Genomic DNA, 180341 nt, shown 5'->3' on the forward strand with positions numbered 1-180341 from the left:
GTGCGCCATGCCTATGACTGGAAATCTGCGATGAACCAGTTTGCCATCCTGTTTGGCGAGCGGTTTACGCGGGCGCGCGGGTAGCGTTTTTTTTAACCGCCTCGCCCACAAAAATGCGGACAGGTTCTCCGCGTCTGTCCGATCTGGCCGCAGACTGCCAAGTTGTTGCAGCGACTCGTCGAAGAACGCCCGTATCCGCTTAATGCAACCACAGCACTGTTGTCAATAATCGCGGCGACAAGCACACCCGCTTCGGGGTGTACTACCTGCTTCGCAAGCATCTGGTCGCCGCCGGAGCGACCGTACCTACCCTCCGGGAGAAACGCATCCACCCTCATTCTCTGAGGCATACGACAGCGCTCTCCTTGTTAAAGTCAGGTGTAGACTTCCCAGCGATTAGCCAATGGCTTGGTCACGCGAGTCTCGATACAACGATGCGCTATGCGCAATCAGACATCGACATGAAGCGCCAGGCACTCCCTCAAGTGTTTCCAGACATATTGACGAAGGTATCGGCCGACCGAGGAACATTCGGACGCTTGCCGATTATCGACTGGTTGAAGCGGCTCTGATACTTATGTGGAGTTCGAATCACGGCTGCCGACTATCACTATGCCTTGACCCACCGGACTCCACATAACGGTGCACTACACATAGATCGAGTAACGTTATGCAAAACGTTACTGGACGACCTGTCGTATGCTCGCAAGGATCAGGCCGAGGCCAGCGTTCTGTTCGAGCGGATTGCAGAGAGGTATGAGCGAAAAAGTCTTCCGATAACTGCAAACGAAACATTCTCGGACTGGAATGACGTGCTCCCCGACCCCGGCATGACATCGCCGCCATCGACCGGCTTGTGCATCACTCGACGACCTTCGAACTCAACGTCGAAAGCTACCGCCGCCGCAAGGCCGGCGACAAACAAAATGCACTGCGGCGTCAATTGCACGACGACAACCCTGCCAATCCGTTCAGCGCCCAGTTGCCTGACCACGACAACGTTGTCGCAGTAACGATGTGTGTCAACTACACGATCACGCAACGACAACTACGAAGGAGAAACGTCAAATATGAGCTGATATCGAACGACAACTACCCCGTTGACCGGCCAAAATAGTTGTCGCTGACCGGCCGTGCTGGTTGATGCTCTCTAACGCAAGGAATCCAGTACACCTGTCGCGGGACGTTGAGGGCTTCGAGCTGGAGTGTGAAGAATTGAACAAATAGGCGCACGCCTTGGAAACGAACTGCTCGCGACGGGTGCCCAGCCGGTCCAGCAGCGCGAGATTGAGCAGCCGTAGGGCGCTGAGCATGCGCTGGCGGCACTCGGCCGGTTCAAAAGGGTCTTTCGGGCGTGCCTGTCGATGGCGGCTTAATTCCAGGCTCGGGTGCCGTGAAATACGCATTGATGGCGCCGCGTTTCGCGAATCCATGCCATGCTGCGCGGCAACGCCGTGCGGAAAATTTAAGATGTGCTAACCTCCATGAGGTCGATGTTTTTGGCCACCTTGACCGGCGGGTCTTTTCCCAGATACAGGCATCAATGAAAAATGCAGCGACCATGAAAGACAAACCGTATTTAAAGCATCCTTCGCAGCACGTCGTTACGCGAGATCAGTTGGTGCTTGATTACCGCTACCACGTGCAACATGACCAGTCCAACCAGCAGTGCGCAACTTGCGCGATGCACCGCGAACAATTCGTCGGTTAGCGGGCCTTTCTGGAACGGAGTATGGATTTCAACCAGTCCGAAAAACGGATAGCCATTCGGCACCATCAGGAAGCCACTCGCCAGCACTGCAAAGATCATGACGTAAATCAAGAGATGTACTACGCGTGCCAGTAGTTGCTGTTCGACGGACACATCGGGCAGCGCAGGTGGCGCGATTCTGACCAGCTTCCAACCCACCCTCAGCGGAAAAAGCACAATCAGAACCGTTGCTATCGACATGTTCAGTCGCGACAGGAAATCATGCACAGGTCCATTGGCGACCCGGGTGAGCGAGTAACCCGCTACACTGGCGTAAATAATCCAGACAGCAAATGTCCAATGGAAAAATCGTGCGATACCGTCGTAGCGGCCCCGCTCGATCCCGGCCGCCAGCTCTGACCAGTCGCGCAGGCCAGATTGGCCGTCTTGCGGGATCGCGGTTAGCGGCTCACCGGCACGCGAACTGGATCGCTTAGCCGCTCGTGACATCCGGTTCATAACCTCTTCCAGTCCGAAGTCGTTAGGCTGTATCGGGACGCCGCCACGCGTTCCGCCCTTTGCTGATTCAATGCCGGGGTCGGGCGGGTTCTGTCGCAGTAAGACCGAGAGGCCGTCCAAGACCGGTATGGTATGGATTTCCTTATCCAACCAGCGAACATAACTGCTGTGCGGGAGTTTGCACCAACGCCGCCATCGTTCAATTTCCCTTGACGATCATGTGTATGACTTCGATGCCACCCAGGAGAATGCGGACGCAACGAGATTCTTAAACCCGAGCATCGGGCGGGTCCCGCGCTTGATCGCGCGGTGGTCCTGCTCGACGATGTTATTCAGATACTTCGACTGACGGATACTGATCGGCGTCTCCCGCCCGGCGTTGATAGACTCAAACGCAGCGAGATTTGCCCCACTCTTGTCGTTCGGTCTCCGCCTCGGGTGCGCCGTTGCGCTCGATCGATTTTTCAAAGTGGCGCTTCGCGGCAGCCTTGTCAGAAATCGATCGCGTCTCCCGCTTTGTCCACGGCCCGGTACAAGTACTTCCACTGTCCTTTGACCTTGATATCAGTCTCATCCACGCGCCAACTCCTGACGACTTCGCGCTTGCGACGCCAAATGGCTTTTCCCGAACGGGCAGCAACTTGACCGCCCACCGGTGCACGGTTGAATGATCGACATCGGTGCCGCACTCAGCCATCATCTTTTCCAGATTTCGCAGGCTCAGTCCATAGTCCACATACGAGGGCACGCACATCAGCAGCATGACATCGAGCGGATGGTGCAGTCGCTTCAGAACCTTCGCAACTTCTGGGGCAAGGGCCGTTCGTGGCGTCAGTGCCTTCTTATTCATCGGGTCAGTACCAGTTCGTCAGACGCGCATTCTAGCGTTCCGGCACTAACGCGACACAACCATATTCGCGTCGACAACGCCAATTGCGTTCAGGCAGGTAATGAAAATTTGCATTCGTGACGCCCAGTACATCGCCGAACGCACTATGCGGCATTTCCATGTCGACTAAAAATCGATTGTTTGGATAACACAGATCCACGTAACGAATGCATGCGTGCGAGAAATATGCGCGCTGATGGCTTCGCCAAATCAGCTTTCAGCCGGTAGCTTCAGCAATGTCACGTTGCTGACAGCGGCGTCGGGTGACAACTTGCAATGCAAAATACCGAACTGCTTTTATCACGGCGATCGCTTCTCCGCGACGGTAGGGTGCAATTTGGGTGCGCTGGTCTGTTACGCTCGGGATTTTGACGAGCACGAGCCAATGCGTAAGCTAAAAGACATTGACGGATTGCTCAACGGGCGCCACTTCGCTCGCGAAGTTATTGTCCTCTGTGTGCGCTGGTACCTGCGTTACAATCTCAGACTTCACCTCGCTGAAATGATTGCCAAGCGTGTCTGTCGATGTCGCACACGACGATCATGCGCTGGGCCCAGCGCTTCACGCCGGAATTCGTCAAACGCTGGAATCGGCTGGCCTTGAAAGCCGGTCAGTCAATCGACGAGACCTATGTGAAGATCCCTGCCAAATGTGTCTATCTTTACCGCGGCTTGACCGGGCGGGAAAACGATCGACTTTGACTCCCGCCAAGCGAAATGTGGCTGCGGCCCAGGCGTTCTTTGCGAAGACGATCAGAAGTCAGGGGCGCCCTCGGGCTACGATCACGCTGGACGGTTACGCGCCTCACCGCGCGGTGTGCGAAATGAATGCCGATGGGACCTTGCCTAAAGACGCGACGTTGCGGTCCTTGAGATACTTGAATGATCTGATCGAGCAAGATCAGCGCAACATCAAGTCCAGGGTCAACGCGATGCTCGGCTTCAAATGCTTCAGAAACGCGACCGTCACGATCTCGGGCATCGAGTTGATGCATCGCATTCGGAAGGCGCAATTTGACCTTACGAACCTGCGCCTCGAAGATACAAATGCGCCCGCTATTTGGAAGGCAGTTCTTTCTGCTCAATGAGGTCGCCGCAAACACGCTGCTTCTCACTGCTATTAAAATTGCACCAAAGCCGGAGTGTAAGGCCAACGCGCCTCAGGCGTCCGCGATCGAGCCGCGCGACACGCAGCTTTAATCGGCGACCGCCCGGCGTCGGACCACGGTGCTGCGGATCGAGAGCACTCGTCACAGGGTTCGCCAAAAATCGCTGCCGCAGCCGATAGGCAGTTGTCCGGACGTCAAGCAACTGTCCAGCGCGCTTAGACTGAACTCGAGTCAGCGGCCCCCTCCGAGCGGTCGCAACACCTAACACCGCCGCCACCTTCGCGGCACGGCTGTCTATCTCGTCAGAGGACGCCATGGTGCCCCCTCGCCCGCGCTCTTGATCGCGCTAGCTGAATTAGGGGGAGCGGACGAGGCCGGCGGGAGTCGACGGCAACGACTACACTGGACCGTTGAGCGGCGCTGGGGAGACGGTCATGGAACTACGTTGGAAAATCTATCTGGAGCGGCGGGGAAAGGGAGAAAGGGGCACTGTTGGTATACCGGCAGTTACGACGCCGTGAAGCGCATGCTGCGCCGGCTTGCGGCAGAACGCGTCGTCAAGGCAACGACGACCCTCGAATTCGCGCCCGCCGAAGCCACCCAGGTTGATTTCGGCGCCGGCCCCGTGCTCACGCACGAGTCCGGCATCCCGCTCAAGACGTGGATCTTCGTCATGACCCTGTGCTGGTCCCGGTATCAGTATGCCGAGGTTGTGCTTGACCAGACCGTCGAGACGTGGCTGGCCTGTCATCGCCGCGCCTTCGAATGGTTCAGGGGTTGTCCTTCCCGGGTGACGATCGACAACGCCAAGTGCGCGATCATCCGGCACTGCATGCATAGCCCCGAAGTCCAGCGTTCCTACGCGGGGGTCGCCGAAACGTATGGTTTCCGCATCGAACCATGTCCGCCGCACGACCCAGCCAAGAAGGGAATCGTTGAATCCGGAGTCAAGTACGCCAAGAAGTCCTTCGTACCACTACGCGAGTTCCGCGATCTGGCCGACGCGAACCGTCAGTTGCGCGAGCGGATCCTGCAGCAGGCCGGCGTGCGCGATCACGGCACCACGCACGAGCGGCCGCTCACGCGCTTTGCGATCGAGCGGCCGCTGCCCACGCGCCTGCCCGATGTGCCGCCAGTACTGGCCGTGTGGTCCGAGGTCAAGGTGTATACGGACGGCCACGTTGTCTACAAGAAGGCGCTGTACTCAGTGCCCTTCACGCTGGTCGGCAAGCAGCTATGGCTCAAGGCCACCGACACGGTCGTGCAGGCGTTCCACCGGCACGAGCTCGTCGCAACCCATCCACGGCTACGCAAACCGGGGGACCGCCACACCGTGCGCGACCACCAGCCGCCCGAGGCACAGGCCTGGCTCAAGCACGATCCCCAGTGGTGCCTCGCGCGCGCGAAGGACATCGGGCCAGCCCGCCACGCCGTCATCCTCGCGATGTTCAACAACACGGTGCTGGAAAACCTGCGCGGCGCAAAGGGCATCGTGCGCCTACGCGAGAAGGTGGGCGATGAGCGCCTGAACCCCGCATGCGAGCGCGCGCTCGCGTTCTCCGGTCCCCACTATCGCACCATCAAGACGATCCTCGACAAGGGGCTCGACAGCGAGGCTGCGGCGCCATCTACCGCAACGGCGCCCACCGATACCAACCTGAATGGTGGCCGATTCGGCCGCGACCTTCAATCCCTTCTGATCCATTAAGCCAGCCATGAATCCGAGTCCCGAACTGAACCCCATCCTCAAGCAGCTGCGCCTCTCGGGCATCCTTGACTCGCTCGAGCAGCGCAACCGCGAAGCCATTGACGGGCAGCTTGCCTACACCGAGTTCCTCGCAATGCTGCTGCATGACGAGATCGCTCGACGCGACACGAAGAAGTTGGGCGTGCGGCTTGCCCGTGCCGGCTCGAGACGTTCAACTTCGATCTGGGGCCCAAGCTCAACCGAGCCTATATCCACGATCTCGCTACCGGTCGCTCCATCGACGAGAAGGTCTGTGTCTTGCTGGTCGGCGGAACAGGCGTCGGCAAGTCACACCTGGCGCAGGCATTGGGCCACTGCGCGGCCCGGCAAGGGCGTGACGTGTTGTTCATCTCACAGACTGATCTGCTCAAGAAACTGCACGCAGCTCGCGCCACAGACCTGGACGAGCGTAAGTTCCAGCAGTTCGTACGTGTGCCGCTGCTCATCATCGACGACTTCGCAGTCAAACCGCTGCACCCACCCCACGACGAAGACTTCCACGACCTGATCGCCGCCAGGTACGAGCGAGCGGCTTTGACCGTCACGTCAAATTTAGATCTGAGTGAATGGGGCGACGCGTTCCCCGACAACCGCATTCTGGGCGCCGTGATGTGGACCGGCTACGACACGGTGCCTATCGCGTCGTAATCGAGGGAGAGAGCTTCCGCAAGCCCAAACCGATGCCGGCGAGCAGTGAAAACGCGGTTGCCAAATCGGGCAAAAAACGGCATTCTTGAAGCCGTTCGAATCTGCGCTTTACCCCCGCTTCCGCTGGCTCCATTACGCCGCCCATCCCCGGCTCGATTACGCCGCCCCGTGACAGCGAGCACCGGACGCCGACATTAGCGATTTGCTGCCGTTCAACTACGCGAAACGGCAAGCCGAAACGAGCGCGAACTGATCGGCCAATTGCGCGCCACCCATGAAGTCGGCGCGCAATACCCGAGTGCAGTCGTGGACATCGTCGGCCATGCCAGGCCGCCGCGATGCGGCCACGCTCGCCTCTCGGTTGCGAACGATTCTCCATCGGGTGTGGTGAATTTAGCGCTTACGGTTATCCCGCGTCGCCATCCCTCCAGCTTACTGCTCGGTTACGCGTGGAATTCGCGCTCGGGCAGGCGTGGAGTCAGCGTTCGGTTTGGCGTGGAATACGCCCTCATGGCCCATGGCAGGAGGTGCAATATGACTGCCGTCCAAGATTTTTTATGATCCTGGCGGGCGCGGCCATAATGGCTGAAAGTGAGCAGGCGTATGGAGGATATGCACAAGCCGGCCTTGCTGACCAAGAACCGGATGAGCTGTGACCCGCCCACTCTGATCGACCTCAATGGTCTGGATGCGTATGTCAAGGCTGCGCGCGAGCCTGTCCCCGGCCGCGTAGATGTCGATGAAGTCATGCTCATCGGCCAGGCCATCCGCGATCAGCCCACTTCGCAATGCCTGCGCCTCGAGTTCCCTCGTCTGCTCCGTTTCCACCCCGGGCTGTCGCCTGATGTTGCGCACGAACTGAAGAACTGTATCCAGCAGGCAGTTGTTTCCCACCCCGCTGGCCCCCCTTCTCCGCGCTCGATTGCGCCAGAAACTCGTCAAGACTGCCATAGCTGCGAGCAAACTCGAACTGCTGCAGGACGGGCGCCTAGGCCGGCGCGGCACCCGCCAGGGGGCGGGGAGGCGGCTGGGCACGTGCGGCGCGCGCAGGGGGCGCGGGGCCCAGCTACTGCGAAGCGCGTGGCCGGGATCCAGGGCCCGGGGCGCTACCGCAGGCGCGCTTCGCGTGGCGTTGTGCGGCCCGGACGGTGCGGCGTGCCGTTGTAGCTCGCGATCGCGTATTCGACCAGTTCCTCGAGCTCGTCGAGGGAAACATACAAACGCAGGCTACCCTTCGGATCAGCCAGCGCCCGCCGCAGATCGCGCGGATGCGAGCCGGTGTAGCCTAGCAGGCGCGACGACAGGCGGCTTGCGACGGTCCCGAAAAAACGCTCGATGTAGGGTCGCTCGTCCGGGCTGTGGCGCGGCCCCGCATCGACAAGGCACCCAACGAATTCACAAAGTGCCCTGATCGTGTCGTCGGCCAGGTTCGCTTTTGCGTTGTCGAGCTTCATACGTTCCCACACGGCATACGCGAGCTCCGGCATACGCTGCGACGCGAAACCCTCTTGCGCACCGTAGCCGAGTCCGGCGATCGTGAAGTCCTTCACGCGACGAGGCTCAAGCGCGTTTTCGATGGTCTTGATGACATCGTAGCGGCTGTACTCGCTCGCCAGCACGATGTGATAGCCCAGCACGACGCGCGTGTACACGTCGATGATCACCAGCAGCCAGACACGTTCCATTTCGAATTCGTGTTCAAATCACAGCGGATCGCGCACCACGGACTTGGGGCAGATATCGAGCCGGTGGCCGTCGAATTCGACGACCTGACAGGGACGAGTCGCCGGCACCTTCACGTCGTCATCAAAGCGCGGCCCCCCCTTTCAGGTGCGATGCACCGGCGGCGCGCGCGGCTGTACCAAAACTGCGCAGCATTTCCGCCTTCAGCCGGCACGACAGGGAACGGATCGCATGCCCCGCGATGTTGAACGGATAATCCGCTGCAGTCAGGCCCACCGAGCGGCACTGGCGCAGGAACTCGTCATGCATCGCCGGCAGGCACGCGAAGACGCGTGCGCAGGTGTTACGGTCGGGATTCGAAGTTTAGGAGGCGAAGTGACGAATTTAATGCGGACTTATGCGAATTGACGCTTTTATTACGATTCAAAGGTAAATAAAACCGTCACGAGGGGCGCGCTTTGGCTCTTGGTTACAGGGAACGGGTAGTGTCAAATTTATTGCGTCCTACGTCGAGCGTGCCACGTATGTCGACCTGCTCGATAAAGATGCGAAGCAGATCGGTTTCCGCGGCAGGGCGGCTCGTGACCCCATTGATCACCACGACGCCGCCACGTTTGACAGCCCTCAGGCTGTCCGCCCAGGTCACGGCCCCGATGTTGTCACGACTGCATCAGTGCGGCGCGGCAACTGATCGGCGTGGCGGAATATCCGGTTGGCGCCGAGGCGCTCGGCGATCGCGGCACCCTCGTCATTGTGCGACGTGGCCACGAAGCCGGCAGCACAATCCATCTGAATGAGCGCAGTCGACATGCCGCCCGAAGCGGCTTGCACCAGCAAGGACGGCGGACGCTGCGCTCATACTCCGCCGTTGACCGGGGCACTCTCGCGCACTTTTATCAGGTATCACATAAGAGTCAACGTGCCACGAGGGCTGGCTCTCGCAGGAACGGTGTACGTCAGCCAGAAGCCTGGCGTCGATGCGAGCCGGCCGATGGATAGCGTGACGTCGATCCAGGTCTGTCACAAATCCGGAAACAGGGGCAACCATCACCGCGTGCCAAGTCAAATTCTGGATGCTGGAAGACGTCGTGCTTCCCAAACCTAGTGCCCCTTCTTCCATCGCACTCGGGAGACCTGTCATGCAAACCGGACTCACCACTGGTTTTTCTCACGTCAAGCCGCAGGACACGTCACTCACGCGCGGTGGGCTGCGCGATTTCTTTGTCTATCGTGATCTGGAAATCGTCAGGGGCACAAGGTGGTCGCGCAATATTAGGGCAAATCTTGCGCCAAAGTCGGGCGCGGGCTGGCACCCGCATGAAGCAGATTTTCATATCGTCAGCATGCTCTAAGTCGGGGCGAGCTTCGTGTACACCGACAAGGAAACGCTCGTCGAAGCGGGTGATTGCGTGCATCAGGCGCCGTCCGTTTCGAACACGCGCCTGACATGGAGTACATCGAAATCGTGAGCCCTGCCGAATTTAAATCGGTAGACGCGGAAGCGCCGTGCCGGCGCCCAAGTAAGTATAAAGCGGCAGCAAGCGACACCCTGACGCATGCACAAGCTTGCCGCTGCACCTACAGTTGATATGTCCGTCGATTACTGTGGCGGGTCACGAAGCCACGAACACGACCGGAGAAATTCATGCGCATCACGCTCCATCTCAGCACCTTCGACCGCCTTGACCCGAATGCCTATGCGATCCTTTGGCTCGACAACGACACCCACAAGTGGTCGCGCGAAGGTCATGCCGGTCTCCAATTCCCCGACTGGGGAAAGCTGCGGGTCGATGCTCGCGGCACGCTGGTGTGCGACCAGCAGAATGCGCGCCCCCTGTTCATCCTCGACGGTCTCGCCGTGGAAGCCCAAACTGGCCCGTTCGAGGGGGAATCAGGCGAGGCACTCTGGTGCTGCACTGAATGCGAGAGCGGATCGGTCGTTGCAGGGCACTGGCATGTGCAGTGCGTCGACAAGGACACCGTGCTTGCCGAGCACAGCGTGTTTGCTGGGGACGAGGTCTGACCTCGGACGCGCCTTCGCCTCGTTGCATGCGAATCTTCGGTGAATCCCTGAAAGCCCGTGTCAGCGGGCTCGAACTATTCCAGTTCCGGAATGATGCGTCTGGTTAGGGACAAAGGATGCCGACGTCCAAATCGACCAACCGCTGCCGATGACACGAACTGGCTTTTCGAGCATCGTGTTCAACAACGGCCTCACCCCGGCGCAAGCTGGGTATTCGTACTTTTGGTGCAATTTCTGGCGATCTGATCGAAAAACCTTAAATACCACCACCTTGCACTCCTTCGGCTAGTCAGCAAAGCCTTGTAGCGTGGGGCTTTGAGGAACGCAAGCGCCAAAAATTGCACCAAAGATCGTGTCAGAGTGCAAGTCCTGCGGGCACAATTCTTTTACCCTCATCCCTGACCGACGGAGATACGACCACGTTTAAAGCTCCCACACGCCCACTTAGACGACCCCTGCATCGCTTGCAACGGGAGCCACACTCTGGTCAGCGGCCCTACGCTGCCAAACGACTTTTGCAATCGAGATATCGCTATACACCGCCCCCTTGAGCGCTCCGTTTGCGGAATTAAGGGTCGCCTCCGTACGCTTGCCGCCGGCGAGGAATCTGTACGGGGCGTCTTCACCGAGACCTGCGAGCTGTCCTTTGATGCCTGCGAAGCGCGCCGTCTTGCGATTTGACTCGTAGAAGCTCGTCTTCCTATCGATTACTCGCAAGAGGTGTCGAATGGCAAGCGACTTGGGTCGCCGCGTCCCTGCACCGATTTCAGCTGATCGGTACTGACCTTAAACCTCGGAAACTTCATTTCCACTCCCGTACGAAACTCCGCCGCTTCATCAGCCCAAATTTTCGGCAGATCAATGTCGGGATCCAGTGTTCTGTCCCAGAAATAATTTTGCATAGCCGAGCCACTTTCTGGAATTGAATCGGCGGTCTCGGTCCACACGAACGGCCGGCCGTGTTGGTTGTACTGCTCGATATATCGCTCGCTGGTGATGAGTTGCCGCACGTTCTTGAACGACCCTCGACGGATCGCCTGCTGTGTAATCAGGCCAAACCAGCGTTCAACCTGATTCAGCCAGCTTGAGTAAGTCGGCGTGAAGTGTATGTAGTAGCGCGTATGCCTGGCCAGCCACGCCCTGACCTTGGGATGCTTGTGTGTCGCATAGTTGTCGACGATCAGATGCACATCGAGATCGGCAGGCACCGCCTGATCCACATGCCTGAGAAACGCCAGGAATTCCTGATGTCGGTGGCGCGGCTTACATTGCGCAATAACTTCACCCGTTGCCGTATTGAGCGCGGCGAACAACGACAGATATCGGGCCACCGAACTCTTCGAAATCCCTGTCTGCGCAGCAGCGGAGCGCACGCTCCAGTGCGTTGCCCCATCCGGCTTCTCATGCAGCATCCTCGCAAGCAATTCCGCGACTGCTTCATCATCATGCGTGCGAGGCCGGCCTGGACGGGCTTCATCATGCAGACCGGCAAGTCCGTGGGCAACAAAGCGCTTCTTCCAGTGCGTAATTGCAGGCGGTGTTACTTCGCACCGCGTCGCAATTTCTTGACCGGTATGACCGTCAGCGGCCATCAAGATAATCTTTGCCCGGCGCACGAGAGAGTGAGGCAGCGAACGCGAGCGGCTCATTGAGAGCAATTGCTCTCGGCTCCAGCTCCGACACGACAAGCTCGATTCCTTTGCGTCCCATGATCGCCCCCAACTCACCGTGATTCGATCATAGAACAATCTGAATTTACGTAAAGTTATTTCTGGGACAGAACACTAGATCCTTCCAAATACCCGTGCAATATCCCGCGCGAAACTTCGTGTCAGGATTCTGAGGCGGCTATGTGATGGAGCCTGGGATCGACTACGACGAGATCGAGACCTTCGTGGTGCCGAAAAACACCACGTATATCGTCCGCGCCGAAATGGACCACTACGACGAAGACCCGGAGGACGAAGTCGGCGCTTCCTGCATCGTTGCGGTCACCATGCAGCCTCAAAGAAATGATAAGTATTGCCGTAGACGTGAACGACTTGATACCGGGGCCGGCGGCGACGTAGTCGATAGCCCTCATCGAGCCCCTTCAGGTTCCGCCGTTGGAAGGGACGGCTGTGTCGACCAAGGCCGCGCCACATGGGCTAGCCAGCCAATAAATGAAAGTACTGATTCGGCTCCAGCACGGCCGATTTGAGGCGGTTCTAGAGAAGAACGCCTGGCTCTACACGCGTTGCTGACTCCACAGATGTTGCCGTGTAGTGTGCTTGAAGGGCACGTCCGCCGCTGTATGAGCAGACGAATGAGTTGCCTCTCTTGATTGACGGGCACGAGCGCGACGATAAACTACGTCAGATGGACTCCCTACACGGTACCGACGTAAATCGCAGCGCCAGCATACTGCGCGAGGATGGCGAGTTCACGCTCTACCGGGTCCAGCCCACCGGCAGCACCGGCAGTGTGCTGGTGGTACGTCCCGCCGACGAACATCCCCCAACCGCCCTTCTCGAACGCCTCGCTCACGAGTTCGCGCTGAAGGACGTACTCAACAGTCAGTGGGCAGCGCGCCCTTTGAAGCTGGTGCGCGATGACGCACGGATGGTACTAGTGCTCGAGGATCCGCTTGGCGAACTGCTCGAGCGGCAAATCGGCGGACCTGGCGAGGTGGGACATGTGTTGTCCCTCGCTGTGGGCATTGCAGCGGCGCTGGGTAAAGTCCATCAGCACGGCCTCGTGCATAAGGACATCAAACCTGCGCATATTCTGGTGGACTGCGTCGACGGCCACGTGCGGCTCACTGGCTTTGGAAGCGCCTCTCGACGCACGTATGAACGGCAATCGCCGGAACCGCCGGAAACGATCGTCGGTACCCTCGCCTATATGGCGCCTGAGCAGACTGGGCGGATGAACCGCTCGATCGATTCGCGCAGCGACCTCTACGCATTCGGAGTCACGCTCTATCAGATGCTCACAGGGACCCTGCCGTTCACCGCGGCCGATCCGATGGAGTGGGTACATTGCCATGTTGCACGCAACCCGGATCAGCAGATCCGCGGCAGTTGCTCGCCCGAAAGCCAGTCGGCAATGCGCCGGCCACCGAATTTCGTCTCAATCTGAACGAAGCCATGCGCGTCCTCGACCACTTCGCCGATGCGCGCCGCCGCCACGCCCAACGGATGCGCGCGCATCGCCGCGAGCAGTTGCGGCGCGTCGCCGCTTGCGCAGATCGCGACCAACTTGCCTTCGTTGGCGACATAGAGCGGATCGAGGCCCAGCAGCTCACACGCCGCATCGACTTGCGGCAGCACGGGAATCGCGCGCTCCTGAATGCGCATCCCGACGCGCGACTGGCCGGCGATCTCGTTGAGGGTCGTGGCAAGCCCGCCGCGCGTGGGGTCGCGCAGCACGCGCACGCGAGGCGTGACGGCAAGCATGTCCGCCACGAGCGTGTGCAGCGCGGCGCTGTCCGAGCGGATCTGCGTTTCGAAGCCCAGGTCCTCGCGCTGCGACATGATCGCCACGCCATGTTCGCCGATCGTGCCCGAGAGCAGCACGACATCGCCGGGCCGCGCCTGCGAGCCGTCGATATGAATGCCCGCGGGCACGACGCCGATGCCGTTCGTGGTGATGAACACACCGTCGCCCTTGCCGCGCTCGACGACCTTGGTGTCGCCCGTCACGATCGGCACGCCGCACGCGTGCGACGCCGCGGCCATCGACTCGACGATGCGGCGAAGATCCGCCAGCGGGAAGCTCTCCTCCAGGATGAAGCTCGCGCTGAGATACGAAGGCCGCGCGCCCGCCATCGCGACGTCGTTGACGGTGCCGTGCACGGCGAGGCTGCCGATGTCGCCACCTGGAAAGAACAGTGGCGAGACGACGTGCGCGTCGGTGGCCATCACCATGCGCTCGCCTGGGCCTTGCGCAAGCGGCGCGAACGCGGCCTGGTCGTTGCCCTGGCGCAGCCATTCGTTGTCGAAGGCCGCGACGAACAGCTCGCGGATCAGTTGCGCCGACGCGCGGCCGCCCGCGCCGTGGCCCATGTCGATGCGGCCGTCGCGAAAGTTCAGGGGCCGCACGAAGGCGGGCTTGACCGAAGATGGGTGGGCTGGGCTCATGCTGCGACAACCGGAATATCCTTGAAACGACCATAAGAGTAATGCGCGGCGCACGCGCCTTCGCTCGACACCATGCACGAGCCGATCGGATTCTCGGGCGTGCAGACCGTGCCGAACAGCGTGCAGTCGCGCGGGTGCTTGAGACCGCGAAGGATCGCCCCGCACTCGCACTTGCGATGATCGGCGACGGGCCGGTAGACGAGTTCGTAGCGGCTTTCCGCGTCGTAGCGCGCGTACTTCGGGCGAATGCGCAGCGCGCTCGCCGGGACCTCGCCCAGGCCACGCCACTCGAACGACTCGCGCGTTTCGAACACGTCCTGCATTAGCGCCTGCGCGGCCGCATTGCCCGCGCGCGTGACGGCGCGTGCGAATTCGTTCTCCACCTCGGCGCGGCCGTCGTTGACCTGGCACACGAGCAAGAGGATCGCCTGCAACACGTCGAGCGGCTCGAACCCGGCGATCACGACCGGCTTGCGATACCCCTGCGCGAAGGCCTCGTAAGGCGCGGAGCCGATCACGATGCTCACGTGCGCGGGGCCGACGAAGCCGTCGAGCGGCACCGCGTTCGCGTCGACGGACGGCGCGGCGAGCAGCTGAGTGATGGCGGCGGGCGTGAGCACGTGGCAGCACAGCACGCTGAAGTTCTCCGCGCCGCTGGCCGCCGCCTCGCGCACGACGAGCGCGGTGGGCGGCGTGGTGGTCTCGAAGCCGATTGCGAAAAAGACCAACTCACGCTCGGGATGCTCGCGCGCGATGCGCAGCGCGTCGCGCGGCGAATACACCATGCGAATGTCCGCACCGCGCGCCTTGGCACGCTGGAGCGACAGGCCGTCCGAGGCCGGCACGCGCATCGTGTCGCCATAGGTGCAGAGGATCACGCCGCGTTCGAGCGCGAGGCGAATCGCCAGATCGATGCGCCCGATCGGCAGCACGCAAACCGGGCAGCCGGGACCGTGGATCATCCGCACGTTTTGAGGCAGGAGATCGGCCACGCCGTAGCGGGAAATCGCGTGCGTGTGACCGCCGCAGAACTCCATGAACTGGTAGCGGCGCTCGATCTGCGTCTGCGCCTGGATGCGCCCGGCAATGCGCGCGGCGAGTTCGCCGTCGCGGAATTCGTCGACGTATTTCATTGCGCGGCTCCGGGTTGCGCGATGGGCGCGTCATGCGCCTCGCCAAGCGACTGGGCGACTTCGCCGAACAGCGCGAGCGTGCGCTCGGCCTCTTCCGGGTCGATCACGCCCAGCGCGAAGCCGACATGCACGATCACGTAATCGCCCGGGCGCGCGTCTGGCACGAGCGCGAGCGAGACCGTCTTGCGCACGCCCCCGAGATCGACGACGGCCGTTTCGGCGTCAGACCATTCGATGAGCCGTGCGGGAATAGCTAAACACATGGGCTAACTCCTGATTCTTGGCGCAGTCGCGAGCATCGCGCGTAACTGCGGATCGTATGCGGCAACCCAAGCTTGGCCAAGCGCGAGGCCGGCGTCACCACAGGGTACTGTGCCGGGCATGTGGGTGCGCACCCCGCGCGTCGCGAGAGACGTGCGCAGATGCGCGGCGAGCAGCCGGTTTGCGAAGCAACCGCCGCCAAGGAGCACGGAGCGACCTTGCGCGGCGAGCGTGGCCCAGTGGGCGAGCGCCGCAGCCAGTGCGAGATGAAAGACGGCGGCGCCGCGCGCGGCTTCGCCCGCGTCCGCGAGCGTCAGCAACTCGGCGAGGAGCGGACGGAGGTCAAGCTCGCCGTTGTCCGTGACTTGCCACAGGTCCGCCACATTGGGGGCCTCGTGCGCGTCGAGGTAGCCGCTCGCGAGCCTTTCGAGTGCGATGGCCGCCTCGGCTTCGGCGCGCTGGCGCAGGCACACGCCGAGCAGTCCCGCCGCAGCGTCGAACCACCGTCCCGCGCCGGTGCTCGGCGGGCAATTGCGGCTGCGCGCGAGCATGACGCCGACCGTGCGCGCGGCGCTATCGCCCACGGCGGCCGCGAAGCGCTGGTCGATTTCGTCGCTCCGCCCGAGCGCGTGCAGGGCGGCGGCGGCCATGCGCCAAGGCTCGCGCGCCGCGACGTCGCCGCCGGGCAGCGCGAGCGGCGTGAGACTGCCCAGGCGCCGCCAGCCGGCGGGCGCCACTTCCAGCAGTTCGCCGCCCCAAGCGGCGCCGTCCGTGCCGAGACCCACGCCGTCGAGCGCGAGGCCGACAACGTGCTCGCTCAACCCGTGCTCGGCCGCGACCGCGCCGATGTGCGCGTGATGATGCTGAACGGCGACGGTCGGCACGCCGAGCCGCTCGCCCCATTCGAGCGCGACGCGCGTGCTGTAGAAGTCGGGATGCAGATCGTGCGCGATCGCGCGCACGGGCCGCCCCGCGCGCGCGGCGGCCTCGACGAGCGCGGCCACCGACGTATCGAGCGCCACGCAGTGCGCCGGGTCGTCGAGATTGCCGTGCAGCGGCGACCAGTGCACCTCGCCGCCGATGCACACGCACGCGGCGTTCTTCAGCCACGCGCCGGTGGCGAGCACCGTATGATCGCCGAGGGCATGCGGCAGGTGCTGCACATGCGCCGTCATACGGCGTCTCCGGCGCGCCGCTGCTCAGCGCGCAACGCCGCAAGCTCGCTCTCCAGCACGCCGATGCGCTCGACAATCGGGTCGCGCGCACGCGCGATCCAGTCGAGCCACGCATCGAGGCCTTCGCCGGTCGTGGCCGAGAGCCGGATCACTTCGATCGACGGATTCACGCGGCGCGCATACGCGATGCACTGCTCGACGTCGAACTGCACATAAGGGAGCAGGTCAATCTTGTTGACGATCATGAGGCGCGCGGCTGCGAACATGTCGGGATACTTGAGCGGCTTGTCCTCACCCTCCGTCACCGAGAGGATCGCGACCTTCGCCTCCTCGCCGAGATCCCACACCGCGGGGCAGACGAGATTGCCGACGTTCTCGATGAACAGCACGCTGCGCGGTGCGTGGGACGCGAGGGACGCGTGCTCGTGAGCATGGTCGTGCAGCGACAGCCGCCCGAAGGCCGCCGTGACCATCGCCGCGTCGAGATGGCAGCCCTTGCCCGTGTTCACCTGGATCGCGGGCGCACCGGCCGCGCGAATGCGCTCGGCGTCGTTCGCCGTCTGCTGGTCGCCCTCGATCACGCCGACGGGCAGACCCGGCATCCGCTCGCGCAGCGCGGCGATCGACGCGCACAGCAGCGTCGTTTTCCCCGAGCCCGGGCTCGACACGAGATTCAGCGCACGCACGTCGTGTGCCGCGAATTGCCGCCGGTTGGCGGCGGCATGGCGATTGTTCTCGCCCAGCACATCCTGCTCGAGCTTGATGGTGCGCCCTTGGTCGAGGCCGGGCACCGTCACGCCCGCTGGCCCGAGGCCGTAGTCCAGGTCTTGGCCCGATGCGCCCGGGTGGGCGTGGGAATGAGAGCCGGAGTGGCCGTGCGCCTGCGCGCCCTCGTGCCCCTGAGCGGCGTTTTGCCGATCGCCGGGGCTGTCGCACCCGCATACCACGCACATGTTGCTTCTCCTTGCGCTAATCCGATGATTGTCAGGCATCGTCGACTGTCAGGTCGACGATGCGCAGCTCCGTGCCGCCGTTCGGCTGGAGCCAGTAGCCGCCGCAGTGTGCGCAGGGGTCGCCGCGCACGGCCAGCGGCACGGTCGCGTTGCAGGTCATGCACCACGCGCTGCCCGATGGTTCCTCGACCTCGACGCGCGCGCCGGCAAGGCAAGTGCCAGTGGCGATTGCTTCGAGGGCGAAGCGCAGCGCCTCGACCTCGACGCCCGCGAGTCGCCCGACTTCGAGCCTCAGCACCTTCACGCGGACAAAGCGCTCGCGCTTGGCGGCCGCTTCGACCGATGCCAGCACGCCGCCGGCCAGGCTTACTTCATGCATATCGTCGGTTCCGCCCGGTCGAGCGCATAGGCGATACACGGATCGAACGCGCCCATCCACACGCCTGCGTGCGCGGCGAACGCTCCATCGCCGGGCGCGGGGTCGAGTCGCGACAAGGCTTGCGCGAGCGTGCCCTGGCGGTGAAAATTCCACTCGGTCGGCGCGACCACGCGGTAGTCCTCGATGCGCGCCGTATCGTCCGGCGCGAGTCGCACCCAATGGACCAGCACGCCGCGCGCCATCTCGCACCAGCCGAGCGCCTCACCGGGCGCGCACGTCAGCGCGCCAAAGCGCAGCGCACGCGCGCCGTCGGCCGCCGCTAGCCGCACCACGTCCGCGACGCGCGCGCCAAGCCGCAGCCAGGGCGTATCGTAGTCCAGCGCGCACGGATCGTCGCTACGCGTCCACACGCCGGTCTCCGCGGGCTGACCGCGTTGCAGGGGAGCGTGCGCGAAAGCCGGACTCCCGGCAATCGCTGTGGCCAGTTCGCTCAACCGCGCTTCGTCGATCACGAGTGGCCGCGGCGTGGCACGGGTTGTATCGGCGTATGGACGGCAGTCTGCCAGCAACCGGGCCGGGAACGTCTTGGCCCGCGCGCTCCAGGCGCTAAGGCAGCCACGCGGATCGTCCGCCCAGTGTGCGAGCCATTTGCACCCAGGCATGCCGAGAACATGCCGCTCCACCCAGTCGGGCGAGCCTGCCGCTTCGACATCGGGCAGCCTATGCGGCGCGGCGGCGGCAAGCCTCACGGGCCAGTCGGTCCAGATGCAGCGCAGCTGCACGGCGAGCGTTTCGCGCGTAAGCATCGAGGTATGAGCCGCTTTGACGGCATCCTCCCGCTCGTGCACCGCTGAGCCGCCCGCCGCGCCGACGGCAAGTTCCGCGCAGAGTCGGTGCGCGAGTCCGCACAGCGCGAACAGCGCCGAAAGCCGCGACGCGGCGGTTGCCGCCGGTTGCCCGCGCAGCAGCGTGGCGGCGAGCGGCGGGCGGCCGCCCGCGATGCTGTCCTGCCGGCCGGGGCGCACCCGGTATTGCCCGGCCAGCGTCGCCGCATTCATGCAGCGCTCCCGAACGCGCCCGGCCGCAACAGGAACGCGCGCCGCGACGCGCGCGGCGCAATGCCCGCTGGGTCGCCGTTCCCATCGCCCTTCGCGCCGACTTCCCCGCCGCGCAACTGCGCGAGGACGGCCTGCGCGGTGGCGACGGCGCTCTCCTGGCCGGCGAATTCGAACATTGGCGAAAAGAGCGAACAGCACGCATACGCGCCCACGCCTTGCACGTGCGCGCCGATCCATTCGACGTTGCCTACGCGCAAGCGTGCCTTGCCGCACGGCCGCGGACATGGCACCGAATCCTGCATCGCGCCGGGCGGCCTGAGGAGATTCATGGACCACGGCGTGATCAGCACGCCGAGCCAGGCACCTCGCGCCCCGGCCTCCCCGGGCATCGGCGCGAAGCCGATTGCCTCGACGGGCAAGGCGCGATTCACGACCGGCAGATCGCGCATCGCACCGTTGGCGACCGTCTCGAAGTGCGCGACCAGCGCCGCCACCCGTGGCTCGCCGCGCGGGGTGTCTCGCACGATGGCGCGCGCGGTCAAGCCGCGTCCCCCACCACCATGAACTGGTCCGCCGCGCCGTCGCAAACGGGGCAGCGCCAGTGCGCGGGAAGCGCCGCGAACGGCACGTGGGGCGGAATCTGCCAGACCGGGTCGCCTTGTTCGGGATCGTAGATCCACCAGCAGATCTTGCATTCGAGGCGCGTATGAGCCGCGATGCGGCTGCTATCGCCGAGATAGCTGCCCTCGAATTGCATCATGCGATCGTTCATCGTCACGCTTCGCCTACCCACTCGATCAACTGGGCAAGGCGCTCGCACGAATCGGCGATGTCTTCCGGCGCGGCGCGCACGACCTCCGGCAGATCGGTGATCTCGATCGTGTTCAGGATCAGCGTATCCTGCGAGTTGAAATACGCAACGCGCCAGCAGTTTGCGATCGCCGTGCTGCCCACGCGGCAATTTCCGTAGCCGCGCGCGAGCACCTGCACGGAGCCCTCGCCCAGCATGGCGTCGATCAGTTGTTCATCCCCCGGCGACAACGGCAGGAGCGTCAAATTGACGACATGGGGCGCGTCCCCGGCACGCCAGCGCGCAACATGATCGCGCGCCTCGCTCAGGACCGACGGCGCGTTCATCACGCCCGGTGGCAACGACCCCGGCAACGGCGCCATCGGCTGCGTCCCCTCTGCGGGCCGCGCGAGGAGCGCCGGTGCTGCACCGATTTCGAGGCGGTCGGCCGCGCTCGCGCCACCGGGCTCGACCACGCGCCACAGCCCGGTTAACACCGTCTCCTGGATCAGGACGCTGCACCGCTGCGCATTGTCGATGCGCGCGCTGACCTCGCCCTCGCCCAACACGTCGTTGAGAATGCGCAGCGCCACCGCGTCGCAGGTCGTCAGGTCGATCGCTTCGGGCGGCGTGCCGGGTTCGTATGCCGCCAGCACGCGCAGTACATCGCGCAGCACGCCGCGCGCGGCGTCGAGCGCCCGCGCGTCGGCGCGCTCGGGCAGCGGCGGCGCTACATAGGTGCGCATGCCTTGCGGCATCGGCAGATAGTCGAGCACCGCATCGCCCTCGTCCTGGCTGCCGTGGCCGAATGGCACGACGGGAACGGGAAACGGAGTCATGGACATGGTTGGCAATCCCGATGATTGATCGATGTTCAATCGACGCTTGGTAACGGATAGTGACAATCCGCCGAAGCGCCGGCGGCGTTGACGGGAATGCCGACCGAAGGCACCCGCGTAGTCGGCTGCGCGAGCGCATGGGCGACGTTGGCCACGTAATCGTCCCAGTCCATCATGCCCGCGAGCGTCGTGACATAGCCGCCGTCGCGCAGCCACAGCAATGCGGGCCAGCGCTGAGAGCCGACGCGGCGCACGATCGCGTCCTCGCCTTCGCGCGTCGCCACAGCCACGCGCAATGGGCGGCCAAAGCGGCCCTCCGCGAGGCGCGCGAGTTCGGGCAGCACCTCGGCCACGTCGAGGGATTCGGGAAAGCGCACCGGGTCGCCCGCAAGCAGCACGACGCATTCGCCGCTATCCGCCAGCCAGTCGTCGAGTGTGCGTTCGTCCACGAACTCGGCGTGTCCGTCGTCGATCAGCCGCTGCACCACGGGCGCCACCTCATGCGCGGCGCCGCCCGTATTTGTCACGTCGATTCCTTGGTGGACCGGTGAGTGCCGCGCGCCGCCAGTCAGCCGGATCAGGTCGTCCACGCCGAGCGCGGACGGCAATTCAAAATGCGCGCTCGCGCGGGCCATGGCGGCATCGCCCGCCAGCGCCCGCTCGACAAGCGAGAGCGTCGCGTCGATCTCCGCCGCGCGCGTCGCGTCGAGCTTCTCGCGCGCCGCGTCCAGAAAGACCAGCAGCCATTCACCGGCGCTGCACGGGCCAACCAGCGACGTGTCGATGCGGCGGCGCTCGCAGCGCCCGTCGCAGGACGCCTGCAAGCCCTGCACCTCGATTACCCGCATCGGCACGCCTACGCACACGACGGCGGCTCCTCGCGGCGCGTGCGCAGCAGCACGCGCTCGTCGCCGGTGCGGCACGCATCGGCTTCGCTCGGCCGCTCGCCTTCGTAGCGCGCGAGCGCGAGATGCGGCAGCGTGACCGCCTCGTCGGCGCGCAGCGGGGTGCGGCGCGGCGAGGGTTCACCGCACCATGCGGCAAGGCGCTCGACGCCCAGTTCGAGCGCGCGCTCCAGCGACGCCTTCATGGCGGGCCGCAAGCTGCCGCCGTAATCGTCCACTTCGTCGGGCTGGCAGCCGACCAGCAGCACGCGGCGCGGATACCGGCCGGTCAGGCGCGCGAGCATCAGCACCTCCTGGAAGCCGGTCTGGTGCAGGCTCATCTTGCGCACCCCGAGAAACGCCGGAACGTCGTCATCCTCAACGATCTTCAGCGTGCCGGGCGCGAGACCGTAATCGACCGCGTCGAAAATCAACAGGCTGTCGGCGGCCTGGACGTACTGGACCAGATACAGCCCTTGCGTGCCGCCGTCCATGAGGCTCACGTGCGGGGCGAATTCGAAGCGCTGCTGGAGCGCCTCGATGCAGCGCACGCCAAAGCCCTCGTCGGCCCACAGCACGTTGCCGATGCCGAGCACGACGATGGCGGGCGCGCCGCTTTGCGGGGAAGTCAGCATCGCGGCCTCACTTCTTGAACGTGCGGTGGCCCGAGATCATCGAGCCGACCACGCTCTGGCGGCCCATGATGTCCTCGCGAATCGCCGCATAGACATGCAGGATCACGAAGATCATGATCGCCCACATGCCGAGGTGATGCGTGGTGTGCACGCCTTGCGACTGGCCGAACAGCGGACGCACCCAGCCAAACGCAATCTGCTGCCACGAACCCGCCTGCGCGCCTTCGCCGTACAGCGCGAAGCCGGTCACGATCATGAACAGGGAGACCAGTAGGAACACGAAGAACATTGCGAGTCGCGACAACGGATTGTGCCCGCTGAACTGGCACGGCGTGGGCCCGACAAACGCGTAGTAACGCAGCATGGCGAACATGGCGAGCCAGTACTCGCGCGAGAACACCGGCACCCAGAACATCTCGCGCGCATGGTGATTGCCGACAATGGCCCAATAAGCGCGGCCCGCGAGTCCGATGGCGAACAGGTAGGCGGCGGTGAAATGCGCGAAGCGGATATAGCCCATCAGTAAATGCGCGCTTGCCTCGCCGGGCTGCGTGGGAAGCGGCGAGCCGATCAGGTAGCCGGTCACCGCGAGCACCACGATCGATGCCGCGTTGATCCAGTGCCAGACGCGCACCGGCGCTTCGTACACGTAAATCGCCTCGGCGGGCGGAACGGTGTCGCGCGCCTCTTCGCGTCGGGAATACGATTGCATCGTCATCATCCTTTCTTGGCCGCCACTGCGTCGGCGAGCGCAGGCGTCGCAGCGGCCTAGTGTTAGCGCACGGTCACGGCGGTCATTTCAGCGCCGTCCTCGCTCATCACGTGCGTCGAGCACGCCATGCAAGGATCGAACGAATGCAGCGAGCGCAGGATCTCGACAGGCTGCTCGGGGTTCGCAATGGGCGTGTTCATGAGGCTCGCCTCGAATGCGCCGATCTGCCCTTTAGCGTCGCGTGGGCCGCCGTTCCAGGTGCTCGGCACGACGCACTGGTAATTCTCGATGCGGCCATCCTTGATCCTGATCCAGTGGCCGAGCGCGCCGCGCGGCGCGGCGACCGCGCCCACGCCCTTCGCTTCGGCGGGCCACATCGACGGGTCCCACTTGTCGACGTTCGCGGTCGAGGTGTCGCCGTTGCGGATGTTGTCGATGAGGCTTTGCCAGTCGTCCGCCATCATCTCGGCGCAATACTCCGCTTCGAGCGCGCGGGCGAGCGTGCGGCCGATGGTGGTCGGCAACAGTTGTTTCGCGCCGTGCGAGGTTTCGGGCAAGCCGAGCAGCTTCGGCATGCCTTGGTTCACGGCGACGAGCGAGGTTTCGATCTGCTCCTTCGTGCGCCCGCAATGCGCATTGCCCTGCTGCGCGTGCGCGTAGCCCAGGATGTAGCGCGCGAGCGGTCCGACCTCCATTGCGTGCCCGCGCCAGCGCGGCGACTTGACCCACGAGTATTTCGCGCTCTCGTCGATCGACTCGATCGCGGTGCGCGTGCCCTTCGTGTTGGGCCCCAGTTCGTAATGCGGCTCGGTAATCCCGTCCCAGGGATGCAGCCCGCGGTCGTTGTCCGGGTATTGATACCAGGAGTGCGCAACGAACTCCTGCACTTGCTCGGGGTCGCGCGGATCGACCGGCAGGATCGTGTTCCAGTCGCCGTTGAGGATCGCGCCGCCCGGCATCTGGTTGGTGGATGGGTTGTAGTTGACGAGCGGATACGCGCCGTAGTCCATCACGTTGGTCGCGGCGAGGCCGCCGCCATACAGCCAGCCGCGCGCCTTGTAGATCGTGCCGATTGCAAGCAGATCGGGCACGTAGACGTTGCGACAGAACGTGATCGCTTCGTCGATGAGCGACTTGACGAAGTTCAGGCGCTCCATGTTAATCGGTGCACCGGCGGCGAGATCGCCGTCGATATTGATCGCGCACGGCACGCCGCCCACTAGGTAGTTCGGGTGCGGATTCTTGCCGCCGAAGATCGTATGAATCTTGACCCACTCCTTTTGCAGGTCGAGCGCTTCGAGGTAGTGTGTGACGGCCATCAGGTTAGCTTCCGGCGGCAGCACGTAGGCGGGGTTGCCCCAGTAGCCGTTCATGAACGGCCCGAGCTGGCCGCTTTCAACGAACTTGCGCAGGCGCGTCTGCACGTCGCGGAAATAGCCCCGCGACGACATCGGATGCACGGGCGAGACGCGTTGCTGCAACTCGGACGTGGGCTTGGGGTCGGCCTTCAGCGCCGATACCACATCGACCCAGTCGAGCGCGTGCAGGTGGTAGAAGTGCACCACGTGGTCGTGCACCTGCAATGTCTTCGCCATGATTTCGCGGATCAGGTGCGCGTTCGGCGGAATGCGGATGTCGAGCGCGTCCTCGACGGCGCGCACGGAGGCGAGTGCGTGACATCCCGTGCACACGCCGCAAATGCGCTCGACGAATGCCCACGCGTCGCGCGGATCGCGCCCCTTGAGAATGACTTCGAGCCCGCGCCACATGGTGCCGGTGGAGACGGCGTTGCGGATCACGTTGTTCGAATCGACATTGACCTCGACGCGCATGTGGCCTTCGATGCGCGTGACCGGATCGACGACGATGCGCCGCCCGCTGTTGTCGAGCTGAAACCCCTGGGTGGAAATGGCTGTCATGCTTGTTTTTTCCTGTATTGCTTCCTATGCTTGTCGGCGGCGCCCCCGCGCGGGGCGCTAGATGCGGCTATCGGCCGTCGCGGTCTTGCCTCGCGTCGCGCTTCGATTTGGCGCGCTGAATCGCCGAAGCGGCCGCATGCGCCGCGGCAGCGGCGCCCACCACGACGGCCGCGGTGCCACCAATTTTGTCGGCGTTCGCTTCGACGCCGAACTGGTTGATCTGGGTGAGCCGGTCGTAGAAGGAGCCCTTGTCCCAGAAGCCGTCCTCGGAGCAGCCGATGCAGCCGTGGCCCGCCTGAATGGGGAAGCTCGTGCCGCCGTTCCAGCGCACGGTCGAGCAGGCGTTGTAGGTCGTCGGGCCCTTGCAGCCGACCTTGTAGAGGCAGTAGCCGCGCCGTGCCGCATCGTCGTCCCACGACTCGACGAACTGGCCAGCGTCGAAATGGGGACGGCGGTAGCACTTGTCGTGAATGCGCTGGCTGTAGAACAGCTTCGGGCGCCCCTGGCGGTCCAGCTCCGGCATGCGGTCGAACGTGAGCATGTAGGTCATCACGCCCGTCATCACCTCGGCGATCGGCGGGCAGCCGGGCACCTTGATGATCGGCTTGTCGGTGATGACCTTATGGATCGGCACCGCCCGCGTCGGGTTCGGCTTCGCCGCCTGCACGCAGCCCCACGACGCGCACGAGCCCCACGAGATCACGGCCTTCGCGTCCTTCGACACACGGCGCAACTGATCGATGAACGGCTTGCCGCCGATAATGCAGCTCATGCCGTCCTGGTTCAGCGGCGGATTGCCTTCGACCGCGAGGATGTAGTTGCCGCGGTACTTCGTCATCACTTCTTCGAGGATCGCCTCGGCCTGATGCCCCGCGGAAGCCATCAACAGGTCGTCGTAGTCGAGCGAGATCATCGAGAGCACGACGTCCTTCGCCAGCGGGTGCGCCGAACGGATGAACGACTCCGAGCAGCACGTGCATTCGAGCCCATGCTGCCAGAGCACCGGCGTGCGCGGCTTGGTCTCCATCGCGTGGGCGATCTTCACCATGAATGCGGGGCCGAGACCGAGCGACGTCGCCGTCAGCGAGCAGAATTTGAGGAAGCTGCGGCGCGAAATCCCTTGACGTCGCATGACTTCATAAAACGTTTCGATCACTGTGTGGTTCCTTGATGGCCATCGGGTCAGCGACGCCGACATGCGGTTGCGTCTCGGGGCGCCCATTGTCGGCGTTTAGCGTTCTCAAATACAAGATTCGTGCCAGCTTCGTGCGCACCCGGTCCAAACCGGCCTCAGACATGGCGTTGATCTAGATATGCCGTTCACGTCATCAATTTTCAGTCGTCGCAAAACCAGTTGGGGGTCGCCTTCTTAGCACGTCCAGCTTCTCTGGCAACGAGCCTCAAACACCGTGTGGTTAGTGGTTATTGCCCACGCAGTACGCGCCAGTTTGTTGGCAAGCGCGCAAGCTACGACATTCGAGTGTCGCCTTGTCATCATTGATCGCACCCAGTCGGCCAGACGACCCGTTTGCTTATCGAGCCGGATCATGTAGGCGCGCACGAGTAACCGACGGATGTTTTTGTCGCCGCGACGACTGATGCCGAGCAGGTTATTTCGGCCGCCCGTACCGTGTTGCCGTGGTACGAGTCCAATCGCCGCCGCGAAATCACGACCACATCGGTACTGCTTGCCGTCACCCATTTCTGAGGACAACACACTTGCCGTGATGACGCCAATGCCGGGAATGGTCATCAGCCGTTGACCAACCTCATCGTCCGAGACTTGGCGCGCGATGTCTCTTTCGAACTGACCAATCTGCTCTTCGAGATACTTAACGTGAAGACGCAAACGCTCAATGATCGCTACGAGCTTTGGCGGCAACGGATGCTCCGCAAGGACAGCCGGTAGACGCCTGATCGTTGCAGATCCAATGGGCAAGCTAACGCCGAACTCGAGCAGGAACCCATGTATCTGGTTGACGGCCTTGGTACGATCCCTGACCAGCGATTCACGAACACGATGCAGCGTCGAAAGCGTTTGCTGGGATTCAGTCTTCGGTGTCACAAATGCATCGCTGGTCGGCAAGCGGCCTCACAGATAGCTTCTGCGTCGACGAAATCATTCTTGTTCGATTTGACGAACGGGCGCACGAATTGCGGCGAGATCAGCTTGACGTTATGGCCGAAAGAGGCGAGTAGGCGAGCAGTATGATGAGCGCCGGCGCAAGTCTCCATTGCCTCGGTGCACGGGTGAAACGTGGAGAAGAACTCAACCAGCTGCTTCCGGCTCAACTTCTTGCGGAACACGGCTTTCCCACGTTTGTCCTGCCCATGCAAGTGGAATCTGTGTTTGCCGAGATCTATTCCAACCAGCGTCACCGTGTCCATGATGGTATCCAAACGGTTTGGGATTTCGAAAGCTTACGCGCTCGAGGGGGCAGGAGGGACCATCCCATTAGTGTCACAACTTCGACGGTAAATGTGTCATCAACAACCACACCCGTCGCGGGGAAATCAACAAGATTCCGGATGAAATCCGTAGCTTGGCGCCTGCGAACTGAAAGTGTCACCTGAGAAACCGCGCGAACTGTCACCAAGGTGGTCCGGCCGCGGTGGTGCCGATAAGCGCCCCTTTCCTGGCCGCAAGGTAGCGCAATGCAAACTCTTGTTATTGGATGTTGAAGCGATCCGGGGCAAGCCGCCCGACGAGCCCCGCGCGCATCGCCATGAACACGCGCTGGCTCTATTCGATCGACTCCATGCGCGACTCACAACCGCGCTGGAAATGCTCTCGCACAAACCGACACCAGGACTACCCCTGCACCTTTAGAACCATGACCCCGAGCATTTCCGCCCGCTTGCTCGCATCCTCAGGCGTTGCGCAACAGTCAATCCAGAAGTCGGTTCCTTCCACGCGAATCGCATAGGGCGGCACATCGTCACGGCATTCGTCCTGTCTTTAAATGACCACTTGAGCAGAACCTTCTAGGTAGGGGTAATCGAATGAAAGATCCTATGAAGCCTGGCCGCCTCGACAACCTGGTCGACGCCTAAAATATGTGCGTCGACCCAGGCCGATTGGAGAGAATCATGCGCGCAGAACCAGCGTACACAACGGTTACAGAGCAAATCGTGCTTGCGGTGTCGCTTGAGCTTGCCGCGGCCAAATGGAAGGTCGCGCTACACGACGGGCAGCGTTGTCGGCCATCTGTGCATCTGTGACCGAGCGAGACGCTGCGGGGCGGCTGCAGGCCGTGCTGGACCTCATCGAGCGGCACAAGGCCACGTGGATTCTGGCGCCGGATGTGCGTGTCGTCGTCAGCTACGAAGCCGGCCCGGATGCGTTCTGGATCTATCGCACGCTGCGGGCTCGCGGGATCGAGTGTCATGTGATCGATCCCGCGAGCATCCCTGTTGAGCGCCATAAGAGGCGCGCGAAGACCGACAGGCTCGACGCCATCAAGCTGGTGATCAACCTGCGCGCATGGCTGCGTGCCGCCCGCCCCCGCGCTGCCGACCTCGGCTGGCAGCGCGTTCTTCATGTAGCCGGTCGCGGCAGGAACCGCCGGCGTCCTGAAGTCCGGACCGACCGCGCAGCCTGCGAGCGCAAAGGCCAGCACTGTCGCCGCCCCGCATTTCCCGTAGGGGTGGTTGAATGTGTTAGCCATGGTTATGCCTCTTCTGCGGCCGGTTTGTTCGCCGCGCGTTTTTCGACGAAGCGTTCGAGGACCAGGTAATGGGTAGGCAGGATATAGAGCGTGAGCAGCGTCGCGATCCCGAGGCCGCCGATGACGACTGTCGCAAGACCCCGCTGGACGTCGGTGCCCACCCCGGTGGCGAGCGCAGCCGGCAGCATGCCCACCGTCGCGACCGGCGCGGTCATCAGCACGGGCCGGAACTGTTCGAGCGCCCCGGTCGTCACGCGTTTCGCGTAGTGGCAGGCCCTTGCCCGCGCAACCGGTTGATGTTCGACACCATGATGATCCCGTTCTGCACCGCGACCCCGAACAGTGCGATGAACCCCACAGCGGTCGCGATATTCAGCGTCTCGCCGCGGATGTTCAGTGCGACGAGGCCACCGAGCGTCGCGAGCGGCACGACGCCGAGCACCAGCAGCGCCTGGCGCGAATTGCCGAAGTTCGCGATCAACAGCGTGAGCATCATGCCCATCACGATCAGGAATGAAACCGCGAGACGCTTCCGCGCGCGCTGCTCGTTCTCGAATGTACCCGCCCCATTCGAGGTGGTACTTCTCGTGGTCGAAGTGAACGTTCGCATCGATCTTCCGCTACGCTTCGGCGAGGTAGTCCGACAGCGCGCGGTCGCGGTTGTCGACGCGGATCGTGACCTCGCGTTTGCCGAACTCGTGCGTGATCGTGCTTTCGCCCATCTGCAGCGAGATCTTCGCGACATCACCGAGAGGGACCTTTGCGCCAGACGTCGACGGCAGCGTCAGTTGCTCGAGTGCTCCCCGGTTCGTCACCGAGGCGTTCGGCACGTGCAGTGTCAGGTTGTAGATACCGGAATGGCGGCCGCTATAGCGTCGGCCGGTATCCGCGCGACCTTTATTCTGCACTCCTAATTATCAACAACGACCGGATTGACCAGAACACGGCCAGCCTGCTACTTGCGCAGCGCCCGTCACTATCAATAGAGGCATGACATGAGCGTACCTGTCGCATCTTCCTTCCCTGACTATGCACGCGGTGGTGCCCCCCGTATCCGATGCGCAACAGCCATTGCGCGACCGGTTGATCGCAGCCGGCCTGCTCGTCGACACCGGCGAAAACGGCCTCTATGGACACAACCATATCTACGAAGGCATCGTCGAACGCCTGACTTGGCTGATATCCAGCATGGCTGCGGACCAGCATCCGGAAGTTCTGCGCTTCCCGCTAGCGGTGCCACGCAAGGACTTCGAAGACAGCGAATACTTGAAGAACTTTCCGCACCTCGCCGGCACGATTCACGCGTTCTGCGGTGATGAGCGAGTGACCACCGGCGTCTGTTGCGGGCGCTCAACGACGTGCCATCCGATCCCGGCGACGAGCGAAGCGACGCCTGGCTAGCCCAGCAAAAGCCAACGCGCGCTGTGCTCACACCCGCTGCGCGCTATCCGGTCTATCCGGTCATCGCGCGACGCGGCCCGCTACCAGAAAATGCGCTCACTATAGATGTGCTGTCGTATTGCTTCCGTCACGAATCTTCTCTGGACCCGACGCGCATGCAAATGTTCAGAATGCGCGAGTATGTGCGGATTGGCTCGCCAGAAGATGTTCAGGTTTTTCGCACGACGTGGATCGAACGCGGCCATGCACTTACAGGTATGTTACGCCTGCCCGCCGAATTCGACGTCGCGAACGACCCATTCTTCGGCCGCGGCGGCAAGATCGTCGCGGACAGTCAGCGCGCGCAGCAGTTGAAATTCGAACTGCTGATCCCGGTAACGGACCCGCAGCACAAAACCGCCTGCCTGTCGTTCAACTATCACATGGACCACTTCGGTCGGATATGGAAACTGCGTTGCGCGAATGGCGCCATCGCGCACTCGGCCTGCATCGCATTCGGAATGGAGCGGCTCGCACTTGCGCTGTTGTATCATCACGGGTGCGACGTCGATGCATGGCCCGACGACGTGCGTCAACTACTCTGGGGCGATAGTCACGAGCGCATTGCCGCTAAACTAGAATGCTGGCGACAGCCGGCTGACGCACCCGGAAGTGATGTCAACGGCGACGAAAAACAACGAATCTATTGATGACGCGGAGGCGCTCATCCTGCGGGCAGGTCACGATGATGAAAGCGTCCAGGATGTTCCAGGATCGCCTTCACGCTTGTGGCCGCCGGCGATTTTCGATGACCGAAATTTGTCGGCGAGGACGAATTCGCTCTCTCACAGTCGCCGGTTCCGTGCGGCCGGTCTAATCATGCGCTATTTGTAGGGAATCCAACATCATTGTTCGATAGCCGACGCAGGTGCGCGACGCAATTTGACTGACGCCAATGCGTCATTAGCGTCTGTACTGGCGGTTCCGGGCGTTTGCGCCCCACATGACCTGGAAGGTGCTTGGAGACGAATCGCGCGCAGTGAAAGTGCGGTTCATGGTTGCCTGCCGACAGTGGCGCGAGTCGCAGGACTGAAACCCTGGTAACTTTTCGGAAAGGATCAGGTCTTGTCCAAAATGAAGAAGGTGCTGTGTAACGGTGTGCTGATTGCTATGCTAATCGGGGTGGCGGAAAATGCCGCCGCCGCGCTGGAACATGAGTGCGTTCCGGTCGACGCGTTTAGTGCTGTCTTCTGCTCAATCATTGGGGACGGCGATAAAGGAGAGGCTTTCCGCAGCAAGAAAGTGAGTTACTGCAGTGGCCCCACCTAGCGGATGACGCAACAACCGGGTTCTGGCAAACGTTCGTCATAAAATGTTGGCCGTTCGGAAGGGGCCATGGATCTCTCGAGAAGAGTTCACCGGGGTCTGGTTCGCGCACGATTTCGGATAGCCGCCCAGGAACGCGTTCTCGAAGAAATGCGGAATGATGGCCATGCTACCGACATGACCCGTCCGATGAAGCTGTTATCGGTGGGCTTGCCCGGACGGCTGAAGTCGATCTGTACCTTGTAGTGGTACGCCCACATATCCAGCAGAACGGCCGGAGAACTCGCTGCCGTTATCGGCGAGCAGGCATCGCGGCGCCCGACGTTGGGCCACCAACCGGTTCAGCACGGACACAACGTCCTCTGCACGCAGGCGCTGTCCGACTTCAATGGCAAGTGCCTCACGGCTGAAGACATCCACGATCGTCAAGGCTCGCAGGCAGATGCCATTGGCGAGTTGATCGGCCACGAAATCCAGACTCCAGACCTCGTTGGGGCGCGTCGGCGCGCAACGCTGACGGCGCGACACCACCATCTTGCGTCGTTTGGGCAACTTCGAGCGTAACTGCCGCTGTTCTTCAGCGTAGAGCCGGTAGATCCGGTTGCGGCTCACGCGCCAGCCTTCGGGTTTGAGCAGTCGTGAACGCGTCGGTAGCCATACCGCACGCGGGTCTGGGTCAATCTCACGCATGTGCTGCCGAAGCGCCCTCTGCGGATCCTTGACGCTGCGATAGTAGTGCGTGCTGCGCGCCTGCCGCACCAGACGGCACGCCCGCTGCGTCGGAAGACCGAAGTGATGCATGACGTAGGTCACGGCCTCTCTCTTCAGCGCGTGCAGGGCCACTTTTTTGTGGCGATATCCTGCAGGATCGCCTTGTCCAGACTGAGCTCCGCAGCCAGCTTCTTGAGCCGCGCATTCTCGTCCTGGAGCTGCTTCAGCTCACGCACCCTAGTTCGACTCCTGGCCCAGATCTAGCTTCTTCCAGCGGTAATACGTCTGCTCGGATCTCCCCTGCTGCGGCCACGTTCTGCTCCACCGAATACTGATTGCGTTTCATCGCCAACCTCCCGTGTCATGGGGAAAATTGCTCCGAAACACTAACACTCATTTCTGTCCAGGATTTCGACGGCAGATCAGCCTCCCTGCCGAGGTATATCTCCCTGTCCGCTCGCAAATTCCTGTCAAGGAAGAATGCTCATGAAGATTGTGTTGATTGGCTACGGAACCATTGCATCTGCACTTATGCCAAACTTGCTCAGTGAGTTCGGGGGCGAAATTGAAAGCCTTAAGGTAATAGATCCATATGGCGCCCAGAGGCTCAGCGCTGATTTCGATTTCCCTGTAACTTGGGTGGCGGCGAGCGTCGCTAAGGAAAATCTTGAAGACTTGCTGAGCGACCTAGATTCCGACTCCTTTGTAATCAACCTGTCCGTCAATGTCTCAAGTGTCGACCTGGTTTCATTTTGCCAGCAGAAAGAAACAAAATATATTGATACATGCATTGAACCATGGGCCGGACATTATGTAAATGCAGATGCAGAGCCTGCAGAGCGTACCAACTACGCCCTCAGGGAAGCCATGCTTACGTTGAAGGCTAAATGTCAAGATGGCCCTACAGCTATCGTAGCGCACGGCGCAAATCCGGGTTTGGTGTCTCATTTCGTAAAGCGGGCACTTCTGAATATTCGGGATGATATTTACGGAATAAGCCAGCCAATCCCGCAAACTCGTCAGCAGTGGGCGAAGCTGTCTGCTGATCTAGATGTGAAAATAATCCATATTGCGGAGCATGATACCCAGATTGCAAAACTGCCTAAGCGGCCTGGCGAGTTTGTAAATACCTGGTCAATTGATGGGTTTATTGGCGAAGGTTGCCAGCCTGCTGAGTTAGGCTGGGGGACTCATGAACTTCGCTTACCGCCAGAGGGGCAGCTGCATACTACAGGCTGCAATAGCGCGATCTATTTGAACCGCCCGGGCGCCTCGGTCAGATTGAAAACCTGGACTCCTGCTTTTGGCCCATGCTTAGGCTTTTTGATCACTCATAATGAAGTTGTTTCTCTGTCGGATTATCTAACGTACTTTGAAGGTGAGCGAGCCGCTTATCGGCCTACGGTCACTTATGCTTACCATCCTTGCAATGACGCTATACTTTCCATTCACGAGCTTAGTGGTTGTTCTTGGAATCCACAGGCACAAGGGAGAATTTTGCAAGGACCGGATATCGCCTCGGGAGGGGATTATCTTGGCGTGCTTCTGATGGGGCATAAGAAAAATGCATATTGGTTTGGGTTCTACATGGAGAACTCGGTTGCTCAAAAGCTCAACCCTGAAAGCTCTGCTACCTCTTTGCAAGTCGTGGCCGGTGTTATAGCAGGTATGAAATGGGCAATTGCTAATCCACGTTGCGGGATCATTGAGGCGGAAGAGATGGACTTTATCTTCGTGCTAGATAATGCAAAGCCCTACTTAGGCGAAATGCTGGGGGAATACACTGATTGGAGTCCTGTGGGAGAGGATAAAGGGCTATTTTCCACTGCTTCGTCTGATAAGTGGCAGTTTCAAAACTTCATGGAATAATTGCACGGAGCGCAATCATGAGCTATTTAAAATCGTCAATCGGCTTGAAAAGTTATGACTGGTCTTCAGTTGAGTTACTTAAATATCTGACTCCCGAACGCATCACCGGATCTAGGGATGCCATAAAATCACGGCAAGAACACTTTTGGCATGACATGAGCGCTGAGTTTGATTCCAAGCACTTCTTGATATATCTCATGAATCGAAGTGATTTACAGCTGAGCGATGATTTCTTAGAGTTCGCATGCCTCTGGCATTTGGATGAACAAAACCACTATAGAGGTCTTCGAAAGATCAATAGTGTGTTGTATGGTTTCCGAGAAGAAGATATCGACAAAGAAATCGAATCCAGACAGCCGGAATTTGAATCCATTTCATCCTTCATGGTTGATGAATTCACCATATTGGCGTCAATTGCATTCGATGAAGTTACTAGCACTCGGGCTTATAAGCAGGACTTCAAGCTTTTTGATAGTCTTGGGCCTGATTGTCTGTCCGCATGGATTCGTAATGCTACTAAAGATGAAGCGGCGCACTACGGCAACGCTATGAAGCTTTTGAAGAAAAACCACTCATCTCGGTTTGGCGAGCTTCCAGCAATCCTTGACAAAATAGTCGGCTTCGAAACTTCTGATGGTTTCGGATATAACAATACATTTATTTTTGATCATGTTACCGATGACTTCTCGAATGAGCTATTGAACGATAGCAAAAATACGATTCTCGAGGTTCTCGGGAGCGAGAAATGACCTGGTTATATTTTGCCCTTCTGGCACCGCTGCTTTGGAGTCTCTCATATATTGTTGACAAGTTTGCAATCACTAATATTGCATCCAATTGGATTTCGTTCATTTTCTTGCTGAGTATCGGGAATATTTTTTTTGCGATGGCAATTTATGCCTATTTCCGGCCCGCCGATCTGGACTTATATATGGTGGCGATAAATATATGCTCTGGTCTCGCAATATTTCTACAATATTTTGCATATAGCTACTCCTTGGGGGATATGGATGTATCGGTTGTGATTCCGATTCACCAATCTGAACCAATATTTGTATTGGCCGCATCAGTGCTGATTTTTCATGCCATTCCGACATCTAGGCAACAGACTGGCTTCGCTTTGATCGTCGTTGGTATTCTAATACTATGCATGTCTAGGCAGACGATTGGAGGATTGGGGCATCCACGGCACGTAGTCGTGTTGCTAATTTCTGCTTTTTTGGGAGCTGTCTCGACTGTAATTTCAGATGAGATATTGAAAGTCACGAGCTTGCACTCGGTGCTGATTTTCAACTTTGCTGGCTATGCCCTTGGTGGGATGTTGCTTTTATTGGTTCCGAAATGGAGAAAGCTCATCATTGATGATCTAAAAGTTTTGAACTATAAGCAATTCGGAATTTTCGGGGCGACAAACATCTTTGATGTTGGGGGCTATGTATTCTTCATGGCCGCTCTGGCTGCGGGAGGCGGTGCAGCTTTGGTTTCGGTAGTCGTCAGTATCCACCCGCTGTTCGTTTTGGCTTTTGGGTTCCTGGCAACGAAGCTGTTTCCAAAATTTATCGCCGAGGATATTTCTCCCGGAGGCGTAGTTAGAAAATTTTTCTCAATCATCGTGATCGTGGTAGGAGTAGCAGTGATATCACTCCAGGACATGTGAGAGAGACTCGAAAAAACATCATCTGTTAAGAGTCGCTAACACAAGACATCCACAAAGCATGAACAGACACCTTCAGGCAATTCCTGACCGCTCCCGAGGGAAGCAGTACAGATGCAGTCGCGATTTCGCGGCCTCACTTGGTCTTGTTCCCCGCCAGTACAGTACGGGCGGTAGATCCAACCTTCTAGGAATCAGTCGACGTGGCGACAAGAACATCCGAAGTCTCCTCGTCCAATGCGCCCGGGCCTACATGCGATGTCTGGAAAAGCGAACCGGTCATCTAGCGGGCTGGACGCGTGCGCTTCTGACGCGGCGCCACTCGAACGTGGTGGCATGCGCGCTGGCTAACAAGCTGGCTCGCACCGCCTGGGCGATCGTTGCCCGTCATACCACCTTTGATTCAGAGCGTGCGACAGTGTCGGCTTGAACGAACGCGGACTCACCATCCTCTTCTCTGCTTTTGCGACGACTGAAACGTGATGACGTGAACGGCATACCGGCCTGTGGAACACCCCGGCAAGCAAAGAGGCTCCTGAAGCCGCACAACTTTATGGGGACCGCAGGCGCGAACTTCATCGTGGCGCGGGGAGCAGTCCCCACAACGACGCCGGATAGATTTGAGCAAGCCAACACTGCATCAAGCGTCAGGGGTTGCAAAACTGGGGCGGACCATAGATTTACTTGCGTGAGCGGACTTCATCCACGCGCTTGTGGCACGACGCCTTATCCATTTAGATAAGTATTCTTATCATAAGGCGCCTGTTTGCGATTGAAACTCTGTAAGATCAAAACGCGCCCGTCCTCTTTGCCGGGCAAGCGCGATGGAATATGAGCACGGTTCGTGCGGAAGGCCACAGACGAACACAGTCCTTATCGGTTAAATCACCAGCAAAGATCACAAGAATCCGCTCACCACGTACCGGCATATCCCATGCCACCGCGTTCTCGAGGCCACATCCGCGCACTCGTATCGATGAGCATCGCCATCGTCGTTCACGACACCGGCACCCGCTGCGTTCGGGAGCCTTTCTATTTCGAGCCATGATTGACTAGACTGGGCTCAGGAGTTCAGTCCCGCTCCAACCGCTCGAAAACGTGCACTGCTTCCACTGTTCAACCGATCAGCAGGGGAATAGCGAAGATGAATCAACTGGTCTATGTGCATGGCGTCGATGGTCCGCGCTCGGACGCCGCGGGCGACGCGCAATACGTCGAGTATCAAACGGCGCTCGCAGCCCGCAACCAGATGTTCCAGAACGAGACGTTCGAAAAATCGGTGACGATCCGAAATCCGCTCTGGAGTGTCCATGCCGCCCACCCCGCGTGGAATCTCGCGTGCGTTCCGGGACACGTGCTGAAAGCCGAAGCAGGCAGCGCACCGCTCGCCATCGGCGGCATCCTGGGCGGGACGACGGGCGCGTCGCCGCTTCAGCCCCCCGGCGATACGCTCGCCAGGGCAGCGAAGAGCGATCTGGACGCCGTCGTCGGCTCGCTCTCTTCTATCGCAATCGAGCAAGCGCAAAGCTCCGACCCCGCCGCCGTGGAAAACGCCGTGCGTTTCTGGAGCGCGGCGGCAAGGGCGCTCGAAAATCCGGAAGCGCGCAAAAGCCTGACCGGCGCGACCGACGACAAGGATTTTCTCGACCGCTTGCAGGTTGCCGCGCGCCCCTTCCTGCAGGACCAGTCGCTCTCGCTCTTCGACAGCGTGCGCAGCGCCGCGACGCAGCTAAAGGGCGCGACCACCGACCTCGTGAACAGTCCGGCCGTGCTCGCGGTACGCGGCAAGCTCACTCCGCAGTTGGCCATCTTCATTGGCGACGTTTTTACGTATCTCAAGGCGGGCGCCGCGCGCGATGCCATCCGCGCGGAGATCCGCAAGTATTTGATTCCGGCCGCAAGCGCGGCGAACGCCGCGCACAGCCGGCTCATCGTGTGCGGGCACAGCATGGGGGGCGTCATTTTGTACGACCTTTTAACAGACGTGCCCTTCGTGCAAGGGCTCACCGACGAGCTGGGCGCACCCTTCAAGGCCGATCTCTTCCTCACCGTCGGTTCCCAGGTGGCATTGTTCGAAGAACTGAAGGTCTTCACGGCGTCGAGCGCCGGCTGTGGTGCAAACCAAGGCAACAAGGTGCCGAAGCCCGGCTGCGCGGAACGTTGGTGGAATGTCTATAACCGGCTCGACGTGTTGTCGTTCCTCGCAAAGCCGGTTTTCGAAGACGTCGAGGATCTCGAAGCGAGCACCACCGCCGGCATCACCGACGCCCATAGCGCCTACTTCACGAACCTCGTTTTCTATAGGCGGCTCAACGCACGCATGAAACAAGCGGGGTTTTTGCCATGACTCAGATCTTTCAGCGCGCGCCCGGGGCCGCGCCCGCGACGCATGCCTTCGTGATCGGCTGCGGCCGGTTCCCCGAGCTTGGCGAGGCCGCTACGCGGCAATCGACCGTGGCCGGCGCGCGTGCGATTGTCCGCTATCTGCTCGATCACCAGGACGAATTGACGGCGCCGCTCGCATCGATCGAATGTTTGCTGTCCGATCCGGACGCCGACGCCGGTGCCGATCAACTGGACATCGGCAAGTTCGCCAACGATCCACGCGCCGATGACGGCGTGAGTGCCGCGACGCGCGTCAACGTCGAAACCGCTGGCAACGCATGGCTCGCCCGTTGCCGCCCCAATGACAGCATGTTTTTCTACATGTCGTCGCACGGCGTTGCCGAGGCGGATCTCAGCGTGTCCGGGCTGCTGGAAGACGTGCTCACCAATCCGTTCAACCAGTGGGGCGCCTCGCTCAACATTGGCAACCTCGCGACCAATCTGCCGGTGATCGGCGCGAGCGCGTGCTGGGTCTTTCTCGACGCGTGCCAGGAACTGGTCGATAGCGTGCTGTCCGAGTACGACGGCCTTGACGGCGTCGTACTGGTCAAGGCGAAATTCGGGAAGATAGCGTCAACCCGGGTTAGGTCGCTCGCGCTTGCGGGTTCGCGTTTCGGCCAGCTCGCGTGGGGCCCGGACAGCCACGACCCGCCATACTTCACGCAGGCCTTGCTGCGCAGCTTCGAAGCGTGCGTTGACCGTGACAGCAACGGCGCATGGGTCGTCACCGGCGAACGGTTGCTCTGCAACGTGCCGAAAGTCGCGGACGCGGCCTTCGGCTATTCGACGCTGGACGTGGAGGCGCTCACTAAATTCGCGAACCAGGCGACGCTGGTCACCGTGCCGCATGCCCGCATTCCTGTGGTCGTGCGTACCGACAATCTCGCCGACATGGCGTACCTCACGCTGATCGAAGCCTCGGATGGCCTCACGTTCATCCAGTCCGCGCCACTGCAAACGAACTGCTTTCTCGAAGTCGCGCCAACCGGCACCGAGTTCGAGGCAAGACCCACCTTCAGCGGTGCGCAAGCCTATCGTCCAGCGAAGTTTCACGCCAATCCCTGTGCACAGATAGTCAGGTTACTGCCATGAACGATGAAACGGCGCGCACCGTCGTGATCCAGCCGCCGGGCCAGGGGGCCTATCGCATCACCGTCGTCGGCACGCAGTCGCAGACGGTAAACCGCGTTTTTTCCGCGGCGGGCGAGCCCGTCGAGATCGCGCTCGGACCGGACAGTTACAACGCGACCATCGAAAGCGCGAGCAGCGGCGGCATCACCTCTCAGGCATTCACAGTGGCACCGGCCGGCGAAGGCGATGCGTCCGCCTCGGTCCAGCTTGGCTCAGACCCGGATTTTGCGCCGAGCAGCGCGTTGACCTCGCTGCCAAGACCGCGCCGGAGCGGGCTGCTGAGCGTCCTGAGCGACCTGAGCGAAAGCGCATCGCAACGGGTGGTGTCGCCGCAGGATTGGTCCGGCCTCTCCAGCCCCTCGCCCGAGAATGCGCCCAGCCGGGGCTTGCCGGCCGGCAACTTGCCGCTCTCGTTGCCGGAACACGCCACGCGTTTTCAGGAGCCCGCGCCGTTCCCGCTCAACTTCCCGTTCCTGACCCAAGCGAACCTGGAACAGCGCACCTTCACAGTCAGTCTGTCGAGCGCGGATCTCGCCGATACGGAGCAGCCCGACGTGGTCGAATGGCATGCGGCGCAAGCGCAGATCGAAGTCGCGCAGTCCTGCGACAGCGAAGTCATGTTCAAGCTGGTGCACGGCCAATGGCCGTGCCGCGCGGCGCTGCGGCTGACGATTGCCGTGGAAGGCCGCGCTCCCTGGCGTGTTGGCGTGCCGGTGATGGACGAAGGCGTCTGGCTGACGTTGCGGCCCGCTGTCGCTGCGTCGCGCCCCGATCTCGTCGTGACGATGCGCCCCGTGAACGAACTGACGGCCACGCTGATCGGCGCGGTGCAGCGCGCCCTGCCGAGCGAGGTCGATTCGCTGCTCGTCGCGTCCGCGAAGGCGATTGCCGATAACGATTGGCACAGCGGCGATAAAGACACGGCAGCCGCTCTCGAAGCGTTGATGACGCACGGCGCCGCACCGTGGGCAAGCGTCGCGGCAGCATTGCTCATGGCGCGCACCGGCCAGATCGCCGACGCGGCGCAGATCGCGCAAACGCTCGGTGCGGCGTACGACTGGGTCGCGGATGCCTCCGTTGCCGCGGCCTGGGCCTTCGCAGCGGTCGCCGACAACGACGCCGATAGCGGCAGCGACGATGCCGGCATCGCGGCGCACTGCCTCTCGCTGCTCGCGCATGCGCGCAGAATCGGACCACCCTGCCTTGCTGCTAGCAACACGCTGGCGCTTCAGATGCTCTCGTCGATGGCAATGAACGCCACACGGGAAACCGACGCCAAAGCATGGCGCGATGAACGGCGCCTCTGGAGCACCCGAAGCCGGCGCGCCGTGCCCATCGGCGCCTTTTTTGGCTGGGAAATCGAAGCCGCTTCGCCTCCGCTCGCACTCCAGGCGTCGAGCGATAACGTGATTGCGCAAGGCAGCGTCACCGGCAAAGATCTGCGGTGCACGGTGGCCGAGACGGCATAGGCGCGTGCGATCACGCGTCGAGCGCGGTCGCGATGATGGCTTTCATGAGTGCGCCCTCGCGCCCCGGCGCGAGGCGCGCCATCAACGCACGAAAAGTCACGCCGTCTATTGTCTCGACGATCGCGCACAGTGCGTCGAAATCGCTGGCCAGTACGGCGCTCGCCTGTCCACCGCCTTGGGCGAGGTGCGCTTTCAGCGTCGCCGCGTAGTACCCGGCACGATCGGGATCGTTGGCGGCCCGGATGAGTGCCGCGGCCAGGCGATGCGCCACGCCGATCTCGGACTCCGCGTCCGCGGGGAGATAGCGGTTGGCGAGATTGAAATGGCTGATGGCGACAAGCCGCGCGTCGCCGCCCTGGTATTTGTAGCGCAGCGCCCTGGCCTCGAATTCGCGCGCCTGCTTCATGTGCTTACGCTTCTGTTCGAGGGTGCCGAGCGCCGAATAAAGATTGCCGAGTTCGGCAACTGCATTTTCCGACTCGAACACGTTCTTGCATTCGAGAAGCATCGCGTACGCCTCGGCGTAGCGCCCCAGATCGATCAGCGGGCCATTATCGTTGAATCGGTTGCGCGCCAGTTCGAGCGGCAGGGCGCCACGCCGGCGATGGGCGGCGCGCGCCTTGCCGTTGTACTTCAGGGAAGCGCGCCACGCGGCGCGCGCGCGGGTCTCCCAGTCGAGCGCTTCCGTGCCCTCGTGGCTCATTGCCGCAGCGAGGCAAGCTCTGCCGTATTGAGACGCGGCGTCGCTCGCCGTATCGAAAATCACGTTGCGCACGTTCCAGTCCAGCATGGCTTCCAGCGGCCCCGGCTTGCCCGCCGCGATCATTCGCCGGCGCAATTCGGGCAGGTGCGTCAACACCTCGCCGTACTGTGCCTTTTGCGCGAGCAACTGAAGCTGCTGCCCGAGCGCGGACAACTCGCTCCACGTGCCGGCCCCGGCCAGGCTCGCATAGCGGTGATGCAGCTTCGCATAAGCCTGCGCTTTCTCGATGTCTACGGACTGCCAGGCATTCGCAAGATCTTTGCACACCGGCGCCGCCACCGCGAAGTTGTCCGCGCGCTCGGCCGCATCGAGCACGGCCTCCCAGCGCTCCACGGCTTCGCGCCAAAAGCCGGCCCGATCCAGCACGCTTGCCAGTAGAGTCTGGGTGATCAACGCCTTCGGTGTTTTCGCGGTGGCGGCCGCCATGCGCGTGACGACGGGAAGCAACATCGCGGTCGCGCGCGGCGAGTCGTCCACGCGCATCACCCGCTCGATCATCTGCGAGGCAAGATCCCATTCGCCGTTGCGCAGCAGATAGGGAAACGCGGACCAGCCTGCCAGCGCGACCGTGGCGCCGGCACTCGCCACCCGCGCCGCATTGTCCATGGTCACGCGCATGAGGTGATACCAGTAATTCACCATCACCTCGTCAACGCGCGTCTGGAATTGCACGCCCGCCTCGGCCCGCCCGGCGCGCGCCACCTCCGGGTGAATCGCGAAGGCGGCGCGGGCACGTTGCCCCGCGGCGGCGCGCAGCTCGACGAGCCCGCAGCTTTCGAGCCGTGCGATCGCCGCGCGCATGTCCACATGCTGTGCGCCGTGAGATGTTTCGCGCCATAGCGTCGGCCAATTGGCTTCGACGACCGCCCTGCGCCGGTCGTCCGGCTCCATTGCGCAAAGCAGATGGAACACCGTTCTCACGGACTTCGAGAGCGCGCGAGACAGCGCGCGCGTCCAGCTATCGAGCTGATCGAGGAACGCCTGAACGTCGCGGTGGGTTTCGCCGCGAACCAGGTAAGCGTCGGCTGCGTCCGCATCGGCCTGCCCGGGACCTCCGATGTCTCGCAACCGCCGTGCGAGGCGTTCCGGCTCGGCGGCGAGCCGCTCCGCGAACGCGATCAGCTTCGGGTGGCCCTGCACCGCCCGCAAGGTGTCGCGCAACAATTCGCGGCCGCGCGCGGCACGGACAGTGGGAACGGCCTTCGAGCAGCGCCCCCAGATTGGGTAGCTCGCGGATCAGCAGCAAGGTTTCGTCGAGCGGCAAGGCATGCACGGTCAGTAGAACGAAGGAAGCGGGCATGCCGGTGGGGACGATGCGGCTCGACATCGCCACGCGCGACGCACCTCCGTGATCGTGGAAGGCGCGCATCAGCATCGACCAACGCTGGTCACACCAGTGACCACTGGCCGTCAAAAGCGTTTCCACGTTGTCGATCACGATCAGAACGGTGCTCGTCTCCAGCGTTTGCCGAAACACCGGCAGCCATTGGGCCAGCGCGGCCTCGCTCGCCACGGCATGAAGCATGGCGATGCCGGGCAACTGCGTTTCCATCGCGAGCGCGAGCGCGCTCAAGGTCATCGAAGCGTCGGCGTTCAATTCGGGCGCCCTGTACCAGACGACCCGTTCGAAGCGAGCCGCCCGGAGATGATGCCAGGCAAGTTCCACCACGCAGGCGGTCTTTCCCGCTCCCGCCATGCCGTGAAACAGCACGCCCCGGCTGGTGGCATGCTCCGCGAGCGCTTCGCTCGCTTGCGTCATCGCCCGCACGCGGCCAACGAAGTGCCGGGGCTCCGCCGCAAACGGCGGCACCGCAGGCACCGCATCGCGAGCCTCCAGACTCGCGTGCGGGTGCACGGCAAACCTCAAGTCGGCAGCGTGCCTGCCGAGCAACATCGGCATGGTCATGGATAACGGAGGGTCCGGCGCAGAGCCGCTCCGGCCGAGCGCACGCAGCGCGTGTTCCGAAGCGATACTCGCGGCGCGCGGCAGCGCCTCGCCGCGTTCGAGGAGGCGCTGATAGAGCGCGTTGGTCAACAACGCGGCGTATTGATCGTCGACCGCGTAACGCGTGGCGAGCACGGCGCAGTCGAGGCCGCGCTCCAGCACCCACGCGGGCATTTGCGCGAGACCCTGCTCGACGCGGCCGGCGGCCTCTGCATCGGCGTCGGATTCGCCAGGTGTGTCGGGCGCGCCAAGCCAGCTCAGCGTCGCGCCCACGCTCGCCGAAGCGGAATGGCACGCAACGAGCACGACCAGCTTCAAACGCCCGGTGGTCACGCTGAGCATGCGCACGATCGCGTCGGGCGTCACGGGGTCCGGCGCCCCATCGGACCGCTCGAGGAGCAGCGCGCCGCTCGTTCCGTGGCCAGCGAAATGGACGATGTCCCAGCCGCCATCCTCGCCCAGCAGTTGCTCCAGCCGTTTGCGCGTGACGCCGTACTGTAGCGCCCGCAGTTCGACGCGCCGGCCTTGTGCAGCAAGCCGGCTCACGAGCGACTGCAGGTGTTGCCGCTCACCGCGCAGGTTGAGCGGGCTGCCCGCGGGCGGCACGCTGAACAGCGCGAGAATGCGCAGCGACCCGCCAGGCGCCGGCGTGCGCGCGAGCCCCTCTCGCGCGACCTCGAAAACGAAGCTCACGCCACGCTGGCCGAGGGGCCGCCCGCTCGCATGCGCCAACTCCAGCGGCAACGCAAGCAAGGGCGCGGCTACGAGCGGCAAGACGACCCGGACCAGCGCGTCCGGATTGCCATGCGCAACGATATGGCCTGCGATTGCCGGCCCGAGAACGATCTCGCCCAGCCATGCGCCGAACGCCTGGAGATGACGCTGCTCGTCTTCGTCAGCAGTGTCCGGCGCGCAATGGTAGCGAAGCCACGCGGGCAGGTTGAACAGCCCCTCGCGGCGCCAGTCGCTGTGCGCGAGGGTCACGGCGTGCGCAGCCAGCGTGGCGCCCCCGGCATCCTTGAGATGCCAGCTCCAGTGATCAGCGTCGGTGTAGCCGCTAACCTCGAGAACAAGAGGCGGACGGTGCATGGCAAGGGTCTCCGCGCAGAGTGCGGCGTGTGTCGTGCTGCCAGCATAGGTCATGCGCGGCGAGAGGTTCGATTCCTCGCTCTGTCTGACGCTAACCGCGTTTGCGCAGCGGATCGAGCAAACCCTTCAGGTCGTTGTGGTCCATCTCCTGCATCAGTGCGAGCAGGCGGCCGATTTCCCCTTTGGGAAACCCTTCGCGGGCAAACCAGTTGAGGTAATGCCCGGGCAGGTCCGCAATGAGCGTGAGGATGGCGGAGGCGGTTAGTTGCGAAATCTACGATCCCTCGTCCTCGCGTCCACCTGGACACAGACGCCCGGTCGCGCACGGCTGCGCCTTTGCGCAACCAGAATCGTTGGCCGTTTCGCGGTGCCGGGTGCGGGTCAGAAAGAGCGGGGTGCGGAAATTGCTGGGTCTGAGGGGTAGCCGTAAGCCAACCAACTTCCCATGGAAATCGCCCTCATCACGCCTCGCCCTCTCGACACGCTCGCGATACCCGACGACCTGGACGGCCGCCAACGGCGCGAACCGCGCCACCGGACGCCGCCAGATCGGCGCCGATGACGATCTCGACGCCATCAGCGCCTGGCTTGCACGTGTAATACGAGGCGGGTTTTGTGGGGATGACGGTGGACGAGGTCGGTCTCGCCCAGCTCGAGGCAGTCCAGGCGCAAATTCATCATGTTCTGCCACGCGCACTGAGCCAGGCTCACCGCGAATTTCTGCTCTCCCTTGTGTGCCTTGATCCGGACTGGGCGCTGATGCCCAAGACCATTTGCAGGACACGCCCGCGATTCGCGGAAGATGGAAAACATGCGCAAACTCCACACACGCGACAAACAGCGCCTTACCGACCAGGAAGCGCTGTTGTGTGAAGCATTTTCTGCACTCGATCGGGAGAATAAACGCGGATAAGATCGCGTGCGTCGCCGTTTCGTCCGGTAAGGCGCGAACCGGCCCAATTGCTGGCGATCACCTGTGTCGTCCGGCGGTCGCTCGAACGGCCGGATCACTCGGAAAGCCGCTCACCATTAAATGCGCGCATATCGGCCTTTGCGGATGGTCTGGGAACCGGTTCGTGCGACTGCTGCACATACCTTTGCGGACGCTCGCAAACCGGCGTCGACGAATGGCAACTCTCATCACCGTCGAATGGGTCTTAACGACCACCCTTTTCGGCCACTTGCCCGCTTCTCGGGCGCGCATAGTCGATAATACTGCTCAAAGGTGGTCATTCGAGGGCGCGAACTATAGACCCTCGAAATTGGCACCTTTGACAAAATTCAAAGAGTTACACAATTCCGAACCGAGGCAGCTGTTGTGGACTAACGTGAGTCTTTCGTCACGAATGGCAGCACGGCGGCGTTATAAAGATTTGCGCCATTCGATTTCTCCTTTCGGAGTAGCGCGCGCATGTATTTGCTCAGGTAGACGACCCTCTTAAGTTCTTCGTCACGCATCTCACCATACTTCACTACGACGGCCTTTACCGCTGCTTCATCATGGGCAGACAGAGCCTGAATGGGCTCGTTCGTAAGAAAATCAACCTGCCTGGCAAGCCCAAGCATGACCTTGCTGCCGACGGGCCGAATCATGACTCCGGGGACCAACTGCGGCAGCTTTGCCAAGTGCAAGTCTACAAAATATGGACCGTCCTTTTGCCGGACGACATACGCATTCGTAAGACGTTCCCCGGTTGCTTCAAGTGATGCGAGCTCAGCTAGGAAACACAACTTATGAAGCGCGAAGTAACTAAGCCCTTCCGGCTTACCCTGCAATATCCTGCGAGCAACGTGACCGAGCTTTGCTGCATCAGCCCTAGGCTTGCCACTGACCGATCTCTTACGCTGCCGCTTTCGCCTCTTCAGAGTCTCAGCGACGAACTGGTAGTCACTTAGCTGATTTGCGAAACTGCGGTGAACCATGGCTCTTTGCCCCGGGTGATACACAGGTATCAGCGTCCGGCGCAACCACGCGTTGTTCGTTCTAACGTGCTCGCGGAGCGAAAGTGCGTGCGCTTGAAGCAGGCCGCACGCCTTGAGCGCCACAGCGCCAAGTGTAACTACAAGTGAAGGATCGACTATTTCGATCGTTTCCCTCAGGAAAGGCGCGCAGTTTGCGATCTCGACAGGCGTAGGCGTCGCATTGTTGCCACGTTCATCTTTAGGGTTGCACAACACTGCATTAGTCACAAACGTTTCATATCGACTGATTCCTACCTGTTCGATGAGGCTCTCAAAGTTGTGACCGGATTTATCCCCGTGAAAGGGCAAGTGCGACCCATCGGCCCCGAGCCGCCCGGGCGCCTCTCCAACAAACATAAGCGGCGCGTCAAGAGAACCGCAACCGGGTCCGAGAACGCGCGCGCTCCCCGTCATCCGCGGGCATTTCTCGCACGCGGTTACACGTTTAACCAAGTCGAGGAACTTGGTCTCCTTTTCATCGGCGGACGTCATTGAATCAGTGAACGAAGCTGCTGCTGAGAGCAGTCAAAGTAAGCATGAACCGAATGGCAGACAAGCTTTCCGGGCCGCTTGTTCGAGGCCACGCATATGAACCGAAGCAGCCGGCCTAATCCGATGAAATTTCCCAGCACTTTGTTGAAGAAGTCATGGTTCCGGTATACCACGACAAGGTCCAGGGAATCGTCGGCGTTCCAAAGAATTTCTCCAAACTGCCAGCAAGGCCCCCCTCTTGTACGGGGTGCATCTACCGCTGGAGATGAGAGATGAAATACTAGACCGGTGGTGTTCCGCTGTGGCCATGTGCTCAGCTTGTCGATTGCACGCTCTAGCTGATTGACGCCATCCGGCGGAAACCGAACGAGCCGCTCAAAGTACGTGCCCCATGCGTGGCGCCCACGTTGCCATCTACGAGCGCGGTCATGAACTTGCAGGTAGCGGGTATAGAACTCCGATCGCGTTGCTGCTCGGTCGCAGGTCCGCTGCGGAAACAACGTATTGGCGACGTCGCAGGCGTCATCTGCCCCGGCCTTTATGCGAGTCGGCGAATGTTGCTTCAACCAATCGCCCTCTGCTTCGCACGGTTGATCCACCATAGTAATCAGATTGCTGACTTCGCCCCGTGCGTCAAGTAGGAGAGAACAGCCCGCGCGCCAAGCTTCCAGTGCCGTAGGACCTTCAACGACGGGAATCGTCATACTCGTCGTCCCTTTGCGATCGAAGATACCCATTTTGTAGGGGGTGACACACGATATGTAATGCGTTGCTTGTCCAAATCAACAGTCACATCGCCACCGCCATTTCTCTTTAGTTCACGGAACACGGCGTAGCCTTGGCAAATCGCTAGCTGCCACTGCTTTGCTGTACAAGTGCGCACTTCCAAGCCAGTTACCATCCTGCGAATGGTCTTGAGCAGTCCGATGTCGATAGAACTGCGGTCTACATACCATCCTCGCTCTTCTGCCTGATTGAAAACAAGAATTGAGACAGCTTCCTCAATTACAGCGGCGCGCGCACCATCTTCCACTTCGTCAATCTTGGCGTTCGACTTGCGTTTGCACTTGAGCAACGATCGGCAGACGGGAGACCACCCGAGTACGGCCGCATACGCGAGATGAAATACATCGTGATAGCGATAGCCATCGTCCTCGTGTGAATTGTCGGTTAGTGCATCACCGATGACGACATCATTGACGGAGACCTTGACGTATAGGCTTCGCTCCAGTGGTTTCTCGTAGAAGTTGACAACGAAGCGCCGAGGCAGCCTCTCATCTGGCGCAAAGCCGCTATCGAAAACGTTGACACTTCCTTCCGAATACAGCGATTCAGCCTTCTCGGCATTTGCTTTGGCGATCTCCGCCAACGGGATTTCATACAGAGAAGCCAGACTGGTCAGATACCAGAGCAAATCGCCGAACTCTTCTCGCAGCTCTGTTCGAAACAGGGGATTGTCCTTTTGCAGGAGGAGCTTCTTCATCATGCTGTGAAGATCACCAACTTCACCGACGAGACCCATTAGTGAGACTGCGCGGGAGGGACGTTCATTGGTGCGCTCGACCATCGCTTGGTATTCGCTAAACGTTGTCATCGTCGCGCTAGCGCCACTTGTCGAACTTTCCTCGGTTTTCTCAACTGGCGCGCTTCGCGGCATACGCCCTCCCCGAACATGAATTTAAAGCATGCTCCAAATAATTCGTGAACCGTGCGTTTCGGCGCAGCATAGTCGATGTGCCACTACTGCCCGCCCACACTTTCTAATCCGACATAAAGGACGGCTTTCCGGATATTCTCGACGTGGCCGACTATGTTGGCGGTAAGAATGACAGCGATCTGCCAGCGCGCAAAGTAAAATTCAGCTTTTTCCCGCGGTTTATGCGAAATGCATCGAATCGGCTCGATTGATTTTTCGAATTCGCAACAGTCGACAAATGGTCACCGTCCTGTGATGTTGCCGCCGGAGCAATTCAGGGCACCGTCTGCGACCGGCCGCTCAAGTTGACAAGCAGCCAACGACTGTAGCGCCGGATGTCTCCCGGAACTCAATCGCCGTCTTAGCCGCTGCAGTGGCCCAGATGACGGGCTGTAGATCGCGAGTACTCATTCCCAGCACCTGGCATGCGAGGCTACGACGGCGCGAACGGCGGCAAAGCGCCTCTCAACTGCCTAACAGCTCGTGTCGCTCCAACGTCCGCAAAGGCCGAACTGCGATCCACGAGAAATCGAAGTGGGTGAGCGGATGGCCCCGTTAGCTGCCGTGGATGTCTGCCGCCGTCCGGCCGCAACGATTCCGCCCTCTGCCCACGGAAGCAGTTCGAATATGTTCTTGATCTTGTGGGCGATCTCAGTATTGTTTCGCCCATCGATTGAGCCTACGGAGGCGCGATTGAGCGCTTCAAACTGCAACCGCCCGACGTTCCTGGTGCAACTTACCCGGCAGGCACGGGTAAACGCTATTCGCACATTCGGTTAAATTATTCCTACATTAGCTCAGCAGTACAATCACAACCAGTTGAGAGGTGTTTATGGCTACGGGAAAGAAAGACGCCAAGCTCGCTAGCAAGCAGCTTTCGAACAAGAAGAGCACACCCAACCAGAAGTCGGTCGCGGGTTCGGATTTGAGCCAGGCAAGGAAGCAACCGGCACCCCCGCCCAAGAAGAAGTAGCGGCAACCAACGCTTTGCCCACTTACACCCGTCTGCATGACGGGTTTTTAATACCACCCCGCAACTCCAATGATGGACATTGAAATGGCCACTGCCCCCCGTGCCTCGTATGCCGACGAGGGTCCGCTTGCGACGGGCACCCAAAATTAGAACGAGGACGACAGGGATCCGCATGAGTCGCAATCGTGCCGCCGTGCGCGTGCTGATCACAGCTCGATGCGGCAGTCTCGTTGCACTGCTGGCGCTCGCAGGCATCGCCCATGCCTACCAGCCATCGTCGCCTGACGAGTCCCAACTACAGGAGCACGGCCACTACGTGAACCACGAAGGGCATATCGTGCATTCGCCTGCGCACTCCCGAAACGGCGCCGTGCCGGTCGGTGCCACGGCAAGATGTGGCGACGGGACATACAGTTTCAGCCAGCACCACTCGGGCACGTGTTCGCGTCATCACGGTGTCGCCGAGTGGGAATAACGAAAAGCCGGGAGCGAACAATGAAACGTGGACTGACGGGTGTCGTCGCGATGCTAACGCTTGGTGCATGCGCCACGGTTCACGAAAGTTTTGCCCCAAATCGGCGACCTGCCTACACGCTGAACTGCAGCGGCTTCGTCCGCGGCTGGGACAAGTGCTTCGAGGCAGCTGGGGAGATCTGCAAGACGGCTGGTTTCGACGTGATCGACCGAAGCGACGAAGACGCGGATGCGGTGGGCGCGAGCCGAAGTGGCCTATTCGGCACGAAGACGAACGAGCGATCGATGGTCATCGCCTGCAAAAAGCCAGCGGCCTGATCCTCGGCGAAGGAATGGCGTTCTGGCTGGCAATGCTCCGCCCTCGCGCGAACTCTCAGGAAGTCCGGCAAGTGCTACCCCTCCAGCACACGATTCGAATGCGCGATTGCCGCGGCGCCGGTCAGATCTATCGCATGTCCGTCGCGAACCTGGTCAACTGACAGGTTAATTGATCGCGCCGATGCGGACGTTGCAGTACCTGACGCGTGTCCGGTGGTCGACCAGTGATGCTTGAAAATGGAGCGCCTAGCATTCGAGCGCGATGCTTCGATTTGCTTGGCGAATTTAAGCGTTCGCTGATTACCTCACCCTTTAGCTTACCAAATACCTTCATAAATGCCTTAACCGAGATCGCTTGATCGAATCCGCGGACCGCTGGCAGCAACCGCCCGCAATAGACATTCAGGTTTGGCGATAGCTGTCGTTAGCCAGCGGCAGGCGCAATCGAACCGAGCCATTTTCCCTTCTGCACACCGAGCATCATTTCGTCCGATTGAGCGAATCACGTAGAAAGCCGGGCGAAAGCCATCGTTAGAGTTCGCCATCAGAAGTTTTTCATTCGGGCCGAACGACGACCCGTTGGGATGGGCACGACATTCATCGCGTCGACCCTTTTGCGTGAACCGATGGTTCGATCGTGCAACGTCGGCCGTCATCAAATATGCGTTTCCGTTCGGTATAAATCGTCCGCCGGTTTTGTCCTGTCGATCGCTGACGCGGATTCCGCAGCCACGTCCGGCAACATTTCTTCGGCCAGCCGCTCCGATCCTCGTCGTGGACGTGAAACGACTCAATAAGACCAGACAAGTAATAACTACCGCATGCAACCGCAGAACCGCTACACAATCCAAGCCGTCACTTCCTCCGACCACGCTGCCCCGTCTTCGCCCTCCCCCGCAATGGCGAAACTCTCGCGCGGACAACGCGCCATGTGGTTTCTGTGGTGCCTGAATCCGAATGGTGCGGAGTACGGCCTGCCCATGGCGTGGTCCATTCACGCTGCGCTCAACGTGGAGGCATTTCGCGGTGCATTGCAGGATCTGGTTGAGCGGCATCCGGTCTTGCGTACGACGTACGCGGCACCCGAAGGCGAACCTGTCCAGTTGATCCATGCGCCCGGTCAACCGGATTTCCAGCACGACGATGCGTCGCAATGGGACGCTGCCGCCTTGCATGCGCGCCTGACCCAAGAGGCTGACACAGGATTCGACCTGAAAAACGGCCCGGTTTTCCGCGCACGCCTTTTTTCACGCGCTGCCGACACGCACGTGCTGTTTCTGAACTGCCACCACATTGCCGCCGACACGTGGTCGCTCATCGTGATGATGGAAGAACTGGGGCTGCTGTACCGGGCGCGCGTTGACGGAAAGACGGCGGAATTGCCGTCCACCGGGCTGTCTTACGTCGACTACGTCGAGTGGCAGCAAAACCTGCTCGCGTCCCCCGCGGGTGAATCGCATGCCGCCTACTGGAAAAAGCAGCTGAGCCAGCTTCCCGTGCTCGACCTGCCCACCGACCGGCCGCGTCCGCGCGTTCAGACTCACGTTGGCGCGGGTCATTCATTCGAGCTGGGTAAAACGCTCACGCAGCAGATCCGCGCCCTCGCGCGCGCGCAGGACGTCACGTTTTACACGGTGCTGCTCGCCACCTTTTACGTGCTGCTCTACCGCTATACGGGGCAAGACGATATCGTGGTCGGCTCGCCGCGCTTCGGGCGGCCGCCGCAAGGCTACGCGCGCACGGTCGGCTACTTCGCGAGCCCCTGCGCGCTGCGCGCGCGTGTGGACGGCGAAAACACGTTCAATGCGTTTCTGCAGCACGTGCGGGAGGTGCTGGTCGGCGCGAAGGAACACCAAGACTATCCGTTCCCGTTGCTCGTGGAGCAACTGGGCGTGGTGCGCGATGCGAGCCGCAGCCCCATTTTTCAGGTGTCCTTTACGTACCAGAAAGCCCATCTCGACCATATGCGCGGAGTGGCGGCTGCACGAATGGGGTTGGGTGGCTCGGAACTCGATCTGGCCGGCCTGCCGCTCGCGTCTTATCCGCTCGAGCAGCATGGCGTCAAGTTCGATCTCGACTTCGTGGTCGAAGAGGTGGACGGCTGCCTGCGCGCGGTGTGCTGGTACAACACGGCCCTATGGGACGCGCCGAGCATTCGCTATCTGGTCGATCAATTCCAGACGTTGATCGCGAGCGCCGTCGAAGCGCCGCACACGGAGCTTAGGCATTTGTCGATGCTGAGCGCGCGCGAGCGCGCCGCTTACGCCGTCTGGAATGCAACCGAAAGCCGTTTCCCGCAGACGCCCGCGCACCGGCTCGTCGAAGACTGGGCGCAACGCCGGCCGCAGGCCGCGGCGCTGCTTCACGAAACGCAGACGGTGTCGTATGCCGAACTCAACGCACGCGCCAATCAGCTTGCACATCATCTGCGCCGCGGCGGCTTGAAACCGGGCGAGCTGGTCGGCGTAAGCATGGAGCGCGGCCCCGCGCTGGTGGTCGCGATTCTCGCGGTGCTGAAGGCAGGCGGCGCGTATTTGCCGCTGGACCCGAGCTACCCGCAGGAGCGTCTTGCCTACATGCAGGACGATTCGGGGCTGAGCTTGCTGCTCACGGGCCAGGGCGCCGGCGCGGAGGTGTCGTCCGCAAAGGTACGGCGCGTGTGCGTCGATACGCAAGCCGCTGCCATTGCCGGCGAATCCGTGCACAACCTCGAGATCGCCTCGAAGCCGAACGATCTCGCGTACGTCATCTACACCTCCGGTTCCACCGGACGCCCGAAGGGTGTGATGCTGGAGCACTACGGCCTGTCCAACATGGTCCATACCATGGCCGCGTTGTTCGAAATCGGCCCAGACAGCCGCCTCCTGCAGTTCGCGTCGGCGAGTTTCGACTCGTCGGTCGCGGAAATTTTCAGCACCTTGTGCGCCGGCGCCGCGCTGTGCCTCGCGTCGAAAGCGGACATGATGCCGGGCTCGGCGCTGATTGACACCATCGCGCGCCACGCCGTGACGGTGATCACGCTGCCGCCTTCCGTTCTTGCTTTGCTGCAGCCCGAAGATCTGCCGACACTGCGCACTGTTGCCGCTGCCGGCGAGGCATGCAGCCTCGACATCGTCAAGCGCTGGGCGCCTGGACGCCGCTTTCTCAACGCGTATGGGCCGACCGAAGCGACGGTGTGCGCGACCATTGCGCCCCTGCAGCCGGACGCCGAACGCGTGTCGCTCGGGCGGCCGATCGCGAACACGCGCGTGTACGTGCTCGACGCGCAATTGCAGCAGGTGCCGGTGGGAATTGCGGGCGAGATCCATATTACTGGCTCCGGTCTTGCACGCGGTTACCTGAACCGCCCCGACCTCACGGCCGAGCGATTCATCGCCAATCCGTTCGGAGGCCCGCACGCGCGCATGTATAAAACGGGCGACCTCGCCCGCTTTCTGCCCGACGGGAGCCTCGAATACCTCGGGCGCCTCGACCATCAGGTGAAGATTCGCGGCTTTCGCATCGAGCTGGGCGAAGTGGAGTCGGTGATCGCCGGATGCGCCGGCGTGCGCGAAGCGCTGGTGATCGCGCGGGCGACGAACGGCGGCGCGCCATCGCTGCTGGCTTACGCCATTGCTCACGAAGCGGGCGCCATCACCGCTGCTGACATTCGCGCCCATGCGCAAGGCAAGCTGCCCGACTTCATGCTGCCCTCGGCGATCATGCTGCTCGACGCATGGCCGCTCACCCCAAACGGCAAAATCGATCGCGCGGCATTGCCCGACGCCGAGCGCGTGACCCCGCACAGCGTGCTCGCCCCGCGCGACGCGCTCGAGCAGCAGATTGCCGACGTGTGGAAAGCGGTGTTGAAGCTGGACGCCGTGGGGATTGACGACAATTTCTTCGAAGTCGGCGGTCATTCGCTCGATCTCGTTCGCGTGGAGATCGAACTCGAACAGACACTCAGGCAACACGTGCCGACGATGGACCTGTTCCGCTTTCCGAACATCCGGTCGCTGGCAGATCACCTGCGCGGCGCGTCCGGACCGGCAGCCGTTGCCGCGCCGTCCAACCCTGCGCAATACATCGCGCGAAAAGCGGCGCGCGTGCCGCATGGCGTCGATCATGCAGACACCGACATCGCCATCATCGGCATGGCGGGTCGCTTCCCCGGTGCGCAGAGCGTTGCGGAGTTGTGGCGCAATCTCGTGGCCGGTGTCGAATCGGTCAGGCCACTGAGCGATAGCGAGCTGCTCGCGGCCGGCGTCGATCCCGCCCTGCTTGCCGACCCTCGCTACGTGAAGCGCAAGGGCGTGCTGGACGACGTGGATCGATTCGACGCCGCGTTTTTCGGCTACCCGCCGCGCGAAGCGCTCTTGATGGACCCGCAGCAGCGCCTCTTCCTCGAAACGGGCTGGCAGGCACTGGAACACGCGGGCTATGCGAACGCGGGCTACACCGGCAGGATCGGCGTGGTCGGCGGCACGGGCCGCTCGGGGTATCTGCTCCATTATCTCGACGCGCATCCGGAAAGCGCTGCCGAACTGTTCCAGACCACCATCCTCAACGAGAAGGACTTTCTCTCCACGCGGCTCGCGTACAAGCTCAATTTGCGCGGCCCGGCGCTGACCGTGCAAACGGCGTGCTCGACCTCGCTCGTCGCCGTTCATGTGGCCTGCCAGCAATTGCTGCTCGGCGAATGCGATATCGCGCTGGCAGGCGGCGTGTCGCTCGAAATGCCGCACGGCACCGGTTACCTGCATCAGGAAGGGCACATTCTTTCGGCCGATGGGCGCTGCCGTCCGTTCGACAGCCGCGCGCAAGGCACGGTGCGCGGCAGCGGCGGCGCGATCGTCGTGCTCAAGCGTTTGTCCGCAGCGCTCGCAGACGGCGACCATGTGTGGGCGGTCATCAAGGGCTCCGCGATCAACAACGACGGCAACGCGAAGGTGGGCTTCACCGCCCCGGCCACCGACGGCCAGGCCGACGTGATCGAGCATGCGCTCGCGCGTGCGGACGTCGATCCGGCAAGCATCGGCTTCGTCGAGGCACATGGCACCGCAACGCCGCTGGGCGACCCGATCGAAGTTCATGCGCTCACGCGCGCGTGGCGCCGCCATACGGATGCGCGGCAGTTCTGCGCGCTCGGCTCGCTGAAGTCGAATGTCGGCCACCTCGACGCAGCGGCGGGCGTCACCGGCCTCATCAAGGCTGCGCTATCCGTGCATCACGGCAAGATTCCGGCGACGCTGCATTTCGAGTCGGCCAATCCGAAGCTCGAACTCGAAAAGAGCCCGTTCTGGGTGAACAACACGCTGACCGACTGGCCGCGCACCGCCACGCCGCGGCGCGCCGCCGTGAGTTCGTTCGGCATTGGCGGCACGAATGCGCACGTGATTCTGCAGGAAGCGCCGTCGCAGGCCGCGCGCGAGCGCGAAGGCGATGCGGCGTTTCACGTGCTGGCGTTGTCGGCGAAATCGGAGCGTGCGCTGCAGGCGATGACCGACAACCTGGCCAGCCACCTGCGGGACGATCCTGCCGCCGATCTGGGCGATATCGCCTACACGCTTCAACTGGGACGCACGCACTTCCCGCACCGGCGCGTCGTCGTGTGCGACAGTGCGTCCGCCGCGCTCGAAGCGCTCACTGCACTGCCCGCAACGCGCAGCGGCACGGGCGTGACCGCGCCGTCCGCGCGCGTCACCTACCTGTTCCCCGGACAAGGTCTGCAGCAGGTCAACATGGGCCGCGATCTCTACGCGTCCGAAGTCGTGTTCCGCGATTGTGTCGACCACTGTGCGCAGTTGCTTCAGCCGCTCATGGACCTCGACATCCGCACGGTCCTGTATCCGCCAGTCGATGTACCCGGCGCAACCGATGCCGCACGCGAGCGGCTCATGCAGACGTCCATCACGCAGCCCGCGCTCTTCGTGGTCGAATATGCGCTCGTGCGACAACTGGAACATTGGGGCGTGCGCCCGCACGCGATGATGGGGCACAGCCTCGGCGAATACGTGGCCGCGTGCGTGGCCGGCGTCATGTCGTTGGCCGGTGCGCTGAAGCTCGTCGTCCTGCGCGGCCAGCTAATCCAGGCCTTGCCCGCCGGTTCGATGCTCGCAGTCGAAGCGTCGGCGCAGGAACTGGCGCCCTACGTCGCGAACGGCGTGGATCTCGCTGTGGTCAACGCGGCGCGCTCTAGCGTGCTCGCGGGTCCGGCCGAACAGATCGACGCCGTGCAGGTGCGCCTCGACGACGCCGGCTTGCGCTGCAAGCGCGTGGCAACGTCGCACGCGTTTCATTCCGCGCTGCTCGATCCGGCGCTCGAGTCATTCATGGCGCTCGTCAGCCAGGTCGAGTTGCGTGCTCCGCAGATTCCGTACATCACCAACGTGACCGGAACGTGGGTCACGAACGAGCAGGCCACCGATCCTGCACATTGGGTGCGCCATATGCGCCAGACGGTGCGGTTCGCCGAGGGGCTCGACACGTTGCTTCAGTCACCGGACGGGCTCTTTGTCGAAGTGGGCCCGGGGCACGCGTTCACCTCGATCGTCCGGCGGCATGCGGACAGTGCGAATGCGCGAGTCGCAACGGCCACGCTCTCCGGCGCGCCGGGATGGTCCGATTGCGGCGCGCTGGCGCTGAGCGTGGGGCGCTTGTGGGTGGCTGGCGTCGCGCCGTGCTGGGATAAGCTGCACGAAGGCGCCAAGCGGCGGCGTGCCGCGTTGCCGGGCTATCCGTTCGAGCGTCAACGTTTCTGGCCGCAGGCACGAAGCACGAGCCCGGCGCGTGCTGTGGCTTTGCAGCCTCGCCAATCCGCGACCGAACCGGACGCAGCCGCATCCCACGATGCGTCGACCGCGGCTTCTTCGCACGACACCGTGGAGTCGCAGCTGACCCGCATCTTCGCGGAGGTGCTCGGCATGCCGTCGGTTGCCGTGACCGACAACTTCTTCGAACTCGGCGGCACCTCGCTTTCGGCGCTAAGCGTCATTCTGCAGATTGAGCAGTTGATCGGCCATCAACTGCCGGCGGCGGCGTTGCTCGAAAGCCCCACGGTGCAAGCGCTCGCCGCTTCGTTGCAAACGATGCGCGACCCGCGCCGCCAGCAACTGGTAGGCATGCGCACCACGGGCGCGTTGCCGCCACTCATCTGCATTCACCCGTATGGCGGCCATACGACCAACTACGTCGAACTCACGCGCAGCCTGGGCGGCGACCAGCCCGTGTACGGCATCCAGGCGGGCGGCCTGCTAGGCGAATCGACCCCGCTGCGCAGCATCGAAGCGATGGCTTCGGATTACATCGACCTGATGAAATCGGTGCAGCCCGAGGGCCCATACCGGCTGATCGGGCATTCGATGGGCGGATGCATTGCGTACGAGATGGCGCAGCAGCTTGAGCGACGCGGCGAAAGCGTGGCGCTGCTGGCCCTGCTGGACTCGCGCGCGCAAAACACCAGCGTGCAACCGCTGTACCGCAACGGTACCTACGGCAAGATGGCGGCCCGGCAATGGCTCAGCGACGACGCCGTGATGCTCGGTATTCTCATGCCGAAGCTGTCATTCGATTGGGAGAACTTGCGCGATGTGCCCGCTGACGTGCACTGGCGCCATGTGCTCGAAGCCGCAACGCAACAAGGCTTGCTGCCGGCCGGCACAGGCGAGCGGCAGATCAGGCAGGTGCTGTCGGTGATCGCCGCGAATGACGAAGCGCTTCGCACGTATCGTCCGGCGCCCTTTAGCGGACGCGTGCTGCTGTGCTGTGGCGAGGAAGGTTTCGCGCGGCAGTTCGGCGAACCCGACCTCGGCTGGGGCGCGCTCGCCGAAGCGCTGGACGTCGTGCACGTGCCGGGCGATCACCACAGCATCATGAGTCGCGAAAGCGCGCAGATCATCGCGCGTCATCTGCAAAGGCACGAGCAGGAGTGCCTCGCCTGATGCCCCAGCCCACCTCGCTCGAGCCCGAAACATTGCAAGGACGGTCTGTGTCCCCATCGAAAAAAGTGCGCTTTAGCCGCGATGAAATGAAGGTCGTCGTGGTGGTCACGGCGTTGCTGCTCATTGGTCTGCTCGGCACGGACATTCATCTTTCGTCGCTGCCGGAAATCATGAACGTCATGCACGCCTCGCAGCAATATGTGCAGGCGTCGATCTCCGTCTTTCTCTTCGGGACGGGCGTGGGAGCGCTCGTGTATGGACCGATGAGCGACAAGCATGGCCGCAAGCCCGTCATTCTGATCGGCCTCGCGGTTGCGATCATGGGTAATCTCTGGACCGTGTTCGCTGCGAAGATCACGGGCTTTTTGCTCGCGCGCTTCGTTCAGGGGCTGGGCAGCGGCGTGTGCCTCGCCCTGTCGCGCATCGTGCTGGCCGATATCGTGCAAGGCGATCGTTACGCGATTGCCAGTTCGTACATCACCTTGTTCACGGGGCTTTCGTTCGTGCTCGGCCCGCTGGTAGGCAGCTTCGTGCAAACGTGGTTCGGGTGGCGCGCCAACTTTGTCGTCATGGCGTTGCTGCTCTGCGCGATGTTCGCGGTTTATCTGCGCTGCCGTGAAACGAACGCGCACAAGAATCGCTCGATCACGGCACGCGATGTCTTCGCGGCCTACCGCGTGGTGTTGTCGGATGCGACGTTCGTTTCGTCGACCATTGTGGCCGGTGTCGGCATGACCTGCTTTGTCATGTACACGAGCTCGAGCCCATTCGTGCTGCAGCAGCAGTTCAGCTATTCCGCCACGCAGTACGGATGGGTCAGCGCGCTGGTCGGTAGCGGCCTGGTCGTCAGCCGTTTGCTGTTGCCCAGGTTGATCGGCCGATTCGGGATGCTCCCGACAATGATCGCCGGGCTTTTCATCGCCATCTTCTGCGGCGTTGCGTTGCTGACGCTTTCGACGCTGGGTGGCTTGTCCGCGCGCGGCTTTCTGCTGAGCGTCGCGGGCGTGTCGTTCAGCTACTCGTTTATCGTGCTTTGCGCGTCGGCCATTTGCATGAGCCGCTTTACGGCCCATCGCGGCGGCGCAGGCGCCATTTATTGCTGCTCGCAGATGGGACTGGCGTTCGGTGTGAATAGCCTCGTGTCGTCCGTGTCGAGCGACGTGATTACGCTGCTGGGCGTGAGCTATATCGCGCTTCCCATGTTGGGTCTGCTGCTTTGCGCCAGGCAATCAGCAGCGATAGGCTACCAGGAAAAGCGCGCAGGTTACGACGACCGGCAACCGGGCGCTCCTGCTACAGATTAGGAGGGAACACGCCACCTTACAAGATCTCAGCTCTACGTAGGCTACAGAGCCGAACGACTGCTTTACGCTGAATAACCAGTCAGGGCGCAAAGCGGCTCGCGGACTGATGCCGCTTTGCGTCGTCGAGCCCTCACACGCTTAACTGGCGTTTGAGTGGTTGTACGTCAGCTTCCCAGCCAACTCCGACTGTTGGCCCCGTCCGACATTCGAGCAATTGCTTGCGCTTTTCTTCGGCGATTGCGATGAAGTCGGACAGTTCACGCTCCATGGCCGAATCTCTGGCGCCCGGCTTCCACGTCGCGGCTCCGTGCCGCCGGCGCGTGGTACGAGCCAACGCTAACGCTCCTCTCGCAGCTTTTGCACATTCGATTTCAACCTGACCGCAAAAGTCGAGCGGCTCACCGAATTCGCGGAATGCCTCGACATACTCCCGAGCGGCGTGCGCCGTTGCCGGGTACTCGCGCAACTCCGAGACGAGTCCACGGCTCAGAACGTCCCATCGCAACTTGTCCGGATAGGCAAAGGCGGGAACGGACACGCCCTTGCTGGGCTCACGGATCGCGGGACCGACTGGCTCCGACGCCGCCCAGGCTGCCTTATGCATCACCGTACGACAGGTCCGAGCGTAGCTTTCCAGCGCTAACGCCAGCTCCAAAGAAGTGTCACGTCGGTGGCGCCTGCGTTCTCGGCCATCTCGCGCCGCGATCCAAACTAGCGTTACGACACTGCCGACCGTCGCCGACGTTAGCGCCAAAGTAATAGGAGTATTCCAGCCAAGTCGCGGGAAAAAAAGCCATTCCTGCAGCATACGAAGCGCCTCGGAAAAAGAGGTGCACAGAGTATAAGCAATCGCAAGCCAGCGTATTCAGGAGAGAAATTGTGCTGTGCATTTTCGCCACAAGCGCTCCGATCGTGCGCCGCCAATCTTGACAGATCGGCGCAATAGCCTCACTACCTTTTGACACTACCGGGACTACAAATCCCGACTCGCCATAGCGATCAACATAGATTTGCCTTGGGCGAGCGCGACGCGGATATTGCTGATTCTGAGTGGTTAACGAGGCAGGCTTGGTTCCATGCAGAACTGGGCGGCTTCCGGATCCAGTGAAGAACACCAAGGACACCGTGCTGCTATTAGTTGTCGGGACAGCGGAAGACTATGCTCAGTCGCTATTCGATCTCTTGCGAAAAGGTCGACGGTATTGTCCGATCAGTACTAGTAGAAGCGCGTCACCGATTGTTGCCGAAACCACTTCGTGAGCGAGTCGAAACCCGCTTGCTGCGATGCTACCTGTGCGTGATATTCGCTAACTATTGTTCCTATTTCGCCGGCGGTTTCGGGGGGCGGGATTGGCACTGCGAACACACTTCAGATTCTGTGTCACACGCCCTCGGAACAACGATCAGCGTGAAGGCGACTTCCTCGGCGAGACATAATCAATGGAGCGAAGTTTGCTGTCTCGTGCGACACAACTGACCGCGGGCTCATCGTGCAGAGCTGGATATCTTCCGTTTTCCGGCTCATTAGCCTCACCTACAAATCTTCCGACGAAGGACACCAAATAAAACACGATTCTCCAGCCATTCACAGATCACGGATATTCATCGATCGCAAAGTAAAGATGCCGTCAAATTCTCAGGACCCGGACCAGTCGGCCAAAATCTGGTATGTGAACGCCATTGAAATCGATACGACAAACCTGTCTGTTAAATTCCCGTCACGTTTGGCTCGTGCTGCCCAGAGCCTAATGTGGTCCACCGGGTCCGGTTCCCCCCGAACTAGATCGAACCCGGATTCGCACCGCCAGGCTGGAAATGCCTGGCGTTTTTTTTCGCTCACCAATCGTTCTGACGGCGTTGCTTCAATGCCGAGATGTAGCTCTCTTTGCGCCGAAACTCGACACCGCGTGCTCGGTCCGAAGAACTTTCCGCTTGAACGTTTGATGGACGGTAACCAGCTAGCCGAGACCAATCGAGGATCGACGTTTGTACGTCGGTAGCAGAGGGAATCTCTTGCCGTTTATCGTGTATTTGAGAACTCACTCGTGCCCCCGCTTCTCAGGCCGACGAAAACGCCAATCCGGCGGCTTACCTTCACGCTTAACCGAACAAACCTCTTCCAATATGGTCACGTAGACCAAACTCGCCAAAACATTCCACTTTGCGGCAATCACCCCGACTTACCTTGCAGCACGTGGTAGGTTAGAAGCCTGTCAATCTGCAAGTGAGCGGCCAGTTGGTTGCTTTTCAGCGGCTCCTTGCCACCGTACAGGCGCTGCGACACAGATCCGTGAATCTGCCAGAACAGATCCGCGATCCCCCGGTATGAAGCTCTGAAAATATCTGATGACTCCAGCAAACTCCTTCTCGACGACGAACACCAAAAGCACAATCCTCATCACAGGCGGCGCCGGCTACATCGGCTCACACACCTGCGTGACGCTACTGGAGGCAGGCATCGACGTTGTCGTCGTAGATAATCTCGTCAATAGCCACCGGGCATCGCTCGCGCGCGTCCAGAAGATCACAGGAAAACAACTCACCTTCTACGAAGAAGATGTGCGCGACGCACGGGCGCTTACGCGCATCTTCGAGACACATAAAATCACTGGCGTGATCCACTTTGCGGCACTCAAAGCCGTCGGCGAATCTGCGGCCAAACCGATCGAATACTATCGCAACAACCTGGAATGTCTGCTCACGGTCCTGGACGTGATGCGCAGATACGGCTGCAAGCAGTTTGTGTTCAGTTCTTCGGCGACGGTGTATGGCGCGCCGGAGCGCTCGCCCATCGACGAAACCTACCTGCTCACCGCAACCAACCCATACGGACAATCAAAGCTCATCGCCGAGCAGATCCTGCGTGACGTCGCGATCTCAGATCCGTCATGGCGTATCGCGGTGTTGCGCTATTTCAATCCGGTGGGCGCGCACGAGAGCGGCCTGATTGGCGAAGACCCAGCCGGTATCCCGAACAACCTTATGCCGTTTGTCGCGCAGGTGGCTGTCGGCAAGCTGCCAAAACTGCGCGTGTTCGGCGGCGACTATCCGACGCCAGACGGTACAGGCGTGCGGGACTACATTCACGTTGTGGATCTGGCAAACGGACATCTAAAAGCGCTCGATGCGCTGGCTGCGCGTGACCAGGGTTTCATCGTGAACCTGGGCACCGGACGCGGCTACACCGTCCTCGAAGTCGTGAAGGCCTTCGAGCAGGCGTGCGAACGTACTGTGCCATATGAAATCGTAGACCGCCGTCCCGGCGACATCGCCGAATGTTATGCCAATCCCGCGAGGGCACAATCACTCATCGGTTGGAAGGCAGAATACGGCATCGAGCGCATGTGCATCGATCACTGGCGCTGGCAGGAAAAAAATCCGTACGGGTATGTATAGCATTTCAATGCATGCGTTCACTGTTGCGTCACTGGCACCACACGAATCAATCGGCTTGCGAAAGGCAATGCCGGCGAGAGTTGCATGTGTGCTCCGTGCGCCGCCCTCTCTCGCCTTCGCGCCGACCTCCCCTATGCCAGGTACGCGAAACTGACCGGGAAACTCGCCCCACATGGACGACCCAGCGCTAGCGCGTTGCCCCGCCCCGGCGCCGGCGCCGGGGCCGGGGCCGGGGCCCGGGCCGGGGCCGCGAACCGTGATACCACTCGTGATGATCAAGGTTGCGCATCAGTTCGTCGCGTCGCCGTTGGCGGCGCCGGCGGGCTGCAACCCTGAATGTAGCGATGAACAGCACAACCGTGCCAACAAGCAAACTGGCCAGAATTGGGCGCACGTTAAGATCCTCCCGCTTGCTCAGTCAGTGTCCTATTCTGTCATCCGGACGTTCAATAAATACTCGCGATCTCCTTCAATCGAACCGCACGGAATCCACTTTAACAGGCGCCGTCGAATCCACTTACGCACTTGGTCAACCGCCGGTATTAGAGACCAGAACCGCGAAGTTGCAGTCGCGTTCCAACTAACAGCTCACGAACAAAACACCGAAATGTTCGCTCGACTTTGAGGCACACCAATCTTCACAGCAATACGTTGATGGTATCGATCAGCCAGCCCGTCGGCAACGTGACCGAGATCCGGGCGAAATGTCGCAATCGATCAACAGCCAGATCAGTCATTTATAAAACAGCAAAATTCTAACACTATCACGCTATATGAATAACGATCAACATGATTCACTTGTCGATAGCATCCGTAATCTGGAGAAAGAAGTCCATCAGCTGTTAGATCAGAATGCGGCGCTTGAGCTTAGACTCCACATACACATACTCGCACTTTACGAGATCGTGCAGATAGTTACCAACCGCACAAATCGGAGCGCCTCTGCCAAAACGTTTCGGCGCTCCACGGAGGCGATATTCGCGTCCTCAAAGGGTAGCGATTCGTCCGGGGCGTACTGGATAGCCGCCCAGTCCGAGATGGAAGCACTTGTGTCTGAATTCGATCAGATCAACTGCACAGAAGCACTCGGAGAAGATGAAAATCTATCTTCAAAGCATGGCACACACTCGATCGACGAAGAATCCCGTGGAATTCTGCTGTGTACAATAATTGCAGCCTTCAAATGCCTCTTCGCGCAACATCCAGAGCCTGGAGAGCTCAACGACTTTTGGACCGCACATATTGCTGCATTGGAAACGGTTGTTAGACACGCACCCAATCTGTCTGCATCTTCGATCAAATGGGCAAAAAACCTCCTGAACGAACACTCCGTCATCGATAAACCGACGCTGCTACACTGAGTATTTCTACCGCTCGATACTGATAGCATGATCGAGACGCACCTCAATTGCAGAGCAATCCCGTCAATGCTACCGGTTCGGATCGCCAAATTGGCGTCTCCGGATATTGACCTCCATGAATTGCGTTAACGTTCAAGTCCAGTCGGAGCGCTCACCTCATCCCGAGCTATCGTGAATACCATCGCTTTGCCAGGAAGCGCGCGCGATTCTTCGCCTCCGTGATCCAGGCCGGATCCCCGTCTCTCCCCGACCATGTCGCTCCTGTCTTTGGATAAAGGGACTTCGCTGGTGGCTTACCTTTCGACATCCTGCTCGTGGACACACTATGAGATCCAAAGATGTCGCGCCAGGAATACCCACATTCATTGACCTTTGCGCCGATGTCCGCGAGAACGACTTGAGATTCAGCGCGCCACGCTTCCGCTGGCTGCTCCCTTCAAGCACAGCCAATTGAGCCTTCGAACAGTCGAAAGTTACCACCCTGCCCGTTGCCACAAGAACCTCTCGCGTATCCGCGCCAGATGTGAGCCCCCTACTCACGTCGTCTCACGAGAGCTCTGTCTGCCCAGGAGCGGCCCGAATGTCAGAACGTGGACTCTTGCCGCGTAGGGGGTAAGTTTTCCTCAATGCGCGCAGCGTCAACCCATGAAGGCTTTCGACCGCGTCCGGACCACACGCGACCCGTCTTTGGGTCACGAATTTTCGCAATCAACTGGCGGGATCTACCTCGGACATCATCGACCGTAAGCTGATGTAACTCCAACTTTCTCCGAATTTCCTGAATCACAATCTCTCGCTCATGCTTGAATACCTCGGCGATCTTGAGATCAAGCATTGCGAGCTGTTCACGCAATTCTTTATAGGTGGACATATATCGAAGACTGATCCAGGTTGGGAAAAAAGCCTGCCATGTCCAGAACATGGCAGGCGAAACCAGGACAGCGGGGGACTATCCCAGGGTACCGATTGGCGCAAAGCTGAATGCACTCGAACAAGCAGTTAGCCGATAGCATCGGCCGCTGACGTCCTCAGACAGCGTCCACGCTCTCGCGCGCATCCTCCGCTTCATTTTCGCGCTGATCAACGCGTCGCAATTGCAGGTTCAGGTACTCAGCAAACTCAGCGCCTACCTCGCTGTGCTGGAGCGCAAACTCAACCGTGGCCTTCAGATAGCCGAGCTTGCTACCACAATCGTACCGCGTCCCCCGGTACTTGTAGGCGAGGACCTGTTCGTCGCTGAGCAAGGACTCAATTGCATCTGTGAGTTGCAGTTCGCCGCCCGCACCTGGCTTCAGTGCGCGCAAATGCTTGAAGATCCGCGGCTTGAGTATGTAGCGACCGACAACCCCGAGGTTCGATGGCGCCACGTCGGGGGCGGGTTTTTCGACAATCGCTGAGAGCTTGACGATGTTCTCCTCCCACGTCTTTCCGTCGACAACTCCGTATGAACGCGTGTCTGCTCGCGGGATCTCCTCCACTCCGAGTACTGAACTGTGGTAGTGGTTGAACAGATCCACCATCTGCGATGTCACGGGCGGCTCACCATGAAGCAGGTCATCTGCGAGAATAACCGCAAACGGGTTATCGCCCACGAGTTTCTCAGCGCACAATACAGCATGGCCGAGCCCGAGCGCTTCCGGTTGGCGAACGTAAAAGCAATCGACATGGCTGGGCTTGATACCACGGACCAGTTCCAGCAGTTGCTTCTTTCCACGCGCTTCCAGTTCCGCCTCAATCTCGTACGATTTGTCGAAATGGTCTTCAATCGCCCGTTTGCTACGCCCGGTCACGAAAATCATTTCAGTGATGCCCGCTGCAATAGCTTCTTCCACTGCGTACTGGATCAACGGCTTGTCCACAACAGGCAGCATTTCCTTCGGACTTGCCTTCGTGGCGGGGAGGAAGCGTGTACCGAGACCAGCTACCGGAAAAACGGCCTTCGTGACCTTAAGCATACGAACTCCATGATGAATGCGCTGATATCGGGCGAAAGCATAACGTCGTCCTTCAGCCAGGTGGTGCAAGTGGCCGAATACGTTCCGATTTTGACGGATAGGGATGACATAATCTGGAGGCCTGAGTGTTTAATTCGCCACAACTCGCTCAAAACGAACGTCGGAGACACAAAATAGGTGGGAATTCCGCGCGCTTCCAACACTTCGGCTCTCTTTCGCAAACACCCAAACGCCGTGCGACATCGAAAGGGATCACACGTTCCACCTCAGCTCCGACCGACCCGGCTTCCGAACTCTTTTATGTGAGAGTCGACGGCCAATCGCCTCTCCCATCGATTCGATGGCTCGATACGTTGCGAACTGGGAGCAAGCCAACATCGCCTGATATAGTGGGCACCTTTCTTCTTTCGGAATACAGCATGTGGTCCGCTATCAGTAATCTGGGCGACGCAGCGTTGACGATCCCGCTTGCCATTGTCTGCTTCGTGTGGCTAACGCGTTCGCCGACCGGCGCGCGCGTTGCCATATCATGGGCCGCGCTTCTTTCGGCAGCAATGCTGCTCGTTGGCGTGACAAAGATCTTGTACGCAGGATGCGGAATACAGATTCGCTCGCTGGATTTTCGCATGATCAGCGGACACACAATGCTCGCTTCTGCAATTTGGCCGATGTCATGGCTGATCGTCCTGAACGACGGCTCGCGCATCAAACCTGGCGCTGCCATCTGGCCAGGCATCGGGTTCGCGACGGCTATCGGTATCTCGCGCGTTTTCGACGAGGCTCATACAGTTTCAGAAGTGGTCTCCGGATGGACGCTTGGCATGCTCGTGACGATACTTCTGATTCGATGGAGCGGCGCTCCTGTCGTTCCGCGACGCCTGCGTCCGATTGCTGCTGCCTCGCTGTTTGCCGTCTCGGCAGTCGCGTACGGACATCATGCACCAATTCAGGGGGCGATCGATATGTATTCACCGTGGCTTTGCGAACACTGGGCCTAGTCGGTCGAGTGTAACTCGTACCCGCGCGATGAACCTTCCTTCGATGGGGAAGGGTGAATACTGGACCGGATGCGTGGCGTCTCCCATCACTTCAAAAAAGCTACAAATCCCCTCGGCAGCTTGCCGACTGCCAGTCGTTAGCCGACATAAGCTTGACTGGATCGGACGAGGGCAGCGCGACGCGCCAGCGTCCATTTATCCTCTGCGGGCGCCCACGGAATAAATCTCCTGAAACCACCAGGACACCGATCCATGGACTGCGATTAAAACGTCGGCGCCGGACGGATTGGCGACCTGCGTGGCGTGCCTGAACGTCAACTGCTATGCAAGGTACAGCTTCCGATCCGAAATTCCCTTATGTCGACCTTTCTGTTCACCGCAAGTGTATTCTTTTTCTCCCTGAACGCATTCAGCGTTCGAGCAACCTTTGCAGCGTATTTCTTCGCGTGCGCCCTGTTATTCCTGCGGACCCCCTCCCTTCTTGAGAAAGGAGCCAATGCCCACGGGATGCTGACATACTGGCTTGGGTGTATCACCATCTCGTTTATTTTTTCTGCATTCGGTGATTTTTATCTCAACTTTTTCATCAAATTTGTACTGATCCAGACTTACATCGTGCTGCTCTACTGGATGTTCAGCAGCGGCGTCCTTTCGCTCAAGTCGATCGAGTCAGCATGCACGGCGTTGATCTATATTCATGGTGCATTTTTTCTTTTCCAGCTCCTGTACTATCTGGCCACTGGTGTATTCGTTGACTTTGATAGCTATATTCGCGAGTCCGACGCCGACGCCCTCTATGCAACGAAAGCACTGAGTGACAGCCTGATCTCCATCCGCGCGCTTGGCCTCTACTCTGAACCGTCCTTCTACGCAATGACGGTGATTCCGTGCGGCGTTCTCTTACTTCTGGTGAAACGTCGGATTACGCTCGCCTCGGTCATTGCATTCGGCACCGCGCTGATCAGTTTCTCGGTAGCGTCGATGGTAGTTTGTGCAGTGCTTGGATTCGTCCATGTGATGTTCGAACGCGGGAACCTGCGTCTCAAGCTGTTCGTCATTCTGGCCGCGTTATTGTGCGCGCCCGCGATGTACAACGTCTACGACCAACGTGTAAACCAGTCGGTCGACTATGACGCCGTGGGCAGCCGGACACTAATTCTGACCGAACTCCAGGATCGTGATCTCACTGCGGGTGCCTTCGGAAGCGGTCTATTCTGGGACGACCGGAATAACGTCGGCAAAACACACATGCGTGGATATCAGGCACGAGACAGTTCCTTCTACGTCTACGTTCTATTCAGTGTAGGCGTTGTCGGGTCCGCTGTGTTCTTTGGTACGATTGGGGTGATGTTCCGCAATCGCAACAAGTGGCGATATCTCGCTTACCTGTTGCCAATCATGCTCTTCAAGTATCACGTGCTCTATGGGATGCTTTGGATGACGCTGCTGCTCTTCGTCGTCCTCGCCGAGCAAAACACCGCACCTTCGCCCCCCAACCGCCGCCTCTCGACCCAGCGTCCTGGCACTCGTGCCATCGCGGCGAATTCCCGTATCTAAATGTCAATCATGCCAATGACGCCCACTCGAGCTATGTGCACGCGTAAATCGAGCCTGCCAGATCGGAGTCGCCAGGCCGGCAGGCACCTTGCCCGCCTCAGTTGCAGGCTTTCGCTCATGCTTGTCAGCGTCCTTTGCGCCTGCGGGGTGGCCGCCTCCGCAAAAGGGCGAACGAATGTCGGTCCCCCAGGTCGCGTAATCGCCCATAGTGCTGCATCCACGCACGTATTCCTTGGATCCCCGGCATTGGCGGTGCTACCCGATGGCACCTATGTCGCTTCCTACGACACGTTTGGGCCCGGTTCGTCGGAAGACTACGTGACCGTCATGGCGTCGCGTGACAAAGGTCAGAGCTGGACTAGACAGAGCACGGTCTCCGGCCAGTACTGGTCATCGCTGTTCGTCCTGGACAACGCGTTATATTTGATGGGAACTGATCGGGCAATGGGCACACCCACCATTCGCAGATCCGTTGACGGCGGCGCTACGTGGACTGATGCAACCGACGCGTCTACGGGACGATTCAATCTGCCGGGGCGTTACATCACGGGTGCAGTTCCTGTCGTGGTGAGCCAGGGTCGCGTCTGGCGCGCCTACGACGTGGTCGAAGGCGGAGATTTGCGCTCACTCGTCATGTCCGCCCCGCAACACTCGAACCTCCTGGATACGCAGAACTGGACCGTATCAAAACATCAAGCCTCGAACCCTGCATGGCTGCGTGGAAAGTTCATTTCCTGGGAGGAAGGCAGCGTAGTTCTTTTCAAGAACGGACCGCCAGGAATCCTGCTTCGCGTCAATACCCGGAACGGGGTTGAGAAAGCAGCGATCGTCCACGGCGGGTCCGATGAGACGACGCTGAGTTTCGATCCGACGCGCGACTTCGTCGACATGCCTGGTGGAGGCAAGAAGTTCACCGTTCGGTTTGACCCAACCTCACAACGGTACTGGTCTTTGACAAACGCTGTACTTGCGAACGACGGACATGAAAGCCTCGAACGCGTTCGCAATACCCTTGCATTGATTTCGTCCCCCGACCTGCACAACTGGTCTGTTTCCTCTGTCGTCATGCGGCATCCTGACGTGAAGCGACACGGCTTTCAATACGTGGATTGGGAATTTAGCGGTGACGATATCATTGCGGTGATACGCACGTCCTTCGACGATCCCGAAGGCGGTGCGCAAAGTCAACATAATTCCAACTACATCACGTTTGCGAGGTTCCCCGATTTTCGCCGGGACGCACATTAACGGCAAATCTTTGTCGCTATAAACGCGGACGACGCCAGTCGTCGCACTTGATCGCCGTACCTTGCGGTCCCATATCAACACTATCACCTATGATTTTGAAGCCCACGGCCGGCGCTTCCGGTCGTCGCTGACTGGACCACACCTCGATATCAGATGGTCTTGCGCCGCGGTTCGCTCCGGAGTCTCACAGAAGGCGGCCTGCTGCGGACGTCCTGCCGGCGATCGCAGGGCGCACCGTCTTCTTCCATGCGGGGGGGAAAGCACCAGTCTTCATCAGGTGATACCACTGACTGCGTCGCAGAGGCATGTGCGACATGAACCACATAGACCTCGTGCGTGCCGATGACTCACATTTCGGCGCGAGCCTGGCTAACGCCGTACCGCCGCTGCCGCGCATGCCATCTAACCTGCACGGTATCCCTACCGAAGGGCGCTCCGGAATTCACATCAAAGAACGCCTTCCCTCAAGCCTGGTCGCCTGCCCCATTACTTAGGGACCGCCACCACGTGCCCCGCTCACGAAGAATGTGAACTGCTGCGTCTCTGGAACATCGTCGATATGACGCACCGCACCCGCCCCATCGGAACGGAAAGCCGCCAGTCGCCTGCTGAGGCACCCTTAGTGGGTCGCTGCCAATCGATGGATCTGCCTCGAGGTCGCTGACCGTCGAAAACGATGACCCGAACTTCGGAAACCGCTACGGGACAGGGGGCTGAGGTTCGCGCCCACCTCAGTCGCCTCCTGACAATCGGTTGCTTACTTCCCTGCTGATGATCCGACCGATTTGCCTGATCGCAGATTGCCTCGTCAGATCTCTCATCCAGTGCAGTGCAAACTGGCTGCCGTCCTGCAGCCTTCACCTCAGCGCGAATCCACGAGACAGAAGCTGCTTCAATCTCGCCTTGTTCTCAACCAGAGTCGACGCAACGCGTGCGATGCAGACCCCCAACGCGAACGTCCCGATCCCAATCAGAATCCGGCTTGTCGGTGACCCTCTAAGCACCGCTTGGGTCACGCCAAACACAAAAAGCAGGATTGGAAAATGAATGATATAAAGCGTGTAAGAATATTCTGCACTCTTCGAAAGGAGCGCGTTGGATGGCGATCGCCGATCCAGGACCAACGCTATCACGCAAGTAAATAGTAAGCCTATGAAGAAGTTGAAAGCTACGATGTAGTGCCAGTTTGCTCCCGCCTGCCCTCCAGCTGCGTTAAAGCTGTGAACAAAGCAGCCTGCGAACTCGATCGATGCCCCACCGAACAGGACTACGCCGGCACAAACGAGCCATCGTAGTTTTCGCGATCTGGTGCCGGAATTGTGGTGCACGCAAAGCAGGAATCCGGCAGCCCAAACCGCACCATACGCAACGAACTTCATGTCCCGAAAGCCAAGCAGGGCAATGAACGCAAGCACTACCGGCCAATATCTGGGCGCCTGTCTGAAGGCCACCGCTGCACCTGCGATCGCATACAGCCACACCTCAAACGACAAGCTCCATAGCGGCCCGTTCACACGTGGCGTATGGGTGACAAAACCGTTCAGAAACAAGGCTGCTCCCAATAGTTCTTCTGGGACGAGCTGAAAGCCATCGGCAACGAGGTATCTTTCCGGCGAGAAATGGCTTGACCCGGAACTGAATACCGCCGGACTCAGAAGGCTAAGGGCCAGTATCAGGAGAAGCGAAAGCACCAGAGGCGGAACGATGCGCCAGGCACGGGCAGCGGCATAGTCGAGAACGCGATAATCGCCCTCAGATATCCTGGATGTTATTGATTTGCAGATCAGGAATCCGCTCAATACAAAGAACAACATGACAGAGCCCTGGCCGAGGATGAGCGAATACGCGTGAATCCCGGACCAGTACGGTGCGACAAACACCTGCTCGATATGCGTTGCCACCACCATGAGTGCTGCCAGACCACGGCACGAGTGGATAAATCCGGAATTCTCTTCCGATAGCCGGGAGAAGCCACTCAATGACAAACCGCTCATACATCCTCCGACAAACGAATCATGTCTCGCGTGGCGTTCCCGTCTGAAAAGGGCAACGCCGCGCGCTCGCGCCTCTCTCTCACTTCTTGAACACCCCGACGACATCGGCTCCATCGAACACAAGCAGCGCGTTGATCTTCTTCTGCTCCATCACCAGCAGCGCATCCTCAATCCGCGTCTCTGGAGAGACCATTGCTGGCTCAACAGACATCATGTTCGCCGCAGTGGTTCGTAAAACCTCGTTGCCGTGCCGCTCGATGGCACGACGCACGTCTCCGTCGGTCACGACGCCCCAGCCGATATCGAGCCGCACAATCGCGAGCCCAAGACGTCCACGTGTCATAGCTTGCAGTACGTCGATCGCAGGCGTGTCGTGGCTGACGAAAGGCAGATCCCTATGGGCCATCTCGTCACTTACTGTGCGGAGCAACCGCCGACCGAGCGATCCACCCGGATGAAAGCGCGCAAAGTTTTCCGGTTGAAACCCCCGGACTCTCATCAGCGTGATCGCCAACGCGTCGCCCATGGCGAGCGTTGCAGTTGTCGATGCCGTGGGGGCGAGCTGGAAGGGACAGGCCTCTGCATCTACGCCGATGTCAAGGTGAATGTGTGCCGCGCTCGCAAGCGTTGACGCTCGATTACCGGTCAGTGCAATCAGCCGGTTTCCATTGTTTCGCAAGAATGGAATCAGCTTGATCACCTCGTCAGTTTCGCCCGAGTTCGAGATCGCAAAAAACGTATCTGCCGGCACGACCATTCCCAGATCGCCGTGATAGGCCTCTCCTGGGTGCATGTAGAAGCTCGGCGTGCCGGTGCTGGCGAATGTCGCCGCTATCTTCCGACCAATGATCCCCGATTTGCCCATCCCACAAACCACGACGCGCCCACTGGATGCCAGGATGGTCTCGACCGCGCGCGAGAAGCCTTCGTCAAGTCGACCTGCCAGTGCTGAAAGCGCACGCGCCTCGATGCCCAGCACTTCACGGGCGGACTCAATATAGTTCAATTGATTCATGACCTTGCCGTTTCAACATAGTAAGAATGCGCTCAACGTCTTCGGGCGTATCTACGCCGTGAGGCGGCGTCTCAGGCCAATGCATGACGTGAATCTGCAGTCCAAGCCACAATGCACGTAGCTGCTCAAGCTTTTCGAGCGATTCGAGTTCACACGGCTCATTAGTCGCCAGCCGTTGCAGCGCAGCGTTCTGATATCCGTATATTCCGACGTGACGGCGGAAGACGCCCTCCACCGCCGCGGGCCGACCGTCCCGGCAAAGCGGAATCGGTGCCCGGGAAAAGTACAGAGCGCGCCCCTCCCTGTCGACGACCAGCTTCACGATATTTGGGTCATCAATCTGGATAGCGTCCTTGACAGGGCAAGCGACCGTCGCCATCTCAAAGCGGGGAACGCTTTCACAGAACACAGCAAACTCCTGCAGCAGAGCGACTGGCACCAGCGGCTCATCACCCTGCACATTGATGACGATGTCGTCCGGTCGCCATCCGGAGGCCCTGGCGACTTCCGCTACGCGGTCGGTACCAGACTGATGTCCGGAGTCAGTCATCGCAAACGCTATCTGTCGTCTCCTCAACACGTCAGCGATACGCTCATCATCGATCGCTACCACAACCTCCGTTTCCGGAAGAGCACGGCGAACCCGCGAGTACACACGCACGATCATCGGCTCACCGGCCAGATCGATGAGAGGTTTTCCCGGCAAACGCGTAGACCCGAAGCGCGAGGGGATCACGATCCGCAGGGCTCGGCGTTCACTGGGTGACATCATGACGACTCCAGAGTTGAAAGAGCGGCCGATACGCGTCCTCCAGCGACAGCCCTCCACACGTAAGAATATGATCGGCCACCTCGCGAGCGACTCCTTCACCGCCCGCACGTGACGTCACGTGGCTGACACGCGAGCGAACCAGTGCATGCGCGTCTGCAGGCGCATACGACACACCCACGCGCTCGATCACGCAGAGATCGTTCACATCGTCTCCGACATACGCAGTCTGCATGTCGTCGACGCGGAGTTGCTGCTTGATCGATTCGAATCCTGTACGCTTGTCGTGACACCCGGTGACCACAGCGTCCACACGCAGTTGCGTCACGCGCCAGGTGAGCGCCTCGCTGTGCTTACCAGACAGGATCGCGGAACGGATCCCATGCGCACGCAACAACGCGATCGCGACCCCGTCGTGTGCGTGAAAGCTCTTTACGCGTTCGCCGTCAGCGCTTACATGGAGACGACCGTCAGTCAGGACACCATCGACGTCGAACACGACGACTGATATTCCACCGGAGTAGACAACGGCACTCATCGGATGTCGAGCGGCTCAAACCGCTTTACAAGATCATCGATGGCCTTCACCTGTGCAAGAAACGGCTCGAGCAGGTTCAATGGCAACGCGCTCGGCCCGTCACAGCGCGCACGATCGGGATCAGGATGGGCTTCGAGGAACAGGCCGGCAATGCCAAGTGCGATGCCGGCGCGCGCCAGGTCGAGCACCTGGCTGCGCCGCCCGCCAGACGCCTCGCCGTGCGGATCGCGGCATTGGAGGCTATGGGTAACGTCAAATATTACCGGGCAGTCTCCCGACGCCTCCCGCATCTGGCGAAAGCCCAGCATGTCCACGACCAGATTGTCGTAGCCAAACGCCACGCCACGTTCACACAGGATGACTTTGTCGTTACCAGCCTCGCGGCACTTCGCCACCACGTGCTTGACCTGAGCGGGGCTCATGAACTGCGGCTTCTTGACGTTGATGACGCGCCCAGTTTTTGCGATCGAGACCACGAGATCGGTCTGACGAGCGAGAAACGCCGGTACCTGAAGCACATCAACGACGTCAGCAACCGCTTCAGCCTGCGCCACTTCGTGTACGTCGGTTATGACGGGCACCCCGAAGCGGTCTTTGACGATCGCCAGAATGGAAAGTCCTTCTTCCATTCCGACGCCGCGGTATGAGTGGATTGACGAACGGTTTGCCTTGTCGAAAGAAGCCTTGAAGACGAGGGGAACTCCAAGCTTCCTGGTGACATCGACGAAAACTTCGCAAGCTTCAAGTGTGAACTCAAGACTCTCCAGAACATTCAGGCCGCCAAATAACACAAACGGCAACTGATTTCCGACTTCAACGTTGGCGCTGATCGATACGCTCATTTACATTTCCCCCGAGGAATTACGATGTGTGCTGCCGCAAAATTGTGCGGTCGACGTTGTGGTGCCTTGATCGCTGCCGGCGCTTCAACTCGTCCTCATATACGGGCGCGAGCTGTTGAAAGAATCGCTTCTCCGTGAACCGGTCTTTTGCCTCGATGCGCGCGCGCGACGCGAGGCCCGCACGGAACTCCGGATCATCAATAACCCGTCCAAGCAATTCCGCTCCTTCCGCGGCGCTCGAGAAAATGGCGCCCGTTTCGAGATGCCTAACGACATCGACATTCCCTGCGCAATCAGACACAATCGCGGCGCTTCCCGCCATCATTGCCTCGACGACTGAAACCGGCATGCCTTCCCATGACGAGGTCGACAGATACGCATCGGCACGTTCAAGCCACGACCGTACGTCACGGCGGGAGAGCCACCCCGTTATGATCACCCCGGCAGCACGTAGCTCCTGCTTCAGGGCGTCGTCCCCGTCTCCAATCCACACGAAGCGGGCGTGAGGACGGTCAAGCCGCCGGGCAATCTCCGCGAACAGGCCCGGATTCTTCTGGGGCCGCACGCCGCCGACCGTCACGACACAAAAACCAACGCTATCTTTCTGCTCTTCGTTCTCACCTGGTTTCGCCGCATGCGCCTTTACCGCATTCTCGACAAGCCTCACGGGCTGCCGCAACCAACGACGCACAACTTGCTGCTCGCTCTCCGAACAAGCGACGTATACGCAACGTCGCAGTGCGGCGACGCGCTCGAGACCCACAAATAGCAACCGCTTCGGAGTTGAGATGTCGCGCCGCATGAACGAGATGCAGTGAGGACTATAGAAGAACGCCGTCCGACGCAGTGCGAGGAGTGTGGAGATACGCCCAAGAAATCCGGCAAAGGACGAATGCAGATGCACGATGTCCGGATTCAGGCCGATCAACTTCGAGCGCAGCGCCGGGACAGAGCGCATAAGCGAGACATCCTTCATCTGCACATGGTGCAATCTGACATTCCTGGCGAACAAGCCAGGTAACGCTGCGGGGGTATCGGGACGGATTGAATAAATCACATCGACCTTGTGGCCCTCGCGCGCAAGCCCGTTCGCGATCAAACAAACCATCGACAATGTGCCGGTTGCAGTCGACTCCAGAATATGTACGATCCTCATCGCGTTTGCCCTCCCTCGTTGACCCTCTCCCGTTGATGCGTCATCAGGGGCGCTTGTCCTGTAGCCGCGCCGATGCGTTCAAGCACCCCAGAGCGCTCAATAACCCGACTCCATTCGAGCGATACGATTTTTCTCGGGTCGTTCCGCTGCAGAGCTATCGGAGCGCGTGAAAACAGTTCATCGAATATCCGCGGTCCGGTTACATGGCACCGAATATCGAGTTCGCGCGCAGCGAGCACATTCGACGGAGCGTCGTTGCAGATGATTGATTTTCCGAGCGCGGCGTACTCGAGAAGCTTCGTCGGCGTCTGGAAACAATGCGGCCGGTGATAGGGGAAATAGCAGATCGCGTGGTCGGAGCGTCGGACGATACGCAGTGCATCCTGCTGCGGCACGCGACCCGTGAACACGATCCCCGGGACGGCCCGAAACTCATCAAGAATCGATGGCTCCGGTCGCCCGACCAGAATCAATGCTTCAGATGGATCGCGACGAGCGTCGCGGAATGCCCCCAGCACCTTATGAAATCCGCGTTCGCGGCTCATTTCGCCTATGTAGCAAAACTTTCCAGCCGGCATTGATGTCGCATCGTCGTCGGTGACATCAAAGATCCAGTCCGGAACACCCATAGGGAGCAGCAAGGATGGAACACCGTCGCTGAAGCCCATAGCATCCCGCATCCGCACATTCTGAAAAATGCGGAGATTCGGCCTGGCGTTCAGTGCGCGTTTGATCCAGTCTTTGACGAACGCCATCCGGCCGACAGAAAGAGACCGATAGTCGTGAACCACAAATTTAGCGGGCGGCAGCGCACGATAGAGCCCCATGATGCACCAAAGGACTGCTCGACGATCCTCCGCTACGCGATTGAGCGCGCCCAGATCCCCGTGCTCGACTGGGATGCCTCGTTGCGTCAGGCAATCGCTATATGCCTCGATCTCGGGATAGTTCGCTTTACCTGGATGAAGGATAAATACGCTCACTGGATGCAATCCCCCGTATTGAGTATCCGCGCCGGCACGCCAACGGCGACAGCGCGCGCCGGCACGTCAGTAAGCACCACTGCCCCTGCACCTATGCGCGCATGATCCCCAACCAACACATCTCCAACCACGACACAGTGGGCGCCGAACTCCACGTGGTCGCCAATCTTCGGCACGCCGCTAATCGAGCCATCGCGCTGGATAGTGTTTCCGAGTGTGACGCCGTGGCGCAGCGTGCAGTATTCACCGATGACGACGTATCCGTTGATCACCATTCCAGTTCCGTGAAACAAGGCGAGCCCTTTTCCAATCCTCGTTTTAACTGGTATCTCGATTCCCATTAGCCAATCGCAAATGAAGATGTACAGAACGATGAGGGGAGCCCCGCATATGAGCGTCACGATACTTCTGCAGGCGAGATAATTGACAATCCGGAAGAAGATCATCACAAATCGCGTCTTGAAATACGGATTCCTTTTGTAGTCCAATACGACTGCATCAAGTGTTTTTCTGAGCGTAACTGTCATTTCAATGCTCAATAGAAAATACCTTGCGGGCGGCCTCCGGAGAAATCCCGCCCGAAGAGAAGTAGTCAACTCCGTCGATCAGGAACGAATGTATGTATTTCAGCAGCCGCGTCCGGTCGAAGTTCTTGTAGAAGCATTGCCCCAGTGAAATCACGCGCTTTCCGTACAGCAATCCCTCGAGTCCTACCGTCGAGTTGATCGTGACGACTGCCTGCGCATGCTTGATAAGATCAGTCGTCGGCGACGACACCAGAGTAAACTGACACCTATCCCGCATAGCCTCTATTGCACTGATCGCAGACTCGTCATTTTCGGCCGGATGAAGTTTTACCAGCAATGCAGCATCCTGCGTAACGGCGAACTCCAACGCATGCCGGATCGCCCCCAGGTTATCGATCTCTGAGTGCAGCTTGATCTGTGTATCGCCCGATACCTGAAGAGGCAGAAACACGTAGCGCTGCGTCGACAGCTCGGAGGCGACGTAGTTCTTGATGTCAACTGGTCTCCGACCGCCATTTCGTGCACGTACGGTTGCAAGACGCTTACGCCCAACACCCGAGCTCGCGAACTTCAGAACGTAATTCACTCCCGAGACGACCTTTCGCTTCAGCGAAGTTCGAGCCTGGGGCAACGGCCTAGACTTGGCGCTTTCGTAATGCATCAGCCAACGCCGGTGCGTCTCCTCGTCCGGCAACGAGAGCCGATCAATCACAGCCGGATCCCGACAGATGATGGAAAGTGCATTGACACCCGACGAATCCACGAAGAGCTTGCCGGGGAGATTGGATATCTCAAGGAACCTCTGTGGAACCCCATGTACCAGGCACGCGTGAGAAACAGCCCTGCAGACCAGTTGCTGACCGTTCCACATAAAACACTGGGTCACGCTAAACCGTGTCAGGAGCGACGACACACGACGCACCACCGCGCAGGATTCTACGCGTGCGCGTTCCCGGCTCACCTGCCCGTTTAGCACCTCAATCGAGCGATCGTAAGGATATTCTGTGCAGGATTCGTCCACTTCCAGTGTGGGGTTTCTGACCTTGCGTAGGTAGTATGAACGGTACCCCGCACACTTCAGGCGAAGATGCGCAACTGGCTCACTCGTCAGGAACAGGAAGTCATACTCACCTCTAACGGCATGCACGAGCCTCGCGGCGAAGTAGTATCTCTCGAGAGAGTCAACGACTATCAGAATCATCGGTAAATCTCCGTTTCCCTTTCTCGATTAGGCAGCGGGGCTCAACCGCACCAGATTCGCGTTGAGCACGCGATACGTAATTCCTATTCCGCCTGCCATTAGTGCTGCACCTGCAAGCGAAAATGTGAATACGCTTGCTTCTGCTGACAGGTCGAACCATCTCGCAATACATAGAGCAGTCAACAGGGAGATGCCAGACAGGAGCTGAAACATGAAGTCGGTCCGCTGCGCACGGGTCGCGAGGAAGATCTGGGAAAGCGGGACGTAGACGAGTTGCAGCGCGAATAGCGGTACGAGGCTATTGAAAAATCGAACGGCACCGTACCACTTCGATCCAAAGACCCATGTCACGACCGGGTCGAATAGCACAAGGCCGCCAATTGCGTAGAGGGCTGCTATTCCAACCAGCGAGCGCGCGTAGATGCGGTAGACGTTAAGCAACGCACTTCGTGCATCTTCGCGAGCGATCGCACCGATAGCATCACGCCTAAAGACCCCTCCGATACTCTGGCCAATCAGCGAGACGGGGAAGAATCCCAGCCGGTACGCGAGGGCGAAATACCCAGCAACGTGCGCGCCATACCAATGCGGTATCACAATTGCCAACGCGTAAGTCAACACGGACGCACAGATCGTCGACGGCAGGATGTACGCAGCAAATCGCCTGTTGTCCGCAAAGAATCCGGGCGACAGCTTGAAAGCGTATCCGCTTCGGCTGCCGATCACTGCGATCCCCGCTACCATCACAATCGCGACGCTGGCCGTCGAAACCATGTACGCGTCAAAGAGACCAACCTTTGCACAAGCCGTACAGACTTGACCGAGTAGCAGGTACGCGAGAAAGCCGCAATTTGTGACCACCCTCGAGACTGTGATCCAGCCGTACCACCGCATGCTGTTCAGGAATGCGCCAGCGGCGATCTGCGCGAACGCGGCGAATGCGTAGCCCACGAGCGCATAGTATTCTGCGCGCCCAGCGACAGCGACGACCCCTGCGAGCAGCGTTGCCAATACAAGCGCAAGACCCATTACGTTGACAAGTGCGCCAAAGGACTCGCGCGGACTGTCGCTGACGCACGCGAGCTCGTACCTTAGCCCTAGCAGCGCCCCGCCGAACGTCGCAAGTGCAAGCTGGTAGTTGAACTCCCCCAGAGCGCCAGGGCCGTCCCAGCGGCCAATCAGGAAGATGCATGCGAACAATGCCGCTTGCCCGGACACGACACCTAGGAGCGATATGAGCGAGTCCCTCGGGTTGACCATTAAATTACCTCCGGGGTGAGAACCGGCAAAGTCGACCCGACAGGCCGGACTCGATGCGCGTTGAGGCGTGCACGCGTCACTCTTCCGCAGCCGTACCGTACTGGTACGCCACATAACGATAGCCGCCATACTTGTAGCCATACTGGCCGAGACGGGGGTTGACGCCGTTGAATATCACGCCACTGACCTTGACGCCGTTCTGCGAGAAGCGCTTGGTCGACTCCGCGATCTCCCCGAGACGCGTCAGCCCCGCGCGTGCCACAACAAAGGTGATACCAGCGAAACCGCCGAGAATACCCGCTTCAGGCGCCGCCAGAATCGGTGCAGTATCCATGATCACGATGTCATACTGCTTCGACAGATCGTCGAGCACAGTCGACAACCGGCGCTTAAGTAGCAGTTCCGCCGGGTTCTTCGGAATCGTCCCGGTTGTAATGAAATCAAGCCCGTCTACGACATTACGGTGGACAACATCGTCGAGCCCCGCTTGACCGGCGATCAGATCGGTCAACCCACCGGCACGCGCAACGCCGAAGTAATCGTGCACGCGACCGCGTCGAATGTCGCCGTCAATAAGCAGGACGCGCTTGCCACCGCTCGCAATGACCGCCGCGAGATTTGTCGAAATAAAGGTCTTCCCTACACCTGGCGTTGGGCCTGCAATCAGCACGATATTGTTCTTCGCCTCGAGCATTGCAAACTGCACTGCGGTTCTCAGGCTGCGCACGCACTCGACAGCGGGTTCACCAGGAAAGTCAACTGACAACAGTGTCGCCTTGCCCCGCCTCTGCATTCTCTTTCCGTCGCCAGGATCGTTCTGGTGCTCGCTATACGGCAACGTCGCGTACACACTGAGGCCGAGACGGCGCTCTATCTCGTTATGGTCGGTGATTCCGTGAAACAACATCGAACGTGCGATCGCCGTTCCGCACCCCACGAGCAGTCCCAACAGGAGCGATGCGATTACGACGAGGGGCGTCTTCGGCTTGACAGGGAGCTCCGGAATTGCAGCGACGTCAACGAGGCGGACATTGCCGACCTTGCCTGCCTGCACAAGTTGCAGTTGCTGGACATTGTTCAGCAATGCCGTGTAAAGGTCCGTATTGACCTTTACGTCGAGCATGAGCCGGACAAAATCCTGCTGAAGATCGGGAAGTCGACGCATCTCCTGCTCAGTCGAGCTCGCATATCCGTCGAGCGCTGCGATCTCCCTGTTGATGGCAATCACGCTCGGATGGGTCGCGGTATAGTGCGTCAAAAGTTCAGCGCGCTTTTGCTCGAGCTCCAGCAAACGAGTCTTCGCATCCGAAGACTGCGCGAGCGCGACTTTGGCTTCCTCGGTAAGGTCAACCGTACCGCGCTCATTCCGGAATTTGGTCAGCCTCGCCTCAGAATCAGCAAGCTGCTGCTTCAAGGCAGGAAGTTGACCCGTCAGGAAGTCAAGTGACTGCGCGGCCTCGGCAGACTTCCGCTCGATATTCTGGCGGATGTACTGGTGGCCGATCTCGTTCATCGTGGAACTCACCCACAACGGATCGGTATCCTGGATCGTCGCGACGACGACATCCGACTGCTTGACCTTCTCCTGCACATCCAGCCGGTCCTGGATATCGTCAATGGTCCGTTCCCTCGAATTTCGGACCAGCACGAATACCGCGCCGGCGTTCGCATCAATGAAATTGACGTGAAGCACGATGGGGCCGCGCGGCGTCGTGATGACTTCCTTGCGGCCGATCTGGCCGATGAAGTCCTGGTCGAGGTCACTTCCGCTCAGGGAGTACCGGTTTGCGTCGAGGACGATCAACTTGAACCTGTCCTGCTCGTATTTCCGGGGGACGTCGAACTGCGATACTGCGATGCGCTCTCCTCCCCAGGCAAAGCCTCCAATGCCAGCGATGCCAGGCTGCGAAAGACCGTCATAGTGTCGTGAGATAAAGCTTCCGATCACAGGGAAGCGCTTCGGTTGGGCATCGATATAGAGCTTCAAGGCATCGACCGTTCGCGAAACTACAAGGCGCGAAGCGACGATCTGGGTTTCTGCCGCAGCTGAGGATTTCACGTCGAAGAGCGATGAGATGTCACCGAGCAAACTCTTCGCCGCGGAAGTATCGGGACTGTCCTCGACCTGGACCATGATGCTCGCTTCAAACACTGGCTTTGCGAGAAGCGCATACGCGACACCGGCCAGCAGGAAGCACGCGGTTATTGTCGCGATGAGCCATCGGTTCTCAAGCAGGGTATCGAGCACCACAACAAGGTCTCGATCACCATCGTCTGCGGTCTGTGGCGTTGGCACAGGAGTATTAGTCATGTCTTTTTAACGTACGACGGGGTTGCCCCCGGATATCTCGGATCACAGCGCACTAAAGCGAGCCGTCCACTCAGTCAGGCAGACTGAAATCAGTTCGGCGCAACGCTCGAATTCCGATTTCGGTCGGCGGTATGGATCTTCGACATCAATGTCCAAAAACTCACCGAGGCGAAACACCCTGCCCCGTGTAAAGGAGAACTGGCTTTCGATCTGACGTTTTTGCGCTCCATCCATTGCAAGAATTACGTCGGCCGAGGAACACAGGGAGCGCGCAATCTGCGTCGCACGATGACCAGTGATATCGTGGCCACGTTCGCGCATCACATCACACGCGTATTGCGCAGCGGGCATCCCGACGAGTGCGTTCAGCCCTGCTGAGGCTACCTGTTGCCCCTTGAGAAGCGAACCAAGCATTGCGGCAGCCATCGGGCTACGACAGAGATTCCCTTCACAAACAACCAGGATTGAGTTCATTATTTCGTGACGATCGCGGCGGTCAGACCAGCGTTGATGGCTGGCAACAGGAGGCTCAACACGCGGCTAAAGCGCACCAGGCCATTGCCATCGACATACACAACGTCCTTCGGATGCAGCTCAAACTGATTGGCGAGAATCATGGCGACCGGAGACGCGGCGTCCAGATGGAAAATTTCCGGTTGCTTTTTTACTCCACCACGAATCACATAAACCTGTGCCGCATCCGCAGTGTTTGAATTGATACTGCCGGCCTGAAGGATTGCCTCGCTGAGCGTCAACCGCCCGTCGCGCATAGGCAAAGCCGTAACAGGCTTGTTCACCTCCCCCATGACATATACGCCGCTGTCTTCGCGCGGTAGCACACGGAGCAGGTCCCCATCCTGAAGAAGGATGCGCGAGGGGTTCTGCCCCCGAACCGCCATTTCCGTCAGGTTTATGCGCTCCGATACGCCGTTGCGCACCAGGACGACGCGACTCTGATCAGCGGTTGACTCGAACCCACCTGCGCGGCTGACAGCATCGTAGAACGTCATGGGAATATCGTTCAGCGGCTGTGAGCCGGGCGTATGTACTTCGCCTTCGATATAGATTTGCTTCGCACGGTAGGACGCGACCCGCACACTGACCTGTGGGTCCTGGAAGCTCTTGCTGAGCCGCTGCGTCAACAGCACCTGTATCTGCTCCGGCTGCAAACCGGCAACGCGTACTCTGCCCGCATAAGGGAACTGCAACGTCCCGTCCTGGTCAACGACGAAGCCCGGCGGCGCGTCGGCCGCGCGCGTTGTCGCCTGCGGTTGCGCGCCGGCCGCGACCGCGAGTTCAGGGTGATCCCAAACCGTTATCTGTAGTACATCGCCTCGACCGATTGTGTACGGGCGCGGGACCACCGAGACGGCCGAGGTGCCGTCCGGGGAAGTCGCCTGCGCGTCCCTCAACTTCTGGATCAACGCAATGTCGATATTCGTAACGGGTACACCCAGGGCCGCCGTCTGCTCATTCTTTCCGTCAGGTCCGATCTGACTGGCAGCTGCAAGCGTCGCCGGCTGCTCCATGCGCATACCCGGCGAAAGTGAGCACGCGGACAGCGCGGCCGCCACCGACAAAACCATTAGTGTCAAACCGCTCCGCCCCCGGCGGAGCTTATCAGGGGAATAGCACGCCCCTTGCGACACACTTCGCATTCGTCTTTCGTACACTCGTCCACTCGTATCTGTTGTGTTGAAGTTCTGGCATGCTCGCGATCCGATAATGCGAATACGGCGAGCGGACCAGAGATCAGACTTGTAATGCACCTGCCCCGCCCCCCGACGAAAGCGCGACGCCTCTGAGCGAAGAAACGCACCACTCCCGCTAGCTTCCGCCGGTTGGCACGGAACCAGGATCGGACCAACGGTGGTCAGCTGTTGACATCAGTACGCCCCCGAACCACGCAGTACGACGCTGAATGTTCTGGCGAGAATCGATACATCGCGCCATATCGACCAGTTCTTGACGTAGGCAACGTCTAGTGCCACGCGCGTCGCATAATCGGTGTCATTGCGCCCGCTGACCTGCCAAAGTCCGGTCATTCCGGGGCTGGACATCAGGTAGTAGCCAACATCGGCCCCATAGCGGGTGAGTTCGGCTTCGACGATTGGTCGCGGACCCACCAGGCTCATCTCGCCCTTCAGGACATTCACCAGCTGTGGCAACTCGTCGAGACTGGTCTTGCGGAGAAAGTGGCCGATTGACGTGATTCGAATGTCATTTTTGAGCTTGAATTCTCTGTCCCATTCGGCACGGGCATCGGCGTCCCGCGCGAGAAGTTCTTTAAGGACCAGGTCCGCGTTCGGAATCATCGAGCGGAACTTCAGGCACTTAAAGCGTCGTCCGTTTCTGCCAACCCGCACATGACCGAATATTGCACTTCCCCCGTCACGCCTGACCAACCACGCGAGTCCGAGCAGCGCGGGGGAAAGCAGAATCAGCAGTGCCGCGGCACCAAGGATGTCCACACCACGCTTTATCACCCGGTTTACGACCGCCCCAACCGTGCCCTGTCTCTTATGAGCAGGATCCCTACCATCTGCCACAGCGGGGCGGCGGCGTGCGACGCGCTCGATCTTTCCATAGATCGCGAGCGTAAGCGCGCGGAAAATGAGAAGCCCGATGCCGCTCGTAACCGTCCAGTATGCAAACCACAGACTCGACAGGATTTGCGCCTTGTGCAAGACATACAGCAACAACGTTGTCGCTCCCTGAACAACGATCCACGCGAGAACCGTTCGGCTGAACAGGTTGAGCGGCGAATATCTCGAGCCAGAGTCGTAGATGCCGCAAGCTGGAAATACGGATAACGCCAGCGCCGCGGCGAACGCAACAAGCGAGCCATCAAATACGTGGTGTTCAGGTCCTTCCAGCGTACCGTTGAAAAGCGGGACAACTGATCCGAGAACGATCAATCCGACATCTACGGCTCTTCTGAATATCGAGTTCATAATTTCGGTATCCTAATCTAACGCAAGCGAGCGCTAGCGATCCGTAGATCACCAGATCAATTCATACACGACATGGAAGGAGGTACATCACATGATTGCTGCGTCAGGTGTGGCACCCCACCTGGTCACACTTCAGACTTAAGTTGTACGTGGGTCGTTTCTACCGCACCTGCTTGCGTTGGGCAGTTGAACAAGCCGCCTGTTGTGCTGCGCACCCCAGCGCGATATTCAGTCGGAGTGGTCGCAAGGTGACGGCGAAACAGGTTCGCCATGCAATTTCGCCCGACAAATCCCGCCTGACGCGCAATTTTCTCTATTGACAGGTCCGTTTGTGCGAGCAGCGAGCGCGCCCTCTCAAGACGAGCACGTCGCAAGAATTCCCGTGGAGACACCCCTAATGGTTGCTTGAAACGCCTCAGGAAGGTCCGCTCACTCATGGCCGCGCGCTGTGCCGCTTCCGCTGTTGACACTCGATTTCCACAGGCCAATTCGAGATTTCTAGCGGATACCCGCATCAGTCCTTCAATTCGTGCCTCCCGCTGTGCCTTTCTCGCTGGACGATTTCGATAATTCAAAAAGATGTCGGTTGTGGTCGCTCGCATCGCATTGCTTCCATCGCCGCCTGATACAGACATCAGTGCGGAGTCTTTGATAGCCGCCACGCTGCTCACCCGAGTACTCATATGGATCCCCTGTCGATCACTGACGCATCGGAGCGCTTCCCAGACGGGTTAAGCCTTTCCTGGGTGCCTTGCACTTATTCGCACCGCCAAATGCAATTTGAAGCGAGCTATCGACAACACGCGCCACCACGCGGCTCGAAGGTGCTGGTCCGATCACAATAAATCCGCACACCTTCGAGACGAGGTGAGAAATTCCTTGAACACTGAGACCGGCAAGTGCGCACTTTGCGATCGTCAATCTTAATCGATCCGACAGCTCATCTTTCGGATCAAAATTATCCGTGGGTGAATCATCGTCGTTGCGTCGCATCATAACTTCTTTCTCGAATGGCGCAATAACCCTGTCTGAACCCGCCAATGAATTGGCCGTCTGATGCGCATCTGTAAATCTTGATCTGCGATATCAGCATATATTCTATTCATCGAAATTTGGTTCGCGATACTACGTTATCTTTTCATCCAAAGACGCGACTTCCCATTTCCGGTAGCAAATCACTCAGGGCGAACAAAAGAGGACGGACAGGTGAGAAGCAGAGTGACACAAAAAAAGGCGCCGGGAGGCGCCTTGATCTTTCGAAGAAACTGCGAGGTCTAGAACCGATGGCGCATGCCGATCGTGACCGTGCCTTGCTTCTGTGTGTTCGAGTCCGCGCTCAGCCCGTTCAGATATGCCGACACGTGGCCGGAATTCCGGCTGACGTGCTGGAGGTTTCCTTGCAGATAAACATCGGTGCGTTTGGACAGCGCATAGTCTGCCTGTGCTGATACGGTGTTGTAGATCGGATTCACGCCACCGCCAAGGTCAGTACGCGTATAGGTGTACGCCCCGGCGAAGCTAATAGCCGGCGACAACGCGTAACGCACGTTACCTTCAAAATTCTGGAAGCGCGCACTATTAGCGCGGAAAGCTATGCCGCCGGACGCACCGGATTGGCGCGAGGAGATTCCGCCGCCGAGCGCATCTGACAGGTTGGTTTGCGTATAGACCAAGCCGGCGACAACTGGACCAAATGCGTAGCTCAACCCACCACCGAAGGTACGTTGCCGACCAGCAAGGAAGGTCCACTCACCGGTCTGTGCGCCGCTTGCGCTGGAACTCGGCCCGCTATTCCCGAACACGGTCGAGGTAATGTCGTTGTTCAACTGGAGGTAGCCGGCGGCTACGGTAAGGCCACTCCACGCGTAGGACGCGCCAAAGCTATAGGCCCGATTGTTCGCGAACTGCGAGCTGTTCGAGAATGAATAGGTAGCGCCAAATTTGAATCCTGCGTACTTGAGGCTGGTGTATTTGACCGTATTATTGAATCTGACTGAGTTGTTCAGATTGTCGTTATCGAATGGATGCGCGGCGATCGTGCCGCCGTATTGGCTACCTGTGATTGAGAGAGGCGCGAGGTAGTCAACCACGCTATCGTACTGCCGGCCAATCGTCACTGCCCCATACTGATCACTCGCGAGACCGACAAACGCTTGTCTTCCGAACATGCGCCCGGATTGCCCGGCAGTACCATTCGCGATACTAAAGCCGTTCTCCAGAGTGAAGATTGCCTTCAGGCCACCGCCAAGGTCCTCCGAACCACGCAACCCCCAGCGACTGCCATTGACCGTTCCACTCTTCACCTGCCACGTATTGGCGCCGCCCCGTACATATGTGAAGCCGGCGTCGATTAGGCCATACAGGGTGACGCTACTTTGCGCCTGGGCTGCCGTCGTCAAAGTAGCAGATAGAACTGCTGCGGCAGCGATCTTGTATTTCATCTTGCAACCCTATGAATGTACGACTCTATAAAAATCCGTCCACCTGGACTGACTTTGGGTTTGGCAGAAGGTCTCTTCCGATACGTTCCCGGCTCGATCCAGTCTATGAAGAGGAAAAGGCCGGACAGCCGGCCAGTTTATTGTCTCTGTATGCTGCGCGACTATATCATCGGGAATACTTCCCCCACATCGCCAAAACGTTCTTCAATTCCGCCATTCTCCTGATTGAAACGTCGGATATCGCTCAGCGACCGCATCGCTACAGCCACTTGCACGTTCGACTTGCGCAGTTATAGTCGAAGCTATCGGTCGGTATGTTAGACCACGGGACGATAGCGATTGAATTGTCGAAAACAGATAAAACTGCGACTGATCTCGCCACAGTCGCGTTTCGATAATTTTCGCTAAGTAGGATGATCCGGTCGTGAGGCCGAAGGTCGGATCGGTCATAAAGATTTTCAATAAAATGGGATGAAGATGGGGCCTTTGATCGGGAATTCCGGGACGTTGCAGCCGGGCAAATACCAAGGTGGGGAGCAAAGGCAAATCGGTCTTGTCTTATGCGATCGATTTGCACTGGCCGATATGGCTATCATTGTCGAAGCTTTCCGTGCCTTGAACGCGGCCATGATGAGGCATGAGACACACGCTGTCCGGTACGACGTACGACTCCTCTCTTCGGCGGGCGGCAGGATAACCAGTTCGTCTTCGGTATGTGTCTGGACGGATAGCGTTGAGAGCCTCGTTGCCGCGGACTCGTTCCGCGCGATTATGCTTTCCGGTGGTAGTGGAATCCGCGACTTACTGCGAGACAATCAATTTTCGAGGTGGTTGCATCGCGTGCAGGAGAACTGCGATCTGCTCGTCGCGATTGGCGAGAGCAGCGTTGCCCTCGCACAGATGGGAAGATTGACACACGATATCGCGCTTGCAAGCCTGAACAGTCATCCCTGCAAGAATCGCCAGACTCAGGTGATTTCCGCCGACGGTGCGATTTCGGCTGCGGTCGCGGTCATCAAAGGCGAACACGGCGATGTTATTGCCACGCAAATTGCGAAGTCCATAGATCCACAGTTCAGCCCGGGTTTGACGGATGACATCCGACGCGGTATCGCAGCGACACTCAGTCAACCGATTCAGGATGCAGCACATTGGATCTGTGCGAATGGCAATCGGGATATCTCGCTGGACGAGGTAGCGCAAATCGCCGCTATGAGCAGTCGTAATTTCCTGCGGCGGTTTAAGCAGGAGGTGGGAATGAAGCCTTCGGAGTATCTACTGAAAGTCCGCCTCGACATGGCATGTCGGCTTCTTGCGCAGACCCGTCTTCCGGTCGAAAAGATTGCGCGACGCAGCGGGATAAACGGCGGGGGCAGACTATCGAAACTCTTTCGCGAACATCTTCAACTCACGCCAACCGAGTACCGTGTGGAGCATTCGGATATGGAGCATGACCGGAAGCGATCAGGAGGTTGAACGACGATCGACCGCACCTTTTCCTGTGCGAAAATCCTCACCGGACTCCCGGCGCGCATCGGTCTCGGAGACGAGCCGGAAATTCAACAAGCTGCAGCGAACCGTCAAAAAAAGCGACGCATACCAACACCGCCCGCAAAGCGAGTCGCTGCGTCACGCCAGTTTCTTTTTCTCTCGGTATTCAGTTGGCGTCAGTGAAAAGTGCTTTCGGAAAAGCTTTGAGAGAGAGCCACCACCACTCAATCCGCAGCGGCGGGCAATCTTTTCAACCGGCAAGTCGGTTTCGACCAGCAGCTGGCAGCAGAGCTCCAATCTGGAGTACATGAGGTACTCGGAAGGGGTTATGCCGATTTCGATCTTGAACCGGCGCAGAAAGTTGCGCTCGCTCATCGCTGCGATTTGCGCGACCTCTGCAATCGAGACTGATCTTTCGCCGTTTTCTTCGATCCATCGGGCAGACTCGAGTATGCGTTCGCTCGCACTGTTTGACGCGCGCTCACGCGCTGCTGACATCAATCCGATCTCTTGACGACCGGGCACCGTGATATCGGTAATCGCCCTTGGAATAGTTGCGCCAAGGTCTTGCCTGATGAGTTGTAGCGCACGCTGGACTGGCCCGTTGAATGGTTCGATATAGGCGTGAGCGGGCCTGCGCGCGATACCGTCGTCGGCCTTTCTGCCGGCGGCCCACTGGCCCAACTGATCCGAAACCCCCGCGATTGTCAGCAGCACCTTCGAGTCTGCCATGGGGATCACGTTGGCTGCCTGGCTGCTGACAAACCGGATGCGTTCCAACGTCGTCTCGTTGCCGGACAGCGCACTGCTTCCGGGTCCGGCAATGAACAGGGCATCAATTGGCCCAACCTCATCCATTTGTTCGAGAGGTTCGGTCCAGACAGACACCGCCGATGAACTCTCGAGTCGTCCGCCCTGGAGGGACGTTAGTTGAACGTCGTAGAGCGGATGGACGCTCCTCGCATCATGGGGTAAGGAGTTGCGATTGGCTGCATGGAATACCTCAAGGACCGTCGCAACCTCGGAGAGGCGGAATCCTGAGAAGAGAAGAAAAATTATCCTCTTTCTCAACCCCGGAACTGGAACTTCGCCTGAGTGGCCACCGCGAGCAATACTGTGACTAACGAAATTCACCATCGCACACCCCGATATTAGACCTATTTTCGGCTTTCATTGAGCCGAATTCCTCGAAGGCACTATCGTACCTAACTTACAGTCATTTCCCGCCATCGGTGGCGAAATAGTTACACGTCTTGTCGGACTAGAACTAATCGACAAGAAAGCCAAAGTTTTCGAGATCACGTAAAAGCATTTAAATACAGTGTGTTAGCGATTACTTCGCGTAGGCCTTGAGGAGATTTTCAGTATTTTTTACCTGTCGAATGCTAACTGATGCCCTTCCATTTAATTTCGATCGTCACACACATGCTTTCTGCATTTTATGCAATGCTGCTATCCTTTTAGCCGGGCAGTCCGCGATATGCTATTAGCATATCCCCAAATTAATGTGCGGCCAGCGATCGTGGCTTTATCACATTGTCCGGGGCTGGCGAGAATAAGAAAGACAGGGCGCGCTATCACGGCCACGTGTCCCCAGAGACGAATCATCGACTACGCGGTGCACTTGTATCGTTGGCTCAAGTCGGTTTGCGCGACATCAAGCAACTGCGGCTTGAGCGCGAGGTAGCCATGGCCTGCGATACGGCCCGCCGCTGGCACACGAAACTCAGTGCCGGCATCGCGCAGTGCGCCGGGGTTGCCCGGCGCGAGCCAAGGCAGCATGCAGCGCCTGGAAGAGGCGTTCGTGGCGCTGCACGGCGAGCAGCACGTGTGGTGGCGCCGCGGACGAAATGGCAGTGAGGCTGGACATGCTGCGGCAAGAGCGCCGCGAGAAGGCTGTGTCAAAGCTTCCTGCAGCGGACGTCAGCATTCGAATCCAACGCTGCGCAGGAGCGCCACGGAAGGTTTTCGCAGTTATCTGGGCAGCGAAGGCGAAAAGTCCGGAGTGTTCCGGCGTGGAGCAAGTGCTCGTTAATGCTTCGAGCGCGTGTAATCGGAACGAAATCAGTCCACAACCCATGCTCGGGCGCGAACGGCAGTTGCGGAGCAAGCCGCAGCGCATGCGGTCCTTTCTGTGCTACCCGATCCAATCCGGCCGCACTTTGCCTTGCAATGCCACCGAATGACGGCCTCTGTCAACGCGCCCAACTCGAGGCGAGCGGCTGACGCCGCGCGAGATTGAACAATCGGCGAAGCAGCAGCCGGCAGCCCACATTCGTAAGGATGCCGATGCGACATCAGATAAACCGCCCCTCTCCAACAACGCGGCAAACCTGAGATGAGTCTTCTTCAATACGGAGAGGAGCGCGCCATGGAATATCGGTGCAGGGGCAATAGGTTCCCGCGTGCGAGATTGTCCGCGATGCTCGGTGCCGGACATTCCCAGATTATGAGAAATAGCGAACCCTGCTTGTTACGACAAACGGGCATCGGTGTGCTATCGGCATCCGGAGATAAAAATTTAGGGTTTTCGGGAGTGCCCCAGGACAATTCCCAGGAATTATTAATTCTGACACTTTTTACGGTCGAGATCGCGTAGACTCCCTGGTATTCAATTGCGCGCGGTCCTTCCGGAAGGGCATCATCAAGTGGGTCCGTGTGGCGGTTGATGAAACACCGCCTTACGTTTCACCTGTGGGTGCCAATGACCTATGAAAATCGCAATCCTTGAATCCGATGTCGAAGAGTTAGACAGAACCCTCGAAATGCTTTCTGCCTCCGGGCATTTGTGTTTCGGAGTGGGGAGCGATGACGGCGTGCGGCGGGTGCTTGACGATGTGTCGGTCGATCTGTTTCTTATCGACTGGACGGATCCCGACGGTGTGCGCTACGAGACGCTTACCCACCTCTCGCAGTGCGCGCCCGGTGTACCCGTCGTGTTGTGCGTTGCACCGCATACTCCTGATTCCGTGATCAACTCCGGCATGCAGTGTGGTGCAAGCCTAGTGCTCGAAAAACCGGTACGCGGCGTGGACTCACTCACGTGCCTGCACACCTTGAGCAACGACAGCTTCCCATCGGTTTTCGCCGCAGGCACTCACGTCATGTGAGCGCCGATGGTAGGAACGCGCTCCCGCAGAGACACCCGCCCCCTCAACGATGATGTAAGGCCGTTCCCGTTTGCCCAGCCAGCGTTGCTGATCTTCCGTAGTTTGCCCGAAGCCCGTCATGCGCTCACGGACGTGCCGAGCGTGTGCGTGGCTTCGCCCCCGGGTGGACACTTCCCTTGATGAGCTCATACAGGTGGCTTTCAGCGCTATGCCAGAGAGCCTGTAACTGCCTTGCCACCGCATCGGCAAGTGTAAGTGGTCGTGCCGGTAACAGATGACCACAGCGAGCGCACTCGCATGCGGCCGGAATGAGTTGCCGCGATATTTGCGATTCTGGATACTTTTCGCGCTTCACTCGCAATAAGGTATTTCAACACCTTGACTGTTGGGTGGGCCACATTTCCCGAAAGATATCGAGCAATAGTGGCGAATAGCATATTTATTGCTTATGATCCGATCTCAGTTCAAAATAGATACATAAATAATTTCTGAATCTGCGCAGTGCGTTCAGCATGCGGCGAATGCCGCCAGACACTTCACGAACGTGTGGTGATTCTTCTTCTTTTTCCATTGGCTTGGGTATTCGACTCAACGTAAGCCAATACGACCATTGAAAAGCGGGGTACTGATGGAGTGCGGAGGTGGCGGTCAACGAAGTCGCGTCGTGGAGTTTTGTGCCTCGCCCGAACCGGGCACAGCCAGGAAGATTGGAGCATTCCTCTGTAGCGGCTTTTCGCTTTCCGGACTGGCGTCCGTGCTTGAGTTGTTTCAGTCAGCCAATGCGCTGGCACACGCGAACTATGCCGGCAATGGACATGCCGAATACGATGTTTCCCTGCTATCCATTACCGGCGGGCGTGTCGAAAGTTCATCCTCCGTGTCTGTCTGGACGGACAGGGTTGAGGATCGGCATCATGCCGGAAAATTTCACACGCTGTTCATTGCTGGCGGAGTTGCACTGCGACACGTGCTGCGCGATGAGCGCGTGTTACGCTGGCTGCGCCTCGAATGCTCGCGCTGCGAGGCTGTCGTTCCGATCGGGGAAGGCAAAGCGCTGCTAGAAGCGGCAGGAATCGAGTGGGCCGGCAGCGCGTTAGATTGCGCGATGCGAACAAACGCTCGGGACCGCCTTATCGAAAACGAGTTCGCGGACACGAACACTGCCCCCCTGCGAGAGGCACTCTTGCTGATCGAACTGGACCTCGGAAGCGATCTTGCACGTGAGGTGGCACGCCAGGTCATGCCGCGTCACCCGCGGACCGGTCCTACCGCGGCGATCCGCACGAATGTCTCAGGCCGGGTGAGCCTGCGCATCCAGGCATCCGTACATTGGTTGGAAGCCAATGGTGATCGCCAGGTGACGATAGAAGACGCGGCACAGGTCGCCGCAATGAGCGAACGCAACTTTTTGCGTCGCTTCAAGATCGAAATGGGCATCACTCCCTCGGACTACCTGCTCCACATGCGGATCAATATGAGTTGTCGCTTGCTGGTCGATACCGACCTACCCGTCGACAAGATTGCGCGACGATGCGGGCTTGGCACTGGCGGACGGCTCGCGAAACTGTTCCGCAAACATCTCTCCACGACACCGACGGAGTATCGGACCAGACGCGGTCATACGGTTGGGTAGCATCCCTTTTGCCGGAATCCTGCGGCAGATGGGGCCCGCCAACATAAATGCCGGTTCGGCGCCGGTCTGTGCCGTGCAACGCGAAACGGGAGATTCCCCCGTCGTTTGCGGAAATGAAGACACTCGCGAATGCCAGGAGAGTGGCGGAAATCAGGTAGAGATTGACGTACCGGTTTCGAGGATTTTCGCTTATCTTATGCGTTGTGGTTGAAATCGGGACCCTCGTTTTGTGAGTCCCATTGGGGGCGCCTGACGGAGCGTTTCCGTGTGCTTGCGGGTGAAAGCTGCCTGGGCGCCATGGGTCCGGTGCGACTGATCAATCCTGCACTATGCCGGTACAGCGGGCCCCACCCAGATGCCCTCTTTCGACTATCCACAAAGTCGCACCGGCTATCAACGTCTGCCAAGATAATTGCAATCCTCGAGCCAGACATTGGCGAACTTGACCATACCCTTCAAATACTTTCTTCCGTGGGGCACCTATGTTTCGGGACGAGGAGTGATGAAGGGCTGCGACGCTTGCTTGAAGACGTTTCAATTGACCTCTTCCTGCTTGATTGGAGTGAACCGGACCGCAGACGATATGAAACACTGCGATATCTCGCCCGACGCGAATTCGTCGGGCCTATCGTCTTGCTCACTTCGGCTCAGACCGCGTGCGGTGTAATTAACTCAGGTCTGGAATGCGGAGCGGACGTCCACGTGAACAAGCCGCTCTCCGAAGGAGCGTCTCTCGCTCCCTTGCATGCGCTGAGCAGCGGTCCGTGCTACGCGATGCGTGCTCCGAGCAGTCAAATGATGTGATTCCATACAGCACGGCGCGTTCGCCTAGAAGTGCCGTGACGGCTATGGAAGGTCGCTTGCCAGGAGATCACCAGTCCATGTTGGCGAGTCCAGGTCGAACTCCCGCCATGAGCTACCGGCCGACTCAAACACCCCATCCCTAATTCCCTGTCCGATCGCGGTTCTCACAAGTGCTTCACTTGACAACCGACGACTCCTCGCCAGTTTGACTCTCGGTATCTCGAAGGCGACTACCATTGCTTCCGAGTCCATGCGAGAGAGCAAGACGTAGAGATCTCTCGAATAGTGAGCCACATAGACTGAATCGTCGAATTCATTTTCGGGAATACGGAAGCTGAAGGAAGAGTTTTTTCCTGAAATTTCCATTGCGTTCGGTCTCCCCGGTATCGAGCAACTTTCGGGGAAAGGGGTTGATCAAACATCATTTCTTACGTACACGCTTCAATCGGGTCCGAGATTTGGTATGGTATGCCGCCCAGAGACGCGTGATAGCGCCTAGTCAAAGCCTCCTGCCATGCGTGCCTCTAATACCTGACCGACGTTAAATATCTAACACAGCTTGAACCGACAAGAGTGTAATATTAATCAGCATCTTGTCCTCGACGTCGAGAACGTTTGCGTGTCCGCGCAAGAGTTCCGCCATCGAGTCGCCGACCTGTCGAATCTCCAGGTCTGTTGGTCTAGCGATCGGCCATACGTGCATCAGATACGCAAGTGGAATCACATTACGCTCCGTACACCAACGCTCAAAGAGTGCCGCGCAAGAGACCTCTACAGCGCTGAATTTATCGAACTGCGCGTCGCGTGCGACTTCAGGACACGCGCCTGCACCCGATCGCGAGTCATGGTTGGCTATTTTCGCGATATCGATTGAATGGCTCATATCGTAGAGCTTGTAGTCATGGATGAGTGATCGCTTAACGATCGCTTTCCAACGGGAACGCACCGTCCAGGAATTGGCAGCTTAAACACGCCTTTGTACCGATCGGTCGTCACGCGCTGCGGACTCATTGTGCTAAAAGTACTCCGCAACATTAAAGTCAACACAATTGCGCTGCCTCCTGTCTGTGACAGGCAATCCCGCAATACGCCAATCGATGTTGAGATCTGCGTCATCCCAGCAAATCGTGCGCTCCGAATCAGGCAGACGCGCCGAGGATGCCTTTGAAAGCACCTCCGCGACGTCTGATCGAACGATGTACCCATGCGCGAATCCTGGCGGTATCCAGAGCTGGCGACAGTTTGATGCTGACAGGGACTCGCCCGCCCATCGCCCAAAAGCAACTGACGTACGACGCAGATCGAGAGCCACGGCGTATATTTCGCCGGAGAGCACTCTCAAAACAACGCCGCGCGGATTTTGAACCTGGTAGGTCAGTCCGATCAACGCATTATGGGGGCAAACAGCCTGCTCATCATGAGTGAAAAGATACCCGTAGGAGACGTTCGCATTGAACCAGTCCTGATCAAAGCTTCTAAAGAACGCGCCTGTTGATCGGGCTTCAATCTGGGGCTCGAATACTTTAACGTCACGAAGGCCAGTATTCCCAAGGCGAAAGGACATCCTTTTTCTCTGTGTGTTCCTGATGGTCTTCTACGATTCCAACTTTCCGATTCTTCTCTGACTATGCCATGAAATCCACCGAGGCACGTGATTCATACCAGCCAATACGTTATCCGTTTCCGCCAAAACTATGCAGTTTCGTCATGCACATCGCATGGCACACTGTTGTGCAGACAGTAGATATTCCAGCGAGATAGCACCCGTTGCAATGCATGTGGTTTAAACCGCCAATATATTGGTCTGATCGGCCAAGCATCCGACGAATTTAGTAGCCCATGTATGATGCATCGCGATGAAAATTAAGTCATCGTCACAGGTTATATCAATTTCAAGCACCTGATAACAGTAGAGGGATGAAGATGGGCGACATCGGTGCCGGGGGTGCTGAGAGGGGAAATGTCGTTTCTGGCGCGAGAGGGCCGAAATCCGGAGCCACGAGAAGCATCGGCGTGCTGCTCTACAGAGGCTTTTCCCTACTCTCGATCGGAGTCGTTCCTGAGATCTTTCAGCTCGCCAATGAAATCGCGAAGCAACAATGCAATGGCGGATTACTCTATGACGTCAAGCTATATTCCGCACAGGGTGGCGATGTTGAGTGCTCGTCCTCTGTCAACGTGTGGACACAGGAATGCGACACGACGAAAAGTGTGGGCTTTGATGCACTATTTATCGCGGACGGCAGCGACTTGACCGAAGTGACGCGCGACGAGCGTGTCCGACAATGGCTTCGGGTCACCATTCCGGCAACGAAAATCGTTTCCGGAATTGGAAAGGCGGCGGATCTGATCGACATGATGCAGCTCCGTCCCGACTCGTACCACAGCGGTCTGCTTCAACTCGATTCTGATGCGTCTCCCACAAAAATTCCGACCAGCCGGGGAAATCGCTATGAACCGACCAAGACGGCTCTTGCGCTTATCGGATGGGATCTCGGTCCGGAAGCAGTGAGAGACATCTCACGCAAGCTCTCTGGAAATGGTTTTGCAACGCTTACCCCTCTAATAGCTGACGCGCGAGCTGACACTGCAATTGAGAAGGTCCGTGCATCCGCTCGCTGGCTTAAGGAGAACTGCAATCGGCCGATATCTGTAAGCGACGCGGTCAACATCTCGGCTATGAGCGAGCGCAATTTCCTTCGATGCTTCAAACAGGAGATAGGCGTCACGCCTTCCGAGTACCTGCTGCAGGCACGACTTGATCTGACCTCGCGCATGCTGGCAGAGACCGATTTCTCAATCGACAGAATCGCGAAAAGTTGCGGCTGGACAAACGGGGATCGTCTCGCAAAGATCTTCCGGCGGCGATTCTCCCTGACACCTTCTGAGTTTCGGCAACGTGAACGACGCAATTCGTAATGCGAGTAGAAGGTGCGTCTACAACGAATGACGCTCAAGGTTCCCCTTCCCCCCCCGGGGGTAAGATCAGTTCGTCGCACCATAGAGGAAGATCTTGAGGATTCTTCTTTCCCTGCGCGCGTCTCCTCGCGCGGATGCTTGCTTCGAGCACCCTGCTTCTGCCCAGATCGGATCATTCTCTGGAAATTCAGGCTGTTCGTGCGCCATGCATCGATTTCGCCCAAATGACGGCTCTGCTGCATGGGCAAGTGACAGCAGCTATTTCTTGAGTGGATGCGTATCCCCCACTACGGGGAAAAACGCGTTCCACACCGCTCGTACGCCCTGTGCGGCGGCAGCCTGCGCGTCCATGTGCTCGCTGTCGGCCGAGTCCCCCGGATCCGCACTCAGACCACGCCAGTGCGTGAACAGAACCACGGGTTGCTCCGTCCAATGTCCGTCGATAAAGCGGGAGAATGCCGTATCTCCGGTCGTGAGCCTGACTTCGTACCAGCCCTCACGGGCCGGCGCATAGTCGTCCAATGGGAACCATCCTGTGGTATCGATTTCCATTTGCGCCCCAGATTCGAAGCCATTACGCATGCATGACAGCACGCGGCGTACCTGTTTCCTCCAACGACACGCAGCATGCTGTGGCCGCGAATACCATCATGATAGAACCCTGCGGACTGCGTAATCACCGGCATGATGATAACCATGCCATCCGCGATGATGCCCCTCCTCTCGCGCAACTCCCCGATGTTGTCTCTGGTTGCGATGACTTCACGCGTCGCGAGATTCGCAGCGGTCAGCATAGCGACCCGGGCACTAACCTTCAGTTTGCGCATAGACTGTTGGAGATGCATTTCGCAGAACCACACGCGGGCGCTATGATTGGCCAGTCATAGTCCGAAGGGAAAGGGAGTTCATCGTAATGTTGAGCTTACGTATACATTTCTGGTCGATCGCGGCAACCCTGATAGCGTTTGTGGCGTCACTCTGGATCAATCAGGAGGTGTTTGCGCATACGTCGTTTGTAAGGGGCATCAACTGGATATTCCTTCCTTCCGGCATACGGCTTTTGAGCACGCTACTGGTTGGTGCCGACGGTTTCCTTGGCTTGCTGCTTGCTGGTCTGTTAACGGATTTTCTTTACTGGTTCCCGCATGACCCTGTGAGAGCGATCGCTGGCGCGATACTTGGGTCAGCCGCTCCGTATCTGGTCTACAGGTTCGCGAGAGAGTATTACGGCTTGCGCGCATCGTTGACGAATCTCACGCCGACCCGGCTTCTTGTGCTCGCCGTCGCGTATTCGGTCGCGAATCCGCTGTTACATCACCTCTGGTTTGCGTTGACCGGTGCGACGGAGCATTTCTTCGAAAGCCTGTTCAGCATGTTTGTGGGCGACCTCGCCGGCACGCTAATCATGCTGTATGCGATGAAGGGATTGCTGGCTTTGCTCCCGAAACGGCCAGGCGATTCCCGCCTCACGAACGGGATGTTCAGCATTCACGTTGCACTAACGAATGCACATAACAATCAGGCTCCACGCTAGCGTGACGAAGGGGTTGCGATGAGGCGCAATCGCAGCCCGTCTCGTGGCGCTATGTACGATTGTCGCCATCGTGCGTCTCGACGTTGTGTTGCACCCAGGCTGCAGTGTCGCGATTCGCGACGACCGCTAGGCGCACTCAATGCTGGGCGGCCTGCCCCGACTCACGCCCTCAATCCCGCAAGTGTGAGAGCCTTCAACGGCCCTGTTCGAGCCCGGACGGGCCGTGCGCCCCATATCTGCCGTCAAGCCAGGCGGTTGTTGTAGGCGAGATCAAGGGCTAGCCGGATCCTGAACATGCCGTCGGTCATGCGTGAGGACTGGCTGGGATGCCTGGGCAGCAGGGCAAGCGTGCCCTTCACGATATAGACGAGAATCAGCGCGCCCAGCAGATCGCCCACAAACATCGTGAAGAAACTCTGCAGGATGTCCTGCGTACTGCCCGTCATTGCGAACCAGAGATGATGCAGCGTCGAGTTCGTGAGTGCGACAGCAAACGCGAGCACTATACGGCGCCTTGGCGTGAGATTCGTCAGCGACGCCTTCAGGCCATAGCGTTCCAGGGCGAGGCGACGGACCGCGTACGGGCCGGCCGAACTGAAGATCGCGCCCGCGATTGCCCGCACGGGGTCGTTCGGGAAGTAATGAAAGAAATCGACCAGCAAGGCGGAGACCAGCAGCCCGATCGCGCCGTCCGCGCCCAGCAACAGCGTACTCAAAAGCCGGATGCCAGTCGGAAGATAGGTCCACTTCCACCCAACGCGGAAACGCGGCATGCAGGAAGATCAGTTCATCGACCCAGAGCGTCAGCACATAGACAAACACAGTCCCAGCCATCCGTTGCGAGTCGATTTCGGCATCCTCGTCGTTGAGCCGCGCACCTGCATATGTCATATTGCGAAATATTATTTATGGGAGCCTTACGGTGACCGGTACTCCGGTGGATGACAGTCTACGCAGAGACAGACGCGATTCACGTGGGCGGCGCATGGCCTTGAGGGAACTGCACCTGGTCCCGACCGACGCAATCCGGGCATCGTGAAGGCCTTGGCGGGGTCACGCGAGGGGATGGGACCGCGATCTCCGACGACAGTGCAACGCGATCGCACACGACCATCGCCGAACACATACCCGGTTCCAACATCCGGGAGCAATACGATGTTTGCCACCCCGATGTTTCTCGTCGCCCTTTTCGCTTTAATTGTGGCCATGCACCGCGGCGTGACCCGCAAGGCAGACGCGAGCCTTCGCGCACAATTCGATGCGCAAGGCTCTGGCAGCGCAGTGTCGCGCCAGATGAGGCGAGTTGCGGGATTTAGCGTCTGAGGACGGAAGCAGACCATCGCGTCCGGGTAGCTCACGCGAAAGGGAGAAAACGCGGGGCGCCTCGGCCCCGCGGTTGCGCTACTGGCGCGGCGCCAGCCATTTAGGTCCGCTCTAACATCTCTACTGCGAGCACGGCGGTGGCGCGGCGTTCGCTACAGCGGCCACAGGATCGAACCGCCTGAATCCAGAGCCTCGGCTCGTCCTGATAACCGGAGATCTCACGGACGAGGGTCTCCCGGAAGAATACGAAATGCTGCAACTGCTGGCGCAGTTGACGCACCCCAATATGGTCTTACCCGGCAACCAACGATGACCGCAGATGTCTGCGCGGCGCGCTCGACAATCAACCGCGGCTAACATGCGCGGGTGGACTCAATTTTCGGCGTCGATGTCGGCTATGTGCGCATCCTTGCGATAGACACAAGAGTCCCAGGCTCCCGCCACGGTGAAACCGGTCCGGCGGCGCAGTTGTGGCTGGAACGCGAGCTCGTCGAATACCTGAACCGACCGGTTGTCATCCATGCGTCATCCGCCGTTTCGCACCGGCATCCCCCATCTCGAACTTTTCGGCATGCAGACGACTGACGCCTTGCGACTTCTTCTATCCGGACATCACAACGTTGAGCGCATCGTCACCGGGCACGTTCATCGCGCGTTGCACGCGCGTCCTGGCGCCGTACCCGTGTTGACCTGCCCAAGTTACGACAACGCAGATTGCATTGCGACTCCAGCCAAATGCGAATCCCGCGTCGTTGCTCGAACCTCCGGCCATCCAGTTGCACTGCTGGCAGGATGGCGCGAGTAGTGGTGCATCGCATCTTTGCCATATCGGCGAATTCGGTGAACAGTTTCCCTTCGCATGACTGAAGTTGCGCTGTTCGACACAGTGCTTTCCGTAACAGTTGCAAACTTCGAGAGCGCGATCAGTCGCCGGACCAGGCGGTGACGCGTCGCCGCAGACATCACCCGCGGCGTTTAGCGGTTTTCGATGCAGCGGGCGCACGCACAGTGGGCTTTGGTGATGCAGCCGAACGAGTCGCCTTCGAAACACCGGGGTCGGTTTTACCCTTTGGCTTCTTCACGGCGGAAGCACTGGCTTTCACGTCTGGCAGCGCGACCTTGCCTTTTTGTGTCGATTTCGCAATCGTAGACGACTTCAACGCCGTCGACCTCGGTGTGCGTTCTGTTTGCGAGGCGGCTTCCTTGCGCGTGCGCTTGCTCCGGACCGGGGGCGCATCGGCAAAGGGCTCCGTATTGATATCGATTCCGAACACATCCCCCAGGTCCACGTTGTCGAGTACCTTGCCGGACACCGGGCCGGCTCCTGCACCGGAGGGGTTCGCACCGGTGCTGCTAACGAGATCGCCAGGGTCGACACCACGTAACGTAAAGAGCAATTCTGGCTGCTGGTCGAGCCGCGCGCCGACGCCATAGAGTACGGCGGCGACGTGCTTGCACATCGCCGCCCAGTCCAGGCAGTTGCAGCCGAGTTTGATCTCCTTCGGCGCGGGGAAGAGCCCGCTGCCCGGCTTGCAGATGCGGCCCATCACCGCAGCCGACAGCTTGCCCTGCAGCAGTTCGACCATGGAGTCAACCGACGATGCGCACTCGACACTCAACGCCCGCCACTGTTTTTCCGGGCAGGCTGTGACATCGATTTCGATCTCGTACACGCTGGACCCCATGACCTGTGCGCGGATCCTGCCCGTCGAAATCTGAAGATCGATCACGGAACCATTGCGCACATAGGTGCGACCGCGTGGCAGGCGACTGGCGTAGTCACTGTAGTGCTCAAGGTTATCGCACCATGCCTTGCCCCAGAAGGTCTTCGCAATGGCCCCTCGATAGGGTGCGATGGGCGACAGCGTCTTGCCGGACTTGATCGCTTTCGCAACCAGTTGCTCCGCCTGCTTTCTGCGCTCGGCCACCGGGACGTAGGGTTTCCATCCACCGTAGTCAGCCATCGGCGTTCCTCTCCCTGATCAGTTTGCCTGCGCGGAATGGATATCGAGCCTGACCAGATCGAGCAGTTCGCGGTCACTCATCTCGGTCAGCAGCAGCTCCGCGCCGCCCTCAAGCACATCCTTCACCAGCTGCTGCTTTGTTTCGATTAACTGATCGATCCGGTCCTCGACCGTACCCCGGCAAACGAACTTGTGTACCAGAACATTCCTGCGCTGGCCAATGCGGAATGCCCGGTCCGTCGCCTGATTCTCGACCGCCGGATTCCACCAGCGATCGAAGTGGATCACGTGGGAGGCGGCAGTGAGATTCAACCCCGCGCCGCCCGCCTTGAGCGAAAGCACAAAGAACGGAACCGATTCATCTTCCTGGAATTGCCGGACGAGTTCGCGGCGTTTGGCGACGGGCGTTCCACCGTGGAGAATCAGACCTTCCCGGCCAAAAAGCGAGCCGAGGTGGGCAGCCAGGGGCTCCGTGGTTTCGCGGAACTGCGTAAACACGAGCACCTTTTCCTGTTTCGCTGCGATCACGTCGACCAGTTCGCGCAACCGCGCGAATTTGCCGCTGGCTTCCGGCTGCCACGCCGCATCGCCAAGCCACTGGGACGGATGGTTGCAGATCTGCTTGAACCGCATCAGGTAGCTTAATACGATCCCTTTACGTTCAATGCCCTCGGTACCATCGAGCGCCGCAGCCAGGTCCTTGACCGCGCGTTCGTACAGGGCGGCCTGGATGGGGCTCAGGTGACACCACGCCTTGAGTTCGGTTTTTTCCGGGAGATCGGTAATGACACGCCGGTCTGTTTTCAGGCGACGAAGGATGTAGGGCCGCACAAGAGTGCGAAGCGGGCCGAAATGTTCGGCTTTTGCCAGACGCCGGGTCAGACCGGCAAAGTCCTTCGCCGAGCCCAGCAGGCCGGGATGCGTGAAATCGAAAATGGACCACAGATCCGACAGGCGATTTTCCACCGGGGTGCCCGTCAGGGCGATGCGTGAGCGGGCCTGAAGCTTCTTCACCTGTTTCGTCTGCCGCGCGCCGGGGTTCTTGATCGCCTGGGCCTCGTCGACAATGGCGACGCGCCATTGCATTGTTTCCAGAACGGGCTGGCGCAGCAGCGAGCCGAAGCTGGTAATAACGAGGTCCGTCTGCGCGAGCCGGGCGCTGTCCAGGGCGCGCAGTTCGTCGGCAGGCGTCATGGACGGGTGCACCACCAGCACGCGCAGGCCCGGCGCGAAACGCTCCGCTTCCGCGGCCCAGTTTGCCAGCAGGGACGCCGGGGCGACCAGCAGGCTCGGGCGCGGGTCGACCGGGTCGCGCCTGAGGATCAGTAGCAGGGAGAGGACCTGCATCGTCTTTCCGAGACCCATATCGTCGGCAAGACACGCTCCGAGCCCGAGCTGGCTGAGCAGGTAGAGCCAGCGCACACCGGCCTGCTGGTACGGTCGAAGCTGCGCTTTCAGATCGGGACCCGGATCGACCTGCGCCAGCCCTTCCGGCTGGCGCAACTGCTGCAGCATCTGTGAGAGCCAGTCGCCAGCCACGACCTGCGACCAGTCGCGCTCGCCGAACGCGTCATCTTCATCACCGGAGACGCCCGCCAGAAGACGCAGCGCATCGTTCAGCGGCAGTCCCGCCTGCGCGGCGTTTTCCAGACCTTCAAAGCGCTGAAGCAGGCGGCCCAGCCTCTTCGTGTCCACCTCGATCCAGCGCCCGCGAATCCACTGAAGGCCGTCGGCCCCCTTGAGCAGACTCCGGATCTCGGCCGGACTCAACGCTTCGCCATCGAGCGACACCTCCATCCTGAAGTCGAGCAGTGCTTCCCTGCCCAGGCGTGACGGAGGCCGCGTCCCGACGCTCGCCCTGACCGCGGGCCGCGCGGGGCGTCCCGCGGCCCAGCTCGCCGGTAGTCGAACCATGATGCCGGCCGATTCCAGGGCCGGCAAATCGGAGAGCAGGCGAAACGCGTCGGCCGGCATCCAGCGCAACGGGTGGTAGATTTCGCGCGATTCAACCATCGCGCGCAACCAGTCGCAGCGTTCAGCGGCACGCTGGACCGGCATCAGGAGGGAGAGAAGCTGTGCCTTGTTGCGCGCACCGGAGAACTCTTCGAGCGCCCGCGAAAGGGGTTGATGCTGCGTCTTGCCATGGGCCGACAGGCGCGCAGCGTATGTAGCCAGGAACGCGAAAGGTGCTTCGGGATCCTTGCGGTTTTCGGCAAGGTTGAAGTGAACCCGGCCCACCAGATTCCATGCAGGATGACGCGACCTGAGGAATGCCTGAAGTGACTCTCCCGATTCAGCGAGCTCGTCGCGCAGGGCGCCATCGATTTCGCTCCACAGTGCCGCCAGAACATCCGGCGTGAGATATTCAGCGCCCGTCATGGGTGGCGCGTCGTCGATCAGTGTGCCGAGCTCCGTTGGGTCTGGCTCTGCGACCGCGATTTCCCCACTTTCCGTCGTAGTGCACAGGGCCGTGACATAGCGGGCTCCTAGTTCTCGCCACCACGCCCAGGCGGGCGGCAATGCCCGCCCGATGGTAGAGCTTCCCAGATAGAGCAGCCCGTGACCGGCGCCGCGCGCGAAAACCACGCCCAGCGGTACGTCATCGGGCAGCACAGGCGCCTCGACGTCCGGCGCGGCAAGCAGGTGGCCAGCAGGTGTGATTCTTGGCGAAAGGCGATCGGTATCGGTCAAGGACATGACAGTTGATGGGGAAGGCCCGGTTTCAAATGTAGACGGAAACGATCACGTATCTGCTGCGCCGTGGGAAAAATGACCGGTCCTGGTCCTGGGACGGATTGTTTCGCAGCACGTCACATGACATCGCCGGGCAACGCATCCGTTCACGGCGCGCAACGCCAGGCCCGTCCGGGTGCGGGCGCGCTCAGCGTTACGACGCGGGCACGGTCCGTCACCGGCTGCCGGGGGCGATGTCGTGCATGTTGATCGTGCTCAATGCTTCGGCCAGCGCGGCCGCATCTGTCGGGAACGGCTCGTCCCAGACGGTGGACGTCCCGGACGCGTCGATGATTTCCAGTATCCAGCCGTCGCGACCTTCATCGCCGGCGCGATAGATGTGCGCATCGACAGACGTGCCGCCACGCGTGATGCGCGTAGCCAGCGGGGACAATGCCAGCGGGTGAAACGCGTCGTCCGTCAGTCGACCGATCGAATCCACGAGGAACACATCTTTGGACACGCTCCCGTCCCGCGCGGCCCGATTCCTCGCGGTGATCTGCGTCGCCGGCTTGGCTTTCGACAACGAACCCGCCGGAATCGCACCTGGCTGCTCGCCCTGCTCCAGCGATCTCCGACATTCCTCACACACGTAGCGATGGATATTGAGTACCGATGCTGCGAGCTGGAGGACAAACGACCGGCGTTGCCCGACCGTGTAGTCCCGTCGCGCCACCTCCTCGTATCCGGAGGCGGTGCCGAACAGCAGGATGATATTGAACCACCAGGGGTGCCGTTCGATCAGCGGCTCCCAGGCCTCCCGGTCGATGTCGATGCCCTTGCAATACCCCTCGCACCATTCGTCGAGGACAGGAACCTCTTCGCCCTCGTATACGCTCGCGTGCAGCGGGAGTTCGAACAGGTCCGGGCATTGATTCAGGGTGTCGTTGATGTCGTTCCAGTATTGAAAAATCAGTCCTGTGACCTTGCGAGCCCGGCCTGCCGACAGGAATCTGGGTTGACGGGTTGCGTGCCTGGCATCCCAGATCCACGGAAGGATCGCGCCCGGCATGATCGCGTTCGGTCCGGAGATGACGGCAGTCAGAAATCCATGCAACATGACCGCACCCATCGCGTCGTCGCAGACGGCATTGCCCGAAAGAAAGCGTTCGAGGAATTCCAGTTCTTCGTCAGTCAACGGATTGTTGAGTTCGGGATCGGGATGATCGAATTTCATGGTATGTCCGTGCGGTATGCGGCAACCGCGATGCAGTTCTTCCGCGCCGCCGTTGCCGTCGACGTTCAGCGCTACGCCGCGCTCGTGAGGCATTTCGGCCAGTGTCGCAGTCCCGGCATTTTATCCGAGGCGCGATGCATGGACCGGACGCCGGGCGACACGCGATGAATGCTTTGGCTGCCCTGTCGGCGGTTTGTTTGCTAGGGTGTACCCGTCACCATGGCAGGCGCGCGCGGCTCAGTCCGAACCGCACGTGCTGGCTGGAACGCATCCAAGCCGGCCAGGCATCGCGGATGCCCGCGGTGCGGCGGCGCATTGTCATCACGCCACCGGTCAGCCAACCAGGGCTGTTGGGGCGACGTCGTCGCAGCAGTGTCGGCCCGCGCCCGGTTCGCAGCGGTCGCGGGGTAGCCCCATTGCTTACCGACAGTCGTACGGCGAACTGCTGGTCTCGGCCAGAAACAGACCTTAGCTCTGCCTGCCTGACCGTCAGCTTTGGTAGCGTTCGCGGCCTTTCGACCCGAGGCCGCAAACAGTTACTCCGCCGCCTGGCGGCGAACGAGCGCGCAGGTAGCGTCCCGTTTCGTGCCACTAGGCCTGACCGGTCGGCCGGGAATCTGGACGAGCACTTGTGGGCGCGGGTCGCAGTACCAGTACCATCGTCCCCGAAATCGCGCCGGGCTTGACATGGCAGTTCGGCAATTCAATGCGAGCGGTCGACCATTCACGAGCGACCGCCGTGAGCGTCCCCACTTCAGCTTCTATTAGCAAATTCCGCGATGCTGGCATCGTATCGACCACCCTTGCCGCCGAGCGCAACGGTCGCGCGTTTTGCACTGACAAGTAAGGCCGCAACGGCCGCGTCGAGGGTCGAAGGAGTACCAAATCTCTCTTTCGGTCCCGACAGCGTGAGCGCACCCACCAACTCGCCAGTCGAGTCGAACACGGGGACGGACGTCGAAGCGGTTTCGGGATCGCGTTCACCAAAAGACGCCGCCCAAAGAGCGTCGCGCACTTCGCTCCAGCGAGGATCCTGTGCCTCAGTGAAAGCGAGCAGCACCTTGCCGGAGGCACCTTTGTCGATCGGGAACTCTTCGCCGACGCGAATTGACACACGCACGCTCCTCGTCGGCTCGACACGATACAGCACCAGTCGATGATCGCCCTGCCGCACATAGAACGACGCCGTTTCCCCCAGGTCGCGGCTCAATTGCTGAAGCAACGGCTCGATAACGGGACCGACCTGGAAGGATCGCTGATAGAGCGCGGCGAGCCGTAGTGGCTGGTGGCCGACGCCGTACTGCCCGTCACTCATTTTTCGGATGAAGCCTCCATGCTCCAGCGCGCCCAGCAGGCGCAAGGCCGTGCTTTTGTACAACCCCGTGCGCCGCGAGAGTTCGGTAAGCGTCAACTGGTCGTCGGTCGGCCCGAACGCGTTGAGGATGGCGAACGCACGGTCGAGCACAGCTACGCCGCTGGAACTGTCATTGGCAGTGTCGGATGGCTCAGGCGTTGAAAGGGCATCAGCGGTCACGGCGTGTTTGGTCGTCTTGATCATAAGTGGCATCGTATCGTTCTATCTGACAGAACTCAAGTTCTATCCGTGGGTTTACCCCGCTTTCGCGGGTGTTTGGATGCGCCTATAGTTCTCTCTAACGAAACATTGGTCTGTCTGCCAGAACTAAGGGCCGAATATGAGCACTTCAAGTCCGAAGGTGCTGATCAGCGAGGTCGGGCCGCGCGACGGTCTGCAAAGCATCAAGAGCGTCATGCCCACTGCTGCGAAGCTGCGATGGATTTCCGCACTCGCGGCTGCGGGAATCAAGGAAATCGAAGTGGGATCGTTCGTGCCGGCGAAGTTGCTGCCGCAGATGGCTGACATCCGCGAAGTCGTGGTGCATGCCCTCTCAATCCCGGATCTGCACGTCGCGGTTCTCGCACCAAATCTTCGTGGAAGCCAGAGCGCCTTCGAAGCGGGTGTGCATAAGGTGACGCTTCCCGTTTCGGTGACCAACGAACATTCGCTGGCCAATATCCGGAAAACCAATGAGCAGATGATCGAAGAAGTCCGCAATATCGTCGCGCTTCGCAACGAACAGTTTCCGGGCGTGCAAATCGAGGCAGGCATTTCCGTTGCCTTCGGCTGCACGATTGCGGGCACCGTGAGCGACGATCAAACGATGCGCATGTGCCAGGCAATGGCCAAGAGCGGCGTCGACGAAATTGGCCTCTCCGATACCAGCGGCTATGCGAATCCGGCACAGGTTCGCCGGCTGTTCCGTCGGTTGCAATCGGAATTCGGCGCGAAGGCTGGCGGCGCACATTTCCATAACACGCGCGGACAGGGTTTAGCGAACGTCGTCGCCGCGCTCGAGGTCGGTGTGACGACAATTGATTCGAGTCAGGCCGGCCTGGGCGGCTGTCCTTATGCGCCAGGCGCCACCGGCAACATCGTGACCGAGGATCTGGCGTTTCTGCTCGAAGCGATGGGCTACGACACCGGTGTGGACATCGACAGGCTCATTGCCGCGCGCGCCATTCTCGCGGAGGCACTGCCTGGCGAAGCGTTATATGGGCACGTGCAGGACGCGGGTCTTCCAAAGGGATTCGCGTATGCCGATGGCCGCGCGCCCAGCGCGCCGCAACCGGAAGGCTGCCTGACTGGAGTAGCGCAATGAGCGACGTGCAAGCAAACCAGAATCTCCCGTATGGCAGCGTACGCGTCGTCGAGATGACGCACATGGTGATGGGGCCGACATGCGGCATGGTGCTGGCGGACCTGGGCGCGGAAGTGATCAAGGTCGAGCCTGTTTCCGGCGACAGCACACGTCTTTTGCGCGGTTCCGGTGCGGGCTTCTTCAGCACGTTCAACCGCAACAAGAAGAGTATCGCGGTCGACGTAAAAGATCCCCGCGGCGTGGAGATCGTTCACAAGCTTCTTGCCGGGGCGGACGTGTTCAGCGAAAACTTCAAGAGCGGCACGATGGATAAGCTCGGCCTCGGTTACGCCGCGCTGTCCAGGCTCAATCCGCGTCTTGTCTACGTGTCGCATAAGGGCTTTCTGCCCGGCCCGTACGATCATCGCACCGCGCTCGACGAGGTCGTGCAGATGATGGGCGGCCTCGCTTATATGACCGGACCCGACGGCAGACCGTTGCGAGCAGGGACGAGTGTCAACGACATCATGGGTGGAATGTTCGGCGCGATCGGTGCGATGGCAGCGCTGGCTCAACGCGAACGCACGGGACGTGGTCAGGAAGTACAGAGCGCACTGTTCGAGAACAATGTATTTCTCGTCGCCCAGCACATGATGCAGTACGCGGTGACCGGTAAGGCCGCGGCACCGATGCCGAGCCGCATTTCAGCATGGGCGGTCTATGACGTGTTCTCGGTCAAAAACGGCGAGCAGATCTTCCTCGCGGTTGTCTCGGATACGCAATGGCAACTGTTTTGCGACGCTTTCGGGCTTGCAGAACTCAAGGCTGACGAGCGGATCGCTTCCAACAATCAGCGTGTGCAGGCCCGTGAATGGTTGTTGCCGCAGCTTCGAAAACATATGGAAGCGTTCTCGGCTGCCGAGATCAGCGCAATCTTCGAGCGCTGCGGACTGCCGTATGCGCCGATCACGAAACCGCAGGATCTGTTCGATGATCCGCACCTGCTCGCTACCGGCGGACTCGCCGAGGTGACTTTGCCGCCCGACGCAAGCGGCGCAGGGCAGGCTATTGCGACGCGGACTGCGCTGCTGCCTTTGACGCTTGGCGGTGAGCGTCTGCACCTGCGTGCGGCGCCGCCTTCGCTGGGTCAGGATACCCAGGCGCTGCTGACGGGTCTCGGCTACACGCCGGAGGATCTCAGGCAGTTGACCGAGGCCGGGATCGTCAAGTGTCAGGACGCTCAGCCTGGCGATGCGTCGAACCCATCGGCGAACGAACTCGCCAGCGCCTGACGTTGCAACACCCACAAAGAATCACCGAGCCGCAGAGGCCACTGAGCCTTCTGCGCGCCTTGATTCGTCTGGAGACGAGACATGACATCCATTTCATCGAACACCACGACAGGCAGCGTGGTGGCTTCCACCGTCGAGCAGTCTGCGGTTAGAAAAGCCGCGTGGCGGTTCATTCCGCTACTCGCGCTTGCGTATTTCTTCAATTATCTTGATCGCACCAGCGTCGGTTTCGCGGCGTTGACGATGAATCACGATCTTGGCTTGAGCGCCACCCAATTCGGCTGGGGTGCGGGCATCATGTTCGCCGGGTACTGTGTGTTCGAGGTTCCGAGCAACCTGGCGCTATACCGCTTCGGCGCGCGACGCTGGCTTGCCCGCATCATGATCACGTGGGGCTTTTTCGCAGCGGCAACCGCGCTCGCCGTGGGGCCAAAAAGCTTCTACGTGATCCGGCTGCTGCTCGGTATCGGTGAGGCCGGCTTCTTTCCGGGTGTGATCTTTTTTCTCGCGGTCTGGTTTCCGGCTAGCTATCGCACTCGCGTGCTCGCATGGTTCACCGTCTCCACGCCGCTGTCGTCGCTCGTCGGTGGTCCGCTGTCCGCGGGACTGCTCCATATGGACGGTGTCCTGGGACTGGCGGGCTGGCGGTGGATGTTCATCGTTCAAGGACTGCCCGCGTGTGTCCTCGGTTTTCTGGTACTGAAAATGTTGGCGGACAAACCCGCCGATGCGAAGTGGTTGTCCCAGGAGGAACGGCAAGCTCTTCAAGGCGCGTTCGATCGGGAAGGCGCGTCCGGTCAGAAAAAGAAAAATTTCGTCGCAGCGTTGAAGGACGTACGCACCTACATTCTTGCGATGATCTCCTTCGGCTTCACGATGGGCTCTTACGGCATCGGTATCTGGCTGCCTCAGATGCTGAGGGCTCACGGGATGAGCGTGACGCAGACCGGCTGGATGTCGGCCGTGCCTTATTTCTTTGCCACAATCGCATTGCTCTGGTGGGCAAAGCGGGTCGATCGTCGCGGCGGCCCGATCGCCAATCTCGCCGCAGGGCTTTTGATTGGTGCGATTGCGCTGGGTGTCTCGACGTATTTCCATCAACTGGTTCCGGCCATGACCGGTATTACGCTGGCGTTGATCGGCACGATTGCGGGCCGCACGATCTTCTATACACTGCCGGCCCGGTTCCTTTCCGGACAGGCGGCTGCGGGTGGCCTCGCCTTCATTAACTCCATTGGTGCGCTCGGCGGATTTGCGGGACCGTACCTGGTGGGTTATCTGAAGGACAGTTTCGGTACGTTCTCGGCCGGCATGATTGGTCTTTCGATCGTGCTAGGCATCACGACTTTGCTGACCTTGTCGCTTTATGCCTTTGGCCGCGGGGAACAGGAATGAACAAATGCCCTTCGCCGCGGCGCCGGCAGCTGATTGGCGCTGCCGCAGCATCATTGATTTTCCCCGCTGTCACTCTGCGTCAAGCATTCGCAAAAGAGGAAACGCATTCCGTGAGTACAACCAGCAACTATCTTTCCGTTCGGGCTGACTGGCTCGCTTCCGGCACCGAAGCGGCGCTTGAGCCCGACCTGCCGATCGTCGACGCGCATCATCACTTTTATGATCGTCCGGGCTGGACCTATCTTCTCGATGAGTATCTTCAGGACGCGCAAACGGGCCATAACATCACCGCGTCGGTGTTCATGCAGGGGCTGACACGATATCGCCCGTCTGGTCCTGAGTCGCTGCGCCCGGTCGGAGAAATCGAGTATGTTGCTGGCGTCACGGCGCCTTTGCAAAAAAGCAAGCCGGAGGTTGCGAAGGGTATGGTCGGCTATGCAGATCTTCGCAGGGGAGCGGCGGTTCGCGATGTTCTCGAAGCAGAACTGCATGCCGGAGATGGTCGGTTCCGTGGCGTTCGACATCTCGTTACCTGGGATGCTGACCAGACGCTCGTCAATCCATTGTCGGCGGCGCCTCGAGGGCTGCTGCTCGACTCCGGCTACCGGGCAGGCGTCGCACAACTGGCTCCGCTGGGCCTGTCGTACGACGCATGGCTATTCTTCCCGCAGTTGCCGGAGCTGTTCGACCTGGCGAAGGCCTATCCTGATACGCCTTTCATCATCAACCATTGCGGAGGCGTGGTCCGGATTGCCAGCTATGCAAATCAGCGCGCAGAAGTGTTTGATGCCTGGTCCCGCTCGATGCGTACGCTCGCCCAGTTGCCGAATGTCTTTGTGAAGGTGGGCGGCCTCGGCATGCGCATTAATGGCTTCGAGTTTGAAAAGGGCGAACGTCCGTCGTCCTCGGACGATTTGGCCAAAACATGGAAGCCATGGATGTACACATGTATCGAGGCGTTCGGTGCAGAGCGCTGCATGTTCGAGAGCAACTTCCCGGTGGACAAGGGTTCCTATCCATTCAGCAACGGTTGGAACGCCTTCAAGAAGTTGACTGCGCACGCTAGCGCTGGCGAACGCGAGGCTTTGTTCCGCGGGACCGCGCGCAAGGTTTATCGCCTTACGTGAGCGCGTCGCATGGAGCGGCGGCAGGCGGCAAGCCTGGAATGACCGCTGTCCTTCCGACAGCTGCCTTCGGGCAATCCGTTGCGTATGACCGGATGGGGTCGGCTGCTGCCGAACGTCTGGACTTCGTCAAACGCTGAACTCCTATACCTTTTCCCAAATTCGGCGTAAGGCGCCGACGAACGACCCTGGCGAAGTGTGCCCACACGTCGTCAACGCTTACGTCGGGGGCAACAGATCAGAAAACCGCATCCGTTGTCATTGCTCGCCAGACCGCCAGGCGGCGACGTGACCTGCCCGAGGAAAAGCCCCATGTCGGACGTGCCATCGCCGAAGTCCGGCGCCGGCGATGGAGCGCCCGTTGGCAGCGATCCACCGCAAAGTGACGAACCGGGCCAAGTGTCGATATATCCCCCTGTCTAACAGCCCACCTGCAGTCGGTGTATGAGCCAGGAGGCGGCTCCAGAAGAACCCGGCTAAGGATCTGCTAAGTCTGAGTGTTCAGACTGCAGGTCCGTCACCCGATTTCCGAGGAGCCGCCGTATGACCTACACGTCCGATCGACCGGCGACACGCTGGCTCAACAAGGTGCCCGCGATCACTTTCGCGTTCTGGATCACCAAGATCATGTCGACCACGGTCGGCGAGACGGGTGCCGACTTTCTCGCGGTCAACGCGGGATGGGGACAAGGCGCAACGCGCGCGCTGATGACGTCGCTGCTTGCGATCGCGCTCATCCTGCAGATGCGCACGCGCAGGTACACACCATGGATCTACTGGCTTACGGTCGTGCTCGTGAGCGTCGTCGGCACGCAGATTACCGATCTGCTCACCGACGGCCTCGGTGTCAGCCTCTACATCAGCATGGGCGTATTTGCCATTGTGCTCGCGGCATTCTTCGCGATCTGGTATCGCGTCGAGGGCACCCTGGCGATCGACGCGATCGACACGGCGCGTCGCGAAGGGTTCTACTGGGCCGCGATCCTCTGCACGTTCGCGCTCGGCACGGCCGCCGGCGATCTCGCGACCGAAGCGCTGGGTCTCGGCTTCTCGCTCGGCGCGGTGTCGTTCGGCATCCTGTTGGCTGCGGCCTACACAGCATGGCGAATCGGCGCGAACGCGGTTCTCACGTTCTGGATCGCGTACATCCTGACGCGACCATTCGGGGCCTCGCTCGGCGACCTGCTCACGCAGTCGCGCAGCTACGGCGGGTTCGGCATGGGGGCCGCTTCGACGAGCCTGCTGTTCCTCACCGTGATCGTCGTGCTCGTCGCCGTCGCGCAGATCGGCGCGAGTAGCCGCGCGCGCGTCGAGACCGCCGAGTGACCGTCACGTTTCTTTCACCATCGAATCGAGGATTTTTCATGCGTTATCCCACCACGCTTTCGCGTCTGCTCGTTGCCGTTTCCGTGTGCGCTGCGCTCGGCCTCGCTGCCGGTTGCTCCAGACAGACCGGCAGCGCCGCCGCATCGACCACGGCGTCCGCCGCCGCACAGGGCGGTTCGCCCGCAAGCGCGTCGAAGCTCGGCGACCTCTCCCAGTTCCGCAGGATCGCGACCGATGTGTCCGTTCTCGTTGCCAGGGGCGACCTGGCTGGCGGCAAGACACGCATCAAGGATCTCGAGATCGCATGGGACGAGGCTGAAGCTGGCCTGAAGCCACGCGCGGCCGGCGACTGGCACGTACTCGACAAGGCGATCGACCGCGCGCTCGAAGCGCTGCGCGCCGACCACCCGCAGCAGAGCGACTGCACTGCCGCGATGGACGACCTCCTGCACACGTTCGACACGCTCGCCGGCAAGACCTCGTGACGCGCATGCGAAAATCACAGACGCTGATTCCGGCTATCGCTCGTGGAGTGGAGGCATGCGAATACTGCTTGTCGAAGACGACCCGATGATTGGCGAAGCTGTCCAGGCTGCGCTGAAGGACGCGTCGTACGCGGCGGATCGCGTCACGGACGGCGCGCTCGCGCTGACCGCGTTCGCCGCGCAGCGCTATGACCTGATCCTGCTCGACCTCGGCCTGCCCGGCCGGGACGGCCTCGGTGTGCTGGCCGGCATCCGCGCGAAGGGCAGCGCGGTACCGGTCATCATCATCACCGCGCGAGACGGCCTCGACGACCGCCTGCGCGGGCTCGACGGCGGCGCCGACGATTACATCCTCAAACCCTTCGAAATGGCCGAACTGCTCGCGCGGATTCGCGTGGCGATCCGGCGTCAGGTCGGCTCGGCCGCGCCCGTGATGAGCAACGGCATCGTGTCGCTTGACCCGGCGACACGCGAAGTCGCGGTCGGCGAGTGTACGCCGGTACAGTTGTCGAACCGTGAGTTTTCGTTGCTACGCGCGCTGCTCGTACGCCCCGGCGCGATCCTGTCGCGCAGCGAGCTCGAGGACCGCATCTACGGCTGGGGCGAGGAAGTCGAAAGCAACGCAGTCGAAGTCCTGATCCACTCGCTGCGCCGCAAGCTCGGCAGCACTGTGATCAAGAACGTCAGAGGTGTCGGATGGATGGTGTCAAGAAACGGCTGAAAGAATCGATCCAGTTCCGCCTGTCAGTCGCGCTCTCGGTTGCGATCCTGGTCGTCGCGACCGCGGCGGCGGCCTTCTCGTTCTCGTCGGCGTACGTCGAGGCACATGAATTCCAGGACGACGTGCTGCGTCAGATTGCGACGCTGCTCGATCGTCAGAGCGCGCCGATGCCTGCTTCGCCGACCGGCAGCGCCACACGCACGCCGGAAAGCGACGAAGTACCGCGCGTGATCGTCGAACCGCTGAACCGCGACGGGGCGCCGCTTGCTGCCAGCGACCGGCGACTCGCCGGTGCAGCGACGCTGCCGGACGGTTTCCATACGCTCGATGCGGACGGACAGACGCTGCGCGTGCTGATTCACACGCTCGCGAACGGCGAGCGTATCGCAGTCGCCCAGGATGCGGGCGTGCGGGATGACACCGCGCGCGAAGGCGCATGGCGGACAGCGATGCCGCTCATCATCCTGCTGCCGATTCTGCTGCTGGTCGTCGCCGATCTCGTACGCAAGATGCTGCGGCCGGTCGCGTCGCTGTCGGCCGAAATCGACGCGCGCAGCGAGCACGACCTGCAGCCAGTCGAGACCGATCACCTGCCCGCCGAGGTGCGGCCGTTCGTCGTGGCGATCAACCGGATGCTCGGACGTGTGGCGCAGTCGGTCGATGCGCAGCGCCGCTTCGTCGCCGACGCAGCGCACGAGCTTCGCTCACCACTCACGGCGATGTCGCTGCAGGCGGAGCGGCTCGGCGAGACGGATCTACCTGTTGACGCACGCGCGCGCCTGACCACGCTGCGCGGCGGCCTTGAGCGCAGCCGCAATCTGATCGAGCAGTTGCTCGCACTCGCACGGATACAGGCGAAGACAGCGCGGCCCATGGAACCGGTGTCGGTCCACGCGACCTGGCGGCGTGTGCTCGAAGACCTGATGCCACTTGCTGAAGCGAAGCATATTGATATCGGCGTCGAAGACGGGCCGGATGTGCGAGTGAGCGTCGACAGCATCGAGCTGACGACACTGATCAAGAATCTCGTCGACAACGCGATTCGCTACACGCCAGACAGGGGACGAGTCAATCTGGCCGTCCGGGAGACAGGAAGTCAGGCGCTGTTGACCGTTACCGACAACGGCCCGGGCATCTCGCCGCACGAGCGTGCTCGTGTGTTCGATCCGTTTTATCGCATCCCGGGTAACGAGCAGATCGGCTCAGGGCTCGGACTGGCAATCGTCCGGACGATTGCCGAGCGGATGGGTGCCGAAGTGAGTCTGGCACCCACCGACACGCATACGCAACGCGGCTTGCGCGTGTCGATGCGGATTCCATCGCAATCTCGCTGATCTCGCTGTGAGCGCACATCTTCCCGCCTCCGTCAGTCCGTACCCGGGGTGTCGTCAAGCCTCGGAAGTTTAAATTGACCCGGGCGGCGAGCGCTGATGGTCGCAAAGCCACGGACTTGATGAGCGGCCAATCTGCGATCTGACGTCCTCGTACAGGGAGCAGGGACGTAACTGTGTCATGGATGAAGCGGAACACCACGGCCACCACCACCGGTCACTCCGCAAGCGCGCCATCCTGATCAGAAAAGGCCGCCCTGCCGCGTGTCCCGCGCCGGGGGCAGCGACGCCCGGGCGCGCCGGGCCGCCGCACGTGCGCGACCAGTTCCGCCCTCGCCGCTCAGGAAGCCCGTCCCGCTGCCAAGCGTCAGGCCATCGGATCGATACGAGCCCGACACGTCAGGAGGTACACCACTCCCGCAGTTACCTCACTTGCTGGAGACGGGGGTTTTGCACCGTCTGCCTATGCTGGGAGGTTGGGCGCCGAAAGACCGTTAGTCGCATTTATGGACGGCCATCGCGGTTGGCAGCAGACGGGATTTGACAGTTGCCCGGTAATGTTGAAAAAGGCGCATTCGGTAATGGGCGCCCCGCAGCCGTCAACCATTGCGCACGGCCGCAACGATATTCACAACGGTCGGCAAGCTGTGACGCCCCCCAGCATGGCCGCTACCCAGGCGTCGTGGTCGGCGTCGCGCTGGTGATGGCGCGTGAGTCGCCGGCAAGAAGCGGAGCATCAATCAGAAAGATGAGCGGCTGACGGGGCACCGTGAATCGTTCAGACTGGCCTGGTCTGCGAAACACCGGCGAGATGCAGGATCTTTGCTGCGACCCTGCGGAAAAACGCGTCGTCCCGTTCCTTCTGGGCAGCATCATCAGCGACGCGATGCTCGATCAGAATGCCGCGGCGCTTCATGATTTCCTGAGTACGCAACTTGCGCTCGAGGTAGTCAGGATCGTCGGCGCCCATCGTCTCGATGACGATACGGTGCAGCCGTGCCGCAACGCCAACCGCTGCCACCGATCGGAACGTCAGTTCAAAGTCGGGGCGGCACCACTGGCTCGGCGCGTCGGTCCGCCTCACCTCCCGGTCAAAGAGCGGTTTCCAGAGCGTCACGTCAACGCCGTGCTTTTTGACCCACGCCATGACGTCGAACAGCAATTTCAGCGTGACTCGCTCATACCGGCTGTCCAGAGGTACGGGGCGCGCAAACGAATACGCATGCTGCGCGAACGCTTCCCGAACGCGCGCGTTGCCGTCGCGATCGCGGTCTACCACGCCGAGCACCCAGTAAGGGGGCTGCGTCAGTCGCTGATCGCGGCCTCCGGCGCGGATACCCTTTTCCGGGCGAAGAATGCACTCGCCCATGCTCGTTTTCTTGATTGCAGCGCCTGCGCGAAGCTCGTCGGCGACGAACAGCAGTAGCGCACTGCGTGCCTTCTTTTTCGGCCATACCAGGGCGTCGACCTCTGTCATCTTCTCGTTGAGATGTGTCCATGGCTTGAAATAGAGTATCTGCGAGAGTGATAGCTGCGGGCTCAGCGCCTGATCTGCTGCATATGCCTCGAGCCGCTCCCACGTTCTGGACTTGTCATTTAACGCGTCGACGTGCAGCCGTGCGAACCCGGCGTCGTCAAGAAGCGTGTGCAGGATGCGTCCGAGCCGCGGCAGGCGGCGCCCCCTTTCGCCAACGCCGCCCCCTGATCCCGTCGAGCCGCCCGGTCGTGCCGCGCCTTCATTCAGATCATCCAGGTAGTCAAGCGCGTCGCCCACTGGTCTGAGCGGATTGTGCTGGCCAGGGCGCGCGCAATCATCGTCCGGCTCAACGTCTTCCGGCTCCGGTGTCTGCCGGAACGACGCCAGGGCGCAGTGGTGCTCGCCGTATTGATGCATGCGCACGAAATGACGCGGGCCGTCTTCACGCATCCGAGCGGTCAACCGCGGCCGGCCACCGGGTGCTCTGACGCAGTCGCACTCGAGCCACAGACGCACATGTCGTCCGTCGTGCATCTCTTCGAGCACGGCTTCCACGAGTCTGACGTCCTCAGGCCGCACTTGCTGTCCGTCGCCGCAGAACCGCCGCACAGCTGCAGCTTCTTCAGCACTCAGATGTCGCCTCACCGTCCCGGGGTGATCCCGCTCGACAAGTTCCATGTTGCGCTCAGTGTGAGAGTCGGACGAGCATTGCGAGGCTGTGCACGCGCAGGAGCGAAGCCTTGTAGTCCAGAAACCCGCCATGCATCTGGCGGGCGAACGGTGGGATGGATACAGCTGCGCGTGTAGCCGTGTCTGATACAAGCGGTGCCAATGGTTCGGGGCGCGAACGACAGCCGTTGAAGGCGGACGATGCGTGATGACTGACTGCTCATGCGCACAAGACCGTCTTCGGCAAGAGTGCAAAGCATGTCGTTGATCTGCACCATCGACGTATCGAATCGCCTGGCCAGCTCGCCCGCAAGGTACTCGCGGCTCGACTCCATGATCTCAAGCATTCTTGCAGAATTGAGTTTCATCGGACTCCCCAGGAACAATGCTGAGAATATACTGCCGTCGCCAGGGTCCCGTCGCCGCCCGCGCATGAAAAGCCCGAAGTGCACAGCTGGGAGCACGCCAATTTCGTGCTCACGGACATCGCGCACGCCGACGCCTTTGCGAAGATGCGCATGCAATTCCTTTGGTGAAAAACTCCTGGTGCGCCCAGACGCACGTGCCACCGGTCTGTCTGCAAAGCAGCGCCGAGCGCGCTCGTTGGCGGCGGCTGCCGGGTTCTCCAAGGGGTATCCCCTTGGAGCACGCTATATGTAGACGGAAATGCGTCAGCATTTCCGTCTACATATACGTCGTGCCTCGCCCCGCAGCCAAGCGCCGGTCGATAGATCACGCATGGGCCGTAATGAATCGACGCTCAATCATTTCTGGACGGCCTGCGGATCATGAAAGATCGCATACCTAACAGATAGGATGCACCTTTCGATCATTCGCGGCATACTGTGTCCGTTCCCCCTGACGTGAGCGCTCAAAATGGACGCCCTGATTGCGGTACAACGCGCGCAACGCCTCGACACCCTCGCGGCTTCGTCCGATGGCCGGTCCAAGACCGCCCAGCTTCGCGACGTGTTCGAGAGCGTTGAACGTGCCATTCGCTCGGGCGTCCGGTACGCCGCGATCATCCAGGAACTCGCCGCAACCGGACTCGTCTTCACCTATCAGACCTTTGCTCTGACACTCAAAAGAATCCGGCGCGAACGGGGCATCGTGTCCCGCCTCACGCGCGCGTCACAGGCGGAAACTGGCCCGGCAGTCAGTCGCGCTCCCGCAGACGTGCCAAGGCAGGCGGCTAACCCGGTAGCAGCCGAACGCGGTGTGCCCGACAGTGAAACTGGCGTGGCCCCGGCTGTGGCGGCCGCGCGCCCCGCGGTGCGTGAGCGGCGCCCGATTGCGCCTGTCGGTGCAAAGCTGCCCGACGACTGGCTCACCGCAGAACTGACGCTTGAGCAGAAACACCTGTTGACGCACGAACAACGCATAGCGCGCGCAGATGCCAAGGTCAAACAGTACTGGCCCAACCCGTTCGACCCGGTGCCCCCCGAAAAAGACCAACCGGCATGAGCGCCGGTAATTTGACCCTGCATTCGCACGTGCAATGAAAAACCGCCCGGACTTCCATCCGGACGGCTTCGTGTGGACTACTCGAATGCGCGCGACGCGCGCTCAGTACGGCGCGTCTTCCTCCTCGCCAGGCGAGGCCTGCGCTTCGGACACTCCGTCCGCTTCGGCTGCAGCGGCGTCGCCGTTTTCGTCGTATTCCTCCTCGTCATCCTCGTGGTAGCCGTACGTGACGCGCTCCGGTACCTCCCGGTTACGCAGCACTTCCGGCAGCCAGCCCGAGTCCGTCATGCGAAGTTCCGCCGTCGTCGCTGCAGCGTCCTTCTTCATGCCGCGCACTTCGCTTGCCGCCTGGGGCGATACGCTTTCGCCCACAACGGCAGCAATCCGGTCTTTCGCCACGTGTTCGAAATACCCGGAGCGCGTCGGCTTCCAGTAGCGCGAAAGATCCACCGCAAGCGTGTTCGAGATCTCGTTCACCGCGTGCGGGCGGTCTGCGCTGCTGATCCCGTCCACCGTCGCCGCCACGCAGAACGCGAAGAGATTCGACAGCACGTCCTCGCCCTGTTCCAGCAGCCATGGCAGCAGGTCTGCCGCGCGCCTGGGCAGCATGCGTGACCACTTCTCGCGTTCGCCTTCCAGTGCCTCCCAGGCCACGCTCTCGCCCATGTCGTCGGCATTCGATACCAGCGCCTCGCGCGTCGTGTGCACGTCGATCCTGACCGCGTAGTCCAAATACGCGCGCCCGTACACGTCATCGAAAACGACCGGAATCATGCGCTGCATCAGCACAGCAAGGGCTACGGTCGGTTGCTGCGCAAGCTCGATCTGGACGGCGGCGGTACGGTGCGCGGTCAATCGTTTGCACAGCTTCTCTCCGTGCAACGGACGCTCCTTCGGTGCGCGCGCCGCACCTGCGCTCACCGCGTGCGTTGCGCGTGCCTGCGCAGTCGGTGCCTCCTCGCGTCGCACCAGCCCCCGCTCAATACAGACTCGGCCCTCGTCATCGAGATAGACATATGCGCCTGCCTGCTTCATCTCTTCCGGGTCGAACGCCTCGAAGCGCTCCGCGTACTGGTCCACGGCAAACGTCGCCGCCGTGGCCTCAGCCTCCAGACGCTCGCCCCGTTCTTCGTCCGGCTCACCGTCCTCGTCGTTGTACGCGTTTAGCGCGGCCTGAGCGGCGTCGGTCGTTGCGGTGAGCGCGGCCAGTTCGGCTTTCTCGTCCTTCGTCGGCTTGCGGGTGGTCGAGCCGATCCGGCCACAACGCAGGATCTCCATCGCCGGGTATTGCGTCCGTGCCTCGATCCATTGCCAGCCTTCCCTTCCGACCGCCTGGGATAGCTCGATCAGCCGTTCCGTTGCGAGCCGGTGCAACAGTTCGGCATCTTCCAGGTATCCCGCGTTTGCGTCGTCGCTGAACAGGTCGCGCCTCACGCGTCCGCCTGCCGCCTCGTAGGCGTCCAGGCCAACAAACCGCGCCAGGGCGCTTTCGCGTGCATCGATTGCCGCGAGCGTGATGGCCTTGCGCAACTCGTCCGGTCGCCGCTGCCAGCTATTGACGGCTTCGCCCCATACGCGTTCCTGCGTCGCGCGGTCATCAGCCAGGGCCAGCACCTTCGCCTGTTCGTAGTCGAGCCTGTCATTACGCAACAGGTCGAGCAGTGACGGCGAAAGGTTGGCGATTTTCAGCGCGCGGCGTACCGCAACATCCGGCACCGCGAACAGCGCTGCGATATGCGCCACGCTCTTTCCTTCCTCCATCAGCAGCCGGAATGCCACGCACTCATCCGCCAGATGCATCGCCTCACGTTCGCGGTTTTCGATTAGCGACGCGGCGACGGCTTCGCCCTCGCTGACGATCAGGACAGGTACTTCGTAGTCTTTAGTAATCCGCCCCTGCTCAACCAAAAGGTCGAGTGCAGCCAGGCGGCGCTGGCCCGCGCATACGCCAAGTTTCGGCAACTTCGCGCGGCCCTTCATTTCATGCACGACGAGGTTCTGCATCAAGCCTTTTTCGCCAATGGTTTCGGCCAGGGCTTCGATGCCGGTCGGCGCTTTCTTGCGAACGTTCAGGGATGACAGGCAAAGGCGGTTGTATGGAACGTACTGAATTCCACCGGCTGCGTTCGAGGTGGGTTCGGTCATCAGATTTCTCCGGTTCGGCCATCGCTTCATTGCGAGGCACAACTCTATTATATAGGGCTTTTAGCCCTTATAATGGCAATTGAAAATATGATTTATCATCTATTTCAGTATACACATCCAATCAAAAAGCCGTAATCACTCATTGATAGTTAGGGCTTTTAGACCTAATATAAACGTGTGCCTCGCAATGAAGCGATGGCCGAACCGGAGAAATCCGATGACCACTGAAGTTCAAAACCGCGTTACTTCTTCTGTCGTTCCCGACGAGTTGCGCCTGAAAGTGCTACTGCGCTACCTCGGTCGTCACTACCTCACAGGGGAATCCTTGGTGTATGACTGGGCCGCTCGTCTGTGCAGCAGATACGAGGGAGGTTTCTGGCATTTCTTCTCCCTCTCCAATGACGGCTTTTACATGGCTCCGGCCGATTCGGGCCGCGTGCATGTGCGCTGGCATATGAACGGCTACAGCGACATGATGGGCGCGGATGCCTTCGGCATTACCGTCACCCTCTTCGCCCTCTGTCACCTCGCGGAAAAGACCCTTGATGACACGATCATCGAGCGTTACCACCAGTTGCGTGAGTTCGCCACGCAGCACGTTGAAGCCGCGAACATCCTGCGCGCCATCGACTAACCGACCGGCCCCGGCCCCCGGGCCGGGTTGGCTCCTTCATTGGGGAATCAAATGAACAAGCTTACAACTCGTTTTAGCGGGAATGCCGTCGCGCTGCGTTCGCAGCATCCTCTGACGAATGACCAGATTGCAGAGGTTGCGCCTTCCATTCTTGCCCACACCGCGCACGAAAGCCGTTCGGCGCGCTACAGCTACATTCCGACAGTCGATGTACTCGACGCCCTGCGCAAGGAAGGGTTTCAGCCTTTCATGGTCTGCCAGACCCGAGTGCGCAATGAAGACATGCGCGATTTCACCAAGCACATGATCCGCCTGAGGCATGCCGACCAGATCGGCGGTCGCGAAGCCAACGAGGTTATCCTGGTCAACTCGCACAATGGCGCATCGAGCTACCAGATGATCGCCGGAATGATTCGCTGGGCCTGCCAGAACGGCATCGTATGCGGCAACGTGACGAACGATATCCGCATCCCGCACAAGGGTGATGTGATTGGCGAGGTCATCGAAGGCGCATTCAAGGTGGTGAAAAGCTTTGATGAGACGGCAGCGCAACGCGAAGGGATGGCGGCAACGGTGCTCGATGAGGGCGAACAGGTCGCCTTCGCCCGCGCAGCGCTCGCGTTGCGCTACGACGAGGGCGCGCCTGTGCCAGTGACGGAACGGCAGATTCTCGCGCCGCGTCGCGTCGAGGATCAGGGCTCCGATATCTGGACCACCTTCAACCGTGTGCAGGAAAACATGATTCGCGGTGGGCTGCACGGTCGGAACGCGAAGGGCAAGGCGACCACGACCCGAGCCGTCGCGGGCATCGATCAAAACATCCGTCTGAATCGTGCCTTGTGGGTGCTGGCTGACGAACTGCGCCGCCTGCGCGGCTAACCGGATCGCCCCGGCTTTGCGGTCGGGGCGCACCCAGAAAGGGGATCTCACATGGATCTGCTCAACACCCGTCCTACGTGGCTGTCCGCGCTGCTGCCGCTCCTGGCTGTTTGGCAGTACGGAGACCGTGACATCGTTCGCGGCGAACTATATCGCATGGCCCTGTCGGCTGACGCGGCGGCACAATCCGCCGATGCGCTCCGGCGCATTGCCAGCATGCTCGATCACAACGGCAATCCGGTAGAGATGCGTCGCGAGGAATTGCGCGCCATCGCCCGCGTCGCCCTGGCTGGTTTCGAGCGCGTGCCACCCTACGCACCTGTTGCCACGCTCATGGAGCACGACGGGAATCTGCATTAAATTTTGACATCCTTAATAATATTCAACGCCCGCGTAGAAATCGCGCGGGCCCGTGACGCAACCATGACTACCGTCTTAACCATTACTGAAATTGAACAGGCAATCAACTACTGGTGCGCACAGGAATCGCGTGGCCAGGGCGGGGCGCTGTGTGCGAAAGCGCGCCCCCTGGCTGAAGTGTACGGCCTGATGATCTACGAGCGCGCCACGTCTGTAGCGGTGTCGCGGCTCACGCCCGAACAGGTCGACGCCGTCCGCAAGGCGCTTGGAAACCAGCAACCGCCACCGTGTTAGCCTCGCGATCTGTCGCGACGCTAACCGAACTGCCGCGCGCTGGCGTCCATCCCCCTGCAGGCCAGGAGGTTGGATAATCGCGGGAGCATCGCGCGCGCCGCGCGCCCGGATCGAGGCGCACGGGGTCCCCGATGGCCGCATCGTCGGACATGGGGAGAGCGCCGGCGCGCCGCGTAAGCGGCGGGACGATCCGGTACGGCCCAGGCCGACCAGCCCGGGTCGTCAAGCGTCCGCAGGGCGCGTGTATCCCCCGCGGCGTAAGCCGTGGGGGCTGGATAATTACGGGAGTATCGCGCGCGCCGCGCGCCCGGATCGAGGCGCACGGGGTCCCCCATGGCCGCGTCGTCGGACATGGGGAGAGCGCCGGCGCGCCGCGTCAGCGGCGGGACGATCCAGTTTAGCCTAGGCAGACCATGGGCCGGGGTCGTCAAGCGCCCGCAGGGCGCGTGTATTCCCCGCGGCGTAAGCCGTGGGGGCTGGATAATCACGGGAGCATCGCGCGCGCCGCGCGCCCGGATCGAGGCGCACGGGGTCCCCCATGGCCGCGTCGTCGGACATGGGGAGAGCGTCAGCGGCGGGACGATCCGGTTTAGCCCAGGCAGACCATGGGCCGGGGTCGTCAAGCGCCCGCAGGGCGCGTGTATTCCCCGCGGCGTAAGCCGTGGGGGCTGGATAATCACGGGAGCATCGCGCGCGCCGCGCGCCCGGATCGAGGCGCACGGGGTCCCCCGTGGCCGCATCGTCGGACATGGGGAGAGCGCCGGCGCGCCGCGTCAGCGGCGGGACGATCCGGTTTAGCCCAGGCAGACCATGGGCCGGGGTCGTCAAGCGCCGCAGGGCGCGTATTTCCCCCGCGGCGCGAGCCGTGGGGGCTGGATAATCACGGGAGTATCGCGCGCCGCATGCTCGGATCGAGGCGCACGGTGTCCTCATGACCGCAAGTCGAACATGGGAAGAGCACCGGAGCGCCGCGTAAGCGGCGGGACGATGCGGTAGAGCCCAAGGCGGCCACCAACCGGGGTCGTCAAGCGCCACAGCGCGCATGTTTCCCCCCTCGGCGTAAGCCGTCGGGACTGGATCGTCACGAAGTACATGGAAGAATTAGCGGTTCGAGGTAAGGATGAGCTATCAAATTGAAATCCGGGCCGCCTGCCTGCGATCGGCGGAGGACGGCTGGGAACAGCCGAACGGAGCCGAAATTCAGGAGGTTATCCGTCGCACCGGCTTGCCGGGACGCGCGGTTGCGCGTTATCTCGGCTTGTCAGAATACGGCGGTCGGCAGGTGCGCCGCTGGATCAGCGAAGACGCCGCAATCCCTTACTCGGCTTGGGCCTTGTTGTGCGACCGGGCCGGGCTCGGGTGTATCTGGCGCCCAGCAGCAGACCGCGCCGGGCTGGATCCACTCCCATGACCGTGCATGTTTCGCCCGCGCAGACTCGAGGGGATGCTTTCTAGATGCAGTTGGCAATCGGGAAGCGGGAACTGGAAAGCGGGCGGGTGATGCACGAGCTCGTCAACGCCCGCCGCGCGTCGACGAACTGCGAGGCGGAAATCACTCACCTGCGGGTGACGACCCACAAGATTTGCCGCATGTGATCCATCACGCTTGAAACAGGCAGGTCGGCAGTATTCTTGCCTGACTGGGCGCCTCGGGCCTCCTGCTTCACGACGCGCGGGTTCGGTAACGCATAGCGGCGATCGCACCACGGTGCGTTCCAACAGCTATCGATCGATCCCTGCTGATGCCAACTATGCTGATGCGGATTTTCGCTTGCACGCGATGCGAAATCTCAGCTAGGAAAATCGCCATTCTATTTTCAATGCCATTCGATCAGGTCTCTCACGCACCCGACCTATAACTCGGCAATCCGGACGAATTGTTGCGGAAGGTGAATACCCGTCATAAAGCGAGATCGAGTGGAAGATCGATATGCGCGCTACCCATCAACCGGTCTGTCTCCAACTCAATAGGCAAAGCGTGGAGGTGCATCCGCGACGCGGCCACCTTCAGCTGCCGCACGAGAAGCATGGTGGTGAAACGGTCTCGGTTAACGCAACAACCGCGAATGCGAGCTAGCGAGCTAGCGGGAGATGCTGAGCAGGTCTACAAGGTGTAAAGCCGAGAGCTCGCGTACCGTTAAGCCTTGGAGGCGGCCTTCGCTTTGGTGCGCAGAAACACGAACGAGTAGAGCGCAAAGGATAGATCCTTATGCGCCAGCACGTCCGACTCATGAATCGTCGCCGGGTTGAGCTTCACCCGCTTGATGGCCAGTTTACCGGCCGCGGAGGCGATAAAGGAACGCATGAAGTCTTTTTGCGCCTTACCGTCCGCCTTGTGATACGCCTCACGGCCGAGGTCAGCATTCTCGACGGTCTGTGTTTTGCTGCGCTCCTCTGCCGCCGCAGTGCTTGCGGCGACGGCCGCTGTCGCCAATTGCTTCGCGCTGAACTCCACCCTCTCCTGTTCCTGCTGCTGTTGCTGTACCGTTAGCATTTTGCGATCAGCGTCCGATAGCTTGTAGCCGTCGGTGATAGCTTTTAGCAGGTAGGCGCCCGGACTCTTCTTGACTTGGCCGGAGTCGACCTTGGCGCGGGTGTATTCGATCGCCTGAAGAATACGCTCATCCGACCACACGGCGCGGTTTTGCGAGATGGTGTTGAACTGCTTTTCTGTGAAACCGAATTCGTTCTTCAGCGTCGTGTATATCTCTTGCGCGCCAAGCAGGCTCGCTCGAACGGCCCCAGCGGTTTCCTTTCGCGTCAGCCTGAAACGAATCCGGTCAATCTTTTTCGACTTCGGGCTCACGGTGCGAGTCTCGTAGCTCAGATCGATGTCCGAGACTGCGTTTATCTGCTTAACCGCCTTGTCGAGGTTGTCGCGTTTGAAATACTTGAATTCGGTTGCAGTCGACGCAGCCTTCCCTGGCCAAGCACGTACCACATCGACTTCGATCCACTCGGTTATGCCTTCCGCCACGTAACCGATGACGTGGTCGTAAATGGCTCGAGCATAGGTAAGCGTAAAGGCAGAGGTGATTCTCAGACTCAACCAGTGCGACTTTACCGGGTCCTTGATGTGCGGAATGAGCGGCTCAGGAACCGCAAAAGTGATGCGCCCTTTGTCGATACCCACGATACCGATGAGCTGTACGGACACCCACTTCTCGTCCTCCGCGGACGTACTGCCAGGGGGCGAGGCCGAAACTTGAATTAAGGCTTTTTGAGCCTCGGACACCACTGTTCGCAGGTGCTTGTAGTTGTAACTGTCATAACGCATGAGCCATCGGAAGTAGCTCAGCTCGACGTCATAAACCTTCGGGGTGGTCGGCTCCTGCGCCACGATGAAGTGCGCTGCATCCAGGAATCGCCTGGCTGTAATGCCAACATCGGTAATGTCGATAAAAACGTTGTTACGCTGATAGCCAATCTCCTTCGTCGATTCGTTGATTGGCGTATCGGTGGCGAGCATCTCCTCGAACAGCTCAAACGACAGCTGGCGCGAGGTTGCGCGCGTCATGATGTTGTTTGCCATCGAGGTGCCTGTCCCTAGTTGCCGGTCGCGCAGACTGTAGCACACGTAGGTGAGATGTCAAAACAAAAAGACTCACCATGACGGGGACCGTTTCAACAAATCTGCTCACCTTCCTCTAGGCACATGTCCGTTCAACAAATCTGCTCACCTTTCTGCTTTCGAGAGGCAGAAAGCCTCGGGGCGACGGTTGTATGTTTTTCAGAATCTCTTAAAAAGCAAAACGAACGAACAAACTACAGCGAAAAACAAAGATTCTTAAAAACAATGGGTTAGTCCCATGTAGGTGAGCAGTTTTGTGCCTGACGTGAGGACTTTTGTGGACCGAAAGTGAGGAGAAATCCATTGCGAGCGTGAGAAGTTTACCAGCGCAAAGTGAGGGATTCTGTGGCCGCAGATTGACGGTGAGCATTTTTGTTGAATGTTGCACCCGGTTGCGGAAAGCCTTACCTGACGGGGTCCTCGGCCGAAAATCGCTCGAAATGGGTGAGTCGTTTTGTTGAAGCATGGTGAGTGCTTTTGTGGCGCAGCGCAGCTGGGCTGCTCGGTTTACCGGCATGAACCGTAACAAGGCTCGCCGCACGGCAGGTTGCGGTCTGGGCATCTGTGGATAAGTCGATAGCCGGTGGACGATGGTGAGCACTTTTGTAGGCAAGTTGCCGTCGACCCTGCGTTCAACGCTTACGTTATGGGCTGCCGGGCGACTTACGACCAGGCTGCGGAGGAGGTTTCTGAGGCAAAGGTGCCTCGCGTTGTGTGCCAAGGCGATATGCCTGCAATTGGATGGTGAGAGAAATTGTTGAAAGTGCGAGGCAGGGCGCATCAATTGGCAGATTTCAACAATTCTTCTCACCCACCTTCACCCCTCCTCCACCGACTCCTCCAGCGAATTTCAACAATTTTTCTCACCATGAAACGTCGGAATGCTTGCGCACGAACCGCCAATTCTGGCCCTTCCGTTGCTTCGTTCGATCTTTTTGTGTTGTTTTCCAATGGGTTAGGTGGAAAATTTAAGAAACTTACTATCTGGAAGCGATTTTTCTAATGTTTTCGAGTATTCTACGCTTCGTCCCGATTTCCGGTGAAAGTGTAAAAACCATGTCTAAAGCCGAATTTCCCGCTATCACACGCAAGGTTCCCCTGGCGAAGATTGCCAAATTTGCGAAAAAACTGGACGGGCTGACGGCGGAGCTGCGCGAGCAAATCCTCACGCCGAGGCCGCGAAAGGCGCCGCCAAACTTTACGACTGCCGAAGTGGCAGACCTGTGCGGCTTGGACCGAACCAAGCTCCACTACCAAGCGACGCGGGAAGGAAGCGCGTTGCCGCCGGGCGTTGCGCACGGCACGGGCCGTAGCCGCCTGTTCACCTTGGCCGAGGCGCGTACCTACGTACAACAGTTGTCGGAAATCTATCAGTCGCCGCTCGTGACTGGTCGCGACGCCGACGGCAAGATTCTTCTGGTTGCCAACTTCAAGGGTGGGTCGACGAAGACAACGACGACGATGTGCATCTCGCAAGGGTTGTCGTTGCGCGGACGGAAGGTGCTCGTGGTTGACTTGGACCCGCAGGCCTCTCTGTCCGAACTCTGTGGACTCTATGCCGAGAACGAGGTCGACGAGGATTCGACCGTTCTGCCTTTTATCTATAACGAGGAGATGGAAGGCGGACTGGAATCTGCCATCAAGGAAACTTACTGGGACGGGCTGGATGTAATTCCCGCGCATCCATCGCTGTTCAGTGCTGAGTTCTTCATCCCCTCGATGCTTAAGACTCGCCCGAGCTATCAGTTTTGGGCAATCCTGCGCAAAGGCCTGGAGCCGCTGCGCAAGAAGTACGACTACATCATTCTGGACACAGCTCCCTCCCTCTCCTACCTTACATTGAACGCGCTGATGGCAGCTGATTCGATGGTGATGCCCTTGGTGCCGGAGAGCCTGGACTTCATCAGCTCGGTATCGTTCTGGGGGCTGTTTTCGGATATTGCCGCGAACTTCATGGAGAAGGAGTCAGACAAGGTCTACGACTTCATCTCCGTGATTCTGTCGAAGGTGGATACAAGCCCGACGTCGTCAGCACCCATCGTACGCTCGTGGACGCAACGCGCCTACGAAGACTGGCTGACCACCACCGAGATTCCCGCGAGTTCGGTGATGAGCAACGGCGCGCTCGCGCTCTCGACAGTGTTTGACCTCAGCAAATCCGACGGGGTCTCAAAGACGGTGCAGCGTGTACGCCAACCACTGGTTGAATACTGCAGGTGGATTGACAACATGTACATCGACGAATGGAGTCTCGCACAATGAGCAGTATTCGTGACCGTATGGCTCTCCAAACCGCCAACCTCCGGAAGACGTCCTCAATCTCTGACGATGAGATGGACGCGACCAAGCTCGCGGTCGAGAAGCCGAAGACAGGGCCTGGGATGGCAGGGGCGTTGGCAGCCGCACAACTCAAAATTCAAGAGTTGGAAGCGAGTGGTGGCCAGGCAACGATTCCTGTTGCGGAGGTTGTGCCTAATCCATGGCAACCGCGGCGGATCTTTGCCGAGGCCGAGCTTTCGGATCTTGCCGAGTCTATTCGCGAAAAGGGGTTGGTTCAGCCGGTGGCGGTGCGGCGCGTTGATTCCGTCTACCAGCTGGTCGCTGGCGAGCGGCGATTGCGTGCGCACAAGATGTTGGGCATGGAGCAAATCAAGGCGGTCATAGTCGACTGCTCTGATGAGGACATGGTTGTTCTTGCGTTGGTAGAGAACATCGGGCGGTCCAACCTAGCCGATTATGAAATTGCGATTTCGCTGCGTCGTGCGGAAGCAGAGTTTCCGAATCGAAAGCGGCTCGCCGAGTCCCTCGGTATGTCTCGCACCGGACTGTATCAGTTCTTGGCGTTCGACAAGCTGCCTGATTTCATTAAGGATCAATTGGACTTGCAGCCCGCGCTGCTTGGGTGCAATGCTGCAGAAGAAATTGTGTCGGCTATCAAAAAGCATGGCGCTGCCGGTTTGGCTGCGGCAAAGGACTTGTGGCCAGACGTTGTCAAAGGAGAAATTCTTCAGGGACGATATGCTGCCGCGATCGTAGCGCAGGCCACCCGTCAGGGTTCGAGAGCGGCGGCCCGCGAGCGGAGTATCGCGAAGTTCTTTTCGGGAAAGGAACAGGCCGGGAGCATTACGAAGGACGTGAACTCGTTCACCGTCAAAATCAAGACCGGGTCCCTTAGCGAAATTCAAGAGACTCGAATCCGGCAACTTATCAGCGAGCTTTACAGGGAAGAACCAAGCGCGCAGCAGTAATCGAACTTATTGGACAGAAGCCCGCAACTTTGCGGGTTTTTTTCGTCCCCAAAGCGATACGCCCGTAACACTAGAGTGTCGGCAATAAGGGAAGTTACAGGGAGCGCTCGGAGAGCGCGTGCCCGCGAGGTTTCGACGCGCTGAACCCGACATGGCCCCACGGCTCGGACGACGTCGTGCGGTGTCAGTAGTACCGACACTTCGGCCTTTCGTTCCGACCTGACCCGCACCGCACGTTGTACCTCGAACGGACGTCAAGGTGTCAGGATAGCGCCATGGCTCGGGCGACGTCGTGCGGTGTCAGTAGTACCGACACTTCGGTCTTTCGGTGCGGCTTGACCCGCGCTGCACGTTGTACCTCGAGCGGATGTCGAGGTGTCAGTATTACTGACACGCTGAACCTCCGGATAGCGGCCATGGCTCAGGCGACGTCGTGATGTGTCAGTAGTACCGACACTTTGGCGACCTGTGCTTACGCCAACTGCAGGTTAGGTGTTGCCTGAATGAGAATAGGCTTAAACGAGGCCTGCCTGTCTGAAAGACGTTCCGTCGAATGGACCATGTGACGGAAGAACACGCCAAGCAACTCGAACGCCAGTATCCATGGCCTCCAGTGTTCCCGTCATCCTGACTTGAGGTCGATCGCTAGGCGCGCCCACCTAGTGCATCGCCGTCCGCCAAACGCTAATTCAAAGCGCCGCCGCCGGCCCTTCGCCGGCACGGTGTCGGCGACGCCATGCGGGCCCGTGGAGCTTCTGGCTTGGCGTATCAGAGACCCGCCGGTTCAGCGCGCCGGCAACCTTGCATGATGTCGTTGAGACTGACCGGAGAAGGCGGTGCCGGCATTTACCGTGAGCCGTGCGAGGCGATCTGCAAGTCGTTAGCAGCCTGTTTTGCGCGGGGATGGTTGCGCGCAGCCGGCGGTCGGGGCGGCCGAGATGCCGCGGTTCAGTCTTGCCTGCGGTGTGCGGGTGCGAATCGTGGTGTCGGCCCGGAGATGATCGTTTGGCATGAGCAGGAAATATCATTCATCAAGCCTCCACGCCAGCATCAACTAATAACTTCTAGGTGGCGCGCACCGTCCGGCACCGCATCGACCACCAGCCGGCGGTCGAAGGTGCCCAAGGCGCCGTCATGCAGGCGCGCGATCGCGAGCAGGTACGTGTCGGTCACCTGGTCGGTCGCGAGGATGCGGCTCGCGTCGACGTGCTCCCGATCGAGCAGGCTCAGGCCGTTGGACCAAAAGATGTGGCCAGGATGAGCGCGCAGCTTTGCGACGAGTGGCGCGACCGCGGCCGACGTCTCAATTGCTTTCGGGTAGCGCGATGATGCGCACGCCGTTTTCGATCAACGGGCAGGTTGCCCACGCCGGGTGGTTGACCCGACCGAACGATTCGTGTGCAGCTTCGCGCTGTACGTGCCCGGCGTCGAGCAGCGCAATCAGTACGTTGATGTCAAGCAGATACGCCATCAGGGTGCCTCGTCGCGGCATCTGGTTGACGGGTTCGGGCGTGACGGAGCCGGCGGCGTGAGCATGGCAATACCGGCAGGCCGTCGCGCGTGGTGGTTGCGGCTGAAGGGCGCTGCAGCGCCGTGCGGGCGAGCTGCGAGATGACGCGGCCGATCGACACGTGCTCGCGGTCGGCGCGCGCGCGGGCGAGGGCGAGCACGTCGTCATCTATATCGAGGGTGGTTCGCATACAGGGGCCTCCGCAGATACCCGGTTGTTCCACACCCGTCAGGATCGTCCGGTTCGCATCAAGCATCAAACATCATTCAGGAGTCCTTCTGACTTGGGCTGCGTTCTCCGGTAATCTGCGATGAACGACAAAAACGGGTTGTTGAGATCCGCTCTAGGCGGCACTTTGCGAAACCCGATCGCGATGAGGGCCGAAGAAACCTAGGGAACCTTCAGGCGATAATAGGGCCAATCTGTCGTCCCCGTGAAACATTCCATGGCGCATGCCGTGTCGGCGAAAATCGTTGTCTGGCAAGGCTCGCACAGTGATCGCCGAGGAATGTTTCACGAAAAGCAGGGTGCCGGCGCGTGGCCCGTTCGCCATTCCGACCTTGACCGATGGGCGACAGTGCTTTTGTCCCCATTCGCCTGCACGTTGTAGCAAAAAGAACGTAATTTGTAGCGTTCCCGCGCGCCCATGTGTGGTGCATGATCGCTGGGTGGCGGTCTCCGGAAACTGCCGACGGGACGGGCGAACTTGCGGCGGCCGTCACATGACCCATTCCGGCAGCAGAACATTGGCCGGCGCGCGCCGTCGTCAGCGGTACTAGCCGCCTTGCCGGCGGCGTGAAAGACCGCGGGAGCAGTAGATATCCATTTCACATAATGAGAAACAGTTTGTAACCGTTCCACGATTTGAACAGGTTCTTCCTCAGACTATTCGTGTCGTTGAAGTCTTAGGGGAACCAGCGATGGCCTTGTCGAAATTGCAGAGAGCTGCCTTGGCTCCTGGTCGTCTGGCCGAAGTTTTGAGCGCCTACGCGGACCGCACTTTCACGTTCCCGCTTGTCGCGCTGGTGTTAATTGCGTCTATCTGGGCAGTTACCGTTCAACGTATTCACGACGAGGGTGAGCAGGCCCATACCGCCGCGGCCGTCACGAGTTCACGGCTGGCCAGCGCCTTCGCGGCGCACATCGCAAAAACTGTTCACGACGCCGATGTAGTCGTGCAGTGGGTCAGGTATGAGTACGAGCGTTCGCCGGCGACATTTTCGCTCTCCGACTACAAGCAGCGAGGGCTTGTCTCGGCCGATACAGCGTTACAGGTAACGATCGTCGACGCGGCGGGGCAGGTTGTGCAAACAACGACGCCGGACGCGCGCGCCGTGAACCTATCAGATCGGCTGCACTTCCGGGTTCATGAGAAAGGGAACATCGGGCTCTATATCAGCCAGCCAGTGCTCGGACGCGTTTCGTCACACTGGACCCTTCAGTTCACCCGCCGACTCAATCATCTTGACGGTACATTCGCAGGGGTGGTCGTTGTCTCAGAAGATCCAAATTTTCTGACTGACGGGTTCTACAACCTTGATGGCCTTGGCCTCCACGGGATGCTGACTGTGCTGTCCGACAACGGCTATTTGCTATCGCGACTGGCCGGTGGGGCGCCCGCGTCGCCCAATGGGCCACCCGCCTCGGCCTATTCGGCAATGACCGGAGCGAAGGGAAAGGTTGTTAAGGATCCGGTGGATGGCGTTCAGCGTGTAGTTTCATATCGCCATCTGTCTGCGTATCCCGTCTCAGTAGTCGCGGGCGTTTCGGCCGAGGACGCACTGGCTCCGTATCGCCGAGCCAAGGTGCTCTACTGTGCGATCGCCTCCTTTTTGAGCCTGTCGCTTTTGGCTGCTGCTGCTTGGCAGGTGGTAGTGACCTGTCGATTTCGGAAACTGGCCGAGACGGACTCACTAACTGGACTGCCGAATCGGCACCTCATGCTGCAAACCGCGCGCCGATGGATGCGCAATGAAGAACCAGGCATGGTAGGGCTCCTATACGTCGACCTGGATAACTTCAAGGTCATCAACGATACGTTGGGGCATAAGGTTGGGGACGACCTGTTGCGTAACGTTGCCTTTCGTCTTCAAGAGTGTGCGACATCAGAAGATTTGCTGGCGCGGATAGGTGGCGACGAGTTCGCGTACGTCCTGCGAGGCGAGCACGCACTCGCGCACGCCGAACGGATAGCTGTCGATATCATTCAGGCGTTCAAACGTGTATTCGTCATGCGTGGTCACGACTACACCGTCAACGTCAGCATCGGTATTGCCTTGCATAGCGATCCGGATGACAGCGAATTTGGACTACTGTCGAAAGCAGACCTGGCGATGTATGCGGCCAAAGAACGTGGTCGCCAGGGCGGGGAAAGTCGGTTTCATGTCTATACCCGTGACCTTTCGGATCGCGCGCTATCGCTGATCGAGCGACAGCAGGCGTTGCAATACGCAATCACCAATCGTGAATTTTTCGTGCTCTATCAACCGATTGTTAGCGTCGAAGGTACGCTACGCGGCGTAGAGGCGCTTGTCCGATGGAGGCATCCGCAGAAGGGCGTATTGAAACCCGACCAGTTCATCCCCCTCGCGGAATCCTCCAGTCTGATAGTGCAACTTGGTGAGTACGTCTTGCGGCAGGCGTGCCGCGAGTTCCAGGCCTGGCAGGAAGCGAGTGACAACCGGCTCTTTCTGTCGGTCAATGTGTCGCCGGTTCAACTCGCCCGGGGAGGGTTGGCGCACACCATCAAGGAATGCCTTAACGACAATCTGATGGATCCCGATGTACTCCAGCTCGAGATAACCGAAACGGCGGTGCTTTCCGGAAGCCGCGAACTGCGATCACGGCTTCAGGATATTCGCCGACTGGGCGTCAGGGTTGTGCTGGATGATTTTGGCACCGGTCAATCGTCGCTATCGCATCTGACCTCGCAGACCGTCGACGGTATCAAGGTCGACCGGCAATTCACCGAAGCGGCGCCGGGCCAGAAGATGGCAGCGGCCCTGGTTGAAAATCTTGTTCGGCTTGCGCGGGACGTCGGGCTATCGTTGGTGGTTGAAGGTGTCGAGACCCGGGAGCAGGCAGCATGGTTATCGCGTTTCAAGGACGTGTCACTTCAAGGATACCTTTATGGTCGTCCGGCACCGATCACTGAACTAACGGCAATGCTCAAGGTAGGTCAGTAATGTTCGGCTCGGTGGTCGAAAAGTTACCAAATGCTCGCGCGAACGTCGTGTATCAACGACGTGAGAGGGGCGGGTCGGATAGCGTCATTTTGCGCCTGCGGGATTATGGCGAGGGACGCTTGATCCTCGAGCGCGTGATCTCCCGTCCGGATGATGTGAGTCTTACGCTCCTTCTACCGCTGCGGGGCGAGCGGGCGCTGCAGGAATTTTCGGGCGCTGATCCGTGGGGCGACATTCTCGCGCCGGCCTACGATGCGATCAAGAGTGCGTGCCGACAGACGTTCAATGGGAGGAAGCGCCCGCCACGGCGCGTTCGATCCGTGAGCGTCGACGATGTGCTGGCAAGCATGCCTGCCTGCACCAATGAATACGATCTCGCAGCGCTGTTGGATGACCTTTCTAGTTCGCTTGGTGCTGAACAATACTGCATCACCTGGATCGATTTCGATAGTCGTGGCGACAGGGCGGAGCATCGGTATCTCGTCGGATGCGATCCTGCTTGGATGCAGAAGTACGTGTATCGATCGGGCTACATGAATGACCCATTGCTCGAATATGCGAAGCGAAACGCATCTCCGGTAACGACATCTGATCTTCAAAACGGAGCGACAGAACACTGGTTACTTCAGGAAGCGCAGGGCCATGGTTTGTACAGCATGCTCACGTGTCCAGTGCACGAGCCCGCGAGATCGACATTAACAATTCTGCAGGCAGCTGTCGGGGCGAACTGCGCCGATGGCGATGGGATCCTTTCGCGCAATCAGAACAGGTGGCGTAGCGCCGCTGGCGCCCTGTCGGACTGGCGGCTGAATCAGCTGCGCGAGTTTGCAGGACAGTTTCAACTCGTTGGTGAGGAGTTGACCGTGTTGCGTGCCTTATTGCATTGGAAGGACAGCTCTGCAGAGACGATCGCTACCGCACTGGATATGCGTGCGCGCCACGTCAGACAGGTCGTATACCCAAGGATTACTCGAAAAATGGGTGTCTCTCACATCAAGGAAGCGGTAGCACTTGCTTTTAAATGCGGATTGATTAACTAAACAATTGGTCGCGCATATAGGGTTATCACATTTTTCAGGTGTTGGGAATAGAAAATAGAAAGTGGAATTTACGCAGGCTTGTCGGCTAAATTGACTCCAAGTTTGCGAGCCGGTTCTTCTATTCCTGACGATGAAAACTACGATTCTCGCTCGATCCGTTTGCTTCGCGGTAGCGTGCCTGCTGGTCGCTGGTGAGTCACGCGCAGCTCTCGGAGATAAGCAAGTGTACTGGTCGATGGTCACGTCATACCCTGAGGACACCGTATCAGGCCACGGTCTTCGCTCGTTCGCCGAACACGTCGCAACGGAAACGCAAGGTTACATAGCGCCGCACATCCAGTATCGGACAAGCAGGCGCGCGGCACAGCTGGTCGACGACGTACGAGCGGGCGATGTCGACGCAGCAGACATCTTCGGTGGCAATCTGGCCGCCCTCGATCCGCTGTTCGAACTGTCAACGTTGCCATTTCTTGCGCGTAGCGAAGCGGACGCGAAAGCATTGGCGTGCATTGCGGAGCCAGCCTATCGTCGCGTGCTTGCGAAAGTCGGTTTGCATCTGCTGGTGGTGTCGCCCTGGCCGCCCACGGGGCTCTGGTCGCTCACGCCTCTCAAGAACGCGAGCGATATCACGCATCTGAAAGTTCGTACCTATGACGAAACGTCGGCGACCGTGCTGGGCAACGTGGGTGCACAGGCGGCCAGTTTGCCTATGGAGCAGGTCAAGTCGTTAGTTGGCGAGGGTGGTATCAATGCAGTGCTGTCTTCCGGGGACGGATCGGTCGGTAACACCCTCGCCGGCATACTTCCGAATTTCGCTGCAGTTCGATACGCCTTCCCGGTTTCGTTTCTTGTGATGAGCGAGAGCCGCTTCAAAGCGCAGTCGGCCCAGCGGCAGCGGCAAATCACAGCTGCTGCTCGTGGTGTGCAGAGTGCGGAATGGCAAGCACTTCCTGAACGGATGGCGATCAACTATGCGCACATGAGGAATAACGGCGTGGTCATCGAGGATCCGATTTCGCCAGAGCTGCGCGCGACGCTGCAGAACGAAGGCCGGGCTAGGGCGCGCGAGTGGCTGGGTAGGGTGGGGCCAGCTGGTCAGGCCATTCTTGATGCCTACATTAATCGTCAGACTGCTCCGGCCGGCACTGGGTGCCGGCCGGGAGTGGTGGAAACACTCGACGCGGCGGTCTGGGATGAATAAACGAGCCAGGATTGTTTTCGTTGTCGCGGCAGCGAGGTGTGCAACTCGAGGAATGAGGTGTTTGGTGATGGTGCGATTTCGGTTGATACGCACTGCGAAAGTACTGTAAGAGTTGATGTGAGGGAAGAAATGAATGCAAAGTCAATCGATCTGAACGTCGATCTCGGCGAAGGGTTTGAGCATGACTTCGAGCTGATCAAGCTCGCGAGTTCGGTCAACATCGCCTGCGGCTGGCATGCTGGCGACCCTCTGACGATGCGACGGGTCACAACAGAGGCGATTCGACAAGGCGTCGCAATTGGAGCGCACCCGAGCTTTCCTGATCGCGAGAACTTCGGCCGCGCACCGATGTACCTACCGGCTGACGAAGTTTATGCCGGCGTGCAGTATCAAGTGGGTGCGTTGGCGGCTGTCGTGGCGGGCCTCAACGGCCGCCTGGTGCACGTGAAGCCTCATGGGGCACTCTACAACATGGCTGAGGTAAACGACGAGCTCGCCGTCGCCATCGTGCAGGCGATAAAAGACTACGACCCGGGGCTGCTTATCTACGGACTCGCTGGTGGTCTGCTCGTCCGCCTGGCCCGTGAAGCGGGATTGCTTGCAGTTGACGAAGGCTTTGCTGATCGCGCATACACCCCGGAAGGCAAGCTTGTGCCGCGATCGCAGGCGAATGCCGTGTTGGATAGCGATGTAGCGGCGTGTCAGCAGGCGCTGGGCATGGTGCGTGATGGCCGGATCAAGGCAATCGATGGCCGCTGCATCAAAATTCAGCCAGGGACACTGTGCCTTCACGGGGACGGTGCCCACGCTGTGGCGTTTGCGAACCAGATCGGCGATGCCTTACGCGACGCCTGCATTGCTGTCAGGGCGCCGCAGACTACGCGGCACGTTTCGGAGCACGCGTGAAAAGCGAGGTCGCCTAAAAGGCGAGATCGATTGCTTTCTTGACGAGCAACTGATCGACCTGACCGGAGTCGGCGGCACTTTGGTAAATGAGGGCGACCAGTTTGGACTTTTTCTCTGTGTCGATGGGACGCTTTTCAAGCGCGATATCGACCGAGACGAGGACGCGGCACAGCATATGTTCATCGACAGCGCCGTGGCGCATCACACGGGTTCCCGTCACCAGGTACAGAATGTCGAAGCCGCGCTGAGCGAGAGCCGCCAGATAGCCGACATCAGGCAGACGCACGCCCTGTTCGTAGTTGAATTGCGCACGACGACTGACGCCGGAAATTGCATGCATCTCGCCTTGGGAAAATCCGAGCCGTTCGCGTTCCGCAATAAGTCGCGAGCCAAAGGTTTCTGGCATAAATGTTCTTAAAATTGACAAGTGGCACAAACGTGCCTATATTCTGCAAATGTGATCAAACTTGCTCAGTATAGAGGGGCTTGAATGGCACTCAAAACCCTGGAAGAGGTTCGGCATGAATTCGATCGATGCGGCGTCCCGGTATCAAGCTGAGGGAATCAACGCAGACGCCGCCCAATCTATCGTAAGCGGAGTGTTGCCGGAACGGTCCAAAGGCAAGTTGAGGACATGCTCATTGTGCGGCCGCCCGTATCTGACGCAGTACCACCGGAAAGGGAGGGGTAGGCGACGGTGAGCAACTAAAGCGGCGACTTCAAGCGGGCTTCGTTGCTGAAGCTGACGGCACGAACTACGGTCCGCGCATCGCGGCAAACGCGCACGGCCTTCGCTGTTGCCATTGAGTGATCTCCATCGAATGAGAGTGCAGTGCGAATCTTCAGTCGCTATATATAAAGCAGTCCTACTTATATGATAAGGAAACCTGAGTGAGGTCTGTGCGCCAGTCGAAATGGTGTGTGCAGCTCATCCGTATGCGCATCGCACGTCGAAATCGCAACTCGCCGCTTCTTCGACCAGCCAATGCACGAGTTGGCCTGTCGCGGCTTCGTTCGCGTGTGTGATGCTGGACAGGAGAGATAGCAGGAAGGGCTCCCCGGGCCGATGGCGTGCCCGTGGGAACTGACCACATCGGAGGGCACGGAAATGGGCGCAGTTTTCGGGTTGATTCAAAAGGGCGTGTGCGCACTGCTGCTGTTCGTGGCGGTGACGTCTTTCCTTGGCTTCGCGTACTGGTTGGTTGAGCGGCATTCATCGCCGCGTGATCTGTTTGCGGTGGCGATCGTGGGTTTGGGTTGGGCCGCGATCGGCTGCGTTGCCTACAGGCGCGGTTGGCCGCGCGAGAAGCGAGGGGGGTGAGCCATGCGGAACCTCTTTGGAGATCGTCTTGTAAAACGGGGCTCAATTGGCCTGTTGCAGCTGGGCGTGCTCGCCGATTGGGGCTGCGGCGGTCCGGGCTGGCTTCTCGAACACTACGTACGCTGGGTCGACCAGCGGATGCAGGGGCTGTCGCTATCGGCCATTGTTCCGGCCGCTCTCGACTCGGGCATGGGCGGTACGGCTGCAAAGCGGGTGACGCCCCAACTGCCTGCGGTCGCGGTTGCCGTCGCTGTAGGCGTCGCGCGTCGGCTCAGGCGCGACCGAGGCGCCACATGAAAGCCCGCCTCGTGTTTGGGCCCGCAACGGAGCGGTCATGATGCCAGTCGACTTCGCGATGCTCGCGCAGCAATGCGCCCCGGCCGTCTATCCGACCACCCTGCAGGCGCTCGTCAGAGCCGAATCCGGTTTCAATCCCTTCGCCATCGGCGTGGTCGGCGGCCACCTGGTGCGCCAACCGCGCAACCGCGACGAGGCGGTGGCGACCGTGCGCGCGCTTGAGGCGGCTGGCTGGAACTACAGCATGGGCCTGGCCCAGGTCAATCGCGCGAACCTGCGGATCTATGGCCTTACCCCTGAAACCGCGTTCGATCCGTGCGCGAACCTGCGGGCGGGCGGCGCCATCCTCGCCGAATGCTACACCCGCGCGGCCGCCGGCGGACGCGTGCCGCAGGATGCCGTGCGTGCGGCGCTTAGCTGTTACTACAGCGGCAATTTCACGCGCGGCTTCAAACCGGATGTGGGTGGCACGAGTTATGTCCAGCGCGTGGCTGCGAACGTCCCCGATAGCGAAGCCAGCGCTGCTGTCGTGCCGCCGATCGCTGTCGTACCGGAGGGCAAGGCACCCGTTGTGCATACAGCATCGCGCGCAGTAGTGCACCCGGCCCGTGTGCGGCGGGCCGATGACTCAGTGAGCACCGACACCGGGGCCGAGCACGCCCAACAGGTCAATCACCATCCAGCCTGGGACGCCCTGGGCGATTTTTGACGGAGCAGGCAGATGAAGAAGATTCTTCTCGAACCCTTGACCGGCCGTGCCGCGGCTTTGGTGCGTTTGCGTGGCAGGAATGCCGGGCGCATCGGCGCCGTGGTCATGTCGATGGCCGCCCGCGGAGCCCGGGCGGGCGGTGGCCTGGCAGCGGGCACGTCGGCGGCCAACACCTTCACGCTATGGTTTTACGGATTCTGTGGCGTGATGGCTGGTTCGTATCTGCTGTGGGTTGGGGTCCAGTGCTGGTCCAACAAGGCCGACTGGATTCATGACTTCGGCGGCGGCATCGCGAAGGTGGCCGGCGTGGGTTCGGCACTCGTGCTCGCCGGCTGGGCTTTCGGACTCTTCGCCTGAATCACCATGGAAGACGAACGCACGCTGTACCCCTCCTACGCGGGTCTTAACCGTACCGCGATGATCGGCGGCGTCCCGATGTTTCCGGCGCTGATCATCGGCTGTACATCGCTGATCACCAGTATGGTCGGTGGGTTCGTGCTCGGTCCCGGTGGTCTGTTGATAGGCTCGGCTGGTGTGCCCGTCTTCCTGTTTTTCCGGCATGTCTGCGAGACAGATGACCAGGCACTGCGCCTGACGTGGCTGGAATTTCGCTGCTGGCTGGACCGCCGTCGTGTGTCGGTATTCGGCAGGACATACACGCTCGCACCGATGCGGTATGGCCGCGACCTGAACGTGTACACCCGCTCGTTTTCGCGCGGCCGGGACCTTGAGCGCTTCGAGGCGCTGCGTCAGCGCCTGCTTGCGCAGGCAGAGGAGGACGAAGATGAATGACCGCAAGCCTGCGCACAATCCTGCGCTGTCAACAGATGGCGCTGCCAGTGCGTGCACGCCTATTGTGGGCTACGCCATGACGGCTGGTGCTCCCGGTTCGGGCAAGACAATGTATGACGTGTTTCGCCGGCTCGCGGAGGAGCGCCGTCGCATTTGCGGCGCGGACGACATGCCGTACGCGGGAGACGAAGCATGCGCGTGACCAACGAACTGAACCGGCTTGTTACGTCCGCGGAGGACAAGCTGCCGCGCATCGGCCGTCCGGTGTCGGAAACGGTGACAAGCGTCGACAACGGCGGCGCCTTCCTGGTGATGCGCGTGAACGGCGTGCCGTTCGAATCGGTGAGCCGTGGCGAGATCGAAGCACGCTACGACGGCTGGAACCGTCAGCTGGCCGCGATGACGCTGGAGAAAGGTAATCGCCTGTCGCTGTGGACCACGTTTCGTCGGCGCAGCATCTCGTTCGGCGACGAGTACCGCTTCTACAATCCGTTCATCCAGCAGGCCGTCGACAAATACCTGCGGCGTTTCCGCAGGCACGATCACTTCGAGAACAGTTTCTACATCACCGCGATCCTGCAGGGCGACGACCTGGACGAGACGGTGCGCGAGCTCGAGGAGCTGGGCGAGGGACTGATGAAGGCTATCGTTGCCTACGATCCTCAACTGCTCGAAGCATACGGGCACAACGGCATCCTGTTCTCGGAGGCGTATCAGTTCATTGGCGAACTCGTGAATGGCGTCGACGAGCGCGTGCCGGCCACGCAGGCCACCGGACGCGACCTGATCCCGACGTCGCACCTGCACTTCCACTACGACACGGTTGAGATCCGCACCGATCGCTCAACCCGGTTCGCGGTCTGCTACGACCTGAAGGATTTTCCGAAGGCCGGCTGGGGGCAGACGAATCCGCTGCTGTCGCTGCCCGTCGAATTCACCTTCACGCAGAGCCTGGGCTGTCTGAGCACTGCCGAAGCGATGAAGGCGATCGAAGACCAGATCAATCACCTGAGGTCGGTCGAGGACAAGGCGAAACACCAGATCAAGGAACTGGAGGATGCGGTGGCGCTGATCGCCGGTCGGGATCTCGCATTCGGCGACTATCACGGGGCGCTCGTCGTGTACGGCGACACGCCGGAGAAGGCCATCAGCAACGGCGCGTACGTAACCAGTCGGGCGCTGAACGATTGCGGTTTCAAGTTCGTGAAGGCGACGGCATCGGCACCGTTCACGTACATGAGCCAGGTGCCGGGATTCAGGACGAAGCCGCGGCCGATGCCGAAATCGACCCGCAGTCTCGCATCGTCGTTTTCGATGCATACCTATTCGGCCGGCAAGGCACGCGGCAATCCGCTCGGCGATGGCTCGGCCCTCATGCCGGTGCAGACCGTTGCGAAAAGCCTGTTCAGCCTGAACTGTCACGCTTCGCGCCTGGATGAGGACAGCGTGGGCGAGAAGGTTGCCGGCCACACGCTTATTCTCGGCTCGACCGGCACGGGCAAGACCACCCTCGAGACGATGCTGCTCGCCTTCCTCGAGCGGTTCGACCCGAAGATCTTCGCGCTCGATCTCGATCAGGGTCTGCGGATCTTCCTCGAGGAGATGGGAGCTGTCTACTACACGCTGCGCGAAGGCGAGCCGACCGGTCTTGCGCCGTTTGGCCTGCCCGAGACGAAGCGCAACCTCGCGCACCTTTACGACCTGGTGGGTGCCTGCTGCCGCGACGAGAACGGCAAGCTCAGTGCTGACGACCAGCGGCAGATCAAGCACGCGGTCGACACGGTCATGAAGCTCGAGAACATCGAGCACAGAACCTTCAGCCGCCTGCTGGAGTCGATCCCGGATACGGGCGACGAGAACGGCCTGTGGGTCCGTCTTAGCCAGTGGTGTGGTGCAACTAACGGTCGATTCTCGTGGGCGCTGGACAACATACCGGATGCGTTGACGAACATTGCCGAGGTGCGCCGGATCGGTTTCGACGTCACTGACTTCCTGAAGAAAGACTATGCCGCCACGGAGCCGGTGCTTGCACACCTGCTGTACCTCAAGGACCAGATGCAGAAGAGGGGCGGACTGCTCGCAACGGTGATTGCCGAATTCTGGCTGCCGGCCAGCTACCCCACCACGCAGGAGCTGATCCGCAAGTCGCTCAAGACGGGCCGCAAGGCAGACGAATTCCTGATCCTGGATTCGCAGTCGCCGGAGGACGCAATCCAGTGTCCGGTGTTCGCCGAGATCCGCGACCTGACGGCGACAAAGATCTATCTGCCGAACCCGGACGCGACGCGCGACGGTTACAAGCTCCTGAACCTGACCGACCGCGAATTCGACACGCTCAAGAGGCTGTCGAAGGAGTCCCGCACGTTCCTGATCAAGCAGAGCAACCAGTCGGCGTTTGCAACACTGGACCTGGGCGGCATGAACGACGAGATCGCGGTGCTTTCCAGCAGTCTGGACAACGTTGCGATCTGGGAAGAATGCACGCGCGACGCACATGGCGACACGGACCTGCGAATGCAGCTGTTCCAGGCACGCCGCAAGGGCAAACGCGATCGAAAGCACGAGGCCGAGGTTGTTGAGGAAACCGAATGACGACGACACACGATCTTCAGCGCTCGTCGTCGATCGAGCCAGCGACGGGCGAACATCCTAGCAGTCCAGCTTGGGAGCGCGACGATGAAAATTATTCGCAATTTGACGGGCGCCGCATTGATCGTGGCCACATTCACGATGCAGGCAGCGCAAGCGCAGGGTGTCCCGGTGATCGACCTGCAGGCGATCGCGCAGGCGATCTCGACTGTCAAAGAGCTGGAGCAGCAATACAGCCTGCTCTCTGACCAGTACCAGTCGACGATCGGCAATCGCGGCCTAGGAAACATCTTCAATGACCCGTCGCTGCGCAACTACCTGCCGGATCAGTGGCAGTCGGTCTACGACGAAGTGAAGAGCGGACAGTTGAACGGAATCAGCGGCCTCGCCAGCAGTATCGAGAGCCAGGAGGGGATGACCGCGTACACGCCCGGGCAGCAACGTCTGAACGATACTCTGGCCGCCAACAAGGCAATGGCGATGCGCTCGTATCAGGCGTCGATCGACCGGCTGACGAACATCCAGCAGCTGATGCAGCAGTCAAACCTCACGCAGGATCCGGCGGCGAACGCCGATTTGCAAAACCGGTGGGCGGCAGAGAACTCGTCGATCAACGCGGAAAAGATGCGCCTCGATCTCGCGGCGCGACTTCAGGATGCGGAGAAGGATTTCGCGCAACAGGCTGCCCATAACGACATGCAGCAACGGCTGAACGGCGACGACGACGCCGATCAATAACGCGGAGTGCGATCGTGCAACTGCAAATCTTTACCGAAATGTTCAACTCGTTCGATCAGAACGTGCTGAACACGATCAATACCGGCTCGGCCCGGATGATCTCACTCATCAGTCCGCTGGTCGCTGCCTGCTTTAGTCTCTATGTCCTGCTCGTACTCGTGTCGTACTGGCGTGGCCACAACGACAGCCCGATATCCGACTTCCTGCTGAAGATGGCAGGGTGGGCGGCTGTGCTCACGCTCGGGATGAATATCAGCTATTACAGCGAGTACGTGGTGCCGTTCTTCAATGGCCTCGGGGACGATCTAAGTAGTGCCTTGATGGGTGGCAACAGCCTGAGTAGTGGGCTCGATACGCTGTTGAATCTCTATATATCCGCTATCAAGAGCATGTACAACGGATTAGGCGTTACTGATGTTGGTCTATTCGTCGAGGTTTCAGTGCTCGCACTCTGCATCCTCCTAGTTGGTGTGCCATTTCTTGCTATTGCTGCGGCCTACATCATCCTTGCGAAGTTCGCACTTGGATTGCTGCTTGCGCTAGGGCCTGCGTTCATCGTTGCGGCGCTGTTTCCTGCCACGCGGCAATTTTTCCAAAACTGGGTTGGGCAATGCCTGAACTATGGTCTGCTCGTTGCGCTGTTCGGTGCCGTGGGTGCAATCGAGGTGAGTTTTATGACCTCGGTGCTGCCGAAGAACTTCAGTGTCAGCGATGTCATGCTGACCTACACCATTGAGGGAAAGATTATCGCTGCAGGGCTGGTGTTCATCGTGGTGTCGCTGAGCATGCCGTCACTTGCATCGCAATTGGCAGGTGGCGTAGGTATCTCATCGATGGTCGGTAAGATCGGCAACGCGGCCAGTGGAGCCATGAGGGCGATGAAGCTGATGGGTGGTTCCAGAGGTGACGCATCGTCAGCGTCCACTAACTCAATCGGCCGCGCCTGATCTTGACTACTACCAGGAGGAATCGATGAGGGCCATCGGGTTTATGACTGCGGCAGTTGTGGTCATTGTTTCATTGACACAATTCGGTTGCGGTAAGCATGACGGCAACGAATTTGTGGGCACATGGAAACGCGTCAGCCAGAACGGCTGGTTCGAAGTGAACATTGCTCGGAATGGTGATGGAGACGACTTCTACGTTTCACACAAGGTTCCCAATCTCGGTGCCGATGGCGAAGCGGATAAATGGAAAATCGTGCGGGAACCAGCAGTAGCGCAGGACGGAAAGATGGTTGTAAGTGGTGGGGTTCCGTACGTCATCACGATCGACAAGGCAACTGGACATCTTGTTGTTCCCGGTGCCGAGTTTGAACGCTCGAAGTAAATGATGCGCCGTCCGTCGGAGCAGCCAGCGACGGCGGACACTACACCCCGATCGGAGATTGACGTGAAATTAGTCGTCGTGCTTTTCGGCGCCGCGCTGCTTGCTGCGTGCTCGTCGGCGCCAAAGCCGACCCAACCTGAGGGGCCGTGGATGCCTGTCAACCATGCGACACAGGGGAGTGCGCCATGAAATGGATGCCATGGAAGCCGGCGCGGGTGCAGGCTGAGCCAGTCGCGGTTGCCGTCGACGGCAATTGCGCGGCCGCGCTGCAGCACATTGCGGCAAAACTCGCCGACGCCGAGCCGCGCGAGATGGCGCGGATGTATTTCAGGGAAGCGCTCTCGTTCGAGAAGTCCCGGCAGCAGCTGCAGGAAAACATGACGAAGATTGCATGGCGCGTTGCGGGCGGGGCCATGTTCATCGCACTTATCTCTATTCTTGGCTCGTCAGCCTTAGTACAACTAAAGAGACCGTCACCACCCGTGATTATTAAGGATAACACCGCGACCGGCGACGTGCAGGTGATTGATGTCGCGCACAGTGGATCCGTGACGTTCGGTGAACTCGAGGTGCGGGCAGCACTGCGCACGTATGTGAAGCTACGTGAGAAGTACGACTGGTACACGATCCAGGACGCGTACGACACCGTGACGCTGATGAACTCACCACGCGAGCAGGCGTTGTACGCGGCGCTCTACAACCGCAAGAACTCGCCGCAAAACGTGCTCACCGACAAATATCGCGTGATTGTGCGCCCAGGTGCAATTACGTTCGTCGGATCCACCGCACAGGTGTTCTTCTCGAAGACGATGCTTTCGCTGCCGTCGCAGGGCGGCTCGACGTCACCGCCGCCTAAAACCGAATACTGGGTCGCGACGATCACCTACGATATAGGCGATCTGCCGACCCGCAGCGACGAACAGGAGCTCAATCCAACGGGCTTTCGTGTCACCAGCTACTCGGTTGACCGCGACTGGACGCGCAGCACCGCAGACGGCGCGACACCGATGCCGTCCGCGGCCACATCGTCCCAGTCGGCACCGTCGAGTATGTCGTTGAGTGCACCGGCCGGAGGGGCCAATCCATGACCATCCGGTTCCCGAAAGCGCTTACTGCAGCGTCGATCGCTGCCGCGCTATTCGGCATGTGGCTACCGGCTGTCGCCGAAGTCGTGCCCGGTGCATGCGGCAGCGACCGGCACATTGCGTGCGCCGTGTATGACCCGAATGAGACGTACCGGATCGCCTATCGCCCGGGCGAGGCGACTGTCCTCGTCTTCGAGAAAGGCGAAAAGATCGACGGCGGCGGCATGGGCGACGGCAAGGCATGGACGGCTGGCCCAGCCGGCAACGGCTTCTTCTTCAAGCCGAAGGCACCGCAGGCGGCCACCAACCTGATTCTGCTCACGAACAGACGTCGCTATGTGCTCAAGCTGGTCCCGGTCAGGAGGCACGAGGAAGCAGTCTGGTCGCTGACCTTCGATTATCCGGACACGCGTGCAAAGGCGTCGGCGGCGGCCGCGGTGCGCTCGGCCGAAGCGCGGGCACTGCTGGCGCAGACCGTCAGCGCGTCTGGCGTGGGCAACTTCAATTACGACATGCATGGTGATACGACACTCGCGCCAACGGCGCTGTGGGATGACGGCCGCTTTACCTACTTCGAGTTCAGTACGAGCCGCGACCTGCCGCAGATCTATCGCGTGTACGGGGACGGCAAGGAAGCGCTCGTCAATCCTGATGACGTGCGCGGCCCCGTGCTGGTGGTGCACGACACGGCGCAGCGCTTCAACCTGCGCCTGGGGGACGCCGTACTCGGCATTCGCAACAATGCATACCGGCCAGACGGCCAGCTGAACCCGACAGGCACGACGATTCCGGGCACGGTGCGGCTCGTGAAGCAAAAGGAGGCGGGCGGTGAGTGACGATATCAATCTGAGCGGTCCGAACCCGGCGAACCCGACCCCGGTCGAGCCCGCCGGCATAGGCGAGCGCGGCGTGCCGGGTGTTGGCCGCACGAAGCGCAAGAGCCCGTTCCGGATGTTACCGATCGTCATTGGGATGGTGCTGGTCCTGCTGTTCGGTGCGATCGCAGTGGGTGTCGCGATCAAACGGTGGTCGGCGCAGCATCACGCCGAGTCCGAGGCGGCAAGGGCGGAAGCGGCAAAGGACAAGCCGTCAGATGACCGGCACGACTTTGCGCGCGACAAGGCAAAGATCGAAAAGCAGCGGGCAGAGGAAGCGGCGATGGCGTCGGAAGCGGCTGTAGCAAGCGCGGCGCTTGCTACACCTGCGCATGCGAACGCAGCCAGTGCAGTGAATGGAAACGGCGCCGCTGCAGCGACGGCGGCCAGCGCCGCCGAGACGCCGGCGCAACGCAAGCTCGATGGCGACGTGCTGCTCACATCAAAGGATGAGAGGACGACCGACGCGGCAGCCCCTGGTGGCACGCCCGGGTTGACCGGTTCGCATGCCGGATTCGCGAAGGATGGACTGGACAGCAAGCTGCAGCCATCGAAGCTGGAAACGGTGAAGGCGGAACTGATGCCGTCGCGAGACTTCCTGCTGATTGCGGGGACGACGATCCCGTGCGTGCAGGGTGCGGAGATCGTGACCGACTACCCGGGCATGACCAACTGCCACGTGGCGAAAGATGTGTACTCGGCGAACGGCAAGGTGCTGCTGGTCGAGCGTGGCTCCGAGGTCGTGGGCGAGCAGCGGCAGGCGCTGATGCAGGGTCAGGCGCGGATCTTCGTGATCTGGACGCGGCTGACGACGCCTGATGGCGTAAAGGTGCAACTCGATTCGCCGGCGGCCGATGCGCTCGGCGGCAGTGGCCTGCCGGCCTACGTCGACAACCACTTCTGGACGCGGTTTGGCGGCGCCATGATGGTCAGCCTGATCAGCGATGCCGGTCAGGCGCTGTCGACACTGGCCGCGAACTCGGGCAGTAGCGGCATCCAGTTTAACAACACCACGAATGCCGGTGGTGAGGTAGCGGCCGAAGCACTGCGCAACACCATCAACGTGCCGCCGACCGCGTATTCGCAGTACGGGTCGATGACGACGATCTTCGTTGCGCGCGATGTGGACTTCTCCGACGTGTACGAACTGGCGACGCCTTGATTCATTTAATTCGAGGTGCTTATGAGTATGCAATACGACGACAGTCTTACGGTACGCAGTCACCTCAAGACACTCGGCATCGCCGCAATGCTGGCGATGCCCGGCGTCACTGAGTTTGCGGTTAACCGTCCGTATGAAGGCTGGACCGAAACGCTCGACGGCTGGCAGCGCCATGATCTTCCGAATGCGTCGCTGGAAATGCTGAACCAGTTTGCACCGGCTCTGGCCATCTACAACAAGGCGAAGCCGCCGCTATCGGCGGCCGAGCCGGAGAAGCCGGTGCGCCTGCCCGACGGGGAGCGCGGCCAGATCGTGATTCCACCGGCGTGCGAGCCGGGCACTGTGTCGCTGACGATTCGCGTGCCGAATTCAACGCGCCTTTCGGTACAGCAGTGGTCGGATGCCGGGCGGTTCGCCAGGTTCCGTGATGTGGTCCGGGGCGGACCCGGCGGTAGTAGCGCAATGACGCCGGGCGAGATCGACGCTGCGGCGGCACGGGCAGGCTCAGAGGGCATGGACGTCAGTCGTGCCACTGCGGTGTTCAATCCGTCCCGGGCGCTGGGCGCCTATGGCCTGGCGCGCTTCCAGCATGAGATGCTCGACGCGCTCGCGCAGCGCGATGTCGTGCGGTTTCTGAGGCTGGCCATCCTGAACCGGCTGAACATCGTGCTCGTGGGCGGCACGGGCTCCGGCAAGACCACGCTGATGAAGGCGCTGGCGGACCTGATCCCGATCATTCCGCGCGAGGCGCGTCTGGCGACGATCGAGGATACCCACGAGCTGCCGTTGCCACTGCATCGAAATCACGTTCACCTCTTCTACAGCGAGGCGGTTCCAGCGCGACGCCTGGTGAAGGCGACGTTGCGCATGAAATGCGATCGCGTGCTGCTTGCGGAGTTGCGCGGCGACGAGACCTGGGACTACCTGACGCTGCTCAACACCGGACACCAGGGCGGGTTGACGACGGTGCACGCGAACGACTCGATCGCGACGCTCACGCGCATCGCCACGCTGGTCAAGCAAAGCCCGGTCGGGCAGACGCTCCCGTTCGATTACCTGATGCGCGAGATCCGCATGACGGTCGACGTGGTGCTGTTTATGGAGAACCGGGACCTGACAGAAATCTGGTTCGATCCGGTCAGTAAAAACAGGCTGCTGCGAGGTGATGCATGAGATTGCGATCGAACGATTCCGCCATTGGTGACAGTGGCAGGCACACCGGCCGGGAACCCCTTGAGCGGCAGACGCACGCGGCAGCGGGAGCGTCAGCATGAAAGCCCGTCTCCTTGTTGGCGGCCTGCTTGGCATTGTGTCCGGCGCAGTCGTTTTCGCCGCCGGCCGTCTGCTTCATCTCGACGCGATCAGCGATCCTGTCGAAATGGGGGCCGTGATTGCTCTCGTCGTCGTGACGTGCGCGTTGTGGGGCGTGTGTGCGAGCGCCGTGCTGCTAAAAACCGCGACGCTTGCCGACCGGGTCATCGCGGCCGGTCTGCTTGCACTGGTGGTTCTGATCGGTCTCGCTGCGGCCGGCCAGTACGTCGGCGCGATGCTGTTTGCGAAGCTGGAAAAGTTGCCGGACTCCGCAATCGGGCTGTGGACGCTGCACGACTACTGGCGCGCCTTTGGCGACGTGAAGGCGGTGAAACGCTCGCTGCAGATGGCGACAGCGGCATCGATCATCGTGCCGCTTGTGCCGGTAGCGGCGATCGTCGCGGCGCTGGTCATGAAGCCGAAGCGCGAACTGCATGGCGATGCCCGCTTCGCCTACAGCTACGAGGTTCGGCGGTACGGCCTGCTCGATGAGGCTAACGGGCGCGGTCGAAACAGGGGCGGCCGCAAGGGCGATCACCGCGACCCGTCGATCATCGTAGGGCGGTACAAGGGCAAGTACCTGACGTTCCGCGGAACGGAGTTCGTGATGGTTGCTGCGCGAACGCGTTCACGCAAAGGTGCAGCCATTGTGATCCCGAATCTGCTCACCTTTCCGGATTCGGTGGTCGTACTCGATGTGAAGGGAGAGAACTACGACCTGACGTCGCGGTACCGGCAGGCCTGCGGCCAGCAGGTGTTTCGCTGGGCGCCATTTGATCACACTGGCTACACGCACCGCTGGAATCCGCTTTTCAGGATTGCGAAGAGTGCATCCTTCGTGCGGGTCGGTCGCCTGCAGGCGATTGCAGCGCGCCTGTATCACACGACCGACGGTCGCAACAAGTTCTTCTATGAGCAGGCGAGTGACCTGTTCATGGGCTTCGCGCTCTACCTGATGGAGATGACGGGTGACTGTACGTTCGGACAGGTGTTGCGGCTCGCGACCACGCCCGACAAGAAAGTGCGTGAGCACCTTTCGGATCTGATGCAGCACGAGCCGCAGAAGGGGGTGCCGCTGTCGGGCGATTGCCTGGGCGCGCTCTCGCGCGTGCTGGCCTCGCCCGACGAGACGATGCTGAACATTGTTGCGACGTTTAACGCCGGTCTGCGCCTGTTCAGCAACCCGATCGTCGACCAGGCGACGAGCGCATGCGACTTCGAGCTCGACCGCGTGCGGCGCGAGCTGATGTCGATCTACGTTGTGCTGCCGGTGCGTGAGCTTGCCGTCGCGAGCCTGCTCGGCAACCTGTTCTACACGCAGTGGATCGAGGACAACCTCGACGTGCTGCCGGGCGACGATCCGGCCATCAAATATCAGTGTCTTGGCGTGGGGGACGAATTTACCGCGCTCGGTCGCATCGAGGTACTCGACAAGGGCAACGCGTTCATCGCGGGCTACTGGATTCGCCTGCTCACGATCCTGCAGTCGAAGGCGCAGCTGGAGCCGAACGATCTGTACGGGCCGGCCGGGGCGCGCACGCTGATCACCAACCACGCAGTGCTGGTGGCGTACGCGCCTGGCAACCAGCAGGATGCAAAGGAACTGTCCGAGACGCTGGGGACGTTCACCGAGAAGGCAACCTCGAAAAGCCGTAATCACGGCCGCAACACATCGACCGGCACGAACACGTCGGATCAGGGCCGCGCGTTGATGCTCGATCAGGAACTGAAGCGCATGGAGCAGGACCAGGAAATCGTGCTTGGTTTCCAGCGTCCGATCCTGTGCGAGAAGGCGACCTATTACGAGGATGACATGTTCATCGACCGCATGCGCTCGGTCAGTCCGATGCTCGCTGCGATCAACAAGCGCCTGCCCACCGAAGACGAAATCAAGGCGGCCTGGCGTGCCGGTGAGCTGCGAGCGAACGGCATCCCGACGCACAACCCGGAGACGTATCACGCGGCGCTGTCCGCGAGGGCCGCTGGCGAAATCCGACTTGCACGTCAGGCCGGTGCGAAGCCGCTGACCGCGGCCGAGCTTCTCGTGCTCGACCAACGCGCGCCCGGGCCACTCGCGACCGGCATGGCGCTCGCGGGCTTCGAGGCTGACCTGGCCGAGCTTGGCGTCGCGATGCGCGAGGACGTGCGCGAAATGCTCGCGGGCATCCGCATCGATTTCAACGTGGCAGGCGGGGATGACGCTGTCCAGGACCGGATTGAACCGGCGCTCGCGTCTGTCGCGCCGGCGGACAACGAGGCAAAGGAGGTATCACATGGCTGACCCGAACAGGCCGAAAGGCAAACGGACGTATCTGGACGTCCCGTTCAGGGAGAAGGACGCGGCGCACGATCTGGGCGCCAGGTTCGACCGGCGATCGAAAAAATGGTACGTGCCGCGCGGCACTAACGTGGCGCCCTTTGCGCGGTGGATGCCGACGCAAGAGCCGCAGGCAGGGCAGGCACCGGGAGCCGTGCGCGGGCAGCCGCAGACGCTGTTCGGCAGTGAAGCCGACATCGAGCGGGAAGCCGTGCGGCTGAGCGAGCTAATGGGTCAACCGCTCGATGAGTCCCGCGCCTTCGTGCGGGACTCCCTTCAGGCCGCCGCGGAAAGGGCGGGACTGGAGGCACGGGACCGGTTGCGCGCGCAGGGTGCCTCTGCGTTCGAGATGATTGACGGAGTGCGGGAAGCCGGTGTCCACGCGCGGCACCAGTATTTCGCCGACCGGCAGCATCTGTATGGACGGGGCGCGCGCGTTGGCCAGCAGGCTGCACAGCCGAAGCTCGACGACGCGGCGCTCGGCCGGCGCTTTCGCGAAATGATCCAGTCGATTACGACAGCGGTCACGCTGCGTGGCAACGAGGTCAACCATACGCTTGCACTTGAGCAGCGGCTGGAGTCGATCCATCGTGAAGCGTGGCGCAAGTCCGGCAACGCTGTTGATGGCGAGCGCGCGATTGGCGAGCAGATCCGCAACCGCACTGGTTTTGCGGCGGAGACCCTGCCGCCACGGGCAGCCAAAGCGCTGGCCAAACTTCGCGATGAAGCGGGCTTGAGTCCGATGGAAATCGACGAGCGCACGCCTGCGCGCGACGTGACGGATTCCGACCCGGTGGACGACGCGCTTCCGGTTGACGGGGCAAGCGTCGCGCCGCAAAACCGGCATCGCCATCGCGAGCCAGAGCGCAGCGACGGCATTGCCACCTTCGCGGACATCGCCGAAGCGTTCGAACCGGTGGCGACGATGCCCGCGACCGGTAGTGAGCAGGAGGACAGAACGGACTGGTCGATGGTGGCGAAAGACCTGGCCGACTTTCGGGGGATGACGGGGCGTATCAGGGAGGAGTTCGGGAAAGGCAAGGCCGCGCCTGAAGTTGCCGCCGCACTTGATCAAGAGCTTGCGTTTCTGTCGCCGGCCGCCCGCGAGCCGTTCGTGACCTACGTGCGCGAAGCACTCGACAGGCAGGTCGATGCATCACTGGCGCAATCTCCAGCCTCGCAGGCGCAGCCGGACGTCAAGACGGATGGCGATTTGGTGACCTTTGCCGACGTCGGCGATGCAGCGGCAATCAACGACGCAATGCGCCGCCGTGGCATCACAGGAAATGCCGTGCCCGGCAACGAGGACGTCGCTCGCCCGACTGTCGACGCGGCGGCGGCGAACGAACCCGTTGTTCAGCCCGGCCGCGCTGCGAACGATACGTCGATGGACACACCGGCGGTGTCGGGCATGATCGACACGCAGATCGGGCGCACGCAGACGCCCGCGCAGAATGAAACGGACGCAAGAAATCCGGCGAACGATCCGGAGCGCCCGGCGTTTGACTCCGTGTCGACTCAGGATCTGGAGCGCGTGCGCACGGTGCGCGAGGGCGAGCGAGTGGCCGCCGAGCGGTTGCTTCGCGAACAGGGCAAGCCGATGCCAGGGCTGCACGCGGGCGACGCCGGTGCAGCGGCAGACGCGCACGAGGCTGGCGTTGCGGGTATCGCCGACAGCAGCGACAACCAGATCGGCGTCGATCCTGCCTCACGCAAGCCGGTCGTGACGAAAGACGGCTACGACGTGCCCGCCCATATCGCGGCGCGCTACATGGTGAAGGATGGCCGGTTCTGGAAGCTCGATGGCATGGAGGCCGGGTTGGGTACGTCGGGCGCGCAGCGGGATCCGACAGCGACCACGCAGCCGCACTTCGAGGATGTCGGGGCACGCCTGTACTCCCGGCAGAACGATCGCTCAACGATTGCCGACATGATGGCAGTAGCGAAGGCCAAGAACTGGGATTCGATCGTGGTGCGCGGCAGCGAAACGTTCCGCCGCAACGCGTGGATCGAAGCGTCCCTCGCGGGTGTGGATGTAAAGGGCTTCAGGCCCGCCGAGAGCGACGAGGCATTGCTCGAGGCCGTGAAGCGTGAACGTGCGGCGCTGACGATCAAGGCCGGAACGTCGCCGACGCCGGATGTCGCGCAGAAGACGAACCCGGCGAAGGAGAATCCAGCGGCCGCGCCGTCAAACCCAAAACCGGAAGCGGCGGCCAGCGCAGCGCGTTTCTCGCCTGCTGCGGACATGGCGGCAGCGCCCACGCCTGAAGCACTCAAAACCGTCGCGCAGTTGCGCGAAGTCCTCGAAAAGTCACTTGAGCGGGCACCCGCGCGCATGCGTGCCGAGGTGATTCGCCGGTTCGATGCTCGCATGCAGGCGGGCACGGAGATCGAGGCCCGGATTGCACGCGGCGAACTGGGTCGTGACGCCGGCCCGGCCGAGATCGACAGGCGCGCGGCCGAGCTGCATGCGGCGTGGACGGCACCGAAGGCCGCGCCTGCCCAGGGCCCGTCGAACATCCCGCTGCCTGCGCAAGCGCAGACAGGCGGCATGGCACCGAAGATGATGTAAGTGGCGGCACTCCAAATATTGATAAGGATTGGAAAATGAGTATGGCTATCGTGAACTGCTCAGGCAACGTCGGCAAGACTACCGTGACCCGCGAACTGCTCGCGCCAAGGCTGCCGTCCATGTCGGTACGCCAGATTGAGTCAATCAATACGGATGACTCGGCCGGCCCGAAGGTCGAGGTGATGATTGCCGCGCGCTTTGACGAACTGCATGACGAGCTGATGCGCGGCCGTGATCTGCTGGTCGATATCGGTGCATCGAACGTCGAGGAGTATCTCAACCGCCTCAATGGTGCCAAAGGGGCACAGGAGGATTACGCGTGCTTCGTTGTGCCGGTCGAACCGGAGAGCAAGCAGATGAAGGACTCCATGAAGACGATCAACATGCTCGCGGATCTCGGCGTCGAGCCTGGGCGCATCCGTGTGCTGCTCAACAAGGTCGATCTGGTCAGGAGCGAGGACCGCGAGGTAACGCTGCGCCGGCACTTCGGGCAACTGTTCGAACTGCATGAGAGGGAGCGGACTTTCGAACTGAATCAGGATGCGCTGATCCCAAAGAACGACGTGTTTGCGCTTGCGGCGGCCGCCGGTCGTACGATCCACGATATTGCGACAGACGGGGTGGACTACAAGGCGCAACTGATCGACGCTGCGAGCGCCTCTGAGAAGGACCGTCTCGTGAGGCTGGTTGGCCTCAAGCGCAAGGCGCTGTCGATCAAGCCGTTGATGGACCAGGCGTTTACCGCACTGATGGAAGGGGTCGATGCATGAACGAGCCGACGCCGCAGCCGGATCACGCCGGGCGAGCGTCTGAGCGCCTGGGCCGGGTGATCGCCACGATGCCGGCGTCGAACGAGCTGGCCGTGCTCGCGGAGATCCTGATCGAGCAGATGAAGGTCGTGGATGCGCAACACCATGTTGTCGCGCTGATGGAGTCCACTGACCAGAAACTGACCGCGACGGTGCAGGCGCTGCGCGAGGAGAACACGCAACTGACGAAGCTGCTCACGCAATCGCGCCAGGCGTTCATCGGCGAGGTAGCCGCGAAGGCGGCTGACCAGGCGCGACGTGCGGCAACAGCGGATGTCGTGGACGAACTGGCGCGGCTGCGGGCTGCCGTTGAATCGCGTGGTCGCGTCGTGCCCACGAATCCGGCAGTTGCAGCAACCGGATCGCTCGTCGCCTTCATGGGCATTGCGTTCTGCGCGGGCGCCGCGCTCATCTGGGTCGTTGCCCGTCTGGCACACACGCTCACCTAGCCGAAAACCACCGCATCTCATGGAGGGGAACCTTAGATCATGAACGCAATGAAACGACGGTCGATTGCGGCCGCGCTGTGCAGCGCGGCACTGGTCTGTGCGCTCGCCACGCCGTCGTCGCACGCCGATGATAACCAGGATGCGTGTGGCGCGGTGCTCTGTCTTGCCGGTTTGATCATGGGTGGCAATGGCGGCAAGACATGCGCCGAATACGAGGCGGGCTACTTTTCCATCGTCCGCTTTCACCACGGTCACTTCGATGAGGGCGGCACGGCCAACGCGCGAGGCGATTTCCTGAACCAGTGCCAGTCGGCCGGGAGTGACGTGAAGGGGCCAGTCAATTCGCAATACGGGCGAACCCAGTACGGCCCCTGACTCTTGCACGCCGGTGGCGGCAGTTCGCCGCCCGATGTCTCTCTGGTAACGGAAAACATGCGATGAGCGCAGACGATCTCAATGTTGTGGCGGAAGCCAGGCGCCGTGGTCGCAAAAAAGCGCAGAAGGCCCTTGGCAGGCCTGTCAGCACGCGGCTCACCGACGACCAGTGGCAGGTCTTCAATGAAAAGGTCGCACGCTCCGGCATGAGTCCGTCTGTTTTTTTGCGCGAATGCATCCTGACGAACCGCACGCAGATCGTCGCGCGCCCACCCGCGACCATTGAGCGACAACGGATCATGTACGTGATCAACAAGACCGGCAACAACCTGAACCAGCTGGTCCACGTGGCGAATACGGCGCGCGTGGCTGGCCAGCTATCCGAATCCACGTTTGTCGCCCTGGTCGACGAGCTGGAGTTGATCACGCAACTGCTGAAGGCCCATCTCCATCGTGTTGATTAGAGTGGACGGCCGTCACGACGGCGTGAAGCAGTACCTCGAGGAAGGCCGCAAGGTTGGCCGCGACCTGGATCGCGATGACCTTGACGAACGTGTGGTGCTCGCCGGTGATCTCGACCTGACCGACGCAGTGATCCAGTCGATCAGTGCCGCACCCGGTGTCGAACGTTACCTGTCCATCACGCTCTCCTTCAAGGAGGATCACGTCACTCGGGAAACGATGTTTCAGATCGTGCGGGAGTTCGAGGCGTTCGCGCTGCACGCCTACCGCCCGGACGAATACAGCTTCTATGCCGAGGCACACCTGCCCCGGATCAAGAGCTATGTGGACCAGCGGACTGGCGAACTGGTTGAGCGCAAGCCACACATCCATATCGTCATTCCGCGCTGGAACCTGCTGGCTGAAAGGCACCTGGAACCGCTCGGCTACGTGCGCTCCAACCTGAGCTTCATCGACGCGTTCCAGGAGCATGTCAACGCGCGGTATGGCCTTGCGAGTCCGAAAGACAACCGGCGCACGCTGCTGACCGACGCATCGGAAATGATCAGCCGCTACCGTGGCGACCTGTTCCGTTCCAACAGTCGCGAGCTGAAGGAACAGATTCTCGACGCGGTGCTGGATCGCCAGATCGAGACCCATGCGGATTTCATGGCGCTGCTGCACGAGCACGGTGCCGTGCGCATGCGCAATACCGGTCTCGACAGCGCCTACCTGAATGTGAAGCCGGCTGGCGCCGACAAGGGCGTGAACCTCAAGGAATACGTATTCACGCCTGAATTCATCGCACTGCCGACCGCCGAAAAGCTGCAGGCGCTGTCGGCAGATGCGGCCGACTGTTATGAGGCTGGCGTTGCGCCCAGACGCACACCAGCGCATATAGCGACAGTGCTCGATGAGTGGTACACCACCCGCGCGCGCGAAGTGAAGTATCTCAACAGCGGTAGCCGTCAGTACCAGCGTTACCAGGAATCCTCGCCCCACGACCGCGAACTGATGCTTGCAGATCTCGAACGCGGCTTCTACGCACAACATCTGAAGGTACATCATGAACGAGCAGACGACTCCCTACCCGGCTTCGCAGGACACCTTCAACGAAGCGGACGCGCATTTGAATTCGGCGCCCAGCCGCCCGACGTCGTCGACGGGCCAGGCGCGCGCGAATCAGAACACGACACGTCCGAACCCTTCGACGATGGATACGGCGGGCTCGATGCCGAGTTTGACCTTATCCCAGGTGGGGCGTACCCGGCGCCCGAACCCTTCAACTCTGTGCGAAACGTGCCCGGCCGCCCTGTGGACGGCATCAGACATCGATCTGCAGTGCTATTGCCGCATCATGCGTTTCACCAGCTGGAGCCAGACGGCGCCGTATCCGCGCACGGCCTGCGACGGGCTGCAGATCGCGATGGAGAGCCTGCAGCGCAACGAGTAGGGCACGCAGCCCCCCCAGTCGACGGGCTGGACGCGTACCACCGTGCGCTTGAGAGGCACTATGCGTTCGGCGATCCGTTCGACAGCCTGCCAATGATGCGGTCGCATCCGGCATGGACACCATCCGGCACGTCGCCGCCAGGCTGGTTTTCGGGCAACCGGCGAGACGCGTTTCCAGACCGGTTCGACTCGATCGACGCGTCATTCGAGTTCGAGGCAAGCCGGCGAATCCTGCGGACGCCGGACGCATTCGCGGTTGATGCTCCAGCGTACCGGTCGCGCCGCTCTCGCGCCGACGACGCCACGTATGCCACACCGCGACACACGGGCCGCGTCTCGGACAACGTGGTCTCGCAACTCGCGCGCGAGCTTCGGCAGCGCGATGAATCAGGTAGTCAGCACACTGAGTTTCGTGAGATTCGCCAGGGTCTCGATGCCAGTCGCCTGCTTGCCGAACTGTCGCACACCCATGGCGTGCGGCCCGCGAAATATGCGGTCACGACGGGCCGCGACGGCGCCGATCGTATCCGCGCGGGCTCGCGCAACCTCAACGTGTCGGACTTCCTGACTAAAGAACTGAATCTGTCGTGGCGTGAAGCCGCACCATTGCTACGCGCAGTGTATGAGCGACAGCAGGCCGGTGAGCCGGTTCCGGCTCCGCGCGAGCTGCCACGCGCGGCACTTTGGCGCGAATACTCGGTCGCGCGCGAAGCGCATGTCGTGGCCCGTAGCGACGCGTGGCTCACACAGCGCGCAAATGAACAGTGGCGCCGCGCTGAGATCCGCGCAGCGTTCGACACCAGGCGCGCGGAAATCCGGCAGGATGTGCGGCTCACACCGGCTGGTCGACGAGCGGCGACGTCACTCGCACGCGCCGGGCAGCTGGGCCGCGACGACGCGCTGCGGGAGTCGATCTCACGCGAGCGGGCGGCACTCAAGGAAAAATTCGGAGCCGCAGGCGGCCCGAGCTTTTCCGGCTGGCTGCGCACGCGGGCGGAAGAGGGCGATGAGCGCGCGCTCGAGGAGTTGCGACGCACTGCGGGCCCGGAGCGTGTATCGGGCGCGGTCAAGGTCGATGCCGAGATCGGCGGCGAGGCGTTCAACGTGATCCGGCCGAACACGCCACGGCAGCACGCGCAGGACGAATACAATGCGATCATTTTCCGCTCGCCGGGCCTATCCTGGTCGGTCAACGAACGTGGCGACGTTACCTACCGGCATGACGGCCGCGACATTGTTCGTGATCGTGGCACAAGCGTTCAGGTGCTGCAGGCGGAGCGGTCCGCCATCGAAGCCGGGCTGCGGCTCGCGCAGGGCAAGTTCGGCCGCACGCTCGAACTGACTGGCGACGACGCGCACCAGATGGCGGCCGCGAGGGTGGCCGTGGACGCAGGGCTGCGCGTGCAGTTCAGCGACGAGCAACTGAACCGGGCGATGGATCAGTATCGCCACGCTCGCGTCGACCAGCAGGTGCAGGACACGCTCGGCACGTCTGGCGCCTGTCCGCCCGCCGATCCACTGCCACAGGCGCAATCCGATCGACCGGCACAGGATTGGCCGAAGCCCTCCGAGGACGGTAAGCCAACCCTCTGATGCTCGATCGGACCGGCAACTCCGCGTCGAGCGCCTCGTGTCCGCTCGTCACCGTGCGGCCGTGCGCCGAAGCCAGTTGCGAGGCTCGCCACACAGATCCGGGTGTATCGTCTCGACGTTCAGTAGCGGCAGCGCCATGGTGCCCCCAAAGAATGCCTGTATATATATATAGTAATCGTGTCGGGTCTGCTCGCAAAAGTCACGCGGTCAGTCGGTGCGTGACTGCTTTGTATTCAAATCATGCTGAACTGCGATCTTGCGCCAGGACGCACTTTCTGTAACTCCAGAAAGTCCTTGCGTGCTCCTATTTTTCGACACTACAATAAGTTGCATGCGAATCACATTTGACCTTGCGAAGGACGCGTCGAACCAGGAAAAGCACGGCGTATCACTCGCCGAGGCTGCGCGGCTCGACTGGGATGGGATGCTGGTGGTCCAGGACATTCGGCACGAGTACGGAGAGGATCGGTACAGGGGCATCGCCCTGTTAGGGGGCAGGCTGTATAGCGTGGTTTTCACGCCCCGCGACGAAACCATGCGCATCATCAGCCTGCGCAAGGCGAGTAACACGGAGATTGACGCTTATGAGCAAAGCTAAGCTGACACGCAACACCGCCGCAGAGGAAGCGGCAATCCAGCGCGGAATCGAGTCCGATCCGGACAACCCGGAATGGACGGCTGCGGATTTCGCCAGCGCGCGTCCATTCGCTGAAGTCATGCAAAAGCGCATGGGCCGCCCGCCGAAGGAGAATCCGAAAGAGCAGGTCACGATGCGCTATGACGCAGAGGTTCTGGAGGCGTTTCGTGCGACCGGCGCAGGCTGGCAGACGCGCATGAATGACGCGCTAAAAACCTACCTGAAAGAGCACCCGCTCAAGGCAGCATAAGAAAGCTGTGGAGTGGCTTGTGGTTGAAACGGAGTTCGTCGCGCTCCCTCATATCCATCGTCCAGGTCGGCGTGCTGTTCGTCCCATTTCATGGTGGGAAGATTGTCGTACAACGCATCCATGTGCGCTACGCCTCATATCGAAAGGTATCCTGAATATCTCGCGAGCGGCGTCCTGGCAATGGGGTCGTGGCCAGGCAGTAGACGGCACGCTTGAATGCCGATCAGGCAGGCGGGGCGCTCGACCGGAACAGATCGGGATGGATTGGCCTCGACGTCCAGTAGTGACAGCGCCATGGTGCCTCCATAAAATACTGTATAAATATACAGCTCTCGTAGCTGCTCTATCCTGGAAAGTCACGTCGGAGGCGCCGGTCGGCTGTGCCGGGCTGCGGAGAGCGGATTTGCCGTAAGTCAGCGGACGCCCGCGATCGGTGCCGCGCAGACTGCACAACAGGCAAGCTCAATCTGTGGCAAAATGCCCGTATTGATTGGGCATTTTGCTTGGAGGGTCCATGGCTACCGTTGAATATCGTCCCACTGGACGGGGCAACCCGCGACATACCGAGTTTTCGCTGCTGGGAAACCTGCTCCAGGCGCACATCCGGTCCGGGAATGACCTTGCTGCGCTCGCGACCGAGCGCGTCGGCGTAGAGGTGCTCGACCGCCTGGGCGAGCACGGCCTCAAGGCTGAAGAGCTGCTCTTCATCATTCCGCGTCGAACGCTCTCACATCGTCGGCAGAATGGTGAGCGGCTCTCGACTGACGAGTCGGACAAGGCCATCCGCCTTGCAAGGATCGTTGCACAGGCGGAGACGGTCTTTGGAAACCCGGAAAAAGCCATGAACTGGCTTCGCGGCAGCAAAGAGCGATTCGCCGGGAAAACGCCGCTCGAGATGGCCGCAACTGAACACGGTGCACGGCTTGTCGAGGATGCACTGGTGCAGATTGACGAGGGATACTTCGCCTGATGGAATTCTGGAGGATCAGTAATTACGCGGACCTTCGCGGCATCGGCGGGTTGAGGGCGTCCGGCCGGTGGCATTACCGGGGGCAACCCGTCGTCTATCTGGCGGAAAATCCCGCGCTTGCGCTGCTTGAGACCATGGTGCACCACGAATTCGGGTCGCCGCAGGCGTTGCCTGATAACTATCAACTGCTTCGCGTGGAAATTGCGGAGGGCGCCGCGATCGCGGAACTCACGGCGAACGTTATCCCGGATGACTGGCGTGAGAACGCGGACTGGACGCAGGCCGCCGGTAGCGAATGGCTGGCAGCCGGGCAGGAACTACTCCTCAAGGTGCCAAGTGCCATCCTGCCTCATTCGTACAACTATCTGTTCAATCCTGCCCATCCCGGAGCCGGCTCGGCGATTGTCGCGGAAGTGCTGAAAGTGCCATACGATCCAAGAATTCGGGCTATCCTGGGTGATACGTGAGCGTGGCCGACTTACTGGAGCCCAGTCGCACAGTGGGCTCGATGATGTTCATCACCGGGGCAGGCAGCTGGATCACCCGATTTTCACTGCAAACTCATCTTCTTTGGCCTCGTCTCCAGAATTCGACGTTGCACGCAGCTTGTCCAGCACTTCCCGATAGCTGTCATGCAGTTCTGGCCAGTCTACGTCAGGCTCCAGTGCCGCCGAATCAAGTCGACCAGAGACCACTGCCAGGCGCACTGCGGGGTGGTGGTGTCCGACTTTCGCCAGCCATCCCGCGCACGCGAATTCCTCTCCTTCCCTGGATTGATGGCACGCAAACATGCTGGCTCCAAAGTCGGGCCCCATGCCGCGGTCATCAGGGCACGTATCGGCCAGCTTCTCTGCCAGAGCGAGATCGAAGTTTGGAATATCTACTGCACCCGCAGCGCGACGCCAGGGACACGATGCGCAAGGTTTTCCTGATGTTTTCATGATTCAATCATTGCCCTTAACGTGGACGGATTCCCGAATTCCAACTTCTTGCGTGCAGAAATGGGGCGCAGCCTTTCACCCTGTAACAGGATTTGTGTTCCTTATCTGCCGGGAATGAATTCGCGTAAGCGTCCGAACCGATGGGGCAACGAGGGTGATTCCTGACGCTGGATTCTAGCTGGTTCCAGTTCAGCTCTCAGGCGCCAACGCCCTCTGTTTTGATTTTCGCCAGTCTGGTGCCGGCAAACGGGTCGTTGCGCCAGTCGGCACCGGCGCGTTTGCCTGGTTCCTGGGTCGATGCCGAATCAATTGCAAAATGCTCAAGAGTCTGTCCGGCGCTGGTCGCCTGAACCACCCATTGCGGCGGGGCGCCTTTGCCGTCCCATGAATTGCCAGAGGCGTCGCGGAAACGCACTGCCCGCAACCGCTCCTGATCTGCCGCAATTGACGTGGCGATGTCTTCCGGTTTGATTCCAAATTCAGCCATCCGCCGCCGTAGATAGGCAACGATGCTTTCGCGCTTTCTTTCATCCATTCGGTGTACTCTCCGCGCAACAATCTGTTGTTGAGCAGGTAATTGCAAATCGCGTGCCGCCAGGATACCACGCGACCCAACGCTGCCCATGCTGCAGGCGCGAAGAGGGTGGAGCACTTTTAATCGTTTTGCTGGGAACGGCACACGGCAGGTGTCGCGACTGGCGACAGGTGTGAACCCAGTATAAATCAATCCGCAAGCGACGCCAGGTTTGCTTGCGCACCTTACGTCATCTTTTGTAGCGTGAACGATTCATCCTGTGGAAAGAAGAGGAGCTTCGCTCACAGGATCGATGATTCGTGCGTACATGTCTGGACAATTGAGAATTGAGTGTTTTGCTGCAAGGTAGCATTCGAACGGAAAAGGAGCGTTGTAGTACCCGCAGGCAACACCGGACGCAGCTCAATTTTAATCTCCAGTGACAATTTAAATCGCTGCGCACCGTGCGATAAATTTGCACGAGCGTACTGATGAAGTCATAATCACGACCGCGACGATGGCGTCAATTCTGACGGGCAGACCGAACTTCGAAGTGCCTGGGAAATAAGCCAGGGAAGTTCCAGGATCGCATGGACGGTAAACCCCACAGGGAGGAATAGACATGGTTACCTTGGACGCAATCAACTCGAAAATTGCAAAACTCCAGAAGCAGGCAGTAGCGATTGCCGAAAAGCAGTCGTCGGTGGGCCTGACCAAAATCCGTGAACTGATGCACAAGCACGGACTGACTGTTGCCGATATTGAAGGCTTTGTCGCTAAACGGCGCGGTCGCAAGCCGGCTACGGGTGCGAAGGCAGCAGCAAAATCCCCGCGGGCGGCCGTGCATCACGTTGCGCCGAAATACGTGGATCCGAAAACGGGCGCGACCTGGTCGGGCCGAGGACTTGCACCGCTCTGGATTCGCGATGTCAAGGATCGTTCGAAATTCCTGATCGAAGCCGGTGCAACGGCAAAGGTCGCCGGCGTCAAGGCTGCTCCCGCGAAGAAGGCTGCTCCTGCGAAGAAAGTTGCCGCGAAACGTGTCGTGGCTAAAAAGGCAGCGAAGACGACGGTCGCGACGAAAAAGGCTGGCCGGGCAGCGGCTGTTCCCGCAAAGGGTGTGCGTGGACGCAAGGCTGCAGCACCCGCGAAAAAGGCTTCGGCGCCGCGCAAGGTTGCAGCCAAAAAGGCACCGGCCGCAGTTGAGACTACAGCGACGCCTGAAGTCGCCGCGGCGTAACGGGGAACGGGCGATCCAGTCGTAGCTGGCGGAGCAAGATGCCGAACGCAGTGCTTTGGCGTCCCGCTACGACTGATCACTCAGGACCCCTTGTGCATCGCCTCCGTCTGGGCGACGCCACGTATGTACATGAGGAAGCACGGACACAGAACCGTACGCCTTCAACCCGATGGCACACCGTTTCGAGCTTGTTTCTCTAGCGTTGCCGGCTGATTGTCCACCGGAGTCGATTCCTTCGGTGGTCAGTCGGCTGATCTCGCTCGCGTGGCCGGGTATGAGCCGTGCACAGCTCGTGGACCGTGCTCGTCGGCTCGACATGCATGCTTCGCTGCGGGCGCAGCCCGGTATCGGACCGGATGGGCTGACGCAGTTCAGGCTCACGCTCAGCTTTGCGGACGCGCATTTCGTTCTGGTTGCCCACGTACGTCGTCTCGCTCGCCGACGCGCAGGCGCAAGACGCCAGAAACCGTCACTGCCTCCAGCGCGCGATATCAGGCAACCAAGCCTTTTCTGAGTTTTTTCGAGGCCGCGCAACAACGCCGTTCGCCAGGCAGGTGTCACCGCGGGATCACCATCTGCTAGAGAATCATGAGATTGCGAATCTTTCCGATTGTCGGGGAGCGTTCGACGATCAGGCCGGTGATGAACTCCGGCAACAGCGCGCGCGGCACGTTCGCGGGAATATCGGTCACGAGCTGCGAGGGCACCAGAACGATGAATTCTTCCGGCGCGGACGCCAGGCTGTGTTCGTAAGCGACGCGGATTTCCATGTGGTTTTTTTTCTTTGGGGACGTGGTTGTCAGCCGCACAATTTATCGCGCGCAGGACTAAGCAGGGATGTGGACGCAGTGTAGCGCGGGATGCACCTGTCTTCGTTGCATTGAGCGTTACTGGATTGTCTGTTGTGAGCGCTTGCGCGCTTTCCCAGACAATTGCAGGCTGTACCGCTGGCGATCCACTTTACTTCGCGACACACGCGCAGGGTTTGGTCTCCATCTATGGGGGCTGGTTACCATCGGGCTGGCGAATACCAACCGTATGACGTTTGCACGCGACCTTCTCTCGCCCGTGCGTATTCACTTGTCCGGCGAGCTTTCATGCATGTCGCCCTGACGGATCCGTGAATCCGGCACGCGATCCGACGTGAAGTTACCGTGCAACCTGGAGTTGACTGTCGTTGGTGTGCGTGTCTCTCGCAGCCAGAGCAACAAGTTTTCCAAGGTGATCACTCGCCCGGACAACGATCTCCATCCGGGTCGCGCAGAGCTGGCGGTCGTACTCGTTAATCACGTTCGTGAGTCCCGCGACCAACGATTCAGACACATGCCACCTCCGGTGTGATCGGCCTCGCTAAGTACCTCTCCGAGGCCACGCTCAACACTTTCGATCTCCGCGATATCGAGCTGCCCGTGTCCCGCCCGGCTGATGAAGCTCGTGATGATAGCCACCTGCGAGACAAGATTGACGAGGGAGCGGTCCGCCTCACCATTGCGCAGACGCTCAAGCGCGATCCGTGCACGCAGTGCGAGATCCGAGGCTTCGTGGCGGGGCATCGGGAGATAGAGCGACTTTGCGTGCGTTCCGGCAACTGGCCGACGCGTGGATCGAGAGTTCTTCTTGTTGGGCATGTCCGGTAGGCGGTTGATCTGGATTTGACACGTCATATTGAGATCGTCACCCCGGGATCAAGAGCGCCCACCCGATTTAATTTGCATGACCGGGTCAGCGAGTTCGGTGGCGGGTCCAGACGAAAGCGGCCGCCCAGTGTGATGGTTCCGGCGGTCCTCTATCACTCCGATGAGTTCGCCCGACGCTGCGCAGCGGACGAACTCATCGGAACGGTGCGTCCGCGCAAGACTGTGTGCCGCGCGGCGAAGCTTCCTGGTCAGGTGGGACTCCCGGGCAAACAGCACCGGGAATCATGAGTACCAGATGCAACTAACCGTCAATCGCCACTTCGAACCACGAACGCCTGTCGGCGGCAAAAATCGACGTTCAGCATGGGACTGACCTGTCAGACCGTACGTCGAGGCCAGGTAAAGTCACGGCGCAAGTGAAAAAGCGCCCGGTTCGGAAGTAGAGATCAGCAGCGCCTGTTCGGGCGGGATGCCGGTAGCTCCAGGCAGATTCCACCAGCAGCTTACGTGCGTAGCTGTTGCCGGTCTTCGTAATGCTGCCTTGCCGTCGTTTCCCACTTGATGAATGTTCTGAAGGCGTCACGCCAATCCACGCCATCAACTGCCGCGGATGTTCGAAGCGCGCGAGGTCGCCCAGCTCCGAAACCAGTCCGATCGCCGACGTAAAGTTGATTCCGCGCATGGCCTGCAGGGCAAGTACGACTGGATAAAACCGCCAGTTAGTTACCGCTTCGCGCAATGCCAGTTCCAGCCGCTCGCATTGCGCGAGCCGGTCTTCAATCGTGCGCCGATGTTCGTTGAACGCCAGTTGCTGCCAGGCGCTGTCGCATGAGAACGTACTTAACCAGCGTCGGTGTGTCGGTCCCCAGTTGGGACGGCCGAGATAATGGACGCCGTGGGCAAGCAGAAACGATTTGAGCCTGCAGCGTGCTGCCTTCAGGTCTTCTCGAGCCGCCGACCAGGCGCGGGTCAGGTCGCGGAACGCTTCGTCTTCAACTGTTGGTACATGTACCGCCGACAAGTCGCCGGCGCGCAAGGAGCGCACCAACTTGATCGCGTCACGGTGGTCCGTCTTGACACGATCACCCGGCCTGCGTGGGGTGAGCGATGGTGCGCAGACCATGCAGTCGAAGCCTTTATCGACCAGCCTTCGATACAGGCCGTATCCGCATGGGCCCGCTTCATAGACAAAGCAGATGTGCCGTGCCTTCTGCTGCAGTCGCTTGCAGAGCCGGTCGACATCAATCTGCATGGCGCCCACCTTGCCGAACAGTTCGACGGTGCCCATGCCGATCGCATAGGCAACCGTGATCGAGTCCTTGTGGACATCAAGCCCCACATACAACGTGCTATCGTCTTCCATGCTGGCCTCCGCGGCGGAATACACCGTTGAGTGGCGGTTCCGTCGCCACTCAATGCGGCTCTGGCAGCCATGCTAACCCGCGCAAACTTCCCCACGGCGGCCAGCCTCGCCGAATGGGAGTCATACTGACTTGCTGAGGCTGCGCGTAAAGCATCTGGCTTTCCATGAATCTGCATACCGCGGTAGGCGGCACCGGCTTTGCTCCTCTCCATCGTGATTCACGACGCCCGAGCGTCCGCCATTGTGGATGGAGTCGCGAGGCACCTCTATCTGCAAAAAAATCCACCGACACCAGCCTGACGCAATGCCCGGCGACCGTCGTCCCAGTTCGGATCAGCGACATACGAAAGTCACTATCATGACCCAGTGATTTCCATATGCGGGAGACGCTTCGTGGCAACGTACAGGGAACTGAGAGCGCAGATCGCCGAGCTGGAGAATCAGGCAGCAGCAGTCCGTCAGGAGGAGTTCGACGCCGTCCTTGCCGATATCCGTACAAAGGTGGCCTATTTCGGATATACACCACAGGACATCTTTGGACGTCGCCGCGGCAGGCCGAGAGGTTCAGGCGGCGCGCTGCCAGCGAAATACCGTGATCCGGCAAGCGGCGCCACCTGGTCTGGCAGAGGGCGCGCGCCGAACTGGATCAAGGACGTCAGGAACCGCGACCGGTTCCTGATTCACAACTAGATGGCGGATTCAAACCGGAGCCGGTTGCTGCGAGCGCTGTTCACCTGCGCCCGCGGCGAACCTGGTCAAAAGTAATGAACTGGGCCGACGACCACACCTTGCTGTCGTCACGCTGCCGCCCGAAGAAGTACACCGGACGAAAACCAAACGACGCATTCTGCGCGGCAACCTCTACACTACCTGCCAGATCAACCGGCAGCGGCCTGTCGGTCAGTCGCTCAACCGCGACGAACAGTTCCGTGCCGCCGAGCGCATGTGTTGCGCTGCCCCGCGCAAGCAGATCCACGCCGCGAATCTCGAAGCGAAACGTGGGCGCATGCGCGAATGGATTACCTGCGAGCGGATCGCCGACCTTCACGAAGCCGTCGATGGTGCCTTCGATCACGATGGTCGCCGCGGCCAGATTGCTCACGTCGATCTCGATGCTGTCCGCGTCGCCGTACGTGTCGCTACTGAATTCGATGTCCGTTGCGCCTGTGCGCCACGCGGATTCCTCGACGTGTTCGAAGCCGTGAGAACCGAAGTTGTGAATCGTGCCGTTGAGAATGCGGATGCGGCCACGCCACGCCGCCCAGCGATACCGGTCCCGAATGCGCGCACCACCCCAGCGCACGCGGATCAGACGCTCAGCATAGCCGAGTTCCTCATGCAGGTTCCGCTCCCATATCAGGCCATTGTGATCGTAGGCGGCGACGTATTCCCAGCCGGCGCGTCCGAGCAGGCGGTAATCGAGCGTGGCCGGACCGCGCTGCGTGAACGCGTCGCCTTGCCAGTGATCGCCGCTGCGCACGAGCAGCGCGCTGTGTTCGCCTGTTGTCGCCCACGTGCGGCGTGAGCGTAAGGCCTGGCCGACCGTATGCCGGTCGAGTGCATCGGCGAGCACGCCCGTCAGACCACCATGCACGCCGAATACCTGCACGCCGGGCGCGCCGCCGCCGGGACGTCCGCGATGTTCGTCGCCGCTCGCAGCCACGCCGAGCTGGTAGCCCCGTGCGATGACGTCCTGGTAGAGCCAGCCGAAGTGGCCCCACGTCGAAGCGATTTCGACGAGCCGCTCAAGCTTCGGATGGTGCCAGTCCGGAATGTAGCGCCGCCCGCCAACGTGCGGCATGACGAGGTGGTGTTCGGCGTCGTCGGCGTAGGCATCCCACAGTTCCTCGACGGGCCAGCGACCGAGTTCGACCGCGTTGCCTTTCATGTCCTCGTTCCACACAAGGGTGCGGTTGTGCTCACCGCGCGCGTTGTACGGAAAACCGGGACGTTCGTCGCCGAGAAATACGACGTTGTGGTCGCCACCCGCCGTCGAACTGCCACACCACTCCTGCACGGGATAGACGACGAAGCGGCCGGGTTCGTTAAACTGATCGACGGCCTCGACGCCCAGTTGCCAGTTCGCATCCGTGATCTGGAAGTCGTTCGCTGTATAACCCAGGATGTCGATTCCACCAATATCGCGCGCGTACTGCGCGTTGTATGCGGGACTGTTGGTGCCGACCGTGTCGTGCGCATGGACGTGAAGATCGGCATAGAGTGCGCGCGGGGAGGGCAGTGTGGCGTCGACCGTGAGCCAGGCAACGGCTGCGCGGATCTCCGGCCGCCCGGGCACGTCTGCGACGATGTGCAGCGTGCCCCGGTCCGTTGGGAGGTCGTCGAGCGCGAGCGTCGCGAATCCCTGCGTCGGGAATGCATGCTCCCGCTGATAGACCGTTGTGCCTTCTGCGTCGCGGGCGATCACGTTGGCGGTCAAACTGGCGATCGAATTGACGACTACCGGCCGTGCCTTCGCGTTCGCGCCCAGCTCGCGACATGCGTTGCCCCAACGGTCCTGCAACGCAAGGCGAAACGGCGCAGCCTCGCCAGGACGCACGAAGCGCGGCCCGTTGAGTAGTACGTCCGTTGGATCGCCCGGATGGATGTCGATGGCAATGTCGCCAGGCACTGCAACGAAGCGCGACGTGCCCAGCGGATCGACGTAGAGGCGGAAGCGGAAATCGTCTTCGGAAAACGTCTGGATGCGCGTGCCGGGACCCCGTCGGCGATCACCAAGACGGATCACGATGCGGTCGCCGGCGTTCAGATACCCGTCGACGACGTCGACGATCACGGCTTTCTGGTACGGCCGCTCGTGGCCTTTCTGGTCGAAGCGCACATTGATCGCCTGCACCGTGGCGGGACTCTGGCCCGGCACGAGCGGCGCCGCATGATACTCGGCGCTGATGTAGTTCGCGGCGGTGGGGTCGCTTGTCTGGAAGAGCGCCCAGTCCGAGTAGAACTTGAATGTGGCCTTCAGCCACCCGCCATCGGCAATGCCTGACGAGCCGACTTCGTAGTCGAGCACGACTTCGGCCCAGCTGCCCGCTTCGAGTCGCGAAACGCTGCAACGCACGCTGCCGGCGAAGGGGCGCTGTTTCAGTTGCTCATAGAGGCCGGCAGGGGCGACATGATCGCCAAGGCGCTCGCGCAGGGCACGCGCGCGGGCATGCAGACCGGTTTCGTTCGATTCGCTCATCTGGGGTGGGTGTCGACAAGGCGGGTAAAGGATCGGGATCGCGCGCACGTGAGCATGCGAGTGCGCGCGAATCTCAATGCGCAAACGGCCAGGCTGCGGATGCGTCCCAGACGGGCACGCCCATGAACGCATACCACGGTGCGATCACGCACAGCCCGTACAGGATCGCGATCAGCACCGAGACCACGCCGACGCGGGCGTAATCGGCGGTCGTGAACACGCCGCTGCTGTAGGCAATCACACCTGCCGTGATCTGCGTGGGCAGCAGGTAAGCAAAGCTGTCGGTGTCGCTGACCAGCATCGTGAACGCAACCGGATGCAGGCCAAGGCGCGGAGCGAGCGCAAGCGCGATCGGCGCGATCATGGTGACAGCAGCGACGTTGGACAGCATGCCGATACGGATGATGTGCGTACCGGCCATGACGATGCCAATGGCGAGCCACCAGCCATGCCCGTGCGCGACGAGATAGATGTGATCGGCGGCCCATTGGGCGAGCCCCGACGAACTGATCGCAGAGGACAACGAGAGCGCGCCTGCGAGCAGAAACAGCGTGCCCCAGATCGTGCGCTGCTCGACTTCGGCCCAGCCGAAGCGCAGCACGCCTGGCGCGAACAGGATGGCAAGCGCGATCAGCGCGACGATTTCCGACGACAGATGATGCAGCGGCTCCGTTGCCCACAGGACCGCCACGCCCGCGAACAGGACCAGCACCAGCCAGTCATTGCGCGAGGCGGGCGGGAGTGCGCGACGCATCGTCGTGATGGCAGCGCGTCCGCCAGGAATCTGCACGGCGCGCGAGCGGAAATAGTACTGGACCCAGCACTGCGTGATCGCGAACATGCCCAGGTACGGCCACTGAAGCTTGAACCACGTGAAGTATGAAATGTGGATGCCGAGCTGCTTTTCGAGCAGGCCCGACACGACCATGTTCGGCAGATGCGCCGTGAGAATGCACATGCCACTTATCATCGCTCCGTAGACGAGCGACTGGATCACGATGGCCTTTTTCGCGGCGCGCTCGCGCGGCGAATCGCCGAACAGCTGGACCATGCCGTTGGTGACCGGCAGCAGTGCGGCCGAGCGCGCATTCGCGGCCGGCACGACCATCGACATCACGAAGTTGACGGCGAACATTGCCCAGATCACGCCGTTGGCGGTGCGCACCTTCAGGCGCTCGAGCAGCGCCAGCGCAATGCGGCGGTCGAGGCCGCTTGCCTGCATGATTGCCGAAAAGAGGAATGCCGCGAGGCAGAGGAACACGACGGGCGCCGCAAAACCGCTTGCGGCCTTCGGAAAACCCGGACTCGCGTTTGAAAGCACAAGCAGCATCGGTATCAATATGCCGCTCACGCCGACGGGAATGGCCTCGGTCACCCAGACGATCGCGACCCACGCGACCACGGCGAGCGTGGCCTGGCCGTTCGCGTCGAGTCCGGTGGGTGTCGGTATGAGCCACGCGAGCGCGATGAAGGCGAACCATGCGGCCACGAAGCCGAGGCGGGCACGCAGGAGCGCGGCGCCGCTGCGCGGGCCAGCGTGGCCATGAGCAGCCGCAGGTACGGTTTCGCGCGGATGGAGGGCCGCTCCATCATGTGGTGAGCGCTCGAGCGGCGGCGCGTCGAGGATCTTGTCTGTCACTGTCATGCTTTCCTGCGTTCGTTATTCGAGCCGATGCTGCTATCGTTGGCGGGTCAGGATGGCATAATACGTATTAATACAAGCTGGGCCATCCAATTGCTTTTCATATCGATATTGCGAATCTCGCTCAAGGCGAGGCGCGAGAGCTGCGAGGGACCTTAACCATGTTGGTGCGGGAAGACGTGACGTCGCTCTATGAGCAGATCGCGACGACGCTTGAGCAGGAAATCGGGCAGGGCATCTATGAGCCGTCGGGCAAGCTTCCGTCGGAAGCCGAACTGGGCGAGCGCTTTGACGTGAGTCGGGTGACTGTCCGGCTGGCGCTCGGCCGTCTGGTGGAGACGCACATCGTGGAGCGCAAGCAGGGCAAGGGCACGTTCGTGAAGGCCCGGCGTCTGCAGCACCGGCTCGACGTGTTGCGCGGCTTTTACGACTCGCTGGCGGCGCAGGGCGCGCGGGCCAGCATGGAACTGCTGCGCATGCAAGCGTGTGCGGTACCGCCCGGCCTGCGCGAGACCTTCGCCGCCGATGTCACAGATTGTGTGTATCTTGAACGCCTGCACCGCGTCGATCGCGCGCCTGTCGCGCTTGCGCAGACCTGCCTGCTGCCCGAAGCAAGTGTCATTTCGCGCGAGGAGGCGCAAGCTCTCCCGTCGTACGAGATGCTCGAACGGCTGCCGGGCTGGCATATCGTCGATGCCGACATGACCATCACGGCGGTTGCCGCGGCGAGCGATATCGCCGCATATCTGGAAGTGTCTCCGCGTGCGCCGCTGCTCGTGCTGCGCCGGACCTCGCGACTGGCTGACGGGCGCGCGTGCGAGGCGACGGTGTTCCATATTCGCCCTGAGCGTTTCGATCTGGCGGTACGCAGCGGGCTTGAGGCGCGGGTGGTTGGATAACGACGCCAGGCGCGGGTCACCCTGCGGGGGCCTTCGTGCCTGGACCTTTGCCGATGTTATGGATTCCAAAAAATCTCGGCAACTGGCGTCGTGCGAACGCTCGCTACCAGGGAGGGGACGAGACTGGCGCAGTCGCGAACGCGCGGAATCTGGCCTGCGGCGTAAGCGTCGTTGCCGTCGATCAGGATAGCCGTGTAATTTCCCGCGCACCATGACTGTGCGCGGCTGAATCGGACAATGCTGACTGCTCCAGGGACCTCCGTTGTAAAAAAATTCTCGCGGCGAAAACGCATAATTTGTATGAAGAAAATAAATGATGCCGCCGATAACCGAGTCAGGTACTGCGCTGTTCGCGTGCCCGGGCGTCAGGCCAGACATCCATCGCACCGTGAGACCTGACTTGCACGTGCTCGTTTAATCGATACAGGGTTGCCGGACTTTTCGGGATTGGTACTGCGTCGAACTGGGCACGAACCCGCTTATCCGTCTCGGTATCGGCATCTGGATGATGCGTAGCGTCACCCGGCAACTGGGTACCGAGCCTGCGACCGCCGCCGCCGTGGCCAGAAGCGTGGCCACACCCTGCTCGAACGCCAGCTGGTTGCCCTGGAGACACTTGGCGGGGCCATACGGCCTCGCGTTACGCGGGACGGCGATTCGCTCCTTCGTACCCTCGCTCGGCTGCACTGAAACGTTGATACCGTGGCGCGTGAGTGGGCGGTGTGATGCCTGAGCCGTCGCGATCAGCTCCGGCCTGCATCTGCCCGAAGCTGCCTGCGGGCACTGCATGCATTCGACGTGTGAGGCGCGTGCGCTGTCACAACAGCTGCGTCACCAGACTGACCGACCGCCAAAGAACATTTCTGCGCCGCGGGGATTCCCGAAGTCCAGAGTCACACTGCGTCCTGGGATCCGGCATTTCAACAGTTTCGCGTCGGCGAGCGGGCGAATGACTCGTCGCTAACCTACGCGGACGTTTCGACGGGCGCGCGACAGGCCAAAGCCCGGCACGTGCGCGTGCGTTTAGCGGAACGGGGAAGAAGAACTCACTGCATGTTGTGAAACCGGTGTGGACCGACCATACTTCCCTGTAGCGGAATGCTGGAGTCGTATATTTTTAAGGCCTGTCCCGTAGGCCAGGACTCCCAAAGTCGACGCTGTTATCCGACGCGCCGTTGCGCGACTTGCGCTGCCCGTCGTGTCCTGCTCCGCGGGTGGAACTGCGGTCGCAGGCGGGCAGCCTGGCGCGCTTCGCTCTAATGGGAACACGCGGTTGAGCCGGCCCGAACCGCAATGCTGAGCCAGTATTGGACGATTATCTCCAGCATCGTTGCGCGACGCACCACGGGATCTACACTGCGCCGGACATCTTCGCGCTTTCGAGGGATGCATCCCTCCGTTCCGGACCGTGGACGTGCCGACCACGTTGGCGTGCCGCTTTGTCACCCAGGCTGCGGCGCCGCGCTGCGTGTGCCGGTCCTTGACGGAGACGGTCATGCAAGGGCCATCGGATAGCTGGCGCCGGGCAATGCGGCGCGTCACTTGCGCGGCGTCTTTTTTCCGCAGGCCTCGGCATTGAAAATTATCAAACAATTGACCGGGATTCCAGCCTGGCCATCTCGTGGACGGCGATTCGCTAGCGCTCACGTCAGTCGCGGGATGAATGGACAGCGCAATACGGAGCGGATGGTGCAGGACACGACTCTTCAGGAACGCGAACCTGCACGAATGGGCCTGTACGGCCAGCTCGCGCGGCTGGAGCGCCGCTTCGCAGTAACCGTAAGCCGCAGGAGGGCAGCGATGACGACGTTGATACGTAGATACTTCGTGTGCGTCAACGGACACGACGGCGAAGAGGTGGCGTGCGATGACGATGAACCGTACTCTTCTCAGTGGGACTCGATTCGCACGACCGGACTGGTGAACAACGGCAGGGACTCGCACGGATACGCCTCTTATACATGCAAGACGTGCGGCGAGCTCATGTTGGAAACCGGGAAAAGGTGATTGATAGAAAGCCAGAATCGTGGCTCGACGTTCTGCATGGACGTGCGCGATCGACTGCCGCAACCGGAATTTGAAAAACGTAAGTTTGCGTCATTCTCTTCATCAATCGGCTAACAGGCTTCGAAGTCCTGCATCTGGTGAGACCCGATGCCCGCGCGCAGGCATTGGGTGGCCCTCGGCGTGCTAAAGCACGCGGACGGGGCCACAGACGTTGGCCCAGCGATGCGCCGGAACATGAATTCGAGACGTCGGCGATTCGTCAGCCGGTGCGTGGTGAGAAGTCCGACAATGAGGTCGCGGACCGGGCATGGCCCGAACAAATCCTAACCGATGCGCCCGGTACCGCCGGGTAACCTTGTACCGTTCGCCTGGGGTATCGGACAGGCGAGGGGTTGGTGGCCTGAGGGATTCCAAGTTGATTGCAGTAATTTTCATAAAATTACTGCAATCACGAACTCGCCTTTTGCAGTAAAATCCAAAAAATTACTGCAATTTTCTGGCATGCACGGACTTCCTCTTTACCAGCGACACGATCAGGCATTTTGCTCCCAGTACGCGAACGTCGAGCAGGCGGTCGCCAGCCAGGGGCGGGTTCTCGTGGGTGCGCCGGGCACGATCACCGAGCACCATCGCGGGAACGCTGTCTACTACTATCGGCAGTTCATGAACGCGGAGGGCAAGCGGCAGCAGGAGAGTCTTGGCGGACCCAAGGGCGATCCGGCGGCCGAGGAGCGCGTCGCTGCGGTGATGGCACAGATCGAGCAGTCCAAAGACCTCATCAGCCGCATTCGGGAGCTCGCGAAGCTCGGCTTCCAGATTGCCGACAACAAGACCTACGCGACCATGGCGGTCCTCCACAATTACGGACTTTTCGAGGCCGGCGCGGTGCTCGTGGGCTCTCACGCGTACGCGGTTCTGCTCAACAGCCTTGGCATCAAGGCGCTTGCCTACGAGACCGAGGACATCGATATCGCGCGCGCCCGCCAGCTCGCGCTACAGGGTGTGCCGTCAGGTGGCCTGCTCGAAATCCTGAAAGAAACCGGAATCGACTTCGTGCCGGTGCCGGGGTTCAACAGGGGCGATCCGTCCACGTCGTTCAAGCAGGCGGGTCGGACGCGTTTTCACGTCGATCTGCTTGTGCCTTCGAAGGACAACACATTTCCGACCGTCGCTGTTCCAGAGCTCGGTGCGCATGCGAGCGGCATGCCTTATCTCGCCTACCTGCTCGGCCAGTCCCACATGGGCACGCTGCTTTCAAGGCACGGCGCGGTGCCGGTTCGTGTGCCGGACCCCGCACGCTTCGCGATCCACAAGATCCTCGTTTCACGCTTGCGCACCAACATGCTGGTCAAGTCGCAGAAAGATATCCAGCAGGCGTGCGTGATGCTCGCGATGCTCGGCGAGCACAGAAGCGGCGATATCGAGCTCGCCTGCTCGAATCTCCCGAGGTCTGCGCGCCCAATGGTTCGCCGTGCGCTGCCCGATATACGCACCATGCTCGAGGCTCACGAGGGAGCGCTATTCGAATTTGAGGAAAGCATTGCCGCCTGACGGGCCATGTCGCGCTCCGACTGGCCCGGAATACGTATGATCAACCCCCGTGCTGTATGCCATCCCGTCACCGCGCGTTCCGTGTGTGGATGCCGTCATTCCGGTTGTTCGCGCATCCCACAGGCACTGTCCTTCAATGGCGTCGCGTCGGATCCTTAGCCAGCTACCGTGCACCGAATATGAGTACGGGCTGGACTACGGACGCGTTCAATAGATTACGCAAAACAGTCTGGGCGGCCGTTGAAATTGCAATCATTCGAGCTGTAATGTCGACTCTGGTGAAACTTCATCGTTGGTCACTGAGTGTCGTCACCTCATATCAATTCGTATAGCGAATTAATTGTGCGACAGCCGGCGAGGAATGCCAGATAGTCCAATCATTCGCTGCATGGCTGACACACGATTTGCGTGCTGCCCGGCTCAAGGATGTGAATACGGATTCTGAAGCGGTGACGGGTGGATTGGATGGTGCCGATGGTGCTGCCGGTGCTTCGACTTCGATTTCGCCTTTGGTTGGGACTCTAACGTCGGCTTCGTGTGCGGATGCGGCTCACCCTGGGGCAGCGGCTCCGTAGTCTGGGCTGCGGGCAGTGGCGGAGGAGAAGTGGTACGAGCACGTTGCGGCGAGTCCTGGCCTTCGCCGAAGTGAAACGTCTGCGAGGCTTGCGCGTAAGCGGTGGTGGACAGCGGCACTGCCATCAGTAACAGGAATTTCGAAAGCTTCATGCGTGTTCCCTTTGGGCGGACGCTTCAGGATAACGCAATGCGCAGCCTTTGCCGCCTTGTCCTGTTCATTGCTCGCGTGGCCGACAAGGTGTGCGCGGTGTTCAAAACTGCATGATGCGCCGCTTCAAGGGTCCGTCGTGTCCGCCGACCCTCGTAAAAAGCGCTGGAACGAACTGGCCACGCGTCAGTCCATCCCTGCAAAAGAGTGTGAACGTTCGTCATGGAACGGCCGCCGAATATTGCCCGTGATTTGCGAATTCGCGGACACAGGCCCAAGGCCGGACTCGTCGATCGGTCATCCCGATTCGGATCAATGCCGTGAGAAAGTCACTATCATGACCGCGAGGTGTCCACATGGGGGAAGTCCGTGGCAACGTACAAGGAACTGAAAGCACAACTTGACGAACTCAAAAGTCAGGCGACCGCTATGCGGCAGCAGGAGTTCGACACGGTGCTTGCCGATATACGTGCAAAGGTTGTGGAGTTCGGATATACCGAGCGGGATATCTTCGGGAGCCGACGCGGCAGACCAAGGGTCGCGCACGGTCCACTGACTGCGAAATATCGCGATCCTGCTACCTGGTCCGGGCGGGGACGCGCGCCAAACTAATGGAATGGGCGCCCCCACCCGAAACGGCATCGGTGTGCCAAAGTGGAAGTGTCGAAGCTACCACTTAATCGAGGAGGGCGCCCAACATGAAGATTACGACGATTGGCATTGATTTGGCAAAAACCGTTTTTGCAAT

General features: G+C 60.4%; 151 protein-coding genes and 16 pseudogenes. 87 read left to right on the forward strand and 80 right to left on the reverse strand.

Annotation, left to right across the window (positions count from 1 at the left end; translation table 11 throughout):
• The first annotated feature begins 257 nt into the window (after positions 1 to 257).
• The gene (locus AB3X99_RS29530; protein WP_368618925.1) at positions 258 to 572 is read left to right on the forward strand and encodes a tyrosine-type recombinase/integrase; all 315 of its coding nucleotides are present in this window, start codon (positions 258 to 260) and stop codon (positions 570 to 572) included.
• A 108-nt stretch (positions 573 to 680) separates the two neighbouring features.
• Positions 681 to 931, forward strand: a pseudogene (locus tag AB3X99_RS29535) (ATP-binding protein); the annotation flags it as partial.
• 648 nt (positions 932 to 1579) lie between these two features.
• Here the strand turns inward: AB3X99_RS29535 and AB3X99_RS29540 are convergent.
• The gene (locus AB3X99_RS29540) at positions 1580 to 2359 is read right to left on the reverse strand and encodes a cytochrome b (protein WP_368618926.1); all 780 of its coding nucleotides are present in this window, start codon (positions 2357 to 2359) and stop codon (positions 1580 to 1582) included.
• Positions 2360 to 2425: 66 nt separating this feature from the next.
• A pseudogene (locus AB3X99_RS29545) lies at positions 2426 to 2898 on the reverse strand (DDE-type integrase/transposase/recombinase).
• 725 nt (positions 2899 to 3623) lie between these two features.
• On the opposite strand from AB3X99_RS29545, the gene AB3X99_RS29550 reads away from it, so the two are divergent.
• From AB3X99_RS29550 to istB, 4 genes and pseudogenes are all read left to right on the forward strand, one after another.
• A complete protein-coding gene (locus AB3X99_RS29550) occupies positions 3624 to 3800 on the forward strand; it encodes a hypothetical protein (protein ID WP_342922278.1) in 177 nt (58 codons plus the stop codon).
• Positions 3797 to 4186 (forward strand): DDE-type integrase/transposase/recombinase, encoded by a 390-nt coding sequence (locus AB3X99_RS29555; RefSeq protein WP_368618927.1) that lies wholly within the window; start codon positions 3797 to 3799, stop codon positions 4184 to 4186. Before AB3X99_RS29550 ends, AB3X99_RS29555 begins: the two co-directional genes overlap by 4 nt.
• 517 nt (positions 4187 to 4703) lie before the next feature.
• Positions 4704 to 5915, forward strand: a pseudogene (istA, locus tag AB3X99_RS29560) (IS21 family transposase); the annotation flags it as partial.
• 7 nt (positions 5916 to 5922) lie between these two features.
• A pseudogene (gene istB / locus AB3X99_RS29565) lies at positions 5923 to 6691 on the forward strand (IS21-like element helper ATPase IstB).
• Positions 6692 to 7157: 466 nt separating this feature from the next.
• On the opposite strand, the gene AB3X99_RS29570 reads toward istB, so the two are convergent.
• From AB3X99_RS29570 to AB3X99_RS29580, 3 genes and pseudogenes are all read right to left on the reverse strand, one after another.
• Complete coding sequence (locus tag AB3X99_RS29570) at positions 7158 to 7496, reverse strand: hypothetical protein (RefSeq protein WP_069269191.1); 339 nt, start codon at positions 7494 to 7496, stop codon at positions 7158 to 7160.
• Between the two features lie 254 nt (positions 7497 to 7750).
• Positions 7751 to 8625: pseudogene (locus tag AB3X99_RS29575) on the reverse strand (integrase); the annotation flags it as partial.
• Between the two features lie 302 nt (positions 8626 to 8927).
• Positions 8928 to 9095, reverse strand: a complete 168-nt coding sequence (locus tag AB3X99_RS29580) for a hypothetical protein (RefSeq protein ID WP_218108692.1) — start codon at positions 9093 to 9095, stop codon at positions 8928 to 8930.
• Positions 9096 to 9424: 329 nt separating this feature from the next.
• Here AB3X99_RS29580 and AB3X99_RS29585 point away from each other — a divergent pair.
• Both AB3X99_RS29585 and AB3X99_RS29590 read left to right on the forward strand, forming a co-directional pair.
• Positions 9425 to 9873: pseudogene (locus AB3X99_RS29585) on the forward strand (cupin).
• A gap of 57 nt (positions 9874 to 9930) precedes the next feature.
• Positions 9931 to 10308: a DUF3564 family protein gene (locus tag AB3X99_RS29590; RefSeq protein ID WP_342922276.1), complete on the forward strand. Its 378-nt coding sequence runs from the start codon at positions 9931 to 9933 to the stop codon at positions 10306 to 10308.
• Between the two features lie 920 nt (positions 10309 to 11228).
• Here the strand turns inward: AB3X99_RS29590 and AB3X99_RS29595 are convergent.
• Positions 11229 to 12018: pseudogene (locus AB3X99_RS29595) on the reverse strand (IS630 family transposase); the annotation flags it as partial.
• Positions 12019 to 12139: 121 nt separating this feature from the next.
• A complete protein-coding gene (locus tag AB3X99_RS29600) occupies positions 12140 to 12391 on the reverse strand; it encodes a hypothetical protein (RefSeq protein WP_368618928.1) in 252 nt (83 codons plus the stop codon).
• Positions 12392 to 12666: 275 nt separating this feature from the next.
• Here AB3X99_RS29600 and AB3X99_RS29605 point away from each other — a divergent pair.
• Positions 12667 to 13344, forward strand: a pseudogene (locus tag AB3X99_RS29605) (serine/threonine protein kinase); the annotation flags it as partial.
• An 8-nt stretch (positions 13345 to 13352) separates the two neighbouring features.
• Here AB3X99_RS29605 and hypE read toward each other — a convergent pair.
• The 16 genes and pseudogenes from hypE to AB3X99_RS29685 form a co-directional block, all read right to left on the reverse strand.
• Entirely contained in the window at positions 13353 to 14429 is a 1077-nt protein-coding gene (gene hypE, locus AB3X99_RS29610; RefSeq protein ID WP_368618929.1) for a hydrogenase expression/formation protein HypE, read from the reverse strand.
• A complete protein-coding gene (gene hypD / locus AB3X99_RS29615) occupies positions 14426 to 15562 on the reverse strand; it encodes a hydrogenase formation protein HypD (protein WP_069269198.1) in 1137 nt (378 codons plus the stop codon). The genes hypE and hypD overlap by 4 nt, the downstream gene beginning before the upstream one ends.
• Positions 15559 to 15825 carry a HypC/HybG/HupF family hydrogenase formation chaperone gene (locus AB3X99_RS29620; RefSeq protein ID WP_069269199.1) on the reverse strand — a complete coding sequence of 89 codons (267 nt, stop codon included), beginning with the start codon at positions 15823 to 15825 and terminating at the stop codon, positions 15559 to 15561. Before AB3X99_RS29620 ends, hypD begins: the two co-directional genes overlap by 4 nt.
• 3 nt (positions 15826 to 15828) lie before the next feature.
• Positions 15829 to 16998: a carbamoyltransferase HypF gene (locus tag AB3X99_RS29625; RefSeq protein ID WP_368618930.1), complete on the reverse strand. Its 1170-nt coding sequence runs from the start codon at positions 16996 to 16998 to the stop codon at positions 15829 to 15831.
• Positions 16995 to 17951, reverse strand: a complete 957-nt coding sequence (gene hypB / locus AB3X99_RS29630) for a hydrogenase nickel incorporation protein HypB (protein WP_069269201.1) — start codon at positions 17949 to 17951, stop codon at positions 16995 to 16997. The genes AB3X99_RS29625 and hypB overlap by 4 nt, the downstream gene beginning before the upstream one ends.
• A gap of 31 nt (positions 17952 to 17982) precedes the next feature.
• Entirely contained in the window at positions 17983 to 18330 is a 348-nt protein-coding gene (locus tag AB3X99_RS29635; RefSeq protein ID WP_069269202.1) for a hydrogenase maturation nickel metallochaperone HypA, read from the reverse strand.
• Positions 18318 to 19388 carry a hydrogenase maturation factor HoxV/HupK gene (locus AB3X99_RS29640; protein WP_069269203.1) on the reverse strand — a complete coding sequence of 357 codons (1071 nt, stop codon included), beginning with the start codon at positions 19386 to 19388 and terminating at the stop codon, positions 18318 to 18320. The genes AB3X99_RS29635 and AB3X99_RS29640 overlap by 13 nt, the downstream gene beginning before the upstream one ends.
• Positions 19385 to 19912 carry a [NiFe]-hydrogenase assembly chaperone HybE gene (hybE, locus tag AB3X99_RS29645; protein ID WP_141710942.1) on the reverse strand — a complete coding sequence of 176 codons (528 nt, stop codon included), beginning with the start codon at positions 19910 to 19912 and terminating at the stop codon, positions 19385 to 19387. The genes AB3X99_RS29640 and hybE overlap by 4 nt, the downstream gene beginning before the upstream one ends.
• Positions 19913 to 19926: 14 nt before the next feature.
• On the reverse strand, positions 19927 to 20160 hold the full coding sequence (locus AB3X99_RS29650) for a rubredoxin (protein WP_069269204.1): 234 nt from the start codon (positions 20158 to 20160) through the stop codon (positions 19927 to 19929).
• Positions 20161 to 20162: 2 nt separating this feature from the next.
• Positions 20163 to 21023, reverse strand: coding sequence for a hydrogenase expression/formation protein (locus AB3X99_RS29655; protein ID WP_342922267.1), 861 nt, complete (start codon positions 21021 to 21023; stop codon positions 20163 to 20165).
• Between the two features lie 29 nt (positions 21024 to 21052).
• Positions 21053 to 21865: a HypC/HybG/HupF family hydrogenase formation chaperone gene (locus AB3X99_RS29660; RefSeq protein WP_368618931.1), complete on the reverse strand. Its 813-nt coding sequence runs from the start codon at positions 21863 to 21865 to the stop codon at positions 21053 to 21055.
• Positions 21866 to 21873: 8 nt separating this feature from the next.
• A complete protein-coding gene (locus tag AB3X99_RS29665) occupies positions 21874 to 22536 on the reverse strand; it encodes a HyaD/HybD family hydrogenase maturation endopeptidase (RefSeq protein WP_342952718.1) in 663 nt (220 codons plus the stop codon).
• 7 nt (positions 22537 to 22543) lie between these two features.
• A complete protein-coding gene (gene cybH / locus AB3X99_RS29670; protein WP_069269207.1) occupies positions 22544 to 23254 on the reverse strand; it encodes a Ni/Fe-hydrogenase, b-type cytochrome subunit in 711 nt (236 codons plus the stop codon).
• 56 nt (positions 23255 to 23310) lie between these two features.
• Positions 23311 to 25167 (reverse strand): nickel-dependent hydrogenase large subunit, encoded by a 1857-nt coding sequence (locus AB3X99_RS29675; protein WP_368618932.1) that lies wholly within the window; start codon positions 25165 to 25167, stop codon positions 23311 to 23313.
• Positions 25168 to 25234: 67 nt separating this feature from the next.
• Positions 25235 to 26323: a hydrogenase small subunit gene (locus AB3X99_RS29680; protein WP_256095090.1), complete on the reverse strand. Its 1089-nt coding sequence runs from the start codon at positions 26321 to 26323 to the stop codon at positions 25235 to 25237.
• Between the two features lie 213 nt (positions 26324 to 26536).
• A pseudogene (locus AB3X99_RS29685) lies at positions 26537 to 27555 on the reverse strand (IS110 family transposase).
• A gap of 878 nt (positions 27556 to 28433) precedes the next feature.
• On the opposite strand from AB3X99_RS29685, the pseudogene AB3X99_RS29690 reads away from it, so the two are divergent.
• A pseudogene (locus AB3X99_RS29690) lies at positions 28434 to 28622 on the forward strand (IS110 family transposase); the annotation flags it as partial.
• Between the two features lie 215 nt (positions 28623 to 28837).
• On the opposite strand, the gene AB3X99_RS29695 reads toward AB3X99_RS29690, so the two are convergent.
• Genes AB3X99_RS29695 through AB3X99_RS29705 form a run of 3 tightly spaced genes read right to left on the reverse strand, consistent with a single transcriptional unit; the run spans position 28838 to position 29743 of the window.
• Positions 28838 to 29089: an efflux RND transporter permease subunit gene (locus tag AB3X99_RS29695; RefSeq protein WP_069269210.1), complete on the reverse strand. Its 252-nt coding sequence runs from the start codon at positions 29087 to 29089 to the stop codon at positions 28838 to 28840.
• Positions 29086 to 29445 (reverse strand): efflux RND transporter permease subunit, encoded by a 360-nt coding sequence (locus AB3X99_RS29700; RefSeq protein WP_368618933.1) that lies wholly within the window; start codon positions 29443 to 29445, stop codon positions 29086 to 29088. The genes AB3X99_RS29695 and AB3X99_RS29700 overlap by 4 nt, the downstream gene beginning before the upstream one ends.
• A gap of 10 nt (positions 29446 to 29455) precedes the next feature.
• The gene (locus tag AB3X99_RS29705; protein WP_368619016.1) at positions 29456 to 29743 is read right to left on the reverse strand and encodes a hypothetical protein; all 288 of its coding nucleotides are present in this window, start codon (positions 29741 to 29743) and stop codon (positions 29456 to 29458) included.
• Between AB3X99_RS29705 and AB3X99_RS29710 the strand changes: the two are divergent.
• The 3 genes and pseudogenes from AB3X99_RS29710 to AB3X99_RS29720 all read left to right on the forward strand — a co-directional run.
• Positions 29686 to 29829, forward strand: a pseudogene (locus tag AB3X99_RS29710) (acyl-CoA dehydrogenase); the annotation flags it as partial. The gene AB3X99_RS29705 and the pseudogene AB3X99_RS29710 overlap by 58 nt on opposite strands.
• A gap of 35 nt (positions 29830 to 29864) precedes the next feature.
• Positions 29865 to 30925, forward strand: a pseudogene (locus AB3X99_RS29715) (amino acid--[acyl-carrier-protein] ligase).
• A 415-nt stretch (positions 30926 to 31340) separates the two neighbouring features.
• Positions 31341 to 31544 carry a hypothetical protein gene (locus tag AB3X99_RS29720; RefSeq protein ID WP_141710944.1) on the forward strand — a complete coding sequence of 68 codons (204 nt, stop codon included), beginning with the start codon at positions 31341 to 31343 and terminating at the stop codon, positions 31542 to 31544.
• 185 nt (positions 31545 to 31729) lie between these two features.
• Here AB3X99_RS29720 and AB3X99_RS29725 read toward each other — a convergent pair.
• Positions 31730 to 32598, reverse strand: a pseudogene (locus AB3X99_RS29725) (IS3 family transposase); the annotation flags it as partial.
• Between the two features lie 140 nt (positions 32599 to 32738).
• Here AB3X99_RS29725 and AB3X99_RS29730 point away from each other — a divergent pair.
• The 7 genes and pseudogenes from AB3X99_RS29730 (at position 32739) to AB3X99_RS29760 (ending at position 40760) form a co-directional block, all read left to right on the forward strand.
• Positions 32739 to 34121, forward strand: coding sequence for a saccharopine dehydrogenase C-terminal domain-containing protein (locus AB3X99_RS29730; RefSeq protein ID WP_368618934.1), 1383 nt, complete (start codon positions 32739 to 32741; stop codon positions 34119 to 34121).
• A 17-nt stretch (positions 34122 to 34138) separates the two neighbouring features.
• Positions 34139 to 34870: a hypothetical protein gene (locus AB3X99_RS29735; RefSeq protein ID WP_368618935.1), complete on the forward strand. Its 732-nt coding sequence runs from the start codon at positions 34139 to 34141 to the stop codon at positions 34868 to 34870.
• The gene (locus AB3X99_RS29740) at positions 34867 to 35778 is read left to right on the forward strand and encodes an EamA family transporter (protein WP_368618936.1); all 912 of its coding nucleotides are present in this window, start codon (positions 34867 to 34869) and stop codon (positions 35776 to 35778) included. Before AB3X99_RS29735 ends, AB3X99_RS29740 begins: the two co-directional genes overlap by 4 nt.
• Positions 35779 to 35875: 97 nt before the next feature.
• Positions 35876 to 36205: pseudogene (locus AB3X99_RS29745) on the forward strand (transposase); the annotation flags it as partial.
• Between the two features lie 714 nt (positions 36206 to 36919).
• Positions 36920 to 38122: a hypothetical protein gene (locus AB3X99_RS29750; RefSeq protein WP_368618937.1), complete on the forward strand. Its 1203-nt coding sequence runs from the start codon at positions 36920 to 36922 to the stop codon at positions 38120 to 38122.
• Complete coding sequence (locus AB3X99_RS29755) at positions 38119 to 39252, forward strand: hypothetical protein (RefSeq protein WP_368618938.1); 1134 nt, start codon at positions 38119 to 38121, stop codon at positions 39250 to 39252. Before AB3X99_RS29750 ends, AB3X99_RS29755 begins: the two co-directional genes overlap by 4 nt.
• Complete coding sequence (locus tag AB3X99_RS29760) at positions 39249 to 40760, forward strand: hypothetical protein (RefSeq protein WP_368618939.1); 1512 nt, start codon at positions 39249 to 39251, stop codon at positions 40758 to 40760. The genes AB3X99_RS29755 and AB3X99_RS29760 overlap by 4 nt, the downstream gene beginning before the upstream one ends.
• Positions 40761 to 40770: 10 nt before the next feature.
• On the opposite strand, the gene AB3X99_RS29765 is transcribed toward AB3X99_RS29760, so the two are convergent.
• The 7 genes from AB3X99_RS29765 to AB3X99_RS29795 form a co-directional block, all read right to left on the reverse strand.
• Positions 40771 to 42591 carry a hypothetical protein gene (locus AB3X99_RS29765; RefSeq protein ID WP_368618940.1) on the reverse strand — a complete coding sequence of 607 codons (1821 nt, stop codon included), beginning with the start codon at positions 42589 to 42591 and terminating at the stop codon, positions 40771 to 40773.
• Complete coding sequence (locus AB3X99_RS29770) at positions 42482 to 44557, reverse strand: CHAT domain-containing protein (RefSeq protein WP_368618941.1); 2076 nt, start codon at positions 44555 to 44557, stop codon at positions 42482 to 42484. Before AB3X99_RS29770 ends, AB3X99_RS29765 begins: the two co-directional genes overlap by 110 nt.
• 91 nt (positions 44558 to 44648) lie before the next feature.
• Entirely contained in the window at positions 44649 to 44831 is a 183-nt protein-coding gene (locus tag AB3X99_RS29775) for a DUF3820 family protein (RefSeq protein ID WP_368619012.1), read from the reverse strand.
• A gap of 302 nt (positions 44832 to 45133) precedes the next feature.
• Positions 45134 to 45370, reverse strand: coding sequence for a hypothetical protein (locus tag AB3X99_RS29780; protein ID WP_368618942.1), 237 nt, complete (start codon positions 45368 to 45370; stop codon positions 45134 to 45136).
• A gap of 510 nt (positions 45371 to 45880) precedes the next feature.
• The gene (locus AB3X99_RS29785; RefSeq protein WP_368618943.1) at positions 45881 to 47011 is read right to left on the reverse strand and encodes a uracil-DNA glycosylase family protein; all 1131 of its coding nucleotides are present in this window, start codon (positions 47009 to 47011) and stop codon (positions 45881 to 45883) included.
• Complete coding sequence (locus tag AB3X99_RS29790; RefSeq protein ID WP_368618944.1) at positions 47008 to 47715, reverse strand: hypothetical protein; 708 nt, start codon at positions 47713 to 47715, stop codon at positions 47008 to 47010. The genes AB3X99_RS29785 and AB3X99_RS29790 overlap by 4 nt, the downstream gene beginning before the upstream one ends.
• Entirely contained in the window at positions 47712 to 48668 is a 957-nt protein-coding gene (locus AB3X99_RS29795) for a nucleoside triphosphate pyrophosphohydrolase family protein (RefSeq protein WP_368618945.1), read from the reverse strand. The genes AB3X99_RS29790 and AB3X99_RS29795 overlap by 4 nt, the downstream gene beginning before the upstream one ends.
• Before the next feature lie 1184 nt (positions 48669 to 49852).
• On the opposite strand from AB3X99_RS29795, the gene AB3X99_RS29800 reads away from it, so the two are divergent.
• The 4 genes from AB3X99_RS29800 to AB3X99_RS29815 all read left to right on the forward strand — a co-directional run bounded on the left by AB3X99_RS29800 (position 49853) and on the right by AB3X99_RS29815 (position 59695).
• A complete protein-coding gene (locus AB3X99_RS29800) occupies positions 49853 to 50155 on the forward strand; it encodes a DUF3761 domain-containing protein (RefSeq protein WP_368618946.1) in 303 nt (100 codons plus the stop codon).
• 20 nt (positions 50156 to 50175) lie between these two features.
• The gene (locus AB3X99_RS29805) at positions 50176 to 50472 is read left to right on the forward strand and encodes a hypothetical protein (RefSeq protein ID WP_368618947.1); all 297 of its coding nucleotides are present in this window, start codon (positions 50176 to 50178) and stop codon (positions 50470 to 50472) included.
• A gap of 899 nt (positions 50473 to 51371) precedes the next feature.
• Positions 51372 to 58391 carry an amino acid adenylation domain-containing protein gene (locus AB3X99_RS29810; protein ID WP_368618948.1) on the forward strand — a complete coding sequence of 2340 codons (7020 nt, stop codon included), beginning with the start codon at positions 51372 to 51374 and terminating at the stop codon, positions 58389 to 58391.
• A gap of 47 nt (positions 58392 to 58438) precedes the next feature.
• Entirely contained in the window at positions 58439 to 59695 is a 1257-nt protein-coding gene (locus AB3X99_RS29815) for an MFS transporter (RefSeq protein ID WP_368618949.1), read from the forward strand.
• Positions 59696 to 59825: 130 nt separating this feature from the next.
• On the opposite strand, the gene AB3X99_RS29820 is transcribed toward AB3X99_RS29815, so the two are convergent.
• Positions 59826 to 60503 carry a hypothetical protein gene (locus tag AB3X99_RS29820; RefSeq protein ID WP_368618950.1) on the reverse strand — a complete coding sequence of 226 codons (678 nt, stop codon included), beginning with the start codon at positions 60501 to 60503 and terminating at the stop codon, positions 59826 to 59828.
• A 1538-nt stretch (positions 60504 to 62041) separates the two neighbouring features.
• Between AB3X99_RS29820 and galE the strand changes: the two genes are divergently transcribed.
• Complete coding sequence (galE, locus tag AB3X99_RS29825) at positions 62042 to 63091, forward strand: UDP-glucose 4-epimerase GalE (protein ID WP_368618951.1); 1050 nt, start codon at positions 62042 to 62044, stop codon at positions 63089 to 63091.
• Positions 63092 to 63864: 773 nt separating this feature from the next.
• A complete protein-coding gene (locus AB3X99_RS29830) occupies positions 63865 to 64452 on the forward strand; it encodes a hypothetical protein (RefSeq protein ID WP_368618952.1) in 588 nt (195 codons plus the stop codon).
• Between the two features lie 166 nt (positions 64453 to 64618).
• Here AB3X99_RS29830 and AB3X99_RS29835 read toward each other — a convergent pair.
• The 3 genes and pseudogenes from AB3X99_RS29835 to galU all read right to left on the reverse strand — a co-directional run.
• Positions 64619 to 64873 (reverse strand): annotated as a pseudogene (locus AB3X99_RS29835) (H-NS family nucleoid-associated regulatory protein); the annotation flags it as partial.
• 162 nt (positions 64874 to 65035) lie between these two features.
• Positions 65036 to 65374 carry an H-NS family nucleoid-associated regulatory protein gene (locus tag AB3X99_RS29840; protein ID WP_368618953.1) on the reverse strand — a complete coding sequence of 113 codons (339 nt, stop codon included), beginning with the start codon at positions 65372 to 65374 and terminating at the stop codon, positions 65036 to 65038.
• A gap of 106 nt (positions 65375 to 65480) precedes the next feature.
• Complete coding sequence (gene galU, locus AB3X99_RS29845; RefSeq protein WP_368618954.1) at positions 65481 to 66407, reverse strand: UTP--glucose-1-phosphate uridylyltransferase GalU; 927 nt, start codon at positions 66405 to 66407, stop codon at positions 65481 to 65483.
• Positions 66408 to 66826: 419 nt separating this feature from the next.
• On the opposite strand from galU, the gene AB3X99_RS29850 reads away from it, so the two are divergent.
• From AB3X99_RS29850 to AB3X99_RS29860, 3 genes are all read left to right on the forward strand, one after another.
• Positions 66827 to 67405 carry a phosphatase PAP2 family protein gene (locus AB3X99_RS29850; RefSeq protein ID WP_368618955.1) on the forward strand — a complete coding sequence of 193 codons (579 nt, stop codon included), beginning with the start codon at positions 66827 to 66829 and terminating at the stop codon, positions 67403 to 67405.
• Positions 67406 to 67762: 357 nt separating this feature from the next.
• The gene (locus AB3X99_RS29855) at positions 67763 to 68962 is read left to right on the forward strand and encodes a hypothetical protein (protein WP_368618956.1); all 1200 of its coding nucleotides are present in this window, start codon (positions 67763 to 67765) and stop codon (positions 68960 to 68962) included.
• A gap of 117 nt (positions 68963 to 69079) precedes the next feature.
• On the forward strand, positions 69080 to 70210 hold the full coding sequence (locus AB3X99_RS29860) for a sialidase family protein (protein WP_368618957.1): 1131 nt from the start codon (positions 69080 to 69082) through the stop codon (positions 70208 to 70210).
• Positions 70211 to 71067: 857 nt separating this feature from the next.
• Here the strand turns inward: AB3X99_RS29860 and AB3X99_RS29865 are convergent.
• The 17 genes from AB3X99_RS29865 to AB3X99_RS29945 all read right to left on the reverse strand — a co-directional run bounded on the left by AB3X99_RS29865 (position 71068) and on the right by AB3X99_RS29945 (position 88201).
• The gene (locus AB3X99_RS29865; protein WP_368618958.1) at positions 71068 to 72204 is read right to left on the reverse strand and encodes an acyltransferase family protein; all 1137 of its coding nucleotides are present in this window, start codon (positions 72202 to 72204) and stop codon (positions 71068 to 71070) included.
• 79 nt (positions 72205 to 72283) lie between these two features.
• Complete coding sequence (locus AB3X99_RS29870; protein ID WP_368618959.1) at positions 72284 to 73219, reverse strand: SIS domain-containing protein; 936 nt, start codon at positions 73217 to 73219, stop codon at positions 72284 to 72286.
• A complete protein-coding gene (kdsB, locus tag AB3X99_RS29875; protein WP_368618960.1) occupies positions 73197 to 73991 on the reverse strand; it encodes a 3-deoxy-manno-octulosonate cytidylyltransferase in 795 nt (264 codons plus the stop codon). Before kdsB ends, AB3X99_RS29870 begins: the two co-directional genes overlap by 23 nt.
• Complete coding sequence (locus tag AB3X99_RS29880; RefSeq protein ID WP_368618961.1) at positions 73975 to 74526, reverse strand: KdsC family phosphatase; 552 nt, start codon at positions 74524 to 74526, stop codon at positions 73975 to 73977. The genes kdsB and AB3X99_RS29880 overlap by 17 nt, the downstream gene beginning before the upstream one ends.
• On the reverse strand, positions 74523 to 75368 hold the full coding sequence (gene kdsA, locus AB3X99_RS29885) for a 3-deoxy-8-phosphooctulonate synthase (protein WP_069268926.1): 846 nt from the start codon (positions 75366 to 75368) through the stop codon (positions 74523 to 74525). The genes AB3X99_RS29880 and kdsA overlap by 4 nt, the downstream gene beginning before the upstream one ends.
• Positions 75369 to 75387: 19 nt before the next feature.
• On the reverse strand, positions 75388 to 76524 hold the full coding sequence (locus AB3X99_RS29890) for a glycosyltransferase (protein WP_342922203.1): 1137 nt from the start codon (positions 76522 to 76524) through the stop codon (positions 75388 to 75390).
• Positions 76521 to 77507, reverse strand: coding sequence for a glycosyltransferase (locus tag AB3X99_RS29895; RefSeq protein ID WP_368618962.1), 987 nt, complete (start codon positions 77505 to 77507; stop codon positions 76521 to 76523). Before AB3X99_RS29895 ends, AB3X99_RS29890 begins: the two co-directional genes overlap by 4 nt.
• A complete protein-coding gene (locus tag AB3X99_RS29900; protein ID WP_368618963.1) occupies positions 77504 to 78034 on the reverse strand; it encodes a serine acetyltransferase in 531 nt (176 codons plus the stop codon). The genes AB3X99_RS29895 and AB3X99_RS29900 overlap by 4 nt, the downstream gene beginning before the upstream one ends.
• A 1-nt stretch (position 78035) precedes the next feature.
• Positions 78036 to 79235, reverse strand: a complete 1200-nt coding sequence (locus AB3X99_RS29905) for a capsular biosynthesis protein (protein WP_368618964.1) — start codon at positions 79233 to 79235, stop codon at positions 78036 to 78038.
• 27 nt (positions 79236 to 79262) lie between these two features.
• A complete protein-coding gene (locus tag AB3X99_RS29910) occupies positions 79263 to 80495 on the reverse strand; it encodes an oligosaccharide flippase family protein (protein WP_368618965.1) in 1233 nt (410 codons plus the stop codon).
• Positions 80496 to 80571: 76 nt separating this feature from the next.
• Positions 80572 to 82806, reverse strand: coding sequence for a polysaccharide biosynthesis tyrosine autokinase (locus tag AB3X99_RS29915; RefSeq protein WP_368618966.1), 2235 nt, complete (start codon positions 82804 to 82806; stop codon positions 80572 to 80574).
• A gap of 42 nt (positions 82807 to 82848) precedes the next feature.
• A complete protein-coding gene (locus AB3X99_RS29920) occupies positions 82849 to 83283 on the reverse strand; it encodes a low molecular weight protein-tyrosine-phosphatase (protein ID WP_342922299.1) in 435 nt (144 codons plus the stop codon).
• Positions 83280 to 84392, reverse strand: a complete 1113-nt coding sequence (locus tag AB3X99_RS29925) for a polysaccharide biosynthesis/export family protein (RefSeq protein ID WP_368607012.1) — start codon at positions 84390 to 84392, stop codon at positions 83280 to 83282. Before AB3X99_RS29925 ends, AB3X99_RS29920 begins: the two co-directional genes overlap by 4 nt.
• A 300-nt stretch (positions 84393 to 84692) precedes the next feature.
• Complete coding sequence (locus tag AB3X99_RS29930) at positions 84693 to 85760, reverse strand: sugar transferase (RefSeq protein ID WP_368607010.1); 1068 nt, start codon at positions 85758 to 85760, stop codon at positions 84693 to 84695.
• A 125-nt stretch (positions 85761 to 85885) separates the two neighbouring features.
• Entirely contained in the window at positions 85886 to 86443 is a 558-nt protein-coding gene (locus tag AB3X99_RS29935; RefSeq protein WP_368618967.1) for a helix-turn-helix domain-containing protein, read from the reverse strand.
• 16 nt (positions 86444 to 86459) lie between these two features.
• The gene (locus AB3X99_RS29940) at positions 86460 to 86756 is read right to left on the reverse strand and encodes a hypothetical protein (protein ID WP_368618968.1); all 297 of its coding nucleotides are present in this window, start codon (positions 86754 to 86756) and stop codon (positions 86460 to 86462) included.
• A 278-nt stretch (positions 86757 to 87034) separates the two neighbouring features.
• Positions 87035 to 88201: a porin gene (locus tag AB3X99_RS29945; protein WP_368618969.1), complete on the reverse strand. Its 1167-nt coding sequence runs from the start codon at positions 88199 to 88201 to the stop codon at positions 87035 to 87037.
• Positions 88202 to 88672: 471 nt separating this feature from the next.
• On the opposite strand from AB3X99_RS29945, the gene AB3X99_RS29950 reads away from it, so the two are divergent.
• Positions 88673 to 89677, forward strand: coding sequence for a GlxA family transcriptional regulator (locus AB3X99_RS29950; RefSeq protein WP_368607081.1), 1005 nt, complete (start codon positions 88673 to 88675; stop codon positions 89675 to 89677).
• Between the two features lie 153 nt (positions 89678 to 89830).
• Here AB3X99_RS29950 and AB3X99_RS29955 read toward each other — a convergent pair whose 3' ends face one another.
• Together AB3X99_RS29955 and AB3X99_RS29960 are read right to left on the reverse strand one after the other, a co-directional pair.
• Positions 89831 to 90829, reverse strand: a complete 999-nt coding sequence (locus AB3X99_RS29955) for a GlxA family transcriptional regulator (RefSeq protein WP_368618970.1) — start codon at positions 90827 to 90829, stop codon at positions 89831 to 89833.
• 474 nt (positions 90830 to 91303) lie between these two features.
• The gene (locus AB3X99_RS29960) at positions 91304 to 91474 is read right to left on the reverse strand and encodes a hypothetical protein (protein ID WP_176733004.1); all 171 of its coding nucleotides are present in this window, start codon (positions 91472 to 91474) and stop codon (positions 91304 to 91306) included.
• Between the two features lie 929 nt (positions 91475 to 92403).
• Here AB3X99_RS29960 and AB3X99_RS29965 point away from each other — a divergent pair.
• Together AB3X99_RS29965 and AB3X99_RS29970 are read left to right on the forward strand one after the other, a co-directional pair.
• On the forward strand, positions 92404 to 92802 hold the full coding sequence (locus tag AB3X99_RS29965; protein ID WP_069268914.1) for a response regulator: 399 nt from the start codon (positions 92404 to 92406) through the stop codon (positions 92800 to 92802).
• A 754-nt stretch (positions 92803 to 93556) separates the two neighbouring features.
• Positions 93557 to 94435 carry a helix-turn-helix domain-containing protein gene (locus tag AB3X99_RS29970; RefSeq protein WP_368618971.1) on the forward strand — a complete coding sequence of 293 codons (879 nt, stop codon included), beginning with the start codon at positions 93557 to 93559 and terminating at the stop codon, positions 94433 to 94435.
• Between the two features lie 1345 nt (positions 94436 to 95780).
• Here the strand turns inward: AB3X99_RS29970 and AB3X99_RS29975 are convergent.
• Both AB3X99_RS29975 and AB3X99_RS29980 read right to left on the reverse strand, forming a co-directional pair.
• On the reverse strand, positions 95781 to 96122 hold the full coding sequence (locus AB3X99_RS29975) for a hypothetical protein (protein WP_141710911.1): 342 nt from the start codon (positions 96120 to 96122) through the stop codon (positions 95781 to 95783).
• A gap of 132 nt (positions 96123 to 96254) precedes the next feature.
• Complete coding sequence (locus AB3X99_RS29980) at positions 96255 to 96803, reverse strand: dTDP-4-dehydrorhamnose 3,5-epimerase family protein (RefSeq protein WP_368618972.1); 549 nt, start codon at positions 96801 to 96803, stop codon at positions 96255 to 96257.
• A 353-nt stretch (positions 96804 to 97156) separates the two neighbouring features.
• Between AB3X99_RS29980 and AB3X99_RS29985 the strand changes: the two genes are divergently transcribed.
• Positions 97157 to 98158, forward strand: coding sequence for a helix-turn-helix domain-containing protein (locus AB3X99_RS29985; protein WP_342949649.1), 1002 nt, complete (start codon positions 97157 to 97159; stop codon positions 98156 to 98158).
• Positions 98159 to 98416: 258 nt separating this feature from the next.
• On the opposite strand, the gene AB3X99_RS29990 is transcribed toward AB3X99_RS29985, so the two are convergent.
• A complete protein-coding gene (locus AB3X99_RS29990) occupies positions 98417 to 98710 on the reverse strand; it encodes a hypothetical protein (RefSeq protein WP_368618973.1) in 294 nt (97 codons plus the stop codon).
• Between the two features lie 361 nt (positions 98711 to 99071).
• Between AB3X99_RS29990 and AB3X99_RS29995 the strand changes: the two genes are divergently transcribed.
• Entirely contained in the window at positions 99072 to 99692 is a 621-nt protein-coding gene (locus tag AB3X99_RS29995) for a hypothetical protein (RefSeq protein WP_368618974.1), read from the forward strand.
• Positions 99693 to 99934: 242 nt separating this feature from the next.
• On the opposite strand, the gene AB3X99_RS30000 is transcribed toward AB3X99_RS29995, so the two are convergent.
• Positions 99935 to 100408, reverse strand: coding sequence for a hypothetical protein (locus tag AB3X99_RS30000; protein WP_368618975.1), 474 nt, complete (start codon positions 100406 to 100408; stop codon positions 99935 to 99937).
• Between the two features lie 439 nt (positions 100409 to 100847).
• Between AB3X99_RS30000 and AB3X99_RS30005 the strand changes: the two genes are divergently transcribed.
• Both AB3X99_RS30005 and AB3X99_RS30010 read left to right on the forward strand, forming a co-directional pair.
• Positions 100848 to 101015, forward strand: coding sequence for a hypothetical protein (locus AB3X99_RS30005; RefSeq protein WP_368618976.1), 168 nt, complete (start codon positions 100848 to 100850; stop codon positions 101013 to 101015).
• Between the two features lie 178 nt (positions 101016 to 101193).
• On the forward strand, positions 101194 to 101328 hold the full coding sequence (locus AB3X99_RS30010; RefSeq protein WP_176732992.1) for a metallophosphoesterase: 135 nt from the start codon (positions 101194 to 101196) through the stop codon (positions 101326 to 101328).
• Between the two features lie 59 nt (positions 101329 to 101387).
• On the opposite strand, the gene AB3X99_RS30015 is transcribed toward AB3X99_RS30010, so the two are convergent.
• From AB3X99_RS30015 to AB3X99_RS30030, 4 genes are all read right to left on the reverse strand, one after another.
• Entirely contained in the window at positions 101388 to 101537 is a 150-nt protein-coding gene (locus AB3X99_RS30015; RefSeq protein ID WP_368618977.1) for a hypothetical protein, read from the reverse strand.
• Between the two features lie 440 nt (positions 101538 to 101977).
• A complete protein-coding gene (locus AB3X99_RS30020) occupies positions 101978 to 102979 on the reverse strand; it encodes a hypothetical protein (RefSeq protein ID WP_368618978.1) in 1002 nt (333 codons plus the stop codon).
• 18 nt (positions 102980 to 102997) lie between these two features.
• Positions 102998 to 105676 (reverse strand): DEAD/DEAH box helicase, encoded by a 2679-nt coding sequence (locus AB3X99_RS30025; protein WP_368618979.1) that lies wholly within the window; start codon positions 105674 to 105676, stop codon positions 102998 to 103000.
• A gap of 211 nt (positions 105677 to 105887) precedes the next feature.
• Positions 105888 to 106889 carry a UPF0149 family protein gene (locus AB3X99_RS30030; RefSeq protein WP_368618980.1) on the reverse strand — a complete coding sequence of 334 codons (1002 nt, stop codon included), beginning with the start codon at positions 106887 to 106889 and terminating at the stop codon, positions 105888 to 105890.
• Here AB3X99_RS30030 and AB3X99_RS30035 point away from each other — a divergent pair.
• Complete coding sequence (locus tag AB3X99_RS30035) at positions 106875 to 107057, forward strand: hypothetical protein (RefSeq protein ID WP_368618981.1); 183 nt, start codon at positions 106875 to 106877, stop codon at positions 107055 to 107057. The two genes, AB3X99_RS30030 and AB3X99_RS30035, sit on opposite strands and share 15 nt — an antisense overlap.
• Positions 107058 to 107643: 586 nt before the next feature.
• On the opposite strand, the gene AB3X99_RS30040 is transcribed toward AB3X99_RS30035, so the two are convergent.
• A complete protein-coding gene (locus AB3X99_RS30040; RefSeq protein ID WP_368618982.1) occupies positions 107644 to 108447 on the reverse strand; it encodes an IclR family transcriptional regulator in 804 nt (267 codons plus the stop codon).
• Positions 108448 to 108583: 136 nt separating this feature from the next.
• Between AB3X99_RS30040 and AB3X99_RS30045 the strand changes: the two genes are divergently transcribed.
• The 8 genes from AB3X99_RS30045 (at position 108584) to AB3X99_RS30080 (ending at position 117223) form a co-directional block, all read left to right on the forward strand.
• Positions 108584 to 109567: a hydroxymethylglutaryl-CoA lyase gene (locus tag AB3X99_RS30045; RefSeq protein ID WP_368618983.1), complete on the forward strand. Its 984-nt coding sequence runs from the start codon at positions 108584 to 108586 to the stop codon at positions 109565 to 109567.
• A complete protein-coding gene (locus tag AB3X99_RS30050; RefSeq protein ID WP_368618984.1) occupies positions 109564 to 110838 on the forward strand; it encodes a CaiB/BaiF CoA transferase family protein in 1275 nt (424 codons plus the stop codon). Before AB3X99_RS30045 ends, AB3X99_RS30050 begins: the two co-directional genes overlap by 4 nt.
• An 81-nt stretch (positions 110839 to 110919) precedes the next feature.
• Positions 110920 to 112233 carry an MFS transporter gene (locus tag AB3X99_RS30055; protein WP_069268401.1) on the forward strand — a complete coding sequence of 438 codons (1314 nt, stop codon included), beginning with the start codon at positions 110920 to 110922 and terminating at the stop codon, positions 112231 to 112233.
• On the forward strand, positions 112230 to 113360 hold the full coding sequence (locus AB3X99_RS30060) for an amidohydrolase (protein ID WP_368618985.1): 1131 nt from the start codon (positions 112230 to 112232) through the stop codon (positions 113358 to 113360). The genes AB3X99_RS30055 and AB3X99_RS30060 overlap by 4 nt, the downstream gene beginning before the upstream one ends.
• A 540-nt stretch (positions 113361 to 113900) precedes the next feature.
• Positions 113901 to 114683 carry a hypothetical protein gene (locus AB3X99_RS30065; protein WP_368618986.1) on the forward strand — a complete coding sequence of 261 codons (783 nt, stop codon included), beginning with the start codon at positions 113901 to 113903 and terminating at the stop codon, positions 114681 to 114683.
• Between the two features lie 38 nt (positions 114684 to 114721).
• Positions 114722 to 115168, forward strand: coding sequence for a hypothetical protein (locus AB3X99_RS30070; protein ID WP_069268398.1), 447 nt, complete (start codon positions 114722 to 114724; stop codon positions 115166 to 115168).
• A gap of 55 nt (positions 115169 to 115223) precedes the next feature.
• Entirely contained in the window at positions 115224 to 115889 is a 666-nt protein-coding gene (locus tag AB3X99_RS30075; protein WP_069268397.1) for a response regulator transcription factor, read from the forward strand.
• Positions 115865 to 117223: a HAMP domain-containing sensor histidine kinase gene (locus AB3X99_RS30080; protein ID WP_069268396.1), complete on the forward strand. Its 1359-nt coding sequence runs from the start codon at positions 115865 to 115867 to the stop codon at positions 117221 to 117223. The genes AB3X99_RS30075 and AB3X99_RS30080 overlap by 25 nt, the downstream gene beginning before the upstream one ends.
• A gap of 775 nt (positions 117224 to 117998) precedes the next feature.
• Here AB3X99_RS30080 and AB3X99_RS30085 read toward each other — a convergent pair.
• Complete coding sequence (locus AB3X99_RS30085; RefSeq protein ID WP_069268395.1) at positions 117999 to 119375, reverse strand: hypothetical protein; 1377 nt, start codon at positions 119373 to 119375, stop codon at positions 117999 to 118001.
• On the reverse strand, positions 119339 to 119995 hold the full coding sequence (locus AB3X99_RS30090; RefSeq protein ID WP_368618987.1) for a hypothetical protein: 657 nt from the start codon (positions 119993 to 119995) through the stop codon (positions 119339 to 119341). The genes AB3X99_RS30085 and AB3X99_RS30090 overlap by 37 nt, the downstream gene beginning before the upstream one ends.
• 247 nt (positions 119996 to 120242) lie before the next feature.
• Between AB3X99_RS30090 and AB3X99_RS30095 the strand changes: the two genes are divergently transcribed.
• Positions 120243 to 120830, forward strand: coding sequence for a hypothetical protein (locus tag AB3X99_RS30095; RefSeq protein ID WP_368605647.1), 588 nt, complete (start codon positions 120243 to 120245; stop codon positions 120828 to 120830).
• A 102-nt stretch (positions 120831 to 120932) separates the two neighbouring features.
• On the opposite strand, the gene AB3X99_RS30100 is transcribed toward AB3X99_RS30095, so the two are convergent.
• Positions 120933 to 122975 (reverse strand): ParB/RepB/Spo0J family partition protein, encoded by a 2043-nt coding sequence (locus AB3X99_RS30100; protein ID WP_069268393.1) that lies wholly within the window; start codon positions 122973 to 122975, stop codon positions 120933 to 120935.
• Between the two features lie 217 nt (positions 122976 to 123192).
• Between AB3X99_RS30100 and AB3X99_RS30105 the strand changes: the two genes are divergently transcribed.
• The 6 genes from AB3X99_RS30105 (at position 123193) to AB3X99_RS30130 (ending at position 126738) form a co-directional block, all read left to right on the forward strand.
• Positions 123193 to 123609 (forward strand): antirestriction protein, encoded by a 417-nt coding sequence (locus tag AB3X99_RS30105; RefSeq protein WP_069268392.1) that lies wholly within the window; start codon positions 123193 to 123195, stop codon positions 123607 to 123609.
• Between the two features lie 51 nt (positions 123610 to 123660).
• Positions 123661 to 124488, forward strand: coding sequence for a DUF932 domain-containing protein (locus AB3X99_RS30110; RefSeq protein ID WP_069268391.1), 828 nt, complete (start codon positions 123661 to 123663; stop codon positions 124486 to 124488).
• A 51-nt stretch (positions 124489 to 124539) separates the two neighbouring features.
• Positions 124540 to 124848 carry a hypothetical protein gene (locus tag AB3X99_RS30115; protein WP_069268390.1) on the forward strand — a complete coding sequence of 103 codons (309 nt, stop codon included), beginning with the start codon at positions 124540 to 124542 and terminating at the stop codon, positions 124846 to 124848.
• A gap of 63 nt (positions 124849 to 124911) precedes the next feature.
• Positions 124912 to 125142 carry a DUF3717 domain-containing protein gene (locus AB3X99_RS30120; RefSeq protein ID WP_069268411.1) on the forward strand — a complete coding sequence of 77 codons (231 nt, stop codon included), beginning with the start codon at positions 124912 to 124914 and terminating at the stop codon, positions 125140 to 125142.
• A 1120-nt stretch (positions 125143 to 126262) separates the two neighbouring features.
• Positions 126263 to 126553, forward strand: coding sequence for a transcriptional regulator (locus AB3X99_RS30125; protein ID WP_069268389.1), 291 nt, complete (start codon positions 126263 to 126265; stop codon positions 126551 to 126553).
• 44 nt (positions 126554 to 126597) lie between these two features.
• Complete coding sequence (locus AB3X99_RS30130; protein ID WP_176732989.1) at positions 126598 to 126738, forward strand: hypothetical protein; 141 nt, start codon at positions 126598 to 126600, stop codon at positions 126736 to 126738.
• A 541-nt stretch (positions 126739 to 127279) separates the two neighbouring features.
• Here AB3X99_RS30130 and AB3X99_RS30135 read toward each other — a convergent pair.
• Positions 127280 to 128674: a replication initiation protein gene (locus tag AB3X99_RS30135; RefSeq protein WP_368618988.1), complete on the reverse strand. Its 1395-nt coding sequence runs from the start codon at positions 128672 to 128674 to the stop codon at positions 127280 to 127282.
• A 1095-nt stretch (positions 128675 to 129769) separates the two neighbouring features.
• On the opposite strand from AB3X99_RS30135, the gene AB3X99_RS30140 reads away from it, so the two are divergent.
• Both AB3X99_RS30140 and AB3X99_RS30145 read left to right on the forward strand, forming a co-directional pair.
• On the forward strand, positions 129770 to 130975 hold the full coding sequence (locus AB3X99_RS30140) for a ParA family protein (protein ID WP_069268410.1): 1206 nt from the start codon (positions 129770 to 129772) through the stop codon (positions 130973 to 130975).
• Positions 130972 to 131961, forward strand: coding sequence for a ParB/RepB/Spo0J family partition protein (locus AB3X99_RS30145; RefSeq protein ID WP_069268387.1), 990 nt, complete (start codon positions 130972 to 130974; stop codon positions 131959 to 131961). Before AB3X99_RS30140 ends, AB3X99_RS30145 begins: the two co-directional genes overlap by 4 nt.
• A 1050-nt stretch (positions 131962 to 133011) precedes the next feature.
• On the opposite strand, the gene AB3X99_RS30150 is transcribed toward AB3X99_RS30145, so the two are convergent.
• Both AB3X99_RS30150 and AB3X99_RS30155 read right to left on the reverse strand, forming a co-directional pair.
• Positions 133012 to 133134 (reverse strand): hypothetical protein, encoded by a 123-nt coding sequence (locus AB3X99_RS30150; RefSeq protein ID WP_368618989.1) that lies wholly within the window; start codon positions 133132 to 133134, stop codon positions 133012 to 133014.
• Positions 133135 to 133264: 130 nt separating this feature from the next.
• Positions 133265 to 133432 carry a hypothetical protein gene (locus AB3X99_RS30155; RefSeq protein WP_368618990.1) on the reverse strand — a complete coding sequence of 56 codons (168 nt, stop codon included), beginning with the start codon at positions 133430 to 133432 and terminating at the stop codon, positions 133265 to 133267.
• A gap of 959 nt (positions 133433 to 134391) precedes the next feature.
• Between AB3X99_RS30155 and AB3X99_RS30160 the strand changes: the two genes are divergently transcribed.
• The 4 genes from AB3X99_RS30160 (at position 134392) to pxpA (ending at position 139803) form a co-directional block, all read left to right on the forward strand.
• A complete protein-coding gene (locus tag AB3X99_RS30160; protein WP_368618991.1) occupies positions 134392 to 136656 on the forward strand; it encodes an EAL domain-containing protein in 2265 nt (754 codons plus the stop codon).
• Positions 136656 to 137696 carry an autoinducer binding domain-containing protein gene (locus tag AB3X99_RS30165; RefSeq protein WP_069268385.1) on the forward strand — a complete coding sequence of 347 codons (1041 nt, stop codon included), beginning with the start codon at positions 136656 to 136658 and terminating at the stop codon, positions 137694 to 137696. The genes AB3X99_RS30160 and AB3X99_RS30165 overlap by 1 nt, the downstream gene beginning before the upstream one ends.
• 223 nt (positions 137697 to 137919) lie before the next feature.
• Positions 137920 to 138897, forward strand: coding sequence for a TRAP transporter substrate-binding protein DctP (gene dctP, locus AB3X99_RS30170; protein WP_342922162.1), 978 nt, complete (start codon positions 137920 to 137922; stop codon positions 138895 to 138897).
• A 129-nt stretch (positions 138898 to 139026) separates the two neighbouring features.
• Positions 139027 to 139803 (forward strand): 5-oxoprolinase subunit PxpA, encoded by a 777-nt coding sequence (gene pxpA / locus AB3X99_RS30175; RefSeq protein ID WP_368618992.1) that lies wholly within the window; start codon positions 139027 to 139029, stop codon positions 139801 to 139803.
• Between the two features lie 13 nt (positions 139804 to 139816).
• Here pxpA and AB3X99_RS30180 read toward each other — a convergent pair whose 3' ends face one another.
• Positions 139817 to 140209 carry a helix-turn-helix domain-containing protein gene (locus AB3X99_RS30180; protein ID WP_069268382.1) on the reverse strand — a complete coding sequence of 131 codons (393 nt, stop codon included), beginning with the start codon at positions 140207 to 140209 and terminating at the stop codon, positions 139817 to 139819.
• Between the two features lie 702 nt (positions 140210 to 140911).
• Here AB3X99_RS30180 and AB3X99_RS30185 point away from each other — a divergent pair.
• From AB3X99_RS30185 to AB3X99_RS30300, 24 genes are all read left to right on the forward strand, one after another.
• On the forward strand, positions 140912 to 141124 hold the full coding sequence (locus AB3X99_RS30185; protein ID WP_141710878.1) for a hypothetical protein: 213 nt from the start codon (positions 140912 to 140914) through the stop codon (positions 141122 to 141124).
• Positions 141125 to 141458: 334 nt separating this feature from the next.
• Positions 141459 to 142130, forward strand: a complete 672-nt coding sequence (locus AB3X99_RS30190; RefSeq protein WP_069268379.1) for a lytic transglycosylase domain-containing protein — start codon at positions 141459 to 141461, stop codon at positions 142128 to 142130.
• A 12-nt stretch (positions 142131 to 142142) separates the two neighbouring features.
• On the forward strand, positions 142143 to 142487 hold the full coding sequence (locus AB3X99_RS30195; RefSeq protein ID WP_028215745.1) for a hypothetical protein: 345 nt from the start codon (positions 142143 to 142145) through the stop codon (positions 142485 to 142487).
• A 6-nt stretch (positions 142488 to 142493) separates the two neighbouring features.
• Positions 142494 to 142922: a VirB3 family type IV secretion system protein gene (locus tag AB3X99_RS30200; RefSeq protein WP_069268378.1), complete on the forward strand. Its 429-nt coding sequence runs from the start codon at positions 142494 to 142496 to the stop codon at positions 142920 to 142922.
• The gene (locus tag AB3X99_RS30205; protein WP_069268377.1) at positions 142915 to 143124 is read left to right on the forward strand and encodes a hypothetical protein; all 210 of its coding nucleotides are present in this window, start codon (positions 142915 to 142917) and stop codon (positions 143122 to 143124) included. Before AB3X99_RS30200 ends, AB3X99_RS30205 begins: the two co-directional genes overlap by 8 nt.
• Positions 143115 to 145514 carry a transporter gene (locus tag AB3X99_RS30210; protein ID WP_368618993.1) on the forward strand — a complete coding sequence of 800 codons (2400 nt, stop codon included), beginning with the start codon at positions 143115 to 143117 and terminating at the stop codon, positions 145512 to 145514. Before AB3X99_RS30205 ends, AB3X99_RS30210 begins: the two co-directional genes overlap by 10 nt.
• A 123-nt stretch (positions 145515 to 145637) precedes the next feature.
• Complete coding sequence (locus AB3X99_RS30215; RefSeq protein ID WP_368619013.1) at positions 145638 to 146249, forward strand: type IV secretion system protein; 612 nt, start codon at positions 145638 to 145640, stop codon at positions 146247 to 146249.
• 14 nt (positions 146250 to 146263) lie between these two features.
• Positions 146264 to 147196 (forward strand): type IV secretion system protein, encoded by a 933-nt coding sequence (locus AB3X99_RS30220; RefSeq protein WP_368618994.1) that lies wholly within the window; start codon positions 146264 to 146266, stop codon positions 147194 to 147196.
• Positions 147197 to 147221: 25 nt separating this feature from the next.
• On the forward strand, positions 147222 to 147578 hold the full coding sequence (locus tag AB3X99_RS30225) for a hypothetical protein (protein ID WP_368618995.1): 357 nt from the start codon (positions 147222 to 147224) through the stop codon (positions 147576 to 147578).
• 185 nt (positions 147579 to 147763) lie between these two features.
• Entirely contained in the window at positions 147764 to 148666 is a 903-nt protein-coding gene (locus AB3X99_RS30230) for a virB8 family protein (RefSeq protein WP_368618996.1), read from the forward strand.
• Positions 148663 to 149499, forward strand: coding sequence for a TrbG/VirB9 family P-type conjugative transfer protein (locus AB3X99_RS30235; RefSeq protein WP_069268372.1), 837 nt, complete (start codon positions 148663 to 148665; stop codon positions 149497 to 149499). The genes AB3X99_RS30230 and AB3X99_RS30235 overlap by 4 nt, the downstream gene beginning before the upstream one ends.
• Positions 149500 to 149614: 115 nt before the next feature.
• Entirely contained in the window at positions 149615 to 150700 is a 1086-nt protein-coding gene (gene virB10 / locus AB3X99_RS30240) for a type IV secretion system protein VirB10 (RefSeq protein WP_368618997.1), read from the forward strand.
• 21 nt (positions 150701 to 150721) lie between these two features.
• Positions 150722 to 151873: an ATPase, T2SS/T4P/T4SS family gene (locus AB3X99_RS30245; protein ID WP_368618998.1), complete on the forward strand. Its 1152-nt coding sequence runs from the start codon at positions 150722 to 150724 to the stop codon at positions 151871 to 151873.
• Between the two features lie 97 nt (positions 151874 to 151970).
• Entirely contained in the window at positions 151971 to 154292 is a 2322-nt protein-coding gene (locus AB3X99_RS30250) for a type IV secretory system conjugative DNA transfer family protein (protein WP_368618999.1), read from the forward strand.
• On the forward strand, positions 154285 to 156900 hold the full coding sequence (locus tag AB3X99_RS30255) for a DUF5710 domain-containing protein (protein WP_368619000.1): 2616 nt from the start codon (positions 154285 to 154287) through the stop codon (positions 156898 to 156900). Before AB3X99_RS30250 ends, AB3X99_RS30255 begins: the two co-directional genes overlap by 8 nt.
• Positions 156901 to 156941: 41 nt before the next feature.
• Positions 156942 to 157670 (forward strand): StbB family protein, encoded by a 729-nt coding sequence (stbB, locus tag AB3X99_RS30260; RefSeq protein ID WP_368619001.1) that lies wholly within the window; start codon positions 156942 to 156944, stop codon positions 157668 to 157670.
• A complete protein-coding gene (locus tag AB3X99_RS30265; protein WP_069268367.1) occupies positions 157667 to 158158 on the forward strand; it encodes a hypothetical protein in 492 nt (163 codons plus the stop codon). Before stbB ends, AB3X99_RS30265 begins: the two co-directional genes overlap by 4 nt.
• 39 nt (positions 158159 to 158197) lie before the next feature.
• On the forward strand, positions 158198 to 158533 hold the full coding sequence (locus tag AB3X99_RS30270; protein ID WP_256095006.1) for a killer protein: 336 nt from the start codon (positions 158198 to 158200) through the stop codon (positions 158531 to 158533).
• Between the two features lie 62 nt (positions 158534 to 158595).
• Positions 158596 to 158997: a plasmid mobilization relaxosome protein MobC gene (mobC, locus tag AB3X99_RS30275; RefSeq protein ID WP_069268366.1), complete on the forward strand. Its 402-nt coding sequence runs from the start codon at positions 158596 to 158598 to the stop codon at positions 158995 to 158997.
• Complete coding sequence (locus tag AB3X99_RS30280; RefSeq protein WP_368619002.1) at positions 158987 to 162019, forward strand: LPD7 domain-containing protein; 3033 nt, start codon at positions 158987 to 158989, stop codon at positions 162017 to 162019. Before mobC ends, AB3X99_RS30280 begins: the two co-directional genes overlap by 11 nt.
• Before the next feature lie 331 nt (positions 162020 to 162350).
• On the forward strand, positions 162351 to 162617 hold the full coding sequence (locus AB3X99_RS30285) for a BrnT family toxin (protein ID WP_069268364.1): 267 nt from the start codon (positions 162351 to 162353) through the stop codon (positions 162615 to 162617).
• The gene (locus tag AB3X99_RS30290; RefSeq protein ID WP_069268363.1) at positions 162604 to 162906 is read left to right on the forward strand and encodes a BrnA antitoxin family protein; all 303 of its coding nucleotides are present in this window, start codon (positions 162604 to 162606) and stop codon (positions 162904 to 162906) included. Before AB3X99_RS30285 ends, AB3X99_RS30290 begins: the two co-directional genes overlap by 14 nt.
• Positions 162907 to 163420: 514 nt before the next feature.
• Complete coding sequence (locus AB3X99_RS30295) at positions 163421 to 163876, forward strand: antitoxin Xre/MbcA/ParS toxin-binding domain-containing protein (protein ID WP_368619003.1); 456 nt, start codon at positions 163421 to 163423, stop codon at positions 163874 to 163876.
• Entirely contained in the window at positions 163873 to 164343 is a 471-nt protein-coding gene (locus AB3X99_RS30300) for an RES family NAD+ phosphorylase (RefSeq protein ID WP_368619014.1), read from the forward strand. Before AB3X99_RS30295 ends, AB3X99_RS30300 begins: the two co-directional genes overlap by 4 nt.
• Positions 164344 to 164415: 72 nt before the next feature.
• Here the strand turns inward: AB3X99_RS30300 and AB3X99_RS30305 are convergent, their stop codons facing one another.
• Both AB3X99_RS30305 and AB3X99_RS30310 read right to left on the reverse strand, forming a co-directional pair.
• Positions 164416 to 164817 carry a DUF6283 family protein gene (locus AB3X99_RS30305; protein ID WP_368619004.1) on the reverse strand — a complete coding sequence of 134 codons (402 nt, stop codon included), beginning with the start codon at positions 164815 to 164817 and terminating at the stop codon, positions 164416 to 164418.
• Positions 164818 to 165013: 196 nt separating this feature from the next.
• The gene (locus AB3X99_RS30310) at positions 165014 to 165442 is read right to left on the reverse strand and encodes an H-NS family nucleoid-associated regulatory protein (protein ID WP_368619015.1); all 429 of its coding nucleotides are present in this window, start codon (positions 165440 to 165442) and stop codon (positions 165014 to 165016) included.
• Positions 165443 to 165953: 511 nt separating this feature from the next.
• Here AB3X99_RS30310 and AB3X99_RS30315 point away from each other — a divergent pair.
• Positions 165954 to 166571: an H-NS histone family protein gene (locus tag AB3X99_RS30315; protein WP_368619005.1), complete on the forward strand. Its 618-nt coding sequence runs from the start codon at positions 165954 to 165956 to the stop codon at positions 166569 to 166571.
• A 578-nt stretch (positions 166572 to 167149) separates the two neighbouring features.
• Here AB3X99_RS30315 and AB3X99_RS30320 read toward each other — a convergent pair.
• From AB3X99_RS30320 to AB3X99_RS30330, 3 genes and pseudogenes are all read right to left on the reverse strand, one after another.
• Positions 167150 to 167341, reverse strand: coding sequence for a hypothetical protein (locus AB3X99_RS30320; RefSeq protein ID WP_069268359.1), 192 nt, complete (start codon positions 167339 to 167341; stop codon positions 167150 to 167152).
• 516 nt (positions 167342 to 167857) lie between these two features.
• Entirely contained in the window at positions 167858 to 168235 is a 378-nt protein-coding gene (locus AB3X99_RS30325) for a hypothetical protein (protein WP_368619006.1), read from the reverse strand.
• Between the two features lie 415 nt (positions 168236 to 168650).
• A pseudogene (locus AB3X99_RS30330) lies at positions 168651 to 169571 on the reverse strand (IS110 family transposase); the annotation flags it as partial.
• Between the two features lie 393 nt (positions 169572 to 169964).
• Between AB3X99_RS30330 and AB3X99_RS30335 the strand changes: the two are divergent.
• Positions 169965 to 170261, forward strand: a complete 297-nt coding sequence (locus tag AB3X99_RS30335) for an H-NS histone family protein (protein WP_083245599.1) — start codon at positions 169965 to 169967, stop codon at positions 170259 to 170261.
• A 40-nt stretch (positions 170262 to 170301) separates the two neighbouring features.
• Here AB3X99_RS30335 and AB3X99_RS30340 read toward each other — a convergent pair whose 3' ends face one another.
• Both AB3X99_RS30340 and AB3X99_RS30345 read right to left on the reverse strand, forming a co-directional pair.
• Positions 170302 to 172770, reverse strand: a complete 2469-nt coding sequence (locus AB3X99_RS30340; RefSeq protein WP_368619007.1) for a hypothetical protein — start codon at positions 172768 to 172770, stop codon at positions 170302 to 170304.
• A 73-nt stretch (positions 172771 to 172843) separates the two neighbouring features.
• Complete coding sequence (locus tag AB3X99_RS30345) at positions 172844 to 174415, reverse strand: DASS family sodium-coupled anion symporter (RefSeq protein ID WP_368619008.1); 1572 nt, start codon at positions 174413 to 174415, stop codon at positions 172844 to 172846.
• Between the two features lie 158 nt (positions 174416 to 174573).
• On the opposite strand from AB3X99_RS30345, the gene AB3X99_RS30350 reads away from it, so the two are divergent.
• From AB3X99_RS30350 to AB3X99_RS30360, 3 genes are all read left to right on the forward strand, one after another.
• Positions 174574 to 175311 (forward strand): GntR family transcriptional regulator, encoded by a 738-nt coding sequence (locus AB3X99_RS30350; protein WP_368619009.1) that lies wholly within the window; start codon positions 174574 to 174576, stop codon positions 175309 to 175311.
• 2337 nt (positions 175312 to 177648) lie between these two features.
• Entirely contained in the window at positions 177649 to 178869 is a 1221-nt protein-coding gene (locus AB3X99_RS30355; protein ID WP_368619010.1) for a GSU2403 family nucleotidyltransferase fold protein, read from the forward strand.
• Positions 178870 to 179962: 1093 nt separating this feature from the next.
• Positions 179963 to 180205 (forward strand): H-NS histone family protein, encoded by a 243-nt coding sequence (locus AB3X99_RS30360; protein WP_368619011.1) that lies wholly within the window; start codon positions 179963 to 179965, stop codon positions 180203 to 180205.
• Positions 180206 to 180341 lie beyond the last annotated feature (136 nt).

The sequence above is a fragment of the Paraburkholderia sp. BR10882 genome (genome assembly GCF_040948855.1).
Classification (GTDB): Bacteria; Pseudomonadota; Gammaproteobacteria; order Burkholderiales; family Burkholderiaceae; genus Paraburkholderia; species Paraburkholderia nodosa_A.

Bases quoted from the DNA above. Each gene is read 5' to 3' on its own strand.
- AB3X99_RS29550 (WP_342922278.1), top strand. From the start codon at position 3,624: ATGTCGCACACGACGATCATGCGCTGGGCCCAGCGCTTCACGCCGGAA.
- AB3X99_RS29580 (WP_218108692.1), bottom strand. From the start codon at position 9,095: ATGTCGACTGCGCTCATTCAGATGGATTGTGCTGCCGGCTTCGTGGCC.
- AB3X99_RS29590 (WP_342922276.1), top strand. From the start codon at position 9,931: ATGCGCATCACGCTCCATCTCAGCACCTTCGACCGCCTTGACCCGAAT.
- AB3X99_RS29600 (WP_368618928.1), bottom strand. From the start codon at position 12,391: ATGAGGGCTATCGACTACGTCGCCGCCGGCCCCGGTATCAAGTCGTTC.
- hypE (WP_368618929.1), bottom strand. From the start codon at position 14,429: ATGAGCCCAGCCCACCCATCTTCGGTCAAGCCCGCCTTCGTGCGGCCC.
- hypD (WP_069269198.1), bottom strand. From the start codon at position 15,562: ATGAAATACGTCGACGAATTCCGCGACGGCGAACTCGCCGCGCGCATT.
- AB3X99_RS29620 (WP_069269199.1), bottom strand. From the start codon at position 15,825: ATGTGTTTAGCTATTCCCGCACGGCTCATCGAATGGTCTGACGCCGAA.
- AB3X99_RS29625 (WP_368618930.1), bottom strand. From the start codon at position 16,998: ATGACGGCGCATGTGCAGCACCTGCCGCATGCCCTCGGCGATCATACG.
- hypB (WP_069269201.1), bottom strand. From the start codon at position 17,951: ATGTGCGTGGTATGCGGGTGCGACAGCCCCGGCGATCGGCAAAACGCC.
- AB3X99_RS29635 (WP_069269202.1), bottom strand. From the start codon at position 18,330: ATGCATGAAGTAAGCCTGGCCGGCGGCGTGCTGGCATCGGTCGAAGCG.
- AB3X99_RS29640 (WP_069269203.1), bottom strand. From the start codon at position 19,388: ATGAATGCGGCGACGCTGGCCGGGCAATACCGGGTGCGCCCCGGCCGG.
- AB3X99_RS29650 (WP_069269204.1), bottom strand. From the start codon at position 20,160: ATGAACGATCGCATGATGCAATTCGAGGGCAGCTATCTCGGCGATAGC.
- AB3X99_RS29655 (WP_342922267.1), bottom strand. From the start codon at position 21,023: ATGTCCATGACTCCGTTTCCCGTTCCCGTCGTGCCATTCGGCCACGGC.
- AB3X99_RS29660 (WP_368618931.1), bottom strand. From the start codon at position 21,865: ATGCGGGTAATCGAGGTGCAGGGCTTGCAGGCGTCCTGCGACGGGCGC.
- AB3X99_RS29665 (WP_342952718.1), bottom strand. From the start codon at position 22,536: ATGCTGACTTCCCCGCAAAGCGGCGCGCCCGCCATCGTCGTGCTCGGC.
- cybH (WP_069269207.1), bottom strand. From the start codon at position 23,254: ATGACGATGCAATCGTATTCCCGACGCGAAGAGGCGCGCGACACCGTT.
- AB3X99_RS29675 (WP_368618932.1), bottom strand. From the start codon at position 25,167: ATGACAGCCATTTCCACCCAGGGGTTTCAGCTCGACAACAGCGGGCGG.
- AB3X99_RS29700 (WP_368618933.1), bottom strand. From the start codon at position 29,445: ATGCGAACGTTCACTTCGACCACGAGAAGTACCACCTCGAATGGGGCG.
- AB3X99_RS29730 (WP_368618934.1), top strand. From the start codon at position 32,739: ATGAAGATTGTGTTGATTGGCTACGGAACCATTGCATCTGCACTTATG.
- AB3X99_RS29735 (WP_368618935.1), top strand. From the start codon at position 34,139: ATGAGCTATTTAAAATCGTCAATCGGCTTGAAAAGTTATGACTGGTCT.
- AB3X99_RS29740 (WP_368618936.1), top strand. From the start codon at position 34,867: ATGACCTGGTTATATTTTGCCCTTCTGGCACCGCTGCTTTGGAGTCTC.
- AB3X99_RS29750 (WP_368618937.1), top strand. From the start codon at position 36,920: ATGAATCAACTGGTCTATGTGCATGGCGTCGATGGTCCGCGCTCGGAC.
- AB3X99_RS29755 (WP_368618938.1), top strand. From the start codon at position 38,119: ATGACTCAGATCTTTCAGCGCGCGCCCGGGGCCGCGCCCGCGACGCAT.
- AB3X99_RS29760 (WP_368618939.1), top strand. From the start codon at position 39,249: ATGAACGATGAAACGGCGCGCACCGTCGTGATCCAGCCGCCGGGCCAG.
- AB3X99_RS29770 (WP_368618941.1), bottom strand. From the start codon at position 44,557: ATGCACCGTCCGCCTCTTGTTCTCGAGGTTAGCGGCTACACCGACGCT.
- AB3X99_RS29780 (WP_368618942.1), bottom strand. From the start codon at position 45,370: ATGTTTTCCATCTTCCGCGAATCGCGGGCGTGTCCTGCAAATGGTCTT.
- AB3X99_RS29785 (WP_368618943.1), bottom strand. From the start codon at position 47,011: ATGACGTCCGCCGATGAAAAGGAGACCAAGTTCCTCGACTTGGTTAAA.
- AB3X99_RS29790 (WP_368618944.1), bottom strand. From the start codon at position 47,715: ATGACGATTCCCGTCGTTGAAGGTCCTACGGCACTGGAAGCTTGGCGC.
- AB3X99_RS29795 (WP_368618945.1), bottom strand. From the start codon at position 48,668: ATGCCGCGAAGCGCGCCAGTTGAGAAAACCGAGGAAAGTTCGACAAGT.
- AB3X99_RS29800 (WP_368618946.1), top strand. From the start codon at position 49,853: ATGAGTCGCAATCGTGCCGCCGTGCGCGTGCTGATCACAGCTCGATGC.
- AB3X99_RS29805 (WP_368618947.1), top strand. From the start codon at position 50,176: ATGAAACGTGGACTGACGGGTGTCGTCGCGATGCTAACGCTTGGTGCA.
- AB3X99_RS29810 (WP_368618948.1), top strand. From the start codon at position 51,372: ATGGCGAAACTCTCGCGCGGACAACGCGCCATGTGGTTTCTGTGGTGC.
- AB3X99_RS29820 (WP_368618950.1), bottom strand. From the start codon at position 60,503: ATGCTGCAGGAATGGCTTTTTTTCCCGCGACTTGGCTGGAATACTCCT.
- galE (WP_368618951.1), top strand. From the start codon at position 62,042: ATGACTCCAGCAAACTCCTTCTCGACGACGAACACCAAAAGCACAATC.
- AB3X99_RS29830 (WP_368618952.1), top strand. From the start codon at position 63,865: ATGAATAACGATCAACATGATTCACTTGTCGATAGCATCCGTAATCTG.
- AB3X99_RS29840 (WP_368618953.1), bottom strand. From the start codon at position 65,374: ATGTTCTGGACATGGCAGGCTTTTTTCCCAACCTGGATCAGTCTTCGA.
- galU (WP_368618954.1), bottom strand. From the start codon at position 66,407: ATGCTTAAGGTCACGAAGGCCGTTTTTCCGGTAGCTGGTCTCGGTACA.
- AB3X99_RS29850 (WP_368618955.1), top strand. From the start codon at position 66,827: ATGTGGTCCGCTATCAGTAATCTGGGCGACGCAGCGTTGACGATCCCG.
- AB3X99_RS29855 (WP_368618956.1), top strand. From the start codon at position 67,763: ATGTCGACCTTTCTGTTCACCGCAAGTGTATTCTTTTTCTCCCTGAAC.
- AB3X99_RS29860 (WP_368618957.1), top strand. From the start codon at position 69,080: ATGCTTGTCAGCGTCCTTTGCGCCTGCGGGGTGGCCGCCTCCGCAAAA.
- AB3X99_RS29865 (WP_368618958.1), bottom strand. From the start codon at position 72,204: ATGAGCGGTTTGTCATTGAGTGGCTTCTCCCGGCTATCGGAAGAGAAT.
- AB3X99_RS29870 (WP_368618959.1), bottom strand. From the start codon at position 73,219: ATGAATCAATTGAACTATATTGAGTCCGCCCGTGAAGTGCTGGGCATC.
- kdsB (WP_368618960.1), bottom strand. From the start codon at position 73,991: ATGATGTCACCCAGTGAACGCCGAGCCCTGCGGATCGTGATCCCCTCG.
- AB3X99_RS29880 (WP_368618961.1), bottom strand. From the start codon at position 74,526: ATGAGTGCCGTTGTCTACTCCGGTGGAATATCAGTCGTCGTGTTCGAC.
- kdsA (WP_069268926.1), bottom strand. From the start codon at position 75,368: ATGAGCGTATCGATCAGCGCCAACGTTGAAGTCGGAAATCAGTTGCCG.
- AB3X99_RS29890 (WP_342922203.1), bottom strand. From the start codon at position 76,524: ATGAGGATCGTACATATTCTGGAGTCGACTGCAACCGGCACATTGTCG.
- AB3X99_RS29900 (WP_368618963.1), bottom strand. From the start codon at position 78,034: ATGACAGTTACGCTCAGAAAAACACTTGATGCAGTCGTATTGGACTAC.
- AB3X99_RS29905 (WP_368618964.1), bottom strand. From the start codon at position 79,235: ATGATTCTGATAGTCGTTGACTCTCTCGAGAGATACTACTTCGCCGCG.
- AB3X99_RS29910 (WP_368618965.1), bottom strand. From the start codon at position 80,495: ATGGTCAACCCGAGGGACTCGCTCATATCGCTCCTAGGTGTCGTGTCC.
- AB3X99_RS29915 (WP_368618966.1), bottom strand. From the start codon at position 82,806: ATGACTAATACTCCTGTGCCAACGCCACAGACCGCAGACGATGGTGAT.
- AB3X99_RS29925 (WP_368607012.1), bottom strand. From the start codon at position 84,392: ATGGTTTTGTCGGTGGCGGCCGCGCTGTCCGCGTGCTCACTTTCGCCG.
- AB3X99_RS29930 (WP_368607010.1), bottom strand. From the start codon at position 85,760: ATGAACTCGATATTCAGAAGAGCCGTAGATGTCGGATTGATCGTTCTC.
- AB3X99_RS29935 (WP_368618967.1), bottom strand. From the start codon at position 86,443: ATGAGTACTCGGGTGAGCAGCGTGGCGGCTATCAAAGACTCCGCACTG.
- AB3X99_RS29940 (WP_368618968.1), bottom strand. From the start codon at position 86,756: ATGATGCGACGCAACGACGATGATTCACCCACGGATAATTTTGATCCG.
- AB3X99_RS29945 (WP_368618969.1), bottom strand. From the start codon at position 88,201: ATGAAATACAAGATCGCTGCCGCAGCAGTTCTATCTGCTACTTTGACG.
- AB3X99_RS29950 (WP_368607081.1), top strand. From the start codon at position 88,673: ATGAAGATGGGGCCTTTGATCGGGAATTCCGGGACGTTGCAGCCGGGC.
- AB3X99_RS29955 (WP_368618970.1), bottom strand. From the start codon at position 90,829: ATGGTGAATTTCGTTAGTCACAGTATTGCTCGCGGTGGCCACTCAGGC.
- AB3X99_RS29960 (WP_176733004.1), bottom strand. From the start codon at position 91,474: ATGCTGCCTTGGCTCGCGCCGGGCAACCCCGGCGCACTGCGCGATGCC.
- AB3X99_RS29965 (WP_069268914.1), top strand. From the start codon at position 92,404: ATGAAAATCGCAATCCTTGAATCCGATGTCGAAGAGTTAGACAGAACC.
- AB3X99_RS29975 (WP_141710911.1), bottom strand. From the start codon at position 96,122: ATGAGCCATTCAATCGATATCGCGAAAATAGCCAACCATGACTCGCGA.
- AB3X99_RS29980 (WP_368618972.1), bottom strand. From the start codon at position 96,803: ATGTCCTTTCGCCTTGGGAATACTGGCCTTCGTGACGTTAAAGTATTC.
- AB3X99_RS29985 (WP_342949649.1), top strand. From the start codon at position 97,157: ATGAAGATGGGCGACATCGGTGCCGGGGGTGCTGAGAGGGGAAATGTC.
- AB3X99_RS29990 (WP_368618973.1), bottom strand. From the start codon at position 98,710: ATGGAAATCGATACCACAGGATGGTTCCCATTGGACGACTATGCGCCG.
- AB3X99_RS29995 (WP_368618974.1), top strand. From the start codon at position 99,072: ATGTTGAGCTTACGTATACATTTCTGGTCGATCGCGGCAACCCTGATA.
- AB3X99_RS30005 (WP_368618976.1), top strand. From the start codon at position 100,848: ATGTTTGCCACCCCGATGTTTCTCGTCGCCCTTTTCGCTTTAATTGTG.
- AB3X99_RS30015 (WP_368618977.1), bottom strand. From the start codon at position 101,537: ATGGATGACAACCGGTCGGTTCAGGTATTCGACGAGCTCGCGTTCCAG.
- AB3X99_RS30020 (WP_368618978.1), bottom strand. From the start codon at position 102,979: ATGGCTGACTACGGTGGATGGAAACCCTACGTCCCGGTGGCCGAGCGC.
- AB3X99_RS30025 (WP_368618979.1), bottom strand. From the start codon at position 105,676: ATGTCCTTGACCGATACCGATCGCCTTTCGCCAAGAATCACACCTGCT.
- AB3X99_RS30035 (WP_368618981.1), top strand. From the start codon at position 106,875: ATGATCGAATTTCATGGTATGTCCGTGCGGTATGCGGCAACCGCGATG.
- AB3X99_RS30030 (WP_368618980.1), bottom strand. From the start codon at position 106,889: ATGAAATTCGATCATCCCGATCCCGAACTCAACAATCCGTTGACTGAC.
- AB3X99_RS30040 (WP_368618982.1), bottom strand. From the start codon at position 108,447: ATGATCAAGACGACCAAACACGCCGTGACCGCTGATGCCCTTTCAACG.
- AB3X99_RS30045 (WP_368618983.1), top strand. From the start codon at position 108,584: ATGAGCACTTCAAGTCCGAAGGTGCTGATCAGCGAGGTCGGGCCGCGC.
- AB3X99_RS30050 (WP_368618984.1), top strand. From the start codon at position 109,564: ATGAGCGACGTGCAAGCAAACCAGAATCTCCCGTATGGCAGCGTACGC.
- AB3X99_RS30055 (WP_069268401.1), top strand. From the start codon at position 110,920: ATGACATCCATTTCATCGAACACCACGACAGGCAGCGTGGTGGCTTCC.
- AB3X99_RS30060 (WP_368618985.1), top strand. From the start codon at position 112,230: ATGAACAAATGCCCTTCGCCGCGGCGCCGGCAGCTGATTGGCGCTGCC.
- AB3X99_RS30065 (WP_368618986.1), top strand. From the start codon at position 113,901: ATGACCTACACGTCCGATCGACCGGCGACACGCTGGCTCAACAAGGTG.
- AB3X99_RS30070 (WP_069268398.1), top strand. From the start codon at position 114,722: ATGCGTTATCCCACCACGCTTTCGCGTCTGCTCGTTGCCGTTTCCGTG.
- AB3X99_RS30075 (WP_069268397.1), top strand. From the start codon at position 115,224: ATGCGAATACTGCTTGTCGAAGACGACCCGATGATTGGCGAAGCTGTC.
- AB3X99_RS30080 (WP_069268396.1), top strand. From the start codon at position 115,865: ATGGATGGTGTCAAGAAACGGCTGAAAGAATCGATCCAGTTCCGCCTG.
- AB3X99_RS30085 (WP_069268395.1), bottom strand. From the start codon at position 119,375: ATGGAACTTGTCGAGCGGGATCACCCCGGGACGGTGAGGCGACATCTG.
- AB3X99_RS30095 (WP_368605647.1), top strand. From the start codon at position 120,243: ATGGACGCCCTGATTGCGGTACAACGCGCGCAACGCCTCGACACCCTC.
- AB3X99_RS30100 (WP_069268393.1), bottom strand. From the start codon at position 122,975: ATGACCGAACCCACCTCGAACGCAGCCGGTGGAATTCAGTACGTTCCA.
- AB3X99_RS30105 (WP_069268392.1), top strand. From the start codon at position 123,193: ATGACCACTGAAGTTCAAAACCGCGTTACTTCTTCTGTCGTTCCCGAC.
- AB3X99_RS30110 (WP_069268391.1), top strand. From the start codon at position 123,661: ATGAACAAGCTTACAACTCGTTTTAGCGGGAATGCCGTCGCGCTGCGT.
- AB3X99_RS30115 (WP_069268390.1), top strand. From the start codon at position 124,540: ATGGATCTGCTCAACACCCGTCCTACGTGGCTGTCCGCGCTGCTGCCG.
- AB3X99_RS30120 (WP_069268411.1), top strand. From the start codon at position 124,912: ATGACTACCGTCTTAACCATTACTGAAATTGAACAGGCAATCAACTAC.
- AB3X99_RS30125 (WP_069268389.1), top strand. From the start codon at position 126,263: ATGAGCTATCAAATTGAAATCCGGGCCGCCTGCCTGCGATCGGCGGAG.
- AB3X99_RS30130 (WP_176732989.1), top strand. From the start codon at position 126,598: ATGCAGTTGGCAATCGGGAAGCGGGAACTGGAAAGCGGGCGGGTGATG.
- AB3X99_RS30135 (WP_368618988.1), bottom strand. From the start codon at position 128,674: ATGGCAAACAACATCATGACGCGCGCAACCTCGCGCCAGCTGTCGTTT.
- AB3X99_RS30140 (WP_069268410.1), top strand. From the start codon at position 129,770: ATGTCTAAAGCCGAATTTCCCGCTATCACACGCAAGGTTCCCCTGGCG.
- AB3X99_RS30145 (WP_069268387.1), top strand. From the start codon at position 130,972: ATGAGCAGTATTCGTGACCGTATGGCTCTCCAAACCGCCAACCTCCGG.
- AB3X99_RS30155 (WP_368618990.1), bottom strand. From the start codon at position 133,432: ATGGCGTATCTGCTTGACATCAACGTACTGATTGCGCTGCTCGACGCC.
- AB3X99_RS30160 (WP_368618991.1), top strand. From the start codon at position 134,392: ATGGCCTTGTCGAAATTGCAGAGAGCTGCCTTGGCTCCTGGTCGTCTG.
- AB3X99_RS30165 (WP_069268385.1), top strand. From the start codon at position 136,656: ATGTTCGGCTCGGTGGTCGAAAAGTTACCAAATGCTCGCGCGAACGTC.
- pxpA (WP_368618992.1), top strand. From the start codon at position 139,027: ATGAATGCAAAGTCAATCGATCTGAACGTCGATCTCGGCGAAGGGTTT.
- AB3X99_RS30180 (WP_069268382.1), bottom strand. From the start codon at position 140,209: ATGCCAGAAACCTTTGGCTCGCGACTTATTGCGGAACGCGAACGGCTC.
- AB3X99_RS30185 (WP_141710878.1), top strand. From the start codon at position 140,912: ATGGGCGCAGTTTTCGGGTTGATTCAAAAGGGCGTGTGCGCACTGCTG.
- AB3X99_RS30190 (WP_069268379.1), top strand. From the start codon at position 141,459: ATGATGCCAGTCGACTTCGCGATGCTCGCGCAGCAATGCGCCCCGGCC.
- AB3X99_RS30195 (WP_028215745.1), top strand. From the start codon at position 142,143: ATGAAGAAGATTCTTCTCGAACCCTTGACCGGCCGTGCCGCGGCTTTG.
- AB3X99_RS30200 (WP_069268378.1), top strand. From the start codon at position 142,494: ATGGAAGACGAACGCACGCTGTACCCCTCCTACGCGGGTCTTAACCGT.
- AB3X99_RS30205 (WP_069268377.1), top strand. From the start codon at position 142,915: ATGAATGACCGCAAGCCTGCGCACAATCCTGCGCTGTCAACAGATGGC.
- AB3X99_RS30210 (WP_368618993.1), top strand. From the start codon at position 143,115: ATGCGCGTGACCAACGAACTGAACCGGCTTGTTACGTCCGCGGAGGAC.
- AB3X99_RS30225 (WP_368618995.1), top strand. From the start codon at position 147,222: ATGAGGGCCATCGGGTTTATGACTGCGGCAGTTGTGGTCATTGTTTCA.
- AB3X99_RS30230 (WP_368618996.1), top strand. From the start codon at position 147,764: ATGAAATGGATGCCATGGAAGCCGGCGCGGGTGCAGGCTGAGCCAGTC.
- AB3X99_RS30235 (WP_069268372.1), top strand. From the start codon at position 148,663: ATGACCATCCGGTTCCCGAAAGCGCTTACTGCAGCGTCGATCGCTGCC.
- virB10 (WP_368618997.1), top strand. From the start codon at position 149,615: ATGTTACCGATCGTCATTGGGATGGTGCTGGTCCTGCTGTTCGGTGCG.
- AB3X99_RS30245 (WP_368618998.1), top strand. From the start codon at position 150,722: ATGAGTATGCAATACGACGACAGTCTTACGGTACGCAGTCACCTCAAG.
- AB3X99_RS30250 (WP_368618999.1), top strand. From the start codon at position 151,971: ATGAAAGCCCGTCTCCTTGTTGGCGGCCTGCTTGGCATTGTGTCCGGC.
- AB3X99_RS30255 (WP_368619000.1), top strand. From the start codon at position 154,285: ATGGCTGACCCGAACAGGCCGAAAGGCAAACGGACGTATCTGGACGTC.
- stbB (WP_368619001.1), top strand. From the start codon at position 156,942: ATGGCTATCGTGAACTGCTCAGGCAACGTCGGCAAGACTACCGTGACC.
- AB3X99_RS30265 (WP_069268367.1), top strand. From the start codon at position 157,667: ATGAACGAGCCGACGCCGCAGCCGGATCACGCCGGGCGAGCGTCTGAG.
- AB3X99_RS30270 (WP_256095006.1), top strand. From the start codon at position 158,198: ATGAACGCAATGAAACGACGGTCGATTGCGGCCGCGCTGTGCAGCGCG.
- mobC (WP_069268366.1), top strand. From the start codon at position 158,596: ATGAGCGCAGACGATCTCAATGTTGTGGCGGAAGCCAGGCGCCGTGGT.
- AB3X99_RS30285 (WP_069268364.1), top strand. From the start codon at position 162,351: ATGCGAATCACATTTGACCTTGCGAAGGACGCGTCGAACCAGGAAAAG.
- AB3X99_RS30290 (WP_069268363.1), top strand. From the start codon at position 162,604: ATGAGCAAAGCTAAGCTGACACGCAACACCGCCGCAGAGGAAGCGGCA.
- AB3X99_RS30295 (WP_368619003.1), top strand. From the start codon at position 163,421: ATGGCTACCGTTGAATATCGTCCCACTGGACGGGGCAACCCGCGACAT.
- AB3X99_RS30305 (WP_368619004.1), bottom strand. From the start codon at position 164,817: ATGAAAACATCAGGAAAACCTTGCGCATCGTGTCCCTGGCGTCGCGCT.
- AB3X99_RS30310 (WP_368619015.1), bottom strand. From the start codon at position 165,442: ATGGGCAGCGTTGGGTCGCGTGGTATCCTGGCGGCACGCGATTTGCAA.
- AB3X99_RS30315 (WP_368619005.1), top strand. From the start codon at position 165,954: ATGGTTACCTTGGACGCAATCAACTCGAAAATTGCAAAACTCCAGAAG.
- AB3X99_RS30320 (WP_069268359.1), bottom strand. From the start codon at position 167,341: ATGGAAATCCGCGTCGCTTACGAACACAGCCTGGCGTCCGCGCCGGAA.
- AB3X99_RS30325 (WP_368619006.1), bottom strand. From the start codon at position 168,235: ATGACGTGTCAAATCCAGATCAACCGCCTACCGGACATGCCCAACAAG.
- AB3X99_RS30340 (WP_368619007.1), bottom strand. From the start codon at position 172,770: ATGAGCGAATCGAACGAAACCGGTCTGCATGCCCGCGCGCGTGCCCTG.
- AB3X99_RS30345 (WP_368619008.1), bottom strand. From the start codon at position 174,415: ATGACAGTGACAGACAAGATCCTCGACGCGCCGCCGCTCGAGCGCTCA.
- AB3X99_RS30350 (WP_368619009.1), top strand. From the start codon at position 174,574: ATGTTGGTGCGGGAAGACGTGACGTCGCTCTATGAGCAGATCGCGACG.
- AB3X99_RS30355 (WP_368619010.1), top strand. From the start codon at position 177,649: ATGCGCCCGGTACCGCCGGGTAACCTTGTACCGTTCGCCTGGGGTATC.